The organism is Bradyrhizobium barranii subsp. apii (assembly GCF_011516635.5).
Classification (GTDB): Bacteria; Pseudomonadota; Alphaproteobacteria; order Rhizobiales; family Xanthobacteraceae; genus Bradyrhizobium; species Bradyrhizobium barranii.
The window spans coordinates 8,005,172-8,235,016 of record NZ_CP096255.1; the positions used below are offsets into that span (position 1 = coordinate 8,005,172).

207 protein-coding genes, 1 tRNA gene and 10 pseudogenes (2 of these 218 only partly in view) are annotated in these 229,845 nt (G+C 64.6%); 100 read left to right on the forward strand and 118 right to left on the reverse strand.

The genetic code is table 11. The annotated features are described in order from the left end of the window. The 6 genes from HAP41_RS38375 to HAP41_RS38400 form a co-directional block, all read right to left on the reverse strand. On the reverse strand, positions 1-577 hold the 5' end (the start) of the coding sequence (locus HAP41_RS38375) for an IS256 family transposase (protein WP_166064748.1). It extends 698 nt beyond the left edge of the window; only the first 577 of its 1,275 coding nucleotides appear in the window; its start codon is at positions 575-577; its stop codon lies beyond the left edge, outside the window. Positions 578-653: 76 nt separating this feature from the next. Further along, positions 654-1,646 (reverse strand): IS21 family transposase, encoded by a 993-nt coding sequence (gene istA / locus HAP41_RS38380; RefSeq protein WP_224580627.1) that lies wholly within the window; start codon positions 1,644-1,646, stop codon positions 654-656. A 946-nt stretch (positions 1,647-2,592) separates the two neighbouring features. Beyond that, complete coding sequence (locus HAP41_RS38385) at positions 2,593-3,540, reverse strand: ABC transporter substrate-binding protein (protein WP_166082196.1); 948 nt, start codon at positions 3,538-3,540, stop codon at positions 2,593-2,595. A 485-nt stretch (positions 3,541-4,025) separates the two neighbouring features. Next, entirely contained in the window at positions 4,026-4,898 is an 873-nt protein-coding gene (locus HAP41_RS38390; RefSeq protein WP_224580626.1) for an enoyl-CoA hydratase-related protein, read from the reverse strand. A 635-nt stretch (positions 4,899-5,533) separates the two neighbouring features. Then, positions 5,534-6,583 (reverse strand): DUF2336 domain-containing protein, encoded by a 1,050-nt coding sequence (locus HAP41_RS38395; RefSeq protein ID WP_414643351.1) that lies wholly within the window; start codon positions 6,581-6,583, stop codon positions 5,534-5,536. 455 nt (positions 6,584-7,038) lie between these two features. After that, positions 7,039-7,767: a sulfite exporter TauE/SafE family protein gene (locus HAP41_RS38400; protein ID WP_166082195.1), complete on the reverse strand. Its 729-nt coding sequence runs from the start codon at positions 7,765-7,767 to the stop codon at positions 7,039-7,041. Positions 7,768-8,508: 741 nt separating this feature from the next. On the opposite strand from HAP41_RS38400, the gene HAP41_RS38405 reads away from it, so the two are divergent. Next, positions 8,509-9,579: a winged helix-turn-helix domain-containing protein gene (locus HAP41_RS38405; RefSeq protein ID WP_166082194.1), complete on the forward strand. Its 1,071-nt coding sequence runs from the start codon at positions 8,509-8,511 to the stop codon at positions 9,577-9,579. A 47-nt stretch (positions 9,580-9,626) separates the two neighbouring features. On the opposite strand, the gene HAP41_RS38410 is transcribed toward HAP41_RS38405, so the two are convergent. Beyond that, a complete protein-coding gene (locus tag HAP41_RS38410; protein ID WP_166082193.1) occupies positions 9,627-9,839 on the reverse strand; it encodes a hypothetical protein in 213 nt (70 codons plus the stop codon). A 34-nt stretch (positions 9,840-9,873) separates the two neighbouring features. Between HAP41_RS38410 and HAP41_RS38415 the strand changes: the two genes are divergently transcribed. The 4 genes and pseudogenes from HAP41_RS38415 to HAP41_RS50155 all read left to right on the forward strand — a co-directional run bounded on the left by HAP41_RS38415 (position 9,874) and on the right by HAP41_RS50155 (position 12,813). Then, complete coding sequence (locus HAP41_RS38415) at positions 9,874-10,944, forward strand: ATP-binding protein (protein WP_166082192.1); 1,071 nt, start codon at positions 9,874-9,876, stop codon at positions 10,942-10,944. Beyond that, on the forward strand, positions 10,847-11,365 hold the full coding sequence (locus tag HAP41_RS38420; RefSeq protein ID WP_479686365.1) for a tetratricopeptide repeat protein: 519 nt from the start codon (positions 10,847-10,849) through the stop codon (positions 11,363-11,365). Before HAP41_RS38415 ends, HAP41_RS38420 begins: the two co-directional genes overlap by 98 nt. A 763-nt stretch (positions 11,366-12,128) precedes the next feature. Next, positions 12,129-12,589, forward strand: a pseudogene (locus HAP41_RS38425) (universal stress protein). Positions 12,590-12,684: 95 nt separating this feature from the next. Next, the gene (locus HAP41_RS50155) at positions 12,685-12,813 is read left to right on the forward strand and encodes a hypothetical protein (protein WP_256376431.1); all 129 of its coding nucleotides are present in this window, start codon (positions 12,685-12,687) and stop codon (positions 12,811-12,813) included. Between the two features lie 66 nt (positions 12,814-12,879). Here HAP41_RS50155 and HAP41_RS38430 read toward each other — a convergent pair whose 3' ends face one another. The 6 genes from HAP41_RS38430 to HAP41_RS38455 form a co-directional block, all read right to left on the reverse strand. Beyond that, a complete protein-coding gene (locus HAP41_RS38430; protein WP_166082190.1) occupies positions 12,880-13,446 on the reverse strand; it encodes a DUF1697 domain-containing protein in 567 nt (188 codons plus the stop codon). Between the two features lie 170 nt (positions 13,447-13,616). Beyond that, on the reverse strand, positions 13,617-13,889 hold the full coding sequence (locus HAP41_RS38435) for a hypothetical protein (RefSeq protein ID WP_166082189.1): 273 nt from the start codon (positions 13,887-13,889) through the stop codon (positions 13,617-13,619). Between the two features lie 244 nt (positions 13,890-14,133). Further along, entirely contained in the window at positions 14,134-14,400 is a 267-nt protein-coding gene (locus HAP41_RS38440; protein ID WP_071916356.1) for a DUF3551 domain-containing protein, read from the reverse strand. A 250-nt stretch (positions 14,401-14,650) separates the two neighbouring features. Next, positions 14,651-15,121, reverse strand: a complete 471-nt coding sequence (locus HAP41_RS38445; protein WP_248577146.1) for a DUF2867 domain-containing protein — start codon at positions 15,119-15,121, stop codon at positions 14,651-14,653. A 199-nt stretch (positions 15,122-15,320) separates the two neighbouring features. Then, positions 15,321-16,211, reverse strand: a complete 891-nt coding sequence (locus tag HAP41_RS38450; RefSeq protein WP_166082187.1) for a sigma-70 family RNA polymerase sigma factor — start codon at positions 16,209-16,211, stop codon at positions 15,321-15,323. A 20-nt stretch (positions 16,212-16,231) separates the two neighbouring features. Next, positions 16,232-16,540: a hypothetical protein gene (locus HAP41_RS38455; RefSeq protein ID WP_063986663.1), complete on the reverse strand. Its 309-nt coding sequence runs from the start codon at positions 16,538-16,540 to the stop codon at positions 16,232-16,234. A 263-nt stretch (positions 16,541-16,803) separates the two neighbouring features. On the opposite strand from HAP41_RS38455, the gene HAP41_RS38460 reads away from it, so the two are divergent. The 3 genes from HAP41_RS38460 to HAP41_RS38470 all read left to right on the forward strand — a co-directional run bounded on the left by HAP41_RS38460 (position 16,804) and on the right by HAP41_RS38470 (position 19,669). Beyond that, the gene (locus HAP41_RS38460) at positions 16,804-18,210 is read left to right on the forward strand and encodes a DHA2 family efflux MFS transporter permease subunit (RefSeq protein WP_166082186.1); all 1,407 of its coding nucleotides are present in this window, start codon (positions 16,804-16,806) and stop codon (positions 18,208-18,210) included. A gap of 197 nt (positions 18,211-18,407) precedes the next feature. Beyond that, positions 18,408-19,145, forward strand: coding sequence for an SDR family oxidoreductase (locus HAP41_RS38465; protein ID WP_166082185.1), 738 nt, complete (start codon positions 18,408-18,410; stop codon positions 19,143-19,145). 26 nt (positions 19,146-19,171) lie between these two features. Then, complete coding sequence (locus HAP41_RS38470) at positions 19,172-19,669, forward strand: DoxX family protein (protein WP_166082184.1); 498 nt, start codon at positions 19,172-19,174, stop codon at positions 19,667-19,669. 58 nt (positions 19,670-19,727) lie between these two features. Here HAP41_RS38470 and HAP41_RS38475 read toward each other — a convergent pair whose 3' ends face one another. After that, entirely contained in the window at positions 19,728-20,471 is a 744-nt protein-coding gene (locus tag HAP41_RS38475; RefSeq protein WP_224580625.1) for a TetR/AcrR family transcriptional regulator, read from the reverse strand. 128 nt (positions 20,472-20,599) lie between these two features. Between HAP41_RS38475 and HAP41_RS38480 the strand changes: the two genes are divergently transcribed. From HAP41_RS38480 to HAP41_RS38505, 6 genes and pseudogenes are all read left to right on the forward strand, one after another. After that, entirely contained in the window at positions 20,600-21,433 is an 834-nt protein-coding gene (locus HAP41_RS38480) for a sugar phosphate isomerase/epimerase family protein (RefSeq protein ID WP_166082183.1), read from the forward strand. A 114-nt stretch (positions 21,434-21,547) separates the two neighbouring features. Beyond that, positions 21,548-22,523 (forward strand): annotated as a pseudogene (locus HAP41_RS50810) (Gfo/Idh/MocA family protein); the annotation flags it as partial. A 100-nt stretch (positions 22,524-22,623) separates the two neighbouring features. Then, on the forward strand, positions 22,624-23,292 hold the full coding sequence (locus tag HAP41_RS38490; RefSeq protein WP_166082181.1) for an amino acid ABC transporter permease: 669 nt from the start codon (positions 22,624-22,626) through the stop codon (positions 23,290-23,292). Positions 23,293-23,301: 9 nt separating this feature from the next. Next, on the forward strand, positions 23,302-23,943 hold the full coding sequence (locus HAP41_RS38495) for an amino acid ABC transporter permease (RefSeq protein ID WP_166082180.1): 642 nt from the start codon (positions 23,302-23,304) through the stop codon (positions 23,941-23,943). Positions 23,944-23,968: 25 nt separating this feature from the next. Then, a complete protein-coding gene (locus HAP41_RS38500; RefSeq protein ID WP_166082179.1) occupies positions 23,969-24,811 on the forward strand; it encodes a transporter substrate-binding domain-containing protein in 843 nt (280 codons plus the stop codon). Positions 24,812-24,837: 26 nt separating this feature from the next. Continuing rightward, on the forward strand, positions 24,838-25,596 hold the full coding sequence (locus HAP41_RS38505; protein WP_166105535.1) for an amino acid ABC transporter ATP-binding protein: 759 nt from the start codon (positions 24,838-24,840) through the stop codon (positions 25,594-25,596). Positions 25,597-25,649: 53 nt separating this feature from the next. On the opposite strand, the gene HAP41_RS38510 is transcribed toward HAP41_RS38505, so the two are convergent. The 6 genes from HAP41_RS38510 to HAP41_RS38540 form a co-directional block, all read right to left on the reverse strand. Continuing rightward, the gene (locus tag HAP41_RS38510; protein WP_166082178.1) at positions 25,650-26,447 is read right to left on the reverse strand and encodes an adenylate/guanylate cyclase domain-containing protein; all 798 of its coding nucleotides are present in this window, start codon (positions 26,445-26,447) and stop codon (positions 25,650-25,652) included. 89 nt (positions 26,448-26,536) lie between these two features. Beyond that, positions 26,537-26,749 carry a hypothetical protein gene (locus tag HAP41_RS38515; protein ID WP_014497603.1) on the reverse strand — a complete coding sequence of 71 codons (213 nt, stop codon included), beginning with the start codon at positions 26,747-26,749 and terminating at the stop codon, positions 26,537-26,539. A 264-nt stretch (positions 26,750-27,013) separates the two neighbouring features. Beyond that, positions 27,014-27,226 carry a hypothetical protein gene (locus HAP41_RS38525; RefSeq protein WP_063985337.1) on the reverse strand — a complete coding sequence of 71 codons (213 nt, stop codon included), beginning with the start codon at positions 27,224-27,226 and terminating at the stop codon, positions 27,014-27,016. 702 nt (positions 27,227-27,928) lie between these two features. Beyond that, positions 27,929-29,122, reverse strand: coding sequence for an adenylate/guanylate cyclase domain-containing protein (locus HAP41_RS38530; protein WP_085403326.1), 1,194 nt, complete (start codon positions 29,120-29,122; stop codon positions 27,929-27,931). A gap of 126 nt (positions 29,123-29,248) precedes the next feature. Continuing rightward, positions 29,249-29,833: a HutD/Ves family protein gene (locus HAP41_RS38535; RefSeq protein ID WP_166082177.1), complete on the reverse strand. Its 585-nt coding sequence runs from the start codon at positions 29,831-29,833 to the stop codon at positions 29,249-29,251. A 101-nt stretch (positions 29,834-29,934) separates the two neighbouring features. Further along, positions 29,935-30,450 (reverse strand): hypothetical protein, encoded by a 516-nt coding sequence (locus HAP41_RS38540; RefSeq protein WP_166082176.1) that lies wholly within the window; start codon positions 30,448-30,450, stop codon positions 29,935-29,937. 807 nt (positions 30,451-31,257) lie between these two features. Here HAP41_RS38540 and HAP41_RS38545 point away from each other — a divergent pair. Continuing rightward, the gene (locus tag HAP41_RS38545) at positions 31,258-31,557 is read left to right on the forward strand and encodes a hypothetical protein (RefSeq protein ID WP_166082175.1); all 300 of its coding nucleotides are present in this window, start codon (positions 31,258-31,260) and stop codon (positions 31,555-31,557) included. Positions 31,558-31,616: 59 nt separating this feature from the next. On the opposite strand, the gene HAP41_RS38550 is transcribed toward HAP41_RS38545, so the two are convergent. From HAP41_RS38550 to HAP41_RS38560, 3 genes are read right to left on the reverse strand one after another with little or no spacing between them, the layout of a single operon-like run. Next, a complete protein-coding gene (locus HAP41_RS38550) occupies positions 31,617-32,462 on the reverse strand; it encodes an SDR family NAD(P)-dependent oxidoreductase (RefSeq protein WP_166082174.1) in 846 nt (281 codons plus the stop codon). A 10-nt stretch (positions 32,463-32,472) separates the two neighbouring features. Further along, the gene (locus HAP41_RS38555; protein ID WP_166082173.1) at positions 32,473-33,024 is read right to left on the reverse strand and encodes a carboxymuconolactone decarboxylase family protein; all 552 of its coding nucleotides are present in this window, start codon (positions 33,022-33,024) and stop codon (positions 32,473-32,475) included. After that, a complete protein-coding gene (locus HAP41_RS38560) occupies positions 33,002-33,700 on the reverse strand; it encodes a TetR/AcrR family transcriptional regulator (protein WP_166082172.1) in 699 nt (232 codons plus the stop codon). Before HAP41_RS38560 ends, HAP41_RS38555 begins: the two co-directional genes overlap by 23 nt. Positions 33,701-33,868: 168 nt before the next feature. On the opposite strand from HAP41_RS38560, the gene HAP41_RS38565 reads away from it, so the two are divergent. From HAP41_RS38565 to HAP41_RS38585, 5 genes are all read left to right on the forward strand, one after another. After that, positions 33,869-35,080, forward strand: coding sequence for an ABC transporter substrate-binding protein (locus tag HAP41_RS38565; protein ID WP_166082171.1), 1,212 nt, complete (start codon positions 33,869-33,871; stop codon positions 35,078-35,080). A 28-nt stretch (positions 35,081-35,108) separates the two neighbouring features. Continuing rightward, positions 35,109-35,978, forward strand: a complete 870-nt coding sequence (locus HAP41_RS38570; RefSeq protein WP_224580624.1) for an MBL fold metallo-hydrolase — start codon at positions 35,109-35,111, stop codon at positions 35,976-35,978. Between the two features lie 11 nt (positions 35,979-35,989). Next, positions 35,990-36,958, forward strand: a complete 969-nt coding sequence (locus HAP41_RS38575; RefSeq protein WP_166082169.1) for a Bug family tripartite tricarboxylate transporter substrate binding protein — start codon at positions 35,990-35,992, stop codon at positions 36,956-36,958. 31 nt (positions 36,959-36,989) lie between these two features. Next, on the forward strand, positions 36,990-37,529 hold the full coding sequence (locus HAP41_RS38580) for a VOC family protein (RefSeq protein ID WP_166082168.1): 540 nt from the start codon (positions 36,990-36,992) through the stop codon (positions 37,527-37,529). Between the two features lie 92 nt (positions 37,530-37,621). After that, the gene (locus HAP41_RS38585; RefSeq protein WP_166105533.1) at positions 37,622-38,434 is read left to right on the forward strand and encodes a class I SAM-dependent methyltransferase; all 813 of its coding nucleotides are present in this window, start codon (positions 37,622-37,624) and stop codon (positions 38,432-38,434) included. Positions 38,435-38,444: 10 nt separating this feature from the next. Here the strand turns inward: HAP41_RS38585 and HAP41_RS38590 are convergent, their stop codons facing one another. Next, positions 38,445-39,410 carry a GlxA family transcriptional regulator gene (locus HAP41_RS38590; protein ID WP_166082167.1) on the reverse strand — a complete coding sequence of 322 codons (966 nt, stop codon included), beginning with the start codon at positions 39,408-39,410 and terminating at the stop codon, positions 38,445-38,447. A 187-nt stretch (positions 39,411-39,597) separates the two neighbouring features. Here HAP41_RS38590 and HAP41_RS38595 point away from each other — a divergent pair, with 187 nt between their 5' ends. After that, on the forward strand, positions 39,598-39,969 hold the full coding sequence (locus HAP41_RS38595; protein ID WP_224580623.1) for a hypothetical protein: 372 nt from the start codon (positions 39,598-39,600) through the stop codon (positions 39,967-39,969). 153 nt (positions 39,970-40,122) lie between these two features. Continuing rightward, complete coding sequence (locus tag HAP41_RS38600; RefSeq protein ID WP_166082166.1) at positions 40,123-40,527, forward strand: hypothetical protein; 405 nt, start codon at positions 40,123-40,125, stop codon at positions 40,525-40,527. 93 nt (positions 40,528-40,620) lie between these two features. On the opposite strand, the gene HAP41_RS38605 is transcribed toward HAP41_RS38600, so the two are convergent. The 17 genes and pseudogenes from HAP41_RS38605 to HAP41_RS38685 all read right to left on the reverse strand — a co-directional run bounded on the left by HAP41_RS38605 (position 40,621) and on the right by HAP41_RS38685 (position 59,062). Beyond that, positions 40,621-42,183, reverse strand: a complete 1,563-nt coding sequence (locus HAP41_RS38605; RefSeq protein WP_166082165.1) for a L,D-transpeptidase — start codon at positions 42,181-42,183, stop codon at positions 40,621-40,623. 220 nt (positions 42,184-42,403) lie between these two features. Beyond that, complete coding sequence (locus HAP41_RS38610) at positions 42,404-42,622, reverse strand: hypothetical protein (RefSeq protein ID WP_071916378.1); 219 nt, start codon at positions 42,620-42,622, stop codon at positions 42,404-42,406. 102 nt (positions 42,623-42,724) lie between these two features. Next, positions 42,725-43,918, reverse strand: coding sequence for a CaiB/BaiF CoA transferase family protein (locus HAP41_RS38615; protein WP_166082164.1), 1,194 nt, complete (start codon positions 43,916-43,918; stop codon positions 42,725-42,727). Positions 43,919-44,006: 88 nt separating this feature from the next. Then, positions 44,007-45,221 carry an ABC transporter substrate-binding protein gene (locus HAP41_RS38620; RefSeq protein WP_166082163.1) on the reverse strand — a complete coding sequence of 405 codons (1,215 nt, stop codon included), beginning with the start codon at positions 45,219-45,221 and terminating at the stop codon, positions 44,007-44,009. A gap of 235 nt (positions 45,222-45,456) precedes the next feature. Then, positions 45,457-46,152, reverse strand: a complete 696-nt coding sequence (locus tag HAP41_RS38625; protein ID WP_063985355.1) for an ABC transporter ATP-binding protein — start codon at positions 46,150-46,152, stop codon at positions 45,457-45,459. Next, positions 46,152-46,904 carry an ABC transporter ATP-binding protein gene (locus tag HAP41_RS38630; RefSeq protein WP_028149572.1) on the reverse strand — a complete coding sequence of 251 codons (753 nt, stop codon included), beginning with the start codon at positions 46,902-46,904 and terminating at the stop codon, positions 46,152-46,154. The genes HAP41_RS38625 and HAP41_RS38630 overlap by 1 nt, the downstream gene beginning before the upstream one ends. After that, on the reverse strand, positions 46,901-48,181 hold the full coding sequence (locus tag HAP41_RS38635) for a branched-chain amino acid ABC transporter permease (protein WP_166082162.1): 1,281 nt from the start codon (positions 48,179-48,181) through the stop codon (positions 46,901-46,903). Before HAP41_RS38635 ends, HAP41_RS38630 begins: the two co-directional genes overlap by 4 nt. Beyond that, entirely contained in the window at positions 48,178-49,125 is a 948-nt protein-coding gene (locus tag HAP41_RS38640) for a branched-chain amino acid ABC transporter permease (protein ID WP_166082161.1), read from the reverse strand. Before HAP41_RS38640 ends, HAP41_RS38635 begins: the two co-directional genes overlap by 4 nt. Positions 49,126-49,244: 119 nt before the next feature. Next, entirely contained in the window at positions 49,245-50,477 is a 1,233-nt protein-coding gene (locus HAP41_RS38645) for a branched-chain amino acid ABC transporter substrate-binding protein (RefSeq protein ID WP_166082160.1), read from the reverse strand. Positions 50,478-50,722: 245 nt separating this feature from the next. Further along, a pseudogene (locus HAP41_RS38650) lies at positions 50,723-51,851 on the reverse strand (mandelate racemase/muconate lactonizing enzyme family protein). 48 nt (positions 51,852-51,899) lie between these two features. Beyond that, entirely contained in the window at positions 51,900-52,937 is a 1,038-nt protein-coding gene (locus tag HAP41_RS38655; RefSeq protein ID WP_166082159.1) for a tagatose 1,6-diphosphate aldolase, read from the reverse strand. Further along, positions 52,934-53,893, reverse strand: coding sequence for a sugar kinase (locus HAP41_RS38660; RefSeq protein WP_166082158.1), 960 nt, complete (start codon positions 53,891-53,893; stop codon positions 52,934-52,936). Before HAP41_RS38660 ends, HAP41_RS38655 begins: the two co-directional genes overlap by 4 nt. After that, positions 53,890-54,963, reverse strand: a pseudogene (locus HAP41_RS38665) (ABC transporter ATP-binding protein). Before HAP41_RS38665 ends, HAP41_RS38660 begins: the two are co-directional and overlap by 4 nt. A 6-nt stretch (positions 54,964-54,969) precedes the next feature. Further along, positions 54,970-55,974 (reverse strand): zinc-dependent alcohol dehydrogenase family protein, encoded by a 1,005-nt coding sequence (locus tag HAP41_RS38670; RefSeq protein WP_166082157.1) that lies wholly within the window; start codon positions 55,972-55,974, stop codon positions 54,970-54,972. An 8-nt stretch (positions 55,975-55,982) separates the two neighbouring features. Then, on the reverse strand, positions 55,983-56,810 hold the full coding sequence (locus HAP41_RS38675; protein WP_166082156.1) for a carbohydrate ABC transporter permease: 828 nt from the start codon (positions 56,808-56,810) through the stop codon (positions 55,983-55,985). A gap of 4 nt (positions 56,811-56,814) precedes the next feature. Continuing rightward, positions 56,815-57,699: a carbohydrate ABC transporter permease gene (locus HAP41_RS38680; RefSeq protein WP_248577147.1), complete on the reverse strand. Its 885-nt coding sequence runs from the start codon at positions 57,697-57,699 to the stop codon at positions 56,815-56,817. Between the two features lie 61 nt (positions 57,700-57,760). Next, positions 57,761-59,062: an ABC transporter substrate-binding protein gene (locus HAP41_RS38685; protein ID WP_166082154.1), complete on the reverse strand. Its 1,302-nt coding sequence runs from the start codon at positions 59,060-59,062 to the stop codon at positions 57,761-57,763. A gap of 192 nt (positions 59,063-59,254) precedes the next feature. Between HAP41_RS38685 and HAP41_RS38690 the strand changes: the two genes are divergently transcribed. After that, on the forward strand, positions 59,255-60,295 hold the full coding sequence (locus tag HAP41_RS38690; RefSeq protein ID WP_166082153.1) for a LacI family DNA-binding transcriptional regulator: 1,041 nt from the start codon (positions 59,255-59,257) through the stop codon (positions 60,293-60,295). Between the two features lie 10 nt (positions 60,296-60,305). Further along, on the forward strand, positions 60,306-61,040 hold the full coding sequence (locus HAP41_RS38695) for an SDR family NAD(P)-dependent oxidoreductase (RefSeq protein ID WP_166082152.1): 735 nt from the start codon (positions 60,306-60,308) through the stop codon (positions 61,038-61,040). Positions 61,041-61,050: 10 nt separating this feature from the next. Here the strand turns inward: HAP41_RS38695 and HAP41_RS38700 are convergent, their stop codons facing one another. Beyond that, the gene (locus HAP41_RS38700; RefSeq protein WP_166082151.1) at positions 61,051-62,487 is read right to left on the reverse strand and encodes a lipopolysaccharide biosynthesis protein; all 1,437 of its coding nucleotides are present in this window, start codon (positions 62,485-62,487) and stop codon (positions 61,051-61,053) included. Between the two features lie 352 nt (positions 62,488-62,839). Between HAP41_RS38700 and HAP41_RS38705 the strand changes: the two genes are divergently transcribed. Then, positions 62,840-63,907: an endo-1,4-beta-xylanase gene (locus HAP41_RS38705; protein ID WP_166082150.1), complete on the forward strand. Its 1,068-nt coding sequence runs from the start codon at positions 62,840-62,842 to the stop codon at positions 63,905-63,907. Between the two features lie 9 nt (positions 63,908-63,916). Here the strand turns inward: HAP41_RS38705 and HAP41_RS38710 are convergent, their stop codons facing one another. The 3 genes from HAP41_RS38710 to HAP41_RS38720 form a co-directional block, all read right to left on the reverse strand. Beyond that, entirely contained in the window at positions 63,917-64,870 is a 954-nt protein-coding gene (locus HAP41_RS38710) for a DUF6492 family protein (RefSeq protein ID WP_166105528.1), read from the reverse strand. 95 nt (positions 64,871-64,965) lie between these two features. Then, on the reverse strand, positions 64,966-65,760 hold the full coding sequence (locus tag HAP41_RS38715; RefSeq protein WP_166082149.1) for a protein-L-isoaspartate O-methyltransferase family protein: 795 nt from the start codon (positions 65,758-65,760) through the stop codon (positions 64,966-64,968). Next, positions 65,757-69,227 carry an ATP-binding protein gene (locus tag HAP41_RS38720; protein ID WP_166082148.1) on the reverse strand — a complete coding sequence of 1,157 codons (3,471 nt, stop codon included), beginning with the start codon at positions 69,225-69,227 and terminating at the stop codon, positions 65,757-65,759. Before HAP41_RS38720 ends, HAP41_RS38715 begins: the two co-directional genes overlap by 4 nt. A gap of 135 nt (positions 69,228-69,362) precedes the next feature. Between HAP41_RS38720 and HAP41_RS38725 the strand changes: the two genes are divergently transcribed. The 4 genes from HAP41_RS38725 (at position 69,363) to HAP41_RS38740 (ending at position 78,067) form a co-directional block, all read left to right on the forward strand. Further along, positions 69,363-75,806 (forward strand): non-ribosomal peptide synthetase, encoded by a 6,444-nt coding sequence (locus HAP41_RS38725; RefSeq protein WP_166082147.1) that lies wholly within the window; start codon positions 69,363-69,365, stop codon positions 75,804-75,806. Between the two features lie 142 nt (positions 75,807-75,948). After that, positions 75,949-76,125, forward strand: a complete 177-nt coding sequence (locus HAP41_RS38730) for a hypothetical protein (protein ID WP_166082146.1) — start codon at positions 75,949-75,951, stop codon at positions 76,123-76,125. Between the two features lie 233 nt (positions 76,126-76,358). Then, a complete protein-coding gene (locus tag HAP41_RS38735) occupies positions 76,359-77,090 on the forward strand; it encodes a 4'-phosphopantetheinyl transferase family protein (RefSeq protein WP_166082145.1) in 732 nt (243 codons plus the stop codon). Further along, on the forward strand, positions 77,087-78,067 hold the full coding sequence (locus HAP41_RS38740; protein ID WP_166082144.1) for an LLM class flavin-dependent oxidoreductase: 981 nt from the start codon (positions 77,087-77,089) through the stop codon (positions 78,065-78,067). The genes HAP41_RS38735 and HAP41_RS38740 overlap by 4 nt, the downstream gene beginning before the upstream one ends. On the opposite strand, the gene HAP41_RS38745 is transcribed toward HAP41_RS38740, so the two are convergent. From HAP41_RS38745 to HAP41_RS38755, 3 genes are read right to left on the reverse strand one after another with little or no spacing between them, the layout of a single operon-like run. Further along, on the reverse strand, positions 78,064-78,903 hold the full coding sequence (locus tag HAP41_RS38745; protein ID WP_166082143.1) for an ABC transporter ATP-binding protein: 840 nt from the start codon (positions 78,901-78,903) through the stop codon (positions 78,064-78,066). The two genes, HAP41_RS38740 and HAP41_RS38745, sit on opposite strands and share 4 nt — an antisense overlap. Next, positions 78,900-79,700 (reverse strand): ABC transporter permease, encoded by an 801-nt coding sequence (locus HAP41_RS38750; protein ID WP_166082142.1) that lies wholly within the window; start codon positions 79,698-79,700, stop codon positions 78,900-78,902. The genes HAP41_RS38745 and HAP41_RS38750 overlap by 4 nt, the downstream gene beginning before the upstream one ends. A 4-nt stretch (positions 79,701-79,704) precedes the next feature. Then, on the reverse strand, positions 79,705-81,069 hold the full coding sequence (locus HAP41_RS38755; protein WP_166105524.1) for an ABC transporter substrate-binding protein: 1,365 nt from the start codon (positions 81,067-81,069) through the stop codon (positions 79,705-79,707). An 83-nt stretch (positions 81,070-81,152) separates the two neighbouring features. On the opposite strand from HAP41_RS38755, the gene HAP41_RS38760 reads away from it, so the two are divergent. Together HAP41_RS38760 and HAP41_RS38765 are read left to right on the forward strand one after the other, a co-directional pair. Further along, positions 81,153-81,347 carry a hypothetical protein gene (locus HAP41_RS38760; RefSeq protein WP_166082141.1) on the forward strand — a complete coding sequence of 65 codons (195 nt, stop codon included), beginning with the start codon at positions 81,153-81,155 and terminating at the stop codon, positions 81,345-81,347. An 83-nt stretch (positions 81,348-81,430) separates the two neighbouring features. Continuing rightward, a complete protein-coding gene (locus tag HAP41_RS38765; protein WP_224580622.1) occupies positions 81,431-82,270 on the forward strand; it encodes a Crp/Fnr family transcriptional regulator in 840 nt (279 codons plus the stop codon). Positions 82,271-82,425: 155 nt separating this feature from the next. Here the strand turns inward: HAP41_RS38765 and HAP41_RS38770 are convergent. The 3 genes and pseudogenes from HAP41_RS38770 to HAP41_RS38780 form a co-directional block, all read right to left on the reverse strand. Next, positions 82,426-83,452, reverse strand: a pseudogene (locus HAP41_RS38770) (histone deacetylase family protein). A 128-nt stretch (positions 83,453-83,580) separates the two neighbouring features. Next, positions 83,581-84,522: an SMP-30/gluconolactonase/LRE family protein gene (locus HAP41_RS38775; RefSeq protein WP_166082140.1), complete on the reverse strand. Its 942-nt coding sequence runs from the start codon at positions 84,520-84,522 to the stop codon at positions 83,581-83,583. Further along, positions 84,479-86,545 (reverse strand): PQQ-dependent sugar dehydrogenase, encoded by a 2,067-nt coding sequence (locus HAP41_RS38780; RefSeq protein WP_166082139.1) that lies wholly within the window; start codon positions 86,543-86,545, stop codon positions 84,479-84,481. The genes HAP41_RS38775 and HAP41_RS38780 overlap by 44 nt, the downstream gene beginning before the upstream one ends. A gap of 207 nt (positions 86,546-86,752) precedes the next feature. On the opposite strand from HAP41_RS38780, the gene HAP41_RS38785 reads away from it, so the two are divergent. Together HAP41_RS38785 and HAP41_RS38790 are read left to right on the forward strand one after the other, a co-directional pair. Next, a complete protein-coding gene (locus tag HAP41_RS38785; RefSeq protein WP_014497658.1) occupies positions 86,753-86,986 on the forward strand; it encodes a DUF6894 family protein in 234 nt (77 codons plus the stop codon). A 9-nt stretch (positions 86,987-86,995) separates the two neighbouring features. Further along, on the forward strand, positions 86,996-87,172 hold the full coding sequence (locus tag HAP41_RS38790; RefSeq protein WP_014497659.1) for a hypothetical protein: 177 nt from the start codon (positions 86,996-86,998) through the stop codon (positions 87,170-87,172). 20 nt (positions 87,173-87,192) lie between these two features. Here HAP41_RS38790 and HAP41_RS38795 read toward each other — a convergent pair whose 3' ends face one another. Beyond that, a complete protein-coding gene (locus HAP41_RS38795) occupies positions 87,193-87,966 on the reverse strand; it encodes an enoyl-CoA hydratase-related protein (RefSeq protein WP_166082138.1) in 774 nt (257 codons plus the stop codon). A 128-nt stretch (positions 87,967-88,094) separates the two neighbouring features. On the opposite strand from HAP41_RS38795, the gene HAP41_RS38800 reads away from it, so the two are divergent. Then, positions 88,095-89,684, forward strand: a complete 1,590-nt coding sequence (locus tag HAP41_RS38800) for a gamma-glutamyltransferase family protein (RefSeq protein WP_166082137.1) — start codon at positions 88,095-88,097, stop codon at positions 89,682-89,684. 91 nt (positions 89,685-89,775) lie between these two features. After that, positions 89,776-90,006, forward strand: coding sequence for a hypothetical protein (locus HAP41_RS38805; RefSeq protein ID WP_041955033.1), 231 nt, complete (start codon positions 89,776-89,778; stop codon positions 90,004-90,006). A 56-nt stretch (positions 90,007-90,062) separates the two neighbouring features. Here HAP41_RS38805 and HAP41_RS38810 read toward each other — a convergent pair whose 3' ends face one another. From HAP41_RS38810 to HAP41_RS38825, 4 genes are read right to left on the reverse strand one after another with little or no spacing between them, the layout of a single operon-like run. Continuing rightward, positions 90,063-91,349 (reverse strand): NAD(P)/FAD-dependent oxidoreductase, encoded by a 1,287-nt coding sequence (locus HAP41_RS38810; protein WP_166082136.1) that lies wholly within the window; start codon positions 91,347-91,349, stop codon positions 90,063-90,065. A 12-nt stretch (positions 91,350-91,361) separates the two neighbouring features. Beyond that, positions 91,362-92,093: an amino acid ABC transporter ATP-binding protein gene (locus HAP41_RS38815; RefSeq protein WP_166082135.1), complete on the reverse strand. Its 732-nt coding sequence runs from the start codon at positions 92,091-92,093 to the stop codon at positions 91,362-91,364. Beyond that, complete coding sequence (locus tag HAP41_RS38820) at positions 92,090-92,743, reverse strand: amino acid ABC transporter permease (RefSeq protein ID WP_014497665.1); 654 nt, start codon at positions 92,741-92,743, stop codon at positions 92,090-92,092. Before HAP41_RS38820 ends, HAP41_RS38815 begins: the two co-directional genes overlap by 4 nt. Positions 92,744-92,769: 26 nt before the next feature. Continuing rightward, positions 92,770-93,528 carry an ABC transporter substrate-binding protein gene (locus HAP41_RS38825; RefSeq protein WP_166082134.1) on the reverse strand — a complete coding sequence of 253 codons (759 nt, stop codon included), beginning with the start codon at positions 93,526-93,528 and terminating at the stop codon, positions 92,770-92,772. A gap of 179 nt (positions 93,529-93,707) precedes the next feature. Here HAP41_RS38825 and HAP41_RS38830 point away from each other — a divergent pair, with 179 nt between their 5' ends. Continuing rightward, on the forward strand, positions 93,708-94,349 hold the full coding sequence (locus HAP41_RS38830) for a helix-turn-helix domain-containing protein (RefSeq protein ID WP_224580621.1): 642 nt from the start codon (positions 93,708-93,710) through the stop codon (positions 94,347-94,349). A 266-nt stretch (positions 94,350-94,615) separates the two neighbouring features. On the opposite strand, the gene HAP41_RS38835 is transcribed toward HAP41_RS38830, so the two are convergent. Both HAP41_RS38835 and aptA read right to left on the reverse strand, forming a co-directional pair. Then, positions 94,616-95,881, reverse strand: a complete 1,266-nt coding sequence (locus HAP41_RS38835) for a D-amino acid dehydrogenase (protein ID WP_166082132.1) — start codon at positions 95,879-95,881, stop codon at positions 94,616-94,618. Between the two features lie 70 nt (positions 95,882-95,951). Continuing rightward, positions 95,952-97,280: an omega-aminotransferase AptA gene (aptA, locus tag HAP41_RS38840; protein ID WP_166082131.1), complete on the reverse strand. Its 1,329-nt coding sequence runs from the start codon at positions 97,278-97,280 to the stop codon at positions 95,952-95,954. A gap of 149 nt (positions 97,281-97,429) precedes the next feature. Between aptA and HAP41_RS38845 the strand changes: the two genes are divergently transcribed. Together HAP41_RS38845 and HAP41_RS38850 are read left to right on the forward strand one after the other, a co-directional pair. Continuing rightward, positions 97,430-97,978 (forward strand): cupin domain-containing protein, encoded by a 549-nt coding sequence (locus HAP41_RS38845; protein ID WP_014497670.1) that lies wholly within the window; start codon positions 97,430-97,432, stop codon positions 97,976-97,978. A gap of 146 nt (positions 97,979-98,124) precedes the next feature. Beyond that, on the forward strand, positions 98,125-98,277 hold the full coding sequence (locus HAP41_RS38850; protein ID WP_166082130.1) for a hypothetical protein: 153 nt from the start codon (positions 98,125-98,127) through the stop codon (positions 98,275-98,277). Between the two features lie 43 nt (positions 98,278-98,320). Here the strand turns inward: HAP41_RS38850 and HAP41_RS38855 are convergent, their stop codons facing one another. Genes HAP41_RS38855 through HAP41_RS38865 form a run of 3 tightly spaced genes read right to left on the reverse strand, consistent with a single transcriptional unit; the run spans position 98,321 to position 102,124 of the window. After that, positions 98,321-100,582, reverse strand: a complete 2,262-nt coding sequence (locus tag HAP41_RS38855) for a xanthine dehydrogenase family protein molybdopterin-binding subunit (RefSeq protein ID WP_166082129.1) — start codon at positions 100,580-100,582, stop codon at positions 98,321-98,323. After that, positions 100,575-101,630: an FAD binding domain-containing protein gene (locus HAP41_RS38860; protein WP_166082128.1), complete on the reverse strand. Its 1,056-nt coding sequence runs from the start codon at positions 101,628-101,630 to the stop codon at positions 100,575-100,577. Before HAP41_RS38860 ends, HAP41_RS38855 begins: the two co-directional genes overlap by 8 nt. Continuing rightward, a complete protein-coding gene (locus HAP41_RS38865) occupies positions 101,627-102,124 on the reverse strand; it encodes a (2Fe-2S)-binding protein (RefSeq protein WP_041955025.1) in 498 nt (165 codons plus the stop codon). Before HAP41_RS38865 ends, HAP41_RS38860 begins: the two co-directional genes overlap by 4 nt. A gap of 250 nt (positions 102,125-102,374) precedes the next feature. On the opposite strand from HAP41_RS38865, the gene HAP41_RS38870 reads away from it, so the two are divergent. Together HAP41_RS38870 and HAP41_RS38875 are read left to right on the forward strand one after the other, a co-directional pair. After that, on the forward strand, positions 102,375-103,013 hold the full coding sequence (locus HAP41_RS38870) for a TetR/AcrR family transcriptional regulator (RefSeq protein ID WP_175618283.1): 639 nt from the start codon (positions 102,375-102,377) through the stop codon (positions 103,011-103,013). 65 nt (positions 103,014-103,078) lie between these two features. Continuing rightward, entirely contained in the window at positions 103,079-103,486 is a 408-nt protein-coding gene (locus tag HAP41_RS38875) for a DUF4864 domain-containing protein (RefSeq protein ID WP_166082126.1), read from the forward strand. Here the strand turns inward: HAP41_RS38875 and HAP41_RS38880 are convergent. Continuing rightward, the gene (locus tag HAP41_RS38880) at positions 103,483-104,748 is read right to left on the reverse strand and encodes an MFS transporter (protein WP_166082125.1); all 1,266 of its coding nucleotides are present in this window, start codon (positions 104,746-104,748) and stop codon (positions 103,483-103,485) included. The two genes, HAP41_RS38875 and HAP41_RS38880, sit on opposite strands and share 4 nt — an antisense overlap. Positions 104,749-104,898: 150 nt before the next feature. Between HAP41_RS38880 and HAP41_RS38885 the strand changes: the two genes are divergently transcribed. The 8 genes from HAP41_RS38885 to HAP41_RS38920 all read left to right on the forward strand — a co-directional run bounded on the left by HAP41_RS38885 (position 104,899) and on the right by HAP41_RS38920 (position 112,280). Next, positions 104,899-105,336: a hypothetical protein gene (locus HAP41_RS38885; RefSeq protein ID WP_166082124.1), complete on the forward strand. Its 438-nt coding sequence runs from the start codon at positions 104,899-104,901 to the stop codon at positions 105,334-105,336. A 77-nt stretch (positions 105,337-105,413) separates the two neighbouring features. Further along, positions 105,414-105,698, forward strand: coding sequence for a hypothetical protein (locus HAP41_RS38890; protein WP_166082123.1), 285 nt, complete (start codon positions 105,414-105,416; stop codon positions 105,696-105,698). Between the two features lie 9 nt (positions 105,699-105,707). Further along, the gene (locus tag HAP41_RS38895) at positions 105,708-107,132 is read left to right on the forward strand and encodes a TolC family protein (protein WP_166082122.1); all 1,425 of its coding nucleotides are present in this window, start codon (positions 105,708-105,710) and stop codon (positions 107,130-107,132) included. 13 nt (positions 107,133-107,145) lie between these two features. Continuing rightward, positions 107,146-108,477 carry a copper oxidase gene (locus HAP41_RS38900; protein WP_166082121.1) on the forward strand — a complete coding sequence of 444 codons (1,332 nt, stop codon included), beginning with the start codon at positions 107,146-107,148 and terminating at the stop codon, positions 108,475-108,477. Between the two features lie 32 nt (positions 108,478-108,509). Further along, entirely contained in the window at positions 108,510-108,965 is a 456-nt protein-coding gene (locus HAP41_RS38905) for a cupredoxin domain-containing protein (RefSeq protein WP_166082120.1), read from the forward strand. A 14-nt stretch (positions 108,966-108,979) separates the two neighbouring features. Further along, positions 108,980-109,282, forward strand: a complete 303-nt coding sequence (locus HAP41_RS38910; RefSeq protein WP_028158911.1) for a copper-binding protein — start codon at positions 108,980-108,982, stop codon at positions 109,280-109,282. 358 nt (positions 109,283-109,640) lie between these two features. Continuing rightward, entirely contained in the window at positions 109,641-111,782 is a 2,142-nt protein-coding gene (gene flhA / locus HAP41_RS38915) for a flagellar biosynthesis protein FlhA (RefSeq protein ID WP_071916417.1), read from the forward strand. Between the two features lie 294 nt (positions 111,783-112,076). After that, the gene (locus HAP41_RS38920; protein WP_166082119.1) at positions 112,077-112,280 is read left to right on the forward strand and encodes a hypothetical protein; all 204 of its coding nucleotides are present in this window, start codon (positions 112,077-112,079) and stop codon (positions 112,278-112,280) included. A gap of 270 nt (positions 112,281-112,550) precedes the next feature. Here HAP41_RS38920 and HAP41_RS38925 read toward each other — a convergent pair whose 3' ends face one another. The 6 genes and pseudogenes from HAP41_RS38925 to fliI form a co-directional block, all read right to left on the reverse strand. After that, positions 112,551-113,771, reverse strand: a complete 1,221-nt coding sequence (locus tag HAP41_RS38925) for an NAD(P)/FAD-dependent oxidoreductase (protein WP_166082118.1) — start codon at positions 113,769-113,771, stop codon at positions 112,551-112,553. A 115-nt stretch (positions 113,772-113,886) separates the two neighbouring features. After that, positions 113,887-114,846 carry a helix-turn-helix transcriptional regulator gene (locus HAP41_RS38930; protein ID WP_166082117.1) on the reverse strand — a complete coding sequence of 320 codons (960 nt, stop codon included), beginning with the start codon at positions 114,844-114,846 and terminating at the stop codon, positions 113,887-113,889. Positions 114,847-115,056: 210 nt separating this feature from the next. Further along, positions 115,057-116,117: pseudogene (locus tag HAP41_RS38935) on the reverse strand (anti-sigma factor). A gap of 37 nt (positions 116,118-116,154) precedes the next feature. Beyond that, positions 116,155-116,700 carry a sigma-70 family RNA polymerase sigma factor gene (locus tag HAP41_RS38940; protein ID WP_041955015.1) on the reverse strand — a complete coding sequence of 182 codons (546 nt, stop codon included), beginning with the start codon at positions 116,698-116,700 and terminating at the stop codon, positions 116,155-116,157. A 180-nt stretch (positions 116,701-116,880) separates the two neighbouring features. Beyond that, complete coding sequence (gene fliJ, locus HAP41_RS38945; RefSeq protein WP_166082093.1) at positions 116,881-117,300, reverse strand: flagellar export protein FliJ; 420 nt, start codon at positions 117,298-117,300, stop codon at positions 116,881-116,883. Positions 117,301-117,421: 121 nt separating this feature from the next. Beyond that, a complete protein-coding gene (fliI, locus tag HAP41_RS38950) occupies positions 117,422-118,747 on the reverse strand; it encodes a flagellar protein export ATPase FliI (protein WP_038936482.1) in 1,326 nt (441 codons plus the stop codon). Between the two features lie 431 nt (positions 118,748-119,178). Between fliI and ctrA the strand changes: the two genes are divergently transcribed. From ctrA to HAP41_RS38980, 6 genes are all read left to right on the forward strand, one after another. Then, on the forward strand, positions 119,179-119,880 hold the full coding sequence (ctrA, locus tag HAP41_RS38955; protein ID WP_008138878.1) for a response regulator transcription factor CtrA: 702 nt from the start codon (positions 119,179-119,181) through the stop codon (positions 119,878-119,880). 170 nt (positions 119,881-120,050) lie between these two features. Next, on the forward strand, positions 120,051-120,455 hold the full coding sequence (locus tag HAP41_RS38960; RefSeq protein WP_014497691.1) for a DUF350 domain-containing protein: 405 nt from the start codon (positions 120,051-120,053) through the stop codon (positions 120,453-120,455). 1 nt (position 120,456) lies between these two features. Beyond that, the gene (locus HAP41_RS38965; protein WP_166082046.1) at positions 120,457-120,843 is read left to right on the forward strand and encodes a hypothetical protein; all 387 of its coding nucleotides are present in this window, start codon (positions 120,457-120,459) and stop codon (positions 120,841-120,843) included. Positions 120,844-121,088: 245 nt separating this feature from the next. After that, entirely contained in the window at positions 121,089-122,630 is a 1,542-nt protein-coding gene (gene istA, locus HAP41_RS38970; protein WP_166065845.1) for an IS21 family transposase, read from the forward strand. A 16-nt stretch (positions 122,631-122,646) separates the two neighbouring features. Then, positions 122,647-123,408 carry an IS21-like element helper ATPase IstB gene (gene istB / locus HAP41_RS38975; RefSeq protein ID WP_166063422.1) on the forward strand — a complete coding sequence of 254 codons (762 nt, stop codon included), beginning with the start codon at positions 122,647-122,649 and terminating at the stop codon, positions 123,406-123,408. A 119-nt stretch (positions 123,409-123,527) separates the two neighbouring features. Next, on the forward strand, positions 123,528-124,688 hold the full coding sequence (locus HAP41_RS38980; RefSeq protein ID WP_166082027.1) for a glutathionylspermidine synthase family protein: 1,161 nt from the start codon (positions 123,528-123,530) through the stop codon (positions 124,686-124,688). A gap of 56 nt (positions 124,689-124,744) precedes the next feature. Here HAP41_RS38980 and HAP41_RS38985 read toward each other — a convergent pair whose 3' ends face one another. The 7 genes from HAP41_RS38985 to chpT form a co-directional block, all read right to left on the reverse strand. Then, entirely contained in the window at positions 124,745-125,170 is a 426-nt protein-coding gene (locus HAP41_RS38985) for a hypothetical protein (protein ID WP_247458128.1), read from the reverse strand. Positions 125,171-125,482: 312 nt separating this feature from the next. Further along, positions 125,483-126,355: a CheR family methyltransferase gene (locus HAP41_RS38990; RefSeq protein WP_071916425.1), complete on the reverse strand. Its 873-nt coding sequence runs from the start codon at positions 126,353-126,355 to the stop codon at positions 125,483-125,485. Next, positions 126,352-127,545: a protein-glutamate methylesterase/protein-glutamine glutaminase gene (locus HAP41_RS38995; RefSeq protein WP_166082013.1), complete on the reverse strand. Its 1,194-nt coding sequence runs from the start codon at positions 127,543-127,545 to the stop codon at positions 126,352-126,354. The genes HAP41_RS38990 and HAP41_RS38995 overlap by 4 nt, the downstream gene beginning before the upstream one ends. Positions 127,546-127,619: 74 nt before the next feature. Further along, positions 127,620-127,985, reverse strand: a complete 366-nt coding sequence (locus tag HAP41_RS39000) for a response regulator (RefSeq protein ID WP_007600538.1) — start codon at positions 127,983-127,985, stop codon at positions 127,620-127,622. Positions 127,986-128,057: 72 nt separating this feature from the next. After that, positions 128,058-128,531, reverse strand: a complete 474-nt coding sequence (locus tag HAP41_RS39005) for a chemotaxis protein CheW (protein ID WP_166082010.1) — start codon at positions 128,529-128,531, stop codon at positions 128,058-128,060. 27 nt (positions 128,532-128,558) lie between these two features. Next, entirely contained in the window at positions 128,559-131,342 is a 2,784-nt protein-coding gene (locus HAP41_RS39010; RefSeq protein WP_166082008.1) for a hybrid sensor histidine kinase/response regulator, read from the reverse strand. A gap of 195 nt (positions 131,343-131,537) precedes the next feature. Beyond that, positions 131,538-132,191 (reverse strand): histidine phosphotransferase ChpT, encoded by a 654-nt coding sequence (chpT, locus tag HAP41_RS39015; RefSeq protein WP_166081993.1) that lies wholly within the window; start codon positions 132,189-132,191, stop codon positions 131,538-131,540. A 171-nt stretch (positions 132,192-132,362) separates the two neighbouring features. On the opposite strand from chpT, the gene HAP41_RS39020 reads away from it, so the two are divergent. Continuing rightward, the gene (locus HAP41_RS39020; RefSeq protein WP_175618005.1) at positions 132,363-133,193 is read left to right on the forward strand and encodes a 3'(2'),5'-bisphosphate nucleotidase CysQ family protein; all 831 of its coding nucleotides are present in this window, start codon (positions 132,363-132,365) and stop codon (positions 133,191-133,193) included. On the opposite strand, the gene HAP41_RS39025 is transcribed toward HAP41_RS39020, so the two are convergent. Beyond that, positions 133,187-133,672: a YHS domain-containing (seleno)protein gene (locus tag HAP41_RS39025; RefSeq protein ID WP_071916429.1), complete on the reverse strand. Its 486-nt coding sequence runs from the start codon at positions 133,670-133,672 to the stop codon at positions 133,187-133,189. The two genes, HAP41_RS39020 and HAP41_RS39025, sit on opposite strands and share 7 nt — an antisense overlap. Positions 133,673-133,811: 139 nt before the next feature. Here HAP41_RS39025 and HAP41_RS39030 point away from each other — a divergent pair, with 139 nt between their 5' ends. The 3 genes from HAP41_RS39030 (at position 133,812) to HAP41_RS39040 (ending at position 136,168) form a co-directional block, all read left to right on the forward strand. Next, positions 133,812-134,417, forward strand: a complete 606-nt coding sequence (locus HAP41_RS39030; protein WP_166081979.1) for a DUF1134 domain-containing protein — start codon at positions 133,812-133,814, stop codon at positions 134,415-134,417. A gap of 220 nt (positions 134,418-134,637) precedes the next feature. After that, positions 134,638-135,936, forward strand: coding sequence for a coiled-coil domain-containing protein (locus tag HAP41_RS39035; RefSeq protein ID WP_063985401.1), 1,299 nt, complete (start codon positions 134,638-134,640; stop codon positions 135,934-135,936). Between the two features lie 157 nt (positions 135,937-136,093). Further along, positions 136,094-136,168, forward strand: a tRNA-Val gene (locus HAP41_RS39040). A 556-nt stretch (positions 136,169-136,724) separates the two neighbouring features. On the opposite strand, the gene fabG is transcribed toward HAP41_RS39040, so the two are convergent. Both fabG and HAP41_RS39050 read right to left on the reverse strand, forming a co-directional pair. Beyond that, on the reverse strand, positions 136,725-137,405 hold the full coding sequence (fabG, locus tag HAP41_RS39045) for a 3-oxoacyl-ACP reductase FabG (protein ID WP_085398751.1): 681 nt from the start codon (positions 137,403-137,405) through the stop codon (positions 136,725-136,727). Positions 137,406-137,588: 183 nt separating this feature from the next. Then, positions 137,589-139,034, reverse strand: coding sequence for a coniferyl aldehyde dehydrogenase (locus HAP41_RS39050; RefSeq protein WP_166081958.1), 1,446 nt, complete (start codon positions 139,032-139,034; stop codon positions 137,589-137,591). Between the two features lie 128 nt (positions 139,035-139,162). Between HAP41_RS39050 and HAP41_RS39055 the strand changes: the two genes are divergently transcribed. After that, a complete protein-coding gene (locus HAP41_RS39055) occupies positions 139,163-139,327 on the forward strand; it encodes a hypothetical protein (RefSeq protein ID WP_166081951.1) in 165 nt (54 codons plus the stop codon). Positions 139,328-139,509: 182 nt separating this feature from the next. On the opposite strand, the gene HAP41_RS39060 is transcribed toward HAP41_RS39055, so the two are convergent. After that, positions 139,510-140,406 carry a sterol desaturase family protein gene (locus tag HAP41_RS39060; protein WP_166081928.1) on the reverse strand — a complete coding sequence of 299 codons (897 nt, stop codon included), beginning with the start codon at positions 140,404-140,406 and terminating at the stop codon, positions 139,510-139,512. 132 nt (positions 140,407-140,538) lie between these two features. Between HAP41_RS39060 and HAP41_RS39065 the strand changes: the two are divergent. Both HAP41_RS39065 and HAP41_RS39070 read left to right on the forward strand, forming a co-directional pair. Next, positions 140,539-141,374: pseudogene (locus HAP41_RS39065) on the forward strand (IS5 family transposase). A gap of 84 nt (positions 141,375-141,458) precedes the next feature. Next, positions 141,459-142,364 carry a LysR family transcriptional regulator gene (locus HAP41_RS39070; protein ID WP_166081913.1) on the forward strand — a complete coding sequence of 302 codons (906 nt, stop codon included), beginning with the start codon at positions 141,459-141,461 and terminating at the stop codon, positions 142,362-142,364. 303 nt (positions 142,365-142,667) lie between these two features. Here HAP41_RS39070 and HAP41_RS39075 read toward each other — a convergent pair whose 3' ends face one another. Together HAP41_RS39075 and HAP41_RS39080 are read right to left on the reverse strand one after the other, a co-directional pair. Continuing rightward, positions 142,668-143,288 (reverse strand): bestrophin-like domain, encoded by a 621-nt coding sequence (locus HAP41_RS39075; protein WP_479686369.1) that lies wholly within the window; start codon positions 143,286-143,288, stop codon positions 142,668-142,670. Positions 143,289-143,449: 161 nt separating this feature from the next. Continuing rightward, positions 143,450-144,787, reverse strand: coding sequence for a TAXI family TRAP transporter solute-binding subunit (locus tag HAP41_RS39080; RefSeq protein ID WP_166081893.1), 1,338 nt, complete (start codon positions 144,785-144,787; stop codon positions 143,450-143,452). A 310-nt stretch (positions 144,788-145,097) separates the two neighbouring features. Here HAP41_RS39080 and HAP41_RS39085 point away from each other — a divergent pair, with 310 nt between their 5' ends. The 4 genes from HAP41_RS39085 to HAP41_RS39100 all read left to right on the forward strand — a co-directional run bounded on the left by HAP41_RS39085 (position 145,098) and on the right by HAP41_RS39100 (position 148,288). Continuing rightward, on the forward strand, positions 145,098-146,375 hold the full coding sequence (locus HAP41_RS39085) for a metallophosphoesterase family protein (protein WP_224580620.1): 1,278 nt from the start codon (positions 145,098-145,100) through the stop codon (positions 146,373-146,375). 62 nt (positions 146,376-146,437) lie between these two features. After that, on the forward strand, positions 146,438-146,965 hold the full coding sequence (locus HAP41_RS39090) for a hypothetical protein (protein WP_166081881.1): 528 nt from the start codon (positions 146,438-146,440) through the stop codon (positions 146,963-146,965). Further along, positions 146,923-147,869 (forward strand): IS630 family transposase gene (locus HAP41_RS39095; protein ID WP_166081867.1). Its coding sequence is split into 2 segments (ribosomal slippage): positions 146,923-147,262 and positions 147,262-147,869, totalling 948 coding nucleotides; the frame shifts between segments, so codons are not numbered across the junction. Before HAP41_RS39090 ends, HAP41_RS39095 begins: the two co-directional genes overlap by 43 nt. Before the next feature lie 53 nt (positions 147,870-147,922). Further along, positions 147,923-148,288, forward strand: a complete 366-nt coding sequence (locus HAP41_RS39100; RefSeq protein ID WP_028151240.1) for a hypothetical protein — start codon at positions 147,923-147,925, stop codon at positions 148,286-148,288. Positions 148,289-148,379: 91 nt separating this feature from the next. Here HAP41_RS39100 and HAP41_RS39105 read toward each other — a convergent pair whose 3' ends face one another. The 6 genes from HAP41_RS39105 to HAP41_RS39130 form a co-directional block, all read right to left on the reverse strand. Further along, complete coding sequence (locus HAP41_RS39105) at positions 148,380-149,057, reverse strand: hypothetical protein (protein ID WP_166105517.1); 678 nt, start codon at positions 149,055-149,057, stop codon at positions 148,380-148,382. A gap of 180 nt (positions 149,058-149,237) precedes the next feature. Continuing rightward, the gene (locus HAP41_RS39110; protein ID WP_224580619.1) at positions 149,238-149,732 is read right to left on the reverse strand and encodes a hypothetical protein; all 495 of its coding nucleotides are present in this window, start codon (positions 149,730-149,732) and stop codon (positions 149,238-149,240) included. An 89-nt stretch (positions 149,733-149,821) separates the two neighbouring features. Further along, complete coding sequence (locus HAP41_RS39115; protein WP_166081850.1) at positions 149,822-151,408, reverse strand: tetratricopeptide repeat protein; 1,587 nt, start codon at positions 151,406-151,408, stop codon at positions 149,822-149,824. Between the two features lie 202 nt (positions 151,409-151,610). Next, a complete protein-coding gene (gene greA / locus HAP41_RS39120; protein WP_063985411.1) occupies positions 151,611-152,093 on the reverse strand; it encodes a transcription elongation factor GreA in 483 nt (160 codons plus the stop codon). A 92-nt stretch (positions 152,094-152,185) separates the two neighbouring features. Next, positions 152,186-152,671: a hypothetical protein gene (locus HAP41_RS39125; RefSeq protein ID WP_166081847.1), complete on the reverse strand. Its 486-nt coding sequence runs from the start codon at positions 152,669-152,671 to the stop codon at positions 152,186-152,188. A gap of 171 nt (positions 152,672-152,842) precedes the next feature. Further along, entirely contained in the window at positions 152,843-153,181 is a 339-nt protein-coding gene (locus tag HAP41_RS39130; protein WP_166081845.1) for a hypothetical protein, read from the reverse strand. 254 nt (positions 153,182-153,435) lie between these two features. Between HAP41_RS39130 and HAP41_RS39135 the strand changes: the two genes are divergently transcribed. Both HAP41_RS39135 and HAP41_RS39140 read left to right on the forward strand, forming a co-directional pair. After that, complete coding sequence (locus HAP41_RS39135; protein ID WP_028151247.1) at positions 153,436-153,669, forward strand: DUF3551 domain-containing protein; 234 nt, start codon at positions 153,436-153,438, stop codon at positions 153,667-153,669. Positions 153,670-154,005: 336 nt separating this feature from the next. Continuing rightward, positions 154,006-155,544: a peroxidase family protein gene (locus HAP41_RS39140; RefSeq protein ID WP_166081836.1), complete on the forward strand. Its 1,539-nt coding sequence runs from the start codon at positions 154,006-154,008 to the stop codon at positions 155,542-155,544. Between the two features lie 88 nt (positions 155,545-155,632). Here HAP41_RS39140 and HAP41_RS39145 read toward each other — a convergent pair whose 3' ends face one another. Continuing rightward, a complete protein-coding gene (locus HAP41_RS39145; RefSeq protein ID WP_166081807.1) occupies positions 155,633-156,151 on the reverse strand; it encodes a hypothetical protein in 519 nt (172 codons plus the stop codon). 37 nt (positions 156,152-156,188) lie between these two features. Continuing rightward, positions 156,189-157,736: an acetolactate synthase large subunit gene (locus HAP41_RS39150; protein ID WP_028151250.1), complete on the reverse strand. Its 1,548-nt coding sequence runs from the start codon at positions 157,734-157,736 to the stop codon at positions 156,189-156,191. 269 nt (positions 157,737-158,005) lie between these two features. Between HAP41_RS39150 and HAP41_RS39155 the strand changes: the two genes are divergently transcribed. Together HAP41_RS39155 and HAP41_RS39160 are read left to right on the forward strand one after the other, a co-directional pair. Then, positions 158,006-158,584: a L,D-transpeptidase gene (locus HAP41_RS39155; RefSeq protein WP_063985416.1), complete on the forward strand. Its 579-nt coding sequence runs from the start codon at positions 158,006-158,008 to the stop codon at positions 158,582-158,584. Positions 158,585-158,668: 84 nt separating this feature from the next. Further along, on the forward strand, positions 158,669-159,484 hold the full coding sequence (locus HAP41_RS39160) for a DUF2927 domain-containing protein (RefSeq protein WP_085398749.1): 816 nt from the start codon (positions 158,669-158,671) through the stop codon (positions 159,482-159,484). 186 nt (positions 159,485-159,670) lie between these two features. On the opposite strand, the gene HAP41_RS39165 is transcribed toward HAP41_RS39160, so the two are convergent. Then, on the reverse strand, positions 159,671-160,798 hold the full coding sequence (locus HAP41_RS39165) for a threonine synthase (RefSeq protein ID WP_166081782.1): 1,128 nt from the start codon (positions 160,796-160,798) through the stop codon (positions 159,671-159,673). 388 nt (positions 160,799-161,186) lie between these two features. Between HAP41_RS39165 and HAP41_RS39170 the strand changes: the two genes are divergently transcribed. From HAP41_RS39170 to upp, 3 genes are read left to right on the forward strand one after another with little or no spacing between them, the layout of a single operon-like run. After that, a complete protein-coding gene (locus HAP41_RS39170; RefSeq protein ID WP_166081778.1) occupies positions 161,187-162,443 on the forward strand; it encodes a GTP cyclohydrolase II in 1,257 nt (418 codons plus the stop codon). A gap of 7 nt (positions 162,444-162,450) precedes the next feature. Beyond that, a complete protein-coding gene (locus HAP41_RS39175; RefSeq protein WP_166081769.1) occupies positions 162,451-163,689 on the forward strand; it encodes a URC4/urg3 family protein in 1,239 nt (412 codons plus the stop codon). A 57-nt stretch (positions 163,690-163,746) separates the two neighbouring features. Next, on the forward strand, positions 163,747-164,376 hold the full coding sequence (gene upp, locus HAP41_RS39180) for a uracil phosphoribosyltransferase (RefSeq protein ID WP_014492299.1): 630 nt from the start codon (positions 163,747-163,749) through the stop codon (positions 164,374-164,376). Between the two features lie 66 nt (positions 164,377-164,442). On the opposite strand, the gene HAP41_RS39185 is transcribed toward upp, so the two are convergent. Both HAP41_RS39185 and HAP41_RS39190 read right to left on the reverse strand, forming a co-directional pair. After that, positions 164,443-165,555, reverse strand: coding sequence for a M48 family metallopeptidase (locus HAP41_RS39185; RefSeq protein ID WP_166081740.1), 1,113 nt, complete (start codon positions 165,553-165,555; stop codon positions 164,443-164,445). Positions 165,556-165,558: 3 nt separating this feature from the next. Then, entirely contained in the window at positions 165,559-166,713 is a 1,155-nt protein-coding gene (locus HAP41_RS39190; protein ID WP_166081736.1) for a YjgN family protein, read from the reverse strand. 391 nt (positions 166,714-167,104) lie between these two features. Here HAP41_RS39190 and HAP41_RS39195 point away from each other — a divergent pair, with 391 nt between their 5' ends. Together HAP41_RS39195 and HAP41_RS39200 are read left to right on the forward strand one after the other, a co-directional pair. Further along, complete coding sequence (locus tag HAP41_RS39195) at positions 167,105-168,370, forward strand: cytochrome P450 (protein WP_166081728.1); 1,266 nt, start codon at positions 167,105-167,107, stop codon at positions 168,368-168,370. 54 nt (positions 168,371-168,424) lie between these two features. Continuing rightward, the gene (locus HAP41_RS39200; RefSeq protein WP_166081717.1) at positions 168,425-169,699 is read left to right on the forward strand and encodes a cytochrome P450; all 1,275 of its coding nucleotides are present in this window, start codon (positions 168,425-168,427) and stop codon (positions 169,697-169,699) included. A 295-nt stretch (positions 169,700-169,994) separates the two neighbouring features. Here the strand turns inward: HAP41_RS39200 and HAP41_RS39205 are convergent, their stop codons facing one another. Continuing rightward, positions 169,995-170,915 carry a LysR substrate-binding domain-containing protein gene (locus HAP41_RS39205; protein ID WP_166081708.1) on the reverse strand — a complete coding sequence of 307 codons (921 nt, stop codon included), beginning with the start codon at positions 170,913-170,915 and terminating at the stop codon, positions 169,995-169,997. A gap of 125 nt (positions 170,916-171,040) precedes the next feature. On the opposite strand from HAP41_RS39205, the gene HAP41_RS39210 reads away from it, so the two are divergent. From HAP41_RS39210 to mdlC, 4 genes are all read left to right on the forward strand, one after another. Further along, complete coding sequence (locus HAP41_RS39210) at positions 171,041-172,210, forward strand: acyl-CoA dehydrogenase family protein (RefSeq protein WP_063985425.1); 1,170 nt, start codon at positions 171,041-171,043, stop codon at positions 172,208-172,210. 9 nt (positions 172,211-172,219) lie between these two features. Then, positions 172,220-173,323, forward strand: coding sequence for a CaiB/BaiF CoA transferase family protein (locus HAP41_RS39215; protein ID WP_166081683.1), 1,104 nt, complete (start codon positions 172,220-172,222; stop codon positions 173,321-173,323). Positions 173,324-173,338: 15 nt separating this feature from the next. After that, on the forward strand, positions 173,339-174,190 hold the full coding sequence (locus HAP41_RS39220) for an HTD2 family dehydratase (RefSeq protein WP_166081662.1): 852 nt from the start codon (positions 173,339-173,341) through the stop codon (positions 174,188-174,190). A 169-nt stretch (positions 174,191-174,359) separates the two neighbouring features. Then, positions 174,360-175,982, forward strand: coding sequence for a benzoylformate decarboxylase (mdlC, locus tag HAP41_RS39225; protein WP_166081658.1), 1,623 nt, complete (start codon positions 174,360-174,362; stop codon positions 175,980-175,982). Between the two features lie 110 nt (positions 175,983-176,092). Here the strand turns inward: mdlC and HAP41_RS39230 are convergent, their stop codons facing one another. Beyond that, positions 176,093-176,881, reverse strand: a complete 789-nt coding sequence (locus HAP41_RS39230; protein ID WP_166081654.1) for a glucose 1-dehydrogenase — start codon at positions 176,879-176,881, stop codon at positions 176,093-176,095. A 75-nt stretch (positions 176,882-176,956) separates the two neighbouring features. Between HAP41_RS39230 and HAP41_RS39235 the strand changes: the two genes are divergently transcribed. Then, on the forward strand, positions 176,957-177,418 hold the full coding sequence (locus HAP41_RS39235; RefSeq protein ID WP_166081650.1) for a MarR family winged helix-turn-helix transcriptional regulator: 462 nt from the start codon (positions 176,957-176,959) through the stop codon (positions 177,416-177,418). A 152-nt stretch (positions 177,419-177,570) separates the two neighbouring features. Here HAP41_RS39235 and HAP41_RS39240 read toward each other — a convergent pair whose 3' ends face one another. Together HAP41_RS39240 and trhA are read right to left on the reverse strand one after the other, a co-directional pair. After that, positions 177,571-178,365, reverse strand: coding sequence for an SDR family oxidoreductase (locus tag HAP41_RS39240; protein WP_071909673.1), 795 nt, complete (start codon positions 178,363-178,365; stop codon positions 177,571-177,573). 93 nt (positions 178,366-178,458) lie between these two features. Then, complete coding sequence (gene trhA / locus HAP41_RS39245) at positions 178,459-179,154, reverse strand: PAQR family membrane homeostasis protein TrhA (RefSeq protein WP_028151267.1); 696 nt, start codon at positions 179,152-179,154, stop codon at positions 178,459-178,461. Between the two features lie 180 nt (positions 179,155-179,334). Here trhA and HAP41_RS39250 point away from each other — a divergent pair, with 180 nt between their 5' ends. From HAP41_RS39250 to HAP41_RS39260, 4 genes are all read left to right on the forward strand, one after another. Continuing rightward, positions 179,335-180,804: a YcjX family GTP-binding protein gene (locus tag HAP41_RS39250; RefSeq protein WP_166081629.1), complete on the forward strand. Its 1,470-nt coding sequence runs from the start codon at positions 179,335-179,337 to the stop codon at positions 180,802-180,804. Further along, positions 180,801-181,826, forward strand: a complete 1,026-nt coding sequence (locus tag HAP41_RS39255; protein WP_166081618.1) for a YcjF family protein — start codon at positions 180,801-180,803, stop codon at positions 181,824-181,826. Before HAP41_RS39250 ends, HAP41_RS39255 begins: the two co-directional genes overlap by 4 nt. Positions 181,827-182,413: 587 nt before the next feature. Then, positions 182,414-182,548 (forward strand): hypothetical protein, encoded by a 135-nt coding sequence (locus HAP41_RS50170; RefSeq protein WP_256461605.1) that lies wholly within the window; start codon positions 182,414-182,416, stop codon positions 182,546-182,548. Positions 182,549-182,864: 316 nt separating this feature from the next. Continuing rightward, positions 182,865-183,065 carry a hypothetical protein gene (locus HAP41_RS39260; protein ID WP_166105515.1) on the forward strand — a complete coding sequence of 67 codons (201 nt, stop codon included), beginning with the start codon at positions 182,865-182,867 and terminating at the stop codon, positions 183,063-183,065. Between the two features lie 12 nt (positions 183,066-183,077). Here HAP41_RS39260 and HAP41_RS39265 read toward each other — a convergent pair whose 3' ends face one another. Then, positions 183,078-183,320 (reverse strand): hypothetical protein, encoded by a 243-nt coding sequence (locus HAP41_RS39265; RefSeq protein WP_166081584.1) that lies wholly within the window; start codon positions 183,318-183,320, stop codon positions 183,078-183,080. Positions 183,321-183,576: 256 nt separating this feature from the next. Beyond that, entirely contained in the window at positions 183,577-185,082 is a 1,506-nt protein-coding gene (locus HAP41_RS39270) for a glycosyltransferase family 39 protein (RefSeq protein ID WP_414643299.1), read from the reverse strand. Positions 185,083-185,520: 438 nt separating this feature from the next. Here HAP41_RS39270 and HAP41_RS39275 point away from each other — a divergent pair, with 438 nt between their 5' ends. The 4 genes and pseudogenes from HAP41_RS39275 (at position 185,521) to HAP41_RS39290 (ending at position 189,395) form a co-directional block, all read left to right on the forward strand. Beyond that, entirely contained in the window at positions 185,521-187,251 is a 1,731-nt protein-coding gene (locus tag HAP41_RS39275; protein WP_175618002.1) for an adenylate/guanylate cyclase domain-containing protein, read from the forward strand. 217 nt (positions 187,252-187,468) lie between these two features. Then, positions 187,469-188,666, forward strand: a pseudogene (sorA, locus tag HAP41_RS39280) (SorA family sulfite dehydrogenase catalytic subunit). A gap of 12 nt (positions 188,667-188,678) precedes the next feature. Beyond that, a complete protein-coding gene (gene sorB, locus HAP41_RS39285; protein WP_071917135.1) occupies positions 188,679-188,987 on the forward strand; it encodes a SorB family sulfite dehydrogenase c-type cytochrome subunit in 309 nt (102 codons plus the stop codon). Positions 188,988-189,194: 207 nt separating this feature from the next. After that, on the forward strand, positions 189,195-189,395 hold the full coding sequence (locus HAP41_RS39290; RefSeq protein WP_008134691.1) for a cold-shock protein: 201 nt from the start codon (positions 189,195-189,197) through the stop codon (positions 189,393-189,395). A gap of 170 nt (positions 189,396-189,565) precedes the next feature. Here HAP41_RS39290 and HAP41_RS39295 read toward each other — a convergent pair whose 3' ends face one another. Next, entirely contained in the window at positions 189,566-190,027 is a 462-nt protein-coding gene (locus HAP41_RS39295; RefSeq protein WP_166081550.1) for an Lrp/AsnC ligand binding domain-containing protein, read from the reverse strand. Positions 190,028-190,141: 114 nt separating this feature from the next. Between HAP41_RS39295 and putA the strand changes: the two genes are divergently transcribed. The 3 genes from putA (at position 190,142) to HAP41_RS39310 (ending at position 195,255) form a co-directional block, all read left to right on the forward strand. Further along, a complete protein-coding gene (gene putA / locus HAP41_RS39300; RefSeq protein WP_166081533.1) occupies positions 190,142-193,129 on the forward strand; it encodes a bifunctional proline dehydrogenase/L-glutamate gamma-semialdehyde dehydrogenase PutA in 2,988 nt (995 codons plus the stop codon). Positions 193,130-193,245: 116 nt separating this feature from the next. Then, positions 193,246-194,451: a CaiB/BaiF CoA transferase family protein gene (locus tag HAP41_RS39305; RefSeq protein WP_166081495.1), complete on the forward strand. Its 1,206-nt coding sequence runs from the start codon at positions 193,246-193,248 to the stop codon at positions 194,449-194,451. 156 nt (positions 194,452-194,607) lie between these two features. Next, positions 194,608-195,255, forward strand: coding sequence for a glutathione S-transferase family protein (locus HAP41_RS39310; protein ID WP_166081477.1), 648 nt, complete (start codon positions 194,608-194,610; stop codon positions 195,253-195,255). A gap of 124 nt (positions 195,256-195,379) precedes the next feature. Here the strand turns inward: HAP41_RS39310 and HAP41_RS39315 are convergent, their stop codons facing one another. The 6 genes from HAP41_RS39315 to HAP41_RS39340 form a co-directional block, all read right to left on the reverse strand. Further along, complete coding sequence (locus HAP41_RS39315; RefSeq protein WP_166081473.1) at positions 195,380-195,544, reverse strand: hypothetical protein; 165 nt, start codon at positions 195,542-195,544, stop codon at positions 195,380-195,382. A gap of 80 nt (positions 195,545-195,624) precedes the next feature. Next, a complete protein-coding gene (locus HAP41_RS39320; protein WP_166081465.1) occupies positions 195,625-197,175 on the reverse strand; it encodes a hypothetical protein in 1,551 nt (516 codons plus the stop codon). 93 nt (positions 197,176-197,268) lie between these two features. Next, positions 197,269-198,228, reverse strand: a complete 960-nt coding sequence (locus HAP41_RS39325; RefSeq protein WP_166081457.1) for a hypothetical protein — start codon at positions 198,226-198,228, stop codon at positions 197,269-197,271. Positions 198,229-198,539: 311 nt separating this feature from the next. Further along, positions 198,540-199,037, reverse strand: a complete 498-nt coding sequence (locus HAP41_RS39330; protein WP_166081436.1) for a TPM domain-containing protein — start codon at positions 199,035-199,037, stop codon at positions 198,540-198,542. A 5-nt stretch (positions 199,038-199,042) separates the two neighbouring features. Then, positions 199,043-199,951 carry a TPM domain-containing protein gene (locus tag HAP41_RS39335; RefSeq protein WP_166081426.1) on the reverse strand — a complete coding sequence of 303 codons (909 nt, stop codon included), beginning with the start codon at positions 199,949-199,951 and terminating at the stop codon, positions 199,043-199,045. A gap of 132 nt (positions 199,952-200,083) precedes the next feature. Continuing rightward, positions 200,084-200,692 (reverse strand): LemA family protein, encoded by a 609-nt coding sequence (locus HAP41_RS39340; RefSeq protein ID WP_063985447.1) that lies wholly within the window; start codon positions 200,690-200,692, stop codon positions 200,084-200,086. 171 nt (positions 200,693-200,863) lie between these two features. On the opposite strand from HAP41_RS39340, the gene HAP41_RS39345 reads away from it, so the two are divergent. Genes HAP41_RS39345 through HAP41_RS39355 form a run of 3 tightly spaced genes read left to right on the forward strand, consistent with a single transcriptional unit; the run spans position 200,864 to position 204,074 of the window. Continuing rightward, positions 200,864-201,718, forward strand: a complete 855-nt coding sequence (locus HAP41_RS39345; protein ID WP_166081414.1) for an enoyl-CoA hydratase — start codon at positions 200,864-200,866, stop codon at positions 201,716-201,718. A gap of 4 nt (positions 201,719-201,722) precedes the next feature. Next, the gene (locus HAP41_RS39350) at positions 201,723-202,862 is read left to right on the forward strand and encodes an acyl-CoA dehydrogenase family protein (RefSeq protein ID WP_166081399.1); all 1,140 of its coding nucleotides are present in this window, start codon (positions 201,723-201,725) and stop codon (positions 202,860-202,862) included. A gap of 15 nt (positions 202,863-202,877) precedes the next feature. Further along, positions 202,878-204,074, forward strand: coding sequence for an acyl-CoA dehydrogenase family protein (locus HAP41_RS39355; protein ID WP_166081364.1), 1,197 nt, complete (start codon positions 202,878-202,880; stop codon positions 204,072-204,074). Positions 204,075-204,285: 211 nt separating this feature from the next. Here HAP41_RS39355 and HAP41_RS39360 read toward each other — a convergent pair whose 3' ends face one another. The 3 genes from HAP41_RS39360 to HAP41_RS39370 all read right to left on the reverse strand — a co-directional run bounded on the left by HAP41_RS39360 (position 204,286) and on the right by HAP41_RS39370 (position 208,704). Beyond that, positions 204,286-206,610 carry a xanthine dehydrogenase family protein molybdopterin-binding subunit gene (locus tag HAP41_RS39360; protein WP_166081333.1) on the reverse strand — a complete coding sequence of 775 codons (2,325 nt, stop codon included), beginning with the start codon at positions 206,608-206,610 and terminating at the stop codon, positions 204,286-204,288. 187 nt (positions 206,611-206,797) lie between these two features. Next, positions 206,798-207,673: a dihydrodipicolinate synthase family protein gene (locus HAP41_RS39365; protein WP_166081316.1), complete on the reverse strand. Its 876-nt coding sequence runs from the start codon at positions 207,671-207,673 to the stop codon at positions 206,798-206,800. Positions 207,674-207,738: 65 nt separating this feature from the next. Beyond that, a complete protein-coding gene (locus HAP41_RS39370) occupies positions 207,739-208,704 on the reverse strand; it encodes a VOC family protein (RefSeq protein ID WP_166081305.1) in 966 nt (321 codons plus the stop codon). 200 nt (positions 208,705-208,904) lie between these two features. On the opposite strand from HAP41_RS39370, the gene HAP41_RS39375 reads away from it, so the two are divergent. Further along, complete coding sequence (locus HAP41_RS39375) at positions 208,905-209,453, forward strand: helix-turn-helix transcriptional regulator (RefSeq protein ID WP_224580618.1); 549 nt, start codon at positions 208,905-208,907, stop codon at positions 209,451-209,453. Between the two features lie 12 nt (positions 209,454-209,465). Here the strand turns inward: HAP41_RS39375 and HAP41_RS39380 are convergent, their stop codons facing one another. The 4 genes from HAP41_RS39380 to HAP41_RS39395 form a co-directional block, all read right to left on the reverse strand. Continuing rightward, positions 209,466-210,542 (reverse strand): sensor histidine kinase, encoded by a 1,077-nt coding sequence (locus HAP41_RS39380; RefSeq protein ID WP_166081296.1) that lies wholly within the window; start codon positions 210,540-210,542, stop codon positions 209,466-209,468. Further along, positions 210,529-211,221 carry a response regulator transcription factor gene (locus tag HAP41_RS39385; protein ID WP_071909649.1) on the reverse strand — a complete coding sequence of 231 codons (693 nt, stop codon included), beginning with the start codon at positions 211,219-211,221 and terminating at the stop codon, positions 210,529-210,531. Before HAP41_RS39385 ends, HAP41_RS39380 begins: the two co-directional genes overlap by 14 nt. A gap of 100 nt (positions 211,222-211,321) precedes the next feature. Next, positions 211,322-211,900, reverse strand: a complete 579-nt coding sequence (locus tag HAP41_RS39390; RefSeq protein WP_166081280.1) for a hypothetical protein — start codon at positions 211,898-211,900, stop codon at positions 211,322-211,324. 340 nt (positions 211,901-212,240) lie between these two features. Then, positions 212,241-214,577, reverse strand: a complete 2,337-nt coding sequence (locus HAP41_RS39395; RefSeq protein WP_166081272.1) for a Tex family protein — start codon at positions 214,575-214,577, stop codon at positions 212,241-212,243. A 246-nt stretch (positions 214,578-214,823) separates the two neighbouring features. On the opposite strand from HAP41_RS39395, the gene atzD reads away from it, so the two are divergent. Further along, a complete protein-coding gene (gene atzD / locus HAP41_RS39400; protein ID WP_166081270.1) occupies positions 214,824-215,930 on the forward strand; it encodes a cyanuric acid amidohydrolase in 1,107 nt (368 codons plus the stop codon). A gap of 112 nt (positions 215,931-216,042) precedes the next feature. Beyond that, positions 216,043-217,522, forward strand: a pseudogene (locus HAP41_RS39405) (amidase). Between the two features lie 38 nt (positions 217,523-217,560). Here HAP41_RS39405 and HAP41_RS39410 read toward each other — a convergent pair. Beyond that, positions 217,561-217,878: a hypothetical protein gene (locus HAP41_RS39410; protein ID WP_028151536.1), complete on the reverse strand. Its 318-nt coding sequence runs from the start codon at positions 217,876-217,878 to the stop codon at positions 217,561-217,563. A 161-nt stretch (positions 217,879-218,039) separates the two neighbouring features. On the opposite strand from HAP41_RS39410, the gene HAP41_RS39415 reads away from it, so the two are divergent. Next, complete coding sequence (locus tag HAP41_RS39415; RefSeq protein ID WP_166081232.1) at positions 218,040-218,948, forward strand: PaaI family thioesterase; 909 nt, start codon at positions 218,040-218,042, stop codon at positions 218,946-218,948. A 68-nt stretch (positions 218,949-219,016) separates the two neighbouring features. After that, entirely contained in the window at positions 219,017-219,382 is a 366-nt protein-coding gene (locus HAP41_RS39420; protein WP_038942774.1) for a hypothetical protein, read from the forward strand. On the opposite strand, the gene poxB is transcribed toward HAP41_RS39420, so the two are convergent. The 3 genes and pseudogenes from poxB to HAP41_RS39435 all read right to left on the reverse strand — a co-directional run bounded on the left by poxB (position 219,379) and on the right by HAP41_RS39435 (position 222,756). Then, positions 219,379-221,115: a ubiquinone-dependent pyruvate dehydrogenase gene (poxB, locus tag HAP41_RS39425; RefSeq protein WP_166081223.1), complete on the reverse strand. Its 1,737-nt coding sequence runs from the start codon at positions 221,113-221,115 to the stop codon at positions 219,379-219,381. The two genes, HAP41_RS39420 and poxB, sit on opposite strands and share 4 nt — an antisense overlap. Positions 221,116-221,195: 80 nt before the next feature. Further along, positions 221,196-221,828 (reverse strand): annotated as a pseudogene (locus HAP41_RS39430) (2-dehydro-3-deoxy-6-phosphogalactonate aldolase). A gap of 13 nt (positions 221,829-221,841) precedes the next feature. Further along, positions 221,842-222,756, reverse strand: a complete 915-nt coding sequence (locus HAP41_RS39435; RefSeq protein WP_166081207.1) for a 2-dehydro-3-deoxygalactonokinase — start codon at positions 222,754-222,756, stop codon at positions 221,842-221,844. Between the two features lie 240 nt (positions 222,757-222,996). Here HAP41_RS39435 and HAP41_RS39440 point away from each other — a divergent pair, with 240 nt between their 5' ends. Then, on the forward strand, positions 222,997-224,094 hold the full coding sequence (locus HAP41_RS39440) for an LLM class flavin-dependent oxidoreductase (RefSeq protein WP_063985464.1): 1,098 nt from the start codon (positions 222,997-222,999) through the stop codon (positions 224,092-224,094). Positions 224,095-224,151: 57 nt separating this feature from the next. Next, positions 224,152-224,706: a flavin reductase family protein gene (locus HAP41_RS39445; protein WP_176400474.1), complete on the forward strand. Its 555-nt coding sequence runs from the start codon at positions 224,152-224,154 to the stop codon at positions 224,704-224,706. 206 nt (positions 224,707-224,912) lie between these two features. Here the strand turns inward: HAP41_RS39445 and HAP41_RS39450 are convergent, their stop codons facing one another. Both HAP41_RS39450 and HAP41_RS39455 read right to left on the reverse strand, forming a co-directional pair. Next, a complete protein-coding gene (locus HAP41_RS39450; protein WP_166081197.1) occupies positions 224,913-226,775 on the reverse strand; it encodes a sigma-54-dependent Fis family transcriptional regulator in 1,863 nt (620 codons plus the stop codon). A gap of 95 nt (positions 226,776-226,870) precedes the next feature. Further along, positions 226,871-229,845: the 3' portion of an acetyl-CoA carboxylase family protein gene (locus tag HAP41_RS39455; RefSeq protein ID WP_166081187.1), read on the reverse strand. Its footprint extends 328 nt past the window's final position; 2,975 of the gene's 3,303 nt are visible here — the last part of the coding sequence; its start codon lies off the right edge, out of view — the gene reads right to left on this strand; its stop codon occupies positions 226,871-226,873.

Genomic DNA, 229,845 nt, shown 5'->3' on the forward strand with positions numbered 1-229,845 from the left:
CCACCAGCACGAGATCGTCGTCGAGATGCAGCCCGTCGATTTGGACCACCAGAAGGTCGAGCGCGGACAGATCGGCAGCCATGAAGTCGGCCAGCCGCGCCGCCGACAGAGCCACGAACCTCCGCGAGGCCGCCGACTTCGAAATCCCCGATCCGGGCGGTGCCGGCACGTCACCCTCGGGCAGCCGGACGGCGCGGCCGAACCGGCGCGTCGACACATTGATCAGCATCAGGTTCATCGCCCAGCGACCGAGCCAGTCCTCCTGCGCCGCCGTTTCCCAGCTCGGGATCGTGACCTCGCGGCCGTCCATGCCCCGGACCCGCGGGCGATCGACCTCGATCTTGCCGCCGTGGAAACCGATCCGCCCCCGCGTTCGGCCCCAACGGTGCGCCCGCCGCGCCGCATCACGACCGTGGCGCGGCCCGCAGGCCGCTGTCACATCCGCCTCCATCATCGTGCCGAGCGCCTCGATTCCTGCCGCAAGGCAGAACCGATCGAAGCTCGCTCGCACTTCCGCAAATGATTTCTCCACAGCCCCGGTCGCCGGCCAACCAGCCGGTGTGATATCTCTCGTCATGGCGTTGCTCTCCTTTGTGGAATCAGCACCCCGAGCCTACCGGCTCAAGGTGGGCAACGCCGACCTCTTCAGAAATTCAACAGAACCCGGGACATCCCCGCAACGGCGCCAGGACAGGCATCTCGACGGTCTCGAACAATTGTCGGCGGCTGACGCCGATCCGGCGCATGACGTGGGCGTTGATGCGCTCCAGCGCGGCGGCGATTGCCGCATTCGCCTCAGCCAGCGAGAAGAAGGTCTGCCGGCGAAGCCGCCCGAGGATATAGGTCTGGGCAAAACGCACTCCGGCTTCCACTTTTGCCTTATCCCGGGGCTTTCTTGGCCGTGCCGGAAGGATGCCAACGCCGTAATGGGACGCCATCATCCCGTAGCTGCGATTGATTTCGGGGTCGTAGAACGACGCCCGGTGCACGCCGGACTTCAGATTGTCAGGGACGACGAGGCGTGGCACCCCGCCAAAGAACCGGAACATTCGGACATGAGCCTCGATCCAGTCCGGAAGTGTCTGCGTCCAGGTCGCCTCGGCGTAGGTGTAATTCGAGGCGCCAAGCACGGCGACGAAGATCTCCGCGTCGCGCACAACCCCGGTTGCGCGATCAACGATCATGATCTTCTTGCCGGAGTAATCGACAAAGACCTTGTCGCCGGCCGGATGGTCCTGCCGCATCGTCGGAGACAGCCGCCGCTCGAATTCCCGGAATAAATCGCAGAACCGGCTGTAGCCATAACCTTCCGGATGGACCGCCCGGTACTCCTCCCACAGCACCATCAGATTGACGCCAGGCCGCTTCAGCTCACAGGCCAGCGAGGCCCAATCCGGCTCCCGGCGCCGGCGGAAGCCGCGCCTGACGCCGGCATGGGCAAACAGACGTTGTTCAAGAACGGCGTCGGTCAGATCGCCCGCCAAAGGCCACGCCAGCCCGGCAGTCGAGGCACGCTTGAGATTGTCCTGGATCGTGCTGCGCGCCACCCCGAGCGTGCGCCCGATCTCCCGGGCGCTCACCCCATCACGGGCAAGCCGCAGCATCTGTCGTATCTGTCGCATGGTCAGTTCTCTCTTGGCCGGCATCCGCTTCCCCTCGTGGATCAACGAGGGACTTGATGCCTGAAGGACTGACCCAAACGAAAACGCCGACTTCCAAAACCCGGCCGGCTTCAAATCGGAATGCCGGCCGGTTTCATTTCGGAATCGTGGCCGGCTTCAAATCGGAACGATGGCCGGCTTCAAGTCGGAATACCCGGCCGGAATAAATCGGAATCCGCAATTAGTCGGCTATCCAACATTCTTTGCGTCTTTATTCCAGCAATTCGCTCTTATCAGATTGCGGGCATCGCCAGCTATGCGACTCAGTATCTGCGACGGAGGATCCACGCGCAAACGGCGGTGGACTCGCGGCCCTGAAAAATCCGGTTCTTGCAGTATCTGAAGCGTCAGCTTTAGCTCCGATTGATGATTAATCGCGGCCCTGAGATTCTCAAGGTCTCGACGCGCTCCGCCAGGACCACCTCGATGCTTCGCATAGCCGTCTGTAAGAGCTTGAGACATCTCGCTAAGCTTGTAATTTTCGTTCGTGCGCAAGTTCGCGGAAGGCGTCGGGCAAGCTCGCCAACTGATGAGTGGATGCGACAGTGCATCCACGATCCTCGCCTTTCCGACTGACGGAAAGGCACCGACGGAAGCAGTCTCTGCCTTTGACGATGATGTCGGTCATCTCCGGTGAAGCGGAAGTCGCCATAACGCCAATCACGTCCGCTAAGGGCCATAACCGGCCGTAGCTAAGTCCGATCCAGGCGAGACACGCTGTCTAGCGCACCGCTTTTTCGAGTGGCCATAGTCAGACTCCACCGAGCGCGCAGCCACCTTTGGCGCGAAGCAGACAATGAACGATCCCACTTGCCCTCGTTCCATCTGTCGGTGGTGAGCCTCCAGTCCTTTCCGTCCTTCTCCCAAACCCCGACATACGTTCCAGCCAGTTCCTGGGCGGCGTCCCTTGGTGGCTGCCCGGCAGCCGCGCTCATTCAACCACCTCGTCGGCGCGTAACAGGAATGACTCCGGTACTTTCAGACCGAGTGCCCGGGCGGTCTTCAGATTGATGACGAGGTCGAACTTGGTCGGCTGCTGGACTGGCAAGTCGGCGGGCTTCGCCCCGCGCAAGATCCTGTCGACAAAGGTCGCGGCAAGCCGCCATAGGTGGGTTGCGTCCACGCCGTAGGACATCAGCCCGCCCGCATCGACGAACTCTCGGTATTCAAACATCGTTGGAATTCGCGCGGTCAGCGCTCGGATCGCAATGGCGAAGGTGAGTGGGACGCCGACGGCATAGAGTGCGTCCGCACGGTCCCTGAGGGCCTCGAAAGCCGATGCAACGTCCTCTGCGCGCCGGATTTCCAATATCGTCGCCTCGAGGCCGAGCGCGGAGGCCGCCGCCTGCACCTCATCCATCCTGTTTTTGAAACCGGGGCTGTTGGCATTGACCATAACGGACAAGCGGCGGAAACCTGGGACAACCTCGCGCAACAGCTCGAGGCGCTTGCCGGCAAGACTGATGGGGTTGAGCGCCAGGCCGGTCGCATTGCCGTCCGGTCGGGCCAAACTTGCGACGAGGTCGCTGCCAACAGGGTCGCCAGAAATGGAGACAATCGGGATGAGCGATGTCGCACGTTTTACCGCGAGGGTCGGAGATCCCCCCACCGTGACGATGACATTCACCTTGAGCCGGACGAACTCGGTCGCAATTTCGTTGGAGCGTTCGGTATGTCCCTCCGCAGAGCGATACTCGATCGCAACGGTCCGCCCCGCGATCCAACCGAGTTCGCGCAACCGATCCTCGAAATCCTGGGCCGACCAGGCCGGGCCCAAGAATCCGATGATGGGTAGCTTTCTCGTCTGCTCCGCCCGCGCCGGGCTCGGGCCCATAACCGCGGCAACGCCGACGAGCGTGATGAACTCGCGCCGCCTCATTGAGTTACTCGTTTGAAGCGCCCGACTGAGGCATACAGCCTAGCATTTTTCAACCGGGAGCCGAGCGAGAAAAGGGCTGGCAGCCCGCCCTAACCGTGCGACGCAATGTCCGCAACGGGTCAAAAACGGCGCTTGGGAAGTCGGCCGGTCACTTCCGGTCCGCCCCGATAAGCGGACCACTTCGCAGTTAGCTTGCACTTCGCATTGGGGCCATCAGTAGAAGTAAGCCGTCCTCACTCGATCACTTCGTCGGTGCGGGCGAGGAGCCCTGGCGGTACAGCCACGTCGAGAGCCTTGCCGTTTTGAGGTTGACTGCCAACCCCGTCCCGATGCACCCAACGACTTCTTTATCCAGCCCGCCGCCATCCCAATGAGGCGTGGCACGTCGCCCAACAGTCGAAGAGCGCCTGCCCTTCGGCGAGACTTGGTAGAACGAAATACGCTGGCGATACGCGAACGCAACACGACCGTCCGCGAGCTTGTGGTCACCGTCCCTCGTAAACGGGTGGACGCTTTTGTGCCTCGGCATCACGGCCTTCCTGGAAATCCCTGGTCGTGAACAGCGCACGATATTGGTCGCCGAGCTTAGCAAGCGCCGTCTGAGAGTCTTCGAGCGCCATATGGGAGGAGGCCAGGGACGTCTTAATCCCGAGAGGGCCGCATGCGGCGATCTTGTTGGCGATCTCGACAGCCTTCGCGAGAGCCGCATCTCGGTTTGGGGCCACTTCCTGAACCGTTCCCATCCGGAGGGCTTCCTTCGCACCCCAATGATCGCCTGTTAGAATGAACCGCATGGCATTTCCCCATCCGGCTTCTCTGGGGAAACGAACCGTTGCACCGCCTCCGGGAAAACGGCCGTGCCTGTTCTCATCCTGACCGAACTCCGTGTCTTCCGACGCTACGCGTATGTCCGCTACAAGGAAAAGCTCGTGCGCCATATTCCAGGTGTCGCCATGCACCGCGACAACCAGAGGCTTCGTGAGCGCTGGCCTGGTCCGCACTAGAGGGTCGATGAAGCCGGGCCCATCCATCATCTTTTTTCCAGACTGAGCGAATGCCTTGTAGGCATCGACATCGACACCTCTGGAGAAGCGGTCGCCATAGCCGAACAGAACCGCCGCACGGAGCGAGGGGTCCCGATCATACTCGTAGTATGCTCTCGCCAAGCTTTCTGTCGCATCCGGATCCAGCCGGTTGTCGATGTAGGGCCGATTGATGCCAATCAGTACAATTTGGCCTCTGCGCTCGATGGTGATCTTCGTCTGCTGATCGTACGGGATGTCTGCCATAAGCCTGGACTGCGCGGCCTCGTCGGTTTGTGATGTCATCGACTTGTCTCCCGATTTCTGGGCCTGCAACGCAACCGTCCCGAAAAGAACGGCCACTACTCACCGCGATCGGTGCTGAAAGCTGTGGTGTTGAGCAACGCCAGGCATTGCCCCATAAGCCCTGTTGGCCCCATACCAGGGAGCCGCGCCGCCAGGGAGCTCGAGGCCCATTCTGCCTGCTGGCGTCAACTCGCAGTCGTTCAATATATCCCTGTTGGGATATTGCGCCTGAAACGAAGCTGGATTTTGAGTCGCCCACGTCGGGCACTGGGCACTTGCAGAGCTTATCGCGCCAATCGACATCATCGCTGCAATAATAATGGAAGTCCTGAATCCAATCATAATCGTACTCCGAACGGTTGTTGTTTTCGTGCGGAGCGTTCGCGCTGGCTAGAATCGGCTGCTCTGTTGAAAGCGTTTCCTGCGAATTTTTTTGACAAGGATTAGTTAGGTATGCGCTTGGGAAAAGACACGCAGTGGAAAATCACAGCTGCGCGAACGGCAAATCGGCACGCTCACCATTGCGTGAGCCGCCCCCACATCCACGGATGTCTGACGTCGGGATTGCGGTGACAGTGCACTCAGTGAGTCCGGCCGTTTCACGGGTTCGAAGGCTCATGAACTAAGTGCACTGTCACCGTAATTGTGTCACCGCAATTGCGATCCTAGATCATGCGCCGAGGCTGCTGAGACGAGCCGCCGAAGACCTCCTCCTTCCGCGTTCGATAGATGGTGACGACCTCCCGGCACGCTTTGACATTCAACCGGTGGAAATCGATCTTCAATTGATCCAGCTCGCCAACGGTTATCCGGTAGTTGGCCGCGCCCAGGAACAGCAGCGCCATCGTGGTGGGCCATGAGAAATCGAGAGACTTGGCCAGGATCAACACCGTCTCGCGATCCTTCTCGATCAATGCCCGTTCCGCGACGTCTATTGGAAGCCCACAGAGCAACGACAGGGCAACGGTGGTCTCGTTGAACTTGAGAGAGTGAGCAAGTTCGAAGACCTTGTCTTCGGTCAATTCGCCTCGCTCGTGCAGTTTTGCCACCGTGCGCTTCGCCGTGAAGTAATCCTTCGACGCCGGGCCAAACCTGGCGTGAATGGCCCCGGTGACATCGACGACGACGCGATGGACCTGATGTTCGATATCCGGACGCTCCCTCTTCAGCTTTTGCCGCACCTCTTCAGAGGCTTTGGCGATCAACTGGTGGAAGAGATGTCGAGGAATATCCTTTCGAAGTCCCACCGACTCGGCGAGGATCGAATCCCCTTCCGACCGCCGCACCAGGTGCAGAAATCCGGATTTGGAGAGACTAGCCCCGGCATTTGATGCGACCGAGGTTACGACCTCGGGAGATCCCCGCACCACCAGGACATCGGTGACCGCTTCCGGGACCGTCTGTCGCTTGGAGATTGCAAGCAAATGCTGCTGGCTCTTGTTCTTGGCACACGCAATCAATGTCTCGGTGTCAAGGCGCTCCGACTGACTGAGAACCGGCCATGCGACATCAATGCAGTCGTCGCTTGCCATCTGCCGGGTCAACGCATAGGGCGCGTTTGAGCTGCATGCGAGCTTTCCTGCGAGCTTCGCCCGCGCGCTCGCTTCAATCTCCTGCGCGAGACGACCGATGACCTCACCGAAAGTCCAGATTGCTCCTCGGAATAAGTGCCGGCGATCAGGATGTCTGCCGCATGCCAGAGCGCCCGCAGACAACTCTCGGGATTTCCTCTCGCAACTGCTTCGTCCAACTCGGCCAGGAATGACGTGATAGCAGCCATTGATGCGCTCGCAGTTTGAAAATGATCGAACGACAAAAGCGGATTTCAAAGGAATGGGCGATGACACCACCCCAGACCTGAACACGCGGTAAAATCATTCCCGCCGCCTCGGATCGGGCATAAGATCCGCCTAATCAGATCGATCGAATTTTAGGTATTGCCTGACCTGGAGGAGGCGGACGCCGTCAACAACCCGCCCAACGCAGCTGCACCCGCGAGGTCACGCGTTCTGACCGGCAGCAGCCTCTGGCAAGCGAAAGATGACCTCAGCAGGGCCAGCAGCACAGCCCACCGAATGGTTCGGCTCACGCTTAAGGGATTACGGCGACAGTGCTACTGCGCGCCGTACTCGAATGGCTGCCATTGTAGCTGGAGGCGCGACCGGCGTAACTACAATACCAGCAGCAGTCCCGAAACCAGCAAGATGCTGAGGATAATTCGCCGGAACAGCGCGTCATTGACGCAGCGAAAGACAAAAATCCCGAGCGCCGTTCCTGCAACGAGCGCCGGGATGCCGACGGCGAAGTCAACCAGGACCTTTGTCGACAGATCTCCTCGGATCAGCATGAGAACAAGTGCGAATATCTGCATGGCAGCGATGAAGGGTTGAACCATTCCGCGCTGTTCGATTTTCGGCACGCCGTGGATGTCACACCATATGGTCGGTATTGCACCCGGCATTGCCGTCAACCCGCCGACAAAGCCTCCGCTGAAGCCGATCAATGCATTACGTCCCGCATTCATCTGCAAGCGATGAGAGAGCACCGGCCGGAATAACGTGTAGGCCGCGTAGCAGGCGACGGCGAGACCAAAGCTCTCCCTGAAGATCCGGGCGTCTGCAGCTTGCAGCAACCACACGGCGATCGGAACGCCGAGCAATCCGCCGACGACCAGTCCCGAGCTCTGCTTCCAGCGGATGCTTTTTCTCAAGGCCCAAAGACCCGCGGCTTGCACGGTGATGCTGCAGGCCATCATCAGCGGGACCGCCTCCCGCGGCGGGAGAACGTGAAGGAGAATCGCGCCGGCCACCGCCGAAAAGGCAAAGCCCGCGAGGCCCGAGACGAAAGCGCCGCAAAATACGGCGATACTGAGCAGGCAAAACGACGCCATGTCGCCCATGAGCTAACCCTTCCTGTCTGTCAAATCCTGGAATAGCGAGCTGGCGATCAGTCCCCGGACGACAGTCCGGGCGGCTCGGGCAGTGCCCCGGCATCGCTCTGGCGGGTCGACGTCAACATCGTGGCTGCAAGGATGTGAAAAATGACAACGCAGATGGCGCTCGTTGCGAGCAGCGTATTCTCGCCCGGCGCCGAAATCCGAAGCTTGCGTTCGGGCGACTTTTCACTGACCGGCATTGTCTCGCCCTCCAACATCTGACCGAGAGGCAAACTGGGGCCACCCATTGTCGATCAGGTGGTGGTTCTGTCGAAGGGTGCGCTCTGCCTGCAGCCGTCGCGCATGGTGGAGCGCTTGAAGGAGGCGCCCAAACCAGCCTTCCTTTCGGGAAGACCCCGTGGAGGCGACAAACGAACTCGCTGAAATTGACGCATCGCCTCTGGGTGAAGCTCTGCCGTTAAACAATGGTACGGAGGATGCCACGAGCGACTGAAACATCTTGTGAAGCAACAACCCATAGAACACGCGGGTGAGACGCCGTGCCTTATCTTCCAAGCGCATGACACGAACACCTTGTGTGAGTGACCGGATACGGCTGGAAGTATCGAGCGGGACGCGGGGCCACGCTTTAAGGCGAGCTTAATTTGTTCTTATCGTTTCCTTGATTCTGAAGGGTGTGCTTGCTTTCGGGCCCGCGTACCGGTTGAATATCCGCCTTGCGCGCGCACCTCCGAAGGCATTGTTTTGCTGTACCTATTTGACGAATTTGTCCTCGACACCGACCGGCGGGAATTGCGCCGTGACGGACGTACGATCCCGTTGCAGCCTCAGGTCTTTGACATCCTCGAATATCTGATCCGCCACCGCGCCCGGGTGGTGACCAAGGACGATCTGATTAGTGCGATCTGGGGCGGTCGCATCGTCTCGGAGTCGGCGCTCACCACCCGCATCAACGCGGCCCGTACCGGGATAGGCGATTCCGGCGAGGCGCAGCGGCTGATCAAGACTTTACCGCGCAAAGGCGTCCGCTTTATCGGCACGGTGCGGGAAGCGGCCAGGGAGGTCGAGAACGCGGTCGTACCTCTGAAAACCGAAATCTCCACCCTGGTGGTCGGCCGGACCCCCTCCTTCGCGACGATCGACCAGATGACGCGGCACGTCCTGTCCGGCAAACGGCAGATGGCTTTTGTCACTGGAGAAGCCGGGATCGGCAAGACGGCCTTCATCGCCAAGGCGCTCGAGCAGCTGACGGAGCAGGGCTTCGATCAGCTCTATGGGCGCTGCACCGAACGGTTCGGAACCGACGAAGTCTTTCTGCCACTCATCGATGCGCTGGTGAGCCGTTATCGCGCAAGCGGTCCGGAATTGATTTCGGCTGTTCGCGCCCACGCACCCACCTGGATCCTGCAATTGCCAGGCGTCATCGACGCATCGGAACGCGCGGCTTTCCAGGACGAAGTGTTCGGCGCGACGCGCGAGCGGTTCTCGAAGACCTGCACTGGAGCGACTTCGCGACACTCGACGTACTGTCTCGCTTCGCGCGCGGGAACGGCAAGGCACGTGTGCTGGTCCTCTGCTCCTATCGTCCGGCCGACAGTTCCGTCGGCGGGCATCCCATCCCTCGCCTGCACCGGGATCTCGAGATTCATGGATATTGCAGCGAATTGCGCCTCGATCGGTTGTTGCGTCCGGAGGTCGAGCGTTACCTGGCATTGCGCTTCGGCGACGAGGAACTTGCCTCCAGCCTGTCAAAGCCGGTATTCGAGCGAACGCTGGGACATCCCCTGTTTGTTGCCACGCTGCTCAAGCACTTGATCGACCAGGAGTCGATCATCGAGATGGACGACGGATGGCGCCTGTCCTCACAGGCGGCATTTGCGCAGGACCGCATTCCGGACAGCCTCGTGAACATGATCGGCCACGAGCTCGATCGCCTCACCGACAACGAGCGGCGTCTGCTCGACGTCGCCAGCGTTGCCGGCGAGGAATTTTCTGCGGCCCTCGTTGCGGCCGGTCTGTCCGACGATGCGATCGACGTCGAAAGGGACATCGAAGCGTCGATCCGGAAGGATCAAATCCTCGCTCGGTCAGGGGTTTCCGAGTGGCCCGATGGCACATATTCGGGCTGCTACGCTTTCCGTCACATTCTCTATCAGAACATCATCTACCAGAATCTGCCGCCGGGGCGCCGCGCACAAGCGCCTGGGCAAGAGGCTGGAGGAGGCCTATGCCGGCCGCACCCCTGAAATAGCGCCTGCGCTCGCACTTCACTTTGAGCAGGGTCGCGACTTTCCGAGCGCGTTGCGTTACCTCCGGGAAGCGGCAAAGAACTCGACGAAACGCCTCGGCCACGCGGAGGCCGCAAGCTATCTCACCCGCGCGCTTGGCATACTCGATCGTTTCGATGCTGCCGACAAATTCTCGACCCGCGTCGCTCTTCTGCGGGAGCGAAGCTGGGCTCTTCGCTCGTGCGGCGACCTCGCCGGCTCCATCCGTGATCTGCGGGACATGATTGCCTGCGCCGAACAAGCGGGCGAGATCAAGCAACAGCTCAACGGCCTTACGGCTGTGAGCAGCCTCTGCTTGCGCGTGGATCGCCACGCCTGCCTTGAGGCCGCTGAAGATGTGCTGTCGCGAAGCCAGGCGCTGGCGGACGACACATTCAAGGCTCTGGTCCAGGGCAGCAGCGCGAGCGTCAACCTGTTCCTCAACGGCTGGCGCAAACAGGACGCCACGCTCTGCGACAGGGCGATCGAGCTGAGCGCGAATGCCACGAATTATGGCATCCTGATCAGGCGCAATGGAATATCGGGTATCGTCGATTGCTGGAGGTCGCGGTACCAGGAGTGCCGCCGCGCCGGCACGGAAGGCAAGCGGTTGGCCCGTCTCGCCGGCGACGTCTACACTTTTGTTCTGTTCAACGTTCTTGAGTCGATCGCGCTTATTCATCTGGGCGAGTGGCGCGAATTGCGACTTGAAATCACGGCCGGCCTCGAACTGGCCGTCAGGAACGCGAACGGCCCCAGCAGCGCATTGTGCCGGCTGACGCTTGCGTGGTTGCACGTCGAAGCGATGGACTTTGATGGAGCCCGTGAGCTCTGCGAAAGCGTCGACGATAGTCTGCTGGTCGGAGATCAGTCGACCTACTTCCACAAGCGGCGAATATTACCTGCAGGTTGACGACTTTACGCAGGCTGAGAGCTGTGCGCGCCAGCTCCACGACTATGTGGCCACGGCTCCGGATCTCAATCACCTGGCCCAGGTCCACGGACTGCTCGCCCGTACTGCGCTTGCCATGGGCGATTCAGCGGAGGCTCGGTTGCAGCTGTCTCGCGCGCTGGAGATCGTCGACAGCGCCGACTTCCCGATTGCTTCCTGGCGGGTGTACCGCACGGCCGCCGAGATCTTCGCGAAGTACGGCGACGTCGACAGGGCGGCGGCGTATCGCATGCGATTTGTCGAGACCGTCCGAAGGCTCGCGCAAAATTTCGAACCCGGGGATCGGCTGCACAAGAGCTTGCTCGCCATGTTGGCAACGCGAACAGCGCAACTGGAAGCAATGACCTCTCTGCCTTCGCGGCCCGACAGTGCACGCCATTGACCCGATCCGCCTCGACACGCATGGCGGCCAGGTCTGCAATCTGCCGCTCAGTCGGCCGAAATGGCGCTAAACTGTGCGGCAAGTTGCGATGAAAATGGCCAAGCTACTCTGAGCTTCGCGCCGCGCGCCAATGCTTGCGAACGCCGGCGATGTCGGATGCTCAGCATATCATGGGATTATCCCCGTGGTCGCAAACCCCACCCGGTTGATCCGAGGGCACTGGCGCAAATGCGTGGTAGGCTGGCGCAGTGATCGATCGCTCGCCCTCGAAGCGAGAGCTCGCCTCCACGCCCTGTTCGATGTGCCGATCGCCGGTGCGGTGCTCACGCGCCTGGAGCGGCGTGCTGAAGATTGCGGTGACGACCAGTCCGGTCAACAAGGCCTTGGACAGGACTGACGCGATGGGATTTTTGAATGGTATCATCGTGGTGGTTCCTTTCGTTTGGGGGATCCCCCGCGCGGCAAGAGATCCGATCCACCACCCTTAGACGTGCGTTGTCGCGCGCTTATTCCCAAGTCACAAAGTAGTTTCCGAGGCGCGTACAATCTTCTCGGACACGAGACAGAGCTCTACGCCAGATTCGGTTGCCTGCATCGAACGTGAATAAAAGTTTAGTTAGCCGAGAACCGGACGCGTCCACGCGGTGCGAGGCGAGCCTTTCGCGGCTGTGACGGCGAGACCGAAAACGCGCATGGACCCACGGCGCGTATAAGACCATATTACCCAGGCATCACTTTGTTCGAAGAGCAAAGGATTGGTCGAATGTACGCCAACATTCTCTTGAGCACGGACGGATCGGACGTCGCGCGAAAGGCGTTGAGCATGGCATTGCCCTGGCGAAAGCGTTGAACGCCAGGCTGACGATCATCACGGTGACGGAAGCGCTGCCGGTCGACTATGGGAGCGGACACGCCTCGGGATGGATTCCGACGCAGGAGGAGGTTGACAGCTATGACGCAGCCTGCAAAGCCCGTGCAGGCAAAGTGCTCGATGAAGCGCGCGCCATGTCGGAGCAGATCGGCACGCCTGCGGAACTGCTGCACGTTCCGAATGCGCACCCGGCGACTGCGATCATTGAAACAGCAGAGTCGAGAGGCTGCGACTTGATCGTCATGGCCTCTCACGGGCGTCGCGGCCTCAGGAAGCTGTTTCTGGGCAGCCAGACATCCGAGGTCCTGGTGTACGGAAGCGTGCCGGTGCTGGTCGTGCCGAAACCGGCATAGTGCAGGGCTTACCCCACGCCACTCGGCTGTTCTGCTGGGCGAGCCCAACCGAAACAAGGCACCAATCGACCGATCTCACGCGGCAGGAGAATTTTATGGTCAGTGAAAAAGGCCCGAACATCAAGAAGAAGCAGAAATGCAAAAATTGTGAAGGCAAAGGCTTGCTCAAGAAGGGCGAGAAGGTGGTGAAGTGCCAGCGCTGCAAGGGCACGGGGGTGCGGTGATGTTGAGTTGATGACCGCTCTATTCCCGGGGGATTGCGATGACAGTGCACTTCCCAGCAATCGATTTTATTCTTGATCAGCGCGGCTGGATCGGGCCGAAGTAACGGCGTCACCGATTCGCCTTAGCGTATTCGTGTTGCGCAACGTGCCGACGCCCTTCAGGCGCCCCGCGCCTAACGCCGAAAGCAAACGCGATCGCGCTGGATCTCCCGTAAAATGGATCCAGAGATCGCCACCGGCGACGGCTATTCGTTCATCGCTGATATAGCGTGCCAGGGCGCTTTCGCCGCCTTTCGGGATTGGACTGCGCATCACGCGAACGGCGACCCTTTGCGGATCGGCGGTCGCTTCGGCACGAAACGGGTTTGCGCGTAGCAGGCGTCGCCACGCGTCAGCGTTGCGAACGATGATTGCGACATGCTTGCCGAACCGCACGTTGAAGGCCGCTTCGAGATTTTCTTCCAACTCGAAAATCGACGCCTTGTCGCTGTCAAACGTCAGATTTCCCGTCGCGCCGACGGTTCTGGGGTCGTGGAGGCCGAGGCCTTGCGCCATGGCACGCAGCTCGGCCATCGCCAATCGCCGGCCGAGCGGGAGAACCACACTGTAAAGCAGGGCCACGTAGGTCGTCATCGTTGGATGGCTCTCGTTCTCGGTCGGCTATCCTGACCAGCATTATCTTTCACAAGGTCAAATATCTTACGGGGTGCAGTCAAGCACTGTCACCGCAATAGCCCGCACCATGAAGCCACTGGTATTCCGGCCGGCAACATTAAGCTTCGTGCAGTATTCTGGGCGATCCATCACAGAAAGGTCACGAGCTCATAAGCCAGCACGGCTCCGCCAAGACAGCGCCGCCATGGGTTCACCCCGCGGAAAATCTCGTCGAGGGCCCAAACGATGAGGCCGCCTTTGAACACGATGTCCAGGGCAATAGCGGCAGTGCCCGGCGGCTGCCAGACCCAGCGCAGGATGCCGGCCACGATGACGACCCAGAGAACGAGGTTGGGGGCCTGGGCGATCGTGATGTCACCGGTTTCGCGATTCCGAAAGAACCATTGCAGGAACCTGGACATGATCGCGCTCGCCTCTCCGATCGCGAGGATACTCGAATACTCCGGGCGCCGCGATTGCGGCCGTCCCGATGTCTGCGATCGAGGGCCGCATCAGGTCTTTCGCGATTTCGGGAGATGACGACGGCAGCGCTCGATTGCTCGCCATCGACGGGCCGCCCGTGCGTCCCGGCGCATTGCGGCTGCTTCGGTGGAGCAGCCACATCGAACATTGGCGCCGTCGCCGGCGCCCATCATCGCTTGCCGCTCAATCCCGGCTGCGATGCAGCACGTGCCGTTGCTGCTGCGGCGCGTAGGCCCGCATCGGGTTGATACCGCAGCTCTCGTTGGTGCCGCTCGCGGTCGCGCGGCACTGCTCATAGGTGGAAAACTCGCAATTGCCGGGGTAGCCCGATTGGCGGCCCTGCAGGCAATAATTGTCCTGCACCTCGGTTGCGGACACGGCGGTAGAGGATGCCGCGACGGTCAGGGTGGAAACGGCCGCAAGGACGGCGATGGCAAGATGACGATGCATGAGGGAACTCCCGTGTAGCGCTCGCTGGATGCGAGAACTCTCGTGAGCTAACGCTTCAGATCTCGAATACTTCGCAGGCGGAGAGATTAAATCGCTGTTATGTGCCACGGGGGCGTGCACGCCCGTGCTCTGCTCCACCACGCACTCCGCACCATCGATAACGCAGGGTGCGTGACGAAAATCCCTGATGGTGGCGAGCTTGTCGCGACCCAGCACGTACCGAATTTGGTCCAGCCGGCGGCGCGCGACCTTACAGTTCAGCCGGCCAGCCCGATCGCTCGGCTCGACGCAAAGACGACTTTACGATCAGGCGATGGAAGGGCGCGATTCCCGCGATATAGGCCCGCCCTCCCAAATGATTGAAGGTCACGACCGTCGTGGCGACAAGTCGGCGGCACAAAGCGGACTCTTCAACCAAAACGGACAAACGGAAGTCGAGATGGCGATCGTCCTCGCCAAGAATAATCTCATGACGACGCCGATCGTAGACCCGAAAGAAATCGATCCTGTCGGTCGCAACGTCATCGCGCAACTCAGACGATGTCTTAAGACCAACCCCCGCAACCAAAGTGTCCCTTAGAGCCACTAGCCAGCCAACCCACCGCGCCTGACCCATAAGCATATGGGTGGCGAGGCGCTCGGCGTCGCCCGTCGCATGGCTCGGCAGATCGATCGCGAATGCGTCAGCGAAGCCCGCCTTGGCGTAGAGCGGCTTGAGCACCGAACGCTGCGGCAAATCCACTCGAGCAACGCGCCATAGATGTTCTGCCCGGACTGAATGGAAGCGAAGAGGCGGTGGAGACCAATAGCACCGGCGGGGCTCTCCAACAAGCGGCGAGGCCCCCGGGCAAATCGATGCCCCCTCCCCACTCAGCGGTCATTGAAACTGAAGCGCGGACCACGCTGCCGGCCACGCCCACTCACCCTCCATCCACCACGCACTCCGCACCATCGATAACGTAGGCTGCGTGACGAAAATCCCTGATGGTGGCGAGCTTGTCGGCGGACCAGTTCAACAGCATGAAATATTTCGCCCGCCCGTTCGGCTCGTTCGGATCGAACACCAGGATCGCGGGACGTCCTTCGACCTGCCCCGTCACCAGGTGCCAGTCGCTGATCTTCGAATAATTGCCGAAATAGCGCGACACCTCGGCCTTGCCATTCAACCTGGTGCGGTTGACGAGTTCGAGCCTGACGTCATCGGCGATCATGGCGCGGATCGCGTCGAAGTCGCGGGCATTGAAATGGCCGACATAGGCGTTGAGCCGCGTGCGATCGGCCTCCGACAGGCCCGGCTGCGGCGCGTCGTCCGGCTCCCCGGCAAACTCACGCAGCTGCGTGCGCCCGCGATGCAGCGCGGCCTTCACCGCCGGCAGGCTGAAATCCATGATGCCGCAGACCTCGGCAAGCGAGCAGCCGAGCACGTCCATCAGGATCACGCTGGACCGCTGCGCCACCGGCAGCCGCATGAAGGTGCGCAGGCTGGTCGCAGCGATCTCGCGGCTTTCCACATCATCGAGCTGGTCGGCAATCATCTCCACCTCCTCAGCCGAATGAAGCGCCTCCTGCCGGTTGCGGCGGCGCAGGAAATCCAGCGCGGTGTTGTGCGCGATGCGGAACAGCCAGCCCTCCGTATTGACGACGGGCGTGACCGATTGCAGCGCTCCCATCGCCTTGATCAGCGCATCCTGCAGCACATCCTCACCGTCGATGACCGAGCCGACCATGCGCGCGCAGTAGCGATGCAGCTTCGGCCGCAACCGCGCCAGCAGCGCCTCGATATCGATGGTGGCCAGTGGCTCTGGCGCCATTGCTCCTCCGCCTCGCCTGGTCAGGACTCGTCCAGCATACGGTAGTTGCCGACGATCCTCACATCACGAACCAGCGGCGGCTCGGCGCAGCGGTCGCGGATGCCGTCCTGGAACGCCTGAAACGCCCTCAGTTTCGGGATCGGGCTCGAGCCGTCCTCGGCCGCGGCCTCGACCAGATGGATGAAGGTGTCGTCCTCCAGCCGCAGCGTCAGATAGCGCACGCCGTCCGGCCCGGCCGCCTTCAATTCCGCAAATACGGCCGAAACCAGCTCGGCGTTCCTGTCGGCCAGCTCCGGCTTGGCCTTGTACCTGATCAACGTCCTTTTCATCGCGCTCTCCTTGCTCATCTCTCGACCTGGCTCGCTCATCGCGCGCCATCTTTCCATTTCGGCATGACCTTCCCGGAAAACCGGTGCCCCGCTTTCCGGATCAAGCTCGCGTCAATGGCCGCATCATTCCCAAGGACGTTTGGCGGCCGGCGAAGGATGCGGCCGGGAAAAAAATATTTCCGGGCGCATCCTTTGCCCCTCCGGCCTCGTCTAGCCGGCAGAACGCGCCGCGACAGGGTGGCTCGACACACGGAGAGAGGGCGATGCAGACCCCGACCAATCGCGCCGAGAAGAACTGGGTGCTTGGCGTCACCGCGCTGGCATCCTTCATGATGGCGCTGGACGCCATGATCATTACGACGGCATTCGCGACCATCCGCGCCGAATTCGGCAGCCCGGTCGAGACGCTGCATTGGACCGTCAACGCCTTCAACCTGACCTTTGCCGTGCTGCTCCTGACCGGCGCCGCGCTCGGCGACCGCTTCGGTCGCCGTCGCATGTTCGCGGCCGGGATCGCCCTGTTCGTCGTTGCGTCGGCGGCCTGTGCGCTCGCCGGCAATGCGACCGCGCTGATCGCCGCCCGCGCGCTGCAGGGCGCCGGCGCCGCTTTGGTGATGCCGCTGGCGATGGCGATCCTGAGCGGCACGTTCGGCCGCGAGGAGCGCGCCCGCGCGCTTGGCATTTTCGCCAGCATCACCGGCTGCGCGCTGATCATCGGCCCCGCCATCGGCGGCTTCATCACCGAACATTTCGGCTGGCGCTGGGTGTTCTGGATCAACCTGCCGATCGGTTTGATCGCGATCGCCCTGGTGCTGGCACGCTTGCGCGAAAGCTTCGGACCGGCTGCCGCATTGGACATCCCCGGACTGTCGCTCGTCGCCCTCGCGGCGCTCGCGCTGGTCTGGAGCCTGTTGCGCGGCAACGCCGTGGGGTGGGCGAGCGCCGAGGTCATGGGCACGCTGATGTCAGGCCTGGTGTTCACCGCCGGCTTCGTGCTCTGGGAATTGCGCGCGGCCGCGCCGATGGTGCCGATGCGGCTGTTTGCATCGCGCGCCCTCGCCTCCGGCATGTCCGCAAGCGTCCTGTTCTACGCCGCGATGTATGGCGTCTTGTTCCTGCTGCCGCAGTTCCTGCAGACCACGCTGGGCTTCGACGCCTTCGGCGCCGGACTTCGCCTACTGCCCTGGACCGCGACGCTGTTCGTCACCGCCCCGATCGCCGGCGCGGTCGTCAACAGGTTCGGTGAGCGGCCGCTGGTGGTGACGGGATTGCTGATGCAGGCGATCGGCCTTGGCTGGATCGCCGAGATCGTGAGACCCACGGTCGCCTACTCCGCTCTGGTCGCGCCGCTGGTGCTGGCCGGCGTCGGCGTCTCGATGGCGATGCCGGCAGCGCAGAACGCGATCCTGAGCTCGGTCGCGGTGGCCGAAATGGGCAAGGCGTCCGGCGTCTTCAACATGGGCCGCTTCCTCGGCGGCATGTTCGGCATCGCAGCGCTGGTGGCGAACTTCTCGGCCAACGGCGGAGTCGATTCGGCCGCGCATTTCGAGCGCGGATTTGCCGCGGCGATGAGCCTCGCGGCAACGCTGTCGTTGGCCGGCGCGATCGCGGGGCTTTTCCTGCCGGCACGGCGACGGATCGCCAGCGCAGCCGCGCCGCAAGATGCGTGACGCTGACACAGGCACATGGCTGCGGTGACGTTGAGGTGGTGACCTCCCTCATGCCAAGGTAAGGGCCGCCAAGCCGTCAGCGGCGGATACCGCACCATTCACTGTTCGTCCCACCCGAACAGTGAAGCCAATTCCAGCGGGATTATCCAGCCAACCTCCCCGCCTATTATCTCCCCATCAAACAGGGAGACCCCACCATGACCACCCAGCACCCACGCACAGCCATCGTCACCGGCAGCTCGAAGGGCATTGGCGCGGCGGTCGCCGAGCGGCTGGCGCGGGACGGCCTCGCCGTCGTCGTCAACTATGCGAGCGGCGCTGCGCCGGCCGAGGCGCTGGTGGCGAAGATCAAGGCCGCCGGCGGAGCGGCGATTGCGGTCGAGGCCGACATCAGCAAGTTGGCCGACGTCCGCGCGCTGTTCGACGCGGCCGAGACGGCGTTCGGCGGCGTCGACGTGCTCGTCAACAATGCCGGGATCATGAAGGTCGCCCCATTGGCCCAGACCACCGACGAGGTGTGGGACCAGACCATCGCGATCAACCTCACCGGCACCTTCTATGCGCTGCGTGAAGCGGCGAAGCGGCTGCGCGAGGGCGGCCGGATCGTCAATTTCTCGACCAGCGTGGTCGGGCTTTATCAGCCGACCTATGCGGCTTACGCCGCGACCAAGGCCGGCATCGAGGCGATCACCCACATCCTCTCGAAGGAGCTGGGCGTGAGGCGGATCACGGTCAACGCGATCGCGCCGGGCCCAGTCAACACCGAGCTGTTCCACAACGCCAACCAGCACGACATCTCGCCGATCATCGACCGGACGCCGCTCCATCGACTCGGCGAACCCGACGACATCGCGCGCGCGATCTCGTTCCTGGTCGGGCCCGATGGCGGCTGGATCAACGGCCAGATCCTGCGCGCCAATGGCGGCATCATCTGAAGCCGCATCGTCTGGAGATCATGACCATGAGCGATGCGATCACGGGCGGGGCCCCACGGCACAGCCCCGCGTCCCTGCTGTTGCCTAGCTTGCGAAATTTCTACGAGATCGCCAATCCCGTTTCCTATGCGTTTCTGCGCGTTGCCTTCGGATTGATCCTGTTCACGCACGGCTTGCCGAAATTGCTCGGCGAGTCCCACGGCGCCATGGCCAATCCGTTCGCGAGCTCCATCAATTTCATCACCAATTCATTGCATTTTCCGGCCCCGGTGGCGTTCGGCTATTTCGTGATGCTGCTGGAAACCATCGGGGCCATCATGCTCGCCGCGGGGCTGTTCACCCGCCTCGTCGCGCCGATGGTCGCCGTGCAGATGGCGATGATCTGCCTGATCCATTATCCCAAATGGGCCTGGATCGATCGCGGCATGGAGTACCCGTTCCTGATGGGCCTCGTTGCCCTGCACATGTCGCTTCGGGGCGGCGGGCGATTTTCGGCGGACCGCTTGATTGGAGGGGAGCTTTGAAGGCGCGCCGGACGGCCCTGCCCGCTCCGGCCGCGCGAGGTCTTCACACCGCCGCCGTTCAATCCCCCCGCACACAACGCCACAGCAGATCGGCGATCTCAGCGCGGCGCTGCGCCCTCGCCTTTGGCGAGGACATGTCGAAGGCGAATTGCGCCTCGAAGGTGTGACGGTTGGCGACCGCGAAGAAGCTCAGCGCATTCAGCGTCATGTGCAGCTCGACCGGATCGATGCCGGGCCGGATCGCGCCGCAGGCCGCGCCGCGCTCCAGCACCTTGGCAATCTGGCTGATGCTCGGCTGCGTCATCTCCTTGAGCCTGCGGCTGATGGCCATGTGCCGTCCGCGATGGATGTTCTCGATGCTGACGAGGCGGACGAATTGCGGATGGGCCTGGTGGAAATCGAAGGTGAACTCGGCAAGCCGGCGGATCGCGGCCTCCGGCTCTAGCGCCTCGAGATGCAGATCCTCCTCGGCGGCGCGCATCTCCGCATAGGCCATCTCCAGCACCGCGGTGAACAGCTCTTCCTTCGAGTTGAAATAGTAGAAAATCAGCCGCTTGGTGATGTTGGCGCGGGCGGCGATGGCGTCGGTGTTGCCGCCGGACAAGCCGTTCTCGGCGAACTCCTCGAAGGCGATGTCGAGGATCTCCTGCCGCGTCCGCTCGCGGTCGCGCCGCTTGATTGGCACCGCCTTCGCCGCCCGGACGGGCTGCTTCTTCACACCTGGCATCTGGCCCTTCGGTCGTTCGCGGCGGCCGGTCGCGGCCTCGCCCTCCTCCATAGCGCAATCGTGGGCACTTGACATCAATTATCCCACTGGGTAATTATCAATTAACCTATGGATTAATTAGAAGGGAGGAGACACATGCGCCTGATCGGCGACCGCCGCGCCAGCTCCCGACTGCCGCGATTGCCTGTGCAGGCGAGCAGGCCATGACCGCGCTCGGCCTTGCCCATCTCACCGCGTTGGAGCTTGCGCCCACGGCGCTGGTTGCCGAGGCGGCGCGAGCCGGGTTTGCAGCCGTCGCGCTACGCTTCATCCCGGCGACCAGCGACGGGCCGGCCTATCCGACGCAGGTCGGCACCGAGGCCCACCGAACGCTGAAGCGCGTGCTTGACGGCGAGGGCGTGCGGGTCAGCGACATCGAGCTGGTCCAGCTCAAGCCCGCCATCGACATCTCCTCGCTCGCAGGCTGTCTCGAAGCCGGCGCCGATCTCGGCGCCACAGCGATCATCGCTTCGGGCGACGATCCGGATCGATCCCGGCTCACCGCGCGTTTCGCCGAGCTCTGCCAGCTCGCCGCGTCGTTCGGACTGCGCGTCGACCTCGAATTCATGCGCTGGCGCGCGATCGGCAATTTGGCGCAGGCCGTGGCGGTCGTGCGCGACGCAGGGCAGACCAACGGCTCCATCCTGGTCGACGCGTTGCACCTGGCGCGCTCCGGCGGCCGGGCCGCCGACCTGATCCCGCTTCCCGACCATTGGCTTCGCGCCGCGCAACTCTGTGATGCCGTCGCCGAAACGCCGGCAACGGACGCGGCCATCATCTCCGAGGCGCGCGCGGGACGGCTGCCGCCCGGCGACGGCGCTCTGGCGCTCGGCGCACTGCTGGAGGCGCTGCCCGCCGACACCACCCTCAGCGTCGAGATGCCGTTGCCGGCACTCGACGCGAGAGAGCGGATCGCCACGGCGTTCAACGCGACCAGGAACTTGCTCGAAGGCCATGCCCGCGGCGCCAGACGCCGCGACTGTCGCGGGTGGGCCTAAACCCAACGGAATGCACGAGATGACAAAAATCAGGATTGGCGTGATCGGCGCAGGATTGATCGGGCGCAAGCATCTGCGCAGCTGGCCGAGCATGGCGACTACGAGCTCGCCGGCATCGCCGACGTCAACGCCGAGCAGGTCGCGGCCGAGCAGCCCGGCGCACGCGTCTTCGCGGATTACCGGAAGCTGCTCGACGAGGCGCGGCCCGAGGCCGTGATCATCGCATCGCCCAATCAGCTCCACGCCGAGAACGGCATCGCATGCGCGCGGGCCGGCATCCATATCCTGATCGAAAAGCCGGTCACCGATACTCTGGAGACCGCCGCCGGCCTGATCGCGGAGGTCCGCAAGGCCGGCATCCGGTCGCTGGTCGGGCATCACCGCCGCCATCATAGGCAGGTGAAGGCGCTCAAGGCGCTGCTTGGCGAGGGCCGTATCGGCGATGTCGTCGGCGTCTCGGCGATCTGGGCCACGCACAAGCCGACCGACTATTTCAAGGCGGCGCCTTGGCGGTCGCAGGCCGGTGGCGGGCCGATCCTGATCAATCTGATCCACGAGATCGACTTCCTGCGCTTTGGTCGGCGAGATCGTTGCCGTGGAGGCCATCGCCGCGAACCGGCAGCGCGGCTTCGCAGTCGAGGATACCGCCGCCGCGCTGCTCGAGTTCGAGAACGGCGCGCTCGGCACGTTCTTCCTCAGCGACTGCGCAGTGACGCCCTGGACGATGGAACAGGGTCTCGGCGAGGCGCCGGAGTTTCCGTTCAGCGGCCAGAGCAGCTACCGCCTGATGGGCCGCCGCGGCGCGATCGAATTTCCAAGCCTCGATCAATGGACGCAGGAAGGCGGCGCGCAGGACTGGAACAGGCCGATCCAGGCGCAGGCCAATCATGCGGCGTCGATCGATCCTTACGTCGCGCAGCTCGATCATTTCCGCGACGTGGTCCGGGACGCGACGCCATCGCTGCAACCGGTCGAGGACGGCGCGCGAAGCCTGCTGGTGACGCTCGCGATCGCAGAGGCCGCGACGGCGCGACGGCGCATCGACCTGCGCGAGCGCTACGCGGCGCTCGGTGAGCAGGCAACGACCTAGAGCACGGCTTTCACCGCCGTCGGACAGACGCGAACGGGCCAAGCCACGCCAAGAGGGCGGCCCGGCCACGCCAAGAGGGCGGCCCGGAGGGAGGAGCGAGGTGAACTACAAGTTCGATTTCGGACCCGTGATCGAGGGCCTGCCGGAGCTGCTCTGGGGCTGTGCCGGCACGCTCGGCCTGGCGCTGTCGGGCATGGTGCTGGCGCTGATCATCGGGATCGGCGGCGTGCTGCTGCGCGATTCCCGGCTCGCGCCGCTGCGCTGGCTCGTCATCGCGTTCGTCGAGGCAATCCGCAACACGCCATTCCTCGGCCAGATCTACTTCGTCTTCTTCGCGCTGCCGATGGTCGGCATCCGCCTCGATCCCACGCTGACCGCGATCATCGCGCTCGGCGTCAACGGCGGCGCCTATGCGATCGAGATCATCCGCGGCGGCGTGCAGTCGATCAACAAGGGGCAGGTCGAGGCCGGACTGGCGCTCGGCCTGAGCCGGACGCTGATTTTTCGCCTGATCGTGCTGAAGCCGGCGCTGCGCGCGATTTTCCCGTCGCTGACCAGCCAGTTCATCATGCTGACGCTGACGACGAGCATCGCATCGGCGATCTCGGCCTATGAGCTGACCTCGGTCGGACAGGCGATCGAAACCAATACGTTCCGCAGCTTCGAGGTCTATGGCGTCGTCACGCTGCTCTATCTCGCGATGTCGTGGATGCTGATGCAGATGTTCGCGCGGATCAACGCGCGCTTCCTGCTCTATCCCGTGAAGTGAGGACGGCGCATGGACAAGAACCAGTTCCTGTTCCTGCTCGGCGGCCTGAAATGGACGCTGGCGCTGTCCGCGATCGGCTTCGCGCTCGGCTCGGTCGCCGGCCTCAGCGTCGCGCTGGCGCGCACGTCGGGCCGGCGCTGGCTCGAACGCGGCGCGGCCGCCTACATCGCGCTGTTCCAGGGCACGCCGCTGCTGATGCAGCTGTTCGTCGTCTATTACGGCGTCGCGCTCGCCGGGCTGAAGCTCGATCCCTGGGTCTCCGTCTCGATCGGCTTCACCCTGCATGCCGGCGCCTTCCTCGGCGAGATCTGGCGCGGCTCGATCGAAGCCGTGCCGCGAGGCCAGGTCGAGGCCGCCAAGGCGCTCAGCCTCGGCTACCTCGACCGGATGAAGGACGTCGTGCTGCCGCAGGCGATCCGCATTTCGCTGCCCACGACGATCGGGTTCCTGGTGCAGCTGATCAAGGGCACCTCGCTTGCCGCCATCATCGGCTTCACCGAGCTGATGCGCGCCGGGACCATCGTGTCAAACCAGAACTTCAAGCCGCTGCTCGTGCTCGGTCTGGTCTGCGCGCTCTATTTCGCGCTGTGCTGGCCGCTTTCGCTCTATGGCGCGTGGCTGGAGCGGCGGCTCGTCACCGCCGCACGATGAGGAATTCAACACAGAGGAGGGAATGATGACCAAGAGCATGACAACCCGGTTCAATCGCCGCCACATGCTGGCGCTCGGCGCCGGTGCGATCGCCTCGCCGTTCGTGCTGTCGCGCGCCGCCTACGCGGTGACGCCTTCGGAGATCAAGGCGCGGGGCAAGGTGCTGATCGGCATCCAGGGCGACAATCCGCCCTTGGGGTTCGTCAATTCCACGGGCAAGCAGGAGGGCCTCGATGCCGATCTCTCCGAGCTGTTTGCAAAAGAGCTCGGCGTAGCCGCCGAATTCATGCCGCTGGCCGTCGCCAATCGCATCCCGGCGCTGACGTCGGGGCGCGTCGACATCCTGTTCGCGACCATGGCGATGCTGCCGGAGCGCGCCAAGGCGGTGCAATTCTCAAAGCCCTATGGTGCCAACATCATCACCTTCATCGCGCCGAAGGAGATGGAGATCAAATCGCCGGCCGACATGGGCAAATATGTCATCGGTGTCGCGCGCGGCAGTGTGCAGGACACCGACGTGACCAAGGCGGCGCCTCCCGGCACCACCATCCGCCGCTTCGACGGCGATGCGCCGACCATGCAGGCGCTGCTGTCCGGGCAGGTGCAGGCGGTGGGCGGCAACATCTTCTACGTTCCGCGCCTCAACGAATCCAAACCCGGCGCTTACGAGAACAAGCTCGAATTCACCAAACTCTATAACGGCGCCTGCACGCGGCTCGGCGAGAAGGAGATCAACGCCTTCGTCAACGGCTTCATCGACAAGATCATCGCCAGCGGCGAATGGGCCAGGATCTATCCGAAGTGGATGAACAACCCGCTGCCGGCCTTCCCCGACAGCATTCCCGGCATCCCCTTCACCGTCAGCTGAGGGAGAGTGCCATGTCGGTCACAGCCATGCCGGTCACAGCCACGGCGGACACGATGATCGCGATGCGTGGTGTCAACAAATGGTACAGCACCTACCAGGTGCTGACCGACATCAACCTGGCGGTCCGTGCAAGCGAGAAGATCGTCCTGTGCGGGCCTTCCGGATCGGGCAAATCCACCCTGATCCGCTGCATCAACGCGCTCGAGAACTACCAGAAGGGCGAGATCGTCGTCGACGGCGTGCATCTCGGCAGCCAAGGCAAGGCCATCGACGCGGTGCGCCGCGAGGTCGGCATGGTGTTCCAGCAATTCAACCTGTTCCCGCACATGACGGTGCTGGAGAACTGCACGCTTGCGCCGATCCGCTCTCGCGGCATTCCGCGCCTGGCGGCCGAGGAGACCGCGCGGCGGCTGCTCGACCGTGTCAAGATCCTCAACCAGGCGGATAAATACCCGGCGCAATTGTCCGGCGGTCAGCAGCAGCGCGCGGCGATCGCGCGGGCGCTCTGCATGGAGCCGAAGGTGATGCTGTTCGACGAGCCGACCTCGGCGCTCGACCCGGAAATGGTCAAGGAGGTGCTCGACACCATGATCGGGCTTGCGACCGACGGCATGACCATGATCTGCGTCACCCATGAAATGGGCTTCGCCCGGCAGGTCGCCGACCGCGTGATCTTCATGGCGGAGGGACGGATCGTCGAGGAGGCGGAGCCGGAAGTCTTCTTCAGGGCCCCGCAGCACGAGCGCACGAAAAAATTCCTCGGCGAGATTCTGCCGCATCATTGAAGCCGTGCCGGCGCGGCGCGAAGGCGGTCCGGTGTCCACCCTTGCCGGCCCCCTCACTCCTCCACCCGATACAACCTCCACCGCTCCGGCACACCCTTGAGCTGGTGCATGCCGTGATCCCTGAAGCTGATGGTCGATTGTGCCTTCAGCAAATCCTTGACCGCGCTCGAGACCAAGACTTCGCCGGCCCGCGCTTTCGCGGCGACGCGGGTGCCGATGTGGAAGGCGAGACCGACCATTTCGCCGCCGCTGACCGTGTACTCGCCCGCGTGCAGGCCGACCCTGATCTCGAGCCCCAGCGTGCGCACCGCCTTCTGGATTGCGGTCGCGCAACTGATCCCGGCCGCCGGCGCCTTGAACGTCGCCAGCACGCCGTCGCCCGTCGTCGCGACTTCCTTTCCGCGCGAGCTCTTCAGCTCCTTGCGGACGGCCGCGTAATAATGGCCCATCACCTTGGTCCAGCGCGCATCGCCGAGCTTCGCGGCCTTGGCGGTGGAGCCGACGATATCGACGATCAGGATGGTGGCGAGCGCCCGCTTGAGATCGGTGCCGCGCTCGGCCGGGCGGCGCCGGAGCGCGATAGCTCCGGCCAGCGGCTCATAGCGATGGCTGCGGCGCCGCGCGATCGCGGCCTTTGCGTAATCCTGGGCACGCTGCGCCGTGCCGCACCGAACTGTCTTCTCCTGCGGCGAGCGCGTCCAGTAGACCTTGCGCCCGGCACCGGTGCCTTGGACCTCCACGCCGCCCCACTTCAGGAAAACCGCCGAGCCGACGCGCCTGACACACCACGCCTTCGACGTGTATCCCGATACGTTCGACTGATGGACTCCGATGCGAAGGAATTTTGGCATGAACGCGCGGCCAGTCGAAGGAACGTTTGGGCGGACCTGCGACCAACGTATTCGCACATTCCTGCATTGGCAACAGGGCTCCTCGCACCCTACGCGCCTCTGCGAGCCTCCTGCTTGCCGATCGAGCAGCGCCACGCCGCGAGACGTTCGGCCGGATGCTGCGCCATCCATTCGGCAAGCTGCGGCGCTCCCATCAGACAGGACTGCATCGTCACGTCAGCGAAATCCGAGGTCGTGACGATCTGCTCGTGGCAATCTGTCGGCGACGAGAGGCTGCAGAGCACGGCAATGATCTTGATCATGTCACGAGAGCTCCTTCGACGTACTCGGGCTCTGCGTCGCCGCCCGAGTGGTCGACCGCGGCTCGACGGGCCGCTCGCCGTCGGGATCGGCCCGCGGAAACACGGCGTCATAGTTAGCGCGCGCTTCGCGGATCAGCCGCGCACGCTCGCGCTCGGCTCTTGTGACCAGTCGAACAACTTCGCCCATATCGGCTCCACGGGGTGGCAAGAGGAAACTGACCAGACGCCCCTGGTTGGGCGACCGGCTCACCGCGCAACCCGCAATCACGGGTACGATTCGTATCGCGTGCCGGCCGAACGCGCCGATGACCTCGCCGCATCGACGCTTGATGCCTTTTCGGCGCGCCGCTGATAGTCATTGGCCAGCATCTCGAGACGGGTCGCGACCACGATGTCCGTCATGGTCCGGGCCGCGCGCAGCAGGCTCTGCGCCGTCTCGAGATATTCCTTTCCTCGTCGTGACATCTGCATGGTCATAGGCGCCTCGCGCGGTTTTCTGAAAACATGTCGACAACCGACGGAAATCGACCGAACCAGTCGCGCTCACCCTGCCGGCGCGTCGCCAAACGTTCGACGCACTTTTTCGAGCAAAGGGGCTTTCGCCAAGAGTAGTAGCGGACCAGGCCAAACTTGCCGTCGCACGCGGCACAGCGAGCGGTTCGACTTCCAGAAACTTGGGAACAGTTTGGCATTGTCGTCTCCTCTTGTGGTCGCGTCCGATGTGTCGATCACCTTTTCTGTTGCATCGAGGCAGCCGCACCGACTGTCCTCGACCAAATCTTGCGGCACCAATCGCAACGCCGCCAGTGAAGCCAACCTAGGCGTCCTGCGCGAACATATCTTTCAACAACGCGTCCGATATTGCCCATAAGCACGACTTCCGTCGCGCGCAGGGGACGCACCCCGACGACTGCGCGTTTGCGCGATCGCCCGATTCCGGAACTGGATCGACGTCACGGCGACGCACGCATGCACCGTCAATCACGGCACATCGAGGCCATGACGGGCGGCGATAGCGACCGTCGTTCGGAGATGCCGGGGTGTGCGGGACGATGGCCAGCTGGCCGTGGCCGATGAGGATCTGGATTTCTCCGCCATGCCGCAATCGGCGGCGCGCGGGTCATCCGCAATCCTACGTCAGCGAGATTTCAACGGGCCGGCTGCGGCGAGCATCCCGCCTCAGCCGTGAAACGCAAACAGCTCGATCGGATCGCTGAAGCCGCGCACCTCGTATTTGCCGACATGCTCGAGCTCGAACTCCCGCTCGACCAGTTCGGCGAAGGCGCGCGAGAGCAGCACCGGTCGTCCCAGCTGCTTTGTCAAGGCTTCGAGACGGGAGGCCATGTTGACGGCGGGACCGATGACGGTGAAGTCGAGCCGGCTGGACGATCCGATATTGCCGTACATGACGTCGCCGACGTGGACGCCGATGCCGTAGTTCAGCGGCGCGCGGCCGGTCCCGTTGTTCCGTTCGTTCAGCGCGGCCATAGCCTGCCGGGCTTCAGTCACGGCGCGCAGCAGGTTTGCGCAGGCGCCGGGCCCGCTGAGCGGGAAAATGGCGAGCAGGCCGTCGCCGATGAATTTCAGGATTTCGCCGCCGTGCCGCGCGATCGGCTCCGACATCGCGTCGAAATAGTCGTTGAGGAGATCGATGACGTCGTCGCGCGGCCAGTTGTCCGAGATCTTCGTGAAGTCACGGAGGTCGCAGATCATGATCGCGGCACGCACCGTCGTGCCGGTGCCGCGCCGCGTGGCCCCGGCCAGGATGAGCTCGCCGGCATGGGAGCCGACATAGGTCTCGAGCAGCGTTCGCGCCAGGCGGTTCTTGACGCGGATCTCGCTGACCAGCGCCAGCACCGGCAGCACGTTCTTGAGCGCAACTAGATGCGCGTCGTCGAAGCCGCCGGGGCGATCGGTCGCGAAGGTGACGAGATGGCGCTTGCCGAGTGTGTGGTGGAGCGGCCAGGCGACGTAGTCGGTCAGACCTTTCGCGCGCATCTCGTCATAGACCGCGTGCCTGCGGCCGAGCGACGGATCGCCTTCGAGGTTCTCGCGGAGTTCGCTCGCACCGTCCAGCATTTCGCTGACAGGGCTGCCGATGAACTCGGATCGCTCGAGCACATCGAAGTCGACCCGCGAGATCTTCGCCTCGCGCATGCCATCCAACCACATGAAGGCGGCGCCGAGCCATTGCGGATGCTGGATCCGGACGTGCATCGTCGACCGCTTGAGCGGAATGCCCGCCTGCTGGAGGCGGATGCACATCTCGGCAAAGATGTTGTCGATGAAGCGCTCGTCGCTCGTGCCGTTGGTCAGCCAGTCGACGACGCCGTCGGACAGCGTGGTGGGGCGATTTTGGTCTGGCGCGGTCATACCCTGCCTGTTCATATCGTGCCTTGCGCGGCGGTCGGCATTGTCGGGGCAGATATCGTGTTCCGGCGCCGCGGCGTCAACCTAGCCATGTGCATGGATTGTGCGCATCCGCCGGGCGGTTGCCATCTAGCCGACGAGCTGAATCGAGCCCAGTACCGCCAGCCCTGAGACGAGTCCCAATCTGGACGCCTCGGTCAGCTCGACCTTCAGCGTGCTGCCGTCGGGAATGACAATATCCTCGCTATTGAGACGAATGCTGCATTCGCCGGAAACCGCGTAAACCAGGTGCGTGCCGGCGGACAAAGGCCGATCGCCGGGTTCCCTGAGTGCCAGCAGCTCGATCTCCGCCGCGCCGCGCCGGGCCATCAGGTTGACGACCTCGACCGGACCCGCCTCGAGCGCGGTCACGACCTCCATCTCGCCGGTGAAGCGCACCGTCGTAAAAGGTTCACGCTCGTCGAAGTCCTGCGTGGGCGACTTCAGCACCAGCCCGCGTCCGCCGACGACCATCTGCAGGCGGTCGATGCCGGGCATGTAGGAGAAGGGCGCCGGCGCCACGATCGGCGTGGAGGCAAAGCGCCAGAGCAGGCTGTCCCAATCCTTCGCCGGCGCGTCGGCGCGATGGGCATCCGCGATATCGGTGAAGATGCCGCCACCGTTCTTCCAGGGCGAACGGGTGTAGTCTTCGGACTTCAGCAGCGTGGTTTTCATGTCTTGAACTTATCCGGGAAAGCATGTGGCCGAGATCGCCCGCGCATCATGCGCGGGTTGGGCCGGCTTTGCCAACCGGTTTCACCAGCGATGAACTGCCGTCACGCCTTGGCGTCGAGGTTCAGCCTGGTGCTCAACTCGTTGACGAGCGAATCCACGAACTGGTTCTGATAGGCCGAGATGCCGTTGAAATAGACCGGGCCGCCGGACTGCACCAGCAGGCCGCCGCCGGACACTTCGGCATCCTTGGCGCCGCTCTCGGATTGAGTATCGAGCTTGCCCATGGCGTCGTCGAGCTGCGCGGCGGTCTTGTCGTCCATCTCGCCATTGGCCCGAAGCGTGGCGAGCAGCGCCTGGTAGGCGCCGGTGAGATCGGCTCCCGTCTCGGTCGTAGCGGAGAAGCTGCCGTTGGTCTTGCCGCTGTAGCTCTTGTAGGTCAGCGTCTCCGTGGTGGTGCCGTCGCTGTTGGTTCGATTGTCGAGCAACAGCTCGAACGCGCTGCCATAGGCGCCCGTCGTCAGCATGTTCGGATCGTTCGGATTCTTGTTCTTGCTCGCGCCTGTCTTGTCGGAGCCTGCGGTCCAGTTCGGCGGGACGGTGTAGCTGACGTTGGTCACGGCTTCATTCCTGTGATCATTGCGCGGAAACATTCAGCAATTTTTGTGCCCGCGAAGGCGCAGTTGATTTCCGTCGGCCTTCCTTGCCGTAGCGCGTTGAATTCGCACGACGCTGCAAAAATTGCCCGGCAGTTTCATCCCGTCGCGCGATTGTGCGGCGCTCGCGCCTCAGTTCGTAGCCCGGATGAAGCGCAACGCAATGCCGGGGCAGCTCGCGCGATGAGGCTGTGCTCCCGGATGACGCTTCGCTCCATCGGGCTTCGCGCGCCTCACTCTTTGTCAGGGGCATTGTCGGCCGTCAGCCTTCATGGCCGCACCAAAAGCCTTGCTGTCGAACTTGCCTATCTTCTCGGTGACGGATTTGACGAGATTTGGGGGGACGGATCGCTTCCCCTTGCCCCCGCCGGCGGCAATTTAGGTCAGAAATCTACCCCTTTTGGGTACCTTGCACGAAGCTTGAAGCGCCGCATAATACAGACACTTATCCAAAGGTAACCCGCTCGCGCTTCGGCCAGGCAATTGCGTAACGCGCTCCTCTCAGTGGGAGAATTGCAATGCCCGTGTTGGACTTGCCGTACTGGTTGATCATTGCAGGCTCCGCGTTGGTATTGGGCGGGCTCATTGGCTTAGGGGTCAGCCGCAACAGGCGGGTTGAGAGCGATCCCATTCTGCTCCCGGGCGATTTGACGGCATGGAGAGACGAGGGATCAGAGACCTCGGACCTTGCGGCTATCCGGGATTCGCACAGGTAGGCACTGACGGCTTGGGCCCGTGGCCCATTCTGCGGAGCAAACTCTGGAGAGAGACATGACCCTGCACTTTACGCGCGTCGAGACTCCGGTGCATGAACTTGAAATCTGGATGGCGTGCAGCAGCGGATTTTCGTTTGTGATCAGTAACGAAAGCCGCACCGGTCCTGGCCTTCACGGAAAGCCGGGCCTGGTTGCCTCATGGCGCCCCGTTGAAGAAAACAAGTCCGCAATCAAGCTTGGCGGCTCCCCCTTCAGTACCTTCGCCGAGGCCGAGAAGGCCTGCGAGGCGCTCCTGGAGGCACTTGAGCAGATGAGCGAATCGCAAACTCCGACGACTGCGGTGACGCCGCAATAAAGAGAGACCTCGGCTTCGTCGGGGCATCGAATTCCGCGCCGCCGGATTGTGCTGGCGCTTTACATCCCGCTCAGGCCGCTATCGACCGCGAGCGTCTGTGCGGTGACATAGACGCTTTCGTCCGACAGGAAGAACAACACGGCGTAGGCAATTTCCCATGCGGTGGCCTGCCGGCCGAAGGGGACGTGGCCCTTGCCGCGGCTGGGGCGGCCGGCGCCGGCTTCGCGGCTGTTGGGGGTGTCGACGAGGCCGGGATAGACGAGATTGGCGCGGATGCCGCGGCGCGATCCGAGATGGGCGATGTTGCGCATCAGGCCGCCGAGCGCGGCTTTTGAAGAATCATACGCCGCCATCTGCGATCCCGCTTTCAGCGCGGCGATCGAGGAGATGAAGACGATGGCGCCGCCATTGTCGAATTTCGGCATCGCTGCGCGGCAACAGAGCATGGGACCGCGAACGTTGACGTCGTAGATCCTGTTCCACTCCTCGGGGCTGACGGCATCGAGCCCCGTCTTGCCGAAAGTGCCGATGTTCAGCACCATGCCGTCAAGGCCGCCCATCGCGCGATGCGCCTCCTCGATCATGCGCTGGACGTCAGGCTCCGACGTGACGTCGGCAGTGATGGCAAAGCCCTCGCCGCCTTCGTCGGTGATGTGCTTGACGGTCTGTTGTGCGGACGTCCGGTTGAGATCTGCCACCGCCACCTTCGCGCCCTCACGTGCGCACAAAATGCTCATGGCGCGGCCATTGCCGATTGGATCGGTGGCGGCGTCGAACACGCGCTGGCCGCCGCCGACGATCAGGATACGGCGTCCCTTCAGGCGTCCCCTGCCCGGCGCTTCGCCCAATGACTCCGCGCTTGGTGGACGGACGTAACGCTCCGGCTTGCTATCGATTTCCGCCATCTCAGCCGCCCTACTTCTTGCCGCCGTCATAGACCTTCATGCCGGCCGCGGGATCGAGATCGGTTTCGGTTGCCTCGGTCAGGCGCGCCATCATCATATAGAAGCCGAGCGCAACGATGGATTCGACGATCTCCTGATCGCTGAAGTGTTTTCGCGCGGCAGCGAAGGTCGCCTCGGGCACGCGGACGTTCTCCACGATTTCGCGGCCGAATTTCAGCAAGGCTCGCTCCGCGTCGCTCAATGCGGCAGAGTCGTATTCGGTGCGTTCGACCGCATCGATCTGGCCTTGCGTGCAGCCGATGCCGAGCGCGATCGGAACATGCTGGCGCCATTCATAGGCGCCGCCCTCTAACTGGGCGGCCTGCAAGATCAAAAGCTCGCGGTTGACGGCTGAGAGCTTCTGCTTGTGCAGGATCGAATTGCCGAGCCGCATCGCCGGGATCATGTTGGCCTCGGCATGGGCCATCATGCGGAAGATGTTGAGCTTGACCGGCATGCGGTCGAACGAGGCGCGGATATCGCCGCTCGTCGTCTCCGGATCAATCAGGGGCAGCCTTGCCACGCGTTTCTCCCTTGGGTTTTCGTTTCTTGTTGTCTTCGCCATTGCCTGCCGCGATCAGCGACAGGAAAAAGGCGAGATAGCGGTCGATCGCCTCGATCACCTTCGGCCGCGGCGAAGGTGCTGCGCCCATCACGTAATGCTCGAGGCGGATGTAGATCAGGCCGGCCGCGAACAGCCGCGCGGTCTCGCGCGGATCGGGTGTCGAGACCAGGCCGGCGAGCGCAAAACCGCGAAAGTAATCCGTCATCATGCTCTGCTCGCGCGCGTAAAAATGGTCGGCGAATTTGGCGCGGATGCCGGGCACGCGGTTACGCTCGGCGGTGATTACTTTCTGGAACTGATGCTCCCGCGGATCAGACCATTGCTCGACGAGATCAAGCGCGAACTGGCGGCAAAACGCAGCGGGCTGGCGCGCCAGCTGCCTGTAGCGCGGCTCTTCCAATCGGCTCGCCGAACTGGCCGGGCCGTGCTCGGCCACGATCGCTTCCAGGATCGCGGCCTTGCCGGAGAAATGGTTGTAGAGGCTGCTTTCGCGAATGCCGACACGGCGCGCGAGCTCGCGCATCGAGGCGCCGCCATAGCCGCTCTGCGCGAACAGATTGAGCGCTTCGGAGAGGATGCGCTCGCGGGTCGTGGGCGCAGCCGCTTCCGCCGCGCTGGAGGTGTGGACAGCCATGTGGCTTGACTAACGAACGATCGTTCGCTAGTCAACCGTACGAACGATCGTTCGTTTCGCCAATCTGGCGGCAGCGGTCGCGGCCCCGCAAGTCCGCTTCGGGCGCTGTTCTCGCGTTTCAACTCCGCTCCAATGAGAGGCGGAGAGCAATTTTGGGGAGACGACCTCATGGCGCGCTTTGCCCGCCTTCGCCTTCGTGCGGCCAGCATCCTGTTGCCGCTGCTCGCAGCCAGTGCCGTTCAGGCCCAAAGCGCGAAATACGATCCCGGCGCCGACGACAAGACCATCAAGATCGGCACCACCGCGCCGCTGAGCGGCCCAGTGTCCGCCTTCGCGCAGATCGCGAAATCGGCGGAGGCCTATTTCCGCAAGGTGAACGACGACGGCGGCGTCAACGGCCGGCGCATCCAGATGATCATCGCGGACGATGCCTACAGCCCGCCGAAGACGGTGGAGCAGACCCGGCGGCTGGTCGAGAGCGAGGAAGTGCTGCTGATCTTCGGCGGTGTCGGCACGCCGACCAACAGCGCCGTGCACAAATATCTCAACGACCGCAAGGTGCCGCAGCTCTTCCTGGGTTCGGGCGCCGCGAAGTGGGACGATCCCAAGAGCTTTCCGTGGACCGTCGGCTGGCAGCCGACCTATCGCGACGAGGCGATCGCCTACGCCAAATATATTAAGGCGAGCCACGCCAATGCGAAGATCGGCGTGCTCTACCAGAACGACGATCTCGGCAAGGATTATCTGAAGGCGCTGGAGGAAGGGCTCGGCAGCGGCGAAGCCATTGTCGCGCGCGCCGCCTACGAGACCTCGGCACCGACCGTCGACACGCAGATCCTGCAACTGAAGACCGCCGGCGCTGACGTGGTGCTGGTAGCGGCAACGCCGAAATTTGCGGCGCAGGCGATCCGCAAGATCGGCGAGATCGGGTGGAAGCCCACGACCATCATCTCCAACGTCTCGGCCTCGATCAGCGGCGTGCTGGAGCCGGCCGGCAAGGACAATTCCACCGGCGTCATCTCCAGCCAGTATCTGAAGGATGCGACCGACCCGGCCTCGAAGGACGACGCGGGCTATAAGGAATGGCTGGCGTTCATGGACAAGTACCTGCCCGACGCCAACAAGAGCGACTGGCTCAATGTCTACGGTTACACCATCGCGCAGACGCTGGTGACGGTGCTGAAGGCGTCCGGAAACGACCTCACCCGTGCCAATGTGATGAAGCAGGCCACGACGCTCAAGAACGTAAAGCTGCCGATGCTGATCAACGGCACCGCGGTGAACAATTCGCCCGAGCACTACACGCCGATGACGAGCCTCCAGCTCATCCGCTTCGACGGCACGCGCTGGGTGCCGTTCGGCGATCTCCTGAAGAACTGAGCCCATGCGGCAGGTCAGGATCGGCAGCATGCGGATCGATCTCGTCAGCGAGATCCCTTCGCTCGCCTTCGACAAGACCTGGCTGTTCGCCAACGTCACCGACGCGGTGATCGCGGAGAACCGGAGCTGGCTCGATCATCGCTATATCGAGCCGGAGACCGGACGCTTCATCCTCAGCCACCACTCCTATCTCGTGCGCACGCCGCGCTGGACCGCCATCGTCGACACCTGCTGCGGCAATCACAAGCCGCGGCCGCGCGTGCCGGCGTGGAACAACCTCAACCAGCCTTATCTCGCAAACATGCGGGCGCTCGGTGTCGCCCCTGAAGAGGTCGACTTCGTGATGTGCACGCATCTGCATGTCGACCACGTCGGCTGGAACACGCGCCTCGTGGACGGCCGCTGGGTGCCGACCTTCCCCAACGCGCGCTATCTGATGGGACGCGCCGAATATCGACACTTCGAAGCCGCGCACAATGCGGCGCCGAAGAACCCCGTGAACCACGGCTCGTTCGAGGATTCCGTACTGCCGGTGGTCGCGGCGGGCCTCGCCGAGTTCGTCGAGACCGATCATCGCCTGTTCGCCGATCGCGACGCAGGCTTACGCTTCGCGCCGGCACCGGGCCATACCGCCGGCAACATGCAGATCCACCTCAATGGCGGCCACGATCATGCGGTGATGTCGGGCGACGTCATCCACCATCCCATCCAGTGCGCCGCGCCGTGGCTGTCGAACGCCGCCGACGTCGATCCGGCCGCCGCGGTCGCAACACGGATGGCGCTGCTGGAAGAACTTGCGGACACGCCGAGCTATCTGCTCACCGGCCATTTTCCGGCGCCGACTGCGGGTCGCGTGATCCGGCACGGCGACGCCTACAGATTTCGTTTCGAGGATTAGGGGAAACCATCATGAAGCTGCGCACCGTCACGCTGTCATTGCTCGCATTGCTGTCGGCGGCGCTGCCGGCACGCGCCGAGGATCCTGCCGCCTACCCCACCCACAAGATCAAAATGCTTCTGCCCTATGCGGCCGGCGGCGGCGGCGACGTGATCGGCCGCTTGCTCGCCGACAAGATGGGCAAGACGCTGGGACAGGGCGTCTATATCGAGAACCACACGGGTGCTGCCGGCACACTCGGCACGCAGATGGTCGCGGTGGCGCCGAACGACAGCTACACCATCACCGTCGGCGGCATGACCACGCATGTGCTGGCGCCCGCGATCTATCCAAAACTGCCCTACGATTCGATCAAGGATTTTACGACGATCGGGCGTATCGGGACGTCCTCGATCATGCTGGTGGCGACCAGGGATTTTCCCGCCAATGACATCAAGAGCCTGATCGCGCTTTCCAAGAAGGGCGAGCCGATCCAGTACGGAAGCTGGGGCGTCGGCTCGACCGGACAATTCTGTGCGGAAATCCTGATGCAGCAGACCGGCATCAAGATGGATCACGTGCCGTTCAACGGCATCGCCAAACTCGCGGGCGACTTGCTTGGCGGCCACATCTCGCTTGCAACGCTGGACATGGCAACCGCAACGCCGCTGGTGAAGGACGGCTCTATCAAGGCGCTGGCCGCCTGCGGCGAGCGTTCGCCGAGCCTGCCTGACGTCGCAACCTACAAGGAACAGGGCGTGCCGTTCGACCGCAGCCTGTCCTGGGCGATGTATGGTCCCGCCGGCCTCGCTCCCCCGATCGCACAGAAATTGTCGGCGGCGTTGAAGGACGCGCTGGGCGATGCCGAGGTGAAGGAGAAACTTTTGGGGCTCGGCATCACGCCGCAATACGTGCCGGGCGACGAGCAGCGCGACATCAACGCCCGCGACATCGCGGCCTGGAAGCAGGTTGCCAAGGATGCAGGGATAGAGGTCAAGTGACGATCGCGAGCGATCAGAAGGGAGCGCGGGCATGAGCCGCATTTTCGGCGCGGTGCGCCAGAACGGATACGTCGTGCGGGACATCCACGCCGCGATGAAGCACTGGATCGAGGTGATGGGCGTCGGCCCCTGGTACTACATGGACCGCGTCAAGACCGACTGGTTCCGCCATCGCGGCCAGGACTCCGCGGTCGAGATGAGCATTGCGCTCGCCAATTCCGGCGATCTCCAGATCGAGCTGATCCAGCAGCGCAACGATGCGCCCTCGCTGTACAGGGAATTCCTCGACGCCGGCCACGAGGGCCTCCAGCACATGTCCTACTGGAGCCATGACTACCAGGCGCTCTACGACAAGGCGATCGGGCTCGGCTACCGGATAGGCCATGAGGGCCAGATCGGCGGCGACAAGGGGCGCTTTGCCTATTTCGACACGCAGGCACACCCGGGCACGATTATCGAGATCTCCGACATCAGCGGCACCAAGGGACCGTTCTTCGAGAAGGTCCGGCAGGCGGCGATGACCTGGGACGGGACGCGGCCGATCCGCGAGGTCGGCGGAGCGAAATCGTAAGGGCCGTCGCAGGCGGGGTTCATCTCGCTGCCGGCGCGGTGGGCGGCAAACCATGCTATAGACCTCGTGTCCGAACCTTCAGCGAGGCAAGCATGTCCAACACTGACAAGGTTTTCGCCGGCTCGATTCCGAAAATCTACGACGAGTATCTCGTCCCGCTGATCTTTGCCCACTACGCCGCCGACATCGCGAAGCGTATCGCGGCTCTTTCCCCGTCGACGATACTGGAAACCGCGGCAGGTACCGGCGCCGTTACGCGGGCCGTGACCGCGGCGCTGCCTCCCGGCATCCGTTACGTCGCAACCGATCTCAACGAGCCGATGCTCGCGATCGCGGCGCAGCGCCAGGGTGAGGACCCGCGCATGACATGGCGTCAGGCGGATGCCACCGCCCTGCCCTTTGACGAAGCCGCGTTCGACGCGGTCTGCTGCCAGTTCGGCGTCATGTTCTTTCCCGACCGCGTCAAAGGCTTTGCCGAGGCAAAGCGGGTGTTGCGACCGGAAGGCACGTTCGTATTCAACGTCTGGGACCGCATCGAGGAAAACGTGTTCGCTGACGACGCCACCGCCGCGCTCGGAAAAATGTTTCCCGATGATCCGCCCCGTTTCATGGTGCGGACGCCGCATGGCTATCACGACAAGGCCATTATCAGAGCCGATCTGGAACAAGCGGGCTTCCGCCACATCTCGATCCAAACGCTTCCTGCGGTGAGCCGCGCGCCCACGCCCGAATATGTGGCGGTCGCGCTCTGCCAGGGTACGCCGCTGCGCAACGAGATCAAGGCCAGGGATGCCAGCAAGCTTCAGGCAGCGACCGACCTCGTCGCCGAGGCGCTCCGATCGCGCCATGGGTCCGGAGCGGTCGAAGGCAAGATTCAGGCGATCGTGATCGAGGCTCGGCCGTAGGTGCGGACCCTCAGCGCAGGTTTGCGCGAAGCTCGCGCACGCCGCGTCCGAGCCGTTCCCGCAAGAGCGTCCGGAGCGTCGCGCCGTCCTCATAGCCGACCTCGGCGGCGATCGCATCGACGTCGAGACCGCTGCCATGCAGCAGCGACTGCGCGCGCTCGACTCGCAGATCCTGAAAGTAGGAGAGCGGAGACTTACCGAGCACCGACTCGCACCGGCGCTGCAAGGTGCGTGCGCTCGTCGCGAGCGCACTGGCGGCCTCCTGCAGCGAAAACCCTTGCTTGAGATGTTCGCGCGCCCAGCGCTCGAAACGCTGGATGAGCGGATCAGCCTGCGCGAGGTGATTGGGAATAATGAAAGGCGCTTGCAGGGAGCGCAGGTCGGCGAGCAGATAGCGCGACACGACGGCCGCGAGCTCGGGGCTCGCCTGGCGTATGAACCACAGCGCAAGATCGAGATGCCCCATCGCGGCGCCCGCCGTGACGACGCGGTCCGATGTCACCAGCATGCGTGTCTCATCGAGACGAACATTGGGGTAGCGTTGGCGAAACAAGGGTGACAGCCACCACGTGGTGGTCGCGTCCCGTCCATCGAGCAGCCCCGCCTCCGCCAGCACGAAGGTACCGATGCAGGACGCGGCGATGCGCGCGCCCTCGGCGTACCAGGACTGGAGCTGTTTCACTGCCTCTCTGACATCGCGCCGGTCGAGCGCCGGAATCAGCTGTTCCGGCCGGCTCGTATTCAACGCCGGCACGATGACCCAGTCCGGCTTCAGATCGGACGTTACCGATTTGACGGGGATCGCGAAGCCCTGCCCGGATCGGACCTTCTTCCGCACGCCGACAATTGAGACATCGAAATGGGGCGCTCCGCCCGTTTGAGCGGCTGCGAAATTGTTGGCGATCGTGAACGCATCGAGCGTCACGGTCAGCCCGGTGTCCCAAAATCCCTCCAGGGCGAGCAATTGAATGCGCATGGCGGAAACGCTCTCAAAGTTGTCGTTTACGACAATACCGTTCGAACGGAAGCAAGCCTAGCTTGCGATGCAACGGCAACCGGAACGAAGGCCTTCATCGCGATCGATAGATAAGGGCAATCATCTGAATAAACAAAGCTATTCCAGATGTGCGCTCGAGGAAACGATGGCGTAAACGCATCTAAAAATGGCGCTTCTGCCAACATTGCAGGAGGTCCTGGATCCGATGCCGTCCACTGACAAGCAGCAATCCAAAGGAGCCAACATGAAAGTCATCGCCATCGGTAACATCGGCAAGGCACCGACACCCGAGCAGCGGCAGCAGATCATGCCGAGGGAAGTGCCGGCCACGCTCAAGCTCTATCTCGACGGGAAGATCGAGCAGTTCTGGTTTCGCCAGGACAAGCCAGGCGTGGTCTTCCTGATGAACGTCGAATCCCTCGAACAGGCCAAGGCGACCGTGGAAGCACTGCCGCTCGTCACCGACGGCTTCGCCACCTACGAGCTGATGCAGGTCGGTCCGCTCGCGCCGCTGGGCATGCTCATCCAGGGCAAGTGACCACGCGTCAGATCGACACGCGACGCTTCCACCAACCTTCCGAACCGGCCCGCATCGCCGCCGTTCCACGGCGGCGATGCAACGTGCGGCAATCGCTGCCGGCGAAGCATGACTAAATGAAGAGCGCAAACCTCGTAATATGGAGGATTTCAAATGAAGCTTACACTCGCTGCCGGTCTCCTGGCATTCGCCCTGTGCCTGACCTCCGCCGTCCCCGGACGCGCGCAGTCACCCACGCCACCGACACCGACCACCCGAATTCTCGCGATCGGCACGGTAAACCCCGGCGCCGATGTCGCCGCTGCGCGCGCCGTCCTGCCGATGGAAGTGCGCGAGACGGTGAAGCTCTATCTCGATGGCAAAATCGACCAGTGGTACTCGCTGCAAAATCGTGTCGGCGTCGCGTTCATCCTGAACGTCACGGATATCGCGGCCGCTCATGACATGCTCGAAAAGCTGCCCCTGGGGCAGGCTCATCTCATGAGCTTCGAGCTGATCCCGCTTGGCCCGCTCAATCCGCTTCGGCAGTTGCAGGGCATGTCGACGGGTCCACAGTAGACAGCCGGAATGCCCGTCGTCGGCGCCGCTGCGGTCGCCGACGACAGATATCTTCAGCTCAGGCGATGACGCGGCCCAGCGCGGCGCGCCGTCCTACCAGAAGCCCCGCTGCATCGGCTGCGCCGGCTGATAATACTGATACTGGCCGCGGCGGCGCGGATTGACGGGCTGCGGGTTCGGCTGCTGCTGGAAGAAGAAGCCGAAGCCGTTGCCGCCATTGCCCCAGCTGTCATCGCTTGCCATTTCCATCGGCGGCGGCGCGGTCGGCTTGCGGGTGATGAAGCCGCCCTGCGGATGATTGCTCAGCACCGCGACGAACTCGGTGCGGTAGTTGGTCTCGGCACTCAGCGGCTCGTCCGAAATCACGATCGACGAACGCGGCAATGCCGTCGGCCCGATGCGATCCCAGACGTCCTGCGGAATGGTGATGCGATCGAGCGCGTCCTTGGCGTCGTCGCCGTTCTCGATCGTGACCACGCTCCAGCGCAGGCCGGTATCGGCCTTCGCCATCGCGGTGAAGATATGCGTGCCGAGCGGCTGGTCGGGACTGCGGATGGTGACGGGCACCTCGATGCTGGTGTCGAATACTTCGCCGCCGCCATCCGGCGCCGGCTTGTGCGTGTTCCGCCGCACGTAGAGCTTCTGCGTCGCGCGGCTGATGTAAACGGACACCGGCTCAAGCGCGAGCTTGGCGTCGGTCGCAGCCGTCACGGCATCGGCCTTCCTGGTTGCCGCGACCTTTGCCGCCTCCTTGGTGGCGGCAACGGCGTCGCGCTTCGGCTGCGCGGCGGCCTTGGCGGCATCGAGCGCCGATGCAGCGTCGGCGGCCTTGGTCGCAACCTTCTGCTTCAGCTCCTCGGCCTGCACCCGCGCCTGATCGGTCTTGGCGGCCGCGATCTTCTTGTCGGCGAAAGCGAGCTCGGCGTCGGCCTTGGTCTTCTGCTGTTCCAGCTTGCGCAGCGATGCGGGAAGCGACGCGGCCTCCTTCGCGGCCGCGGCCGCAGCCTTCTTGGCCTCGGCGGCAGCCTGGATCGCCTCCTCGGCTTCAGCGGAGAGCTTGTCGGACCGGTTCGGCACGGCCGCGATGGCCTCGCGCTTCGGCACGAACAGCGAGGGATGAGTGAAATCGATCGGGGCCGCGTCGTTCGGCGAGATGATCACGCGCATGCCGATGTTGGTTTTGTCGAACAGGCCCTCGGCAAAGCCGAAGGGCATCCGCACGCAGCCGTGCGAAGCGGCATAGCCGGGCAGCGGCCCGCCATGCAGCGCGATGCCGTTCCAGGTGATGCGCTGCATGTTGGGCATCCAGGCATCGTCATACATGGTCGAGCGGTGGTCCTTGTCCTTCTCGACGATGGCGAAGACGCCGGCCGGCGTCTCGCGGCCGGTGGTGCCGGTGGACACCGGCGCGCGCAGGATCCAGCCGTCGGAATCGTAGAAAGTCACTTGCTGGCTCTTGATCGACACGATCGCCATGATCGGCTCGCCGGCCTCGCGCGGCGCCACCGCCTCGGCCGGCTGGCGGGCCTGCTTGGCCGCCTCGGCGCTTCCGCTCAGCGCCGTCAGGGCAACGGCCGTTGCGAGCGCAACAAGTCCGGGGGGCCGCCAACGCCGCATCGCCGTGGTGGATTGCGCCGTCGTCATCAGGTCTTTCATGCCATTCCCCGGTCCAGTACCAGTCCGCGCCTTACGTCGATCACGTCAGATTGCGATCTTTGAATTAAGAATTCGCAGCCACCTTGCGTTCCGTATCCGGCAATATTCGGACCTATCAGGCGGCAAATCTCTCATATACGAGGGCTCGCGCGGGCGGAAGGTGGGCTGGGGCCGGAGCCGGCCCGGGGCTGGTCACGAATCGCTGCGGCACAATGTCCGGCTAGTGGGTTCGGCGCCCGATCAGCCGTGTCATTGCAGCGCCGAACAGGCCGAACAGCGCATACACCATGAGCGGCAGAGCGTGCGCGGCAGCCTGCCCGACCGGTTCGTGCTCCACGATTAGCAGGACCGCGAACACGGTCAGGCTCAGGAGGACGCAGATGAGAGCGGCAGCAAGGCCCAGCCTGCGCAGAACGAAGGCAAAGTCGGTGGTGGTCATGACCGCATCCGGGGCGAAGATGAACAGACCTACGCTAGACCCGCCCGCGACAGCAGGATGTGACCGTCATCACAGAGATGCGGTTCCCGAACGCCGGCCGGCTCAGGACGCGACCCCGACCGCCTTGCTATCCACCGCGGCCTGGATTTCCGCATCGCTCAGGCCCGCCTCGCGCAACACCTCACGCGAATGCTCGCCGAGGCGCGGCGCCATGCGATGGATGCCGGCCGGGCTTTCCGAGAATTTCGTCGCGGGCCGCGCCTGCCGGATCCGGCCTTCGGTCGGATGATCGATATCCGCAAACAATGCGACGGCGGCGAGATGCGGCTGCTCGCCGATCTCGGTGAGCCGGGCGAAGGCGGTGTGCGGCACGTCCAGCCGCAGCAATAGCTCCTCCCATTCCGCGGTGGTGCGGGTCGGCCCGATCTCGCTCATGCGGTCATAGACCTTGTCGATGTTCTGGGAACGAAGCACGGGATCGCGCACCCCGAGCTCCTCGATCAGCTCGGGGCGGCCGACAGCCTCGAAGAAGGCGCACCAATTGTCTGCGGAGTAGGGCAGCATCGTCAGCCAGCCGTCCTTGGTCTGCACCGGGCGCCGGTTCTTCATCCTCTTGTAGCCGGTCGGGCCGATCGGCGGGTCGAACGCGTGCCCGCCCAGCATCTCGATACTGTTGAAGCCGGCGATGGTTTCCAGCATGGGGACTTCGACCATCTGGCCCTGCCCGCTGCGCTCGCGCCGGAATAAGGCCGCGGACACCGCGCCGACCATCGCCATCGCGCAGATCTTGTCGCCTATCAGGCTCGGAACGAATTCCGGCTCCTCGTCCGATCCGATCGATGAAGCAAGGCCCGACGCGGCCTGGATGATCTCGTCGAAGGCGGGGCGCGCTGCCCACGGCCCGTCCTGGCCGAAGCCGGTCGCCGCGGCATAGATCAGGCGCGGATTGAGCTTTGCGCAGGCCTCATAGCCGAAGCCGAGGCGCGCCATCGCCGCGGGTCGCACATTGGTGACGAGCGCATCGACTGTCGGGATCAGTTTTGCCAACGCCGCCTTGCCATCCGGATGCTTCAGATCGAGCGCGAGGCTGCGCTTGTTGCGGTTGACGGCCATGAACTGGCCGCTCATGCCGCGATTCCGGAACACGCCGGTGTAGCGCCAGGTATCGCCCGCGGGCGGCTCGACCTTGATGACATCGGCGCCCCAGTCGCCGAGCATCTGCGCAGCGTAGGGGCCGAACAGCACGCTCGTCAGATCGAGAACGCGGATACCGCTGAGGGGGCCGGTCGGTGTCATCGTCGTTTCACTGTCGTTGGAGGAAGCAACTGCGGGACAAGACAGGCGGGCGGGCTGGTACCAGCCCGCCCGTCACATTGCGTCGATCCTATTCGCCGATCACGTCGCCGAACAGCTCCCAGGATTTGCCGTTGAAGCGCGCCATCTGCAACTGCCGGATCGGCGTCACCTGCTCGGCTGAGGTGTTGAGCTTGATGCCCGGCAGCAGCATCGGCAATTCGACGTCCTTGAACGACTGCGTCTGCTTCATCAAATTGGCGCGGGTGAGGTCGTTGCCGGCGCGCTGCAGCACCAGCTCCATGATCTGCGCCATGGTGTAGCCGGTGACGTTGAAGACGTCGGCCGGATCGGCGCTCGAATTGTACGTCTTCATCCACTCGCGCCAGGCTTTCATGCCGGAATCATTCTCCCAGCGCGGATCACCGGGATCCTTCTGGAAAGCACCGGTGACGATGCCGACGGAATTGTCGAGCCCGGCCGGCACCAGCACGGAGCCGACGGAGTTGGAAACGGCGGGAAGGATCATCTGCGGCTTCCAGCCGAGCTCGGCGATTTTCTTGATCGCTTGCGCTGCGAATTTCGGCGTGCACTCGTTGAAAACAACGTCAGCGCCGGCGGCCTTGAACTTGACGATCTGGGAGTCCACGGTCGGATCCGATGTCTCGTAGGTGGCCTCGGACACGATCTGGTTGACGTACTCCCCTAACCCTTCCTTGAAGCCGGCGAGATAGTCGCGCCCGGGATCTTCGTTCGGCGTGATGACGGCGATTTTGGCATTCGGCTTGTTTGCAAGAATCCACTTCGCATAGATGCGGCCTTCGGTCCGGTAGGTCGGCTGCGAACCGGTGGTCCAGGGAAAATGCTGCGGATCGTTCCAGCGGCTGGCGCCGCTCGACGGGAACAGCTGCGGGATCTTCTTGGCGTTGAGGTATTTCTGCGCGGCGATGTTGGGACCGGTGCCGAGCATCGAGAACATCGCCAGCACCTCGTCGCTCTCGGCGAGGCGGCGAACCTGCTCGACCGTCTTCGACGGCGAATAACCGTCGTCCATGCTGAGCAGCTCGACCTTGCGGCCGTTGATGCCGCCCTTGTCGTTGAGCATCTTGAAATAGGCGATCTCGGCGCGGCCAATCGCGGAATAGGCGGAGGCCGGTCCCGAATAGGGCATGGTCTGCCCGAGCTTGATCGACGTGTCGGTCGCGCCGGTGTCGTAGTTTCCGGCCGCCGCGGCCGAAGCGGCGCCTAGCGCCGCAAGCAGAGCAACGACTCCACGGACCAGTTGTCTTCCCGGCATGCTCGGCATCTCCTTCCCAGGCAAGACGCATCGACGCGTGAGCTCACAGGCTGCCGCCGGCGCCCTCCACTTTCTTCTTGGTTTCCATCGGCCGCATCGATTGCGATGCCGGCGAGCGCGACGATACCCTGATTATGAAGCGTGAGATGTAGCGAAGAATTCAGATGCGTATGCGCGGCTTGCAGCCGTTCTATTTTACGCGCGCGTCACACGACAATGTGAGCGTCAGACCTCGAGCCATGCGTCAGACTTCAAGCCATTCCTGGCGCACGGCGGCATTGGCCTTGAGCTCGTCCGGCGTCCCCTCGAACACGACGCGGCCGTGACCCATGATGTAGACGCGCTTCGAGATCCGCATCGCGATCGAGAGCTTCTGCTCGACCAGCAGGATTGCGACGCCGGCCTGCGCGATGCGCGCAATGAGATCGCCGACCTGCTGCACGATGAGCGGGGCGAGACCCTCGGTCGGCTCGTCGATCATGATCAGGTCCGGATCGCCCATCAGCGTCCGGCAGGTGGTGAGCATCTGCTTTTCACCGCCCGACAGGACGCCCGCGGCCGTATCGGCACGCGCGGCGAGATTGGGGAACATCTCGAGCATATCCTCAAGCCGCCATTTGCCGGGGCGGCGCGTGTCCTTGACGCCGAGCAGGAGGTTTTGGCGAACCGTCAGGCTCGGGAAGATATCGCGATGTTCAGGGACATAGCCGAGGCCGAGGTGCGCGATCTTGTAGCTGGGAAGGCCGGCGATGTCCTTGCCCTTGAAGCGGATCGTGCCTTGCGGCGCGACCTCGCCCATGATCGCCTTGACCGTGGTCGAGCGGCCGACACCGTTGCGGCCGAGCAGGCTCACGACCTCGCCCGCGGCGACGTCGAGGTCGACGCCCTGGAGGATGTGGCTCTTGCCGTAATAGGCGTGGAGATCCCTGACCTCGAGCATCAATGCGCTTCCTCGCCGAGATAGGCTTCCTTGACCTTCGGATCGCGCCGGATCTCTTCCGGCGTGCCCGAGGCGATGATGTGGCCGTAGACCAGCACGGAGATGCGGTCGGCAAGGCCGAATACGACGCTCATGTCGTGCTCGACGATGACCAGGGTCTTGCCCTCGGTCAGTCGCCGGATCAGCGACACCGCGCGGTCGGTTTCGGCGTGGCTCATGCCGGCGGTCGGCTCGTCGAGCATGACGACCGTGGCCCCGCTCGCGATGGTGATGCCGATCTCGAGCTCGCGCTGCTCGGCGTAGGTCAGAAGTCCCGCCGGAACATCGCGCCGGTGCGTGAGATGGATGTCGTCCAGGATCTGAGCCGTGCGCTCGCGCACTTCCGGCAGGCTGTCGACGTTCTTCCAGAAAGCGTAGCGGTGCCCCGTCGCCCACAGCACGGCGCAGCGGACGTTCTCCCAGACCGACATGCGGGCGAACACGTTGGTGACCTGGAACGAGCGCGACAGGCCGCGCCGGTTGATCTCGAACGGCCGCAGGCCTGAGATCACATCGCCGTTCAGCTTCACCTCGCCCGAGGTCGGCTTGATGTGGCCGCTGATCAGATTGAACGTCGTGGATTTTCCGGCGCCGTTCGGGCCGATGACGGCGTGACGCTCGCCTTTCGCGACGCTGAGGTTGAGGTCGCGGATGATGCCGACATTGCCGAAGCGTTTTTCGACGGCGCGGACTTCGATGGCTGCTGCGCTCATGCCAGATACCCCCGGTCACGGGCGACCGTCGCAGCCCTGTCCCACGCGTCCGCGATCCTCCGCCAGCTCAGCCGCGCGACGAACGCACCGCCGACGACGAGAACTGCTGCGGAAATCCACGTCACCGGGGACTTCGCATTGAAGGGAATGCCGAACAGGTTGATCGGGTCGCCGCCGGAATAGCGCGCGAGCGTCTCGATGGTGAGGATGACGCCGCAGGCGAGCGCCAGGGTCGGCACAATAGCGACGAGATAGGACGGGATCACCGTCCAAAGCGTTCCGGCGCGAACCAGCGGCCGGTGCATCATCAACAGGCCGGCGATGCCGCCCGGCGCGAACATCACGATGCCGATGAAGATGATGCCGAAATAGAGCTGCCAGACGCTGGTGAGGCCTGTCAGCCCGAGCTGGAGATAGGTCACCAGGATCGCGCCGAGGATCGGCCCGAAGAAATAGGCGATGCCGCCGATGAAGGTGGAGAACAGCACCAGACCGGACTGGATCGCACCGAGCAGCGCGGAGTTCGCGATCTCGAAATTGATCGCGGTCAGGCCGCCGGCGACGCCCGCGAAGAACCCGGCAAAGCAATAGGCGAGATAGCGGACGACGTGAGGATCGTAGCCTATGAACTGGACACGCTCGGGATTGTCGCGGACGGCATTGCTGATCCGTCCCAGCGGCGTCCGGGTCAGCGCGTACATCGCGATGGCTGACAGCACCAGCCAGAACGCGATGAGGTAATAGACCTGAACCTGGGGCCCGAACGACCAGCCGAACATCTTGGGCAGTGCCGTGCGATCCGTGGTGATGCCGGCTTCGCCGCCGAACACCGAGCGCAGGATCAGCGAGGACGACGCCACCAATTCGCCGATGCCGAGCGAGATCATCGCGAACACGGTGCCGGCGCGCTTGGTCATGACCCAGCCGATGATGACAGCGAAGACGAGACCACCGATCCCGCCGAACAGCGGAATGAACGGCAGCGGGATCGGCCAGCCGTGCGACACCACCGCATTCATCATGTGACAGGCCGCGAAGCCGCCGAGGCCGTAATGCACGGCGTGACCGAACGACAGCAGGCCGGTCTGGCCGAGCAGGATGTTGTAGGAGAGCGCGAAAACGATCGCGATGCCGATCAGGCTGAAGGACGTCAGCGAGCCGCCGGAGGAGAAGATCAGCGGCAGGACGACCAGTGCGGCGATGCCGATCAGCCAGACGCCGTAGAAGCGCAGGCCGTCGCCGGCGGGCTTCGATGTCGAAATCGGTTTGGCGGTCATGACTCGCGCGTCCCCATCAGGCCCATGGGGCGAACGATCAGAATGAGCACCAGCAGCATATAGGGAACGATCGGCGCGACCTGGGCGATCGTGACGTTCCAGATGTCAGTGAGAACGGACGGGCCAGCCGACGGATCGAGCGGGCCGAACGCACTCGCCAGCGAGCCGTTCAGCGCCACCGCAAAGGTCTGCACCAGGCCGATGACGAGCGATGCGATGAAAGCGCCGGGCAAGGAGCCGAGGCCACCGAACACGATGACGACGAACAGGATGGGCCCGAGTGCCGCGGCCATGTCCGACTGCGTCACCAGGGCCGGACCGGCGATGACGCCGGCAATACCGGCGAGCGCGCTGCCGACGCCGAACACCACCATGAACACCCGCCCGACATTGTGGCCGAGATGCCCGACCATGTGCGGATGCGTCAGCGCCGCCTGCACGATCAGGCCGACGCGGGTGCGCTTGAGCACGACCAGCAGCGCCACGAAGATCACGACCGACACGGCCAGCATGAAGATCTTGTAGGCGGGATAGTTGGTCGAGAAGATCGTGAAGGCCGGGAAGTCGAGCAACGACGGCACGCGGTAGTCGACCGGGCTCTTGCCCCAGATCATCGACACGATCTCTTCGATCGCAAAAGCCAGACCGAACGTCAGCAGCAATTCCGCGACATGGCCGTGCTTGTGGGTGTTGCGCAGGCCGTAGCGCTCTACCGCCATGCCGATGGCGCCGACCAGCAGCGGCGCCAGCACCAGCGCCGGCCAGAACCCGATCCACTTCGTGAGCTGGAAGCCGAAGAAGGCGCCAAGCATGTAGAAGCTGGCATGCGCGAAATTGAGCACGCCCATCATGCTGAAGATGACGGTCAGCCCGCTCGACAGCAGGAAGAGCAGCATGCCGAACAGCACGCCGTTCAGGGTCGAAATGACAATGAGTTCAAGCACAGCGCACTCGTCTCTCTCCGGGGCCTGATGGCCCCGGCGAACATCGCCCAATCAAGAATAGTCCGGCCACCGCCTTCCCGCGACCGATGTCGGCCGCGAGAAAACGACGGATGTCGTGATTACGGCCGCGCCATCTTGCAGGTCGTGGGGACCATGGCCTGCGCCGTGTCGACCTTGGAGACGAGGTGCCAGCCCCAGCCGGTGTTTTCCTCGTCGAACGGCTCATTCTCGGTCAGCTTGCCGAAGGAGGAAATGTAGATCGGCTGAAGGAACTGGTGGTCGTCCTTGCGCATGAGGCCGGTGCCGCCGTCCAGGACCTCGAACTTCAGATCCTCGAGCGCCGCCGCCACCTTCACCGGATCGATCGAGTTGGCCTTCTCGGCAGCCGCCTTGAACATGCGCATCTCGTTGACCGCACGCGGGTACCAGAGCGACAGATTGACCTTGGCGCGGAACGCCTTCTCGTAATCCATCGCGACCTTGTTGCCGGAATTCGCAAAGCCTTCGGTGATCTGGAAGACCTGATGATCGAGACCGGTCTGCTTGACGGCAGTGGGGCCGCCGGCGCCGCCGGCATAATAGGTGTACCAGTTGACCTTCAGGCCGGCGTCAGCGGCAGCCTTGAGCAGCAGCGCGAAGTCCTGGCCCCAATTGCCGGTGACGACGCTGTCGGCGCCGGACGCCTTGATCTTGGCGATATAGGGCGAGAAATCGGTGACCTTCAGCAGCGGATGCAGCTCGTCGCCGACGATCTGGATGTCGGGCCGCTTGGCGCCGAGCATCTTGCGCGCGTCGGAGCGGACGGACTGACCGAACGAATAGTCCTGGTTGATCAGGTACACCTTTTTGATCGAGGCGGTGTCCTTCATGTAGTTGGTGAGCGCCTCCATCTTGATGTCGGAACTCGCATCCCAGCGGAAATGCCAGTAGCTGCACTTCTCGTTGGTCAGGCTGGGATCGACGGCGGCGTAGTTGAAGTACAGCACTTCCTTGCCGGGATTGCGCGTGTTGTTCTTGGTGACGAAATCCGACAGCGCCGCGCCGACGGACGAGCCGTTGCCTTGCGTGATGTAGTGGACCCCGGCGTCGATCGCCTTCTGGGCCTGCACCAGGCTCTCCTGCGGATTGGTCTTGTTGTCGAGCGGCACGATCTCGATCTTGTGGCCGAGAATCCCGCCCTTGGCGTTGAGCTCGTCGGCCAGATACTGGAATGTCTTCAGACCACCCTCGCCGACGCTGGCACCACCGCCGGAGAGCGGATCGATGTAGCCGATCTTGAGGGTGTCCTCAGCCGACGCGGCATGACCGAGCATCGGGGCGATCACGGCAATGGCCAAAGTGAGCTTGCGCATTTTTTCGTTTCCTCGCTGGCCATCGACTTTAGTCGATGGGCTTTTTGCGCATGTTGCAGCGCAATTGCAGATCTCTAATGAGCAGAACGAACTTTGATTTTCAAGCTCGGCGAGACATGGCTCCGGCCATCGTTATGAAATGTGAAGGCGGCTACCCGTCTCGCCGGCAGCTTTCCGCGACGAGGAATAGAACGCAAGGGGAAACTGGCCTGCGCGGCACCCGACGACGCAGGTGTCGCAGCCGTCTACAGGCTGCGATAGTTCGCGATTCCCGACAGGTCTGGCGTGAATCCGAGCCCCGGTTCCTCGCCGAGGACGATCGTACCATCAGTGACATTGGCAACGGCACCGCAGAACCGGTCGCGCAGCGGATTGTCGTTGGCATCGACCTCGAGCCAGCCGTCGCCGCCGATGCCGGCCAGCAGATGCGCCGAGGCGAGCAGTCCGATGCCGCCGCCGAGATAATGCGGGCAGAACGTCTTGCCCGCCTTCAGAATGTCGCGCGCGACGCCGGCGCATGCGCTCAGCCCGCCCCATTTCGCGATGTCGGGCTGAACGACGCCGAGCAGGTCTTCGGCCAGGACGCCCTTGAATCCCTCGACACTCGAAATGTTCTCGCCCGCGGCAATCGGCGTTTTCGCGGCTGCCCGCAGCCGGCGCCATTCCTCGCGCGGCCGGTCGGCGCGGATGGGCTCCTCCAGCCATCGCAGATCGAACGCGGCCAACCGCGGCAGCATCTCCAGCGCCTGATCAACCGACCAGCCCTGATTGGCATCGGCGGCGAGCATGCCCGCACCGACGATCGCGCGCAGCGCGGCCAGATTGGAGAGATCGGTGTCTGCACCGAAGCCGACCTTCAGCTTCAACGCGCGATGGCCACGCGTGAGCGCGGCTTCGGCCGTCTGCGCGGCGCCGCCCGGATTGATGCCGCTGGCATAGACCTTGATCCTGCGCGACTGCCCACCGAGAAGCCGCCACAGCGGCAAGCGCCGCCGACGCGCGGAGAGGTCCCACAGCGCGAGATCGATGCCCGAAACAGCCTGCGCGAACGGACCGGGCTCGCCGCATTGAAGCGCCAGCACTTCGGTCCCCTTCGACAGGACCTCGAAAGCCTGGGCGGGACTGTCGAATCTGCGCCCGACAAGCCCCGGAGCCAGCACTTCATTGACAAGCCGGGCGCGGTGCTCGGCGCCCGGTGCAGGAAAGTTGGACCAGGCTTCGCCCCATCCCTCGACACCGTCCTCGTCGACTGCGCGAACGAAGACGGCCGGACGGTTGAGCATCTTGCCGAACGACGTCACCACCGGCGTCGCCCAAGGGATAGCGATAGCAGAACGCCTCGATCGAGCGGATGGTGAAGCTGTCAGTCGTCATATTACAGGTCCTGCGACCGAGGTGAGACCACGCGGGACCGTTACCATCTCAGTAGGCGCGCGCGAAGTCACCTTCCTGCTTGATATCAGCGAACACCGGGAAGCGCGCCTTCCACGCCGTGCCCTTGGCCGTGGTCAGCTGATTGAGCCGTTCCAGCACCCCGAGGCCATCCTTGCGCAGGCTGGCCGACACCGCTGCGCGATCCGGAAAGTTCTTCAGGACGGCATCCAGCCAGATGGTGCGGCCCGCCAGGAAGCCGCTTGCGCCTGCGGCATAGGAGTAGTCGAGCACGCGCTCGAACTTTTCAGGCGCAGCGCCGCCCGACAGCAACACCCAGGGGATGCTGCGTTCGCGGCAAATATCGCCGATCGCATCGAACTCATTCTGCGCGGCCTTTGCTTCCGCGCTGCCGTCACGCGCCGGCAGGCTGTTGGCTGCAAGCGGGCTCTCCAGCTTGAGAAGATCGACGCCGTATTCAGGCTTTGCGAATTCGCGCACGCTGTCGATCACGAGGCCCGGGAGCTTGCCGGGCGATTCCACGTAATCGGCCGTGTGATTGGCGCTGCCGAGGAACGGGTAGACCAGCAACTCGAGCACGTACGGAATATCGTGACGGGCGCAGTCTTCGCCGATTTCGCGCACGAAACGCTTCTGGTGCTCGTTCACCGCGGCATCGGCGTCAGGCCGGTACCAGGCCAGCACCTTGACGGCGTCGCCGCCCATGGCGCGGATCTTCTCCACGCTCCAATTAGTGATCGCGCGCGACTTGCGGCCGCCCGCGGTTTCCTCAACGCGGTGCTCTTCCAGCGTCATGATCAGACCGCAGCGCGGCGGCAGCAGGTCGATCGCGGCAGGCACTGCGAAGTTCGGGTCGAACAGCATCGAGCTGCAATGCGGCGCGAGGTTCTCGACCAGGAGACGCTTGGCCGCCGTGACGTCGGAATATTCGACCTGGTCCCGCGTGATCCCCTTTGCCTTCGCAATGGCATCGAACAATGGCGGCCGCTGATCCAGCGCGACCATGCGAAAATGGCCATCCACGTCAGCAAGCCGTGCCAGGCCGCGGTTCTTTCCAATCGTTCTCATGGCTTCGTCCTCATGAATACAAGACACTCGTTGATATCGGGGATTCCGTTCCGGCCGCCAGCGCGGCGGCATTTCATGGCGGCCGTCGCCGCCGAAAACGCCATCGCGGCGCGCACGTCGAGGCTGGCGCCGATCGCGAGCGCATAGGCGCCGTGAAAGACGTCGCCCGCGCCTGTGGTGTCGACGACATCGACGGCGTAGGCGGCCTGCTGGTGCAGCTGATCGTTCTCGTGCCAGCTCACGCCGCTCTCGCCGCGCGTGACGGCGATGACGCGGCAGCCGAAGCGCGCAAGGGCTGCGAGAGATTTATCTTCGGCCGAGCCGGCAAAGGCGGCGAGCGCGGGCTCGGAGAAGATGGCGTGATCGGTCAAGGGCAGCAGCCGTTCGAATACCTCGGCATCGGCCATGTCGCCGTCGAGCACCGTCGGAATGCCGCGCGATCGCGCTTCCCGGAACAGCGTCGCAGCTCCCTCCACCCAGCGCGGATCGGCCAGCACGGAGGATGCGCGCGCGACGGCTTCGAGCGGAAGCCAGTCTGCGGTTTCCGGGTAAAGGCCACGGAAATTCACGATCTGCCGCTCGCCGCTGCTATCGACGATAATCCCGGAGACCGACGAGCGGCCATCGGGAAACAGCCGGAAATTCTCGACATCGACGCCTTCGGCCGTGAAGGCCGATTTCATCTCGTGGCCAGCGGCATCATTCCCTGCCCGCCCCCAGAACGCGACGGACGCGCCGAGCTTCGCCACGGCCACGCTCGCATTGGCGGCCATGCCGCCGCCGAGCGTGCCGTACTCGACCGCCTTGATCTTCTCGCTTCCACCCGCGAACGGCCGATCGACGCGCCAGACCTGGTCGAGCGCGGACAGCCCGAGGCAGATCACGTGCACGGGCTTCGTGCCGGACGCGAGGTCGGCCAGCGCCGAGAGATCGCCGATGTTTGCCGACGCACTCACCGCAAGACCTGTCCGTTGGATGCAGCGAACAAATGCGTCTTGCCCGACTGTGGGCGCAGATTGATGCGATCACCAACCTTCGGCCGCAGCGCCGGATCGACCCGCGCGATGGCAGAGCCGCCGGCGAGATCGAAATGGATCAGCGTGTCCGAGCCGAGCGGCTCGACCAGCTTGACGTTGATGGCGATGCCATCGGCGGCATCAGTGGCGATGGCAAAGTGTTCGGGGCGAATGCCCAGCACGGCGTTGCCGGCCTTGCTCAGGCAGCCAGCGGTCTCGCCGTCCAGCGGCACCACCGTTCCGCCTTGCGACAGGATCGCGCGCTCCTGACGCCATTCGACCGGGAAGAAATTCATCGCGGGCGAGCCGATGAAGCCGGCGACGAACTAGTTGGCGGGCCGCTCGTAAACCGTCTCCGGTGTATCGTATTGCTGGATCGTGCCGCTCTGGAGCACGACGATCCGGTCGGCCATGGTCATGGCCTCGATCTGGTCATGCGTCACGAAGACCATGGTGGTCTTCAGCTCCTGCGACAGCGCCTTGATCTCCGCCCGCACCTGCCCGCGCAGCTTCGCATCGAGATTGGAGAGCGGCTCGTCGAACAAAAAGGCCTTGGGATTGCGCACGATGGCGCGGCCCATGGCGACGCGCTGGCGCTGGCCGCCGGACAACTCCTTCGGCTTGCGGTCGAGATAGGGCTCGATGTGCAGCAGTGCGGCCGCACGCCTCACGCGGGCGTCGATCTCGGCCTTCGGTGTGCCTCTCAGCTCCAGCGCAAACGACATATTGTCGTAGACCCGCATGTGCGGGTAGAGCGCGTAATCCTGGAACACCATCGCGATATCGCGCTGCGCAGCCTGGACGCCGTTGACGCGCTTGTCGCCGATGTAGAGATCGCCGGACGAAATCGGCTCGAGGCCGGCGATGATGCGCAACAAGGTCGACTTGCCGCAGCCGGACGGGCCGACGAACACGACGAATTCGTGGTCCGCGATCTCAAGATTGAGATCGGGGATCACGGTGAAATTGCCGTAGCGCTTGGTGAGGTTGCGGATCGAGATCGAAGCCATGATCGCTCAGTCCAGTGCCAGCACAGGCTTGATCAGCTCGCCCTTGGCGAAACGGGCGAAATTTTCCGGCAAAGCCTGCAGGCCGAACTCGCCGTCGACGAGGACGCGGTACTCGTGCTTGTACTTGCGCAGCAGTTCGACATTGGGCTCGAAATCCGAGACCGGGAAGTAGAAGGTCCGGATCATGTAGAAATCCTTGCGGCGGAAGACCTTGCCTTCCTCGATGGTCCAGGGCGCGGCGTTCTCGCCGACCAGCACCAGCGCGCCGCGCGGCAGGACCAGCTCGATGCCGAGGTTGCGCGCCGCATGGGCGCCGGAACATTCCATGATGAGGGCGAAGCGCTTCGAGGTATCTCCGACCGGGTGCGCCTTTGCGCCAAAGGACTGTGCGATCTTCAGCCGTGCCGCGTTGGGATCGGCAACGTGGATGTCGCCGTAGCCGAGCGCGCGGAGCACCAGCACGACGCCAAGGCCGACGGGCCCCGCCCCCATCACGAGGACCGGCCCCGCCTCATTCGGCGGCACGACGCGGCTGACGAAGCGCACGGCGTGGCCTGACGTGCCGATGGTGTCGAGCAGCAGCGGCGCAAGGCTGTCCTCGATATCGTCAGGCACCGGCAGCAGGCAGTTCTCCGGCACCGGCACATATTCGGCATAGCCGCCCGGCCTGTTCCAGCCGATCAGGCTGGAGACTTCCAGGCACATCTGGGTATCGCCGCGCTTGCAAGCAGCGCAGTGACCGCAGTGCAAGGGGATATAGACGGCGCAGCGGCGGCCATGCAGGCGATGACCGGGCTGTTCGACGACACCAAAGATCTCATGGCCGGCGGTGAACTCGGCGCCCTTGTGCCAGAGCTTGAAGTCGGAGCCACACAGCGCTGTGCGCGAGACGCGGACGAGCACTTCACCTGGGCCGACATCGGGCATCGCGACGCGCTCGATGGTGATGCGGTCATTGCCGTGGAAGACCGCGGCCTGCATGATCGAATTCGGACGGGGCGACACGTTCATTTCGATACCTAGCCTTTCACCGCACCGAGCGTCAGTCCGGACACCAGCCAGCGCTGAACCAGGGCCGCCAGCACCAGCGGCGGCAACGCGATCAGCGTCGCCGCAGCCATGAGGGCGCCCCATTGCGTCGAGCCTTCGCCGATGAAGTTGAAGGCCGCCGCGATCAGCGTCTTGGTGTCGCCGTTGGAGAGCACCAGCGCAAACAGGAAGTAGTTCCACGAGAACACGAAGGCGAGGATCGCCGAGACGGCGACGCCTGATGCCACCAGCGGCAGCGCGATGCGCCAGAGGATGCGCGTGACGCTGCACCCATCCACTTGCGCCGCCTCGAACACGCTGCGCGGAATGCCGTCGAAGGACGGCAGCAAAACCCAGATCACGATCGGCAGCGTGATGACGGCATGGCTGAGGATCAGCGCGGTGTAGGAGCCGATCATGGCGACCTGCCGGAACATCACGTACCACGGCAGCAGGAACAACGTGCCGGGCGCCATGCGCGCGGCGAGCGTCAGGATGGCCGGCCACGAAATCCGCGTCCAGGAGACGGCGAAGGCAGCAGGAATTCCAAACAGCAGACCGAGTGCGGTCGAGCCAACGGTGACGATGAGACTGTTGAGCGCGTAGCTGAGGAACGGCGTGGTCCTGGTCAGCTCGACATAATTTTCCAGCGTCGGCGAGAAGCTCAGCGTCGGCGGATAGGCGGTGACCTCGAACGACGGCTTGAACGAGGACAGCACCATCCAGACCGTCGGCGCCATGATGAGCACGCCGGCGAGCACGAGCTGCACCGTGTTGAGCCAGCGGATCCAGCGGTCGGTGTTGGCGGCATCGTTCATGACATCACCAGGCCACCGCGCCGCGCAGGCGATTGAAGGCGAGCACGGCGCCGAACACGATCGCCGTCAGCGTCAGCATCAGGGCGCTGGCATAGCCGATGTTGAAGAATTCGAAGCCGACCCTGAAGCCGTAGATGTTGAGCGTGTTCGAGGCGTTGCCCGGGCCGCCCTGGGTCGTGATGTAGATGATGTCGAAGAAGCGCAGCAGATCGACGCTGCGCAGGATCGCCGCGGTGACGATGGTCGGCAGCAGCAGCGGCAGCGTGATGCGCTGGAAAGTCCGAAAAGGCGACGCGCCGTCGATCTGCGCGGCTTCATAGACGCTCGGCGGCAATGACTGTAGTCCGCCCAGCACGATCAGGGCGACATAGGGCGTCCACTGCCAGCTGTCGATCAGAGCCACGGTCGGAATGACCCAGGTCGGCGAGGCCAGCCAGTCCGACGGCGGCAGGCCGAACGACTGGAGGATATAGTTGGCAGCACCGAGCGACGGATCGAGGATCACCAGCCACATCATGCCCGCCACCACCGGCGGCATCATGAAGGGCGAGATGAACAACGAGCGCACGATGCCCGGCAGACGCTTGGCGTGCAGCACCAGCGCCAGCCAGACGCCGAAGACGAGTTGCAGCACCAGCGACAGCACGAACAGCGCAATGGTGATCCACAGCCCGTGCCAGAATTCGTAATCGGAGATCAGCTTCGAATAATTGGCGAGGCCCGCGAAGGACTGCTTGCCGGTCGAGGAGAAAGTCTGGAAGCCGAGCCAGATCGTATAGACGACCGGAAACGCGATCATCGCGACCGTGAGCACCACGGCCGGCGCCGAGAGCGCCGCCATCTCCAGCTTCTGCCGGTCCTGCGTGAGTGTCGCAGCCGTATCAGACATGCGTTCGTGTCCTCGATCGAGTTGGGTGCCGGCAGGCAGCAAGCCTGCCGGCATGAGGCCGTTAGTTCAGCGCGATCCGCGCATCCAGCGCCTTGTCGGCATCCCCGCAAGCCTGATCGACGGTCTTCTGCTTCAGGATCAGATCCTGCACCGCCTGCCCGATGAACTCGCGCGATTGCGGATTGGCGACGATGGGATAGCCGACCTCGGACGAGCCCTTGGTGGCGAGCACGTCGAGCGCGGCCTGCCATTCCTTGCGGACCGGCTCCTCGTCGATCCACTTGCGATATTCAGGATCCTTGGCGACCGACGGGCGCGGCGGGGCAATGCCCTGAAGCGCCATCTTCTTCTGCACCTCTGGGCTGGTCGCCCATTGCACGAAGTACCAGGCCGCATCCGGCTGCTTGCTGTGCGAGGACACTGCCATGCCCCAGCCTATCGTGGTCGGCACCTGGCCGGCATCGCCCGCCGGGAACGGCAGCAGGCCGGTGTCCTTCAGGCGCGCGCCGCCTTCCATCACCGTACGCAACTCATTCGACGACTCAAACGCCATCGCGGCGCGGCCGCCGCGGTAGAGCGCCGAAATCTGCTGGAAGCTGTAATTGACGACGCCAGGCGGTCCGAAATCGCGCAGCAACCGGCTATAGGTGTCGAGCGCTTCCTTGCCCTTGGCCGAACAGAGGTTCGACTTGCCGTTTGCGATATAACTGCCGCCGACATTGTGCAGCATGTTGCTGAAGGTATAGGCAATCGCGGGCTTGAGGCCGCGCGAGACGAACGGCGTCACCGTGCTGTCGCAGCTCTTGATCTTCTCGGCCGCGGCCTCGACGTCCTTGATTGTCTTCGGCGCATCGATGCCGCACTTCTTGAAGATATCGGTGCGATAATAGAAGATCGGGCCTTCGAGGTTCATCGGCATGCTGGTCAGCTTGCCGCCGAAGGTCGCGGCCTTCAGCAGGGCCTGGCTCAATCCGCCGGGGTCGTATTCCCCTGCCACCTCGTTCTTGGCCATCGCAGTGAGATCGCCGTACCAGCCGGCAGCGGCGAACTGCTCGCCCTCGCGCGAGGGCAGCGTCATGAACACGTCCACCTCGTCGCTGTTCGCATTCATGACGGTCACCAGACGCTGGCGCATCTGCTGTTCCTGATAGCCGTCGACCTTGAGGGTCATGCCGGTCAGCTTCTCGAAATCGGCCTTGTAAGTCAGCAGCGCCTGCGACACCGGATTGTTGTTGGCGAGAAAGGTGACGGTCTTGCCCTTGAACTTCATCCAGTCGAAATCGGCGGCTTGCGCCTGCGCGCTCACTGCAGCAATCGCGAGAACGGGCAACGCGACGTGGGTCGCGAGCATCCTGGCCTTCATCGAACTCTCCTCCCGGCTGGCCGCCTTAAGCTGGCGGACCATTTTGAACACGTTTGAGCAGTACTTGAAAACGGTTACAAAATAGACCTCGCATCCGCCGTGTCAAGCGATGGACAAGCCGCACAATCTGCGGCAGATTTGCGACATTTCCGCTACCATGCGGCTCGCTACGCCCGATGTAACGTTATATTCATGAGACTGACCAACGCCAAGTCTGTGAAGCAGGGCATCCGCGCCGTGGCGGCCCGTGCCGGCGTCTCGACGGCGTCGGTCTCGCGCGCCCTCAACAACCCCGACGCGGTGAGCCCTTCCTTGCGGGCGCGTATCGAGCAGGCCATCGACGCGCTCGGCTACATCCCGCATGCGCCGGCGCGCATCCTGTCGTCACGACGCTCGCGCACGCTTGGCGCAATCGTTCCGACGATCGACAACACGATGTTCGCGCGCGGCATCGCCTCGCTGCAGCAATACCTGTCGTCGGTCGGATACATGCTGTTTCTCACCACGAGCGGCTACGATCTCGACGTCGAATTGCAGCAGGCGCGCAATCTGATCAGCCGCGGTGTCGACGGCCTGGTGCTGCGCGGCGATTGCCATCACGATGGATTGCGCAAGCTGCTGGCGGACAATGCCGTACCGTTCATCAATGTCGGCATCTACCAGCCCGACCGGCCCTATCCTTGCGTCGGCACCGACAACAAAGCCGCCGCCCATCGCGCCGCCGCGCATGTCATCGAGCTCGGCCACCGCCGCATCGGGATCGTCTCGGCGCTCCAGCGCAACAACGACCGCGCCAGCGCGCGCGTCGCCGGCTTTCGCCGCGCGCTGACGGAGAACGGGCTCGAATTGCCTTCGCAATGGCATGTCGAGGTGCCCTATACGCTGGACGACGCGCGCGAGGCGGCGCGCTATCTCCTGGGCCTCGAGGACCGCCCGACAGCCGTGGTGTGCGGCAACGACGTGATCGCCTACGGCGTGCTGCTCGAAGCCGAGCGCAGCGGCTTTTCGGTGCCGCGCGACCTGTCGGTGGTCGGCTTCGACGACCTCGACTGGAGCCGGCATTTGCGGCCGAGCCTGACCACGATCCACGTACCGACCGGAGAAACCTGGCAGCGCGCCGGTGAATATCTGGTGCGCAGCCTCGCCGGCGAGCAAACCATCATGCATCGCGAGATCGACTTCTCGCTGGTCGTCCGCGAGTCGACGGCAGCGCCTCCGAAATCCCTGAAGTGAGACACTCCCGATGAATCCGAACTTTTCCCTCGCCCCCGGCTTCCATGCCGTCGTGATCGGCGGCGCCGGCGACATTGGTGCCGCCATCAGCAATCAATTCTGCGATCTGGGTGCGACAGTGACAGCAACGGGTGCGAACGAGGCGGACCTCTCGCGCACGTTGCTCAAACCGCGCGCGGGCCTCACGCTCGCAACGCTCGATGTCACCGATGACGAGGCCGTCACGTCCTTCGCCCGGAAACACAAGCGCGTCGACGCGCTGATCAACTGCGCCGGCATTCTCGCGCGCGACAAGGAATTCGAGATCGAGACCTTCATGAAGGTGCTCGACGTCAATCTCACCGGCACGTTCCGGACCTGCATGGCCTTTCATCCCCTGCTCGCGCAGCAGACGGGATCGATCGTCAACATCGCTTCGATGAACGCGACGCTGGCGCTGCCGCGGATTCCCGCCTATTGCGCCAGCAAGGGCGGCGTCGTGATGCTGACCAAGGCGCTGGCTTTGAAGTGGGCCGAAGAAGGCATCCGCGTCAACGCGGTCGCGCCCGGCTATATCGAAACCGCGATCAACGCCGCCGGCCGCGGCGACCTCGCGCATTATCAGCGCATCGCCGATCGCACCGCCTTCAAGCGCTGGGGACAGCCGGAGGACATTGCCGGCGCCGTTGCCTTCCTCTGCATGCCGGCTTCGCAATATGCGACCGGCACCGTGGTTGCCGTGGATGGCGGCTTTCTGGCGGGGTAGCGCGCGGGTTCTATACGCCCAGCGCCTTGCGGTTGAACGTCCGCAGGAAGCGCAGCGACAACGTCCGCACGTTCGCGACGTTGAGCAGCCAGGCCGCAGCGGCGTAAGCAACCCCGCCCGCGGAGCTGACGACCATCAACGCCACGATACCGGTACCACCGACTTGCATCCGCGCAATGAGGATGGCGCCCGCCATCGCCGCAGCCGAAGCCGCAACGCCGGCGAGGCGGTTGACGTCGAACGGCACGGGATGGGCGCGGTGCATCAGGGCGACGGCGACGACGAAGCCGAGTGCTTCGGTGGCGAGGGTGGCGAGCGCCGCGCCGTAAAGGCCGTAGCCGGCCACCAGCGCGAACATCAGCGCCACGCTCAGAACGAGCGTGAGGAACGACTGCGCCGCCAGCATGAACGGCCGTTCGGCGAGCTGGAAGCTGATCTGCACATAGAATTGATTGGCGATGCCGAAGAAGCGCGCGAGCACCAGCGTGGGCAGCAGCGCCGACACGCCGGCGCGGAAATCAACGCCGACGAGCGTGCCCGCAACCTGGTCGGCCGCGAGCGCGAGCCAGACGGCGACGGGCGCGACGACGACGAGCAGCAACTCGAGGCTCTCGCTCAGCCGCTCCCGCGTCGTCTCGCTGTTTTTCTCCGACAGCGACCGGAACACCAGCGGCACGGTCGCAGCGGCGACGCTGGAGGCGATCATGACCATGAACTGGCGCGGCAGATCGGCGGCGACGCCGAAAATGCCGGCGGCGTCCTTGCCGAGCAGATAAGCGACGATGAGCCGGTCACAGGCCGAATAGACCGCAACGGACAATCCGGCCAGCGTCAGCGGCAGGCCGTAGCGCGCCAGCTGCATGAACTGGCTTCGCTCGAAGCGCGCGATCTTCGTGCGGTCGCCGACGAGATTGAGAATGATGCCGGTGAGCGAGCCCAGGCCGAACGCGGCGAGCAATCCCAATCCACCCCAGCCGAGCCAGATGCCGAGCAGGCCAAAGCCGACGCTCGACACGCTGCGGACGATCGAGATCGCCGCGAACCTGTAGGGGCGCAATTTGGCGCGCTCGAATTCCTGACCGACATCGACGGCATTGGCCATGATCGCCACGAACATGCTGGCGAGCAGAAGCTCGACACTGAGGTCGCTGCGGAACAGAATGACCAGCGGCGTGGTGGCGCAGAGGACCGCGGCCGTCAGCCCGAAGGCGACCATCGCCGTGCCGCGAAAATCCACCTCCGCCGACATCGCCTGATAGCGGGACACCGACAGCTTGATCCAGGCGAAGAAGATCGCGCCCAATATGCCGGCAAGGCTGATGCCGACGACATAGACGCCGTACTCTGCCGGCGTCAGCAGCCGCGTGTAGGCCGTGACCGCGAAGAAGCCCACCGCTGCGGGCAGGATGTAGGCGACGAGATAAATCGAGAAATGGCGGTTCAGCATGCGAGCACAGGACCGGCAACGGTGTTGCGATGGTGACGGCCGTTAATCAATGACCTTGGCGGGGCGAACGAACTGCGCCGCAGCATCTCTCAAGAGTGTCACATAAGTCTGCAGATCGGGCGGCGAATGAGGCTGGAAGGCCGCTTTCGCGCGTTAGCGTTAAATTTGCCCTTTCCCTGGGTGGTTCGAGCGATCACGTCACGAAACCCTGATCCAGACTGGAACAGCGATGCAGCGCCGCGCGCGTTGCGCACCGGACATCCGCAAAGGTTAACCCAACGACAGGAAACCCCGGCGTCGCAAGGCGCCGCTTGGTACGATGGCGCGTTGGTTCCAAAAGGAACGTCCCACCGTGACCAGGCTCGACAGACGCGAATTTCTCCTCGGCGGCGCCGCAGCACTCGCGGCGGGGGCATCGGCGTCCGCCGCGCCGGCATCAAAACTCGCGCAGCGCCGTCCGGGCTTTGGCGCTGCGGCGACGCTCTGGGACCTGCAAGCCGATCCCAGGCTCGGCGAAGCCATCAGCACCTATTGCACCCAGGTGGTGCCGGTGCTCGAGCTGAAATGGCCGATGCTGCGGCCGAACGCGCACACGTTCAACTTCGAGCGCGCCGACGCGATCCTGGATTTCGCCAGGGAGAACGATCTGACGATGCGCGGCCACGCGCTCGCCTGGTATCACGACATTCCGGACTGGACCAAGCAGATCAAGGACACCAAGGGCGTCGAGCGCGCCTATGTCGACCACATCGGCACCGTCGTGTCCTATTACAAGGACAAGCTCACGTCGTGGGATGTCGTCAACGAGCCGATCCCGGACAATCCGAAGAAGGTCACCGACCGGCGCGACACGTTCTGGACGCAGCATCTGGGCAACCGCTGGATTCCGCTGGCCTTCCGCACGGCGGCCGCGGCCGATCCCTTCGTCAAGCTCGCGATCAACGAATACGACATCGAGTCGGCGAAGGACTCGTTCATTGCCAAGCGCGCGGCGTACCGCAACCTGATCATGGACCTGCTCGACCAGGGCGTGCCGCTGCACGCCGTAGGCCTGCAATCGCATCTGCATGCCGAGCTCGAGATCGACACGCATGGGCTCGCCGAATTCGTCACCGAGTTGCGCTCCTGGGGCCTCGAGGTGCTCGTCACCGAGCTCGATGTCGACGACCAGAAGCTGACGGGCAATCCGGCAGAGCGCGACGCCATCGTCGCCAAGCGCGTCGACGATCTCCTGACCGCGATCTCGACCAGCGGCCCGGTGCGCTCGATCCTGACCTGGGGCCTCTCGGATCGCTATAGCTGGATCAACGGCACCTTCGCCCGCGCGGACAAGCAGCCGAACCGCCCCTTGCCGCTCGACGGCGAGTTCAAGCCGAAGCCGTTCATGGACGTCATCAGCAAGTTCACGAGAGACGCCTGAGACGCGGCCTTAGCGCGTCTTCGCCGGCACTTCGAATTCGGCCGCATCACCCATATCTTCAGGAGACAGGCTCGGGCTGCGTCGATCACGCGAGCTGAGGCGGAACACGTCGCGGATGTCGTCGATCGAGGTCGACGAATAGGACTGGATGCAGAGCGCGACCTGTTCGGGCGAGGCCGCGCGCATCATCGCTTCGATGGCCGGACGGTCGAGGGGCGTATCATCCCAATGCGAGACGGCGATGCTGTCCTCGGTGACCCGATGGGTGGCCAGATGCGCCGGAGAGTTCGCGACGAAGTGTCCGTACATCAGATACTCCGAGAACTTCTTCTTCCGGCACAACGCCAGAACCCAGTTCAATCCCGTTGCCGACTTGATGGCGTCGGTCATCGCGCGCGCGGTGTCCTTGTCCCAGACCAGCGCGTTGCCGACATAGTCGTCGGCGGGGAAGGACCGGTCCTTGATGCCGAGCAACTGATCGACTGTGCGCAGCCACAGCCCATGCAACGGGTGGTCAGCGCCGATGTCCTTCGGGGTGACGAACAGCGGCGTCTTCTCTCCGCCGGCATATTGGCCGACGTCGAATTCGCGGAAGAACAGATTGTCCGAATCCAGGATGCAGACGCGCTGCTCGGATGCGTTGAGCACGCCGGCGATTTTCAGGATCTGCTGGATGTGCCAACCATGCACCGGCGACGACAGCAGCGACAGCCAGACCCGGCGCTTGCTGAGGAACTGAAGCGCCGGCGGCAGCGCCCACAGCCATTTCGGCAGATAATTCGAGGCCGGAACGATGACGCGCTTGTCGGACGCGAACCGCGCGAACAGCGGTACGTCCTCATCGTTAACGAGAACATAATGCCGCGTGTATCCCGAGAGCCAGGTGTCGATGCTCTCGCTGAGCAGCGAAAAGCGTTCGATATCCTTGGCGTAGCTGGCGGTCAGCAGGGCAACGGAATGCATGGAGCGCGCTCGAATGGCCATCAAGCCGCACTCATAGCCGCGCCGCGAGATGCTGGAAACTCACAAACGGAATCAAGGTAAAACGAAACCAAGCATTAGCCATCCGACGGCAGCCCCTGCTCGATGCCACGAAAACGCAGTGGCGCCAGCGCGGCGGCGCGCTGCCACCAGTCGGCGACGCGGTCGTCGAGTGCGGTCACGCCGCGACCCCGGCCGGGGAAGATCCGGATCTGCTGCACCGCCTCGGCCTCGAACCCCCTGCCCTTGCGCGTGATCTTGAGGGCGGCGCCCTCGCGGTCGCGCTGGGTCAGCGGCGCCAGGAGGCGGCCGCGCGGGCGGAGCGACTGAAGCCAGAGCGAATGCGGGTGCGGGAAGCCGGCATGAACGATGATCACGTCGGCCGGCTCGCCGATCTCGTCGCATCCATCGCCATGCACGACCTCGACATTGCGATAGGGGCGAAGGTAGTTCGCGGCACGCGCCGCAAGCCGCCCGTCGCATTCGATTGCATGCACCCTGCCTTTGGGCCCCACGATCTTCGACAAGACCGCCGAAAAATAGCCGAGACCGCAGCCGATCTGGACCACGCGGTCCTTCTCCCCGACGTCGAGCAGATCGATGAAGTGCGCCCACAGGCTCGGCAGCCCGGTGTCGAGCTTGCGGCGCGCATCGATCGCCACCAGCACATTGTCGTAGAGATGAACGGGATCGGCATCCGGCGTCAGCCGGTAGCCGCGCGCCGCCTCGCTCTCGATGCGCCAGGGTCCCTTCGCCAGAAAATCCTCGCGCGGGATGGCGGCGAGCGCTTCGAGCAGGCGTGGCGAGGCGATCCGCTCTCGCTTCGCAATCAACTCGACGTAGCGCGCACGCGCGGCGGCAAGATCGCTCATTTCATCGCATCGGCCTGTTCAAGGACGGGCACGTCTCCGCCGAGCTCGCTGAGGAGCTGCATCGCCTGCTTCAGGTCCGGGGTATAAAAGCCCTCGCTGAACTTGCCGACGATCGGCAAAAGCAGGAGGCTTGCGTGCTCGCGCTTGCCGGCTTGGTGCGACAGGCGCGCAAGGCTGACGGCGGTCCGAAGCTCCCATGACAGCGCGCCCTGCTTGCGCGCGGTCTCCAGCGACAGGGCGAACAGGTCCTCGGCCTCCTGCACCGATGCCGGATCACCGTCCGACATCGTGATCTCGCCCTGCAGCCGATAGACCTCGGCGAGATAGGAGTGATCGCCGGTCCGTCTCGCGGTCGCGAGCGCGCCGTCCAGCGCGCGCAAGGCGGCATCGCGCATCCCGACCTTGGCATAGGCTTCCGCAAGCAGGCAGCGGAACCAGCAGCCGGCGAGCCAGGAATCCATCGCCTCGTATTCGTCGAGGCCGAGGCGCATCTGGCTGAGACCTTCGTCGGCCTCGCCGAGCTGGGCCAGCGCCCAGCCGCGTAGGATCGCCGCCTGCTGCTTCCAGTGCAGGAAATTGTGCTCGGTGGCGATGATCATGGCGCGGTTGGCGTGGTCGCGCGTACCCTCGACGTCGCGCAAATGCTGGCACAGATAGGCGCCGAACACGAGCGCGAAGGCGAGCGTGAAGGGATGACGGATCTTCTCGGCATTCGCGATCGCCTGCTCGCTGTGCTGGCGCGCCGCGTCGGGCCGGCCGAGGAACCAGAGGAGATAGCCGAGATAGGACAGCGAAACGACGCCGGGATCGGTACCGTGCCGCTCCATCAGATCGGAGTGCAGATCGGGACTGTAGAGGTTGATGCAGCGGTGCAGATGGTGCTGGGAGGCGGCAAAACGGCCGCGATAGAGCATCGTCATCGCGATCGAGCGGTGCGCCTCGATCAGATAGCCGGTCTGCTGCGCCGGCTGCGTGCGCTCGTTCAGCCGTTCGCGCTTGGCGAACTTCAACAGCTCGACGCTGAGATCGTGCGCGCGGCTGAGATCGGCACGGATGAAATGGCAGACCCAGAGCCCACGCGTGGCGGCGAAGGCCTTCTCGTCGTCGTCGAGCTGTTGACCGAGCTCGAGTGCGCGGATGTAGTTCTCCTCGACCTCCTGCACGGCGTAGCCCTTGGCGGCAATCAATGCGTTGCCGAGCGCGATGCGCAGCTCCAGCTCCATCTCGTCGGCGCCCTGCATGCGTGCATTGGCCTGCACGACGCTCAAGCCCCGGCGCAAATGCCCGATCGCCTCCAGATTGGCGCCGCTCTTGGCCGCCTGCTTGCCGGCCTTGAGCCAGAAGCTGGCGGCGCCCTCGCTCTGGCCGGATTCGGTGAGGTGATGGGCGAGCAGTTCCGGTTCGCGCTCGGTCTTCTCCGGATACATCTCGGCGAGCACCTGCGCGATCCGCGAATGCAGCTTGCGCCGCTCACTGTGCAGCAGGCTGTCGTGCGCGGCGTTCTGGATCATCACATGCTTGAAGGAGTAGAGCGCGCCGGGCGGATGGCCGCGGCGCATGATCAACCCGGCCTCCTCCAGATGATTGAGCGCGGCCTCGATCTGCTCCGCCGGCGTATTGGCGACCGCGTGCAGCGTCTCGTAGGAGAACTCGCGACCGATGGTGGCGCCGATCTGCGCGATGCGCTTGAACGGCCCCATCCGGTCCAGCCGCGCCATCAGCGAGTCGGTGAGGGTCGCCGGGATCGCGAGCTGCCGCCATGGGCCCGACAGCACGTAGCGCCCGTGCCGCTCGGTCAGGAGGTTGGATTCGAGAACGGTCTTGGTCAGCTCTTCCAGGAACAGCGGCACGCCGTCGGTCTTGACGATGATCTCCTCGACCACCTCCTTGGGAAGCTCGCGGCCCGCGACGCGCTCGACCAGTGTCGTGCGCAGCTGCCGGCTCAGGCGGTTCAGCACCAGCGTGGTGATGTGCGAATGCGCGTTCCAGCTCGGCTGGAATTCGGAGCGCGCGGTGATGATGACAAGGACCGGCTGGTTCTGCACCCGGGCGACGAGGAGGTCGATCACCTCGCGGGAGGTCGGGTCGATCCAGTGCAGATCCTCAAGCGCGATCACCAGCGGCATGTCGCGCGCAAGGCCGAGGAAATGATTGACCAGCGCCGCGACGGTCGCATCCTTCTGCTGCTGCGGCGACAGATCGAGCGGCGGATAGCGGTCTCCGGTCGGGATCGACAGCAGCGCGGCAAACAGCGGCGTGACCTGCTCGATGTCGCCATGGGCGGCGGCGATCGCGGTCTCCAGACCCGCCAGCGACGTCGCGGATGGATCCTCGCGGTCGAGGCCGAGCGAGAATTTGAGCTGCTCGGAGAACGGATAGAATGCCGTGGAGGTGTAGTAGGGCGAGCACTGGAACGAGACGTGTCCATGGCGGTCGCCCGCGATCCGATCGAAGATCTCCTGGATGATGCGCGACTTGCCGATGCCGGGCTCGCCGAACTTGACCACGACCTGGCCGTCGCCGTCCTTGACCTGCTGCCAGCGCCCCATCAGCAGCGCGATCTCCTCCTCGCGGTTGACGAGCGGCGTCAACCGCCCGCCCATGGCAGCAGCGAAGCGGGTTTCCGCCCGCGAGGCGCGCATCACGTGCCAGGCCTGCGTCTTCTCCGAGATGCCCTTCAGCGCATGGACACCGAGATTGCGGTAGTCGAACTTTCCCTTCAGCAGCGACTGTGTCGAGGACGAGATCACGACGCCGTTGGGTGGCGCCAGACCTTGCAGGCGCGCGGCGAGATTGACGGTTTCTCCGACCGCGGAATCGCGCTCCTCGGTGCCTTGGCCAACGAGGTCGCCGACCACGACGAGACCGGTTGCGATCCCGATGCGGACGGCGGGGGCGTGGCTCAGCGCACCGCGCGGCTCGATCGCGCGCGCAGTCGACAGCACCCGCACGATCTCGAGCCCGGCGCGCACCGATCGCTCGGCATCGTCCTCATGCGCGGTCGGATAGCCGAAATAGACAAGGATACCGTCGCCGACGAAGCGCGCGGCAAACCCTTCGTAATGCTTCACCACGCGGACGCAGGTCTCGCGAAAGCTCGCGATCATGTCGCGCACGTCTTCCGGATCGAACTGCACCGACAGCGAGGTGGAATCCACCATGTCGCAGAACATGGTGGTGAGCTGACGCCGTTCGGCACCGACTTCCGCCCGGACTTGCGGGCGCGCGGCCGTATCGGGCTTCTCGGCGGTCTCAGCGTGGAATAGCGCCGACATCGCGCGCTGAAGCCGCTTGCGATCGCCGAGCGGCAATCCGAGCTCGACCAGGTCGGATTCCGTCAGGTCCCCCATCACATCGAGATCGAGGCGGTGCTGCGCGAAGAGATCGGTGTAATGTCCAAGACCGACGCCTTCGAGCCAGCGCTTCAACCCGCCTTCCGTCCCCGTAACAGGTTCATTCTCCAGCATGGTGATTCTGCCCGACCTTCACTCCGTCGAAGGGCTTTAGACCCCTCAACCACAGATTTTGGGGCCCGAACTTCACCTCAGACTGGACGCGTTCCCTAAGTCTTGGGAAGAATAGCTCAATCAGATCAAAAGGGAATGGCATTGTCCCACATTGCATCCGTAGCGGGAGAGGATTCGGACAGCGCAGGCGCCGAAACCAGGACGTTTGCCGATATCGGCGGCCTTCTCGACTTTTATGCGCGCAAGACGCCGTCGGCACCGGCTCTCCTCGCGCCGGGCCGGCCGGCCCTCACCTACGGCAAGCTGGGTGAGTTGGTCCAGCAACTGGTCCGCACCCTGCGGGGGCTCGGCATTGCCCCTGCCGACCGGATCGCCGTTGCGCTGCCGCGCGGCGCCGACAGCGCGCTGGCGCTGATCGCGGTCGCCTCGGCCGGCGCCTGCGTCCCGGTCAATCCCGATCTGACGGCCGACGAGCTGCAGCGCTATTTCAGCGAATTGAAGCTGACCGCGCTCGTCACCCGGGCCGACATGAATTCACCAAGTCGTGACGTTGCCAAGGCACTCGATATCGCGGTGATCGATTTCGTGCCGGGGCCGAACGACAATCTCGGCGGCTGCGCGTTCATCGGCCCGGCAGTCGGGCCGGCCAGCACGAGCGGCGCCTCGCGCGGCGACGATGACGCCTTCATCCTGTTGACGTCAGGCACGGCGGCGCGGCCGAAAATGGTGCCGCTGACGCAGCGCAATGTGTGCCTGTCCGCATACAATGCCGGCCGCGTGCTGTCGCTCGCTGCCCACGACCGCCTGCTCAATGCCCTGCCCCTGTTTCACGCTCATGGTCTGATCTCCGGCCTGCTGACGGCACTTGCCGCGGGCTCCAGCGTGATCTGCACCAACGGTTTCGACGCATTGTCCTTCTTCGGCTGGATGCGGGAGCTGCGACCGACCTGGTACACGGCGGTGCCGACCATCCATCGCGCGCTGCTGACGGCGGCCGAGGCCGACCCGGACCGCGCCCGCTCGTCGTCGCTGCGCGTGATCCGCTCGGCCTCATCCTCGCTCGCGCCTGCGATCCTGAACGGGCTGGAGGCGATGTTCGGCGTTCCCGTGCTCGAGACCTACGGCATGACGGAAGCGGCCTCGCAGATCTCGGCCAATCCGTTCGAGCTGCGCAAGGTCGGATCGGTCGGCCGCGCTGCGGGCCCCGAGATCGCGATCATGGACGGGGCGGGCCGCACGCTTGAGAGCGGCAAGCATGGCGAGATCATGCTGCGCGGGCCGAACATGAGCCGCGGCTATTATAATGACGAGGCGGCGACACGGGCCGCCTTCCGCAACGGCTGGTTCCGCACCGGCGACCTCGGCTATCTCGACGCTGACGGCTATCTCTTCATCGTCGGCCGCATCAAGGACGTCATCAACCGCGGCGGGCAGAAGATCTCGCCCCTGGAGGTCGAAGAGGTCCTGCTGAGCCATCCGGCGGTGCTGGAGGCCGGCGTGTTCGCCGTTCCGCACCAGAAGCTCGGCGAAAACGTCGCCGCCGTCGTGGTGCTGCGCCCGAATTCCGAAGCAACTCCGGACCAGCTTCGGCAATTCGCGCGCAAACGTCTTGCGGCCTACAAGGTGCCGAGCCTGATCCGCGGCGTGGCCGCACTGCCGAAAGGCGCGAGCGGCAAGGTCAAGCGCAACGCGCTGGCCGATCTGATCGCAACCGCGGAGCATGACGTCGAAGCGCAATTGCCGCGCAACGCGCTGGAGACCCAGCTCGCGGGGATCTGGGCCGGTCTGTTGGATCTGCCGCAGGTCGGCATCGACCAGGATGTCTTTGCGCTCGGCGCGGACTCGCTCGCGGCGACGCAGATGCGCTCGCGCTTGCGCGAACGCTTCAACGTCGACTTCTCCTTCGAGGACATCTTCGATTGCGCCACGGTCTCAGCGCTCGCGGCCCGGATCGAGACCGCCACAACCCATCGCGAGACGATGGTGCCCGCATGGCGCCAGGCGGCGGCAGCAGACGCGCCGCTGTCGTTCCAGCAGCAGCGGATGTATGTGCTCTCGCGGCTCGATCCGACCCGCTACAATTACAACGTCGTCGAGGTCGCCGTTCTCAAGGGCCTGGTCGACGTCGCCGCGCTCTCTGCGAGCCTCGCCTCGATCTGCGCGCGCCACGAGGCGCTGCGCTCGATCTTCATCGAGCGCGAGGGCGAGCCGGCGCAGCGGCTGCGGCAATCACCTCCGCGATTCGAGCGGATCAAGCTCAAGCCCTGCGCGGCGGACAAGCAGGGCGCAATCATCCGGCGCGAGGCGCTCGAGCTCGCGCAATATCCCTTCGACCTGGCGCACGAGCCGCCGCTGAAGGTCACCCTGCTGTCGTTCGACAAATCCAGCCACGCGCTGGTGGTCAACGTCCATCATCTCGTCACCGACGGGTGGTCGCAACGGCTGTTCTGGGAGGAGCTTGCCGCCCATTATTCCGCTGCACGCAAGGCAAGCGCGGTGACGTTGCCCTCGCCCGCCTTCCAGTATCGTGACTTTGCGCTATGGCAGCAGAGCTGGGCTCAGACGCCGGCGGCGAAGGAGCAGCTCGATTACTGGCGGACCCAGCTCGACGGTGTCACCACGCTGCCGCTGCGGACCGACCGGCCACGGCCGGAGGTCTGGAGCGGTCACGGCGCCCGTCACTATCTCGAATTCTCCAAGGCGCTGTCGGCCGATCTGCGCGCGCTGAGCCAGGACCAGGGCGTCACGCCTTTCATGACGCTGCTCGCGGCTTTCCAGTGCCTGTTGTTCCGCTACACCGGACACGAGGATGTCGCGACGGGATCGCTGATCGCCAACCGCAACCAGATCGAGAGCGAGCGATTGATCGGGCTGTTCGCCAACACCCTGATCCTGCGCAACGATTTCGGCGGCGATCCGGGTTTTGGCGAACTGTTGCGGCGGGTGCGGCAGGTCACGCTGGATGCCTACCGCAACCAGGACCTCCCGATCGAGGAAGTGCTGCGCGCGCTCCAGATCGCGCGCCGGAGCGACGGCAACCCGCTGTTCCGGATCATGTTCATCCTCCAGAACGCCTCGATCGAGGCGGCACGTTTTCCCGGCCTGTCGACGCGGCGGCTGGAGGTCGACCCGAAAGTCGCGCGCTTCGACATCACGCTCGAACTGGTCGAGGCCGACGGGCGCTTCACGGGCTTCTTCGAATACGCAACCGATCTGTTCGACGCTGCGACCATCGAAGGCATGGCCGCTCAATTCAAGACCCTGCTCAAGGCCGTGATCGCCAATCCGGAGCAGCGCATCTCGCGCCTGCCGCTCCTGACGGAGGCCGAATGCCGGCAGTTGCTGGCGAAAAGCCAGGGCGTGGTGGCCAATTTCACCACGCGCGGCAATCTTTGCGAACGCCTCGAGCGCCAGGCGAAGAAGACACCGAACGCAGTTGCCGTGTCGGACGAACACACCTCTCTGACCTACCGGGAGCTCGCCCGCCGCAGCCAGGCGGCCGCACGCTGGCTCGCGCGCGAAGGTGTCGGCGCCGAGAGCGTTGTCGCCTTGCTTGCAGATCGCGGGCCCGACCTGCTTGCCGCGATGATCGCCGCGCAGCGCGTGGGCGCTGCCTTCCTCAATCTCGATCCCGACCAGCCGCCGGCGCGGCTTGCGACCATCCTTGGATCGAGCTGCGCCCGCATGCTGCTGACCGGGCGCGCCCAGTTGGCCATGGTCGAGGCGCTGCTCGAACCGCTGGTCGAGCGCATCCATGTCGCCGAGCTCGAGGACGCGATCGCACCCGGATCGACCAGGCCTGCCCGCGCCGCGCGGCGCGCAGCCGCGAGCCTCGCCTATCTCATCTACACATCCGGCTCCTCCGGCGCACCGAAGGGCGTCATGATCGAGCAGCGCGGGCTGTCGAACCATCTGGCGTCGCTCATTTCCGAGCTCGGCCTTACGGCCAGGGACGTGATCGCCCAGACTGCGCCGCAGAGCTTTGTCATCTCGGTCTGGCAGTTCCTTGCCGGTCCCATGGTCGGCGCGCGCGTCCATGTCTGTGCCCACGCAATCGTGCAGGACCCGATCCTGCTCGCGCGGGAGATCGAGCGTGAAGGCATCAGCGTGCTCGAGATCGTGCCGTCGCTGCTGCGGGTGATCCTCGACCGCATGGACGACGCGCAGGTCCAGCGCGCCTTTGCGGGATTGCGGCTCCTGATCTCGACCGGCGAGCCGCTGCCGGTCGATCTCTGCCGCGCCTGGTTCGCCCGCTGCCCAAAGGTGCCGCTGATCAACGCCTATGGCGCATCAGAATGTTCCGACGACGTCTCGCTGCATCGCCTGACCAAAGCGCCGGCGGCGGCGACAAGCAACGTCCCGGTCGGCGCGCCGCTGCCCAACACCCAGCTCCATGTGCTCGATCAAAACCTCCAGCCGCTGCCGGTCGGCGTGACCGGCGAGCTCTGCATCGGCGGCGCCGGTGTCGGCCGCGGCTACATCAACGATCCCGCGCAGAGCCGGCAGCGTTTCCTGCCCGATCCGTTCGCGCGCCAGGAAGGCGCGCGGCTGTACCGGACCGGCGACCTCGCACGCCGCCGCGCCGACGGCACCATCGAATGCCTCGGCCGCGCCGACCATCAGGTCAAGGTCCGGGGCTACCGTATCGAGCTCAAGGAGATCGAGAACGCGCTTGCCGACCATCCTGCGGTGCGCGCCGGCATCGTCGAGCCGCGCCGCGAGGCGAGCGGCGATGTCAGGCTGATCGCCCATATCGTCGCAAGGGCCGGCAGCCAGAGCAGCGCCAGCGAGCTGCGCGACTTCCTGAAGAGCCGGTTGCCGGGCCATGCCATCCCGTCCGCATTCCTGTTCCTGGACCAGATGCCGCTCAATGCCCATGGCAAGATCGACCGGTCGGCGCTGCTGGCGCCCGCGCAGCAGGACGTCTCCGGACCGGACGCCGCCGTGCCGGCGCGGCACTTCACCGAAAAGGTGCTCTCGGACATCTGGGTCGACCTGCTGAAGGTCGAGAGCCTCGGCGTGACCGATAATTTCTTCGATCTCGGCGGCCATTCGCTGCTGGCGGGCCAGGCGATGGCACGCGTCGCCCGTGCGCTCGGCGTGTCGCTGCCGATCAAGACCATCTTCGAGGCTCCGACGATCGAAGAGCTCGCCCGGCGGGTTGACGAGGCCGTGGCAGCAAAGCCGCGCAAGCCGGCAACAGGCATGTTGCGGCCTGCTGAAGGCGGGCTCCCAACGCTCTCGATCGCACAGGACCAGATGATGCGGATCGAGCAGAACCTGCCGGGCTTGCCGCTGTTCAACCTGCCCTTCGCCTTCCGCCTCCAGGGCCCGCTCGATCCGACCACCCTCGCGCAGGCGTTCGGCGACATCGTGCGGCGCCACGAATCGCTGCGGACCGGATTCGGCCGGAGCGGCGAAGAGCCCGTCAGTCGCATCGCCACACCCGGCGAGCTCGGACCGGCCCTCACGATCGAGGTCATCGGCGACGGACGTTCCCACGACAACAAGCGGCGCAAAGCCCTCGAACTCAGGAAGATCGACCTCCTGATCGAGCAGGAGACCTACGCCCCGTTCGACACTGCGCGGCCGCCGCTGTTGCGGGCGCGGCTGTTGCGGCTCCATGCCGACGATCATGTGCTGCTGCTGACGCTGCATCATGCCATTGCCGACGGCTGGTCGATCGGCGTGCTGTTCGAGGAGCTGTCCAACCGCTATGCGGCGCTGGCCGGACGTCCGTCCGTGCCGCTGCCGAAACTGCCGCTCGCCTTTTCGGACGTCGCCCGCTGGCAGCGCTGGTGGTGCGGCACCGACGCCGCCCGCCGCCAGGCCGCCGACTGGACGGAGAATCTGCGCGGCGCGGCCCCCGTCTTCGACGGTGAAGCCAGCCCCGGCGCGTCTACCGGGCATCACCCCGTCAGCCTCGAGCGCGAGCTGATCGGCCGGCTCACGGCGTTCGCCGGCCGGCATAACAGCACGCTGTTCATGTGCCTTCTCACCGGCCTGAAGGCCCTGCTGCTGGCGCAGAGCGGCCGCAACGACATTTCGGTCGCCACCGCCATGGCCAATCGCGCCCAGCCGGATACCGACCGGGTCGTCGGTCCGTTCGAGAACACGGTGATCGTCCGCACCCGAATCACGCCGGAGCTGTCGTTCGCGCAAGCCCTGGCCCGCGTACGCCAGAGCGTGCTCGACGCGCATGCGCGCCAGGAGCTGCCGTTCAACATCCTGGCCGACCATCTGGAGCAGGAGGGGATCGATCCGGCCTCGCTGCTGCAGGTCTATTTCACCCTGCAAAATCCGCTGCGCCAGCCGCTCGATCTGGCCGACGTCACGATCGAATCGATCGGCAACGTCGCGCGCGAAGGCCAGCCGGTGCTGCCGATCGACCAGACCTGGCTATCGCTGATGCTCAAGGAGCGCCCCACCGGAATCACCGGCTCATGCAATTACAAGGGCGAGCTGCTCGATGGCCGCAGGGTCGGTGAGTGGATGGCGAATCTCGTCGCGCTGCTGGATGCGGCCGTCGCCCACCCCAACGCGCCGCTCGGCCGATTACTCGCTCGCAGGGCGGCATGACCGGCTGTACGGGACGGGAGAACACAGGTTCACTCGCCAAAGCTGTGCATGACCAAGTTGCATCTTGATTATTTGGCGCCAGCGCGCAAGATTATTCCCTCGATTTGATTTGGACGATTATTTTCAACCGGGGGAGTATGTTATGGGTTTCATCAAATTTACCAAGGGTACCTCGTTGAGCGACAAGGACCGCAAGGCCCTGCAAAAGCTGCTGGGCGCCGAGAAGAAGAAGCTCCAGTCCGCGCTCAAGGATGTCGATGCCAGCCTTTCGATGCTGGGCGGAGCGAAGAAAGCCAAGAAGAAGAAGAAGAAGAAGTAAGGATCGTCGGCCGGGACGCCGCACGAATCCTCAGGCTTCACTTTCCGGATATGGGCCGCTCGCTTGTCGAGTTGGGGTCTCGCACAAGCTTGCGCCTGTAAACCGGCCTGCAAATCGACAAGAAATTGCCCGGGTGGACCGTTAGAAGCGGTCCGCTCAGTTGATTCTTGCTCAGTTGATTCTTCCGTCAGGGCCGGAGACTTGGCCTCCGCCTGACGCCATGGGCCTTATTGATGGCAGACGACAGAATTGAACTGTTTGTCGGACTGATCGAGACCATTGACGCTCCGGGCGCAGTCGATGCGTGCCGACGCCTGCTTTCGGTCGACGAACGGATCCGCGCCGACCGCTTCATGTTCGAGCGGCATCGGCGGCAATATATCTTCGCGCACGCGATGCTGCGCCTGGCGCTGTCGCAGGCCGCGCCGAACGTCGCCCCCACCGATTGGTCCTTCGGGGCCGGTCGCTACGGGCGGCCGTTTGTCGCGGCGCCCGCGACCTCGACCGCGCTGCACTTCAGCCTGTCCCATGCCGATGGCTGCGTTGCCTGCGTCGTGTCCGGGCATGAGACCGTCGGCGTCGACGTCGAAACCGTGTCACGGCGGGTCGCGCCACTGTCCACCGCGCTTCGCTTCTTTGCGCCGGAGGAGGTCGAAACGTTGCGCGGACTGCCGGAGCCCGCCGCGATCGAGCGCTTTTTCGACTATTGGACGCTCAAGGAGGCCTATCTGAAGGCGAGGGGTTTTGGGCTCAATCTGCCGCTCGACGCTTTCGCGATGCAGGTGTCCCGGGAGGCCATCGAGATCAGCTTCAAGCCCGATATCGCCGACGATCCGCATGCATGGCGCTTCTCGCTGTGCTCGCCGTCGCCCTCGCATCGCCTCGCGATCGCCGACGGCTCCCGCGCGCGCGGCGGCCTTCCCATCACCCGCAATTCCTGGCCGTTCCAGGAAGCGGCTGAATGACGCCCCCGCGGCTGCGCGTCTTTCCCGCGATCTCGCGCAACCGCGATCCCAAGAAATATGTCGGCGAGCTGATGCGGGTGGCACAGTTCGCCGACCGCAACGGCTTCGAAGGCATCCTGCTGTTCGAAGGCAACGACGTGTTCGTCGAGCCCTGGGCGATGGCCCAGCACATCATGGGTGAGACCACGCGAAGCTCGCCGCTGATCGCGGTCAATCCGGTCTACATGCACCCGTTCGCCGCGGCAAAGTTCGTCTCGTCCTTTGCGCAGCTCCACGGTCGCAAGGTCTATCTCAACATGATCACGGGGACCGCGGTCAGCGACCTGCAGGGGCTGGGCGACGAGCAGTCGCATGCGGACCGCTACGTCCGGCTCGGCGAATTCGTCGCGCTGATGCGCCAATTGCTGGAAAGCCCCCGCCCGGTGAATGTCGAGGGCCGGTTCTACCGCGCAAGCAATCTGCAACTTCGCCCGCGCCTGCCGGCGGAGCTGATGCCGGAATTCCTGGTCGCGGGCCAGTCGGAGGCGGCGCAGCGCGTGGCGAAGGAGACCGGCTGCATCAAGATGCAGATGCTGCCGCCCGATCTCGATCGCGGCCTCGATGCGCCCGGAATGAACTTTGGCATCTTCGCCCGCGAGGGACGCGACGAGGCACGGCAAGCCGCGAAGGCACGCTTCCGCGACAATCCCGATGATCGCGAGCTGCTCGCGCTCACCGTGGAGAACAGCGATTCCGTGTGGAAGCGGCGGCTCTATGACGGCCAGAGCGGCGAGCTCGCCGACAATGGCTACTGGCTGCTGCCGTTCCTGACCTTCCAGGCCGACTGCCCCTATCTCGTCGGCAGCTACACCGAGGTCGGCGCAAAGCTGAAGGATTTTGCGGCGAAGGGCCTGACCACGATCATGCTCGACATGGTCGCCGACGAGGCCGAGATGCAGCACGTCCGCAAGGCGCTCGCGGCGAGCGGGATGTTCTAGGACGTCACGCCGAGCGGACTGAGCCGTGCCAGCGGCTCGCTGCCTTCCGGCCGCCGCAAGAGCTGCATGACATGCCGCTTCAGGCGCACGAATTCGGGTTCGGTGACGAGATCGTGGCTGCGTGGCCGCGCGAAAGGCAGCACGACATCCTCGATCACCCGGCCGGGTCTTGCGCTCATCACGACGATACGATCGGCGAGGAACAATGCCTCGTCGATGTCGTGGGTGACGAAGACGGTGGTGGTCGGGATCTTGCTCCAGATGTCGAGCAGGACCCCCTGCATCATGCCGCGCGTCTGCGCGTCGAGCGCGCTGAAGGGCTCGTCCATCAGCAGCACCCGCGGCTGGTTGATCAGGACCCGCGCAATTTCCACGCGCTGCTGCATGCCGCCCGACAATTGCGCCGGATAGAACGCCTCGAAGCCGGAGAGGCCGACCAGCTTCAGGATCGCGTCGGCGGCACGGTCGCGCTCCCTCCTCCCGAGACCCCGCATCTTCGGGCCGAAGGCGACATTGTCACGCACCCGCTTCCAGGGAAACAGCGTGTGCTGCTGAAACACCATACCCCGGTCCGGGCTCGGACTCTGGACCTGCTGGCCGTCGACCGTGAGGCGGCCAGCCGTGATCGGCAAATGCCCGGCCAGCGCGCCGAGCAGCGTGGATTTGCCGCAGCCGGAGGGACCGAGGATGCAGACGAGCTCGCCCGGCGCAATCGCGACATCGAGACCGCTGACCGCTTCGAATGCATCGCCGCCCGATCCGAGCGAAATCGAGACATCGGCGAAGTCGATCCGACCGACGCTGTTCGTGCCGATATCCGCGACCCGGATGTTCATCGCGCCACCTTCGGGCTACGCCAGGGCATCAGAAGCCGCCCGGCCGTCGTCAGCAGCCAGCTCGAACCCATGCCGAGCAGGCCGATGATCAGCATGCCGACGATGATGTCGGCGTAGTTCTGGAGCGTGTAGGCTTCCCAGGTGTAATAGCCGATGCCGAACTGGCCCGAGATCATCTCCGCGGTGACGAGGCAGAACCATGAGGTGCCCATGCCGATCGCAAGCCCGGTGACGATGCTGGGCGCGGCGTCCGGCAGCACGACTTCGCTCAGGATCGCCAACTCCCCCGCGCCGAGGCTGCGGGCGGAGGCAACCAGCCGGAGGTCGACATTCGCGACACCGTGGACGGTGTTCAGCACGATCGGAAACAAGGCACCGATGAAGGTGATGTAGATCATCGAGAGTTCGGACGACGGAAAGATCAGGATCGACAGCGGTATCCACGCCACCGCCGGAATCGGGCGCAGCAATTCCAGCGGCGGCAGCAAAAGGTCGCTCGCGGCGCGTGACCGGCCGATGGCAAAACCAAGGATCACGCCGATCACCACCGCCGCCCCGTAGCCCGCGAACACGCGCCAGAGGCTACTGGTGACATGTGCCGTCAGTTTCGGCGAACGAAATAGGGCGAGCGCGGATTGAACGACCTCGACCGGCGGCGGCACGTTGCGGAAGGTCACGATCCCCAGATTGAGATGCGTTGTCGAAGCGACCTGCCACAGGGCAATGCAGGCCAGGATCGAAAGGCCGCGGACCATCCAGCGGATGCCCGCAGGCCGCGCCTTGATAGCGGTGGCCATCGCCTCACCGGCTCGCGACGAGGGACTCGCGCGCGGCCGCGAAGTCGAGCACCGCGCCACCGTTCTTCTTCGACCAGCCCTCGGCCGCCTGCTTGAGCAGGAACGCGCTCAGCTCGCCCTTGGACGACCGCACGAACCAGGCCTGGTTTGCAAACAGCTTGATGCCGCTTTCACGATCCTGAGCGTAGACGACGCGGATGGTCTTGCCGTCCTTCTCGAGGCCGGCGAGCGCCTTCAGCGCGTTCTCGGGCGAAGCATAGTGGCGTACATGAGTCTCGTCCTTGACCCAGATCTGCGCGACGCGGCTGAAGTCGCTTATCTGGTCACCCGTCGCCGCATCCTTGGCTTTCAGCGGAAGCTGCGCGTAGTTCTTCAACTCGGCGTCATAGTCCCGCCCCGCCTGCGCGGTCGCAACGCGGATGAATTTGTCGGTGACGAACTGGTTGATATCGAGATCGCTGTCCGCGCGCTTGAGCAGCTTCAGCGTCTTGATCGAGGTTGCGACCGCCTGGCGGTATTCCGGCTTCCAGGTCACATCGCGGGTCTGAAGACCGAGCGGCCCGTGAAAGAGGTAGTCGACCTCCGCCTCGATGCCGGTCACCTTCGCGATCAGCTCGCTGTACTTCTCCGGCTCTTCAGCGATCAGGCGATCCGCTTCCAGCGCTGCGCGCAGATAGGCGACGACGATCTCGGGATATTTCTCGGCATAATCGGCGTCGACCAGCCCGCCGTGGAATGTCGGGGCATTGGCCTGCGCGCCGTCAAAGATCTTGCGCGCGAAGCCGCGCCACGGGAACAGTTCGGCGAACGGAACGAAGTCGGCATGCGCCTCGATCTTGCCGGCCTGCAAGGCCGGCCCCGCCACCTCCGGCGCCTGCGTGATGATGTTGACGTCGGTCTCGGGATTCCAGCCCTTGGCCTCGATCGCGCGGAGCAGCATGCCGTGCGAGGTCGAGGCGAAGGGAACCGAGATGGTCTTGCCTTTGAGCTCATCGAGCGATTGCACCGGCGAGCTCGACGGCACCACGATGCCGTTGCCACTGCCCTTGGTGCTGCCGGACAGCACGCTGATGAAGAGGCTACGGCGTCCGGCCTTCTGGAACGCTACACCGTTCAGCGAGCCCGGAAAGTCAGCCATCGCGCCGAAATCGAGCTTGCCTGCGACCATCTCGTTGGTGAGCGGCGCGCCGCTCGTAAAATTCTTCCACTGGATGTCGTAGGTGACATCCTTGTACTTGCCGTCATGGGGCAGAAATTTCTCAAGCAGCTTGAGCTCGCGAATGAGCAGTCCGCCGGTCGCGCAATTGATCGTCGTGTCCTGCGTCCCGACTGCCACACGGATCGTCTCCGCCTGGGCCGGCGCGAACATCGCAACAGTGATGGCCACAACGGCCACACTGAGTCTCAAAGAGCTGAATTCGATCATCGAACTGTCCTCGGGAGGCCGGGCGCGTGCCGGCAACAACGCTGGCCGGCACTATCGAAGGCGCGACGCAACGCTTGAAGCAATTACTTGCATCGCTGTCGCAGGACGTTCGCGTCATGATTCCGTCGCGCAACGACGCAAAGGATTTTCTCAGGCCGAAGCCATCGAGAGAGGAATCGTTTCGCGGTCGGTCGCCGCACACATCAAGCTTTGCTAAGTGATTTGGAACGATCGCAAAGAGATGGACATCGCACCACCGCCGCACTTACCTATTCGCGAGCCCCTGGAGAGCTGACGGATTGCGATGACCATACTCAAGGAAGCTGCCGCGACCGAGCCTGCCGCTTTCGCCGACCGGCCTCATGCAGGCGTTCCGTTCGACTGGACCGACCACAAGAAGACCCGGCGGATCCGCAGCACACGTGCAAAGCCCGCAAGCTCGGCGCTGTTCATGAGCGAGACGATCGACGGGCTGAATGCCGGCGCGCATTTCCTCGACCGCTTGTCCGCGTCGGAGCAGGCGCGCGTGCACGCGGCCGGCCGCATCATCTCGGTGCCGCAGGGCGAAATGGTATTCAGCCAAGGCGATGGCCACGACGGCATCTTCATCATCCGCCGTGGACAGGTGCGGGTCTATTACACCGCGCCGTCGGGCCGCGAGATCACGCTCGCCTATTGGACGCCGGGACATTTCATCGGAGGCCCCGAGATATCCGGCGGTGGCATTCACATGTGGTCGGGCATCGCCATCGAGGCCTGCGAGATCACGACACTCTCCGGGCCGGCGCTCGAGAAGCTGTTGACCGGCATGCCGAGCTTCGCGTTGGCGCTGATCGACGGCCTCATCTCCAAGGGCAAATGCTACTCCTCGATGGCGCACATCCTCGGCACGCGCTCGGTGATCGAACGGCTGGCGCAGTTCCTGATCACGCTGTCGGAGTTGCACGGCACGGCCGACGGCGACACCATCGTCATCAACCGCAAGATCACCCATGACCAGATCGCGGCTATGGTGGGCTCGACCCGGCAATGGGTGACGATGATGCTGAAGCGTTTCCAGAACCGCCGCATCATCGCCATCGACGGCAGCACCATCCGGATCAGGCGGATCGACCTGCTGGAGCAGATCCTTTTCAAGGACTGAGGTTCGCCTCTCCAGCGCTAGCGCTTTGGGCGTTGAAGCACCCTCAGCGTCATGGCCGGGCTTGTCCCGGCCATCCACGTCTCACCCCTCGGCGCAAAGAACGTGGATGCCCGGGACAAGCCCGGGCATGACGACCTACGCGGGAGAGGTGAAGCTCACCGCGCCTCTTCGAATCCCGCCAGCACCGACGTCAAATTCGCGCCAAGAATATCCGAGAGATAGCCGCCCTCCTGCACGAACACGGTCGGCAGGCCCATCTTCGCGATCGCCTGGCCGATGCGGCGGAAGCCCGGCGTGGTGACGGCGAGGCCCTTCAGTGGATCGTGCTCGGAGGCATCTAAGCCGAGTGCGATGACGAGGGCGCCCGGGGCAAAGGATTCGATCGCCTTGCGCGCTACATCCATCGCCTGGATGTAGCCGTCGTCGCCGGTGCCGATGGCCAGGGGGATGTTGAGATTGGCGCCGAGGCCGGGTCCTTCGCCGCGCTCATGCGCGTAGCCCCACACATAAGGATAGTACGCGATGGGGTCGGCGTGGATCGACACCGTGTAGACGTCAGGGCGGGCGTAGAAGATTCCTTGCGTGCCGTTGCCGTGATGGACGTCGACGTCGAGGATCACGACGCGCTCATGCTTCAATCGCAGATGCGCGGCTGCGATCGCGCTGTTGTTGAGGAAACAGAAGCCGCCGGCCATGTCGCGGTAGGCGTGATGACCGGGCGGGCGGCAGAGTGCATAGGTCGCATCCTCGCCGTCCATCACCATCTGCGCTGCCGTGACCGCAACATCGGTGGCGGCGCAGGCCGCGGCCCAGGTGCCGGGACCGATCGGCGCCGCGGTATCGGCGGTGTGCCAGCCAAGCTTGCCGACGATGTGGGTCGGATAGGTCGCGGCATGGCGAACGGGATGGATGTTGCCGATCATCTCCGGGCCGGAATCGCCGAGCGCGGTCCAGGCGTTCCCAGGCTTCGCTGAGGAACGACAGATATTCCGGGCTGTGAATCCGCGCACGCGGCCCCTGTCCGAATGTCGTCGGTTCGACCAGCTGATGCTTGCCGTCCTTCAACCCCTTGAGCAGGCGATCGGCGCGCTCGGGCTGCTCCGTGGTGCGCTTGACGACACCGCGAACCAGGAAGAATTGCGGATCGTGGCTGCGATGCAGTTCGGTATGGACGGCTTTCACTCAAACACTCCGTGGTCGCGTTGACGGTGCCCACAGATGTCTAAATGCCTGCGGCGGCCAGATGCAAGCAAGAAGAATGCCGCCGCTTTGGTGCTGCTCTGCGCCGGAGGCAGACCGCCGGTGACGCTCTAGCAGCGCCCGCGCTGGAGGCAGTGCTCGCGGCCCTGCTGGTCGGTGCGGAAGGACTCGACGAAGCCGCCCTGACGCTGGGTGACGAAGACGGTCTTGCCGTCGCTGCCGCCGAAGGCGAGATTGGTCGGCTCCTTGCCCTTCAGCGCGATCTCGCGCTCGACCGCACCATTGGGCTTCATCAGCGCGATGGTGCCCTTGAGGATGCGCGCGACATAGAGACGGCCGGCGACGTCGGTGCGCAGGCCGTCGACGGTGTCGGGCTGGAAGGCTTTGACGAGTTTTGCGCCGGTGAGCTCGTTGCTGCGGACGGTGTAGGACCAGATTTCGCCGCTGCTGGATTCCCCGACATAGAGCGTCTTGCCGTCAGGGCTGAGGTCGATGCCGTTGGTGGTGCCCATCGCGCGCGGCGCCGACATCACCTGCCCCTGCACCGTGCCGTTCGCAGACTTGGCGATGCGCCAGATGTGGCCTTCCCTGCCCTTCCAGTTCGGATCGCTCGCATAGATCGTGCCGTCGCGCGCGATGGTGATGTCGTTGGGCTGGTTCATCTCGTCGGAATGAAACCAGACGACGGGCTCGCTCGCGCCCTTCGGGATCGCGAAGATGTTGTGCTTCTTGTAGTCGGCGATGAACATGGTGCCGTCACGCGCGAAGCGGATGGCGTTGCCGACGCTGCCCGCGGGCAGTGCCGTAAACTGCTCCGAAGCCGCGCCGCCCACCGGCAGCTTGCCGATGGTGCCGGGCTTGCCAAAGTTGACCACGAAGAGATTGCCGTCGAGATCGGCCGCCGGCCCTTCGATGCCGAAGGTGTATTCGCCCGACGGCGTCACCTGCACGCTTTCGAACAGCCTTGTTTCAGCATGGGCCGGCGATGCCGCGATGACGAGAAGGAGGCTACTGCACAGGCACCAGAAATTCCTGCCGGATGTAATAGCCATCGTCGTCGCTGCACTCGCCATTCAGATAGGGATCGGCAGGCCGGAAGAATCGGCTGAAGCCGGGTTTGTCTACAGCGCTCCTTTGTGTCACGACAACGACCTTGGCGGCCGGTATTTCGCCGCATTCCTTGTTGGTCTTGCCAAAGAACTTGCGCTGCGGCGGGCCGGACTTGATCCGCATCCGCGTGCCCGGAACCATTTTCGCAACCAGCAGGTCCGCGGTATCGAGCAGGCGCGTGTAGCCAGGTTCGGTCCTGGGCAGGCTTTCGCCGCCCGGCGGCATCAGCTTCTCGGCGCCGATGCCGCGCAGCCGCGTGCGCAGCTTGCCGGAGCCTGGATCGCCCGGATAGATCCAGCCGTCCTGCGACAGCATGAAGCGTAGCACTGTCGCGTCCTTTTCCGCATCCGATTGCCCTGCCTTCAGGCCGAAATCCGAGTGGCAGCCGACGCAGTGCTTTTCGACGAGCCCCTTACGCAGCGTGGTGAGCCGGATGCTGTTCTGCGCGTCTTTTGCGACGAAGGCGGCAAGCTGATCGATCAGCGCCTGGCTGCGCATGTCGCAAGGCAACGGCGGCGGATCGCCGGCAGCGCGATCGATGCGGATTACCGTCTGGTTCTTGTCCTCGACCAGCCAGATTGCGCCGTCCTCCGCGACCGTCATGCCGACGGGCGCGCCCTGCGGCCGCGCGCCGTTGACGCGGTGCCAGCCTGCGATCAGCTCGTCGAATGGCGCGGCGGCGACGTCGCCGGCGTCGGTCTGAAAGCTGTGGGTCGGATCGGCCGCGCAACTGACGTGGTAGCGCACCGGCGCCGGGGCGGGCTTCGGGAAGCCATGGTCGTCGACGTCATAGACAAGGACGCGGCTGCCGGTCGGGCGATAGCCGTGCAGGCCGACCAGCAGCTTGCCTTCCAGCTCCGGGAATTTCGCGCCGTGATAATAGAGCATCGCAAGCGGCGCGCCGTGCGGCGGCATCAGCGAGAACGGTGCCTTGTAGAGCGCATTGGCCGTGCAGAGCGACTTGTAGACCCCGGATTGCAGCACGAGCTTGAATTCGGGGCTCGGCGTCGACAGGTCGTAGCAATAGGGCCAGCCATAATGCCTGCCCTGCTCGATCGCGTTGATCTCCTCGTTCGGCTTGAAGATGTCGGGCAGGTCGCGGCCGTTCTCGCCTTGCAGGAAGGCGTAGCCGGCATCGGGAAAATTCGGATGCAGCGCCAGCGCCATCGAGTTGCGCAGGCCGCGCGCATAGACGGTGTGCGGCGGGTCCGGATCGGCCGGCTTCAACGCCGGGAAGGTCCCGCCTGCGGGCGGTGTGAACAGCCAGATCGAGGCCATCGCGGACGCGCCCTCGGCCGCCGCGCATGGCCTTGTGATCGGCGCCGGCGTGATGCAGTCGTCGCTATGCGAGCCGACATTGACGAACAGCCGCCCGTTCCTGTCAAAGACGAACTGCTTGAGCGGATGGGCACTCTCGTCGAGCCTGGTGCCGTCAGGCAATGTGATCCGGCGGCCGGGCATGTGCCGGATGATGGTCTCGACCGTGCTGCGGGGATTGTCGGCGAGCGGATCGAACCGGAAGATCGTCTCCGCGGTCGAGGCGTACAGCTTCTTGTCCGGGCCAATCACGAGGCCGAACGGATATTCGATTGCGGTCAGCAGCTCCTTGAACCGCTGCCCCTGGGGCGCATGCGGATCGAGCAGCAGCAGCCGTCCATCGGTGTGGCCCCAGCCGCCCATGTCGGCGACCACGAACAGGTCACGGCCCGGCACCTGGATGATCGAGCGCGGAAATTTCAGGCGATCCTCTTCGCTGGCGACGAGACCGGCGCAAAATCCCGCCTTCATGTCGATCTGGATTCTGGGAAAGGCGAGATCGCCGCTGCCGCAGGTTTCCGTGCCGATCGCGTAGCCGCTTTTCCTCACCGGTTCGGAGGAGGCTCCCGGGGCAAGACCGAGCAGTGCTCCGGCGACGATCGCCGCAAACAGGCTTCGGCGTTCATGCCAGAGTGTGAGCTGGTTCACGGCGGTCCCCCGGACTTTCGGTCCAAAGTTGTTCCATGCCATGGGAACGCCGTCCAGTTGATCATCACCCCCCTGTGATCAAACCCGCTCGGGCGTTCGCAGCGACCAATCTCCGTAGATTCCCTTACCGGGCTCGCCCCGAATGTTTCGCGAAGGCCTCGGGTGGTATCGATTTGCCATCCCAGTCGCTCCCGACAGGAGACGCATATGGTCCAGGTCTATTTTCACTGCTCCAACACCGAAGGCACGCTGATCGATCGCAGCGGCACCGCGGTGGCCAGCCTGACCGAGGCGCGTGACCGTGCGGCCCAGATCATGCACTCGATGATCTACACGCCGGGTGCCGAGGACTGGCGCGACTGGGTGATCCATGTCAGCGGCTCCGACGGCGAGGAGATCTTCGACCTTCCCTTCACCGCCATGCTCGGCAAGCCGCATTGAGGTGATGCCGTGCTGTTCGCTTCATTAACCCTGCTCTGCCAGCCCCTCAACTTCGTCGCCACCAAGTGGCAGAAGCTGGTGCGGATCGCAGGCAACCCCTACCGCCCCGAGCTTCACTACATGCGCGGGCCTGGCCCGAAATGGCACGCCAAATATCAGGCCAGCCGGCTGGATCGCAGGCTCTGAGCGCAGTCCGCGGCTGCTCCCTACTTCCCCGTAAACTTCGCCTTGCGCTTCTCGACGAAGGCGGTGCGGCCTTCGATGGCGTCGGCGCTCTTGCGGATCGTGGCCTGAACCTCGATCTCGCGGCGGAACTGCGCCTCGTAAGCCGCATGCTCGCTCTCCTCGACAAGCGAACGCGTTGCGACCAAAGCGCGCGTCGGGCCGTCCGCCAGACGGCGCGCCAGGGCCAGCGCCTCGTCCATCAGCTTCGCGTCGTCGACGACCTGCCGCACCAGGCCGATCTCCTGAGCACGTTCGGCCGTCAGGGGCTCGTTCAGCAGCATCAGCTCGAGCGCGCGCTGTCGGCCGACCAGCCGCGGCAGCAGCCAGGTCGAACCGAGATCGGGCACCAGGGCGATGCGGCTGAACACCTGGATGAAGCTCGCCGACCGCGCCGCAACAATCATGTCGCCGGCCATCGCAAGGCTGAAGCCGCCGCCGGCCGCGACGCCGTTGACGGCGACCACGACAGGCACGCGGCATTCGCGCAACGCCTTGAACGTGGGCCAGTAGAAGCGCATCACGCCGGCGGCGATGTCCTCGCCCAGCGCTTCCGAAGCCTTCAAATTCTGTCCTGAGCAAAATCCGCGCCCCGCGCCGGTGAGGATCAGTGCGCGAATGCCCTCATCCCCTGTCATCTCGGCGACGGCGGCAGCGAGCGCGCCGAGCAGGTCCGGCGTCATCGCGTTCAGGCTTGCCGGCTCGTCGAGCGTCAAGATCCCAACCGTGCCATCCCGCGCCTGTTTCACACCTGCCATGTCGCGTCTCCCTTTGGATTTTCTCGTTGGCGGCAATGTGCCATCCTTCGCGCGCCCCGCCAATGCTGCAGCTTCCGCGTCAGCGCAAGGAAGCCAGAACAACCGAATCCAGAGATCAAGACGACATCATGCCTCATCAGTTCAGCCTCGCCCAAGCCGTCCGCAAACCCGCCGTCACATCCAAGGGCGGCATCGTCGCCTCGCAATCGCGGCGGGCGGCCGAAGTGGGGGCGCAGGTGCTGGCGGCAGGGGGCGACTGCGTGGACGCGATCGTCGCGACCACCTTCGCACTGAACGTGCTGGAGCCCTGGAACAGCGGCATCGGCGGCGGCGGCGCCATGGTGCTCTACCGCGCCAAGGAAAATCGAACCGAGGTGATCGACTACGGCATGTGCGCGCCGCAGAGCCTGCGCACCACCGACTACCCGCTCAGCGGCGAAGGCGCGGCCTCCGATCTGTTTCCGTGGCCGCGGGTAAAGGACGATCGTAACATCCACGGCCCCGGCTCGGTCGCCGTGCCCGGCGTCGTCGCCGGCATGGAGGAGGCGCATCGCCGCTACGCCAAAATGCCGTGGAAGGATCTGGTCGCGCCGGCCGCCGCGCTCGCCGGCGAAGGCCTGCTGGTCGATTGGTGGACCACGCTGACGATCGCGGCATCGGCAGCCGATCTCAGGCGCTATCCCGCAAGCGCGGCCACCTTCCTGAAGGATGGCCTGCCGCCGAGCGCGCCGTGGGGCATCAAGTCCGAGACGCGGCTGCCGTTGGCCACGTTGAAGGCGACGTTGTCGCACCTCGCCGCTGCCGGTCCGCGCGATTTCTACCAGGGCGATCTCGCCAAAAGCATCGCATCCGACATCAAGGCCGACGGCGGCTCGCTGTCGGTGGAGGATCTCGCCGCGTTTCGCGCCCATCTGCGCGAGCCGTTGGCGATCCCCTATCGCGACGGCAAGGTGTATGCGACGCCGGAGCTCACGGCCGGACCGACAATGGCGTATGCGCTGCGGCTGTTGCAGCAGAGTCTGAAGCCGGGAAGCGCACCCGACGCGACCACCTACAGCGAATATGCGCTCGCCTTGCAAGCGGCCTTCCGCGAGCGGCTCAAGGACATGGGCGATGCCGACGGCAAGCGCTCGCTCGGCGCTGAATATCTGGCGCCCGCCTGCACCACGCATTTCTCCGTGGTCGACCGCCACGGCAATATCGCGGCGGTGACGCAGACGCTGCTCTCGTCCTTCGGCTCGAAATACGTGACGCCGCACACCGGCATCGCCATGAACAACGGCATCATGTGGTTCGACCCGACGCCGGGCACCACCAACTCGCTCGCCCCCGGGAAGCGCTGCCTCTGCAACTACACGCCCGTCATCGCCGAAACGAAGGACGGCAGGCGTCTCGCGGTCGGCGCCTCCGGCGGCCGCCGCATCCTGCCGTCGGTGATGCAGCTCGTGTCCTTTGCGATGGATTTCGGCATGGACCTCGATACGGCCATCCACCAGCCGCGGATCGACGCCAGCGAAGGCGCGGTCGTGATCGGCGACATCAGACTGCCGGCGGACGTACGCAAAACACTTTCCGCACGCTTCGATTATGAAGAGACGCAAGTGCAGGCCCTGCCGCAGAAGTTCGCCTGCCCCAGCGTGGTGATGCGCGAGGGCGATACGAATTCGGGCGCGGTCGAGATCTTCCAGCCCTGGGCCGACGCTGTCGCCGAATCCTGAGCGTCACGACTCCTCCGCATTTGCACGCAACACCGCGATCGATGTTCGTTCGCCGAACGGACAGATGCGTGCCTAACAGGAGAGATTTCGGATGAAGAAACTTGCGCTCGCCGCAACACTGATCATCGCGGCCGGCTTCACCATGCCAAACGCCGCATTCGCCAGGGGCGGCCACGGACATGGTCACGGCCATGGCCACGGTCATCATGGCGGATACCATGGACACCGCCATGCCACTCCTCCCGGATGGCATCACGGGCGCAAGGTCGGCTGGCGCGGCAGGGGCTGCCCGCCCGGCCTGTGGAAACAGGGCCGCTGCTGACGCCCTATCTGCAAGTCATGCAAGGCGTCGCTCCTGACGGGGCGGCGCCTTCTTCTTCAAACACCCAGCCGATCCCGCACCCGGCCCGCGATCACAGCAGTCGTAACCCCCAAGGGCCAGAACGCGTGCATCGGGATCGGCTTGATGCCTGTGACGGGCATGTCGATCTCGGCCTTGGCGCCGCCGATCAGCCGGCGCGCGAGCTGCGCGCCCATCGCGGTCGAGAGCGCGACGCCGCGGCCGTTGCAGCCGAGCGAGATCAGGACGCTCTCCGCCGGCTCGTGCACATGGGGATAATGATCCTTGGTGATGGCGAGCCGGCTATTCCAGCCATGCGTCCAGGCGGCGCCCTTGAGCTGTGGCCATAGCCGCTCAGCATAACGCATGAGATAGGCGACGTCGTTGGGCGACTTGATCCAGCGCATCGGGCCGCGGCCACCCATCAAGAGGCGATTGTGCTGATCGATGCGGTAATAGACCGTGATGTGGCCGCTCTCGTAGAGCACCGGCCGTGTCGGCATGATCGAGCGGGCGACCGCCTCGGAGAGCGGCGCGGTGGCGGCAATCGAGGAGAATACCGGCACGATGGTGCGGCGAAGCGCCGGCCAGAGATCGTCGGTGAAGCCGTTGGTGGCGAGCAGGACCCTGTCGGCATGCACCACCGCGCGCGGCGTCTCGATGCGCCAGCGCGAGCCGTCGCGACGGAGTGACAGCGCCGGCGTTTCGCCATGGACCTTCGCGCCCGCGGAGATCGCGGCGCGCGCGAGGCCGCGGGCATAGCTGAGAGGATGCAGATCGCCGCCGCGCGTGTCCAGCATCGCGCCGATGTAGCGGTCCGTGCCGGTCATTTCGCGCAACTGCTCGCGGTTCAGATATTGCACCGGCATGCCGCGGCGGATGCACTGCTGCGCCGTCTTCTCGATCGCGGCGGCGCTGGCCTCGTTGTAGGCCGCGCGCAGCGTGCCATTCTGCCGCGCTTCGCAAGGGATCTGGTAGCGGCGGATCAGGTCGTGCGTGAAATTGGTCGTGCCGTAGGAGAAGTCGATCATGCGGCGGCCGAGTTCAGCGCCGAAATCGGCCTCGATCTGATCGGGGTCGTGCTTCAGGCCGGGATTGGTGTGGCCACCATTGTTACCCGACGCGCCCCAGCCCGGCTCCTGCGCCTCGAGCACCAGAGCCTCGACACCTTGCTCCGCCAGATGCAAAGCCGTGGACAGCCCGGTGTAGCCGCCGCCGACGATAGCAACGGAGACGGTCTTGTCGACATCGAGCGGCGGCGTGGCAACCGGCGCGACGGCGGTGTCGGCATAGGGCGAGGGCGGCAGAGGCAGGCGCATAGTCATGACGAGGACCGATCAGAGCGGATGCAGCACGCGGCGTAAAAAGTCCTGCGTGCGCGGGTGCTGGGGTTGATTGAGGACGGCCTTCGCCGCGCCCTGCTCGACGATGACGCCGCCGTCGATGAAGAGCACGCGGTCGGCGACGTCGCGGGCAAAGCCCATCTCGTGGGTGACGACGACCATGGTCATGCCGTCATCGGCGAGCATTCGCATCACGCCGAGCACGTCACCGACCAGTTCGGGATCGAGCGCCGAGGTCGGCTCGTCGAACAGGATCGCCTTTGGCTGCATCGCGAGCGCGCGCGCGATGGCGACGCGCTGCTGCTGGCCGCCAGAGAGCTGCGGTGGATGCGCATCGGCCTTTTCGGCGAGGCCCACCTGACCGAGCAGCGCGCGGCCGCGCTCGAGCACCTGCGCACGCGGCTCCTTCTTTACAAAGAGCGGACCTTCGACGACGTTCTCCAGCACGGTGCGATGCGGGAACAGGTTGAAGCGCTGGAACACCATCGAGACCTGGGTGCGGACCTTCACGATGGAGGGCGCATCGCGGTCGACCTTCAGTCCCTCGACGTTGATCTCGCCGCGGTCGTAGCTTTCCAGCCCGTTGATACAGCGCAGGATCGTCGACTTGCCGGAGCCCGAAGGGCCAATGATGCAGACCACCTCACCCTTCTGGACGGAGGCCGTGATGCCCTTGAGCACCTCGTTCTGGCCAAAGCTCTTGTGGACGTCGGTGAGCTCGATCATTTCTTGCCCGCCCGCTTCTCGAAGTGACGGACCAGCAGGATCAGCGGGATGCTCATGGTGAGATACATCAGCGCCACCAGCGTGAACACGTTGGTGTTCTTGAAGGTCGAGGACGCGATCAGCTTGCCCTGAAGGGCAAGCTCGGCGACCGTGATGGTCGAGGCTTGCGAAGAATCCTTTAGCATCATGATCATGACGTTGCCGTAAGGCGGCAGTACGATGCGCACTGCCTGCGGCAGCACCACGCGGCGCATGGTGAGCCACCAGCCCATGCCGATCGACTGCGCCGCCTCGATCTGGCCCTTGTCGATCGCCTCGATGCCCGCGCGGAAATTCTCGGCCTGGTAGGCCGAATAGGCGATGCCGAGCCCGAGGATCGCGGCCTGCAAGGCCGACAGCGTGACGCCGAGATCCGGCATCACGAAATAGAGGTAGAACAACAGCACGATGATCGGGATGCCGCGGATCACGTTGATCAGGCTGGCACTGAGCATCGACAGCACCTTGATGCCGGAGACCCGCATCATCGCCCAGATCAGACCCAGCACCGTCGAGAGCAGCAGCGAGCCGATGGTGACGACGATCGTCAGCGCGACACCGCTCATCAGGATCGGGAAGAATTCGACGGCGTCGTGCCAGAAGCCTTTCATCGGTCAGCCTTACCAGCCTCTGTCGATCAACCCTGCGCCTTCTGACCCCACTTCTCGAGGATCTTGTCGATGGTGCCGTTGGCCTTCAGCTTCGCCAGCGAGGCGTTGATCTTGCCGAGCAGCGCGGCCTCGCCCTTGCGGACGCCGATGCCGACCGAGCCGACGGTGACGGGCTTGTAGCCGTCGACGAGACGTACCTCGGGGAAACCGCCCTGCTTCAGATTGTAGGCGAGGATCGGATAGTCGGCGTAGCCGGCCTTGAGGCGACCGGTGTTCACGTCGCGCAGGATGTCCGGGATGGTGTCGTAGGCCTTGACGTCGGCGAACAGGCCGGACTTCTTCAGCGCATCGACGAAGGCGGTGCCGACCTGGGCGCCGACCGTCTCGCCCTTCAGATCGTCCTGCGTGGCATAGGCCTTGGTGTCGCTCTTCGGGACCACCAGGCCTTCGCCATAGGTGTAGATCGGATCGGAGAAGTCGACGACCTCCTTGCGCGGCGCGGTGATGAACATCGCCGCCGCAATCATGTCGATCTTGCCCGATGTCAGCGACGGGATCAGCGCCGAGAACGCCATCGGCTCGATCTGCACGCTGAGGCCGGCGTCCTTGCCGATCTCGGTGACGAGATCGACCATGATGCCCTGGATCGTGTTGGTCTTGGTGTCGAGGAAGGTGAAGGGAATGCCTGTCGGCGTCGAGCCGACCTTCAGCACCTGCTGCGCCGAAGCCGGCATCACCGCTGCAATCGCGAGCGCCGCGACCACGGCCAGACCAAAACGCTTCATCGCATCCCCCTTTGGGCTTGGCCGATGTCGGCGCTCGCGCATGTCGTGATCAGACGTTGCGGGCCAAGCCGTTTCGGCCTATTTTCACCAATATGAAACTTTGGTCACATTTTCGCTGGCGATGCAAGCGGTTTTCATGCACATGAAGGAAGCGGTTTGACATGAGCGGTGGCAAAAGAATGCGCAAACCGGCCGCCGCAAAGCCGGCCAAGGTGAAAGCCAAGGCTGTCACCAAGCCGGCCGAGCCCGCGATGGATGTCGCGGTCGGCCGCCGTATCCGCGATCTCAGGCGTGTCAGACAATTCTCGCTCGAGACGGTCGCGGCGCGCACCGACCTGTCGATCGGCTTCCTCAGCCAGATCGAACGCGGCCTATCGTCGCCATCGCTGCGCGTGCTGGCAACGCTCTCCGACGTGCTCGGCGTCGGCATAGCGGCTTTATTCGGTGCGAACCCAAGTGCCGACGATGCCTCCGACCAGGTGGTGACGCGCGGGCTTCAGCGGCCCGAACTGAAACTCTGGCGCAGCGGAATTTCGAAGCAATTGCTGAGCGCTGCGGGCAGCGACAACCGGCTCAACCTGTTCCTGGTGCATATCGATCCCGGCGGCTCCGCGGGCGACGAACTCTACACCCATGACGGCGAGGAAGCCGGCCTGGTGCTCGAAGGCGAGATGATGCTGACGGTGGACAGCGAGACGTGGTCGCTGAAGACCGGCGACAGCTTTCGGTTCGCGAGCCGAAGGCCGCACCGTTTTTCCAATCCGGCCAATGATGCGAAGGCTGTGGTGCTGTGGGTGAATTGCGTGACGGGGGCGGGGTAGCTTCTTTTCGCGCCGCGAGCGCAATTCCAGTCCCGTCATCCTGAGGCGCTCGCGCAGCGAGCCTCGAAGGATGCACGGCTCCGATAGAGCCGGGCCGTCGCCCTTCGAGCGCCGCTGAAGAAGCGGCCACCTCAGGGTGACGGAGATGGAGTGAGTGCGCGATGCCTCTCCACCGTCATTGCGAGCGCAGCGAAGCAATCCAGACTGCCACCGCGGAAAGATACTGGATTGCTTCGCTGCGCTCGCAATGACGAGCAGATAGAGAATCACCCAAACCGATACTTGTACCGGTCCACCGTCAGCGCACTCACATCGACCTCCGGCTTCTTGCCCGACAGCATGTCCGCGAGCACACGGCCGGAGCCGCAGGACATGGTCCAGCCGAGCGTGCCATGGCCGGTGTTGAGGTGGAGGTTGGCGTACTGCGTCGGGCCGATCACCGGCGGGCCGTCCGGTGTCATCGGACGCAGGCCGCTCCAGAACGTCGCCTTGGAGAGATCGCCGCCACGCGGGAACAGATCGGTCAGCGAATGATCGAGCGTGGCGCGGCGGGCGTCGTAGAGCTGGCTCGAATAGCCGGAGATCTCGGCAGTGCCGCCGACGCGGATGCGATTGCCGAGGCGGGTGATCGCGACCTTGTAGCTCTCGTCCATCACGGTCGATTCCGGCGCACCGGAGGCGTCCTTGATCGGCACCGTGATCGAATAGCCCTTCACCGGATAGACCGGCAATGAGATGCCGAGCGGCGCAACGAGCCGCGACGACCAGCTTCCGAGCGCGAGAACGTAGGCATCGGCCTGCAACGTGCCCGCACTGGTCACGACACCACTGACGCGCGCGCCGTCCGTGACGATGCGATCGATGCCGGTGTTGAACATGAAGCGCACACCGAGCGCTTCGGCATGCTTGGCCAGCGCCTGCGTGAACATGTGGCAGTCGCCGGTCTCGTCCTGCGGCAAGCGAAGCCCGCCGGCGAACTTCTCCTTCACGGCGGCGAGCGCCGGCTCGACCGCGATGCAACCCTCCCGGCTCAACACCTCGAAAGGAACGCCATACTGCTTGAGCACGGCGATGTCCTCACCGGTGCCATCGAGCTGCGCCTGGTGACGGAACAGCTGCAGCGTGCCCTGTGAACGCTCGTCATACTGGATGCCGATGTCGCGGCGCAGGTCGCGCAGGCAATCGCGGCTGTATTCCGCGATCGGGATCATCCGGCTCTTGTTGACCGCGTAACGCGCGCTGGTGCAGTTGCGCAGCATCTTGGACAGCCAGACCCACATCACAGGGTCGAGCTTCGGCCGGATCACCAGCGGGCCATGCTTCATCAGCAGCCATTTGATCGCCTTCACCGGCACCCCGGGGCCGGCCCAGGGCGACGAATAGCCGGGCGACACCTCGCCCGCGTTGGCGAAAGAGGTCTCCAGCGCCGGCTCGGGCTGACGGTCGACGACCGTCACCTCATGTCCGGCACGCGCAAGGTAGTAGGCAGAGGTGACACCGATGACACCGCTGCCGAGGATCAGAACTTTCACGCTTCGTCAAACTCCCGCGGCATCACGCTCGCCGCTGCAAGAACAAACTCCGCAACGGCGAGAGCAATTATCAGGCCACCCGCTTGATGGCGTCGCCGAGGATCGAGACCATATCGTCGATATGGCTCTTCTCGACGATGAGCGGGGGCGACAGCGCGAAGGAGTCGCCGCTCATGCGGAAGTACAGACCGCGATTGAAGCAATCGACCATGACGTCGTAACCACGCGCGCCGACCGCACCGTCACGCGGCGACAGCTCGACAGCGCCCATCAGGCCGCAATTGCGGATGTCGACGACGTTCGGCAGGCCCTTCAGCGAATGCAGCGCATCGCCCCAGTACCCGGCGATCGACGCGCCGCGCGTCAGCAGGCCCTCGTCCTTGTAGATGTCGAGCGTCGCGATGCCGGCGGCACAGGCGGTCGGATGCGCGGAATAGGTGTAGCCGTGGAACAGCTCCATCTGGTTCTCCGGGCCGACCATCAGGCCGTCGTGAACCTTGCGGCTCGCGAACACCGCGCCGCAGGGAATGGTGCCGTTGGTGATGCCCTTGGCCGTCGTCATCAGGTCCGGCGTGACGCCGAAGAAGTCGGCGGCGAACGGCGTGCCGAGGCGGCCGAAGCCGGTGATGACTTCGTCGAAGATGAGAAGAATGCCGTGCTTGTCGCAGATCTCGCGCAGGCGCTTGAGATAGCCCTTCGGCGGCGGCAGCACCGCGGTCGAGCCCGGCACCGGCTCGACGATGACGGCGGCGATCGTCTCGGCGCCATGCAGGCCGACCAGACGCTCGAGATCGTCGGCGAGCTCGGCGCCATGCTCAGGCTGATCCTTGGCGAAGGCGTTGCGGGTGAGATCGTGGGTGTGGCGGATGTGGTCGACGCCCGGAAGATGGGTGGCGAAGGCGCGGCGATTGGCGACCATGCCGCCGACCGACATGCCGCCGAAGCCGACGCCGTGATAGCCGCGCTCGCGGCCGATCAAACGGGTGCGGCTCGCCTGGCCGTTGGCGCGGTGATAGGCGAGCGCGATCTTCAGCGCAGTGTCGACCGACTCGGAGCCGGAGTTGGTGAAGAAGATGCGGTCGAGGCCCTTCGGCGCGATCTCGGCGAGACGCTCGGCGAAGTCGAATGCCAGCGGATGGCCCATCTGGAACGACGGCGCGAAGTCCAGCGTCATCAGCTGGCGCTCGACCGCTGCGGCGATCTGCTTGCGGCCGTGACCGGCATTGACGCACCAGAGGCCGGCGGAGCCGTCGATCACCTTGCGGCCGTCGACGGTGGTGTAGTGCATGCCCTCGGCCGAGGAGAACAGGCGCGGCGCCTTCTTGAACTGACGGTTGGCCGTGAACGGCATCCAGAACGAGTCGGTCTTGATAGTGTTCGGAATCTGATGAAGGGTCACGGGCCACGCTCCTTTGCTGACAGGATAGCAGAGGCACGGCTTCGGAAGCGCAACAAGTCCTTTTCTGGTCACCTGCAAGCCATTGATTTCACTGGGGCTGCCGGTCCATATTTGCGCGATCCGCATCACCTGCAACAGGGACCAGGGGCATGAGCGTCGACATCGGTGGACGGCTGCGATTCATCCGGGCGCACCACAAGCTGTCGCAGCGCGAGCTCGCCAAGCGCGCCGGGGTCACCAATTCGACGATCTCGCTGATCGAATCCAACCAGATGAACCCGTCGGTCGGCGCGCTCAAGCGCATCCTCGACGGCATCCCGATGGGGCTCGCCGAGTTCTTCGCGCTGGAGCCGGAGTCGCGGCGCAAGATCTTCTACCGCGCCGAGGAGCTGACCGAGGTCGGCAAGAAGCCGATCTCGTATCGCCAGATCGGCGACAATCTGTTCGGCCGCAGCCTGCAGATTTTGAAAGAGCGTTACGAGCCCGGCAGCGACACCGGGCGCGTTCACCTCGTCCATGACGGCGAGGAAGGTGGCATCGTGATCTCGGGCAAGCTCGAAGTCACCGTCGAAGACGAGCGCCGCATCCTCAATCCCGGCGATGCCTATTATTTCGAGAGCCGCAGACCGCATCGCTTCCGCTGCGTCGGCGGCAAGCCGTGCGAAGTGATCTCGGCCTGCACGCCGCCGACGTTTTGAGGCGCATCGACATTATCCGGAATCTTACGGAGTGCCCCGGTGTCTTACGGATCTTGAGGCATCTCAATTTCCGCGCGTCGATCCTCTATATGTTGCGAACCCAAGCCGAGAGACATTCCGGCGCCGCTTCATAACTGGGCTCGAAGATGAAGATCACGCTCGCCAATGCAGAGGCTGCGCTCGATGAAGTGCAGCGCGACACCGACAAGCTCCATTCGCAGGAGCTGCGCAAGGCTATTGCCGACTACATCGAGACGCAGCGAGAAGCGCTGAAGGCGCTCCGCAAGAAACTGCATTAGCAGGACGCGGCGGAACGAGAAGATCTCGTCCCGCCTTTTTGCCTCAACGCTGCGTCAACAACTCCTCGATCTTGATCGGAAAGCGGCGGACACGCACGCCGGTCGCATGCCACACCGCGTTGGCGACCGCGCCGGCGCTTCCGGTGATGCCGATCTCCCCGACGCCCTTGATGCCGAGCGCATTCACATGCGGATCGTGCTCCTCGACCGTGATCACGTCGAGCGGCGGCACGTCGGCATTCACCGGGATGTGGTACTCGCCGAGATTGGCATTCATGATCCGGCCGCTGCGGCGGTCGGTGATGGCTTCCTCATGCAGCGCGAAGGACATGCCCCAGATCATGCCGCCGAACAGCTGGCTCTTCACCAGATGCGGATTGACGATGCGCCCGGCCGCGAAAGCGCCGACCATGCGGGTGACACGGACCTGGCCGAGCTCGGGATCGACCTTCACCTCCGCGAACACCGCGCCGTGGGCATGCATGGCATACTCTTCCATCGCCGCAGGATTTGGCGCGCCGGTGCCGCGAGCCTCGACCTCGGCAACGCCAGCGCGCGCGAGGATCTCGACGTAGCTCTCGCCGCGGTTTTCGTCATCGCGACGGATCAACCGGCCCTCGCGTGCGATGACGCCGGCATTGCCGGCACCGAACAGCGGCGAGCGCTCGTCACTGGTGGCGAGATCGGCGAGCTTTGCGACCACGGCCGCACCGGCGCTGTGGATCGCGGCACCCGCGGTCGCGGTGTGCGCCGAGCCGGCGGCAATACCGGCGTCGGGCAAGTCTGATGAACCAGCCTTGAACTCGACGCGGTCGATATCGAGGCCGAGTTCATCGGCCGCAATCTGGGCGAGCGCCGTCCAGGCGCCCTGCCCCATGTCATGCGCGCCGATCTCCATCGCGCCGCTACCGTCGCGGCGGAGCACTGCGCGCGCTTCGGCCTGGAACATCAGCGCTGGGAAGGTCGCCGTGCCCATGCCCCAGCCGACCAGGAGACCTGCATCGTCGCGCATCTGCCGCGGCTGGAGCGAACGCTTCGCCCAGCCGAACCGCGCCGCGCCCTGCTCGTAGCAGGCACGCAGCGCCTTCGACGAGAACGGTTTTCCCGTGATCGGCTCGACCTCGGCGTAGTTCTTCAGGCGGAAGGCGAGTGGATCGATGCCGCAGGCCCAGGCCATTTCGTCGATCGCGCTTTCGAGCGCGATCGAGCCGGTGGCCTCGCCGGGCGCACGCATGAACAGCGGTGTACCGGTGTTGACGCGCACGGCGTCATGCGAGGTGCGGATTGACGGGCTGGCATAGAGTGTATGCGAGGCATCCGCGGCCGGCTCGTAGAAATCGTCAAACGTGCTCGACACGGTTCTGGCGTGATGATCGAGCGCGGTCAGGCGCCCTTCGCCGTCCGTGCCAATGCGCAGCCGCTGACGCGTCGGTGCACGGTGACCGACCGGGCCGTACATCTGCTCACGGCGCAGCACCAGCTTGACCGGCTTGCCGACCAGCTTTGCCGCCATGATGCCGAGGACCGGCGGACCAGCCATCAGCCCCTTCGAACCAAAGCCACCGCCGAGGAACGGGCTGCGGATGTGGATCTTGTCATGCGCGATGCCGAACAACTCTGCCACGCGCGCAAGCGACAGCATCAGCCCCTGCGTGGGCATGTCGATCTGCAAATTGTTGCCATCCCATGACGCGACGATCGCATGCGGCTCCATCGCGTTGTGATATTGCGGCGGCGTTTCGTAGATCGAGTCGATCTGCTTGTCGGCTGCGGCGAGACCTGCTTCGACATCGCCGCGGTGATTTTCCGTGGGGTTGCCGACGCCGACGACAGGCGGCACGTAACTCTCGCCGGCATCGAGACCGACCAGCGCAGGCAGCGTCTCGTAGCGCGGCGCCAGCAGCACCGCGCCTTCGGTCGCCGCCTCCAGCGTCTCGGCGATCACGACTGCGATGGGCTGGTTGGCGTAGCGGACCTCATTGCTCTGCAAGACCTCCATCCGGAACACGAACGGATTGGTCTTGATCTCCGGATCGATTGCGAGCTGCGGCTTGTGGTCTGGTGTCATGACGTCGACGACACCGGGATGGCGTTTTGCGGCGGCGACATCGAGCGAGGTGACGCGGCCACGCGCGATGCTGGCGACCGCCATCACGGCAAACAGCATGCCGGGCGGATGATTGTCGGCGGCGTAGGTCGCCTGCCCCTTGACCTTGAGGACGCCGTCACGGCGGGTCAGCGGCTGGCCGATGTTCGAGCCGTGGCGCAGATGGGCGGGAGAGCTGGATAGATTAAGCTCAGGCATGGATGGCTCCGGACGTCGAGGCAAAGGGAGAGGCCGGCAGCGCGGGAATACGCGCGGGCGTACCAGCGGCGGCAAGGGTCAGCGCACGCACGACGATGCGGCGTGCGAGCTCGATCTTGAAGGCGTTGTCGCCGGACGGTTTTGCGTCGGTGAGCGCGCGCCAGGCCGCTTCCTGGAAGGCATCTGCCGTGGGCGTAACGCCCTTGAGCACGTCTTCCGCGGCACGCGCGCGCCAGGGCTTTGCGGCGACGCCACCAAGCGCAAGCCGCGCCTCCGCGATCTTGCCGTTCTCGATCCGCAACGCCGCCGCGGCCGAGACCACGGCGAACGCGTAAGACGTGCGCTCGCGAACCTTGAGGTAGCGCGCATGCGTGGCGAAGCCGCGCGCCGCGGGCGGCAGGCGCACAGCGACGATGAGGTCGCCGGGCTCGAGCGCCGATTCACGCTCGGGCGTTTGGCCCGGCAGGCGATGCAGCGCGTCGAGCGCGATCTCGCGGCGGCCGTTCCTGCCCTCGATCTCGACGACGGCGTCGAGCGCAAGCAGGGGCACGCAGAAGTCCGACGGATGCGTGGCGATACAGCTCTCGCTCCAGCCGAGCACGGCATGGGTGCGGTTCTCGCCCTCGCGCGCGTCGCAGCCAGAGCCAGCCTCGCGCTTGTTGCAGCGGCTGGCGGTGTCGTAGAAATACGCGCAGCGCGTCCGTTGCAGCAGATTGCCGCCGACGGTCGCGGCATTGCGCAGTTGCGCGGACGCACCGGACAGCAGCGCTTCAGCGACGGCCGGGTAGGACTTTGCGAAGCTTGCGTCATGCGCGAGATCGGCGTTGCTCACCAGCGCGCCGATGCGCAACGATCCGTCAGCGAGGGTCTCGATCTGATCGAGCCCGTCGAGATGCGTGACGTCGACCAGACGGTCCGGCCGGCTGATGCCGCCCTTCATCAGATCGAGCAGATTGGTGCCGGCGGCGAGATAGGCAGCGCCCGGCTGAGCGGCCGCCGCAACGGCCTCGGCCACTGTGGCCGGCCTGATATAATCGAACGGTTTCATGCGGAGCGCCTCTGATTGGATTCGTCCGTGCCGGCCTGGGCTTCCAGCACGGCATCGACGATGCCGGCATAGGCGCCGCAGCGGCAGAGATTGCCGCTCATGCATTCGCGGATGCGCTCGGGATCGTTGCCGGCCTGCGCCTCTTGCATCATGCCGATCGCGCTCATGATCTGGCCGGGCGTGCAGAAGCCGCACTGGAATCCGTCATGGGCGATGAAGGCCGCCTGCACCGGATGAAGCTGGTCGCCGCGCGCGACGCCTTCGATGGTGAGGATGTCGGCGCCGTCATGGCTGATGGCGAGCGCGAGACAGGAGTTGATGCGCTTGCCGTCGACGAGAATGGTGCAGGCGCCGCACTGGCCGCGATCGCATCCCTTCTTGGTTCCGGTCAGATGGAGGCGCTCACGCAGGAGATCGAGCAGCGTGACGCGCGGATCGTCGAGGACGAAGTCGCGCCGCGCACCGTTCACGGTGAGGCTGATGGAGTGGTTCATACAAGGCTCCGATCAGATATGGACATGAGTCATCGGCCAGCGCGCCACCTCCGTGGCCGCTGTCGATATGCGTTGGCCAGGCGGAACCCGGCTAACATCTCAAGGAAGATACGGAGGCACCCTCCGCTTAACAAGGGTCGCCGAAAAATATTTGGAATTCGTCAAAAGCCCATGCGCAGACAACGCTGCAGGCCTGCAAGGGTTCATTGCGAGGGTTCAATCTAACCAATTCGTGATCTACATTACCGCCATGGACGACCAGACCGACCAGATTCGGAAGCCCCGCGCCGATGCCGTGCGCAATCGCGAGCGCGTGCTCGAGGCGGCGAAAATCGTGTTCAACGCGGGCGGTCCCGAGGCAAGCCTGGAAGCCGTCGCAAAACGCGCCGGGGTCGGCATCGGCACGCTCTATCGGCATTTTCCAACTCGCGAGGATTTGTTCGAGGCGGTGTACCGGCGCGAGGTCGAGCAGCTCAGCGAGCTTGCCGAGCAATTGAAGAATGCCAAGGATCCGGTCGACGCGCTGCGGCGCTGGCTGCGCTCCAACGTCGAATTCGTTGCCACAAAAAAGGGCATGTCGGCCGCGCTGGCGCTGACGTTCCAGAGCTCATCGGAACTCGCGGCGTTCTCGATGGACCGGCTCACCAAGGCGATCGGCTCGCTGCTCGACCGCGCAGTCGCGGCCGGCCAGATGCGCGGCGATGTCAGCCCGGAGGATCTGCTCAGGGCACTCGTCGGCATGTGTTACATGCACGACCAGCCCGGCTGGCAATCCTCGGTGCTGCGCATGCTCGACGTGTTCGTGGACGGGCTGCGGGTGCAGCCGGCCGGCAAGGCCAAGGCGCGTGCCGCCAAGCCTACGAAGCCGGCGGTGAAACGGAAGCGATAGCACGCCGTATTTCCCTGAGGTCGTGCTAGGATTGGCATCGCCGGGATTTCAACGCGGAGCCTGTCATGCGCATCGCCGCCTTGCTCGTCGCCCTTATGATTATCCTTGGTGCCGCTCCAGCATGCGCGGCCGACGTCTCGGCGGCACAGGGCGTCATCCGTGCCCAGGAGCAGGCTTTTGCGCGCGACGATGCGGCCGCGGCCTATTCCCACGCCGCGCCTGCGATCAGGGAAATTTTCCCCGCTCCTGATATCTTCATGTCCATGGTGCAAAACGGCTACGCGCCGGTCTACCGGCACAAGAGTTTTGAATTTGGCGAGAGCAGGAGCGAAGGCAACTGGATCTCCCAGCACGTCCACATCATCGATGCCAATGGCGAAGCCTGGGAGGCGCTGTACACGCTCGAGCAGCAGGCGGACGGCAGCTACAAGATCACCGGCTGCTCGCTGCTGAAGGTGGGGAGAGAGGTTTAGGTCGCAAAACCCGGTCCCGTCTTGACCGCGTTCATCCGCGAGCGGATCAGCAGCGTCAAGACGATGCCGACATTCAGGGCATTCCACGCCACGCCGTTCGCGAACGCCGCAGCGTAGGAGCCCGTCGCGTCGAAGATGACGCCCGACACCCAACCGCCGAAGGACATGCCGAACACCGAGGCGAAGATCACGATGCCGACGCGGGTTGCCGCCTCGCTCGCCGGCATCGCTTCGCGCACGATGATGGCGTAGCTCGGCACGATGCCGCCCTGAAACAGGCCGAACATCGCGGAGATCAGATAGAGCGAAGTCAGGCTGTCGAAAAACAGATAGAACACCAGCGCAAAGCCCTGCGCCAGCGATCCGACCAGCAGCGTGCGGATGCCGCCGATCTTGTCGGCAAGGTAGCCCGAGCCGATGCGGCTGACGATGCCGCAGGCCATCATCAGCGACAGCATCTCGGCGCCACGCGCCACGCCGTAACCGAGATCGCCGCAATAGGCGACGATGTGCACCTGCGGCATCGCCATGGCGACGCAGCAGGAGATGCTGGCGATCGAGAGCAGCACGGTCAGCGTGTTGGTCGAAAGCTTGAGATCGACCTGCGGCGGGCGCGCATTGGCGTGATTGCGGACCTTGTCGTCGCCCATCTGTGCGCGCAGGACCAGCACCAGGATCGTCATCAAAACCACGCAAACGAGGGCGATGCCGATATGCGTGGTGCGCCAGCCGATCGTCTGCATGCCCTCGCTGATGAGCGGCGGCCACATCGTGCCCGCGACGTAATTGCCGCTCGCGACGATGGTCACGGCAAGTCCGCGATAGCGCTCGAACCAGTGTGAGGCCTCCGCCATCAGAGGCGCGAAGGTCGCCGAGGTGCCAAGCCCGATCAGGAAATAGGCCGCGACGAACTGCCAGAGCTGGGTCGAGAGCCCCGCCAGCACGTTGGCAACGCCGATGAAAGCGATGCTGATCGCCATCGCCGGCACGATGCCGAACTTGTCGGTGATCTTGCCGGCGATCACGCCGCCGAGGCCGAAGCCGAACATCATCAGTGTGAAGGCCAGCGACACCGCAGCACGCGTGGCGGCGAACTCGGCCTGCACGACGGGAATCACCACGACGACCGCCCACATGCCGACGCCACCGACCGAACCGATCAGCAGCGCGAGCAACAGCCGCACCCAAGCCTGACGCGAATCAGGGGTGAATGAGGCCGGTCTCTGTCCTGGAAGATTTGGCGCGTGCACGGGCCGGACCATGTTCGCTGATCGCCGCGCGGTCAAGCAACGTGCCGCGATATTGGGCATGCGCGGTGCACTGCGGTAAGAAGATGCTTGGCGAAGCCGCGCTTTGCCATTAGTTTGCAATCTGCGTGTGCAACATTGCCGCGCGAGGAGCCTGTCGGCGGAATGCTGTTGCGATTGACGCGATCGATGCGGATCAGGGTGGGGCGGATCATCGCCCTCGCCTATCTGTTCTGCGTGCTCGCGCCGGCAGCAGCCCTTGCCTGGGGCAGCGGCCCGGCGCCGTGCCTCGACGACGCGCTCCTCGCCGATCTCGTGCCGGTGCATCACCAGATGCAGGCCGGCCACGTGCATGACGGTGTGTCGCATGACCACGCAGGCATGCACGCGCATCACCAGGCTGCCGCACAGGATGCGCCCGCCCAACATCACCATGACGGCAAGGCTGGCCCGTGCTGCGCGATGATGTGCGTGAGCGCGCTGCCGGCCGACCTGCCCGGCGTCGCCAAGCCGCTGCAGCCGATTTCCGCCTGCGCGCCCGAGATCGTGGTCAGCCTGCACAGCGCGGCGCCACCTCAGCACTACCGCCCTCCCATCGCCTGATCTGACGCGACGACGTCAGGACCGCACGCGCATCCGCGCGCGAACCTGTGGTCTCTACGACAGATCAGGGATGACTCATGCTTACGCTTTCCGGGGCGAAGTTCGCCGCCGCATCCGCAGCGCGTGGACGACACTTTCGATTCAATTGGCCGCTGCTGGCCGTGCTTGCGCTCGCGCTGTCCAGCTGCATGCCGGCAACTGTGCCCGTGGCCGGCGCAGATCCTGCCGATCCGGCTGCGAAGGTCGCGCGCGTCGGCTATCGCTCGACCATCGCGCCCTACACCACCCTGCGGCCCGCGACGCCGGGGCCATGGCGCGACCGCAACGACGCTGTCGCACCGCAGCCGAAGCAAGACCGGTAGGGGCGCGCCATGACGCACCATTTTGCGTGGGGCCTGCTCGTGCTCACTGCGCTGGGACTCTCCGGCTGCATGGCATTCTCGCCGGACGGAGGCATGACGACGGTCTCGGACCTCACCAGCCAGACCATCAACAAGGACGTCGCCTTCGTGCGAACGGCCGAAGGTGCGGAGGCCGTCAACGCGACCGTCCGCCGCTTGCTGACACGCACGCTGACCACCGAGACGGCAGTGCAGATCGCGCTGCTCAACAACAAGGGACTGCAAGCGGCCTATAACGAGCTGGCGCTGGCCGAGACCGAACTCGTCGAGCAGAGCCTGCCGCCCAATCCCGTGTTCTCGATCTCGCGGATCTCAGGCAATGGCGCCAGCGAGATTGAGCGCCAAGTGGTCGGCGACATCCTCGCGCTGGCCACGCTGCCGTTCCGCTCCGACATCGCCCGCGACCGTTTCCGTCAGGCGCAATTGCGCGCGGCGTTGGCGACGCTGCGGCTGGCCGCAGATGTCCGGCGCGCCTATGTCCGCGCAGTCGCCGGCAACGAAATGGTGGCGCTGCTCACCGACGCGAAGGCGACGGCGGAATCGACGGCACAGCTCGCGGTCAAACTCGGCGAGACCGGTTCGATCAACAAGCTCGACCAGGCCCGCGAGCAGGTGTTTTATGCCGAGACCACGGCCGACCTCGCCACCGCGCGGCAGGCGGCAACGAGCGCGCGCGAAAGGCTCGCGCGCCTGATGGGGCTGTGGGACGGCGGCCTCGACTTCCGTCTGCCCGATCAACTGCCGCCGCTGCCGCGCCGGCCGCAGGCACTGCCCTCGATCGAGGCCGATGCGGTGGCCCATCGCATCGATCTTCAGATCGCGCGGCTGGAGCTGACGGCGCTGGCAAAGTCACTCAACCTCACCGAGGCGACGCGCTTCGTCACGCTGCTCGACCTCGCCGGTATCTCCCGCCGCACCCAGGATCCCGAGGGCCCGCCGTTCCGCGAACGTGGTTTTGACGTGCCGTTCCAGATCCCGATCTTCGACGGCGGCGAGGTGCGGGTGCGGCAAGCGGCGGAGACCTACAATCTCGCCTTCAACCGCCTGACCGAGCGCGCCGTCAACGTTCGCTCCGAGGCGCGCGATGCTTATCGCGTCTATCGCTCCAGCTACGACATCGCCAGCCACTATCAGCGCGAGATCCTGCCGCTGCGCAAGATCATCACCGAGGAGATGCAGCTGCGCTTCTCCAGCATGCAGGTCGATATTTTCGCGCTGCTCTCCGAAGCGCGGCAGCGCCTGGCGTCGCTGCGCGGCGCGATCGATGCCAAGCAAAAATTCTTCCTCGCCCAGTCCGACCTCCAGACCGCCGTCAACGGCGGCGGCGCACCTGCGTCGGGCGGCGACACTTCAACCACCATCGCCGCGGCAGCGCCTGCCGATGGCGGTCACTGAGATGGAGGCAAACATGTTTTCCCGTCGAGGATTTTTGGGCACCGCCGCGCTTGCCAGCGCGTCAGCCGTCAGCGGCCGTGTGCAGGCCGCGTCCATTCCGGAAGCGCCGCACATGGACAAGGTGGTGATGCAGCCGCCGCTGCACCCGATCAGCGGACCCGACTATCGCCCCGTGGTGACGCTGAACGGCTGGTCGCTGCCGTTCCGCATGAACGGCGACTGGAAGGAATTCCATCTCGTCGCCGAACCCGTGGTGCGGGAATTCGCCGAGGGCATGAAAGTGAATCTGTGGGGCTATAACGGCCAGTCGCCGGGCCCGACCATTGAGGCGGTCGAAGGCGACAAGGTCCGCGTCTTCGTCACCAACAGACTGCCCGAATACACCACCGTGCACTGGCACGGCATGATCATTCCCAGCGGCATGGACGGTGTCGGCGGACTGACGCAGCCGCACATCCAGCCCGGCAAGACCTTCGTCTACGAATTCGAGATGAAGAAGAGCGGGACCTTCATGTACCACCCGCATTCCGACGAGATGGTGCAGATGGCGATGGGCATGATGGGCATGGTCGTCGTGCATCCGCGCGATCAAAGCTTCCGGCCCGTCGACCGCGACTTCGTCTTCGTGATGAGCACCTATCGCGTCGATCCCGGCACATACCTGCCGCAGGTCAACGAGATGACCGACTTCAACATGTGGACCTGGAATTCGCGGGTGTTTCCCGGCATCGATCCCTTGCCGGTCAGGCTCGGCGACAAGGTGCGCGTGCGCATCGGCAATCTCAGCATGACCAACCATCCGATTCATCTGCACGGCCACAGCTTTGCGGTGACCTGCACCGATGGCGGCTGGATTCCGGAGAGCGCGCAATATCCGGAGACGACCACCGATGTGCCGGTCGGCGCGGTGCGCGTGTTCGACGTTCTCGCAGACAATCCCGGCGACTGGGCGTTCCACTGCCACAAGTCGCACCACACCATGAACGCGATGGGGCACGAGGTGCGCAACCTGATCGGCGTGTCGCGCAAGGATCTCGCCAAGGCCGTCGGCAAGCTCGCACCTGACAGCATGGCGATGGGCTCGACCGGCATGGCGATGGGCAACATGGAGATGCCCGCGCCCGACAACACACTGCCGATGATGACCGGCACCGGTCAGTTCGGGCCGATCGAGATGGGCGGCATGTTCACGGTGATGAAGATCCGCGAGGACCTCGCGCGCGACGATTACCGCGATCCCGGCCACTACCAATTCCCGCAAGGCACCGTCGCCTACGAGGTCACGCCACCGCCCGCCGAGCCGGCGCGGCAGCAAGGCGCGCCGATGAAGAACATGAAGATGTGAGCGTTTCGATGAACCACCAACTGGAGAAAAAGATGAAGACAGCGATCAAACTCGGACTCGCGCTGGCTGCGCTTTCGATTGCGCCAGCCCTTGCCCACGACAAGCACGATCACGGGGCGTTTTCAGCCGGCGAGCCCGGCAATCCCAGGAAGCCCGCCCGCACCATCGAGATCCTGATGAACGAGATGGACTACACACCGGCCCGGATCGAGGTGAAGCGTGGCGAACAGGTCCGTTTCGTGCTGCGCAATGTCGGCAAGGAGGACCATGAATTCCTGCTCGCCACCACGAAGGAGAATCTCGCGCATGCCGTGGAGATGAAGAAGCATCCGCACATGGAGCACGACGACCCCAACGGCGTCAGGCTCGCACCGAACAAGACGGCCGAGATCCTCTGGAAGTTCAGCAAGGCCGGCACGTTCGAATTTTCCTGCCTGATTCCCGACCACCGCGACTACGGCATGGTCGGCCACGTCACCGTGAAGTAACAAGGAAGACTCCCATGAACCGCACCATCCGTATCGCCGCAGCGCTGGCGCTGACCGTCGGTCTTGCCGCCGAAGCCTTCGCGGCCCAGGGCGCCGCGATCAGCGGCGAGGTCAAGAAGATCGACGAGGGCGCCGGCAAGATCACGCTCAAGCACGGACCGGCGAAAAGCCTCGGCATGGATGAACCCATGACCATGGTCTACCGCGTCAAGGACCCCGCTTTGCTCAAGCAGGTGAAGGTCGGCGACAAGGTGACCTTCGAGGCCGAGGAGGCGGCTTCGGGGTACACGGTGACGACGATGCAGAAGGCGAAGTAGGGCTACGTCCTCCGCAGCTGATTTCGGCGCCAAACGCTTCCACAACGTCATGGCCGGGCTCGTCCCGGCCATCCACGGCTTCGGCCGCGCAGGCGGGACAAGCCCGGGCATGACGACTTCGTCCCTGCCAGGTGCCCGAAACACCCCGGTCTGACCTCCTGCCGCACCCTCCGTTAACCCTTTGCTAACCATACACCCGGCAAGAATTGCCGGGTGAGGTCGAGTGTCGTCAGCCGCGTAGAACGGGAGGTCCCCCGTGGACGCCAGTGCGGTGCCTCACTTTCGAAACGGTGGCCCTTCGGCCGCCGCGCAGACATTTGGGGCGCGCGGACGGCAGTCGCGCGGGGGAGCAGCTACCATGGTCGACGTCACCGCGGGACAGGGCGTAGGCAGCACGAACGCCGGCTTCCCGACCCTCACCGAGATCGGCAACATCCTCAAGCGCGGCGATATCGCGCTGGCGCTCGGCGTCCTCACCATCCTGGTGGTGCTGATCCTGCCGCTGCCCGCGATCGTGCTGGACCTGTTCCTGGCGATCTCGATCACGCTCTCGATCCTGATCCTGATGACGTCGCTGTTCATCCAGGCGCCACTGGAATTCTCCGCCTTCCCGACCGTCCTCTTGATCTCGACCATGCTGCGCCTGTCGCTGAACATGGCCTCGACCCGCCTGATCCTGTCGCACGGGCATGAGGGCACGGATGCCGCCGGTCACGTCATCGAAGCCTTCGGCAGCTTCGTGATGGGCGGCAATTTCGTCATCGGTATCATCGTCTTCGCCATCCTGATCATCGTCAACTTCGTCGTCATCACCAAGGGGTCGGGCCGTATCGCCGAAGTCGCCGCCCGCTTCCACCTCGACGCCATGCCCGGCAAGCAGATGGCGATCGACGCCGATCTCTCCGCCGGCCTGATCGACGAGAAGGTCGCCAAGCAGCGGCGCAAGGATCTGGAGGACGAGAGCGGCTTCTTCGGCGCCATGGACGGTGCCTCCAAATTCGTCCGCGGCGATGCCATCGCGGGCCTTTTGATCGTCTTCATCAACATCGTCGGCGGCATGATCATCGGTGTCGCGCAGCAAGGCCTCTCCTTCGCCGATGCCGGGCGCAGCTACACGCTGCTGACCGTCGGTGACGGCCTCGTCACCCAGGTGCCGGCGCTGATCGTTTCGACCGCGGCCGGCCTGCTCGTCTCCAAGGCCGGCGTGTCCGGCGCCGCCGACAAGGCGCTGATGAAACAGTTCTCCGGCTATCCGCAGGCGCTGGCGATGTCCGCGGCGGTCATGCTGGTGCTGGCGGCGCTGCCGGGTATCCCGACCATCCCCTTCCTGGCGCTCGGCGGCGGCGCCGGTGCGCTCGCCTGGCACGCCCGCAACCGCAACCGGGCGACTGCCAGGGCTGACGAAGTTGCAAAGACCGCACCCGCTCCGGGAACGCCGGGTTCACCTGGCGCCGCTGCGGCCGAAGAGCCGATCTCCGCCGCGCTCAAGATCGACGATCTCAAGATCGAGCTCGGCTATGCGCTACTGCCGCTCGTCAACGGCCCTGATGGCACCGACCGCCTCACTGAGCAGATCAAGGCGCTGCGCCGCTCGCTCGCGATCGAGATGGGCTTTGTGATGCCCGCCGTGCGCATCCTCGATAACGTCCAGCTCGAAGCCAACACCTACATCATCAAGATCAAGGAAGTGGACGCCGGCACCGGCAAGATCTGGCCGAACCAGTTCATGGTCATGGACCCCGGCGGCAGCCAGGTGCAGGTGCCCGGCATCCATACCACCGAGCCGACCTTCGGCCTGCCCGCAACCTGGGTCGATGCCAGCCTCAAGGAAGAAGCCTCGCTCAAGGGCTACACCGTCGTCGACGCCGCGACCGTGCTCTCGACCCACCTCACCGAGCTGCTCAAGGCCAACATGTCGGACCTGCTCTCCTACGGCGAGGTGCAGAAGCTGCTCAAGGAGCTGCCGAAGGAGCAGGGCGAACTGGTCAAGGACATCGTGCCGGGCCAGGTCACGGTCTCCGGCATCCAGCGCGTGCTGCAGCTGCTGCTCGCCGAGCGCATCTCGATCCGCGACCTCTCGACCATCCTGGAAGGCATCGCCGACTCGCTCGCCTTCTCGCGCAATCCCGCGACCATGGTCGAGCATGTCCGCGCCCGCCTCGCGCGGCAGATCTGCGCGCAGAACACCTCCTACAGCGGCTATCTGCCGCTGATCGCGCTGTCGGCGCGGTGGGAACAGGCCTTCGCCGAATCCATCATCGGCCAGGGCGAGGAACGCAGCCTCGCGATGCAGCCCTCGAAGCTGTCGGAATTCATGACCGGCGTGCGCGAGGCCTTCGAGCGCGCCGCGCGCGAAGGCGAGGCGCCGGTGCTGGTCACGTCTGCGGCAATTCGTCCCTTCGTACGCTCCCTCGTCGAGCGGTTCCGGGCCCAGACGACGGTGCTGTCGCAGGCTGAAATCCACCCCAGGGCGAGATTGAAAACGGTCGGAAGCATCTGATTTGCCTTAAGAAGCCGTATGTTTTTCGGCCACAGGCAAATGGTTTTTGAGCTCCTGGCGCCTTGTCGACCAAATGCAAACAAGGCGCCTCGCAAGCACATTACACCTTTGAAATAATTATATAATCGAACGATTGAGGGGTCGCTTTCGATCGCGATCTTTCACGTCCTGTCACGCTCTTGTGATCGCCCCTTGGGAACGAATCCCCCCAATACCAGGTTGTTGGGGACCGGAAGCATGAACCTCCCCCAACGGGTAGCGACTACTTCGGGTAGATGGCGGCAGGAGCCTTCCATGAACCACTCGATTTACAGCGCTGATCGCTTGACCCACTTGAAAATCGTGGTCGTAGCCCTCGTCGCCGGCATCGCGGTGGCAGGCTTCGGCATCACGGCGGCGCGCACGGGTTCGGACGAAGGCCTGACCCAGACCGCCCGCGTCATCAAGGCCGGCAAGCCGGTTGTTATCACCAGCTCGAACGCATCCCTCGTTCGATAAGGAGATTTGACGAGTTTTGTGAATTCACGCGGCTCTTTACCAGCCCCCCAAAGTCGCCACGTGGATATGTAGACGACCCCAACCCCAAGTCGACTACGGAAAGCGCCCGCCCCCCACGGGCGCTTTCTCATGTCTGGGGTACCTCGTCATTGCGAGCGTAGCGAAGCAATCCAGACTGTCGCCGCGGAAAGATTCTGGATTGCTTCGCTACGCTCGCAATGACGGAGCAATTGGCACAGCCGCGATCCTCCAACCAGCCCCGATCAAATTCTACCGCGCCCCATAAGTCGGCGGCGGCGCCTGGACCGTCGGTGCTGCCGCAGCGAAGAGCTCGGCCTTGCTACCGGTGAGCGGCGGGTAGATGCGCTTGCAGTTGATGGTCTGCTTGGTCGCCTTTGCGGCCGCGCCAGTGGTGCGAACCTCGCGATCCCACCCTTCGGTATAGAGCGCGCCCCAGCCTCCGAGGTCGAGCACGGTCACGTACCAGTCGATGCGCAGCGGCAGCATCGGCAGGCCCGCGAGATCAGCCACGACGTTGTGACCGGCGAAGCGGCCCATGGGACGGGCGAACTGGCAGGACATCACCGTCGGATGCAGTCCGTCGACCACGCTCGAGGCGACATCGCCGGCGGCGAACACGCCCGGCACATCGGCAACCCGCATGAAAGGATCGACCAGCAGGCGGCCGAGGCGATCGCGCGCGCCCGCGAAGCTCTCGGCCAGCCGGCTCGCGCGCATCCCGGCGCACCAGATCACGGTCTGCGCCGGGATGAATTCACCCGAGCTCAGGTGCATGCCGGCAGCCTCGACGGACACGACGCGCACGCCAAGCCGCGTCTCGACGTCGAGCGAGGCCAAAGCCGTCTCGATGACGGGACGCGCATGCGCGCCGATGGTGGCGCCGACCGCAGGGTTGGGATCGACCAGGACGATGCGGCGGCTGCCGGTGATGCCGGCGCGCGCCAGCCTGTCCGGCATCTCGGCCGCGACCTCGATGCCGGTGAATCCGGCGCCAACCACCACGACCGTCGAGCGCCCCGGCGAGGGCGCGCTGTGTCCGAGCGAGACGAGATGATTTTCGAGGATGAGCGCGGCGGCATAGGTATCGACATCGAAAGCATGCTCGGCAAGGCCGGGGATGGCGGGACGCATCACTTCGCTGCCGAGCGCCAGCACCAGGCGGTCGTAGCTCAGCGTCTCCTCGCCGCTGCTCGTGACAAGCGAAATCTCGCGCCGTGACGGGTCGATGGCTTCGACCTCGCCAATGCCATGAGTGACGCCGATCGGATCGAGCAGTTGCGGCAACGGCAGCGCGACCTCGCTGAGGTCGGCCTCGTAATTGCGCACCCGGATGTTGTGATAGGGATTGCGATCGACGACACGGATCTCGACGTCACGGCCGGCCGCGCCGATCTCGTCGCGCTTGCGCGCGGCGCCGATGGCCGCCCACAGACCCGCAAACCCCGCGCCGAGCACGACGATACGCGCCATGTCCGTATACTGCCTTGTCCAAGAATTCCGGCGAACTGCCCGCGCGGGCAGATATAACTCATTCGCCCGGATCGACCAACTGCGGCGGCGCCGCTCCGCTGCATAAGATCGCGGCTCAGGCCTCGCGCAGCTCCGACGGCGTCGCGCCAAAACGCTTGCGGAAGGCGCGGTTGAAATAGGACAGGTCGGAGAAGCCCGAGGAATGCGCGATGTCGCTGATCTTGCGCGCCCTCGCGCGGGGATCGCCGAGCAGCTTGCGCGCCAGCACCAGGCGCTGCTCCAGCACGAATTCGGTGAAGGTCGTGCCGGCCTGCTCGAACAAGCGTTGCGCCTGGCGCGCGCTGAGCCCTGAGCGCGTCGCGATCTCGGACAGACAGAGATCGTTGCGGCCGAGCGCGGCCATCACGTCGGCACGCATGAGATCGAGACGGGCCGCCGCATGTCCGCGACCGCGCGCAAGGCTTGCATGCTCCGCATCGGTGCCGAGCAGCAGGCCGACGAGATCGATCACGTGCTGCGCGGTCAGGCGCTGGCCGACGGCGTCGAGATGCGGCGCGTGATTGGCGGCGAGTGCGTGGTAGCGGAAGATCGTCTCGGCCACCGCGCCATCCGAGAGCACTTGCGACAGCTTGTCCTCGGCACGCGGATTGATGTCGAGCAGCGCGCGGCGCGGCATGCGGATGCTGGTGAAGCGATCTTCCTGGGTGTGGCCGACGGTGCCGGTGACGCCCATGTCGACGAGCACCATCTGCGCGGGCGCAAGCTCGACGGTGTGGCCGTTCTGCCCGACGCGGACGAGACCCGCATGCGCGGCGATCAGGACGAGATCGTCGCTGCCGTCGGCCAGATGGCTCTGCGTGCGCGAATATTGCGCGGAGGCACCTTCGGGAATGGCCAACGCGATATTGTCGACCACGCTGACCTGGAGCCGGCAATCGATGCTGTCGCCATGGCTCGGCCCGACGTCGAGGCCGCAGGGACCGAAGGCGCGCTCGCGCCAATGTTCGAAGGCCGGACCATGCGGAAGGCCCGCATATTGGTGGACGAAGATGCCCGGCGTCTTAGCTGCATCCATCTGACTTCTAGCCCCTTTTCCGGCGCCATGATGTGCGGCGCCGAGTGCAAATTCCGGGCATTTGACGCCGTGGATTGCGGGGAGGTTCAACGCGGGAGTGGATTCGGCGGGACTTGTCGGGTTGCGACGACTGGACGGACCTTGGCGACGATCGAGCGCCGTGTAGCCCGGGTTGCGCTGCGCTCCATCCGGGCTACGGCGCTACGACACCTACTTCTTCGCGGGCGCCTGCGGCTGAGACGGCGGCACGGTCTCGATCAGCTTGCCGGAAAACACCGGAGCCGAGGTCGGCTGGCCGTTGGGCGAGCCGCCGGCCTGCTCGACGGTGACGGCGTAGGTCGCACCGTTGACGACCTCGGGATCGAAGGAGCCGAGCACTGGGCGCGCGGTGAAATCGCCCGCGCCAATCACGCCGAGCGAGCGCGGACGCGGCAGCTTGTCGGAGATCAGCAGAGCTCGAAGCTCTTGCCGGCCTCTGGGGTCGCGCCGACCTTGCGCACGGTGAAATTCCGCGTCGCGCCGTCGACGGTGAGGATGAAGGCGGGACCGCCGCCCTGGCCCTGCAGCAGCGCGACATATTGCGCAGCAGCCGTGAGCGGCGCCGCCGGCGTCTTCACTTCCACCGTCTGGATGCGCGGCGCCGGACGCAAGCTGCCCGGCAGCGCATCGGGCTGGAAGATCTGAAGCGACAGCGTCACCAGCAGTGCCGCCGCAAGCGCGCCCACGGCGGAGGCGATGGTGCGCCAGCGTTTCACGCGGCTCTCGAGCCGGATCACGTTGCTGTTGTCGGCGACCGGCGCCGGCGGCGCGCGCGCGACGTCAGGATCGGGCGCATGGACCTGCGGCATGAATATCGGCGCGATGTCGGGAAGCGCATCGGGTGCCGGCCGCACCGTCCCGGGCTGCTCTGCTTCGGAAGGCTGCAGCTCCGGTTGCGGCGCGACGTCCGGTGCCAGCTCGGGCGGTGCAGCTTCGATCGAGGAGAATTCCGGCACAGGTGGCGGCGGCGGCGAAGCTTCCGGCGCAGGCGTCTCCTGCGCAAAGTCCGTCCGCGCAAGCTCGGACCGGATGTTCTCCCACACGATCGGACGCGGCTCGACCGAGCCGACCATCTGGTTGAGGACGCCGAGCCGGTAAGCCCAGGCCTGCACGACATCGGCGAACGCCTTGTCCACGGCCATCATGGTCTCGACCTGCGCGCGCTCACTGGCGTCGAGCGTACCGAGCGCATATTCCGCGGCGAGCGCGATATGGTCCTCCGTGTAGGCCATCACTTGCAGTCCAGAACCACCCTCACAATGCGAGCCATCATAGTCCGAGGCACTCGCGGATATCCAACATGCTGCGCCGGAGCCACGTCTTCACCGTGTTGACGGGCGCGGCGAATTTTTCCGCCAATTGCTCGCGGCTCCAGCCGTTATAATAGGCGAGAAGCACGAGCCTCTGACGATCCGGCTCGAGCCGGCCGATGCATTCCAGGAGCCGCTTCAACTCCTCGGTCATCTCCCTCCGCGCCAGCGGATCGGGGCTGTCGGCAGCGACTTCCATCGCCTGCGGCTCTTCCTCGATGGAGACTTCCGTCTTCTTGCGCACGATGTCGATGGCGCGGTTGCGCGCGATCGATGCCATCCATGTGATCGGCGACGACAAGGCCGGATTGAACTGGCCGGCACCGTTCCAGATCTTGACGTAGGTCTCCTGAATGACCTCCTCTGCGAGATCCTGTCGGCGCAAGATACGGAGCACGACGCCATAGAGTTTCGCGCGCGTGGCGACGTAGAGGCGCTCGAACGCGGCCTGATCGCCCCTGGCGACCTCCCCAATCAGCCCGACCAGCTCTGCTGGCGTCAGCATTCAGCCCCCCACGCACGGCCTGTCGCGTTCCGCGCGGGCCCTGGCACTCCGCTACCATAGCGCGCGGCAAAGCCCATCACCAAGGGGCGGCGCGCCACACTGTGGATAGCAAACGCGAAACCCGGACCTTGCGGGTCCGGGTTCGACGAATTCTCGGCTGTTGGACCGCTGGCTGCGCCGTCAGGCCACGGCGCCGATGCGGGCGCGCATCAGGCCGATGCTGTCGAGGTCGGCCTGCTCGCGGGCGTTTTCTTCGGCGCGCTCGCGGGCCTGGTCACGCTCGTCGAGGAGCTCGACCTTCTTCAGTTCCTCGAAGGCTTCGGCCAGCGCGGCCTTGGCTTCGTCGAGCTGGCCCTTCAGTTCGTCGGCCGAGCGGGTCAGGTTCTCGCGGCGCTGAATCGCGGCCTTGGCATAGGTCGGATAAGCGAAGTGCGAGGGATCGTTGATCCCGGCACGCTCCTGCTCGGTCGTGATCTCGCGTTCAAGATCGGTCGACATCCGCTGGAAGTCGGCGATCATGGTCTCGATCTGAGTGACCCGGCGGCGCTTCTCGTCGACCTGAAATTTCTTCAGGCAGATGAGGGTATCACGTGACTTCATCGACTCATACTCCCCAGAAGTCCCCTGGCTGCACGTGGGACGTCACCGGTCTCCCCACAGGCCCAATTTGGGCCAAGACCGGCTCTGCTACTCTGTGAGAGCGGATGATGACCTGACAAAGTTAGCGTTCCGTTTCCAAATCACCGAGGATTTGCGCCAACTGGCGGTAGCCGTCCGCCAGTGATGCATTTTCGTCCTTGCGCTGGCGCAGGAACGCCTCCAGCGGCTCGTGCAGCCGGATCGCCTCGTCGACCTCGGGGCTGGAGCCGGCCCGGTAGGCCCCGAGCCGGATCAATTCCTCCATGTCGGCATAGGTCGCCATCACCTGGCGCGCCCGCTGGATGGTCGGCCAGAACTGCGGATCGGCCGATTTCGGCATGGTGCGGGAGACGGATTTGAGGATGTTGATGGCGGGGTAGCGGCCGCGCTCGGCGATCGAGCGCTGCATCACGATATGGCCGTCGAGGATGCCGCGGACGGCATCCGCAATCGGCTCGTTATGATCGTCGCCGTCGACCAGCACCGTGAAGATCGCGGTGATCGCCCCCTCGCCCAGGCCCGGCCCCGCGCGCTCCAGAAGCTTCGGCAGCTCGGTGAACACGGTCGGCGTGTAGCCCTTGGCGGTCGGCGGCTCGCCGGCGGACAGGCCGATCTCGCGCTGGGCCATGGCGAAACGCGTCACCGAGTCCATCAGGCAGAGCACGTCCTTGTCCTCGTCGCGGAAATATTCGGCCACCGCGAGCGTCAGATAGGCGGCTTGGCGCCGCATCAGCGCCGGCTCGTCCGAGGTTGCGACCACCACGACCGAGCGCGCCAGGCCCTCCTCGCCGAGATCGTCCTGCAGGAATTCCTGGACCTCGCGGCCGCGTTCGCCGATCAGCCCGATGACGCTGACCGCGGCATCGACGTTACGCGCGAGCATTGACAGCAGCACCGATTTGCCGACGCCGGACCCTGCGAAAATGCCCATGCGCTGGCCGCGGCAGCAGGTGAGGAACGTGTTCATCGCGCGCACGCCGAGATCGAGCGGGGCGCCGACACGCTTGCGCGAATGCGCCGGCGGCGGCGAATTTCGGTATGGCATCGGCGCCGGGCCCTGCGGCAATGGCCCCTTGCCGTCGATCGGTTCGCCCAGCGCGTTGACGACGCGGCCGAGCCAGGCCGATGACGGACGCACTTGATTGGCGGCATTGGCGATGACGGCCTTGCAGCCGCGGCGCACCCCGTCCAGGCCGGCGAACGGCATCACGACAGCGTTGTTGCCGGAGAAGCCGATCACCTCGCAGGGAATGGAACGGTTCGCGCCGGTCTCGATCACGAGCCGCGCACCGACCGACATCGCGTGAATGGGTCCGGCCACTTCAACCATCAGGCCGCGAACGCCGACCACGCGGCCATAGATGTTGACGCCGTCGATGTCGCCGATCTGTTCGGCCAGAGCCTTCATCAGGGGCGCGCCTTTAATAAGAGGACCTTCATAAGGTGATCGCCTCCGATCCCGGGCTTCATGGCGAAAGACTTAAGTTTCGCCATATTTCTGAACGGCGCTTAACTTCGTGTTTACCCGCATCGTTAATCATTGCGTCACTGTCTTTGTGACTGAGCGTGACTCCCCTTCAGAAGAAGGCTGAGTCGCGGGAGTCGGTTAGGCCCGTCTCTTAAAGTGGAACTTGAACGGTACGGGGTGACAAAAGCTGCTTCGCGCGCAAGACCTTAGGGCGATTCGATAAAAATTGCACCGGGGGGACTTGCGTTCCAGAATCAGAGTTTGTTAACCATCTGTTGTCAGGATCCGAATCAGTTGTTCAAAGGCGTTTTGTTGAGTGCCGCGAATGCGGCCGACCTGACGCCCAGGAGCGGCGACTATGGGGAACTGGCATGCGCGTTTTGCTGATTGAAGATGACAGCGCCGTCGCGCAGTCGATCGAGCTGATGCTGAAGTCTGAGAGCTTCAACGTCTACACGACCGATTTGGGGGAAGAAGGCGTCGATCTCGGTAAGTTATACGATTACGACATTATTCTTCTCGACCTCAACCTGCCCGACATGTCCGGCTACGACGTGCTCAAGCAGCTTCGGGTCTCCAAGATCAAGACACCGATTCTGATCCTCTCCGGCCTCGCCGGCATCGAGGACAAGGTCAAGGGTCTCGGCGTCGGCGCCGACGACTACATGACCAAGCCCTTCCACAAGGACGAGCTGGTGGCCCGCATCCACGCGATCGTGCGCCGCTCCAAGGGTCACGCCCAGTCGGTCATCCAGACCGGCGACCTCGTCGTCAACCTCGACACCAAGACGGTGGAAGTCGGCGGCCAGCGCGTGCATCTGACCGGCAAGGAATACCAGATGCTGGAGCTCCTCTCGCTCCGCAAGGGTACGACCCTCACCAAGGAAATGTTCCTCAACCACCTCTATGGCGGCATGGACGAGCCCGAGCTGAAGATCATCGACGTCTTCATCTGCAAGCTCCGCAAGAAGCTCGCCAACGCTTCCGAGGGCCGCAACTTCATCGAGACCGTGTGGGGCCGCGGCTACGTGCTGCGCGAGCCGCACGAGCACGAAGAGCGCATTCCCGCCTGATCCCTGGGTTTACGTCGCGAGCCCCCGGGGCTCGCTCCTCCCAGCCTGGACCCCGCCGCAAATGGCGGGGTTTTGTTTTTTGGGGACGCCAACGCGGCCTCATCGTCCTTGCGCCATTGAACCGCTATCCTCCCCCCGCCGACGAATGGTCGCTGCACGATGGGGGAACGATGATCCTGCAATCACTGGCCGGCCTGCCTGCCTTCCTGGTCTATTTCTGCACCGGCCTGATCGCGATCGTGGCGTATCTGTTCGTCTACACCCGCATCACTCCGCACAATGAGTTCCAGCTCATCCGCGACAACGAGCCGGCCGCCGCGATCGCGCTCGGCCTCAGCCTGCTCGGCTTCGTGGCGCCATTGGTCAGCGCGATCGCGCATTCGGCCAATGTGCTGGACTGCCTGATCTGGGCGGTCATCGCGCTGATCGTGCAGATCATCGTGCTCTTTCTGGTGAAGGTCCCGGTGCCGAACCTGTCGGCGCGGATTGCCGCAGGCGAGCTTGCGCCGGCGATCTGGCTCGGGCTGTCCTCGCTCGCGGCGGGCCTGTTGAACGCCGCCTGCATGATCTACTGACATGGCCGACAGACCTTCCAAAAAGGAGTTCGGCAAGCGCCGGCCAGCGTCGGCGGCGCCGCCATCGGGTCCGCCGGTGAAGCGCTCCGGCCATGTCGCGCTGCTGGTGATGGGCACGATCGCGGTCGGCACCACCGCCTACACGCTGATGCCGCGGCAGCACTGCGAGCCCTCGCCCGGAGCCGTGCCGGGCCAGACGACCACGACGTGCAGCAGTAGCAGCAGTTCATCGGGCGGCAGCAGCTCGCGCTGGTCGTCGCGATCGAGCTTCTTCAGCAGCGATTCCTCGAGCCATTCCTCATCGGGAACCTCTTCGGACTCAGGCTCCAGCAGCGTGAGCCGTGGCGGCTTCGGCTCGTTCGGCCATGGCTTCTCGGGCGGCGGCTAGCGCATGATCCGGAAAAGTGGCCACCGATTTTCCCTCGCGACAAACGCGGAACGCGTTTGCGCGGAGATCATGTGCATGTTTCGCGGGATCGTGAGCACGGATTTCAGGGGATCGTGAGCAGAGATTTCAGACGATCGTGAGCACGGATTTCGCGGGATCGTGAGCAGCTTTTCAGCAACTCAGCCCGCTTCGGCCGACAACTCAACCGGCTTAGGAACTGCCTCGTCAGTGAACGAGGAAGGCCGATGCCCACCCAGAGATTGTCGATGCGCCGGATCAAAGAGGTTCTCCGCTTAAAACATGTTCAAGGCTTGCCGGAGCGAGCCATCGCGCGCACCTTGGGCATCAGCAACGGCGCCGTGCACAGCTATCTACGCCGAGCCGGGGCTGCCGGGCTGAACTGGCCGTTGCCGGCCGGAATGAGCGACGAGGACCTGGAGCTGCTGCTTTTCCCGGCGCCGAGGCCTGCGTCGCAGAGCCCCCAGCGGGCCGTTCCCGACTGGGGCTATGTCGACAAGGAGCTGCGCCGACGCAACGTGACCCGTCGGCTGCTGTGGGACGAGTATCGCGCCACCCATCCCGATGGCTTCGGCTACACCTGGTTCTGCACGACGTACGAGGCCTGGAAGGGGCGAGCCCGGCCTTCGATGCGGCAGACGCATCTGGGCGGCGAGAAGGTTTTCGTGGATTTCGCCGGCGACACCATCGACGTCATCGATCCCTCAAACGGGGAAGTGCAGTCGATGAAGCTGTTCGTCGCGGCGATGGGCGCCTCCAACTATACCTATGCCGAGGCCTGTCCAAGCGAGGGGCTCGCCGACTGGATCCGGGTCCACATCAATCTTTTCGCCTTCCTCGGCGGCGTGCCGACATTCGTAGTCTGCGACAATCTCAAGGCCGCCGTCACCAATCCCGACCGCCACGATCCCGGCCTCAACCGAACCTATGCCGAGATGGCGAGCCATTACGGCACGGCCATTCTCGCAGCCCGGCCGCGGCGCCCAAAAGATAAGGCAAAGGTCGAAGTTGCGGTGCAAGTCGCCCAGCGATGGATTCTGGCGCGGCTGCGCAACCAACGCTTCTTTTCGTTGGCGGAGCTGAACGCAGCCATCAAAACACTCGTCGTCGAACTCAATGCAAGGCAGATGCGCGACTTTGGCGCCAGTCGCGCCGAACTGTTCGCCGAGCTCGACAAGCCCAAGCTTACAAAGCTGCCGGACCAGGCTTACGCTTTCGCACGCTGGAAGCGATGCCGGATCGGCCCCGACTATCATATCGAGATCGATGGACACTGGTATTCCGCGCCGTATCGGCTCATCCGTGAGCTTGTCGACGCACGCATCGATGACAGAACGGTCGAGATCTTCCACAACGGCCGCAGGATCGCCAGCCACGCCCGCGCGCCCAACCGGCGGGGCCACACCACCATCGCCGACCATATGCCCAGCGCCCATCGGCGCTACGGTCAATGGACGCCCGCCGGAGTGATCGTCGCCGGCGAGCGGATCGGTCCGTCGACCGCCGCCTTCTTCCAGGCCGTGATCGCGGCCCGGCCGCATCCCGAGCAAGGCTTTCGCACCTGCCTCGGCATTCTGTCACTGGTCAAAAGCTACAGCGCGGAGCGCGTCGAAGCGGCCTGCCGGCGCGGCATTCTGATCAAGGCGCGATCCGTCGCCTCGATCCGCTCCATCCTCCAGAACGGTCTGGATCGTACCTTTCTCGACGAGCCCTCCGAACACCAACCCCTGCGCCACGGCAACATCCGCGGCCGCGATTATTTTCACTGAAGCCAAGGAGACCTGTATGCTCAACCATCCCACCCACGAACGCCTGATCGAGCTCGGCTTGAGCGGCATGGCCAAGGCCTTCGAGGAGCAGCGACGATCGCCTGATCTCGAAGCCTTGCCGTTCGAAGATCGCATCGGCCTGCTGGTCGACCGGGAAGCGGCGGAACGCGACACCAGGCGGCTCACCACGCGCCTCAAGCTGGCCTCGCTCCGCCAGAATGCCTGCGTGGAGGACGTCGATTTGCGCACGCCGCGGGGTATCGACCGGGCCGTCTTCGCCAAGCTCGCCAGCGGCGACTGGATCGATCGCCACGAGAATTTGCTCATAACCGGGGCGACCGGATTGGGCAAAAGTTGGTTAGCCTGTGCCCTCGGCCACAAGGCCTGCCGAGATAATCGCTCGGTCCTCTATCACCGCGTCCCAAGATTGTTCGAAGCGTTGGGGCTCGCGCGGGGCGATGGACGTTATGCCCGCTTGCTCAAAACCCTTGGCCGCGCCCAGGTTCTGATTTTGGATGATTGGGGATTGTCGGTGCTCACCGCTGCCGAGCGGCGCGATCTACTGGAAATCCTTGACGATCGCCATGGCCGCTCCTCCACCATCGTAACCAGCCAACTCCCTGTGGACACATGGCACGAAGTTATCGGAGATCCCACGCTAGGCGACGCGATTCTGGATCGCCTCGTCCACAACGCTCACCGCCTCCAGCTTGCTGGCGAAAGCATGCGAAAACGCAACGCCAAAACCATCACCCTTGACGAGCAGCCAGAACGCTGACCCTATCACCGCCTCGGCCGGAGCGAGGCTGCTCACGATCGTCTGAATTCGGCGCTCATGATCGCGCGAAATCGCTGCTCACGATCACTGAAATATGCAGATCATGCGCTGGAAATAACATGCGACGCATCGTCTGCCCCGAGCGCGACGACTGGCGGCAGACCGCCGAACAATGCGGCTTCGCCTTCCACACCATCGACGGCGAACGCTATTGGGACGAGAGCGCCTATTACGCCTTCACGCTCGATGAGATCGAGCGCGGCATCGAGACGCCGACAGCCGAGATCGACGCGATGTGCCTGGAGCTTGCCGGCCGCGTGATCGGTGACGAGCGCTATCTGCGACGCTTGAAGATTCCGGAGGCGTTCTGGAGCTTGATCGCCGAGAGCTGGGAGCGCGACGATCGCAGCCTCTATGGCCGGCTCGATCTGAAGTTCGACGGACAGTCGCCTGCAAAGCTGCTCGAATACAACGCGGATACGCCGACCTCGATTTTCGAGGCCGCGGTGTTTCAATGGACCTGGCTCGAACAGGCGATCGAACGCCGCATCATTCCGGCGCGTGCCGACCAGTTCAACTCCATCCACGAGCGGCTGATCGCGGCGTGGAAGGAGATTGCCGCAGGCCGCCATGTCCATCTCACCGGCACCACCGGCAACGAGGAAGACGCCGGCACGCTCGCTTATCTCGAGGACACCGCGCGCCAGGCGGGGCTCTCGACCAGGATGCTCGACATCGAGGAGATCGGCTGGCGCGACGAGCCTGGCGGCTTCGTCGATCTCGACGACGGCGACATCGCGTTCGCCTTCAAGCTCTATCCCTGGGAATGGATGTTCCACGACGCCTTCGGCGCCAAGCTGATGAGCGCGCCGACACGCTGGATCGAGCCGCCGTGGAAGGCGGTGCTCTCCAACAAGGGCATTTTGCCGCTGCTCTGGGAGATGTTTCCGAACCATCCCAATCTGCTGCCGGCCTTCTTCGAGGACGACGCGCGGGCAGCCGAGCTCGGCAGCTCCTACGTCCGCAAGCCGCTGCTGTCGCGCGAAGGCGCCAATGTCACGCTGGTGTCCGGAGGCATGCCGCTCGACGAGCAGGCAGGACCTTACGGCGCTGAAGGCTTCGTGCGGCAGGCACTGTCGCCGCTGCCGAATTTCTCGGGCTTCTATGTGGTGGTGGGAAGCTGGCTCGTGAACCACGAGCCGTGCGGCCTGTCGATCCGCGAGGACGAGAGCCCGATCACGGGCAACCGCTCGCGGTTTCTGCCGCATGCGATTTTGTGAAATGCGCTCGCGACCTCATCGGAACGGGACGCGAGCGCAGAGACTTGCGTGCTTACTCAGGGTGTCTTGACGATGAATCTCCCGTCGTAGAGGCCCGCGCCCTTGAAGCCGGCTTGCGCACTTTCGAAGCCGCCCGTGCCCGTCGCGTTTGCATACGCCCCGGTGCCCGACAGGATCGTGTATTCGCCTTTCGCCCGACCATCCTTGATCGCGCCGGCGTAGCGCGCCGTGATCGAGGATCCGTCGTCGAAGGTGTAGGTGCTGTAGCCGTAGATGGGTCCTGAGCCCTTGATCAGGTCGGCGGAGTGGACGAAGTCCTTCACCGCAACGCGGCCGTCCTTGAAGAAGGCAACGCCAAACATTTTGCCAGACATGACCGTCTGACCTTCGACGTTCGCGACCTCGGTGACCTTTAAGTCCATCGGCTTGGTGACAAGCTTGAATTCGAGGACCTGCTCGCCAGCGAGAGCAGTGGCGGGCAACGAAAGCGCCGCCAACAAGAAATACGAGGCACAAGACATTCGCATGGTATGTCCTCCTCAGTACAATTCATGATGGAACGGAATCCCGCCTCGGTTCGGCGGGACCATCGCCAGCATAGCACAACCGTCAGATGCTGATCAGGGCCGCGATTGCATTGCATCGCGGCACGAGCTCTATTGCGCGGTAGTCGAGTAATCCGCAATGCTCAAACGCGTGTGAAGCGTCACGCACTCTGACGGAACGATATCCGCCAGTTGTTGCCGATCATTCGCGACGACGGCGTTCAGTGAGATTGCCTGTCGTTCGGCGAATCACCTCGCCGCTGCGATTTTCAGCGGCTGCGGCATCAATCCGCCCATCGGACGGCCGGAGCGCGCGGGATTGAGCTGATAGAGACCGCGGCGCTCGGTGATCGGGCGGAACGCGTCGGTGATGCCGACGACGGATTCGGCGGCACCGAGCAGCAGCGTGCCGTCGGCTTCCAGTCCCTTCGCCATGCGCTCGAAAATCACGGCCTTGGTGTCCTGGTCGAAATAGATCAGCACGTTGCGGCAAAAGATCACGTCGAACGTGCCGAGATGGGAGAAGTCCTGCAACAGATTGAGCTGGCGGAACTGCACCATCGCGCGAATGTCGGCATTGAGCTGCCAGAGCTCACCGACTTGCGTGAAGTATTTCATCAGGTGCTGGATCGGCAGGCCGCGCTGCACCTCGAACTGGCTGTAGATCCCGGCCCTGGATTTCTCCAGCACCTCCTGCGACAGATCGGTGGCGACGATCTCGATGCGCCAGCCGGCGAAGGCCGCGCCCATCTCCTTAAGGCACATCGCGATCGAATAGGGCTCCTGCCCGGTCGACGAGGCCGCCGACCAGATGCGGAGCGACCTGCGCGCCGCGCGCGCCTGGAGCAGGCCCGGCAGGATGGTTTCGCGCAGATGATCGAACGGGATCTTGTCGCGGTAGAAGAAGGTCTCGTTGGTGGTCATCGCTTCGACCACGTCGGTCGCAAGCCGGCCGTCGCCGTTCCTGATCTTCAGCACGAGATCGGGAATCCCGGGCAAGCTCGCCTTGCGGGCAAGCGGCAGCAGCCGGCTCTCGACGAGATACTGCTTGTCGGCGGAGAGATCGAGGCCGGAACGCTCTTTCAGGAACTTGCGCAGATATTCGTAGTCGACCGGCGTCACGAGCGGTCTCCCGCGAACAGGCGGTTGACCTTGGCGCCGATCTGGTTGAGCGGCAGGATCGCCGCGCAGATGCCGGCATTGGCCGCCGCGCCCGGCATGCCCCAGACCACGCTGGAGGCTTCGTCCTGCGCGATCACGTTGCCGCCGGCGGCGACGATGTCCTTGCCGCCGCGCATGCCGTCCGAGCCCATGCCCGTCAGGATCACCGAGAGGATGTTGCCGTGCCAGATGTCGATGGCGGAGGTGAACAACGGATCGACCGCGGGCTTGCAGAAATTGACGGCGGGACCGTCGTCGAGCGCGATCGCCGCGTCCGCGCCGCTGCGCACGACGCGCATGTGCTTGCCGCCGGGCGCGAGGTAGATCCGTCCCGGCTTCACCGGCTCGCCGTCAACCGCCTCGGCCGCCGGCTTGCGGCTCGCGCGCGCCAGGTGCTCGGCGAGAATGGTGGTGAAGGTCGGCGGCATGTGCTGGGTGATCAGCACCGGGAAGCGGTCGATCACCGGGCCGAGCTCGGTGACGAGCGCCATCAGTGCCTGCGGACCGCCGGTCGAGGAGCCGATCAGCAGCACCTTCGGTGCGTGGGCCGAGAACGGGCGCGTGGACAGCACCCCAGACGACGGCGCATGCAGAGCCGGCGCGGGCGAGGCGGGCCGCACGACAGCCGGCGCACGTGCAGCCGGTGCCGGGGTCGCTGGCGCCAGCGGCGGGCTCGCGACTGCGGGCCTGCGGCGCAGCCGCGCGCCGAGGTGACGGATCTTCTGGATCAGGTCGTGATGAAAGATGTCCGCAGCCGACGCTTCGCGCGTCGACTCCGGCTTCGGAATGTAGTCGGCCGCACCGAGCGACAGCGCCTTGAAGCTGATCTCCGCGTTACGGCGGGTCAGCGTAGAGGCCATGATGATGACGAGATCGCGCTTCTTCGCCAGCAGTTGCGGCAGCGCCGAGATGCCGTCGAGCTCGGGCATTTCGATGTCGAGCACCGCAACGTCGGGATTGATGCGTTCGAGCTGGTTGACCGCCTCGAGCCCGGTGCGCAGCGAGGCCGCGACCTCCATGTCATGCTCGGCACCGATCCAACGCGAGATCAGACCGCGTATGACGACCGAGTCGTCGACGACCATCACCCGCAGCGGCCCGGCGTCGCGCGACGGACCCGTGGTCGAATTACCTGCGAACGCAACACTCATTACTCACCAACTCAGACTGAAACGGTTCAGTTGAAACAATCGCCGAAGGATCCGTTCAGCCTCCGGATGTTCGCTCAGATAAGTCCGACTTCCTGAAATTTCGCCGTCACGATGTCCTTGTCGAAGGGCTTCATGATGTATTCGTTGGCGCCGGCGTGCAGCGCACGGGCGATGTGCGCGACGTCGTTCTCGGTGGTGCAGAACACCACCTTGGGCTGGTCACCGCCGGGCATCCGCCGGAGATGGCCAAGGAATTCGTAGCCGTCCATGACCGGCATGTTCCAGTCGAGCAGCACGGCATCGGGCAAGCCGCGCTTGCAGGCCTCCAGTGCCTTCTCACCATCCTCGGCTTCGAGAATCTGGAAGTCGAGGCCCTCCAGGATCCGGCGCGCAACCTTGCGGATGACGCTGGAATCATCAACGACGAGACAAGTGCGCATGTGAACCTCTGCTTCCTACCCCCTTGTGGGGGTACTTCCAATTGCGAGTCCGTCGGCGGCGATGCCGCCGTATCAGGCCGCCATCATCTCGGGCGCGAGCTCGAGGACGCGATCGACGTCGAGGACGACCATGAGCTGCCCGTCGAGGCGGTGGACGCCGCCGGCGAGCTTGGCCATGCGGGGATCGAGGTTGACGGGGTTCTCTTCCATGCCGGCCTCGGCAAGGCGCAGCACTTCGCCGATCTGGTCGATCAGGAGGCCGTAGGATTCACCGCGCAGGTCGACGCCGACCGCCATCGGGGCCTTGCCGTCCTCGGGCTTGGGCAGGCCGAGCCGGGCGCGCATGTCGACCACGGTGACGATGCGGCCGCGCAGGTTCAGCACGCCCGCGATCTCGCGCGAGGACAGCGGAACCCGGGTGACGCGCTCGGGCATGAACACGTCCTGGACGCGGGAGATCGGCAGGCCGAACAGCTGGCCTCCGATCATCGCGGTGACGTATTCGACCATGGCGCCTTCGCCGATCTGCGTCTTCTTGTTGCTCATAGCGGTATCTCCTGATCCCCAGTGCCGTTACGCCGCTGCCCGGCTCAGCTCGGAGGCGCCGGCGGCGCCCGCGGTCTGTTCCTTCAGCGCCGCGATCAGACCGGGACGGTCGAACTTGGCGACATAGTCGTGGAAGCCGGCCTGACGGCCGCGCTCGATCGCCGCCGGCGACACCAGCGCGGACAGGCCGATGATCGGCATCGCGCCCAGATTGGTGTCGGAGCGGATCACTTCGGCGAACTCGAACCCGTTCATGTCGGGCATCTCGATGTCGGTCAGGACCACGTCGAAGCTCTGCGCCCGCAGCGCAGCCAGGCCCTCCTGCGCGGTCGGCGCGGTGCGGACGCGGTAGCCGGCCGCCTTCAGCACGGGTGCCAGCATGTTGCGGAAGAAGGCCGAGTCGTCGACCAGCAGCACCGACTGCGAGTGCTGCGACGGCTTCATCTCCTTGCGGGTGAACCAGTCGGCGAACGCCATCGGCAGGAAGTGGCCGACGTCGATCACCTCGGTGGCCTGGCCCTTGATCACGGCCGAGCCGAGAATGCCGGAGGCGGAGCCGCCGACCTCGATATTGAGCCGTTCCTCGACGATGTCGATGATCTCGTCGACGACGAGGCCCATGGAGCGGCCGTCATCGGCGAACACCAGGATCGGCTGGGCGCCCTGGCTCGCAATGGTGACGCTCTCCATGGCGACGAGCGGCATCAGCTGCTCGCGGTACTGCACCATGTAGCGGCCGTTGCTGAACTCGATCTTGTCGGCCGGGAGCTCTTCCAGACGGGTGACGAGCCCGAGCGGGACCGCCTTGGGCTGGCTGGAGCCGGCGCGGAAGACGAGCAGCGAGGTGGTCTGCTCGCCACTTCCGATGTGATGCGCGCCATTCTCGTCGCCCATGTCATGGGCCGAGGAGCCGGCGGCGCCGAGCGCTTTCGCAATGCCGTTGGGGTCGATGATCATGATGACAGCGCCATCGCCCAGAATGGTGTTGCCGGAGAACATGTCGATGTGACGCAGTTTTGTCGACATCGGCTTCACGACGATCTCTTCGGTGTGGAACACGCCGTCGACCACGATGCCAAAGGTCTGGCTGCCGACTTGCGTGACCACGATAAAGCCGTTCTCGGGATCGGAGGCCGCGCCGTCGTCGATCTTCAAGAGCTTCTTGAGATGGATCAGCGGCAGCAGCTTGTTGCGCAACCTGAGGACAGCGGTGTCCTTGATACGCTCGATGCGGTGCTCGCTGTTGGCCCGCGCACGGACGAGCTCGACCACCGAGAGCTGCGGGATCGCGAAGCGGTCGCCGGCGGCCTCGACGATCAGGGCCGAGACGATGGCCAAGGTCAGCGGGATCTTGATGGTGACGGAGGAACCCTCGCCAGCCACCGACTTGATGTCGATGGTGCCGCCGATCTGGTCGATATTGGTGCGCACCACGTCCATGCCGACGCCGCGGCCTGAGACCGAGGTGATGGCGGCCGCGGTGGAGAAGCCCGGCGCGAAGATGAACTTGTGGATCTGGGCTTCGCTCATCTTCTCGAGCTCGGCCTCGGTGACGAGACCGGAGGAGATCGCCTTGGCCTTGATCCTCTCGGTGTTGAGGCCGCGGCCGTTGTCGGCGATGCAGATGATGATGTGGCCGCCCTCGTGATAGGCGGACAGGCGGATGGTGCCCTGCTCGCCCTTGCCGGACGCGAGCCGCTCGGCGGGGGTCTCCAGGCCATGGTCGGCGGAGTTGCGCACCATGTGGGTGAGCGGGTCCTTGATCAGGTCGAGCACCTGGCGGTCGAGCTCGGTGTCGGCGCCGTGCATCTCCAGCTCGATCTGCTTGCCGAGTTCGGACGAGAGATCGCGGACGATGCGGGGCAGCTTCTGCCAGGCATTGCCGATCGGCTGCATGCGCGTCTTCATGACGCCTTCCTGCAGCTCGGCGGTGACGTTGGACAGGCGCTGCAACGGCACCTTGAACTCGGTGTCCTCGTTGCGGCGGGAGATCTCCAGCAGCTGGTTGCGGGTCAAGACCAGCTCGGAGACCATGGTCATCAGATGCTCCAGCGTATCCACGTTGACGCGGATCGACTGGTTGGCGATGCGGTCGCCTTCGGCGGCGCCCTCGTCGGCCATCGACTTCTTCGGCGCGACCTTTTCCTTGGCCGGCTTCGCAGCTTCCTTGGCGGCGGGCGCGGGAGCTTCAGCAGCCGGCGCGGGCTCGGCCTTGACGACGGGGGCCGGCGCTTCGATCGCGGTCTCGCGGAAGGCGCGCTCGAGCTCGTCGAGCGAGACTTCGCCCGGACGCAGCGGGCGCTCCAGGGTCTGGTCGATCAGCGAGCCCTGCGTCATCTCCTTTGCGGGCGCAGGCGCAGCAGCAACAGGGGCTTCAGGCGCCAGTGGCGGAGATTCGGCGACAGGAGCAGCGGCCCCAGCGGCCATAGCCGCCATGCCCTGCTCGACCATCGCTTCCAGCTTGTCGATGAGATCGCGGTCGGTGCCCTCGGGCTCGGCTTCGGTCGCCTCGAGGCCGGCGAGGATCTCCTTGATGCGGTCGATCGAGGACAGGATCACCGTCACGGCCTGCCCCGTCACCGGCATGCCGTCGCGGAATTTGCCCATCAGCGTCTCGCCGGCATGTGCCAGCGCTTCAAGCCGCGGCAGACCGAGGAAGCCGCACGTGCCCTTGATGGTGTGGACCAGGCGGAAGATGTTATCCAGGATCTTGGCGTTGTTCGGCTCCTGCTCGAACTTCACCAGCTGATTGTCGACGGTGTCCAGGCTCTCGCTGGTCTCCGTCAAAAACTCCCGCAACAGATCATCCATGAAAACAGGCCTTCATACAGGGAGGGCGCGCACGACTTGTGATGCGCCATTTCGGAATGGGGCCAGCTTCACCGCAAAGCGTTTAATAATGGTTGAGTATGTGCAAAAGAACGGAACCAACAAAGAGATAAGGCGCTCCGGACAAGCCGAAGCGCCTCGTAAAGATTCGATTAACGTTTGAGGGCGGCGGCGCGCTTACGACGCGGTAACGGTGATGGCTTCGCCTTCGTGCGCGAGCCTCACGGTGAGCCCGCAAGCCTCTGCCAACAGCCGCGTATAATAAGGCTGGATCGCGTGCGCATCCGCGGCCGGGCCGCGCTCCCCGCTCAGGAGCTCGGAGATGTTCTGCGGCAGGCGCGCATTATGACCGGTCGCGGTGACGCGGAAGCTCATGGTCTCGCCGTCACCGATCGGGTCGATCGTCAGCATGCCGCCGCGCGGGATCGTGTGCTGGGAAACAACCAGCATATTGAGCAGCAGCTTGACGCGATTCTTCGGCAGCAGGAGCCGCGGCAGATTCCAGGTGATCGAGCACTTGCCGTCCTCGATGTGGCCGCGCGCCATGGTCTGGGCGTCGCCGAGGTCGATCTGCGCGCCGGACGAGCCGGCCGCGCCGAAGGCCAGGCGACAGAACTGGAGGCGGGCGGAGGCGGTTTTCGCGCTCTTGCGGATCAAATCGAGCGCGAACTCGCGATCCTCGGGCTTGGGATCGTCGTCGAGCACTTCGAGCCCATTGACGATGGCGCCGACAGGGCTGATGAGATCGTGGCAGACCCGCGAGCACAGGAGCGCGGCGAGTTCGAGCGCATCTGGAGCGGTAGCGGTACCGGGTGACGAAGCGTCAGACATAAAGGGTTCCTGGAATTGCACGGCGCGGACGCGGCGAATCACGCATGCTTGACGAATGCCGCAGGTTCTAACATTCGCAAGCCCGTGGCAGCTAGCTTGCGATCGGTTCGAAGCGGCCCTAAAGCCGCGGCGAATCAGTCGAGTAGGGATGGAATTGCCGATGAATGAGGCATGCAGGTGAAGCGGATCATCGACGGCCCGGCCGCCTCCCACCTCATGGAGCCGCTTACCGCGCTGGTGGTGAAGGCGGGCGAAGCGATTCTCGCTGTCAACCGCGCGGCGATGCGGGTCGACGGCAAGCAGGACGGCTCGCCGGTCACCGAGGCCGATCTCGCCGCCGACCGCATCATCGCTGACGGCCTGGCGCAGCTTGCGGCCGACGTGCCGACGCTGTCGGAAGAGCGGACCCAGCTCGCCTCGCCGCCATTCCGCGACAGCTTCTTCCTGATCGACCCGCTCGACGGCACCAAGGAGTTCGTCGCCGGCCGCGACGAGTTCACCGTCAACCTCGCCCTCGTGACCGAAGGCGTGCCGCTGCTGGGAATCGTAGCCGCGCCCGCGCTCGGCCTGCTCTGGCGCGGCATCGTCGGCCGCGGCGCCGAGCGCGTCAGGTTCGACGGCACGAGCATCGGTGCTGCCGAACCGGTCCGCACCCGCACGCTGCCGACGCAGGGCGAGCCCTGGATCGCGGCGGTGAGCCGTTCCCATGGCGACCTCAGAAGCGAGGCGTTCATCGACGGCCGGCCCAATGCGGTCAGGAAGACGGTCGGCTCGGCGGTGAAATTCGGCCGGATCGCGGAGGGCAGTGCCGACATCTATCCCCGCTTCGGACCCACTTGCGAATGGGATGTCGGGGCAGGCTGCGCGGTCGTGACGGCGGCCGGCGGCAAGGTCACCGACGGCAAGGGTGGCGAGCTCCGATTCGGCCAGCGCGGCGACACCGGCTTCATTATCCCGGAGTTCATCGCCTGGGGCGATTCGCGGGCGGCAGACTGCTACTGACTGAGCTGTTCCTGAAGCGCCGGCCAGCGCTTGCGTACCTCATAGAGGAAGCGCTCCGGGTCGGCGGCGAAGGCATCGCGGTTGGCCTCCCGGCTGAACAGATAGAGCCGCTGCGCCGAAATCACGTAGAAGCGGGGATTGGCGGCGACGGCGACGCCGCGGGCGATGTCGGCCGGATCGTAGCCGCCGAACTGCGGTCCATAGATCTCGGGATGGGCCAGGAAGGACGCCCGGTTGCCCTCGTTGCGGAAACGCCAGACCGCGCCCCAGAGGTTCGCCTCGAACTCGGCCGTCCCCTGCACGGCCGCGCCATCGACGAAATAGGCGACGGGGTCGAAACCCTCGATCGCGACGCCGCTGAAGCGGTTGACGACGATCCGCTCGGTGGTGGCAGCCTCGGCCGGCAAACCTGCGCAAGCGATCCAAATGCCGGCCAGCAGGCAGACCAGAAAGCGGATCAAGGCGATTCCGGGGCGCAAAGGGCTATCTTCCTGCCGTTGTGCCGTCATAGTTGCTGCGGATAACATCCGAGTCGAGGGGACATCCGGCGCAACCTAGAGCCGTGCCTGTTGGCGTCAGGTTAAGGAAGCGGCGGGATTCGATACCAGGGGTTCTTTTATGACTTTCGCATCACGCCTTGCTGCGGTCGCGCTTGCCGCGCTGGTCGGCTGGATCGTCCCGGCCTCCGCCCAGCAGCCGCCGCCGCCCAATTTGCCGCCGCCGCAGCGGAGCCCGTCACCCAGCACCTATGGGCCGGACGAACTCGTGACCACCGGCCACCGCTTCTTCGGCAACGTCTCGCGCGGGCTCGCCTCGATCATCGAGAAGGCCGTCAGCCAGTGGGGCCTGCCCAACGGCTATATCCTGGGTGAGGAAGGGTCCGGCGCCTTCGTTGCCGGCCTGCGCTACGGCGAAGGCACGCTCTACACCAAGAACGCCGGCGACCTGCGTGTCTATTGGCAGGGCCCCTCGCTCGGCTTCGACTGGGGCGGCGACGGCGCGCGCACCATGACGCTGGTCTATAACCTGCCCGCCACCAACGCGATCTACCAGCGCTTCGCCGGCATCGACGGCTCGGCCTATATCATCGGCGGCTTCGGCATGACGGCGCTCACCGCCAACAACATCGTGCTGGTGCCGATCCGCTCGGGCCTCGGGCTACGGCTGGGCGCCAATATCGGCTATTTGAAATTCACCCCGCGCGCGACCTGGAACCCGTTCTAAAGCGCGATCGCGCTCCAGACTGTTGTTTGAGCATGATCTTTCCGGAGAGCCGCTGCGCACTTTGCGCTGACGCGGCCCTTCGGGCCCGGATCATGCTCTAGGGCTCCCTCCTCGGGTCCGATTCCGGATTCACGTTAACAACAGGGCGGGGCTGGCTTTTTGCCGGCCCGCCATGCATTGTCTTTGGTAAATTTTTCCTTGCTTTCGGAGTTCTGGCCCCATGGTCGAACCGATCATGTACCTGGCGATCGGCTTCCTGCTCTCGATGCTGTGCGGGCTTGCCATCGTGCCGCTGGTGCATAACCGCGCGGTCCGCCTGACCACGCGCCGGCTCGAGGCCGCCACGCCCCTGTCGATGGCCGAGATCCAGGCCGACAAGGACCAGCTCCGCGCCGAATTCGCCATGTCGGCGCGGCGGCTCGAGATGAGCGTCGACCAGCTCAAGAACAAGACCACGAGCCAGCTCGCCGAGCTCGGCAAGAAGAGCGACGCCATCAACCGCATGAAGATCGAGCTCGGCGAGAAGAACGCCACGATCTTCGCGCTGGAGGCGCGCGAGAAGGCGGTGAAGGAGCAGCTCCGCGCCACCGAAGAGGAATTCAGCGCCAAGACCGAGGCCCTGCGCGCCGCCGAGAATGCGCTGACCGACAAGCAGGGCGAGCTCGCAAAAATTAATTCCGAGCTGTCCGACCGCTCGATGATGGCGGAGAGCCGGCAGGTCGAGCTGGTCGCGGTGCGCGCGCAGATCGAGAACTTGAAAAATCGCGTCGGCGACGCCGAGAAGGAATTTGCCGCCACGCAGGCGCGGTTGACGCAGGAGCGGACCGAATCCGAGACCGCCTCCCGCGAGCTCGGCGATGCGCGCGGCCGTGTCGAGAATCTGAGCCAACGCGTCACCGAGCTCGATCGCCAGCTGATCGTGCAGGTGAAAGAGGCCGAGATGCTGTCGGGCCGCGTCGCCGATCTCGAAGGCCGCCTCGCCACGCAGGGCAAGCTGCTCGCCGAGCGCGACTACGAGAACAACCAGCTCCGCCAGGCCAATGAGGGCAATGATCGCACCATCAAGGAGCTGCGCGTCGAGATCGCCGGCTTGAGCGGCGGCAAGTCGTCGGCGGCGTTCGAATCGCTCCGCGCGGAAAAGACCGCGCTGGAGGAGCAGCTGCGCACCGCGCGCGACGAGCGCGCCAAGCTCCAGCGCGACATCAACGCGATCCAGCAGCAGGCGGAGAGTTCCTGGGCGACCGAGCGCATGGAGAATGCGCTGCTGCGCGAACGCATCAACGACATCGCGGCCGAGGTCGCCAAGCTCGCGATGCAGCTCGAAGGCCCGAACTCGCCGATCGAGGCGCTGCTGGCGGCCGAGGCCGGCCAGCCCCCGAAACCGGCGCCCCGCCCGGCCAATGACGCCGCCGGCAATGGCGCGGCCGCAATCACCCTGCCCGAGGGCGGCGGAACGCTCGCCGAGCGCATCCGCGCGCTGCAGGCCCACGCCTCCCGCGCCCGCCAGCAGGGCGCATAAGCCGCCCAAACCACGGTTTCGCCTGCGATTGCGTGATTGACGGAAGGTTTTCCGGCCTCGAGGCGCCTGGAAACTTGACACCTTTGGCCCGCACTTCTAAATCGCGGGCTCCGATGTGCCGGCCGGCCGAAAGTCCGGCCGTCGGCATGATGGTCCCGGGCGCATAGCTCAGCGGGAGAGCGTTCCCTTCACACGGGAGAGGTCCAAGGTTCGATCCCTTGTGCGCCCACCATCCATCTTCCTGAACCCTCCAGATTGCGGACCATCGTCGACGCCTCGCGGCGCTCGTGGACCGGCTCAATCAAAAATGTCGAAAACAACCCCATGCACAGTAGCCGGCGTCAGTCGGATCAATGGGTTACGCATTTTCCGAATTTCGATTGACGCGTCGGGCAAAACACCGGCATGATGGCATCATCCAAGGAGAGGCCCGCACCACCGAGCGACTAGCCCGCCTTGACACGCGAGAGGCCCATGCTTCGACCCATGTGCGCCCACCATTGATCCTAGATTTCAAGAGTCGCTGAAAGCTCCCTTGCGAGGCATGCGAACGTCCGCTTTGCCAAAAGCGGTCATTCACCCGAGGTCGGCTTTTGACCCAAAGCGGACACGCCGACCTCGGTCATCGCAGTAAGCTGGGTTGGAGCTATCCTATTCACAGAACCTCGAGGACTATCATCTTTCGGTGGTCTTTGCGGGACAGGCGACTGGGACGTACATCGATATCGGCGCAGGGGCATCCGGTAGCTGAGCTGTGCTTCGGAAGCTGGTAGCGGCGCAACCGCGCTTCAGACCCGTCCGTTGACCGGCAGCAGCGCGCCGGTAACGGCGCTGGCGGCGTCACTCGCCAGGAAGAGGATGACATCGGCGAGTTCCTTTGGCGCGACCCATTTGGAAGAATCGGCCTTCGGCATGCTGGCGCGGTTTGCCGCGGTATCGATGATCGAGGGCAGCACCGCATTGACGGTGATCTTGCCTTTCAACTCGGCAGCTAGTGACTCCGTCAGCTTATGCACGCCGGCCTTCGACGCCGCATAAGGACCCATGCCGGGGCCGGCCTGCAGTGCGCCCGTCGCACCGATATTGACGATGCGGGCCGCCCGCGAGTTGAGAAGATGCGGGATCGCTGCGCGCGAAGCATTCAGCGCGGTCTCGACATTGAGAGCATGCATGCGCTGCCAAACCTTGGGATCGCCGTCGGCAATGGTCTCGAAGGCAAATCCGCCAGCAATATTGATTAGCGCGTCGATCGCGCCAAAATGCGCGGCGGCGGCATCGATCGCCTCTTTCGCCTGTGCCGCATCGGTCAGGTCGATGCGGCCGAATTCGATCCGCTGGGCTGTTGCGGCGAACTGCGACTCAGCATGATCGATACCGGCGACTCGCGCGCCGCGCGAAAGGGCTTCCTCGGTGACCACCTTGCCAAGCGCGCCCAGCGCGCCGGTGATGATAAAGACGTTACCCTTCATGGCGGTCTCCGTGCGAATGAGAATGAATCGACGCCGCAATCACTATGGTCAGCAGAGCTTCAAAATGTGCGCCGCCCTGGCTGAGATCGACCGCGACGATACCGGGATAAAATGCCGACGACGCCCGGCATCCGCCCAGGCTTGCGGCGCATATCATTGGCGCCGATCTGCCACAGTCACGCATCACGTCTTCCACTTGATCATCGTCCGCAGGATGCTCATTGGGCGGCCGGCGTAGGGCGGCTGAAATAGCATTTGGATCGGCGAGAGAGGACCTTGATAGAAGACCGGGCGCAATTTTGAAAAGGTGTTGAACCCCTCGCGCGCGTGGTAATGGCCCATACCGCTCGCACCGATCCCACCGAATGGCAGGTCGTGCTGGCCGACGTGCAGGAGAGCTTCATTGACCGATACGCCACCCGACATCACCCGCGAGATGTAGAAGTCGCGCAGCTCGGCATCGGAGGTGAATGGATAGATTGCCAACGGTCGGTCGTGACTATTGATATAGTCGGCGACCTCCTGCCGATCTGTATAGGTCTTGATCGGCAGGATCGGGCCAAAGATCTCGCGCTGCATGACAATCATGTCGTCCGTCGGATTTAGCACGAGATGCGGTGGAAATTTGCGCTGCTTCGTGTCCGGAATCTGCCGTTCCGCAAGATTGACCAGGACTGCACCCTTTGTACGGGCATCCTCCAGGGTCGCCTGCAGCCGCGTGAACGACGGTTCATCGATGATCGACGTGTAGTCTTGACCGTTGATGTCCGGGAAGCGCTCGGCAAACAGCTTGCGGCAATGATGGACGAACTCGTCCTCACTCCCTTTGGGCAGAAACATGTAGTCGACATTCGTACAGATCTGACCGGCATTGAACATCTTCACCCAGAGAATGCGCTCTGCCGCTGTCTTGACCGGGAAGTCAGGCCCAACAATTGCAGGTGCCTTGCCGCCCAATTCAAGCGTGACAGGGGTGAGGTTGCGGGCCGCGTTTGCCATGACTGCGCGACCAGTCGCGCCGGATCCCGTGAACAGCAGATGGTCGAAGGGCAATGACGAGAATGCGGGTCCTCGTCCGCCGCCATCCTCGAAAAAGGCAAGCTTCTCGAGCGGGAAATACTTTGGCGAGACACGGATCAGGACCTCGGCGAGCGCTCTTGAATTTTCCGACATCTTGACCATCGCACGATTGCCGGCGGCCAGAATTGCGGCGAGCGGGCAGAAGCTGAGGTTAAGCGGGAAATTCCAGGGAACGATGACCCCGACGGCGCCGAGCGGCTGTGGGATGACGCGGTTGCGCGCGAGCGGGTAGGTCATGAAGTCGACGTGCCTGCGCTGCGGTTTCATCCACTTTTTCAGGTTCTTTCTGGCGTCGGCGATTGTTTCCAGGACAACGAAATATTCGGCGAACAGGGTCTCGAATTCAGACCGGTTGCCGTAGTCGGCGTTGATCGCTGCGACCAGCTCGTCCTTGTTGTCCTTCAGGAGTTGCCCGAGGGCCTTCAGATCAGCAATGCGCTGATCGTAGGATGGCTCGGGCGCCGCCAAATAGGCCGCCCGCTGCGCGGCGAAGCAGGACTGCAGTTCGGCGGGAATGTCGACGGAACGGAAATTGACAGGCACGTTCATGATGTTCGCTTTCTCTGGGTTTCGCGTGTCCTCCAGGTGGATAACCAGGGCACGCGCTGACCGTGACCGTGTCAACTCCAAGTCAGTGCATGCTTGCGCTCGCATGGACGGAGCCCGGCCTCTCATCCATGATCCGCTTGATGGCGCGAGCGCAGCAGCCGCACTGGGCGCAGCATCCGAGGCAGGCATACACCTCGCTCATGCGGGGCCGTCGCGCTTCTTTTATGACCACTGACCGCACCTGGTGGTCGCTGAACACATTGCAGGAACAGACGATCATCGCCTTCTCCTAACCAATACCAATGAGTCGGATGAAGACCGCCACAGGCGCGGTGCTCCAGCCGCAAGCACGATGGTTTCCGCTCGGCTCATCTCGGTGTGGCCAAGAGGCCGCTCGCGGACCAGATGGTTACCCATTCCAGCTCCTTCCGAGGCATCGCGAACGCTTGCTGCGGCGCCTCGACGCTACCCGCGTTCAGGTGGCCTTCTGCTTAGCTTCGGTCTGCAGGTCGGCTTCGGTGAAGCCATAGCCGCCGGGGCGCAGCGCCGAATGCTCGCGCTTGGAGTGGACGAGCGGGTAGAACATCTGCGTCGTCCAGCGCTCCGGGCCAAACAGGATGTCGTCCTGCAGGCCGATCTTGGCCGGATATTTGCGTGTGATATGCGCGGTGCCGAACAGCACGTCCCAGAAGAACAGCAGGTTGCCGAAGTTGCCCTTGTAGTGGCCGATGCCATCTTCGTTGGTGAGCGCGTGGTGCGCCCAGTGCGTGGCCGGCGTGGAGATGGTGCGCTCCAGCACCCACATCAGCGGATGCAGCGCGCGGATGCGGTACAGCGGCGCGTCCCACGCCCAGGCGCAGTGCGCGCCCAGGATGACCGTCAGCTTGATCACCAGGTACGCCGCGTAGACCGGGCCAAAACCAAGGTACACCGCCACCCCGCCGATCCACAGGCCCGGCATCATCAGGTAGTAGAAGAAGTTGTTGCGGTAGGTAATGCGCACGCTCATGTAGGCCGCGCTGTGGTGCGCGCGGTGCAGCGGCCACAGCAGCGGCGTGTGCGAGGCGCGGTGCCAGAGGTACTGCGTGAGGTCATCGCCGATGAGCAGCAGGCCGGCCATGGCCCACCACGGCAGATTGGCCCAGGCGTTGTGCTGCGCGGGCATGAGCCAGTTGCACAGCGTGTTGCTGCCTAGCAGTGCGATCGGCTGGGTGATGGCGATCAGGCTGACGAACATCAGCACTTCAAGCCAGGCGTCGTTGGCTGTCGCGTTGCCGCGCACGGTGGCTTGATACCGCCGGGTGACGAACTCCATGGCGGCAAAGCCTAGGATGCAGGCGCCAATTAAGAGGTACTGCAATTGCGAGCTCATATGGGACGTCTCCTGCCGCTCTCATGTTTTGAATTGTGGAACGGTCTAAGTGTCTGTTCCAAAACATGTTGAGTCGAATGAATCGGTTGTGATTCAAGGTGAGCGGCCTGATTCGATGGGGACGCGCCGCCAATGTGGACTACCGAGAACCGTGCACGCTACGACCGCAGCCGCCTGCGCTATCCGAGCGACTTGACCGACGAGGAGTGGGCGCTGATCGCGCCTCGCATCCCGCCGGCCAAGCGCGGCGGCAACAAGCGTACGGTGGACCTGCGCGAGATTGCCAACGGGCTGATGTACATCCTGAGCACAGGTTGCCAGTGGCGCGCGATCCCCAAGGACCTGCCGCCGCGCTCGACGCTGTATGGCTACTTCGATCTGTGGAGCTGGAACGGCACGCTCGATAAAATTCATCACGCCCTCTATGTCGAATGTCGCGAAAGGGCCGAGCGCGAGGCTTCTCCCACCGCCGCCATCATCGATAGCCAGAGCGTGAAAAGCGCTGAAAAAGGGGGCCTCATGATCTCCATGGCTACGACGCGGGCAAGAAGATCAAGGGCAAGAAGCGGCACATTCTCGTCGACACGCAAGGCCTCTTGATGCACGCCATCGTGCATGCGGCGGACATCCAGGATCGCGACGGCGGCGTGCTCCTGATGGCAACGTTGTTCGGCCTCTATCCCTTTCTTCTGAAGCTCTACGCCGACGGCGGATATCAAGGGCCACATTTCCAGAAGGGGCTGCGTAGCGCTCTGAAGCGCGTGAACCTCGAAATCGTCAAACGCTCCGATCAGGCTCACCGTTTCGTCGTCTTGCCCAAACGCTGGATCGTCGAGCGTACCTTTGCCTGGCTCGGGCGATGCCGAAGACTGTCCAAAGATTGGGAATGCTTCAATCACAGGGCGCTCGCCTTTCTCAAGCTGGCCTCCATCCGACTCATGCTGCGAAAGCTATGCAATCCAAGGTAATCTTTCCGGACAGACTCTAAGGGGTGTCGCCATATTGCGTCCAATGCATAATACTCATCGTCTTGATGCATGGAGAGCAATGCCGTGAATCTGCGCCGCCTGAATCACGTTGTCGCCCTTGCCGACACTCTGCACTTCGCCCGCGCCGCCGCAGCCGCCCACCTGAGCCAGCCGGCCTTCAGCCGCAGCATCCAGGCCATCGAGAACGACCTGGGTATCCGCCTGTTCGACCGCGACGTTGGTGATGTCCGCCCCACCCGTGCCGGGGAATTCGTCATTGAGCGGGCGCGCAAGCTGCTGTTCGAGGCGCGTTGCCTGCAGCGCGACGTGGATCTTTACCGCGACAGCCAGCTCGGCGACACGGCCTTCGGCGTCGGGCCGCTGCTAACGGCCACCCTGATGCCACGCGCGCTTGTGGCGTTGCGCCGCCAGCACCCGCAGGTGGCGCTGCGCATGGAGGTCGGCAACTGGGTGCAGTTGCTGGAGAGCTTGCGTACCGAAAGCATCGAGTTCTTTGCCGCCGATGTCCGTGACATGCCTGGGGATGCCGCGCTGGACATCCAGTTGATCGGGGGGCAGCAGGCCGGCCTGTATGTGCGGGCAGGACATCCGCTGGCCGGGCGCGAGCACATGCTGCAGGACGTCTGGGCGTACGGTCTCGCCGCACCGAAGTTGCTGAGCCCCTCAAAGGTGGAGCTCGCCGCCCTGCTGGGCCTGCCTGCGGGCCAGGAGGCCGCCGTTGCGCTCGAGTGCGACAACTACGGCCTGCTCAAGACGGTCGCGCTCACCACGGATACCGTTCTGGGTGCGACGAACGCGGCGGTACGGGGGGAGCTGGAATCCGGCGCGCTTGTCCGGCTTGTCGTACATGGCTGGCAGTCGCCGCCGTCAAGCACGGGCATCGTGTGCTTGCGAGGGAGAACCTCGTCGCCGGCAGCCAAGGCAACCGTAGCAGCGATTGTGCGGGCAGCGGCCGAGATCAACGTCTAGGCGCCTTGTCGCACTCGACGCATCGTCCGGTGCGGACTACCGGCCTGTCCATTATGACGACTGTTTCGAAGTGATCGACCAGACGCCGGAGTCTGCTTGTGGCCCTTAGCCGACCTCGCTAATTTCCCAAATGTCCGCTTTGCCCTCGCAAGCAGAAATCAGGCAGCCGACCGACATGGGCCAGATTCGGACATCGCAGCACAATGCGCATCTTGATCAACTCGAAAAACCGCCGCAGCAGGTCGCGACGACCACGATAGCAGTCGGGGCTCGCTCTGGCCGGCAACCTCGATCATGCGAACGTTAGGGACCGAGCGGCGTGAGGGCGCTGCGCAGTGGCGCGCTGGAAATCTGCATCAAACCCGCAAATGGCTGACCCAGCTCCAGGACCAGGTAGATCGCCCCGGCGGCCGACAGTGCAAAAACGAACAGCGAGCCGAAAACGGTTGCGCTGGGTTTGGCAAACAGGCCGAAGCTTCCAAAGATGATGGTGAGCCAGAAAATCAGCACCACCAGGAACGGCATAGGGATCGAGTTGTTCGTCTGTGCGAACAGCGACAGGCGGGTTTGCGCAATGTCGGTGGCGATCTGTATGGCCCTGGCTTGCAGGGAGCGCTGGGAATCGTTCTGCGGCGAAAGCTCCTGAAGCTTCGCAAAGAATGCTTCGCTTACGGCGCTGGCCTCGAAGGGGTTCGCCTTGGCAACCTCGGAACTTTTCTCGCGCCACATTCGATCGGCTAAAACAACGATGGCGCGCCGCAACAGATTGCGTTCGTCATTCGCCTCCGGTCCGTACTGCGCCAGCAGATTGTCGAGCAGGACAACATTACTCGTCATCTGCGTGACTTGAGTGCTCTGCGTGTCGTAGGAGCCCTTCGCCGAGGCGATCAGCAGACCGAGGACAAGCGCGGCTATCGTCCCGATGGGCCCGTGCCCAGCCTGACCACATCCTTGTCATCCGTGCTCAGGTGATGCCCAGGAAGGAACATACCGAGCAGGGCACCGCCTGAGATGCATAGAAACGTGATGCACGATAGCGCGATTGCATTCATGATTCACCACTGTGTTGCGAGGCGTGTCGTGACTTAGCGCTGTGTCGCCTTCGCCGCGGAGGCAACTGCGGGTCCCTTGGCGATCAATGTGCGTCGGTCGTGAATCAAGCTCTCCAGCCGGTGGGCTGCCACGTTCAATGTGGCATCATCCACCGCGCTCTCGTCTCCAGCAGCGGATTTGGCGAGCTCCGCCTTTAGAATGCGGTCGATTTCGTCTTCGATATCCGAAAGTTCAGCCTCTGTATCGACTTTCCGAATCCGGCGCGCCAGGGCGTAGAGAGAATCGAGCGGGCCTTCGGCTGCGCGGCTGCCGAGGCCCAGGAATTTCCACGCCGCCGCAAGCATGGTGGCAGCGCCACCCAGTACCATCGGCGTCAAATAGATCCAGTTGCCGTACTCATCCATGAAGCTTTGCGTGGTGCTGTTGTAGACGGCTGCGGCGCCAGGGTGCAGCGGAAGGTAGGCATCCTGGTCGGTGCTGGGCGCGGTGATCTGCGCGAAAATCGGCTGCTCACGCAGAAGATTCCTGCGCGCGCTCATGATCGCCTCCGTGAGGTCGGTTACCAGATCAGTGCCAAGCTTCTTTTGCGCAACCAGATATAGCGAGGTCCTCAGAGTCGTCAGGTCATCTTCCGGGACCGGCGGCGATCCCCGCAGTGTGCCCTTCGGGACGTCGAAGCTTTCAAAAGCGCGCTCATTCTCTGCAATTGCCCCCGCGGACTCGATTGGGATCAGTACCGGGGTCTTTTTACGGTCGAGCTGAAAAAATCCGCGAACGAGCGAGAGGTATTTTTCGGCGAGCGGGATCACGACAAGCAGGGCGCTGACTTGCTTTGACTGAATGGCTTGCCGGACATCCGTCAAAGCAAGGTTCTTGAAGACAACTTTTGCGCCCGCCAGATCGTATCCCTTGGTCAACACATCGACAATTTTGGCGTTCACTGCTCCGCCGACCACGCCGACCGTGCGTCCCTTCAGGTTGGCAATGCTGTCGATGGACGATCCCGGCGGCGCGATGATCAGTACGACCATATGGCTGACGACGACGACGGCTTGCGCCTGCGACAAGTCGCCGACATCGCCGCGAACCACAGCGAGATCGACCTTGCCCGCGGAGAAAGCCGCAGCGGCCTCGAGCGCGGTGCCGCTGTCGATGACCTTGAGCCGGACCGGCGCGTTCGCTGAAACGAACTCGCCTGCTATCGCTGACATTGCCTTCGCTGCCTCGCCGTCGAGCGAGCCGACCGCCACAGTCAGCGTTACCGGGCGGCTGTAGTACCGATAGGCAAGGAGACCCGCGCCTGCCGCAAAGGCGACGACGCCAACGAGCAGGAAAAAGCGAAGCCACAGCGGCAATTTCATCGACATCATGCTCGCCACCTGTGTGGGTTCGCCACGTCCTTGCCGCTGTATTTCTGCACACCTGCGATGCCCGCAAACGTCCGCGGCCAGAATAGCTGCCAGCCGCCGCTCTACGTGCTCGCTGCTACGGCAGATGAGGACGTTGATCTATATCAAGCTTACCCACCGCTGAAGGTCTACGGGAAACGGCCGGCAAATCGGGCTGTTTGCGCGCCCTATGCGGCGGCTCATTCCCTCTCCTCGATCAGGGGTGATCATCATGCAATCCTCTTGGCCTAACGAGCCCAGTCGTCGCCTGGTTCTAGGCGCCCTCGCAGCAGTGCCCGCATTCTCCGTGCCACGCGTTGCCGGTGCCCAGACACAAACAACGCCCGCGCAAGCACCGCTTCCCGCAGCCGGTTTTTCATTCGCTGCGGTCGGCGATACCCGACCGATGATGTACCTCCCGTTGAAAGAGGGACAACCGGACCTCAGCAAGTTCTTCGTCGAGATGTTCGGATTGGTCATGCCGGAAAAGGTCGCCGAGGCCGTCGTAGCGAAGGATGTGAAGATGATCTTCGATCCGGTCACAAAGGACCTGATCAAGGTCGTCATGCCGTTCGTATCCAAGACGGAAGTGATGACCCTGACGGTAGATAAAGGTTGGGTCACTGAGGCATCCGTTGAAGACGTGAAACTGCTTCCCGGAGTGCATCGAACCATGTTCCGGCTTCAGGGCGGCGAATGGGTGACGCGCGAAATTGTCAAGGACGTTCAATCCGGTCGCGCCAAATTCGTGGTCAATAGCGGTGACGCTGTGTGGTGGGGCAATCAGGGCTTGACCGTAAGTGACAGCCCATACTGGAAGCGCGTGAACGAAACAATGTTGAAGAAGCTACCCGCGCCGGATGACGAGATGCGCGCAGCCGGTCTGGATGGGCGCTTTTTCATGAGTGTGGGCAATCATGAGGTGTGGGCCGACCCAAAGATTGAGGGCGTACTTTCGGCTGTGCCGTATCTGAAAAAATTCGGCGTCACGCCGGAAAACCTCATCTACAAATTCGACTTCAAGGGCACCCGCTTCATCTATCTCTGGAGTGGCAAGTACGATTACCGTTCGCCGTCGCTGTGGGACGCTGATCGGCCAAAATATGCCGAGCAGATGACCCAGCTTCAAAAGTGGATGGACGAGGCGAAGGCCAACGGCATTCGGAAGGCGTTTATCGTCTTCCACTATCCCGTGTTTGCGCGGTCAGGCTTAGGCCCGATCCCGGCTCCCGATAACCCGCACAAGGTGATTGCGTCGTATGCCAAGGACATGGAGGTGATCGTGTTGAACGGGCACGTCCACACCACGAAAATCTACGATGTAGATGGGGTAAAGTATCTGATGTTGGGCGGTGGGGGCGCAGAACAAGACCCAATCCTGCCGGGGCGAACCAGCATCAAGGTGCCCGCCGACTATCCGCGGGACCTTTACTGGAAGGGCCAGCCTCCGCAAGAGGAGTACAACTACGTGCTGGTGGACGTTGAACCCGGCCAGAAGACGAAGTTCACCCTCAATCGCTTCCGGCCGTGGTCGGCGGAGCCATTCGGGACTGAGGAACTCTTCACGTGACCGCAAGCGGGCAATAGGCCGGGAGTGAGGTTCTGGCGACAGTACTCCTGATTATTCACGGCTTGGTCGCCGTTGCACTGCTTGGCGCGATTACGCACCAGACCTTGGCGACGTGGGCGACTGTGGGAACGCGCCCCAGTTCGTTTTTCGGCCGCTTTCGCTCCGTGCCATCGGCCCGGTTCGCCGACGCCGTCGTCGTCTTGTATGCCATCTCCATCCTGCTTGGTGGGATTATCTATCTGTATTTTCGCGTCGACATCAGGCCAGAGTTAGAGCGCGCCGGTCATTGGCCAGCCCTGGGCTTCTTCGACCTCAAGGAGCACTTCGCCGCTATCGGTTTTGCGTTGCTACCAGCCTACTGGGTTTGCTGGCGACGGCCGCGTGCCGACGAGCCTGCTCAGACGCGCACGATGCTCACCTCGATCCTCGCCTTTGTCATCTGGTGGGGCTTCCTAGAGCATTTTCCGACCGGAAAGAATCGGGTGGGGATTCCCAAAACGGCGCGAGTCAGATTCAAGCTGCATGCTGGCGAGGGAGGCCAGCATGTATGGCCAGGGCGCTTTCGGTTGATCTTCGCCAAAGGGTGGTAGCCGCGATTGACGGTGGCATGTCCTGTCGACAGGCTGCTGAGCGCTTTGGTGTCAGCGCGGCCAGTGCAATCCGCTGGCGCGGTCGCCTCAAGAAAGTTGGCGACATCGTTCCTAAACGCCAGGGCGGTGACCGCAAATCGCAGCGCATCGAAGCGCATTCGCAATTGATTCTGGAGGCGGTGACAGCGAGGCCGGATATCACGCTTGCCGAGTTGCGAGAACTGTTGAAACGTCGTGGAATATCGACTGGCATCGCGTCGCTCTGGCGTTTTTTCCAGCGCAGAAAGATCACACTTAAAAAAAGACAGCGCACGCCGCCGAGCAACGGCGCGGCGATATAAATGCCGCACGTGAGGAGTGGTTCGAAGGGCAAATCGACCTTGACCCTGAGCGTCTCGTCTTCATCGACGAAACCAGCGCCAACACCAAAATGGCGCGGCGTTACGGGCGCTCGCCACGCGGCGAGCGATGTCGTGCAGCTATCCCACACGGACATTGGAAGACGACGACGTTCACCGCTGGATTGCGCTCCGACGGTCTGATCGCGCCGCTTGTTCTGGACGGTCCAATGGATGGCGACGCTTTCCTGGCCTACGTCGAGCAATTGCTCGCCCCATCGCTGCGGCCGGGCGATACCGTTATCATGGACAACTTGCCCGCTCACAAGGTCCATGGCGTTCGAGAGGCCATCCAGGCGGTCGGAGCTAGCCTGCTCTATCTTCCGCCCTACAGTCCAGACTTCAACCCGATTGAAATGGCCTTCTCCAAACTGAAAGCGCTGTTGCGGGCCGCCGCAGCCCGCACCATGCCCGATCTCTGGCAAGCAATCGCCAACGCTCTCAAACGCTTCTCACCCGAGGAATGTCAAAATTATCTCGTCGCGGCTGGTTACGACGCAACGTGATCGGAAAACGCTCTAACTGGCCACGTCGTAAACAACATCAGGGGTTTCGGCGCATGACGTTATCGGCTGCGTTCCGCCGCTTTGCATTCGCGTTCGGGACGACATTTGGCTTCCTCTACGTGGTTGCACTCGCAAAGGACCTTGCTCTTTTCACCGTTTTCCCGTCGCTCGGCATTGTGCTGGCGGGCACGCATCATTCGCGAGACGTTGCTGACCCTGCGATGGGATTTCTAGCTCCAGCGATGTACTGGTACGGGTGGGCCGCGACGGCCGCGCTCGGGGCACTGATCGTCGCCCTCGTTGCTGCGTCGTTACCCGGACGTTCAGTGCGAAACTTCTGGTCGGGATGGGTGTGGGTAATTCCCATCCTCTCGATGATCGCTTGCGTCTATCTCACCCTGCCTTGGTTTAGGCTCTGACTTGGGTGCTTCCGCACATGGATCATGACCGACCAAGCTCAAAGCGAGCTCTCTGTTCGGAAAACCGCTTCGCGCTCTTCCGGATCAATCCTCAAGCAGCCCGATCCGGCCGCAAGGCCGCGTAGAGACCGACGAGGGTTCCGATGGCGACCAGGCCTGCCGCCAGCAGCACCTGCAATTCCCCATCATCGGTGGCACCTGCGGACGACACCAGCCTGGTCACGACGACGAACAGAATGCCCACGGAAGCCGCTGCACCCACGCAAAGATGGGCAAGCTCTCGCGTCAGGTTCCGGCCGAGAAGTCCGAGCGCCGTGAAATACATCGCGCAAGCGTTGGGATGAACGAACAAGGCAACGCGCGCGTACGGACCATAGGAGTCGAGAAGGGACTCACATCGGCTCAGTGCCGCTTTTGAGGCAACCCGCTGCAACAACGGTCTGAAAAAACGAGCCTGTCCGTAACTCAGAACGGCGCCCACGATGATAGCCAGCCACGCCACGACAAAAACGGAGACATCAGCGGGCTTCGGATTGAGCGCCACGGACATCAGGATGAGGGCGGTTCCAGGAAAATAGCCGAAATACGGGAAGACCGACTCCAGGAGCACGCAAGCGAACATGAAGGCCGGAAACCATGCCGAACCGGTCGCACCCTGGACGATGGCGTTCAAGTCGAACAGGTTCGTCTTGTACAGGACGAGGTACATGCACATGGCCAATCCGGCCAGCGCGTAGAACGGCAACGCCCCCGACAAAAACCGTCTCATCCAGCCGCCGCGCTTTGTTTCGCGGACAGGGCGGAGACCTTCGATATCGGGACAAGACGACGGAAACGCATGGCTCATGTTTAGGCGAATGAGATTGCCCCTGTCGATAGCAATCCTCGCCCCAGCTGCGCGGGCCATTCGCCGCATTGAAATGCCCGCCGATCGGGAAGGTGCAGTCAATCACAGACCCAGTGTGATTTCGGCCCAGTGCATCGCGGTGCTGCCGCCCAGAAACTCGATCACGCGGGGTTCGATGGTCTCCGGCCGATCGGAGCCAGTGACAGCGGTCGCTGCGATCATGTCGCAACGCTCGTTGTAGACGACCGACACCAGCGTTTTGCCGGGAGCGCCACGTGAGTTGAGCGTGTAGGCGCGGCTGCGACCGTTCATCGACGCAATTCTGATGGGATGGCCGGAACCGCGTGGAGAGACTTCGCCCAGGAGAACGGTATCGCCCATACGATCGAGGTCCTCGTCATCGGCGACGCCCGTCGTGCAGTTGCAAAAACCTATCTTGGCGCGCAGGTACAGCGTCACCTCGACGCCGCAGTCGGCCGCCCTGCAGCGGAACGCCTTTCCCTTGCCCCATTGGTCAATCGAGAACGGCCAAGTCACCTCGTGCCACACCGGCGTGGCGGAATTCGCGGCGGCATGCCGTGGCAAATGGAGCCACAAGAGCGACGCCGCCAGCGCGCTTCCCAGCGAGATTGCTGCGACGGCGATGGCGGCTGCCCTTCTCATCATTCCACCGTTCTCGTTCCGGCTCAGTTGCTGGCGAGGTATTGCTTCGCCGCCGCGACCTCGGGGCGTTCCGAATCGGCACTGGCCGTCAGCGTTACGAGCTGCTGACAGTTCTGTCGTGCCGCTTCCCTGTCACCAAGGGCTTCGGCCGCCTTGGCCGCTCCCGCGAACGCGTGCAAGCGGTTCGGCTCCTTCGCCTTGGTTGCCTCGAATGCAGCAAGCGCCTCCTTGGCCATGCCGCGATCGAGCAGCATGACGCCGTAAAGCTCGCGCGCCGGGGCCAGCGGCCCGGGCGTGATCACGTGCTTTTCCGTCTTGTCCTCTGCATCCGCCGCGGCGCTCATCGCATTGAGCGCGTCGTCATACTTGCCCTCGGCGTAAAGCACCCAGGCGACGGCGACCTGACGCTGGATGTCGACGATTCCGGACCAATAATTGTCCTTGGCGTCCCGCAGCTTGTCGCGCAATTCCGCCAGCTTCTGGATGTCGGCCTTGGCGGCTTCCGGTTTGCCGGAGCGCGCTGCGCCGAGGGCCCGGGCGAAATGCGTTACCGCCATCGCAAAGTTGAGGCTGCTCGGCCTGACCGGCAGCTGCGAGGCACCCTCCCAATCGCCACGGTCGATCGCATAACGCGCCGGCGAAGCCGCCAGTGCGTAGTCTGCCGCCGCGACTGTCGCCTTGAAGTCGGTCTCCTTGATCATGTCGTCGATGACGGCGCGCGCCTGCTTGTCCTGGCCGAGCTGCAGGTAAGCATAGACCATGTAGTCTTGCGCGTGCAGGTAGTTGCCGACCGACTTTTCGGCCATCGCGGCTTTCACGGAAGCAGTGTTGGAGTCGATCGATTCCTTCCAATAGCCGACGCGTGTGTAGATGTGGGAGGGCATGTGCTGGGCGTGCGGCGCGGCCGGTGCGATCTTGGCGTAACGATTGGCGGCATCGAGCCCTTTCTGCGCCAGCGCCGGGTAGTCGTAGAGATGGATCAGATAATGCGTCACGCCCGGATGCATCGGCAGCCGCATGGAGATCGGCTCGAGGATCGCCGCGCCTTTAATTTGCTGCGCGTAGGTCTTGTCGTTCAGATCCGCCGACGTATTGAGCGTAATGGCGTAGGCGATCTGGGCTTCGTCGTCGTCTGGATATTTTGCCGCGACGCGCGCCTGCGTGTCACGCAGCATGCGCATCCGCTGGACGTGAGGGATCGTGTCGTAGTCGGCATACATCACCATCAGCGCATCGATGTAGTCGCGTTCGCGCTCGGTCGCGGCGCCGATCTCCTTGGCCTTCATGATCGCGGCGAGGCCTGGCGCGAGGTTCGGCTTTGGAATCGCATTGTGCGGATTGTCCATGTAGGTGAGCGCAATGCCCCAATAGGCCATGCTGCATGTCGGGTCAGCCTTGATGGCTTCCTCGAAGATCTCCTTGGCGTTGGCGTACCAGTAGGAATGCTGGTAGCGCATCCCGCGATCGAAACGACGCTGGGCCACATCGTTGCAAGAGGTCTGGAAATGAACGCTGCCGAGCTGCTGATCTACATCGTCTTGCGCGACCAGAGCCTGTGGTCCTGATAGGCCGAAACCGGCTACGATGACGAGGAACAGGGACTTCCGCATGGATCCCTCCCTTTGCCTGACACGCAATGAATTGGTCTTGATACCCCCTCACTATATGACGTTCGCGGCTTTTGAACAGCGAAGTGAATCGCGGCAGCGCAACTGACCCAGCGGCGCCTCGAAGTTGGCGAAACCAATCCGAAGCCAGAGCCGTCGGAGTTCGATCCTTACGCGACCACCATGCGGGCCTCGGATCGCATCGCTACGCGATCGACAGAATCTCGATCTCTTGCGCGCCTGAACCCACGACATCGCCGACCGCCTTCCCGATCAGCGACTTCGCAACCGGCGCCACGAACGAAATCGATCCGGCCTTTGGATCCGCCTCGTCCTCGCCGACGATGCGATAGGTCTGCACGCGGCCGTCGGTGCGGCTGAAGGTCACGGTGCTGCCGAAGGCGACGACATCGGTCGACGCCGGATCGGGGATGACCTGCGCCGTGCGCAGCCGTTCGGTCAGATAGCGAGCGTCGCGCAAGGGCACCGCCGACTGCCGGCGCTTTTCGTTGACGTCCTCGATGGCTTGCGCGGCTTCATAGGCCTCGCGCGCCTCGCGAAGCTGCGCCTGCAGCGCCTGCAAGCCGGCTTCCGTCACGAGATTTGGATGCGGCGAAATCGGGCGATCCGGCAGCAGCGTCTCGGACGCGGTTTCGGCGCTTTCTTCTTTGGTAAAGGCGACGCTCAATTCAAGATCCTGTCGAACTGTTTCGGACACCCGCTCGCGCCTCGCCCCACAACGGGGAATCGCGCCGAACAGCAGCCGGTGATTATCCCGGACTATATCTCAAGTTCGACGAAACGGCGCAGCTTGAAGACCAGGTCCGGTACGGCCTGGCGGAACCGCGTCGCGTTCTGGAACGTGGTCGAGAACGGCGCGAAGGTGATCATCGCATTCCAGTGCTTGTAACCGTAGACCGTGACGGAGGCGCCGGTCGCCGGAAAATTCTCCAGCTTGCGCAGCTCGCCAAGCACGAGATCGGCAATCGCCTCGGCGGGAAGCAGCTTCTTGCCATCAGGCGTCGTCGTAATTTTCGCTGGCCGCTCGACCGGCTTCGCGGCAGCCGGCACGGCATCGGGCGCAGCGTCGGATTCGGCCGGTGCAGGATCGGGGGTGGACGGCTCGACCAGGTCGAACCCGTTCGTCGGCGCTGTCGGCGGAACCTCGTTGAGCGGCGGCGGAGCACTGCTGTCTGCGCGCTTGTTGCCTCCCAGGATGCTGCTGATCATGGCCACAAGGCCAGCATCCTTCACGTCGTCGCTCATTTCTCCCCCCGGGCTTCGGCCTACTCTAGCACCGCTCTCGCAGACCGCCACTGGGGATGTATGGCCGGATTCCGCTTGGTTAAGGCGCTACGACAAGGCGTCACGCCAAGGCCGTCACACGATGACACCGGCGGCCCGACGTCCGGTCACGTCGCGCCGCCGTGAGATCCGTCACTGCTTGTCGAACGGAATGTACTGCTGGTACTGCCTGGGCACAGAGCTGCGGTAGCGCGCGGGCACGGTGCCGCTGTCGACCGAATGATCGATCTCCTGCTGCCGCGTCATCTTCTTCTTCGCCGGCTTCTTCGACGCGCTCTTCTTGGAGTCGGCCGGCTGGCTGGAGGTGTCGCTGGTCGCAGCCGGCGTTGTCGTCGTCGCTGCCGGCGCAGTGGTTGTCGCGGCAGGCGCTGCGGTTCCACCGGCGGCCGGCGCACTCTGGGCCAGCGCGAGCGGTATTTGCATGAAAAGCGCCAGCGCTGCTGTCGCAGCCAGCAAATATGACCTTGGCATTAGAACCTCCAAAATACCTGATCCGAATGAGACAAGCCTGGTTCTCCGGGATCGACGCGCGCAAGTCGGCTCACGATAGGCCCGGACCCCCACCGCGAACTGTGGCGTAGATCACATTGCTGGCCGCCGGCTGCGTCATAATGTGCCATGTCGCGAACGCACGGCATTCCGCCGACACCAAGATAGGCATGACATGCCTCAGACGAGCCCAGCTCGCTGACGTTCCCGTCCACCCGCTCTCGAAGGAGATTGAAATGCGTCGCATCATCCTCACTCTCGCATCGTTCGCCGCCCTGGTCGCCGTAGCATCCCCGGCCGCCCAGGCACATCCTGCAAACGATCGATATTGCCTGCAGGGACGCATGTGGGGCTATCCCGGCAACTGCCAGTTCGCGAGCTATCAGCAGTGCCTCGCCACCGCCTCCGGCACGTCGGCCTCTTGCGGCATCAATCCGCGCTACGCGTTCTCGCAGCAGTACGCCTACTGAAGACGTCGCGGCGTGCGCGCATGACGCGCACGCCGCCACACTTATTGCGTGAAGACGATCCGCTTCGCCGACAGTCCGGCGAACTCACTTGCGCGAAGCCGCTCGCACATGCCGATGACGAGAATGTTATCCGTCACCGCTCCGGGAAAAATTTGCAAAGCGCGACCGCAGCTTGTTCGCAACGCTCCCTTTCGGAACATCATCGATGCCGCACAGTGTGTGAAGCAGATCGCTTGTGGCACCCAATCGCCTGATCTAGCGTGACATGCATATTCTGTTGCGAACAACTTTAGCTTTATTCGTTGCACGTCGTGACTTTTCAGGGAGGTGTTTTCAATGAGCAGCCGCCACAGCATTGTTCCGCGCGGTCTGAACGCAACGCGTTCGCCGCTTTCCCAGGGCCGCTTCGGACGCATGTTCCGCAAGCTCACGCCGGCGAAATTCGGTCCGAACGACGCCGACAATGTCGCGAACCTTTCGGCGCTGGCCGACAAGATGGTCGCCGACTTCGATGGTCCGAAGGACGGGCCGGACGCGGAGGAGAGCGGCATTCCCGCGCTCTACACCTATTTCGGCCAGTTCATCGACCACGACATCACCTTCGATCCGGTCAGCTCGCTGACCAAGCAGCAGGATCCCGACGGGCTCGTCGACTTCCGCACGCCGTCGCTCGATCTGGACAATCTCTACGGCCGTGGTCCGAACGATCAGCCCTACATGTATGACGGCATCAAGTTCCGGCTCGGCGAGAAGCTGACCGGCGCGGGCGTACCCGATGCCAGCGACCTGCCGCGCTTCAAGGGCCGCGCCCTGATCGGCGACCCCCGCAACGACGAGAACAGCATCGTCTCGCAGTTCCAGGCCTTGATGCTGCGCTTTCACAACCGCATGGTCGACGACAACGACAGCCTGTCGTTCGAGGACGTGCAGCAGCGCGTCCGATTCCATTATCAATACGTCGTGCTGAACGACTTCCTGCCGCGCATCGTTCACGCCAGCGTGCTGGACGAGCTGAGGACCGCAGGCCAGTACGACCGCAGCAAGCTCGCCCACTACCACTGGAAGACTTACCCGTTCATGCCGGTCGAGTTCTCGGTTGCGGCCTACCGTCTCGGCCATTCCATGATCCGCCCCGGCTATCGGCTGAACGATGCGGACAACATGCTGCTGCAGATCTTCCCCGACCCCAACAATCCCGACAAAAACGCGCTGACCGGCTTCCGCGCCATGGGCCCCGGACGCGCCATGGATTGGGGTCGCTTCATCGATCCGGACACACGCCCTTACGGCGTCGAGGACGACGACACCAACCCCGACAACAAGAAGCGGCTGCAGTTTGCCTATCGCATCGACGCATCGCTGGTCGATCCGCTGCGCAAGCTGCCGCCGGAGGTCGCGTCCAATCCGTCGTCGCTGGCGCTGCGCAATCTCGAGCGCAGCTGGCGGCTCGGCCTGCCGTCCGGCCAGGCCGTCGCCAAGGCGATGAACCTGACGCCGCTGACGGATGATCAGATCATCATCGGCAAGGCCGTCGACGAGCCCGGCGCGGGCGATCCGCAAACTGGGATCGCAACCATCGCGAACGGCGTGTTTGCCGGCAATTGCCCGCTCTGGACCTACATCCTTGCCGAGGCGCGGCAATTCCAGACCGCGGTGACGATCCCGGCCACCGGCGCGCCGGCGACCGGAATCAACACGCCGCAGCTCGGCCCCGTCGGCGGTCGCATCGTGGCCGAGGTCTTCCTCGGCATGATGTTCGGCGACCATTCCTCCGTGCTGTCGCTCGACCCGCAGTGGACGCCGGTGACCGGCTCCAGCTTCGCGCTGAAGGACCTCGTCGCCTACGCGCTCGGCCAGGGCGATCCGCTGCACTGAGGCCTGATGAGATGAGACCCGTTCTTTGTGCTGCGTGACAAGGCGTGGATGGCCGGGACAAGCCCGGCCATGACGCTGTGGAGACGGTCTAATGCGCGGCCCCGAGACCACTCTCCTCCAGCCGCGCCGCAAACCATAGCGACAGCGGCTGATCGACCAGGCCGCTGACATAGACTTCCGAAATCGTCACATGCTGCCTGTCCAGCACCAGCAGCAAGCCGATCCAGTACGCGAACCAGACATGCGCGTCGGTCAGCGCCATCAGCTTGTGCTGGTCGTGGTCGAGCGAGGTGTGATTGCTCGCCTTGCGGATCTCGACGGTGAGCAGATTGTTCGGAATCTCGCGCTGATGCACGACGACATCGGGGTAGATCGATTTTCCCAGATGATCGTCGGTGGAGACGATCGTGCCGTGCGGCAGATGCAGCGTGCGCTCGCCGAGGCGGTCGTAGTTGCAATCGACTGACCAGCCGGAGAATTGCCGCTCCAGATAGACGGCGAAGCGGTGCGTCACCGCCCGCTCGCCGACGTCCTTCTCGAACAGGAAGCCTTCGTGGGCGTAGAAGTCCCGGAGCGCATCGATCACCTTGTTCAGCTCGGTCTGCATCTTGCCCCCGGCCCTCGGCGCTCCCTGATGCTGCGCCCTACATCTGGACTTCGATCAGTCGCGGCCCGGGCTCGGCGACGGCTTCGGCCAGAGCCTTGTTGAACTCTTCGGCATTGGTGACGGCGCGGCCGGGCACGCCCATGCCCTTCGCCAGCGCGACGAAGTCCAGCGTCGGACGGTCGAGCCGCAGCATGTCGTTGGCGCGCTGGCCGGGCTCGCCGGCGCCGACATTGTCGAACTCGCCGCGCAGGATCTGGTAGATGCGGTTGGCGAACACGATGGTGACGATGTTGAGGTTCTCGCGAGCCTGCGTCCACAGCGACTGGATCGTGTACATCGCGCTGCCGTCGCCGACCATGGTGATCACCTTGCGGTCCGGACAGGCGATCGCGGCGCCGATCGACAGCGGCGTGGAGAAGCCGATCGAGCCGCCCATGTTCTGGAGCCAGTCGTGCGGAGCGGCCGCCGCCGTCGGCGGGAAGAAGCCACGGCCGGTGGTCAGGGATTCGTCGACCATGATCGCGTTCTCGGGGATGGCGCATGCGATCGCCTGCGCGATCGAGGCGAAAGTCAGCGCGCCGGTCGGCTTCACCAGCTCAGCCAAGGCCTGCGGCTTGACGTCCTTCGCGCTCGCCTTCACCGCGCCGGCCAGTGCTTCGAGCGCCGCGACCGAATTCTCGCCCCAGGAGGTCATGCGATGCACCTCGCAGCCCTCGGGCTTGAGCATGCTCGGCTTGTTCGGATAGGCGAAGAACGCCACCGGATCATCGGACTCGACCAGCACGATGTGCCGGAACTTCGCCAGCATCGGCAGCGCGTTCTCGATCACGTAATGAATGCGGTCGATCGAATAGCGGCCGCGGCCGCGCGCCATCTTGGGACGGAAGGTCGGGCCCATCACCGTGCAGCCGGTCTTGCCGGCGATACGCTCGGCCAGCGCCAGGCCCTGTTCGCTCAGCGCGCTGCCGGTCATCAGCAGCAGCGTACCCTCGCCGTCGCCGTGCAGGATCTTCGCGGCCCGCTCGACCGCCTGCGGCGAATAGCTGGCGCGCTGCTGCTCGGCCGGTACCTCGGCGATGCCATCGGCCTCGTTCCAGGCGGTGTCGGCGGGCAGGATCAGGGTCGCGATCTGTGGCGGTGCGCTCTTGGCGGCGGCGATCGCCGCGGCGCCGTCAGCTGCAACCGATTTGGAGTCCGGCGAGGTGCGGACCCAGGACGACATCGGCCGGGCCAGGCCCTCGATGTCGGAGGTCAGCGGCGCGTTGTAGTCGATGTGGTAGACCGCATGCTGGCCGACGATGTTGACGATGCCGGAATTCGCCTTCTTGGCGTTGTGCAGATTGGCCAGGCCATTGGCCAGGCCAGGGCCGAGATGGAGCAGCGTCGAGGCCGGCGTGCCCTTCATGCGGAAATAGCCGTCAGCGGCGCCGGTCACCACGCCTTCGAACAGGCCGAGCACGCAGCGCATGCCCGGCACGCGGTCGAGCGCCGCGACAAAATGCATCTCGGAGGTGCCTGGGTTGGTGAAGCAGACATCCACCCCACCCTTGACCATCGTCCGCACCAGGCTTTCCGCACCGTTCATCCCAAAGCTCCCTGCAACCGGCAATATTCAAATGTCCGCTCGATCAATCATTGTTCGCCGCCTCCGTCAAAGCAATAGCCGGCATCGCCGGCCTGCCCCGCGCGACGATCCGCTTGTTTGGCTAATGCTTTCAGGCAAATTAGCGTGGTTGCCGGTTTGGTAACGCCAGACGTTAAGGATGATCTCCCTCACAGGCCCGTGGCTTGCGAAATGCCCGCAAATATGGCCTGTGACTTCAGTTGAATCCGATTTTTTTACTGGGGGAAACAATGATCCGATTTTTTGCCGCGCCGATTGCCGCCATCGCACTGCTGTCGGCCACCGCCGGCGGCGCATTCGCCGAGGGGTTCGACTCGCGCGAGATCATGGGCTTCGGCCCGAGCTTCTTCCGCGGCGGCTCTAGCCCGATCCCCCGCACCACCATTATGTACAACGGCAATTACGCCCCCGGCACGATCGTGGTGAACACGAGCGAGCGCCGCCTGTATCTGGTGCTCCAGAACGGCCAGGCGCTGCGCTACGGCATCGGCGTCGGCCGCGACGGCTTCCGCTGGGGCGGAGTGCACAGGATCACCGCCAAGAAGGAATGGCCGGACTGGACGCCGCCGTCGCAGATGCTGGCCCGCCGGCCCGACCTGCCGCGCCACATGAAGGGCGGCATCGAGAATCCGCTCGGCGCGCGCGCGATGTATCTGGGCTCGACGCTCTACCGCATCCACGGCTCCAACGAGCCGGAGACGATCGGCCAGGCCGTGTCCTCGGGCTGCTTCCGCATGACCAACGAGGACGTCAGCGATCTCTACAGCCGCGTCTCGGTCGGCACCAAGGTGGTCGTGCTCAACAACTAGCCGTCGGCGAACTGCGGGAACCCGCAGGGCGCGTGAATATGCGGTCTTGTGCGTCGCTGCCGAATACGGCAGCGTCGGGTCGTAATGAGCGCATTGGCCCCGCCTTCGTCAGGCTTTCGCATCGCCCTGCTGGCGCTCGCCACTTTCGCGTTCGCCCCTGACACCGCTACCATCGCCGTCGCGGGCGAACTGCCCGCGATCGCCTCGCGCCAGCGCGCCGAGAAGAAGAGCTTTACCGACGGCGAGATCGTCGAAGGCTTTCTGAAGACGGCGTTCGGCGCCGAATACCACCTCGCCGGCCGCGTCGACCGCATCCGGAAATTCGACGGGCCGGTGCGCGTCTACGCCGAGAGCGAGCGCGCCGACCGCAAGACGCAGCTCGCCAAGGTCGTGGCCGACATCGGCAGGCGCGTGCAGCATCTCGACATCGCCATGATCGACACCAGCGAAGCCGCGAACGTGCGGGTGAAGCTGGTTCGCGACCGCGACCTGTTTCGGACGATTTCCAGCTTCTACGGCGCGGAGAAGGCGCGCGAGATCCGCACCTCGCTCGATCCGCAATGCCTGTCCGGCTTCCGCAAGAATGACAATTTCGAGATCGAGCATTCCGACGTGATTCTCACCGTCGACAACGGCGATTTCACCTTCCTCGACTGCGCCTATGAGGAACTGCTGCAATCGCTCGGCCCGATCAACGACACCGCGAGCGTGCCGTGGACCATGTTCAACGACAATGTGTCGATGGGCTATTTCGACGTCTACGACCAGTACATCCTCAACCTGCTCTACGATCCCCGCATCAAGCCCGGCATGACCGTGCAGGAGGTCAGGGCGGTGCTGCCCCAGGTGCTCGCCGATGTGCGCGCTTGGGTGAAGCGCGTGAATGATCTGAAGGAGTGAGGTGCCGTTACCCTCCCCTGGAGGGGGAGGGTCGGCTCGCGGCGCGTCAGCGACGTGAGACGGGGTGGGGTGAAAGTCTCTCCACCGAAGCGCTGCCCGTGTGGAGAGATCACCCCACCCCGCTCGCGCTACGCGCGATCGACCCTCCCCCTCCAGGGGAGGGTAAGCGGCGCGCCTCCTCCGCCTCTATTGTACGAGATCGGCGACGGTGGTCGCGGCCTTCAGGCCGGTGCCGGTGAGGACCGCGACCGTGGTCTCGTTCGCCTTGATCGATCCCGCCGCGGAGAGTTTTTCCAACGCAGCGGCCGCGCTGGCGCTGGTCGGTTCGGCAAACAATCCCTGCCGCGCAAGACGCCGCAACGCGGCGACGATCTCGTCCTCGGTCAGCGCAACGGTGCCGCCGCCGCTCTCGCGCAAGCTGCCGATGATCTCGCGCAGGCGCAGCGGATTCTTGATGGCGGTGCCTTCGGCGACGGTCTTGTTCACCTCGCGGGCGACCGGCGTGTCGACACCGGCCTTGAAGCTGGCATCGATCGGCGAGCAGTTTAGCGGCTGCGCCGCGAACAGGCGCGGCAGCTTCGCGATCTGCCCGGCCTTCAGCAGCTCGCGGAAGCCGAAGGCGCAACCGAGCAGGCTGCTGCCGGCGCCAACGGGAACGATGACGTTGTCGGGCGCACGAAAACCGAGGTCTTCCCAGATCTCATAGGCGAGCGACTTGGTGCCTTCGAGGAAGAACGGCTGCCAATTGTGGCTGGCATAAAAGGTCTGGCTCGACTGGCGGATGGCCTCAGCCTCCGACTCCTCGCGCGGCCCCTCGACGAGCTGAACCGCGGCGCCATAGGCGCGCACCTGCGCGATCTTGGCCGGCGACGTCGAGGCCGGCGCCAGGATCTTCACGCGCATCCCGCCGGCAGCACCTAACCCCGCCATCGACGAGCCGCCATTGCCCGAAGAGTCCTCCAGGATCGCGTCGACGCCGATCTGCCGCAGGAACGACAGCATCACCGCAGAGCCCCTGTCCTTGAAGCTGCCGGTCGGGTTGAACCATTCGAGCTTGAAGAACGGACGCAAATCGCCCCAGTCCTGCTGGACCAGCGGTGTGCAGCCTTCGCCAAGCGTGATCGGCTTCTTGATCTCGACCGGCAGCGCCGCCCGGTAGCGCCAGAGCGAGCGCGTGGCGCCGTCGATGTCCGCGCGCGATATGCCTGGTCCCGGCGTCACCAGCAGCGGCGTGCGCTCGTCCGAGCACCAGCGCGGCTGGTCCAGCGGATAGAGGCGTCCGTTGCGGGGGTCGATGTAGCTGGCGGTGGGCATGGCAGTCTCCAGGCGAGAGGCGATCCATACGATTTGTCCGATTATGTGGGTCCGGTCCAGCCCACGGCACCGCGGTGGCGCAACTTGCGGGCCCCCCTCTTGAAAACATGAAAAATAAAACTATTTCAAATCCTTAGACCTATCGCGCGGATCGAATAGCAGGGTTCGGCCGGGGCGAAGGCGCGGCATCCAGGCGAGCCGGACCGGCCCGTCGGTGACGGGAATTTGGCGATGATCGCCTGCCCGGCGCGGCACCATTAACTTGTCTGTCGTCGCCAGCCGCTACAATATGTTGGATTGAGCTTGCATCGCCGGTGTTCGGCACCGGCAACGCAGGTGAGCCAGGCCCGTCCGAGCGGCGGGCCGTCGGCTTTTTGGGAGCCTGGACATGAGCCGCGCGAACCGTACCGATCACATCCGCCTTACCTCCCATCCGGAGCCGGGCAAAAAGGCCGCGTTTCCGATTCACTGGGGCGCAGCCGACGCGCGCGCCCGGGGGCCGATCATCGGCACAGTATCGCGCGCTGGGGATCGCAACGTGATCGGCAGCCATGGCGGCTCCTACGCGATGTACCGGGCGCTCGCGGTGTCCGCCGGCGCGCTCGATCCGATCCGCCGGCCCGACCTCACCAACACCTTTCCGGCCGCGACCATCGGGCCGTTCGAGCAATGGCGCGATCCCGACAAGATCGTCGCGCTCGATCCCTGGGGGCATCTCGTCGCGGAGAATTTCGGCAAGGACATCGCCGAGGGCGTCGACATCCGCCCGAGTATCGCGGTGACGCGGGCGCGGCTCGACTTGCCTGAGATCCGCGAGGCGCTGGCCGCAAAACGGCTGCGCGCCGACGGCGAGGTCGTGCATGCCAATGGCAGCGTCTCGGTGGTGAAGATCGCGATCGATCCGGTCTGGTACCTGCCGGGCCTTGCGACGCGCTTCGGCACCGGCGAGACCGAGCTGCGGCGCACGCTGTTCGAGCAGACCGCCGGCATGTTCCCCGAGTTGGTCACCCGGCCGGACATGAAGGTGTTTCTGCCGCCGATCGGCGGCACCACCGTCTACATGTTCGGCGATGTGACAAAACTGCCGGACCACCGCACCAAGATCACCTGCCGCGTGCATGACGAGTGCAACGGCTCCGACGTGTTCGGCTCCGACATCTGCACCTGCCGCCCCTATCTCATCCACGGCATCGAGGAATCCGCGCGCGGCGCGCAGGGGGGCGGGCTCGGGCTCGTCATCTACAACCGCAAGGAAGGCCGCGCGCTCGGCGAGGTCACCAAGTTCCTGGTCTACAATGCGCGCAAGCGCCAGGAGGACGGCGACGCGGCGGCCGCCTATTTCGAGCGCACCGAATGCGTCGCCGGCGTCCAGGACGCGCGCTTCCAGCAATTGATGCCGGATACCATTCACTGGCTCGGCCTGAAGCGCATCGACCGCTTCCTGTCGATGAGCGACATGAAGCATGACGCGCTGACCTCGCAGGGCATCGACATCGTCGAGCGCGTGCCGATCCCGCCGGAGCTGATCCCGGCCGACGCCTATGTCGAGATCGCCGCGAAAAAGGCTGCCGGCTATTACTCGACCGACATCGCGCCGGAGAAGGACGTGAATGGCGTGGTCGGGCGCTCGCTGGAAAAGTACTGATCGCGCGATGGCGGAGGCTTTGGAACAACAGGCCCGCTCCCTGCTCAGCGCAGGAGCGGTTCGCGCGCGTGCCGCAAAAATGCTCGAGATCGGCCTCGCCGGCGGGCTCCGGCACTTCACGATCGACCTCGACCGCATGGATGGTGTGGCGGAGGCCGTGATCGCGGTCACGCGCAAGGCCTATCCGACGTTGGACATCCCCTTCCATGCCCGCTGGCGGCATTTCGTGCTCGGCGGCGTCGATCGCTGGGCGGGCCTTGCCGACGCGGCATCGTGGCCGGATCGCGCGGCACGTGCTCGCACGGAGTTCGACCTCGCCATCGTCAGCGTGCTGCTCGACGCAGGTGCGGGAGCCACGTGGCGCTATCGCGACGCCGGGACCGGCGAAAGTATCGGCCGATCCGAAGGGCTTGCCATCGCAAGCCTCGACATGTTTGCAGGCGGCCTGTTCTCCGGCGATGCGCGCGCGCCGTTCAGGGCCGATGCGGACGTGCTGGCGAAACTACCGCTGGCCTCCCTCATCTCGGCCTTTCAGGCGAGCGATGCCAATCCGCTGCTCGGTCTCGACGGACGCACTGATCTGCTGCGACGTCTGGGCAAGCTGGTTGCCGAGCGCGCGGACATCTTCGGCCTGCACGATACGCCGCGGCCAGGCGGCCTGTTCGATCACATCGCGGCACAGGCTGTGGGCGGCGCGGTCGCCGCGCCCGCCATCCTGTCGGCAGTGCTGAACCAGCTTGGACCGATCTGGCCGTCACGGCTCGAGCTCGCCGGGATTCCGCTCGGTGATTGCTGGCGTCATCCGGCGATCGAGGTGGACGACGCAACGGCAGGCCTCGTGCCCCTGCACAAGCTGTCGCAATGGCTGAGCTATTCGCTGATCGAACCGCTGCAGCGCGCCGGCTTTGACGTCACCGACATCGACGGCCTGACCGGGCTCGCCGAATACCGCAATGGCGGCCTGTTCGTCGATCACGAGGTACTGCGCCTGCGCGATCCCGGCGATGCCGAGCGCGCGCATGCGGTGGATTCCCTGCTCGTCGTAGAATGGCGCGCGCTCACCGTTGCGCTGCTCGACCGGCTTGCGGGCAGCATCCGCGCCAGGCTCGGCCGCACGCCCGAGACCCTGCCCCTCGCGAGCATTCTCGAAGGTGGCAGCTGGGCTGCCGGCCGCGCCATCGCCTTCGCGCGCCGGCCGGACGGCGCACCGCCGCTCAAGGTGATCAGCGACGGCACGGTTTTTTAATCCATTCGTCCGCAGCGTAACCCATTGCGTATCGATGAATTTCAGGAGCATCCCATCATGGAAGGCGTCACGATCGTCGATCATCCGCTGGTGCAGCACAAGCTGACGCTGGTGCGGGACAAGTCCATCTCGACCAAGTCCTTCCGCGAGCTGATCAAGGAGATCGGCATGCTCCTGTGCTACGAGATCACGCGGGATCTGCCGCTCGCCGATACCGTCATCGAGACGCCGCTGGCGACGATGCATTCGGCCAAGATCGCCGGCAAGAAGCTGGTGTTCGTGCCGATGCTGCGCGCCGGCACAACCTTCGTCGACGGCATGATGGATCTGGTGCCGACCGCGCGCGTCGCCCATATCGGCCTCTACCGCGAGCCGCACAGTTTTGCCGCGGTCGAGTATTTCTTCAAATCGCCGTCCGACCTCAGCGAGCGCCTGGCGATCGTGGTGACCCCGGTGGTCGCCACCGCCAACACGGCCGTCGCCGCGATCGACCGGCTGAAGGAGCGCGGCGCCAGGGATATCCGCCTCGCCTGCCTGATCGCGGCCCCTGAGGGGCTCGAACGGCTGCGCGGACTGCATCCCGACGTTCCGATCTGGACGGCTGCAGTGGACGAGGGTCTCGACGAGAACGGCTTTATCCTGCCGGGCCTCGGCGATGCCGGCGACCGCGCTTACGGGACGCGGTAGGCGCGGAGCTCTTTTTTTGCCGCGTTTTCTTCACGCGAACCGGTCGCCACTTCGCTCGAAAACGCTCTAGATCTTCCCGCTGCCGCAAATCAGCTTGAGCGACTGCCATTCCTTGTCCGTCAGCAGCGGGGGGCCGCTGGCGGGACGATCTTCCTTCGTCATGCGCGCGAGGCGGTCTTCGGTGAGCGGGTGGCTGGCGAGGATGGTCGTCAAACCGGAACCGCCTTCCTTGCCGGTGATGCGGAACATCAATTCGGCCGCGGGTTTCGGCGAGCGGCCGAGCTTATGCATGATCTCGATCGCGAACGTATCGGCAGCGGTCTCGGCCTCGCGCGAATAGGAGGCTTCGACCACGCTACGCGAGGCGAAGATCACGGCGCTCGAGCCGGTGACATCGCCGAACAGCAGGCCGATCAGGAACGATGTGCCGCCGTTGTAGATCAGCCCGCGCATGTTATCGTAATGCTTGAGATGGCCGAGCTCATGGGCAAGGATGCCGGCGAGCTCGTCGGGGTTTTCGGCCTTGTCGACCAGGCCCCTCAGCACGTACACCTTGCCGCCGGGCAGCGCGAATGCATTCGGCACCGAGGTCGGCAGCACACCGGCCGTCATGGAATCGTCGTCGAGGCCGGCGGCATCGCGCAAACGATTGACCAGTTTTGTGAACGCGGCCTTGCCCGCGGGGTCTTCGCATGCTTTGCGGCCGAAGATGGTTTTCACCTGGACTTCGGAGGCGTCGCCGATGCGCCGTTCGATCGACTTGGGCACCAGCGGCGCGAGCCGGTCGGCAGCGAGCGGCACACCGAACAGCACGACGCAAACGATGGAGACGGCGGCGGCCACCGACCAGCCGACGATCTTTGCGACACCGCGGCGCGAGGTCTGGTGCTCGTCGATACGCGCGCAGCGGGCGGTCACGTCTGCGGCGAGCGCGGCGTCGCGAATTTCAAGCCGCGCCAGCGGCGGCGCGGATGTCGAGGCCAAGCGCAATATCCCGGCCGGACTGTCGGCGCGGCGAATGTCGGCATAGGGCCAGCGAACCGGCGCTCCGCCCTCCTCGACGATGTCGAGCGCGTCACCGAGCGCCAGCGACACCTCCCGCCTGCGGCTCGACACGCCGTCGAAGAATATCGTCGGCTTGGCGGACTGCACCGGAACCTCGGTGGACAACTCACTCACAGATCAGAATCCCGCGACATCGAGCCCATCGGCAAAGCCTTCGCCGAGCGCGCTGGCAAGCTCACCGCTGCCGCGGACATCCACCGCGGCCCCGATGTTGTGCACCTCGACGGTTTCCAGCACCTTGGCCCAGAGATCGCGCTGCAGATAGACCCGCATGACGATGTTGATCGCCAGCGCCACGGCGAAATAGCCGATGACCATCATGACCAGCATCGGGATGCTCTTGCCGGCATTTCCGGGGCCGAAGACCTGATCAGCCGGAACGCCGCTCAGCTGGACGACGAGCAAGGCGCCACCGCCCATATAGGCGGCGAAAACGGTCGAAAGCAGCATCCACCAGCCGATCACTTTCCAGTACAGGCCGTAGAACGCGTTGTGTGGCAACTCCGAGGACAGGCTGACACCGCCGATGCGGATGCCGTCGAGCCACCAGCGCCATTCACGCGCCTTGAACTCGGCATAGAAGAACGGGGCGAGCGGGAAGATCACGAGTGCGATCGGGCTCAAGAGCCACAGCCACCAGCCGCGCTTGAAGAAGGTCCAGCCGTCACCTTCGAAATCGCCGGGGAGATCGCCGTAATGGGTGTGCCGCATCTTGTAGCGTTCGAGCGACGCCTCGCGCCAGGGCAGCGCCAGGCCGAGGGTGAGGAACACCAGCAGGCCCCACGCCATGGCGCGGAACGAATAGGCCCAGCCCGAGCCGTCCATCCAGAACCGGACGCCGCGCCAGACCGTGCGCGTCAGGCGATAGCGCCGCGCGCGAAAAATCGCGAACTGGCCGAAGGCATAGAAGCTGATGAACAGCGGCGTCGAGGCAAAGCCCTGCCAGCGCTCGAACTCGATGCCGATGAGAAAATAAGCGAGGTAGATCGGCACCAGGATCGCGAGCGCGAACAGGAAGCCGACCAGCAGCTCCTTGGCCCGGCCGGTGTATTCGGCCGCATCGCCGTCGACCGCGGTGTTCGTCCACAAATGACGGCGGATGTCGGTGACCAGCCAGAACCGGTAGAAGCCGAAGGTGACGAGCTCAAGCATGGCACCCTTGGTGACCATTTTGCGGAACTCGGAGCGGTTGCCGGTGAAGTCGACCCGCGTGGGCGGCAGCGGCGGGGGTAAGGGTTCGGAGCCGATGGGGGCCCATTGCATGTCGTTCACGGCGGCAACCTCGGGGTGCGGACCTGATACGGTCAAACTATAGATCAGAGATTTGGTCGATCCCCAAGATGGCTGGGTTCGATTTACCTCGATTTCTCGCATGATTCCGTAGGCGCGGGGGTGCGGGAGATCACGTTGACACATCTGCGTGACGGTTGCTGATCCGTAGCCCGATGACAGGCTCCGCGTCATCCGGGACAGCGCCAATGGCGGCCCCAATCCCGGATTTCGCTCCGCTCCATCCGGGCTACGCATCTAGCCACCTCTCGCAAAGGTTGGATGTGGCAAAAGTCTCCCTTGCTCCGACGCAGACAACCGGCTGTAATTGCAAATCAAATACCGCAGCGCAGAATTCAACGAGAACGCGCGGTTCATGTCAGGGAGAGCGGTCATGCATGGGACCATCGAGAGCGCGGCGAAGCTCAACGAGCTACGCGCGCGCGCCACGTCACTGCCGCTGGAGCAGTTCGATCCGGGCGATCCCGAGTTGTTCAGGACCGATACGTTCTGGCCGTATTTCGATCGGCTGCGCCGCGAAGATCCCGTGCACTATTGCAAGGACTCGATGTTCGGGCCGTACTGGTCGGTGACGCGCTACAACGACATCATGGAGATCGAGACCAACCATTCGGTGTTCTCCTCGGCCTCCGCGCTCGGCGGCATCACCATCCGCGACATCGACCCGGACCTGCGCCGCGAGAGTTTCATCTCGATGGATCCGCCGCGCCATGCGGCGCAGCGCAAGACCGTAGCGCCGATGTTCACCCCGACGCATCTGGACAATCTCGCGCTCAGCATCCGCGAGCGTTCGGCCGAGTGCCTGGACAATCTGCCGCGCGGTAAGGTGTTCGACTGGGTCGATCGTGTCTCGATCGAGCTCACCACGCAGATGCTCGCGGTGCTGTTCGACTTTCCCTGGGAGGACCGCCGCAAGCTGACGCGCTGGTCTGACATCGCCACCACCATTCCCGGGCCGGACGGCCTCGTCGCCACCGAAGACGAACGGCAAGCCGAACTGACGGAATGCGCGGGCTATTTCGCGCGGCTGTGGAAGGAGCGCATCGAGCAGCCGCCGAAGAGCGACCTGCTCTCGATGATGGCGCATGGCGCCGCGACGCGCGACATGGATGCAAAGAACTTCCTCGGCAATCTCATCCTTTTGATCGTCGGCGGCAACGACACCACCCGCAACACGATGTCGGGATCGATCTACGCGCTGAGCCAGCATCCGGAGCAGTATCGCAAGCTGCGCGAGAACCCCGGCCTGCTCGACAGTTTCGTGCCGGAGGTGATCCGCTGGCAGACGCCGCTGGCGCATATGCGGCGCACGGCACTTGCCGACTTCGAGTTCCGCGGCAAGCAGATCAAGCAAGGTGACAAGGTCGTGATGTGGTACGTCTCGGGCAACCGCGACGAGGAAGCGATCGAAAAGCCCTACGATTTCATCATCGACCGCGCCCGCCCGCGCACGCATCTGTCCTTCGGCTTCGGCATTCACCGTTGCGTCGGCTTGCGGCTTGCCGAACTTCAGCTCAAGATTATCTGGGAAGAGATCCTCAAGCGCTTCGACCATATCGACGTGGTCGGCGAACCCAAACGGGTCTATTCGAGTTTCGTAAAGGGACTTGAAACCTTGCCGGTGAAGATCACGGCGTGAGATCACTCCCTCTCCCCGCTTGCGGGGAGAAAGAGAAACACTGGAGCTACGACCATGAACATCCAGACTCCGGTCAAAACCGACAACGCCGAACGCATGCGCAGGGCCCGCGAGGAGGCCTATGCGACGCCGCTGGCGCAATTCCACCCCGGCGCACCCAGGCTGTTCCAGGACGACACCCTGTGGCCGTGGTTCGAGCGGTTGCGCAAGGAAGAGCCGGTGCATTACTGCACCAATGCGCCGATCGAGCCGTACTGGTCGGTGGTGAAGTACAGCGACATCATGCATGTCGACACCAGTCACGGCATCTTCTCCTCGGACTCGACGCTCGGGGGCATCGGGATCCGCGACGTGCCTCAGGGCTATGACTGGCCGAGCTTCATCGCCATGGACCAGCCGCAGCATTCGGCGCAGCGCAAGACGGTGTCGCCGATGTTCACGCCGACGCACCTGGACGAGCTGGCAAAACTGATCCGCCAGCGCTCGCAGACCGTGCTCGACAATCTGCCCCGCAACGAGACCTTCAATTTCGTCGAGCGCGTCTCGATCGAGCTGACGACGCAGATGCTGGCGACCCTGTTCGACTTCCCCTGGGAAGAACGCCGCAAGCTGACGCGCTGGTCCGATGTCGCGACCGCGCTGCCCAAGAGCGGCATCGTCGCCTCCGCCGAAGAGCGCCGCCGCGAGATGGACGAGTGCTACGCCTACATGTCCAAGCTCTGGAACGAGCGCGTCAACTCCGCGCCGCGCAACGATTTGCTGTCGCTGATGGCGCATAACGATGCGACGCGCTTCATGGACCCCGACAATCTCATGGGCAACATCATCCTGCTCATCGTCGGCGGCAACGACACCACGCGCAACACCATGAGCGGCTCGGTGCTGGCGCTGAGCGAGAACCCGGACCAGTTCGACAAGCTGCGCGCCAATCCGGAGCTGATCGACTCCATGGTACCCGAGGTGATCCGCTGGCAGACGCCGCTGGCGCATATGCGGCGCACCGCGCTTGCCGACACCGAGATCGGCGGCAAGCACATCAAGAAGGGCGACCGCGTCGTGATGTGGTATGTCTCGGGCAACCGCGACGAGGAGATGTTCGAGAAGCCGAACGACTTCATCATCGACCGCCCCCGCCCGAGGACCCACCTCTCCTTCGGCTTCGGCATCCACCGCTGCGTCGGCATGCGGCTGGCCGAGCTGCAGCTGCGGATCGTCTGGGAGGAGATGCTGAAGCGCTTCGACCGTATCGAGGTGGTCGGCGAGCCCAAGCGGATCTATTCGAGCTTCATCAAGGGCTATGAGTCGCTGCCGGTGAGGATTCCGGGGTAGGCGTGCTCTAGGGACTACCTTAAGGCAAGCGGCCTCACCAATCTCTGCTGTCATGCCCCGCGCAGGCGGGGCATCCAGTACGCCGCGGCTCCTCGATTCTAGCCGCGCCGTCTCTGGAATACTGGATTGCCCGCCTTCGCGGGCAATGACACCGAGTGTAGGACGAAGAGTGTGCTCCTAACGCTCGAGGAGCGCGCGGCCAGCTATAAAATTCCGGCATGACAGTTCGCTCAATATGCGAAGGGCCAGCTGCGGGCTTGTGTCCTAAATCCTCCTGAGAATTCAGCACCGGCGCTCAACTCAACTTGATGTCCCACAGGCCTTCCTTGCGGCAGGCCGCGACTTCCTCGCGCAAAAGCGTCGTGACGGCGAGCGACGCCGTTGAGGCCGGGCGGTCGATCGGAGAGGCGAAAATGAGCTCGCGCGTCATCGGCTTGGATACGGGCGCGGTCTCCAGCCGTCCGTCGGCGACCTCGCCGTGGACCGACGAGGGCGGCAGCAGCGCGAAGCCGAGGCCCTCCTCGACGAGGCTCGTCAGCACGCGGAACGAATCCGCCTCGAGCTGGACGTTGAGCTTGATCTTGCGCTGGGCGGCGGCGTGCTCGATCAGCGCGCGGAGACCGTGGGAATGACTGGGCAGCACCAGCCGCTGCCGCAGCAGCCAGCCGACATCGACGCTCTTCTTGCGCGCGAGGCCGCAGCCTCGCGGGCCAACCGCGACGATATTGTCGCGGCCGAGGCTCTCCACGTTGAGATGCAGATCGGCGGAGCGGCCGTAGAGAATGGCCAGATCCATCTCGCCGCGATGCAGCCATTCGACGAGATGGCCGCTGTAGCTCTCGACGATACGCAGCGAAATTCCGGGAAATTTTTCGACGCAGCGCCGCGCGAAGCGCGCCGACAGCACGCAGCTCACGGTCGGAACCAGGCCGAGCACGACCTGGCCGGACGGCGGCCCCTTGGTCGACTGGATATCGTCGCGGATCTGGTCGATCTGCCGCACGATGCCGGAAGTGCGCGCCAGCAGGAGACGGCCGGCGTCCGTCAGCACCATGCCGCGGCCATTGCGCGTGAACAATTCGGTGCGCAGCTCGTGTTCCAGCAGCTTGATCTGCCTAGAGAGCGCCGGCTGCGCCACGCGCAACGTGTCGGAGGCCTTGGAGAGGCTGCCGAGCTCCGCCACGCAACTGAAGGTCCTGAGCTGCCGGAAATCCATGCTTGCCAATCCTCGAAGGCTACTTCATACGCTATAGCAAATGAGCATAGGGGGCTGGCGATGTTTTCACAACGCCAGAGGATCGGCCGGCGTTATCTTGACTGCCGCTAGATACGGGAAACGCCATGAGTGAAGAACACCACACCGAAGATCACGCCGACATCCGCGAAGCCGTCGCAAAGCTCTGCGCGCAGTTTCCCGGCGAGTACTGGCGCAAGCTCGATCGCGAGATGGCCTATCCCAAGGCCTTCGTCGATGCACTGACGCAGGCCGGCTATCTCTCGGTGCTGATCCCCGAGGAGTATGGCGGCGCGGGCCTGAAGCTGTCCGCCGCGGCTGCGATCCTCGAAGAGATCCAGCGTGCCGGCTGCAACGGCGGCGGCTGCCATGCCCAGATGTACACGATGGGCACCGTGCTGCGGCACGGCAATGACGAGCAGAAGGCGAAGTACCTGCCGAAGATCGCCAGCGGCGAATTGCGGCTTCAGGCGTTCGGCGTCACCGAGCCCACCAGCGGCACCGACACCTCCTCGCTGAAGACGTTTGCGCGCAAGGAAGGCAACGACAGCTACATCGTCAACGGCCAGAAGATCTGGACCAGCCGGGCCGAGCATTCCGACCTGATGGTGCTGCTGGCGCGCACCACGCCGAAGGAGCAGAGCAAGAAGCGCACCGATGGTCTCTCGGTGTTCATCGTCGATATGCGCGAGGCCAAGAACAACGGCCTCGAGATCCGCCCGATCCGCACCATGATGAACCACGCCACCACCGAAGTGTTTTTTACCGACATGAAGGTGCCGGCGGAGAATCTGATCGGCGAGGAAGGCAAGGGGTTCCGCTACATCCTCTCCGGCATGAACGCCGAGCGCATTTTGATCGCGGCCGAATGCGTCGGCGACGCCAAATGGTTCATTGCGAAGGCCACGAACTACGCCAAGGAGCGCGCGGTGTTCGGCCGGCCGATCGGCCAAAATCAAGGCATCCAGTTCCCGATCGCCAAGGCTTACGCCTCGATGCGCGCGGCCGAGCTGATGGTGAAGGAAGCCACGCGCAAATACGAAGCCGGGCTCGACTGCGGCGCGGAGGCCAACATGGCCAAGATGCTCGCCGCGGATGCGTCGTGGGAAGCGGCAAACGCCTGCATCCAGACCCATGGCGGCTTCGGCTTTGCCGAGGAGTACGACGTCGAGCGCAAATTCCGCGAGACGCGGCTCTACCAGGTGGCGCCGATCTCGACCAACCTCGTGCTGTCCTACGTCGCCGAGCACGTGCTCGGCATGCCCCGCTCGTACTGAGGTCGCGCCATGGGAGCATTGGACGGGATCAGGGTGATTGCAGTCGAGCAGGCGGTGGCGGCGCCGTTCTGCTCGTCGCGGCTGGCGGATGCCGGCGCGGAAGTGATCAAGATCGAGCGGCCCGAGGGCGATTTCGCCCGCGGCTATGACGCGGCGGCCAAGGGCCAGAGCAGCTATTTCGTCTGGCTCAACCGCGGCAAGCAATCGGCCGTGGTCGATCTCGCAACGAAAGAAGGCTGCGCCGAGCTGGAGAAGCTGATCGCGAGTGCGGACGTGCTGATCCAGAACCTCAAGCCGGGCTCGATGGACAAGCTCGGCTTTTCGCGCGAACGGCTGCTGAACGACTATCCAAAACTGATCTCCTGTACGATCACCGGCTATGGCGACGAGGGTCCCTACGCGCACCGCAAGGCCTATGATCTGCTGATCCAGGCCGAGAGCGGCCTTGCCTCGATCACCGGCAACCCCGATGGCGCCTCTCGTGTCGGCATGTCGATCGTCGACGTCGCGACCGGCGCGACCGCGCATGCGGCGATCCTGGAAGCGCTGATCGCGCGCGGGCGCACCGGCAAGGGCTGTGACATCCGCATCTCCATGTTCGACGTGATGGCGGACTGGTGCACCGTGCCGCTGCTCAATTCCGAAGCCGGCAATCCGCCGAAGCGGATGGGCCTGCGCCATCCCTCGATCGCGCCCTACGGCGTGTTCACCTCGAAGGACGGCAAGGACATCCTGATCTCGATCCAGAGCGAGCGCGAGTGGAAGACGCTGTGCGTCAAGGTGCTCGACCAGCCCGATTTGCCGGCCGATCCGCGCGTCGCCAACATGGTCGAGCGCGTACGCAACCGGGATTTCACCGACAAGACAGTCGCAGATATCTTCGGCAAGATGACGCGCGACGAGCTGTTGAAGCGGCTGTCGGACGCCGACATCGCCTTTGCCGAGGTCAACACCATGGCCGACCTCACCAATCATCCGCATCTGCGCCGCATCGAGGTCGATACGCCGCAGGGACGTGTCAGCTATCCCGCGCCGGCGCCGATCATCGTCGGCGAGACCCGCAGCTACGGCGCTGTGCCGGGCATCGGCGAGCGGTCGGCCAAGAAGTCATAACAAGAGCGAGGCGTCATGACCGAGAAGCTCGACATCGATCACTTGCGGCAATGGATCGGCCGCAGCACGGAGGCCACCGACATCGTCACCGCGCAGCTCGCCAAGGGCTTGCGCGCGACGCTGTTCCAGGAAGTCGGCGAGCCCAAAGCGGGCGATGCCGCGCCGTTCACTGTGCATTGGTGCCTGGCGCAGCCGGTGTTTCCGATGTCGATGCTCGGCCCCGACGGCCATCCGACCCGCGGCGGTTTCCTGCCGCCGGTGCCGCTGCCGCGCCGGATGTGGGCCGGCGGCGAGATCGAATTCCTGCAGCCGCTGCGCGTCGGCGATGAATCGACGCGGACCTCGCGCATCGCCGATGTGCAGGTGAAATCCGGCTCGACCGGCACGCTGTGCTTCGTCTCGGTCGAGCACAGCATCTCCTCGCCGCGGGGCGTTGCTATCCGCGAGCGGCAGGACATCGTCTATCGCGAGATGACGAGCAGCGCGCCCGCCGGCGCCAAGGCCCCGCCTCCGCCGCCGAAGGCGCAGCACCGCGAGACGCACGTGTCCGATCCCGTGCTGCTGTTTCGTTATTCCGCGCTGACCTTCAACGGCCACCGCATTCATTACGACCGTGACTACGTCACCAAGGTCGAGGGCTATCCGGGCCTGATCTTCCACGGCCCGCTGCAGGCGGCGCTGATCGTGGAGATGGCGGCGAAGCTGCACGACGGCAAGGCGCCGAAGAAGTTTTCGTATCGCGGCGTGCAGCCGCTGTTCGAGGGGACCGAGTTCTCCATCAACGCCAACGAGACCGAGGCGGGCCTGGAGCTGTGGACCGCGAATGCGGAAGGGCAGCCGACGATGCAGGGGACAGCGGTGTGGTGACGCTCTCTCCTCGTCATTGCGAGGAGCTCGTGACAAAATTGCGGAGCAATTTTGCACTGTAGCGACGAAGCAATCCAGACCGTCACCGCAGAGGCAGTCTGGATTGCTTCGCTTCGCTCGCAATAACGGGTGAGGCTAGTAGCGGCAATCAACAACAGGGACGGAAACCATGGCCAAGAACGGCAAGAGCGGCAGCAAGTCCGTCACCGTGAAGCAGGCGACGCTGGACCTGCTGCGCTCGCTGGGCATCGACAGGGTGTTCGGCAATCCCGGCTCGACCGAGCTCCCGTTCCTCAGCGACTGGCCCGACGATATCGACTACGTGCTGGCACTCCAGGAAGCCTCCGCCGTCGGGATGGCCGATGGTTACGCGCAGGCGACGCGCAATGCGGGCTTCGTCAATCTGCACTCGGCGGCCGGCGTCGGCAACGCGCTCGGCAATATCTACACCGCGCACCGCAACCAGACGCCGCTCGTGATTACCGCGGGCCAGCAGGCGCGCTCGATCCTGCCCCTGCAGGCGTTCCTCTATGCCGAGCGCGCGTCGGAGTTTCCGCGGCCTTACGTGAAATACAGCGTCGAGCCGGCACGGCCGGAGGACGTGCCGGCCGCGATCGCGCGGGCCTATTACACCGCGATGCAGCCGCCCTGCGGGCCGACCTTCGTGTCGATCCCGATCGACGACTGGGCGCATGCGACCGCACCGGTCGAGGCGCGCAAGGTCAGCCGCGAGATCGGGCCCGAGCCGGACGCGATGAAGGCGCTGGTCGCCGCGCTCGGCTCAGCAAAACACCCTGCCCTCGTGGTCGGCCCCGGCGTCGACCGCGCCGGCGCGGTCGATCTGATGGTGCGCCTCGCCGAGAAGGCCAAGGCCAGCGTCTGGGTCAGCCCGTTCTCTGCACGCTGCTCGTTCCCCGAGCGGCATCCGCAATTCGCGGGGTTCCTGCACGCCTCGCCGGCGCAGCTGTCCGATGCGCTGCGCGAGCACGATCTCGTCGTCGTCGTCGGCGCGCCGGTGTTCACCTTCCATGTCGAGGGCCATGCCGCGATCTTCGACGGCGGCGCGACGATCTTCCAGATCACCGACGATCCGGATGCGGCCGCGGTAACGCCCGTCGGCACCAGCATCATCGCGACCATGAAGCCGGCGCTGAGCCTGCTGCTCGACTTGTTGCCGGAGAGCAAACGCGCGACGCCGAAAGGCCGCACGCTGCCGCCGGCGCCACAAGCCGCCGATCCGCTGCCGGTTGAATTCCTGCTGCACTCGCTGTCGCAGGCGATGCCGGACGACGCGTCGCTTGTCGAGGAAGTGCCCTCGCACCGGCCGGCGATGCAGAAGTTCATGCCGATGCGCGGCCAGGACAGCTTCTACACCATGGCGAGCGGCGGCCTCGGTTACTCGCTACCCGCCGCGGTCGGCATGGCGCTCGGCAAGCCGAAGCAACGGACGGTGTGCCTGATCGGCGACGGCTCGGCGATGTATTCGATCCAGGCGCTGTGGACCGCCGCGCAACGAAAACTGCCGCTGACCATCGTCGTCATCAACAATTCCGGCTACGGCGCGATGCGCTCGTTCAGCCAGGTGATGCAGGTGAGGAACGTGCCGGGATTGGAGCTGCCGGGGATCGATTTCGTCAGGCTCGCCGAGGGCATGGGGTGCCATGCGGTGCGGGTGAGCAAGGCCGTGGAGCTGGGCGAGGCGCTCAAGCGCGGAATGGCGTTCGAGGGGACGAGCCTCGTCGAGGTCGTCGTGGATTCGGCGGTGCCGGTGCTGTACGGGCAGAAGCATTAGGGGGGGCGCGTAGCCCGGATGGAGCGAAGCGAAATCCGGGAATCGTGCCACAAGCGAGTCGACCCGGATTACGCTGCGCTCCATCCGGGCTACGAACTACGACTACGACATCACGACGCCAAAAATCCCCCGTCCGCCGCGAGCACGTGGCCAACGACATACGACGACGCGTCGGACGACAGCCACACCACGGCCTCCGCCACTTCCTCCGGGCTCCCCATCCGCCGCAGCGGCAGGCCCGCACTGACGGTCGCGACATCGCCGACGCCGGCGCGCAGCATCATGTCGGTGACGACCCGGCCCGGCGCGATCGCGTTGATGCGGATGCCGCGCGGGGCATTCTCCATCGCGGCCGAGCGTGTCAGCGAGATCGCGGCGGCCTTCGAGGCCGAGTAGAGCGAGAAGCCGGGATTGGGATTGCGCATGCCGCTGACGGAGGCGTTGACGACGATGCTGCCGCGGCCCTGCGCCAGCATCGCCGGCAGTTGATGGCGCAGGCACAAGAACAGCGCACGGACATTGGTGTCGAACACCGTGTCGTAGATCTCCATGCCCTGCTCTTCCAGCGGCGCGCGGCGCTCCTGGAATCCGGCATTGTTGAAGGCGACATCGAGCCGGCCGCAGCGGTCGACCGCCGTGCGAACCAGACGTTCGACGTCATCCTCTTGCGTGATGTCGGTTTGGATCGCGATCGCGTCAGCGCCGAGCTCCCGGCACGCTGCGGCGGTGTCCTTGATTTCGGCTTCGCGCCGCCCCGCAACGACGATCGCCTCGGCGCCTTCCGAGGCCATCCGCAGTGCCGTGGCGCGGCCGATGCCGCTGCCGCTGCCGCTGCCGCCGCCCGTGACGAGGCAGACCTTGCCTCTCATCCGCATCCCGGCCGGCACAGTTCCGCTCATGGCTCACTCCAAAACGCTTGCGCGCGACGTTGCGCGCATATAGTTGTATGGTACAACTATATGCTGGGAGTCAAGATGGCCGAGCTTGCGCTGATCGACGACATCCGCGCCGCCTCGCGATTGATGGTGCGGGAGCTCGGCTTCATGGATGCGACGGTGGCGGCCTCGGACTATCCGCCCTCGGCGGTGCACACCATTTTGGAGATCGGCATCCGCGGCCCGATGAACTCAGGCGACCTCGGCGATTTCCTGCGGCTGGAGAAATCCAGCGTCAGCCGTATGGTGCGCAAGCTGGTCGATTGCGGCGAGCTGCGGGAGACGCCTGACGAAGCCGATGCGCGCAGCAAGCTGTTGTCGCTGACGGCGAGGGGCCGGCGCACGCTGGAGGCGCTGCACGCGTTCGGACGCCAGCAGGTGCGCGGCGCGCTGGCCGCGCTGACAGAGACCGAGCAGCGCACGGTGCGCGAGGGCACGATGCTCTATGCGCGGGCGCTGCGGCAGAGCCGGATGGAGGATGAGGGGGAGTCGGCGGCGTAGCCGCATTCTCAGTGTCATCGCCCGCGAAGGTGGGCGATCCAGTACTCCGCGGCGCCAGTTGTGCAAACCAATGACCGCCGCGGAGTACTGGATGCCCCGCCCCCGTGCGCAATTGCGCACTAGGCGGGGCATGACAGCGTCAAGTATGGCGGCTACTTCCCGAACTCCTCCCGCATCTTCGCCTGGATCTTGGCCATGCCGCCGATCCAGCGGTCGTAATTCTCGGTCTTCTTGCGCATGTAGCCGAGCACCTGGGGGTGCGGCAGGATCAGGAATGTCTCCTGCTCGAGGCCGGCGAGCACGTCTTTCGCAACCTGCTCCGGCGTGAGATCGCCATCGCCGGATTGCGGGCCCTTCGGGATCGAGCGCAGCATGTTGGTGTCGACGCCCTGCGGGCAGAGGATCGAGACCTTGATATTGTCCGCCTTGTGCGAGATCGCGAGATTTTCGGCAAAGCCGACCGCGGCGTGCTTGGTGGTGGAATAAGCGGGGCTGCCGACCTGCGACAGCAGACCTGCCGCCGAAATCGTATTGAGAAAGTATCCGCCGCCGCGCGCCTTCATGCGGGGAATGAGATACCGCGCCGCATAGACATGGGCCATGACATGGATCGCCCAGCTCCGCTGCCACGGCTCGTCGGAGGCGCCACCGGCATTGACCGACATGGGATCGAAGCCGCCGCCGATGCCGGCATTGGAGCAGAACAATTCGATCGGGCCGAACTGCCGTTCGGTCTCCTCGATGACGTGAGCGACCTCTTTTTCCTGCGCGACGTCGCATCTGAAGGCCGCGCCATCCACCGTGGCGGCGACGGCTCTTGCATTGGCGGCGTCCATGTCCGCGACGACGACCTTGGCGGCACCCGCCTTGTGGAAGGCCTCGCACAGCGCCTTGCCGATGCCGTTTGCGCCGCCCGTGACGACCACGACCTTGCCGGTCACCTGCATGCGACGTCTCCTCTTTGTCTTGTAGCGCTTCTCTTTTCGGATAGCGCTTCGCTATCTTATACCGCTTCGCTTATTCCGCTTCGCGGATCTTGCTCAGCTCAACACGAGGTCGAGCACCGCGGTATAATGGCACGCCGCGCCGGCCAAGACAAAGCCGTGCCAGATCGCATTCTGGAAGCGCAGCCGCCGCCAGGCATGGAAGATCACGCCAAAGCTGTAGAGCAGGCCGCCCGCAAGGATGAAGCCCAGCACCAGCGCAGGCAGCGCCTTGACCACGGCGTCGTAGACCATCACGCCGCTCCAGCCCATCGCGAGATAGATTCCGACTGCGACGCGGTCGAACCGGCCGGGATAGAGAAGTTTCAGCACGATACCGAGGATCGCGACGCACCAGACGCCGCCGAGCAGCACCAGCGCGAACACACTGTCCCTCACCTCGAGGATGAACGGCGTATAGGTCGCCGCGATCAGCAGATAGATCGCGCAATGGTCGAACCGCCGCAGCAGCCATTTGGCCGGCGAGACCGGCCAGAGATTATAGGTCGCCGACAGCACCAGCATCGAGAGCAGGCCGGCGACATAGATCGAGACCCCGACGATGTTGGTGGCGTCGGCGTAAACCGCCGTCAGCACCACCAGGACCGTGGCGGCGACGATGCCGCAGAACACGCCGATCGCGTGGATCACGCCGTCCGCGATCAATTCGGCACGGTCGTAGTTCCAGCCGATCGCGTCGGCCGCGGCGTGGACGGAGGTGGATGCGAGCTGTTTCAGTTGGAAGACGGTCATGGCAATCCGCAAGGGCTCAGACAATGCCCTCTTGTAGGGTCTTTCGCGATCGGCGCATCGTTCAAACGGCTGATTTGCCGATAAAGGCGGTGGAAGTATGAAGCTTGATTTTCCCTACGCAGTTGCCACTTTTGTGAACGGCTTCACTGTTCCGCCCGCCCCGAGATCAATCACGTTCATATGGCATTCAGTTTCCAGGATATGGTCGAAGAAGCACGGCTGTCGGCAAGGGCGCTGATCGACTATGGCGAGCACTTCTTCAACCCGACGGTGCGGCTCGGGGTCACCGGCCTGTCACGGGCCGGTAAGACCGTATTCATCACCGCGCTGATCCACGGCCTCACCCGTGGCGGCCGCTTTCCGGTGTTCGAGGCCTATGCCTCGGGCCGGATCGCGCGGGCGCATCTGGCGCCGCAGCCGGACGACGCCGTGCCGCGCTTCGCCTATGAGAACCATTTGCGCGCGCTGCTCGAGGAGCGGCGCTGGCCGAACTCGACCGTCGACATCAGCGAACTCAGGCTCGTCATCGACTATCAGCGCCAGAACGGCGCCGACCGCACATTGACGGTCGACATCGTCGATTATCCCGGCGAGTGGTTGCTCGACCTGCCGCTGCTCCAGAAGAGCTATGAGCAATGGTCGGCCGAAAGCCTCGCGCTGTCGCGCGAGGCGCCGCGCGCGCATCTTGCGGCGGATTGGCACGCGCATCTCGCGACGCTCAAGCCCGAGGCGCGCGAGGACGAGCAGGCGACGCTGACGGCGGCAAAGCTCTTCACCGGCTATTTGCGCGCCTGCCGCGACGAGCGGTTCGCGATGAGCCTGCTGCCGCCCGGCCGCTTCCTGATGCCCGGCAATCTCGCCGACACGCCGGCGCTGACTTTTGCGCCGCTCGACGTACCCGTGGGCGGCCAGGCACCGGACGGCTCGCTGTGGGCGATGATGGTCCGCCGCTTCGAGGCCTACAAGGACGTCGTGGTGCGGCCGTTCTTCCATGATCATTTTGCCCGGCTCGATCGCCAGATCGTGCTGGCCGACGCGCTCGCCGCGTTCAACTCCGGCCCCGAAGCGCTGCACGATCTCGAAGCCGCGCTTGCCGGAATTCTCGACTGCTTCCGCATCGGCCGCAGCACGTTCCTCTCCAGCCTGTTCCGGCCGCGTATCGACCGCATCCTGTTCGCGGCGACCAAGGCGGACCATCTGCATCATTCCAGTCACGACCGGCTCGAGGCGGTGCTGCGCCGCGCGGTCACCCGTGCGGTGGTGCGCGCGGAAGATACCGGCGCGGAGATCGACGTGGTGGCGCTCGCTGCCGTTCGCGCCACGCGCGAGGCCCAGGTCGCGCATGGCCGCGACAAATTGCCGTCGATCCTGGGAACGCCGGCGGCCGGCGAAAGCGCAGGCGGCGAGTTTTTTGACGGCAACACGGAGGTTGCGACCTTTCCGGGTGACCTGCCGCCGGACCCCGAGCCGCTGTTCAACGGCACCGGCGCATTCCGCGGCCTCTCGACCGAAGCCGCCGAGAAGAGCGATTTTCGCTTCCTGCGCTTCCGTCCGCCAAAGCTCGAACGCAAGGGCAATGACGAGCCGGCGCTGCCACACATCCGCCTCGACCGTGCCCTGCAGTTCCTGATCGGAGACAAGCTGTCATGAACGATCGATCCAAGCCGCGGCGGCCGGCGACGTTCCGGCTCGACGATCCCGGCGTCGTCGTCACCGAAGCCGACGAGACCAGCCGGCTCGGACGCGCCACGATCCAGATCACGCCAGAACACGATCCGCAGGCGCTGCCAGTGCCGATCGAGGCCGCTCTGCCAGCCCGCCGCGGCTTTCCCTGGGGCACGCTGTTCTGGTCCGGACTCGGCGGGCTGACGCTGCTCGGCACCGGGCTCGGCGTGGTCCGTCTGATCGAGGATCTGTTTGCGCGCAGCGAAACGCTCGGCTTCGTCGGCCTCGCATTCGCCTTCGTCACCGCACTGGCGCTCGCGGTGGTGATCGGGCGCGAGGCCTTTGGTCTGGCGCACCTTGCAACCATCGAGAAGCTGCATGCGCGCGCAGCCGCGGTCCTTGCCAGCGACGATCGCAAGGAGAGCCGCGTCATCGTGCAGGACCTGCTCAAGATCGCGCACCAGAATCCGCAGCTTGCGCGCGCCCGCGCGACGCTGGAGAGCCACACCGGCGAGATCATCGACGGCGCCGACATGATCCGGCTTGCCGAGCGCGAATTGATGTCGCCGCTGGATGCGGAAGCGCGGCGACTGGTGTCGTCGGCCGCGCAAAAGGTCTCGATCGTGACCGCAGTTTCGCCACGCGCGGCGATCGACGTATTGTTCGTGTTCGTGGCCGCGTTGCGCCTGATCCGTCAGCTCGCTTTTCTCTATGGCGGTCGCCCCGGCGCGCTCGGCATGATCCGCCTGCTCCGCCACGTGATCGCCCATCTCGCCATCACCGGCGGCATGGCCGCGAGCGACAGCCTGGTGCAGCAGATGCTCGGCCATGGCATCGCGGCAAAGCTGTCGCAGCGGCTTGGCGAAGGTGTGCTGAACGGATTGCTGACCGCGCGGCTGGGTCTAGCCGCGATCGACGTGACGCGCCCGCTGCCGTTCGCGGCGCTGCCGCCGCCAAAACTGTCGGACCTCGCGACGGATCTGTTGCGGAAGAAGGACGAGGAGTAGCGGCGCTATCCGCGCCATCGTTCGCGCCATTCGCCGGACCGGCACATGGCGCGGCGCCTGAATGAGCGAAGCTTAAGCTCGCGGTTCATCGGGAAAGTCGAAGCTCACAATGACAAACCCGACCGCACCAAACACCAACAGCGCCAGGAACAGTGCCGCAACAGCAAAGGACCACACGAAAGGCTCCGAGCAGCTGAGTGCCACCCAATCGAGCCAACGAGCGGAATATCATCCCTCGCCGGCTGATCTGAGGCAGATCCGGACGGGGTTAAAGGGCAATTGTCCGGTAAAATGACCTTGCTCAGTCAAGCCGCGCCTCGCAAGCGAACTATCGAGTTAGCCCTTTCGAGTATTGGAGGATTATCTGCCGCGGTTTATGGCAACTGAGCACAAGGAGGCGGCAATTCAAGTCGTCGTTTTTAAGTCAGCCTCTGGTCGCCCCATACCACGGCGCATCACCCCGTTAAGAAACTGGTTACCAGTCAATGTCACCATTTGCATATTAGGCCGCCATATGCGGCGCACATTCTGAAAACGGCTCAATATTTCGACACGCCCGGTTGGCGGTCTCTTTCAGGAGAGGCCCAATGTTTAAGGGCTTAATGGCAGCGCTTGTGGCGCTGATCAGCACACTGCAACTGGATCGATACCTGACCAACGGTCGGTACACCGACGCGGCCATGGATATGCTGCGGCAAATCAGGCGCGCGTTTGGATTTTGAGGTGCACTGGACGATTTGAGGCCGGTGATGAAGGGCATCCCATGGACTGATCTCGACGCGGAGGAGCAACGCGCCATTGCGATATTGGGCGCCGGGCTCTCCATCGAGCTGTGTGCCCCCGTCGCTCTCTCAAGATTGAAGCGGCTCGGGCTGATCGCAGGGTCTCAATTGACCGCTGCTGCGCACGAGCTGCGGAGGCGCGTTGTTCTGGAAGAACTCAGTGCGCGGGATTGAGCCGCGTAACCAATTGGCACGCTCGATCCTCGCCTGGTCGGGAGTGCCTTGACGGGGCTAACAAGGCGTGGGGAGTTTGATGGTGGCAGGTGCAATTGAGCTGATCGTGGAGGGATACGTTTCCCTCAGGGACCAAGCAACTCTTGATGAGCTTCGGACACAGCGCCGCAAACTTATCGCAGATCTCGATGCATGTACCGGGATCGACTGCACGAGTACGATCCGACAGATCGAGGAAGACATCGTCGTGATTGAGGCCGGGCTGGCGCGGTTGGCGGCCTAGTCGGCCGGATGTTCAGAGATTGCCCGGTGTCGTATCGGCAACGCTGCACTCGGTGTGGATCAGGTCCTTCTTGGTCACCCGCACGCTGCCAAGATAATAACCTCGCTCCTGGACGGCTGCCTTGATCTCGTCGCTGACCTTGAGAACTCTCGCTCTGCTCTTGCGCCATTTGTTGGAAGAGTAGAGCGCGGGCATCGGAGAGCCGTTGCTGACGACGAGGAAGTCCCGCTTGCCATTGCGATAGACATCAAACATGTCCTATCCCCGTAGATAATATCAATAAGAGAAAATATGTTTCGTCACGATAGCTCCAGCTTAGTGGCTTAAATGCTTGAGCGGGTGGTAATCTGGGATGGCGGCCTGTGAATGTCGGGAAGAATGCTGGTTGCAGCTAAGCGATCAGCTCAGATTTCTGCTCTATGTTGTTATCATGCCACGCCAAGCCGCTTCAACGCGTGGCCTCGTTTGCCTTTGGGACCCCACAAGGGGAGAAGGGAAGAAGGGTGCCTCGCTAGGCGAGCGTACGCTTCTCGAATTCCCCCGCCAGCACCCGCCATTGAAACAGCGGCGAATCCGTTGGCGGCGAGAGTTCCGGCGTCCAGCCGGTGAGCTTCTCAATCACATAGGTATCCGTCAGAACGCCGCGCCAGCGACGTTCGACCTGGTCGAGCTGCTCGCGCTTCGCCGGGATCGATCCCCACACCGGTGCGCGATTGTCCGGCTCTCGCCCGACATAGATGCCTGCATGCCCGCTGATCCGATCCATGCCGGGATCGCGAAAACCCTGGAAGCGGCCGCGTTCGTTTATCTCGACGACGGGCACGCGGCCCCTGAACAACCAGCGCATCATCGCGTAGGTGCGATAGTCCGTGGTCGCGATCCAGGTCGCGCCGGTCTCGTCGAGCGCGGCCTGCGCACGCGCAGCTACCTGCTCGTAGCCGGCCTCGGCGCCGATCGGGTCGATCTTGCCGAGGAGATTCCAGGGCGCGGCGACGTAGTACAGGAACACGATGACGACGAAGGCGATCCCCGTGACGACCGCCGTGTTGAGCCAGAAGATGCTCGACCGGATCATCCGCGCCGACCAGTGCTCGCGCGACAGCATGACGAGGTTGACCGCGGCGGCGGCAAAGCCGACCGGCCACATGAACATCGGCCAGGTGTCGCCGACCCTGAGCGTCGTCGACTTGAAGAAGAAATAGAGGAACGGCACCAGCACCGCGGTCGACAGCAGGATCGCGACCGGCTCGCGCGTGCGATAGCCGCGCCACGCCGTCATCCCGAGGCCTGACAGCACGACCGGCAGCATGACAAAGCCGACCAGGCCGAATTGCAGGCCGATGTAATCGCCGATCGTGCGCAGCGAGATGCCGTAATTGGCGGTGGCCCGCACGCCCTGGAAACGGAACGAGGCCCAGTCGTGCTGCGCGTTCCAGATCAGCACCGGGGAGAACACGGCAATCGCGATCAGCACCGCGAGATAGGGGTAAGGACTGCGCAGCCAGCGCCAGCGCCAATCCGGCACCAGCAGAAACGCGGCGACCGCCGGCGCGAACATGATCGCGGTGAATTTCGACAGCATCGACAGCCCGGCGAACAGGCCCGCCGCCAGCCACCAGCGTCCGTCGCCGCCCTGCGCGAGCCGCACCAGGGCCCACATCATCGCCACCGCGAACGGGATCATGGCAACGTCCGGTGCGACCTTGGCCATCAGCAGGCCGTAATAGAGCGCAGCCTCCGGCATCAGCACCGCGAACATGATGGCGCGCGCATCATGAGTGAGGCGGCGGACGATGTCGGCGAGCAGCAGCTGCGTCACCAGCATCGCGACGATGCCGCCGAAGCGGACGCCGAGCACGGTGTCGCCGAAGATCGCGGTACCAAAACGGATGAACCAGGCGATCATGGGGGGATGATCGAGGAAGCTGAGCGCTACCTCCTTCGACCAGGTCCAGTAATAGGCCTCGTCGGTGCGCAGCTCGATGGCGGAGGCGTAGACGATGCGCAGCAGCGTCATCGCGGCGATGACGAGCACGGCCACGACGAGGGGCCGGCGCACGGCGCCGGCTGGGGGCGTAGTGATATCAGGGGCTGTCGTCACGGCCGCGCTTTTCGCCAACCTGGGAGGGGGAGTCAATGCGGGGGCGTCGCGCATATCGCTGTCGTCCCGGGGCGCGACATAGTCGCGAGCCCGGGACCCATAGCCACAGGGAGGAGTCGTGGCGCGAACTGGTAACCACGAGTCTTCGTCAAATCCGATCCTGTGGCTATGGATCCCGGATCGCCGCGCCGCTTCGCGGCGCTTGTCCGGGACGACAGCGGTGGGTGTGGCGCGCGCCTTTGCCCACCCTACGGTTCGGTAACCTTGCCGCGCATGTGATCAGGCCAGCTGTCCGCCCCTGGAATTAAACGCTACGCTGGCTGTTCTCCTTCATGAACTGATACAAACCGAATCATGGCCACCGCATCCTCACGATTGTCCGAACTGTCCCGCGCGACCAGCATGCGGCAGGTTCGGCTCGTCTGCGGCGTCATCCTGTTCTCCTACGTGGTGAGCCATTTCCTCAACCATGCGCTCGGCAACATCTCGGTCGATGCCATGGAGATCGGGGTCTACTATCACACGGCGTTCTGGCGGTTCCTCCCCATCGCGATCGTGTTCTATACGGCCGCGCTCACGCATATGGGGCTCGGCATCTACGCACTCTATCAGCGCCGCCAGTTCCGCTGGCGGACGATCGAGCCGCTCCAGCTCGTGCTGGGCCTGAGCATCCCGGCCCTCGTCATGGCGCATGTGATCGGCGTCCGGCTCGGCTACACGCTGTACGGACACCAGAAGCTCTATCCGCAGGAACTCTATCTGTTCTTCGTCACCTCGAACCGCATCTGGACCATGACGGTCCTGCTGATCATCGCCTGGGTCCATGGCTGCATCGGCATCTATTTCTGGCTGCGCCTGAAACCGTTCTTCGCGCGCGCCGCGCCCTATCTGCTCGCCGCCGCCGTGCTGATCCCGACGCTGTCGCTGCTCGGCGTCTACCAGGGCGGACGCAGTGTCCAGATCGAGGTCGACGACGGCGAATGGCGCACGCACAATCTCACCCGTCGCCAGCTCGGCTCGACCGCGGAAGCGGCGACGCTCGACCGCATCACCGGCGGCCTCACCATCGGCTATGTCGGCCTGCTCGGACTGGCGCTGGCGGCACGCGGCGTGCGCGCCTTGCGCGAGCGGCGCCGCGGCATGATCGCGCTGTCCTACGGCAACGGCAAGACGGTGCGCGTGCCGAAGGGTCTCTCCGTGCTGGAGGCGAGCCTGCGCCACAATGTGCCGCATGCCAGCGTCTGTGGCGGCCGCGCCCGCTGCTCGACCTGCCGCATCCGCATCATCGGTGACCATGCCGCCCTGCCCGAGCCGTCGCAGCGCGAGGCCTTCGTGCTCGCGCGCGTCGGCACCGCCGATCCCTCGATCCGGCTTGCCTGCCAGCTGCGACCGGACTCCGACCTCTCCTTCTTCCAGCTGTTCACGCCCCACACGCATTCGGCGGACGGGCAGACCTCGACATCGGCCAGAATCGGCCAGGAGCGCTACCTCGTCAGCCTGTTCGTAGACATGCGCGGTTCGACGCAACTCGCCGAAAAGCGGCTGCCGTTCGACACCGTCTTCATCGTCAACCGCTTCCTCGGCGCCGTCTCGCGGGCCGTGATCGAGAATGGCGGCCAGCCGAACCAGTTCGTCGGCGACGGCATGCTGGCGCTGTTCGGGCTGTCAGCCGATCCGGAAACCGCCTGCCGGCAAGCACTGAAGGCTGCCGCCAGCATCGCCACGCATATCGACGAGCTCAACGAGCTCCTGAGCCACGATCTCCGCCAACCGATCCGCTTCGGCATCGGCATTCACGGCGGCGAGGTCATCATCGGCGACATCGGCTATCGCGATCACATCGTCTTCACCGCGCTCGGCGATGCCGTCAACGTCGCCGCCCGGCTCCAGGACATGACCAAGACACTGGCCTGCGAAGCAATCGTCTCGGAGGAGGTCCGCCGTACCGCGGGCCTTGCCGACGATGCGCTGCCGCAGCAGGAGGTCGCGATCCGCGGCCGCGACGAGCCCCTGGCCGTGCGCGTGGTTGCGGACACGAGGCAGCTGTCGGCGCTGGTTGACCGAAGCGAGCGCGTCGCAGCTTGATTCTTCACCTCTCCCCGCTTGCGGGGAGAGGGATTGCACTTTCACTGCGGCTACAGCTCGGCAATCTCGTTACGAACGTAACACCGCGTTGCTGCAACGCAGCGACATGGGCCTGCTGCGAAAGCACGAATTGACTTCATCTCAATCGTTGCGACAGATGAGCGCGGGATCGCGGTGATGACCGCGGTCCAACGAAAAGCTCCGGGAGGAGACGAGAATGTTCGATCGACGCGACCTGCTCAAAGGAGCGGGCCTTGCCGCTATGGCGGCCACACTGAATTCCACCAAGGCGCTGGCACTCGACACCGTCACGCTTCCCTTCGCCAATGGCGAGCGGCCGCTGGTGAAATATCCGCAGAAGCGGCCGATGATCGGCCTGACCAGCCGGCCGCCGCAGCTCGAGACGCCGTTCGATCTTCAACGACGGTCCGATCACGCCGAATAACGCGTTCTTCGTCCGCTATCACCTCTCGGACCTGCCCTACAATCTGGATCCCGACAAGTTCACGCTCGAGGTCAAGGGCAAGGTCGACAAGCCGCTCAAGCTGTCGCTCAAGGACATCAGGAAAATGAAGGCGACCGAGATCGTCGCCGTCAACCAGTGCTCCGGCAACAGCCGCGGCTTCTCCGAGCCGCGTGTCGCCGGTGGCCAGCTCGCCAATGGCGCCATGGGCAATGCGCGCTGGCGCGGCGTGCCGCTGAAGGCCGTGCTCGAGATGGCGGGCGTGCAGAGCGGCGCCAAGCAGGTCACCTTCAACGGCATGGACGGCCCCGTCAGCGACAAGACGCCCGATTTCGTCAAGGCGCTCGATCTCGATCACGCCACCGACGGCGAGGTGATGCTGGCCTATGGCATGAACGGCGAGGACCTGCCGTTCCTCAACGGCTTCCCGCTGCGCCTGATCGTGCCCGGCTATTACGGCACCTACTGGGTCAAGCACCTCAACGAGATCACCGTCATCGACAATGTCTATGACGGCTTCTGGATGAAGTCGGCCTATCGCATTCCGGACACGCCGAACAATGCGGTCGAGCCGGGCACCGCGCCGAAGGCGACGATCCCGATCAACCGCTTCACCATCCGGTCCTTCATCACCAGCGTTCCCGATGGCGCCAAGCTGAAGGCCGGCGGCACGACGCTGCGCGGCATCGCCTTCGACGGCGGCAAGGGCATCAAGGACGTCCAGGTTTCCACCGACGGCGGCAAGACCTGGGTCAGCGCCAAGCTCGGCAAGGATCTCGGCAAATACTCATTCCGTGAATGGAAGCTGCCGGTGAAGCTCGCGGCGGGCGCCCACGAGCTCAAGGTGCGCGCCACCGGCAATGGCGGCGAGACCCAGCCGGATGCGCCACGCTGGAACCCGGCGGGTTATCTACGCAACGTCGTCGAAACCGTCCGCGTCAACGTGGCCTGAGGGAGAATGATCATGCAGCGCACCGTTCTCCTCGCCATCTCACTCGCCGTCGCCGCCATGGTCGGTTCGGCCCTTGCAGCGCCGCTCAACTACAAGACGCCCGACGAGGTCGCCGCCTTCAAGCCGGGCCCCAATCTCGAGGTCGTGCAGGGCAATTGCAGCGCCTGCCACTCGGCCGATTACGTCAACACGCAGCCGCCGATGAAGGACAAGAAAGGTTTTTGGCAGGCCGAGGTGACCAAGATGATCAAGGTCTATGGCGCCCCGATCGACGATGCCGATGTCGGCAAGATCGTCGATTATCTGGCCGCGACTTATTGACGGATGGCGCGCGGCGTGCCGATCAATTGACCGCGAAACGGGCAAAATCGGCAAAAACGCTGCGAAGTTGAGCGGAATTCGGCGAAATGCCGATATGGTTTGAGCTACCAAGCCGGCCACATTCCGCGATCCTGTTAGGACCGAACCGGCCGGTTGGCGGGGACTGGCGGTTCGAGATCTCGGAGGAAGACCCGCGGAGAAGACGTGATGGCTAAAGGTACGGTCAAGTGGTTCAACCCGACGAAGGGTTATGGATTTATCCAGCCTGCGTCGGGCGGCAAGGATGTGTTCGTGCATATCTCGGCAGTGCAGAAAGCCGGTCTGTCGTCCCTGAACGAAGGACAGACGGTGGAATACGAAGAGATCGCAAACCGGGGCAAGACCTCCGCAGAGAACCTCAAAGTATAAGCCCGGCAGCCTTTGCTGCCTCCCGGATCTGTCCGGGAGCCGGGCCAAAAAAATTTTAGAAGACGGCCAGTGCATTCGACGACAGGCGTTGCGATTGCACACGGAGAGCTATTTTCCCGCGAAGACCGCTCGTTCAACGCCACAGCAATGACAATCGCGACGGCCCTTCGTTAGTCCACCGGCAATGGTGCGTCGCGCTTGATCTCTTCCATCACGGCATAGGTTCGCGTCTCGCGCACGCCCGGCATCGACAGCAACGTCTCGCCGAGAAAGCGTCGATAGGCGGTCATGTCCGCAAGCCGCGCCTTCACAAGATAGTCGAAGCCGCCTGCAACCATGTGACACTCCAGCACCTCGGGCGCGAGTTTCACCGCGCGCGCGAACCGCTCGAAAATGTCGGGCGTGGTCTTGTCGAGCAGCACCTCGACGAACACCAGAAGCCCCAGGCCGAGCCGGTGCGGATTGAGCCGCGCGCCGTAGCCCTCGACAAAGCCCTCCCGCTGCAACCGCTTCAGCCGCTCGCCGACCGAGGTCGGCGACAGCCCGATGCGTTCGGCGAGCTCGACATTGGCGATGCGCCCGTCCTGCTGCAGAATTGAGAGAATCTTCCGGTCGATTCGATCGAGTTCCATATTTTATGCGGCCAATACGCCAATGATCTTCATTTCCTAAGGCAAATTGGCTAACTTGTCTATCGAACTACGGTCTAGCGGGCCTTATCCTGGATTCGAGCCACAGGACACGCCATGCCCAACATCCCGCCGCCCTTCACCGCCCCCTACGCGCCCGACGATGCCGAGCTTGCCGCGCAGCTCTTGCCGGCTTCGCATCTCAGTCCGCCGCAGGAGGCGCGGGTCGACCGCACCGCGACGCGGCTGATCGAGGCGATCCGCAAGCGCGACGACCGGCTTGGCGGGGTCGAGGACATGCTGCGGGAGTTCGCGCTCTCGACCAAGGAGGGGCTCGCCCTGATGGTGCTGGCCGAGGCGCTGCTCCGCGTGCCCGACGCGCGCACCGCCGACCAGTTCATCGAGGACAAGCTCGGCGAAGGCGACTTCATCCACCACGAGACCAAGTCCACGGCCTTCCTGGTCAATGCCTCGGCCTGGGCGCTCGGCCTCTCGGCGCGGGTGATCCAGCCCGGCGAGACGCCCGACGGCACCATCGGCCGGCTGGTGAAGCGGCTGGGCGCGCCGGCGGTGCGCACCGCCACGCGCCAGGCGATGCGGCTGATGGGCAATCATTTCGTGCTGGGCGAGACCATCGAGCAGGCGCTGGAGCGAGGCCGTCCGCGCTCCGGTCAGAAGACGCGCTACTCCTTCGACATGCTCGGCGAAGGCGCGCGCACCGCGGCGGACGCCAGGCGCTATTTCGACGCCTATGCCAGCGCGATCGAGACCATCGGCAAGGCGGCGGGCAGCCATCCCCTGCCCGACCGTCCCGGCATCTCCGTCAAGCTCTCGGCGCTGCATCCGCGCTTCGAGGCGATCAGCCGCAACCGCGTGATGGGCGAGTTGGTACCGCAACTGCTGGACCTGGCGCAGCGCGCCAAGGCCCATGATTTGAACTTCACCGTCGATGCCGAGGAAGCCGACCGGCTGGAGCTGTCGCTCGACGTGATCGCGGCGACGCTCGCCGACCCCTCGCTCAGCGGCTGGGACGGCTTTGGGCTGGCGATCCAGGCCTATCAGAAGCGCGCGAGCGCCGTGATCGACTATGTCGACGCGCTCGCCCGCAAGCTGATGGTGCGGCTGGTCAAGGGCGCCTATTGGGACACCGAGATCAAGCGCGCGCAGGAGCGCGGGCTGGACGGCTATCCCGTGTTCACGCGCAAGGCGATGACGGATCTGAACTACGTCGCCTGCGCTTCGAAGCTTTTGAGTCTGCGGCCACGCATCTTTCCGCAATTCGCCACCCACAACGCGCTGACGGTCGCGACCGTGCTGGAGCTTGCGCAAGATGGCGGCGGCTTCGAATTCCAGCGCCTGCACGGCATGGGCGAAGCGCTTTATGAACAGCTCGCCAAGGATCATCCTGATATCGCCTATCGTACCTATGCCCCGGTCGGCAGCCATCGCGACCTGCTCGCCTATCTGGTGCGGCGGCTGCTGGAGAACGGCGCCAACTCGTCGTTCGTGGCGCAGGCGGCCGACTATCGCGTGCCGGTTGTCGCGCTGTTGCAGCGTCCGGCCGATGCCATCGTCCGGCCGCAAGCGGCGGCCCATCCCAAAATTCCGCTGCCGGGCGATCTGTTCGCGCCGGAGCGGCGCAATTCGCGCGGCGTTGAATTCGGCGCGCGCGCGGCGCTCGACCGGCTGCTGGCGGACGTGAAGGCCGAGGCCACCAACCTCAAGCCCATCGCCGACACAACGCCGGGCCAGGCCAACGCGGCGGTGACGGCTGCGCGCGCCGGTTTTGCCGCCTGGAGCCGAACGCCGGCGGCCACGCGCGCGGCCGCACTGGAGCAGGCCGCGCATCTGTTGGAGAGCCGGAGCGTCCATTTCATCGCGCTGCTGCAAGCCGAGGGCGGCAAGACGCTGGACGATGCGCTATCGGAGCTGCGCGAGGCCGCCGACTTCTGCCGCTACTATGCCGCGCAGGGTCGAAAGCTGTTCGGCGTTGATCCCGCCATGCCGGGCCCGACCGGCGAGAGCAATGCGCTCGCCATGCGCGGGCGCGGCGCCTTCGTCGCTATCTCGCCGTGGAATTTTCCACTGGCGATCTTCCTGGGCCAGGTCACCGCGGCATTGATGGCCGGCAACAGCGTCGTCGCAAAACCCGCCGAGCAGACGCCGCGCATCGCGCGTGAGGCCGTGGCCCTGCTGCACGAGGCCGGCATTCCCAGGAGCGCGCTGCATCTCGTCACCGGCGACGGCCGCATCGGCGCCGTGCTGACCGCGCATGCCGACATCGCCGGCGTCGTCTTCACCGGCTCGACCGAGGTCGCGCGCCTGATCAACCGGACGCTCGCCGCCAAGGACGGGCCGATCGTGCCGCTGATCGCGGAGACCGGCGGCATCAACGCCATGATCGCGGATGCAACCGCGCTGCCCGAGCAGGTCGCCGACGACGTCGTGACCTCGGCCTTCCGCTCCGCCGGCCAGCGCTGCTCGGCGCTGCGGCTGCTGTTCGTGCAGGAGGATGTCGCCGACCGCATGATCGAGATGATCGCGGGCGCGGCGCGCGAACTCAGAATTGGTGATCCCGCAGATGTCGCGACCCACGTCGGTCCAGTGATCGACGCCGAGGCCAAGCAGCGCCTCGATGCGCATATCGCGCGGATGAAGAGCGAGGCGCGTCTGCACTTTGCCGGCACGGCGCCGGAGGGCTGCTTCGTCGCCCCGCACATTTTCGAGCTCAAGGACGCCGGCCAACTCACCGAGGAGGTGTTCGGCCCGATCCTGCACGTCGTGCGCTATCGCGCGGAAAACCTCAACCGCGTCCTGCAAGCGATCGAGCGCAGCGGTTATGGACTTACGCTCGGCGTTCACTCCCGGATCGACGACACCATCGAGGCGATCATCGATCGCGTGCAGGTCGGCAACATCTATGTCAACCGCAACATGATCGGCGCCGTGGTCGGCGTGCAGCCATTCGGCGGCAACGGGCTGTCCGGAACCGGCCCGAAAGCGGGCGGCCCGCATTATCTCGCGCGCTTTGCGACCGAGCAGACGGTGACGATCAACACCGCGGCAGCCGGCGGCAATGCCGCGCTGCTTGCGGGGGAGGAGTGAAGCCCTGCGCCTGGCGCCGTTGCATCCCGGCAAAACATCGGTCTAATGCTGCCATGACTTGGCCCGCGCCAATTCCAGCGCGCGGGAAACAACAAGAGCGAGGGAGCTACGCCGCGATGGAAAAGGGCATTTTTGCAGGGCTCAAGGTTCTGGACTGCGCGAGCTTCATCGCAGCGCCCGCGGCCGCGACCGTGCTGTCGGATTTCGGCGCCGACGTCATCAAGATCGAGCCGCCCGGCGCCGGCGACCCCTACCGCAATCTGCCCAACATTCCGGGCTATCCGACCAGCGAGCACAATTTCGCCTGGCTGCTGGAGGCGCGCAACAAGAAGAGCATCGCGCTCGACCTCGCAAAGCCCGAGGCGCAGGCCGTGCTCTACAAGCTGGTCGAAGAGGCCGACGTCTTCATCACCAACATGCCGCCGCCGGTGCGCGCCAAGCTCGGTATCACCTATGACCACCTCGCCCATCTCAACGACCGGCTGATCTACGCCTCCTTCACCGGCTATGGCGAGAAGGGCGAAGAGGCCAACAAGCCCGGCTTCGACAGCAACGCCTATTGGGCGCGCTCCGGCCTGATGGACCTCGTCCGCGCCGACACCCACACGACGCCGGCTCGCTCGGTCGCCGGCATGGGCGACCATCCCTGCGCCATGGCGTTCTATGGCGCCATCGTCACCGCGCTGTATCAGCGCGAGAAGACCGGCAAGGGCTCGCATGTCGCCTCCAATCTGATGGCGAACGGGGTGTGGGCCGCGGGCACGCTGGCGCAGGCCAAGCTCTGCGGCGCCAGGTTCGCCGAGCGGCGGCCTCGCGAGCGCGCGCTGAATGCGGTCGCCAACCACTACCAGTGCAGGGACGGCCGCTGGCTGATCCTGTCGCTGCTGAGCGAGGAGAAGCAGTTTCCGACGCTCGCCAAATGCCTGGGACGCGAAGACCTGATCACCGATCCGCGCTTCGCCACCAAGGCTGACCGACACGCCCGCTCGGTCGAGCTGATCAAGATCTTCGACGAGACGTTTGCCACCAGGGATCTCGCTGAATGGCGAAAAATTCTCGACGGCAACGGCCTCGTGTTCGGCATCGTCGGCATTCTCGACGACATCCCCAACGACAAGCAGATGCTCGACAACGAGGTGCTGGTGCCGTTCGAGAACGACACCATGCTCACCATCTCCAGCCCGATCTGGATCGACGGCGCCAAGAAGGTCCAGCCGCGCAAGCCGCCCGCCGTCGGCGAGCACAGTGACGAGATTTTGCGCGGCGCGGGATACGACGAGAAGGCGATCAAGCAGCTGCGGGGTTCGGGAGCTGTTGGTTAGGGTTGGCACGCTCCCGCAATCTCGTCATTGCGAGCGCAGCGAAGCAATCCAGAATCCCACCGCGGATGCATTGCTGGATTGCTTCGCTGCGCTCGCAATGACGGCGTGGAAGCATCCCGGTATAACGATCGGCAAAGATCCCGCCGCGAGGCCCTCATGCCCAGCTACCGCCTGCACTACTTCCCGGAATCCGGCAACAGCTACAAGCTGGCGTTGATGCTGACGCTTTGCGGCGAGACGTTCGAGCCGGTGTGGACCGATTTTGGCGGCGGCGTCACGCGCACGGCGGAATGGCGCAAGGCCGTGAACGCGATGGGGGAGATTCCCGTGCTCGAGGTCGACGGCGTGAAGATGACGCAGACCGCGCCATTGCTGCTGAAGCTTGCCGGGCAGTACGGCCGTTTCGGCGCCGAGACCGAGGACGAGAAGTTCGAGCTGCTGCGCTGGCTGTTCTGGGACAACCACAAGCTCACGGGTTACATGGCGACCTATCGCTTCATGCGGGCGTTCACCGAGAAAAACGATCCGCAGGTGCTGAAGCATTTTCGCCGGCGGCTCGAGGACTTCCTCGGCATTCTCGACGGACATCTCCAGCACAATGCCTTTGCGATCGGGACGAGGCCGACGGTCGCCGATATCTCGATGATGGCCTACCTGCACTATCCGAGCGACGAGCACGGTTTTGATTTCGCGGCGAGCCACCCTGCCATTCACGCCTGGCTCGGCCGCATGGCCGCGCTGCCCGGCTGGAAGCCGGCCTATGAGCTGCTGCCGGGACAGCGGATGACGAACTACGCGAAGTGAGCGTTAGCGCTGAACTCTCCGAGCCGCCATGGCCGGGCTTGTCCCGGCCATCCACGATCTTGAGCGCGGACACCGGAACGTGGATGCCCGGGACAAGCCCGGGCATGACGAAAGAAAGCCCGGCTTACCGCAGCGCCAGCCAGCCCAGCGTGAACAAAATCCCGCCGACGATCACGACCACCGCGACCGCCCATGTGCTGACGCGGATGCTGCCGGTGACCTGCTTGGCTTCCTCATTGCGCGCGATCTCGCGATTGCGCTCCTTGTCGGCGTCGCTGGTCTCAGTCATGGGTCATCCAAACCGGTTGCGGGTTTTATCTGGCGCGTGATCTTTTCGAAAAACCGCTACACACTTTTCCGGATCACGCGCTAACGCGTCTTGATGAAGCACATGCCGATGCGGCTCGATGCCGCGGCAGCCTGACAGGTGAGACCTTTAGCACAGCTCCATGACGTAAAACTCTTATCCGGCGCTCCCGATCCCGCATTTTGCAGGGCACAATGGGCACCCCAGCCATCCTGATATTCGGTGCCGGCCAGCTCCCCGCTGCCGCGGGTCTGCGGCCGGCTGGCAAATCCGCGTGAGAAATCAGGGCGTTTGCCCACGGCGAATGCGGTCAGGATGTCGCGGCGGCGGACCTGGTCGCCGAAGAAGTGCGGCGAGGCCGGCACGATGGTGGAATTCGACGGCTTGTCCGCCAGCCAATCGACGCCCGGAAAATGGAAGCCGCCGATGCCGCGGGTCTGGTGGCAGCCGGCGCAGGTGACGTCGTTGAGGCGGCGCTGGAAGCCCGCGACCGAGCGGACGTTCTGCATGTCGATGCCACGCGCCGCCGCCTGCTTCAGCGCGCCGACCACGTCGTTGTCGGTGAAGACCGGCTCGCCCTTGTTGCTGTCCCTGTCCTCCCCTTGCACCATGCCGAACTCCGGCTGCAATGGCGAAGCGTCAAGGCCCGCCGGCGTCGGCACCACCGCGGCCTTGGCCAGGAATGTCTCGGGGATCAGCACCGTGCCGCGATCGAACTCGCGGAGATTTTCCGGCGCAAGCAGCCAGGCCTTGAAGTCACGTCGAAGATCGTTGTCGGCGAGGATGCGGTCGAGATCGATCTGGTTCTCCAGCGTCGATTCCTCGAACGTCTTCGTTGCGGCGTTATATTTGAACACCTTGAGCAGATAGTCGGAGCGGAAATCGTGCAGTGCCGATTTCGGCGCGATCGAGATCTGGATATTGGTCTCGATGCGATCGAGCATGGCGTCGGAAGGGGAGATGCCGCCGCCGATCAGCCCCTGCCAGTCGCCATTGTCGAGCCAGCGCCGCGCGACCTCGGTGCAGGTAACAGGCTTTCCGTTCGCATCGGTCTGGCGCGCATCGCGTGCCTTCATCACCAGATTGAACGTCATCGGCAGGCGCGTTGCGGTCTTGCCACCTTCCGGCTTACTCTCGAAACGCACCAGCCGATAAATCAGCCTGATCTCGCCGCACGACTCCTCCGCGACATAGGCGCGGTCCATGCGATTGACGATGCCCGCCAGCACGAAGCGGGTGTCGCGGGATTTGAGATTGGCCCGATCGAACAGCTGCACGTCAAAGCCTTCGCCGACGCCGATGGTCTCGGTCGGGTACGCCGCCTTCTGCCTGATGATGTAGCGGTCGAACTCCGCGTCGATCGCGGGTGGAATTCCCTTGAGCTGCGACAGCGACGAGAACAGCAAATCGGTCGTCAGCGGAACGTGTGCGTTCCGCTCCGGCCATAGCAGGCGCGAGATCGTAAGCGAATCGTTCTGGTCGAGCTTGCGGAGCAGATCGGGATCGATGATCGCCGTGCCGCGCGTCAACGGCGCGTTCTCCGCTGCGAAAAGCGAAACAGTCCCGCCAAGCAAGACGGCGGCAGCAAGGAGAATTCGCAACGCGCGGCTCATGCCTTCAGTAACACCGCGTAAGCCGGCCTATTCAAGTCAAAAGGCGCCTCACATGGTGGTGAAGCGCCTCTTTCGATGTCGGATATCGAACGCTCAGCGCGCGACGATCAGGCCCTTGCTGGTGACGACGACCCAGCGGCCGTCCTGACGGCGGATCGCATCGACGCGGCCAATTCCGGGGATGGGGTCACCGGCATAGACCTCGTAGAGGCCTCCGCGGCCCTCGATCAGCGCACCGCCATTGGCGACGTCGCGCAGCACCCAGCCGTCGATCGTCGGCAACCGGCCGACCTCGGTCTTGGGCGCGGCAGGGGCCGGAACCGGTGCGGCGGTGGCGGTCGCAACCTGGGTCGGCGCGATCGAGCCGGTGGTCTCCTTCGCGGCGGCGGCTGCGGCCTGCGTGGGGGCCGCGGGCGGCGTGGCGCGGAGCTTGTCGACGGTCTCGGACAGCTTTGCGATTTTGGCCATCGGCTCGGCCTGGGCCTTCTCGAGCTTGTCGAGACGGTCATTGGCCCGGTTGAACTGGCTGAGGCCAGTCTTGGAGGTGTGCTCGACATTCGCCTTCAGTGCAACGACATCGGCATCGATCCGGGCAACCGAGGATTCCAGCGCGCTGGTGTCGGCGACCTGCGCCGGGGCGGGGGCCTGGGCTGCGAAATGCATCATGCCGGCGGTCGCGAGCGCGCCGCTGATGGCGCCGACACTGGCTGCAATCGCCACCACCGCGGCCATCGCCGACACGCGGCGCTTGCCGCCGGCCTCGCGCGGCTCGTCCGCCTTCACATGCGGGGCAAACTCTTCGCGCTCCCAGGAGCGCTCCGACGGTGCCATGACGATGAGCTTGCCGAGCTTCGGCTCGGGCTTGGTCTCGGACTTCGGCACCTCGATCCGCGGCGGCTCGACCTTGGGGGCTTCCGCCTTGACGGGATCCGGCTTGGGCGGCGACTCATGGTCGGGGGCGATCGAGGGGGCCTCGATGCCGGCAGCCTCGACGGCCTGCGGCGCGGTCGCAGCTTCCACGACGCTCGTATCCTGAGCAGCCTGCTCAGCCATTGGTTCGCTCACAGTTCGAATACTCCACTCTGGATTGACCTTTTGGTAACTTTCATTGCTTGCGAAATCCTTACTTCGGGACCCGCTTACCGAAATTTTAGGAAGTCATCCGGGGCCGAATTGGGCCGGGAACGTGGAACCGGTGTGGCGGGCCTGAAACAAATTGTAAGCGGGGGAAGATGAACGGCCGCGGAATGGCTGCCTCCACACCGTCATTGCGAGCGCAGCGAAGCAATCCAGAGGCACTGCGGAAAGGCTCTGGATTGCTTCGCTACGCTCGCAATGTCGGAATGTGGATCATCGGCCGCCGTTCACATCACGACCGGCGCATCCGGCAGCTCGTTCGCATGCGGGCCCTGCGGCGGGAAATGTCGCGACAGCTCGCGCGACACCGCCGCGATGCCGCCGATCACGCCGTGCTCGAACTGGCCGGAGGCGAACTCGGCTTCCATCGCGCGGCAGATGCTCTCCCAGCCCTCCGCACCAACCTTCGCATCGATGCCGCGATCGGCAACGATTTCGACGTCGCGGTCGGCGAGCAGGAGATAGATCAGGACGCCGTTGTTGTGCGCGGTGTCCCAGATACGCAAGAGAGAGAACACATCGAGCGCGCGCTCTCGGGCCGGCTGGTTGCGGAACAGTGGCCTGCCGTCGAGCGCGCCTTCGACGACGAAGCGGACCTGGCCGGAATGTGTGCTCTCACCCTGCTTGATCGCCTGCTCGATGCGGGCGAGCACCTTTGGCGGGAAGATTTGCTTCGCCCGCCAATGATGCTGCACGAGATGTCTGGCAATGCGCTTGATGCTCATGACCGCTACCAGCTCCCCGAGGCGCCGCCGCCGCCAAAACTGCCACCACCGCCACTGAAGCCGCCACTGAAGCCGCCGCTGTCGCTGGACGACGATCCGCTGCTCCAGCCGCCCCCCGAGGAGCCGCTCGACCACGAGCCGCCGCGCGACGACCCCGAGCTTGGCGCCATCGCCGCAAACAGATCGGCGATGAAGCCGATGACGAAGCCCAGCGCTCCGAGCGCGAGCGCGATTGCAAAGGACCCGAGAATGAGCCAGGTCAGCGCTGCGATGATGCCGCCGGTCGCCAATGAGCCAAGCAGCCGCCCCAGCATGGCCCGGAAGAAGCCGCCAACCCCGATCGAGGCGAACAGCGTCACAATGAACAGCGGCGCAATATCGTCCAGATTGCCGAAATTCACGGTCGGCGAAGGTACCGGCAGCGGCTCGCCGTCGATCACGCGGATCATGCGATCGACGCCATCCGAGATGCCGCCGGCGAAATCGCCCGTCCTGAATTTCGGCGTGATGATCTCGTCGATGATGCGCCGGGACGTCACGTCGGTGAGCGCGCCCTCGAGGCCGTAACCGACCTCGATGCGCAAATGGCGATCGTTCTTGGCGACGACGAGGATCGCGCCGTCGTCCACCTTCTTGCGGCCGACCTTCCAGGCGTCGGCGACGCGGATCGAGAACTGCTCGATCGTCTCCGGCTGGGTCGTCGGTACAATCAGGACGGCGACCTGGCTGCCTTTTCGAGTCTCGAAGTCTCGCAGCTTTTGCGACAGCGCGGCGACGTCGGCGCTGGAGAGTGTACCAGTCTGATCGACCACGCGGCCGGTGAGTTGCGGCACCGCGACATCGGCCAAGGCGGGGAAATTGAATGCGAGGAGGAGTGCGAATACCGCTATCGCTTGCCACAACCTCGCTGTCATCGCCCGGCTTGACCGGGCGATCCAGTATTCCAGAGACGCCAGCGGATTACGGAGAAGCTGCGGCGTACTGGATTCCCCGCTTTCGCGGGGAATGACAGCGGAGGATGTGGTGCGCATCGGGGCTAAGCGCGCTTACTTCGACGGCGCGGGCGCCGGGTTGAAATCGACCTTCGGCGCGGTCGAGATCTCCTTTTCGTTCTCGACCGCGAAATTCGGCTTCTCCTTGTAGCCGAACATCATCGCGGTGAGGTTGCTCGGGAAGGAGCGAATGGTGACGTTATAGTCCTGCACCGCCTTGATGTAGCGGTTGCGCGCGACCGTGATGCGGTTCTCGGTCCCTTCGAGCTGCGACATCAGATCCTTGAACAGCGCGTCCGACTTGAGCTGCGGGTAGTTCTCGGTGACGACCAGGAGGCGCGACAGCGCGCTGGAGAGCTCGCCCTGGGCGGCCTGGAACTTCTGGAAGGCGGCGGGATCGTTCAGCACCTCGGGTGTCGCCTGGATGCTGCCGACCTTGGCGCGCGCATTGGTGACGCCGAGCAGCACGTCCTTCTCCTGCTGCGCAAAGCCCTTTACCGAGTTGACGAGATTGGGCACGAGATCGGCGCGCCGCTGATACTGGTTCACGACCTCGGACCAGTTGCCCTTGATCTGCTCGTCCTCGCTCTGGATGGCGTTGTAGCCGCAATTGGTCAGGCTCAGCGAGGCCAGAGCCGCCAGCACGGTCAGGATCTTGCGCATCAAATTCCTCCCGGTGAAATCTGGCGTAAACTATCAGATTGAACGCGCGCGGTGCCAGACATCTTGTGCCGGCGGCGCGAAAAGCAGCCGACTGACGCAAGCCCCTTGCCTATCCCTGGCCGACATAGTCAACTTGAGCAAAACAAGAACGGAAACGCCAAGGGGAACGCGATGAGCTCGTTCGAGACCATCCTCGTGGAGCGGCCGGAGCCGGCGATTGTCCGGATCGTGATGAACCGGCCCGAGGCGCGCAACGCGCAGAACCTGCAGATGACCTACGACCTCAATGCCGCCTTCGACGAAGCGGTGCAGGACGACGCGGTCAAGGTGATCATCCTCGCCGGCAACGGGCCGCATTTCTCCTCGGGGCACGATCTACGTCCCGGCGGCAAGAATACCGCAGGCGTCGATTTTCCGCCGGTAGGAAATTGGGGTGGCTTCGCCGAACCGAACGCGCATGGCCGCTTCGCGCGCGAACAGGAAATCTATCTCCAGATCACGCGGCGCTGGCGCAACCTCGCCAAGCCGACCATTGCCGAGGTGCACGGCAAGTGCATCGCCGGCGGGTTGATGCTGGCCTGGGCCTGCGACCTCATCGTCGCCAGCGACGATGCGCAGTTCTGCGATCCCGTGGTGACCATGGGCGTCTGCGGGGTCGAATGGTTCGTACATCCCTGGGAGCTCGGCCCGCGCAAGGCGAAGGAATTCCTGTTCACGGCCGACGCATGGAGTGCGCAGGAGGCGCATCAGCTCGGCATGGTCAACCGGGTCGTGCCGCGCGCGGAGCTTTCAGCGTCGGTGCTGGAGCTGGCGCGCCGGATCGCATCAAAGCCGTCGTTCGCGCTGAAGCTGACCAAGGAGGCGGTGAACCGCTCGGTCGATGTGATGGGCCAGCCCGCCGCGATCGACCAGGCCTTTGCGCTGCATCAGCTCTGTCACGCCCATAACCTTCAGCAGTTCGGCATGGTGGTCGATCCATCAGGACTGCATCCCTCCGTGCGCAAGCCGCCGGCGGCCGCGGAGTAACGACATGGACCTCAACCTGAGTGACGAGCAACGGCTGCTGCGCGAAAGCGCGGAGCGCTTCGTGGCCGAGAGCTACGATGCCGATCACCGCCGCAAGATGGCGAACGACCCGCTCGGCTTCAGCCCAGCGGTCTGGAAGCAGTTCGCCGAGCTTGGCTGGCTGGCGCTGCCGATTCCCGAAGAGTTTGAGGGGCTCGGCGGCGGCGCGGTCGAGATCGGCATTCTGATGGAAGCCTTTGGTCGCGGGCTGGTGTCGGAGCCGTATGTTGCAACGGTGGTGCTTGGAGCCTCGCTGATCGACAAATGCGGCAGCACCGCGCAGAAGCAGGCGCGGCTGCCGAAGGTCGCGGACGGATCACTGAAACTCGCCTTCGCCCATTCCGAGCGCGCGGCGCGGTTCGATCTCGCAATAGTCGCGACCGTCGCCCACAAGACGGCGCAAGGCTGGCGCCTTGCCGGCAGCAAGATCGCGGTGCTCGACGGCCTCGCCGCCGACGAGATCATCGTCTCCGCGCATATCCACGATCACAAGGGACCTTCGGGACGGATCGGCCTGTTCCTGGTGCCGGCGAAGACGCCCAGCGTCGTCATCACCGACTATGAACGTCTCGGCGGCGGACGGGCCTGCAATATCGAGCTGTCCGGCGTCGAGCTGCCGGAGGATGCCCTGCTCGGCGACGGACACGACGCCCTGCCCGCGATCGAATGGGCCGTTGACCGCGCCATGGCTGCGCTCGGTGCCGAAGCCGTCGGCATCATGCAGACGCTGCTCGACACCACCTTGGAATACACCAAGATCCGAAAGCAGTTTGGCCGGCCGCTCTCGGCCAACCAGGTGATCCGCCACCGCCTCGCCGACATGGTGATGCAGGTCGACGAGGCGCGCTCGATGGCGCTGCGCGCCGCGCTGAAGGCAGATAGCCCGCCGGTCGAGCGCGCCCGCGCCGCCTCCGGTGCGAAAGCGAAGATCGGCAAATGCGCGCGCTTCGTTGGCGAGCAGTCGATCCAGCTTCATGGCGGCATGGGCGTCACCGAGGAGCTCGAGGTTGGCGCCTATTTCAAGCGGCTCGTCGCCTTCGACACGCTGTTCGGCGGCAGCGCACATCATTACAGCCGCCACGCCCAGCTTGGCCGCACGGCCTGACACAAGGAGCGCATCATGGACCTCTCGTTCAACACCGAGGAGCGCGCCTTCCAGGACGAGGTGCGCGGCTTCATTGCGAAAAACCTCACCGAGGAGATGAAGCGCGCAACCGCGCTGACGCCGTCGGTGTTCTCCGACCCTGATATCGGTATGGCCTGGCAGCGCACGCTGCATCGGCAGGGCTGGGGCGCACCGGGCTGGCCGGTCGAATATGGCGGTCCGGACTGGACGCCGGCGCAGCGCTGGATTTTCGAGACTGAATCGGCACGAGCCGGCGTGCCCAATGTCAACGTGATGGGCGTGAAGATGGTCGGGCCCGTCATCATCGGCTTCGGTTCGCCCGAGCAGAAGAACTTTTATCTGCCGCGCATCCTCTCCGGCGAGGATTATTGGTGCCAGGGCTATTCCGAGCCGGGCTCCGGCTCCGATCTCTCGTCGCTGAAGACGCGCGCGGTGCGCGACGGCGACGACTACATCATCAACGGCACGAAGATCTGGACCACCCACGCGCATCACGCCAACCGCATGTTCGCGCTGGTGCGCACCAGCGACGGACCGCGGCAGCAGGACGGCATCAGTTTTATTCTCATCGACATGACAACGCCGGGCATCACGACGCGCCCGATCCTGACCATCGGCGGCGACCACGAGGTCAACCAGGTGTTCTTCGACGATGTGCGTGTGCCCGTGGCCAATCGCGTCGGCGAGGAAGGCAAAGGCTGGACCTACGGCAAATATCTGCTCGAGTTCGAACGCGGCTCCGGCATTGCGTCGGCGAAGCTGCGCGAGGGGCTGAAGGCGATCGCGGAGCTGGCCGAGTCGGACCTGACGGGCCGCGCAATCGACAGCCCAGACATCGCGACGCGCATCTCCGAGGTCGAAATCGACATCGACGCGCTGGAGATGACTGAGCTGCGCGTGCTCTCCGCACTTCAGACCGGGCAAAATCCCGGCGCGGTGTCGTCGATCCTGAAGCTGCGCAACAGCGAGATCCGGCAGGCCGTGACACGGCTCGGCGCCGACGTGATCGGCCACGACGCCCTTGCGGTCGAGCCGATGCGTCCGCTCTACAAGCTCAACCACGCGCCGGCGACGCCTGAGGAGATGCTGACGGTGGTGCCGGAATATCTCAACGGCCGCGCCTACACGATCTTCGGCGGCACCTCGGAGATCCAGCGTGACATCATCGCGAAGATGATGCTGGGGATTTGAGCCACGCTGGCGCCTCGCACTCGCTGTCGTCCCGGACAAGCGAAGCGCAGATCCGGAACCCATAACCACAGGGTGAGGTTATGGCGCGAGATGGTCACCACGAGTCTTCGCCAAACCACTTCCTGTGGTTATGGGTCCCGGGTTCGCGCGTTGCGCGCCCCGGGACGACAGCTGGGTGTGTGGCGACAGCCGGCGTAACAACGCGCCCCGCTTAACCCGCCACCTTCGCGTCCTTGATCGCCTTCCAGATCTTCTGGGGCGTCAGGGGCGTGTTCAGCTGGGTGATGCCGAGCTCGGCGAGCGCGTCCATCACGCCGTTGGTGACGCAGGGCGGGCCGCCGATGGCGCCGGATTCGCCGCAGCCCTTGGCGCCGAGCGGATTGGTCCGGCAGGGCGCGGAGTCGTCGAGCGTGACCTCGATCGGCGGAACGTCGTCAGCACGGGGGATGCAATAGTCCTGGTAGCTCGCGGTGAGGAGCTGGCCGTCGGCATTATAGGAGACGCCCTCATACAGCGCCTGACCGATGCCCTGCGCGACGCCGCCATGGATCTGGCCGGTGACCAGCATCGGGTTCACGGCGACACCGACGTCGTCGACGGTGGTGTAGCGCACGACCTTGGACACGCCGGTCTCGGGGTCGATCTCGACCTCGCAGATATGCGTGCCGTTCGGCCAGCTCGGGCCATCGACCTCACCTTCGGAATCGACGCTGAGCTTGGCGCCGCCCTCCTTCTCGGCGAGATCGAACAGGCTGATGCGGCGGTCGGTGCCGACCACGGTGAGCATGCCGCCCTGATATTCGATGTCCTCGACCGAGGTCTCGAGCACGTTCGCGGCCTTCTCACGCGCCTTCTGAATCAGGTCGTTGGAGGAAACTGCCACGGCCGTGCCGCCGACGAACAGCGAGCGCGAGCCGACGCTGCCGAAGCCCATGGCGAGATCCGTGTCACCCTGGACCACGTCGATCTTGTCCATGCCAATGCCGAGCGTGTCGGAGATCATCTGGGTGTAGGTGGTCTGCAGCCCCTGCCCCATCGCCATGGTGCCGGAATGCAGCACGACGCGACCCTGCGACGTCGCGTGCAGGCTGACCTTCTCGGTGTGCGCGCGGCCGCCGGTCCACTCGATGTAGGACGTGAGCCCACGGCCGTAGAGCAGGCCCTTCTTCTTCGCCGCCTTCTTGCGCGCGGCAAAGCCGTCCCAGTCGGCCAGCTTCACGGCGCGGTCGAGCATGTGGGCGAAGGCGCCGGAATCGTAAACCTGACCGGCGGCGTTGGTGTAGGGCAGCTGCGCCGGCTTGATGTAGTTCGCTTTCCGGATCGCACGCGGATCCATGTCGATCTTTCGCGCGGCGGCGTCGAACAGGCGCTCGACGATGAACACAGCCTCGGGCCGGCCCGCGCCGCGATAGGCGCCGACCGGCGCGGTGTGGGTCATCACCGACTGCACCTCGAAATGCACCAGCGGCAGATCGTAGACGCCAGTCTGCACGAACGGCCCGAGCACCAGCGGAATGATGTTCGCCGCACCCGAGGAGTAAGCGCCGGTGCAGCCGATCGACTTGACGCGATAGGCCAGCACCTTGCCCTTCTCGTCGAGCGCGAAGGAGGCGGTCGAGGTGAGATCGCGGCCGTGGGTGCCGCCGACGAATTCGTCGGTGCGGTCGCCGCGCCAGCGGATCTTCCTGTTCAGCTTGGTCGCGGCATAGGCGACGATGCCGTCTTCCGGATAGAGGTTGGTCTTCTGACCAAAGCCGCCGCCGATGTCGCCGACCAGCACGCGGACGCTGTCCTTGGGTCGCTTGAGCACGGCTTCCGCCAGCACGTCGCGGGTCGAGGCCGGCGTCTGCGACTGCACATGCAGGAGGAGGCGGCCGGTCTTCTTGTCGATCTCGGCAATGGTCGAGCGCGGTTCCATCGCGGAGGGCACCAGACGCTGACTGACGATGTCGAGCTCGACCGTATGCGCAGCCTTGGCAAACGCCTCGTCCGCCTTGGCGGCATCGCCATAGCTCATCGCGCCGACGATGTTGTCGGGCGCCTCGGGCCACACCACGGGCGCGCCGGGTTTTACGGCCTCGACGGGGTCGACCACGGCGGGCTGCACGTCGTATTCGACCACGATGGCCTCGGCCGCGCTCTGCGCCTCGGCGCGCGAGGCGGCCACCACTGCGGCCACGGCTTCGCCGGTGTAACGCACGATCTCATGGGCGAGCAGGCGGCGCGGCGGCACCGTCATCGGCTTGCCGTCGGGGCGCTTGAAGATGCTCAGGGTCGGGATGGTGCCGATATCGTCCTTGACGAGATCCGCGCCGGTGTAAATCGCGGTGACGCCCGGCATCGATGCCGCGGCGCTGGTGTCGATCGAGACGATCTTCGCGTGCGCATGCGGCGAGCGCAGCACATGCAACCACAGCGCGCCCTCCTCCGGCTTGTCGTCGATGAACTGACCCTTCCCGGTGAGCAGCCGCTGGTCTTCCAAACGCTTGACGGGCTGGCCCGCTCCGAAACGCAAATTGCCGGGAAGAATGTTCATTCCGTAGGGTCCTCAGGGTCTTTTCGAAACTGCGGGCAGCCTTTTAGCGGATCGATCGGAGGCATACCAGCCGCGGTTTTGGGCGGTGAACCCACAGATTCGTCATGCCCGGGCTTGTCCCGGGCATCCACGTTCTATGTGCCGCAGGGCAAGGCGTGGATGGCCGGGACAAGCCCGGCCATGACGGCTAGGAAAGCTCCCTCAACGCCGCTTCCACCACCTTGCGGGCGTCGGCCGACAGCGCGGCCTGCGGCGGGACGGGATCGCCGACGTCGTAGCCCTGGATCGCAAGGCCCGCCTTGATGCAGGCGGCGAGGTTGAAGCGGGCGAAGGCCTCGTTGATCCGCCACAGTCTGCGCTGGAGCGCCATGGCCTCGTCCCAGCGGCCGGCCTTGCAGAGGTCGTAGAGTGCGACGCTCTGGCGCGGGATGATGCAGGCCGGTCCCGCCATCCAGCCGAGCCCGCCGATCAGCATCACCGCCGCCGGGATATGGGCGGAGGCCGAGAACACCCGCAAGGCATCGCCGCAGCGGTTCATGATCGAGAGCAGCCGGCCGGTGTTGGTCGAGGCGTCCTTGATGTAGCCGATGCGCGGATGTTCAGCGAGGCGCGCGATGATGTCGAGCGTGAGGTCGGAGCGCTGGAATTGCGGATTGGTGTAGATGACGACGGGGATGTCGACGGCATCCGCGATGCTGCGGAAGTAGGATTCGACCTGGGCATCGGCGAGCGGGAAGTACGCTTCCAGGATCGCCAAAATGCCGTTGGCGCCGAGCCTCTCGTAGGCCTTCGCCTGCGCCACTGCGTCCGCCGTCGAGGTGGATGCGACGCCGGCCACAACCGGCACGCGGCCCTTCGCGGCCTGGATGGTGGTCTGCACGATCGCGGTGCGTTGCGCGGCATTGAGATAGGCGAACTCGCCAGTCGAACCCAGCGGCGTTAGCCCGTGCACGCCTGCGCCGATCAAATCGTCGCAGAGCTTGCCGAGGACTTCGGTGCGCACCGTGCCATCGGCATCGACGGGCGAAACGAGATAGGGAAAGACGCCGTGAAAATCGGGCATGTCAGGCTGAACCCCGGAAAAATTGGCTAGCGCCTGACCGGTCATAGCAATGCCCGCGCTATCGATCAAACCCTGATCAGGCGCACCCGCGTGCCCCAGGGATCGACGGCCTCCAGACCGTTGGCGAGCGCTGTGACCTGCGCACCGCCTTTGCGCAGGCGTTCTTCCTGCGCGGCGAGAATGTCCTGCTTGGCCATCACCAGCGAGAACCAGGCAAGCCCCGTGGTCTGATCGTCGCGTTGGCCGGCCCCCTGACTCTGCCAGACGTTCATGCCGAGGTGATGGTGATAGCGGCCCGACGACAGGAATGCGGCGCCGCCACGGCGACGGGTCGGATCGAGTCCGACCGCGCCGTGATAGAACCGTTCGGCCTCGGCGAGACCGCCGACACGCAGATGCATGTGGCCGACGCGCAGACCGTCCGGCGCCTTGGCGTAGTCTGCCACGCGCGTGTTGGTCAGCGACAAGAGGTCAGGGATGTTGAGCTCGTCGCTCGCCATCTTCACGCTGCCCTCGCTCCACTGCCATTGCGAGGGATCGCGGTCGGCATAGACCTCGATGCCGTTGCCTTCGGGGTCGTCGAGATAGACGGATTCACTGACGAGATGATCGGCGAAGCCCGACAGCGGCACGCGATGCGAGGCTGCGTGCACCAGCCAGCGCGCGAGATCTTTTCGCGACGGCATCAGGAAGGCGGTGTGGTAGAGGCCCGCGGCATTACGCGGCTCGATCGCGGCCTCGGGACGGGCTTCCAGCACGAGCAGCGTGATGCCGGCCGTGCCGAGCGTCGCGCCGGTCGCGGAGCGCTCCATCACGGTGAGCCCGATCACGTCGCGGTAGTAGTCCGCGACCTTGTCGAGGTTCTTGACCCTGAGCGTCACCATGCCCACCCGCATCGGAGTGCGGCTGGCATAGGTCGGCCCGCCGCCTTGCGGCATGCCCTCGGCCCGAGCAGCGGCGGCGGCCGCCATCGCGAGCGAGGTCGCACCGGCGAGTTGAAGCAGGGTGCGGCGGGTGAGGTCGACGGTCATCGGTCGGGGCTCGCTGGAAACGCTGGAGGTCGTACAGTGCAATTCCTGGATTGCTACACGTTCCCGTGAAGGCGTCCCAATCACATGTTCGTCGGCCGCGGCCCTGCGGAGGTCGGTCCGCCCCGTCTGTCCTGGCCACCCGGCCAGTTTCGCAATCGCCCGCGACATCCCAGATTGAGGGCAATTTACAGGAGCCTTCCATGACCGCCCCAACTCCTCTGTCTTCCCTTTCGTCCGCGCTCGCGGATGTCGTGACGCGCACCGCGCCATCCGTCGTCGCCGTGCATTCGCATCGCTCCCGCGCCACAGGCTTCGTCTGGAAACCCGGCTTGATCGTCACCGCCGACGAAGCGCTGGCCGACGAGGGCGATATCCAGATCAGCCTCCCCGACGGCAGCAATGCTGCCGCCACAATCGTCGGCCGCGACCATACGACCGACATCGCGCTGTTGCGCACCGATGCCAGTCTTGCGCCGGTCAAGCTGGCCGCGACCGTTCCGCCCCTCGGCACGCTGTCGGTCGTCGTCGCCACCGATCGCGATGCGCCGAGCGCGGCGCAGACGCAGCGCGAGCTCGATGTCCTGGCGCTGATGGCGGAAGGCGCGTCCAACAAGCTGATCGCGCGCCAGCTCGGCATTTCCGTGCACACGGTCAAATTCCACGTCGGTTCGCTGCTCGACAAGCTGGATGCCACCGGCAGCACCGACGCGGTCGCGCATGCGGCACGCCGCGGCGTGATCGAGCTATGACGCCGTCAGCTCCTATCGCGCTGATGTCGCCGGGAAGCTGAGCCGGACCGTGAGGCCCGGCGCATTGTCGTGCAGCGCAATCTCGGCGCCGTGGAGACCGGCAACGGCCGCGACCAGGCTCAAGCCCAGACCGTTGCCCGGCGTGTAACGGCTCTGTTCGAGCCGGTAGAAGCGCTTGAACACGTGATCGCGCTCCCCGGCGGGAATGCCCGGACCATCGTCGGCGATCGCGATCACCGCCCCGGCGCCGGCGCTGCGACAGGTCACCGTGACCTGCCCGCCCGCGCGGCCGTGCTTGATCGCGTTGTCGACCAGATTGGCGATGGCGTCGAACAGCAGGTCGCGGTCCCCCGTAATCGCCACCTCGCGGTCGCCGTCAAGGCTGAGGCGGGTCGCGACCTGCTCGGCCGCGGCGTCATAGAGTTCGACGACCTCGCCGGCGATTTCAGCGAGGTCGAGCGCACGAAACGCACTCCGGCGGGCGCGGGTCTCGATCTCCGAGATCCGCGTGATGGAAGCGAACATGCCGAGCACCGAATCGAGATCGGCGATGGTGTCGCCGATCAGCACCGCATCGGCCTCGCCATTTCGCGGGGTGTGATAGGCCTTTTCCAGCCGGCCGCGCATGCGCGTCAGCGGCGTGCGCAGATCGTGGGCGACGTTGTCGCTGACCTGCTTGACCTCGCCCATCAGCGTCTCGATGCGGTCGAGCATCTGGTTGAGGTTTTCGGCGACGCGGTCCCACTCGTCGTGACTGCCGCGTAAGGGAATGCGCCGGTCGAGCCCCGACAGCATGATGGCGCGGCTGGTCGCATTGATCTCCTCGATCCGTCCGACCGTGCGCCGCGTCACCAGCACGGCCGCGACCCCGGCCAGCACGGCCAGCAGCACGGCGACGGCGACCATCGCGAGCTCGATCATCGCGGTGAAGCCGCTGTGATCGCCGGCGTCGCCGACCCGGCCCTGCACATAGGCGATCGTGCCGAAATAGACATAGGCCATGATCGCCGCGACGATCAGGCCGAACGCCGCGATCGCGATCAGTGCCAGACGGAAGGTGGAGGAGCGGAGCGTCTTAGCCAGGAGCACGGATGCAATATCCGATGCCGCGGATGGTATGGATCAGCGGATAGGCCTGGGCATCGTCGACCTTGCGGCGGACCCGCCCGACATAGACGTCGATGATGTTGGTGGAGGGATCGAAATGCAGATCCCAGACATGCTGGAGCAGCATCGCCCGGGAGACGACGCGGCCCTCGTTGCGGACGAGATATTCGAGCAGCTGAAACTCGCGCGGCAGCAGCGGAATTTTCCGGCCGCGCCGGCTGGCGTTGCGCGCGATCAGGTCGATGGCGAGATCGCCGACCCGCAAAATCGTTTCCTTGGCGACGGTCTCGCTGCGCCGGCCGAGCGCCTCGAGGCGCGCCAGCAGCTCGACGAAGGAGAACGGCTTGACGAGATAGTCATCGCCGCCGGCGCGCAAACCGCGCACGCGGTCGTCGACCTCGCCGAGCGCGGAGATGATCAGGAAGGGTGCGGCGATGCCGTCGTCGCGCAACTGGCGCATCACGGCGATGCCGTCGATGTCGGGCAGCATGCGGTCGATGGTGATCACGGCATAGTCGCGGGCGACGCCGTGGCTCAGGGCTTCACGACCGGTCGCGGCAAGATCGACCTCATAGCCCGAGGTGGTGAGTTCCTCGACGAGCTGGCCTGCGGTTTCCGGATCGTCCTCGACGACCAGAATGCGGCGGTGACCTCCGGTCATGCAAAACTCCGCGCGACGATCGCCACCAGACTATCCCGTTCCGGGGCTGAGCGGAACCGCCCGGTGGCGATCGCGACAATGGTGCGGTACCGCGATGCGACTACCAATAGTCTCCGCACACATTGACCCATTGCCATCCATAGGCTGTCCCGCTCCTTTGCCAGCAGCCATCGTCGTAATAGTTGCCATAGTTGGCATAGAAGAACGGCGCGCCGACGAAAGCGAACCGGTTGAAGCGGTGACGGTGGAAGAAGGCATGGCGACCAATGAACGGCCTGCCGTGCCAGCCCGGGCCAGCAAACCGCGGGCCGAAAGCGGCGCGGGTCGCTAATGGTGCACCGGCAAAGCGCGGCCCGATGGCGGCGCGGGCAGCCATTGGCGAGCCGACGAAGCGGGCTCCACCGAAGCCCGGGCCGCCAGCAAAGCGCGCGCCACCCATGCCGCCGAAACCACCCGCGCGCATGCCGCCGAAGCCACCCGCATGCATTCCGCCGCCACCGAAATGCCCGCCACCGCCAAAGCCGCCATGGCCGCCACCGCCGAAGCCGCCACCGCCAAAGCCACCACCGCCATGCCCTCCGCCACCGCCGCCGCCGCCACGGGCAAGCGCAGGTGAAGCGAGCGCCATCATTGCGGCGAGCGTCACCGCAGTGACGCCTTTGAGAAGCCTGTTGTCCATCGAAGCATCCTCCGTGCTGCGCGGCGATCTTTCTGCCGCGCGAGGAGGATCAGATGAGAGGAAGGGACAGGCACCTTCAACTTACAAACGCGCCAGATTCTGACGCAGGTGTTAGGGACGAACGCTCTTTCGCTCCCTCACCCCGTTCTGACGGGGAGAGGGTGGGGTGAGAGGCTGCGTCCCGCCAAGGTGATCTAAAAAGTGATCGCAACGCTTGTCCCGTGCACCGTCAAGTTACGAGCCGGAGGGGCCTTTGATCCGGTCAGCCGCATGCCTTGCCTCACCCGGATCGCTAGCGCGATCCGACCTCTCCCCGCAAGAGCGGGGAGAGGTTAAAGTATCACGCCCGCTTGCCGCCGTTCTTCTCGGCCGCCCGGCGCATGGCCTCCGCGAGGGCACCGCCGCCGGAGGATTCCTGGTTGCGCGGGGCCGACGACGTCATGCGCGCGGGGTTTCGCGAGCTGTTGTCCCGCTGCATGCCGGGCGCGTCCTTCTTGGCGCCGACCTCGTCGTCGAGGCGCAATGTCAGCGAGATGCGCTTGCGGGCGACTTCGAAGTCCAGCACCTTCACCTTGACGATGTCTCCGGGCTTCACCACCTCGCGCGGATCCTTGATGTAGTTCCTGGACATCGCCGAGATGTGAACCAGGCCGTCCTGGTGCACGCCGATATCGACGAAGGCGCCGAAGGCGGCAACGTTGGTCACGGTCCCCTCGAGGACCATGCCCTTCTGGAGATGCTTGATCTCCTCGACACCCTCCTTGAACACCGCGGCCTTGAACGCCGGACGCGGATCGCGGCCGGGCTTCTCGAGCTCGCGCAGGATGTCGGTGACGGTCGGCAGACCAAAGGTCTCGTCGACGAAATCTTTCGGCTTCAGCGTACGCACGATCTCGCTGCTGCCGATCAGCGCCTTGATGTCACTCTTGGTGGCGCTGAGAATCCGGCGCACCACGGGATAGGCTTCCGGATGCACGCCGGACGCATCGAGCGGGTCCTCGCCGCCGAGGATGCGCAGGAAGCCGGCGCATTGCTCGAACGCCTTCGGGCCGAGCCGCGGCACGTCCTTCAGCGCCTTGCGCGACTTGAACGGGCCGTTGGCGTCGCGGTGGGCCACGATGCTCGAGGCCAGGCCGGAGCCGACACCCGACACGCGGGCCAGAAGTGGCGCCGAGGCGGTGTTGACGTCGACGCCGACCGCGTTCACGCAGTCCTCGACCACGGCATCGAGCGACTTGGCGAGCTTGGCCTGGCCGAGGTCGTGCTGGTACTGGCCGACGCCGATCGCCTTGGGCTCGATCTTGACGAGCTCGGCGAGCGGGTCCTGGAGACGGCGGGCGATCGAGACTGCGCCTCGCAGGGTGACGTCGAGACCCGGCAACTCCTCCGAGGCGAAGGCCGAGGCCGAATAGACCGACGCGCCGGCTTCCGACACCACGATCTTGGTCATCTTCAGCTCGGCCAGGCCCTTGACGAGATCGCCTGCGAGCTTGTCGGTTTCGCGCGAGGCGGTGCCGTTGCCGATCGCGATCAGCTCGACACGATGCTTCAGCGCGAGCTTGCCGAGGATCGCGAGCGCCTCGTTCCACTGCCGCTGCGGCTCGTGCGGATAGATCACGGCGGTATCGACCACCTTGCCGGTCGCGTCGGTGACGGCGACCTTGACGCCGGTGCGATAGCCGGGATCGAGGCCCATGGTGACACGGGTGCCGGCGGGTGCCGCGAGCAGCAGGTCGCGCAAATTGGAGGCGAACACGCGCACGGCCTCGGTCTCGGCGGCGTTCCACAGCCGCATGCGCAGGTCGATGTTGAGATGCACCTGGATCTTGGTGCGCCAGGCCCAGCGCACGGTGTCGATCAGCCAGCGGTCGCCGGCGCGCTTGAGGTCGGCGATGCCGAACCGCTTCATGATCTTCAATTCATAAGCGCTCGGCACGCCCGGCGGCGACGCTTCGGCTTCGGCCTGGATCTGGAGATCGAGGACCTCTTCCTTCTCGCCGCGGAACATCGCGAGGATGCGGTGCGACGGGAGCTTCGTCAGCGGCTCGGAGAACTCGAAATAATCGGCGAACTTCTCGCCCTCGGTCTTCTTGCCGTCGCGCACCTTGGAGGCCATGCGCGCGTTGGTCCACACCTCCTCGCGCAAAGCACCGATCAGGTCGGCGTCCTCGTCGAAGCGCTCGACCAGGATGGCGCGGGCGCCATCGAGCGCGGCAGCGGCATCGGCCACGCCCTTCTCGGCGTTGATGAAGGTTTCGGCCACGACCTTCGGATCGTTGCCCGGCTCCGCCATCAGCTGATTGGCGAGCGGCTCGAGCCCGGCTTCCTTGGCGATCTCGGCCTTGGTGCGGCGCTTCGGCTTGAACGGCAGGTAGATGTCTTCGAGGCGCGCCTTGCTGTCGGCGGCGAGAATGGAGGCTTCGAGCGCGGCATCGAGCTTGCCCTGCTCGCGGACCGATTCGAGGATCGCCTTGCGGCGGTCTTCGAGCTCGCGCAAATAGCCCAGGCGCTCCTCCAGGGTGCGCAATTGCGCGTCGTCGAGCGCACCGGTCGCTTCCTTGCGGTAGCGGGCGATGAAGGGAACCGTGGCGCCGCCGTCGAGCAACGTCACCGTCGCCTCGACCTGCTCCGCCCGTACCCCAAGCTCCTGCGCAATTTTCTGGTTGATATTTGCCACGCGAGAATCCCTCTATCAAGCACGCGACGCGGGGGCGAACCACCGGCAGCGGGACGCCGCTTATGGACCAACCGAGGTTGATTCATCAAGGTGCGGCGCGCAACCGTCGACAGAGGATTTTTTTGTTGAACCGGATGCGATCTCGCCACATTCGTGGGTGCCTGCGCCCTGCTTGTGCCTTGACATGCGCGTCCGTTCCACGGCTGGTTCATCCGCCGGACCACCGAACTCCACACGAGGACTGCAATGCGGACAGCATCGGTCGGCGTCTTCAGGGTCGCCACCACCGGCCCCGGCGACGTCTCCGGCCTCATGGCCATGATCGGCTCCGGCGCGATCGACCCGACAACGATTTTGGCCATCCTCGGCAAGACCGAAGGCAATGGCGGCGTCAACGATTTTACGCGGGAATATGCCGTTGCTGCGTTGTGCACCGCGCTGGCGCCAGAACTCGGCCTTTCGCCAGAGGCGGTCGAGCAGCGCATCGCCTTCGTGATGTCGGGTGGCACCGAAGGCGTCCTCAGCCCGCATATCACGGTGTTCACGCGGCGCGAGGCTGAGCGCCCGGCAGGCATGTCCGGCAAGCGCTTGAGCATCGGCATGGCGCACACGCGGGACTTCCTCCCCGAAGAGATCGGCCGCTCCGCACAGATCGTGGAAACGGCCAAGGCGGTGACTGCCGCGATGGCGGATGCCAGCATCACCGATCCCGCCGACGTCCATTTCGTGCAGATCAAATGCCCGCTGCTTACCAGCGACCGCGTCGAAGCGGCAAACGCGCGCGGCAACACGACGGCCACGACCAGCGCCTACAGCTCGATGGCCTATTCGCGCGGCGCCTCCGCGCTTGGGGTCGCGGTCGCGCTCGGCGAGATCGCTTCCGATATCAGCGACGACGACGTGCTGCGGCGCTACGATCTGTTCTCGTCGGTTGCGTCCACCTCGTCAGGGATCGAGCTGATGCACAACGTCATCATCGTGCTCGGCAACTCGGCGTCTTCAGCGAGCGAGTTCGAGATCGGCCACGCCGTGATGAACGATGCGATCGATGTCCCGGCGGTGGTTTCGGCGCTGAAAAGCGTTGGCCTTGGCGTCGCGCCGCTAGCCACCGAGGGCCGCGAGCTCGTCAATATCTTCGCCAAGGCCGAGGCCTCGCCTGATGGCAGAGTGCGCGGCTTCCGCCACACCATGCTGGAGGATACCGACATCAGCTCGACGCGCCATGCCCGCGCAGCCGTCGGCGGCCTGATCGCCGGCCTCGCCGGCACCGGCGCGGTCTATGTCTCCGGCGGTGCCGAGCATCAGGGGCCGGCCGGCGGCGGCCCGGTTGCGGTGATCGCGCGGCTGTCTTAATGACGCGGCGACCTCTCCGCCCGGCGCAACCCTGCCCTTCGCGCCGGCTCAGTTGATTCACGCGGGCCCTTGCGAAAAAGGTGACGCCGCTACCCACGGGGATTTGGACTTCATGACTTTGCCGATGAGCTGGAACGAATGGGCGCAGCACGATGGCGTCGGACTGGCGGCGCGCGTCCGCAAGGGCGAGCTGACGGCGAAGGAGCTGGCGCGCCAGGCCGCGGCGGGCCGCGGCGGGCGTGGCCAAGGTCAATCCGGCACTGTCGGGCGTGGTCGAGCTGTTCGAGGACGTGATCGCCGATCCGGCCAAGGACGGCGCCAATCTCGCCGGCCCGTTCGCCGGCTTGCCCTTCCTGATGAAGGACCTCGGACCGACCATGAAGGGCCGGCTCCAGGAAATGGGCTCGCCGCTGATGCGCGGCAATCGCGCCGCGGCCGACACGTTCCTCACCGGTAAATTCCGCCAGGCAGGCCTCAACCTGATCGGACGAACCACGACGCCGGAATTCGGCGTGCGCAGCTCGGCCGACAATCCCGCCGTCTACGTGACGCGCAATCCCTGGAATACCGACTACACCACCTGCGGCTCGTCGGCGGGCAGCGCGGCGATGGTCGCGGCCGGCGTCGTCCCGATCGCGCATGCGACCGACGGTGGCGGCTCGATCCGCATTCCCGCCGGCGTCAACGGCAATATCGGGCTGAAGGTGTCGCGCGGCGTGTTCTCGCTGGCCCCGCACATGTCCGACCTCACCGGTCTCGTCTCGATCCAGGGCTGCCAGTCGCGCTCGGTGCGCGACACCGCTGCCTTTGTTGATCATGCCCGTGGACCTGCGCCCGGCGAGTTCATGCCGTTCTGGACCACGGCGCAGCCCTATTCCGAGATGATCAAGCGCGATCCGTCAAAGCTTCGCATCGCGCTGTCGCACACCTGGGGCGACTACACCGCAACGCCGGAGATCGCCGCCGAGCTGGAGAAGACCGGCCGCTTCCTCGAAGGCCTCGGCCATCACGTCGAATACGCGCTGCCCGAGCTCGACTTCCGCGCCGCGTTCGCGGCGCAGACCACCTGCTACATCAGCAATTTTGCCGTGGTGATCTCCAACATGCTCGCCGCGCGCGGGCTGGAAAAGCCGCCGGAGGATCTGATCGAGCCCATGAACATCAGGATCTGGGAAGCCGGCCGGCACACGAGCTTCGCCGAGCGGGCGAAGATGCAAGGCGTGTTCAACACGACCTCGCGCGGCTTCGGCGCGTTCTTCGAGCAGTGGGACGTGATCCTGACGCCGATCACCGCGTTGCCGACGCCGAAGGTGGGCACCAAGGAATATCTCACCATCTCCGACAACCCCGACGTCCTCGACTGGTTCGGCAATCTCTGGCGCTTCTTCGCCTTCACGCCGCTCGCCAATCTCTGCGGCATGCCGGCGATCTCGATGCCGATGGCAGAGCAAGACCACGGCCTGCCGCTCGGCATCCAGGCCATCGCCAAGCAGGCCAATGACGGCCTGCTCCTGCAACTCGCCGCCCAGATCGAGCGCGCGCTCGACGGCAAGTGGAACGGCGGCAAGAAGCCGAAGGTGCATGTGGGCTGAGAGATTGCGATCGCATTCACAAGCGATCGCCCGCGATCTCAATTCTTCACCGTCGGGATCACCTCCGCCGGCTGTTGCTGCCCCTGCCTGTACATTGCCAGCGCCTTGTCGAGCGCCTCGCGCAGCGCCAGCGCTGCGGCCACGCTGCAACGCAAGTGCGCGGTCTGGACCACGTCGACCCTGACGGCGGCCCCGACCGGCATCAGCAGGTTCGCGGCGAGCTCGATCTGGATCGCGCCGTTGTGGTGTCCGAAGCAGGATGCGCCGTCGAAATAGATGATCGGTGCCCGTTCCGAGCTGGAGCTCGAAATGGTCACGGGCCCCTGATTGGTGGCGGGTGTTTCGGGGTCGGCCATGGGCACTCCTTGGGGCTAGTCGACGGACGAAGCGCCCACCATCGTTGCTTCGGCACACCATGTCGAGGCCAAACCGGCCCAGACAGACCTGCCTGCGGACCTGCCTGATGAGCCCCTTTCGGGGTTTTGCGCGGCGAGCGACACTGGTCTAGAACGTCGTCATGTCCACTTCACCCACCACGCTGCCGTTCGAAGAACTCGCCGAGGCGATCAAGGGCCGCCGCTCCGACTACGGCCATATCAGCGGGCTCCAGCTCGACCGCTTCGCCCCCGCCGAGGCCTGGTCCAGCCTGCCCTATCGTCCGGTCTTCGTCGGCGACACCGAGACCGGCGTGCTGCATGGCGGCGTCGTCACCGCGATGCTGGACGAGAGCTGCGGCATGGCGGTGCAACTTGCGCTCGACGGCACGCGCGCGATCGCAACCCTGGATCTGCGCATCGATTATCAGAAGCCGGCAACGCCGGGCCTCGACATCAAGGCGCATTCGGTCTGCTACCGCACCACGCGCTCGATTGCCTTCGTGCGCTCCACCGCCTATCAGGACTCCGAGGACGATCCGGTCGCAACCGCGACCGCCTGCTTCATGATCGGCGCCAACCGCACCAACATGCTCGCGGACCGCAGGATGGATTCGCGCAGCATCCCGACGCTGGAGGCGCCCGACGATCCGGACGGCCCGTTCGCCAACAGCCCGTTCGCGCGCTGCCTCGGCATTCGCGTCAATGACGACGGCACGCTGACGATGCCGTTCTCGCCGCAGATCATCGGCAATCCGATCCTGCCCGCGATCCATGGCGGCATGACCGGTGCCTTCCTCGAGACCTCCGCGATCCTCGGCGTGAGGCGCGAGCTCGGCATCGCGGCGCTGCCCAAGCCGATCGGACGCACCGTCAACTATCTGCGTTCCGGACGTGCCCTCGATACCGTCGCCAATGTCTCGATCGTGAAACAGGGCCGGCGTATCGTCGCCTTCGAGGCGCGGGCCTGGCAGGACGATGCGAACAAGCCGATCGCTACCGCTTTCGGCCATTTCATGCTGCGGCCAACGCCCGGAAGTGACGAGGAATAGGCGTATTTTCCCTTGACGACCGGAGTTCCGGCCACAACGATAGCGCGGTTCCTGCGAGAGGTATTGGATTGCGGCATCCGCTCGACATCATCGCCATGTTCGCCGCGCTCTGGCTGCTGGCGTCGATGGTGCTCGACGCGCTGACGCCGAAGGAGCTGACCGCGGTGATGATCGGCATCGCGATCGGGCCCGCCATCGTCATCACCGCCGTGTTCTACTATTTGCGCTGCCCGCGCACCGATTTCGCGGTGATGTTCGCAGCGCTCTGGCTGATCTCCGATATCGCCATTGCATTCATCTCGCCGACGCAGCTGCCGTATTTCCTGATCGCACTCGGCTTCGTGCCGGCCCTGCTGATCGGCATCGTGCTGCACTGGCAGCGCTTCCAGCACCGCCACGAGCGGCTGCCCGCGCCTTCGGTGAAGCGCGGCTAGCGCGGCAACAGGTTGGTCTTCGCGAGATCGAGCACCTCATCGCCACGCCCGTTCATCACCGCGCGCAGCACCCAGAGGCTGAAACCCTTGATCTGCTCGGGCGTGATGGTCGGCGGCATCGACAGCTCCTGCTTCGCCGTGACGACGTCGAGCAGCGCGGGTCCGTCATGGGCGAGCATCTCCTTCACGGCGCCCGGAAGCTCACCGGGGTCCTCGACGCGTTTGGCGAAAATGCCCATCGCGCGCGCCATCGCCGCGAAATCGGGATTCTCAAGATCGACATTGGTGTCGACGAACCCGGCCGCCTTCATCTCCAGCGCAACGAAGCCGAGCACGCCGTTGTTGAAGACGACGATTTTCACCGGCAGCTTCATCTGGGTCAGCGTGATCAGGTCACCCATCAGCATGGTGAAGCCGCCGTCGCCGGAGAGCGAGATGATCTGGCGGCCGGGCTGCGAGGCCTGCGCGCCGATCGCCTGCGGCATCGCGTTGGCCATCGAGCCATGCACGAACGAGCCGATCAGCCGGCGGCGGCCGTTCATGTCGAGATAGCGCGCGGCCCACACCGTGGGCGTACCGACATCGGCGGTGAAGACGGCGTCATCAGAGGCATGGTCGCTGATGACTTTTGCCAGATATTGCGGATGGATCGGCTTGCTGCCCGGTGTCCCCTTCGCAAGCGAGTCGAGCCCTTCGCGCGCCTTCTTGTAATGCGCGATGGCGTCGTCGAGATGCCTCCGCTGCGTCTTGGTCTTGAGCAGCGGCAGCAACGCCTCGATGGTCAGCTTGACGTCGCCGACGAGGCCGAGATCGATCTTGCAGCGCCGTCCCAGATTTTCCGGGCGGATGTCGATCTGCGCGACCTGCGCATCGGTGGGGAAGAACTGCTTGTAAGGGAAATCGGTGCCGAGCATCACCAGCGCGTCGCAGGCGTGCATGGCGGCATAGCCTGAGGAGAAACCGATGAAGCCGGTCATGCCGACGTCGTAGGGGTTATCGTACTCGACATGCTCCTTGCCGCCGAGCGCATGCACGATCGGGCTCTTCAGCGCTTCTGCCAGCTGCATCAGCGGCGCGTGCGCACCCGCACAGCCGCGGCCGCAGAACAGGGTGATGCGCTCGGCGCTGTTCAGGAGGTCCGCGAGCGCCTTCAGCTCGTCGGCCTGCGGCACGACCTTCGGCGCCGATAGCGCGAGCCCGCGCGTCGTCGACAGCGCGCGCTTGGGCGGGCTGCGGAACGCGACGTCGCCGGGCATCGCGATAACCGCGACGCCGCGCAGGCCGACGGCCGCGCGGATGGCGTTCTCGATCACGTAAGGCAGCTGGCTCGCATCCGACACCAGCTCGCAATAATGGCTGCACTCCCTGAACAGGTTTTGCGGATGGGTTTCCTGGAAATAGCCGCCGCCGATTTCCGCCGAAGGGATCTGCGCCGCGATCGCAAGCACGGGGACGCGACTGCGATGCGCATCGAACAGGCCGTTGATCAGGTGCAGATTGCCCGGGCCGCAGGAGCCCGCGCACACAGCGAGGCTTCCCGTCATCTCGGCTTCGCCGGCGGCCGCGAAGGCCGCGACCTCCTCGTGCCGGACATGGATCCATTCGATGATGCCGCGGCGGCGCAGCGCCTCGGTGAGACCGTTCAGACTGTCGCCGACGATGCCGTAGATGCGCTTGACGCCGGCCTGCTCGAGCGTTGCCACGAACAGATCGGCTACGTTGTTGATCGCCATGTCGGTCTCCTGATCTCGCTGGTGCAGCAAGATAGGATAAAGCGCGGCTATGACGAGATCACGGCTTGTTTATTGCGGCGTCAGTCTTTCGCAATCGCCCGATCATAGGCCGCGATTGTCACCTTTGCGCGAGCGGCGACATCGGCGGCCGTCATGCCGGGCTTGTAGAGGCTGGAGCCGAGCCCGAACGCCGTCACGCCCCCCTTCATGTACTCGGCAAAATTCTGGTCGGAGACGCCGCCGACGGCGGCGATCATCACGCCCGCCGGCAGCACGGCGCGGATCGCGGCAATGCCGGACGCACCGAGCACGCTGGCCGGAAAGAATTTCAGGCCCGATGCTCCGGAGCGCGCCGCGAGCAGCGCCTCGGTCGGCGAGAACACGCCCGGCAACGTCACCATGGCGTACTGATGTGCACGCGTGAGCACCTGCGTATCCACATTCGGCGAGACCATCAACTTGCCGCCGACGTCATTGAGACGATCGACATCTGCGGCGGTCAAGACCGTGCCGGCGCCGATCAGGACGCTGGCCGGCGCGAGCTTCGCGGCAATCGCGATCGAGCGGAACGGCTCCGGTGAATTCAGGGGGATCTCGATCGCGGTCATGCCGGCCTCGATCAGCACGCCGACGATCGCCTCGGTCTCCTCGGGCTACACACCACGCAGGATCGCGACCAGCGGACGCTTCATCGGAGGAAAGGGAACGCTCATCTCAAGATTCCTCTCATTTCGTCCAGATCGCGGCAGCGGCCATCGACAGGCCGCGGCGAACGGCTTCATCGGCATCGATCGGCTGCACGGTGACCGACAGCGCATCGAAGGCGAGCCGGTACAGCGCCGCGAGCCGCCCTGACGCAATGAGTGTGATGCCCGCTTTCGGCACAGTGCCGGAGAGCCCTGCTGCCAGCTCGACGCCGATCAACGTGCCCGACAGCGTCTCGCGCGCGGCGGCCGGCGTGCCGCCGAACAGGAGCTGCCGCGACCGCGCTGTGAACAGAAGGTTGGCCGCGAAGGCCGGCGCTTCATACGCGGCTTTCACGGCCGCCTTGAAGCTCGCGACATCCTCGGCGTCATCGGCACCGGCGACCGCGAGTGACAAGATCGTCTCGCGCGAGACGACGCTGAAGAGCTCGCCGGTCATGAAGGTGGAGAAATGCACGACCGTGCCGTCCTTCACGCGCACCCATTTCGAATGCGTGCCGGGCATGCAGACCAGCGCTTCGCCTGGGGCCCCGAGACCGAGCGCGCCGAGCAGCTGCGTCTCCTCGCCGCGCATCACGTCCGGCGCCCTGGTATCGCGCTGCGCGATGCCGGGCAGGATACGAATATCGCGCGTCTCGCCGGGCACAAGCGCGGCCTGCTTCAGCACGGCAGAGAGCGGCGCAGGCGTGTCAACGTAGCCGGCCTCGACCCAGCCGGTCTTGGCGCCAGCCATGCCGCAGACAAGCACCGGCAGCTGGGCTGGGGCCTCGACTGCCTTGAGATGCGACTGCAGCACGCCGGCAAAGCCGGCCTTGGCCGCGGCCAGCATGCCCTCATCGCTGCGACGTTCAGCCAGCACCTTGCCGGCACGGTCGATCAGCCAGAGGCGGAAGCTACTGGTGCCCCAGTCCACCGCGACATAGGCGGGTTCGCTCATCTCAACGGGTATCCTTGGTCTCACCGGCAAGACGCCGTCTCGCGACAATGAGACGGACGCTCGCAAATCAGTCCCGGGATATCGGCTATTGCCGCCTCAAACCAGTGATTTTTCGCGAGTCTGAGGCGCTCGCCGCGCTGGCACACGGCTTGCGATGCGGTGGCACACCGCTTGCTAAAGCTGTCCTGTTCACGTCCAGGAACGCGCAACAAGACGCGTCAACATCAGATGAGGAAACCCATGGAGATCGGCTATTTCACGATGCCTTCGCATCCGCCGGAGTGCGGCCTGAAGGAAGGAAACGACTGGGACCTGCAAGTCATGCGCTGGCTCGATGAGCTCGGCTATCAGGAGGCCTGGGTCGGCGAGCACCACACCGCGCCCTGGGAACCCAATCCCACGCCGGACCTTCTGATCGCGCAGGCGCTGATGCAGACCAAGAATATCCGCATCGGGCCGGGCGGCTTCCTGCTGCCATATCACCACCCGGCCGAGCTCGCCAACCGCGTCGCGATGCTCGACCATCTCTCCGAGGGTCGGCTCAATTTCGGCGTCGCAGCTTCGGGCCTGCCGAGCGACTGGGCGATGTTCAACGTCGACGGCATGAGCGGACAGAACCGCGACATGACCCGCGAGGCGCTGGAGATCATCCTGAAGCTGTGGTCCGATCCCGCGCCCTTCACCTACAAGGGCAAGTTCTGGACGGTGACCAAGCCGGACACGATGTTCGACTTCCTCAAGCCCCACATCAAGCCGCTCCAGGCCCCGCATCCGCCGATCGGCGTTGCCGGGCTCTCGAAGAACTCGGACACGCTGAAGCTCGCCGGCGAGCGCGGCTTCATTCCGATGAGCCTCAACCTCAATCCGGCCTATGTCGGCAGCCATTGGGATTCGGTCGAGATCGGCGCCGCCAAGACCGGCCGCAAGCCGAACCGCGCGGATTGGCGCCTCGTACGTGAGGTGTTCGTCGCCGACACCGACGAGGAGGCCTGGAAGCTCTCGACCGGCGACATGATGGGCCGGATGATGGGCGAGTACTTCCTGCCCCTGCTCGGCCATTTCGGCTTCAAGGACTATCTGAAGCACGCGCCTGACGTGCCCGACAGCGACGTCACCGTCGAATATTGCGCCAAGCGGAACTGGATCGTCGGCTCGCCCGCAACCGTCGCCGAAAAGATCGAGAAGATCTACGACGAGGTCGGCGGCTTCGGCGTGCTGCTGGTGTTCGGCTTCGACTACAAGCACAAGCCGGAGGCCTGGCGCCATTCGCTCTCGCTGCTCAGCAAAGAGGTGATGCCGCGCCTGAAGCATCTCGGCTCCGCGAAGAAGGCCGCTTGACGCGCGGCGGGTGCGGCGCAATCGTGTCGCACCCGCCCCCGTTTCGGAGATTTCGGCGTGAGCGTCGACGCAAAGGATTTCAAACTTGCAATGCGCCAATGCGCCGGCGCGGTTGCGCTGGTCACGGTTGGCGCCGAGCACGGCAAGCGCACCGGGCTGACAGTGACATCAGCCTGCTCGCTATCGGACAATCCGCCGTCTCTGATCGTCTGCGTCAACCGCAACGCCAGCGCACATGCGCGAATCCGCGAGGAAGGCGCCTTCGCGATCAACTTCTTGCACGAGGACCATGCCCTGCTCGCGCTCACCTTCAGCGGCCAGAAGGGCGTCAATGGCGACGACCGATTTGCGTTCGGGCAGTGGACGCGCGGGGTGACCGGCGCACCGGTTCTGACGGATGCGGTCGCCGCGTTCGACTGCGTGCTGGCGCAGGAATTCGAAACCAAGACGCATTCGATCTTCGTCGGCGAGGTGCGTGGCGTCTCGCATTCCGACGAGGCCGCGCCGCTGGTGTATCTGCGCAGCAGCTTCCACGTCCCTCACGAAATCCGCGGCACCGTTTCAGTCGGCGACCTCGATTCGCGGCATCTGAGCTGGAGCGATTTTTCGTAAGAGCGCGCCCTAGTCTCGGTGCCCCTTCCTTCTCCCCTTGTGGGAGAAGGTGGCGCGAAGCGCCGGATGAGGGGTATCTTTCCGCGCACGCAAATGGCGAGGTGAATCCGCGGAGGCAGACCCCTCACCCGTCTCGCCGCTACGCGGCGATCCACCCTCTCCCACAAGGGGAGAGGGGAAGAGAGTTCGCCGCATGCGACTGAACGCTACTGCGCCGTCTCGATCTTCAACTGCTTGATCTTCCGATACAGCGTGGCACGACTGAGCTTCAGTGCACGCGCCGCCTCGGTGACGCGGCCGCCATGCTTGCGTAGCGCCTCGACGATCGTCGCGCGCTCGGCCGCTGCGAGATCGGGCGCTGCCATCCTCCCACCGAACGGAGGCAGATCGAGATCGGCATCCATGATGACGCCGTCCTCCGCCGTGCAGCCGGCAAGCCGCAGCACGTGGCGGAGCTGGCGCATGTTGCCGGGATAGGGATAGGCCGAGAGCAACGCCCAGGCCTCGTCCGACAGGCGGCAATCCGGCGCCTCCTCGCGCGCGATCTGGCGGATGATATCGTCTCTGTCGGCGCGCTCGCGCAACGCCGGCAGTCGCACCTCCATGCCGCGCAGGCGGAAGTAGAGATCGGCGCGGAAGGCGCCCTCCTCCGCCATGCGGCTGAGATCGCGATGAGTCGCGCTGATCAGGCGGATGTCGACCGGCACCGGCTTGAGCGCGCCGAGCGGCCAGACCTCGCGGTTTTCGAGCACGCGCAAGAGGCGCGTCTGCAGCGCGATCGGCATGTCGCCGATCTCGTCGAGAAACAGCGTGCCGCCGTCGGCCTGCACGATGAGCCCCTTCGAGCCGTCGCGGCGCGCGCCGGTGAAGGCGCCGGCCTCATAGCCGAACAGCTCGGCGTCGATCAGGCTCTCCGGCATCGCCGCGCAGTTCAGCGCGACATAATGGTTGCGGGCGCGGTTGCTCGCCGCGTGAATGGCGCGCGCGAACACGTCCTTGCCGACGCCGGTCTCGCCATGCAGCAGCACCGGCAGATTGTGGTCGCCGATGCTCCGCAGCCGTTTGACGCTTTTGATCAGGCCGGGATCGCGACCTGCGAGCCGATGCAGCGAATCGAAACGATCGACGGCAACGTCACGACGCTGAGTGGACGGCCTCGCCCGCAGCGGCGGCGCGACATGTCCCTGCCCGAGCGCGCTGCCGTCGGCGCGGCGCAGTTCGACGACCTCGTCCGCACCACGCGCCGCGTGATGATCGAACTTGATATAGCGCGACAGATCGATGCCCGATGCGATCAAGCCGTCTGTGAGGCCCAGCAGCGCGCGCGCCGAACGGCAGGCGCCGACGATGCGGCGATCGTCGTCATAGGCAAGCAGGCCGCTGCCGCTGCCGCCGTCGCCCGGCACGGTGGCGATCCAGGCGTTGCGGAAATGGCCGCGGAAGATCGCGCCCTCCATCCGCCGCGTCGCCTCCATCGTCACCGCGAGCGCGAGCTGATGCGCGGCGCGTTCGAGATCCTCGCGGCACGAGGTGATGTTCACGGCACCGGCGAGCCGGCCGGCCTGATCGAACAACGGCGCCACGGCGCAGGAGAACATGTGCCACTGCGCGCGGAAATGCTCGTCGCGATGCACCAGGATGGGCTTCTCTTCGGCAAGCGCGGTGCCGAGCCCGTTGGTGACCTCGAAGGTCTCGGCGAAATTCGAGCCGGTGTAGATCTTCCAGTCCAAGAACATCTTTGCGTCGGCTTCCCCCGGCAGGCGGCTGAACAGCATGGTCGCGTTCGTATCAGCCAGATTGACGCAGTAGCCGGCCTCGCGCAGCACCCGGGCGAGATCGTCGAGCTCGGGCATCGCGAGCCGGATCGTCTCCTCCATCGGTTCGGCGACGTGCCGGATCTCGGCCTCAGTCAGCGTCTGCGGCGGGCCCTGGCGCGCGGGATCGAGCTTGTGGCTGATTACGCAGCGCCGCCAGGAATTGGCGATCCGCGACGAGGCATCGACGTCGGCCACGTGGTTGGCGACGGACAAGACACGGGCGACATGGTTCGAGGCCGAAAGGCTGGCCATCGCGGACGTCTCCACCCTGCATTATTGTGCAAAGTCTGGCAGCACAGGCGGGGATGTCAATCGGGAACCGGGACGCAGCTATTGCTGCACTGCGCTCACCACGTATCGATGCAGGGTCGCTTCTTCTTCGTCCTCGCGGGCGGCCTCGGCACCGAGCGCACGCCCGCCATGATCCAGCGCCGCGTCTCGGCGGGGTCGATGACGTTGTCGATCTCGAACACCGAGGCGATCGAGACCGCCTTGCCGTTGGCATAGAGCTCGGCGACCTTGTTCCGATAATAGGTCTCGCGCTCCTCGGGGTCGGCGATCGCCTCCATCTCCTTGCGGAAGCCGAGGCGGACATACCCCTCCAGGCCCATGCCGCCGAATTCGCCGGTCGGCCAGGCCGCGGTGAAGAAGGAGGCGTGGAAGCCGCCGCCGATCATCGACTGCGCGCCGAGACCATAGCCCTTGCGCAGCACGATGCCGAACAGCGGTACGGTAAGGCTCGCACCTGTCACGAACATGCGCGAGACGTGGCGCACGATCGCGGTCTTCTCGGCCTCCGGGCCGACCATGAAGCCGGGCGTATCGCAGAGCGAGACGATCGGCAGATCGAAGGCGTCGCAGAGCTGAAGGAAGCGCGCGGCCTTGTCGCCGGCGTCGGCATCGATCGCGCCGCCGAGATGGCGCGGATTGTTGGCGATCAGGCCGAACGGCTTGCCCTCGATGCGGATCAGCGCGGTGATCATGCCGACGCCGTAGTCGCGGCGCAGCTCCAACACGGAATCCTTGTCGGCGACGAGATCGATGACGCTGCGGATATCGTAGACCCGCAGGCGGTTCTCCGGGATCGCGCGGCGGAGCAGGCGCTGATCGGCGGCCTGCCACTCCGTCACCGCGCCCTGGAAATAGGACAGGTATTTTTGCGCCACCCGCGTCGCCTCCTCCTCGTCCTCGACGAGGATGTCGATCACGCCGTTCGGTGACTGGAACGTAACCGGGCCGACCTCGGCCGGGTGATAGACGCCGAGACCGCCGCCTTCGATCATGGCGGGGCCGCCCATGCCGATCGAGGCATTTTTCGTCGCGATGATGACATCGCAGCAGCCGAGCATCGCGGCATTGCCGGCAAAGCAATAGCCGGAGACGACACCGATGACAGGCACAAGGCCTGAGAGCCGCGCGAACTGCACGAAGGACGGGCCGTCGAGACCGGTCATGCCGAGCCGGTCGGTGTCGCCGGGCCGGCCGCCGCCGCCTTCGGCATAAAACACCAGCGGCACGCGCCAGTCTTCCGCCAGCGTCAGCATCCGGTCGATCTTCTTGTGGTTCATGTGGCCCTGCGTGCCCGCGAGCACGGTGTAATCGTAGGCCACGACGATGCAGCGGCCGCCCTCGGCGCCGAACTTCTCGGCATTCACCGTCGCAACACCCATCACGAGGCCGTCGGCCGGTGTGCTCTTGATGAGATCGTCGAGCTTGCGGCGGCGCCGCTGCGCAGCAATCGCAAGGCTGCCATATTCCATGAACGAGCCGTCGTCGACGAGCTGCGCGACGTTCTCGCGCGCGGTGCGCTGGTTGGTGTTGCGGCGGCGCTCGACCGAGGCTGGTCGGTTCGCATCGAGCGTATTGGCCTGGCGCGCGATCAGCTCGGCGAGATCAGGGCGGATATGGTCGAGATCGACATCGGCTTCCGCCGCCGACGCATCGGCCGCGACGTCGAGCGGCTCCAGATACATGATCGGTTCGCCATGCATCAGGGTCACGCCATCGCCGGCGACGAGCTTCATGACGCGGCCGCCCTGCTCGGCCATGACCAGATGCTCCATCTTCATGGATTCGATCACGGCGAGCTGCTGGCCCGGGCGCACGATCTCGCCTTCCTTCACTTGGATGGTGACGATGGTTCCCCGCAAGGGCGCAGCAACCATCACCGCACCTTCGGGCACGATCTGCGCGACGTGCGTCTCCGCACCATGGCCGCTTCGCTCGGTGGCGGCAAAATAGAGCGGCTTTGCCGCGCCATCGGCCGCCTCGACCAGCTTTGCGATGTTGCGATCGATGAAATCGGTCGCGATGCGGTTGGTCCTGAAATCGGGATGTGCGAGCACGGCCTGGAGGAAGGCGATGTTGGTCACGACGCCGTCGATCCTGAACTCGCGCAAGGCGCGCGAGGCTTTTGCCACGACGTCGTGCCAGGCTTCGCCCGGCGTGTGCACGATGACCTTGGCCAGCAGGGAGTCGAACGCCGCGCTGGTTTTATAGCCGGCATAACCAAAACTATCGACGCGGACGCTGGGCCCCGACGGCGGCTCGAACACGGCGAGCACGCCGCCGGTCGGATGCGTCGCCCCCAGCTCGTCCAGCGTCTCCATGTTGACGCGGAGCTGCATGGCATAGCCACGCGGCTTTGGGATGGAGCCCTGTGCCAGACCAAGGGAGGTCAATGTGGTGCCCGCGGCGACCGCGAGCTGGGCGCGGACGAGGTCGAGGCCAAGCACTTCCTCCGTCACGGTGTGCTCGACCTGGAGCCGCGGATTGGCCTCGATGAAGGCAAAGCTGTCCTCGGCCGTGCCGTCGACCAGGAACTCGAAGGTGCCGAGATTGTCGTAAGACGCCGCGGTCGCGAGCTCCTTCGCAGCTTCGATGATGCGGCCGCGCAAGGCGTCGCTGAGCGACGGGCTCGGCGCCACCTCGATCAGCTTCTGGTGCCTGCGCTGGATGGTGCATTCGCGCTCCCAGAGATGGGAGATCGCGCCGTGGCGATCGCCGATGATCTGCACCTCGATGTGGCGGGCCTGGCGGATCAGGCGCTCGGCATAGACGCCGTCGAAGCCGAACGCCGCCTTGGCCTCGGATTGGCAGCGCGCATAGGCTTCCGCGAGATCGGCGGCATTCTCCACGACGCGCATGCCGCGGCCGCCGCCACCGGCCATCGCCTTGATCACGATCGCCGCGCCCTTGCCGAGGGATTCGAAGAATGCCGTGATCTCCTCCAGCGACGAGGGCCCGCCGGTGCCGGCGATGATCGGCACGCCGCAACGCTTCGCCAGTTGCCGCGCCGCGACCTTGTCGCCGAACAGTTCAA

Coding starts and splice junctions, on each gene's coding strand:
- istA (WP_224580627.1), bottom strand. CDS start 1,646: ATGCCGGCCAAGAGAGAACTGACCATGCGACAGATACGACAGATGCTG.
- HAP41_RS38385 (WP_166082196.1), bottom strand. CDS start 3,540: ATGAGGCGGCGCGAGTTCATCACGCTCGTCGGCGTTGCCGCGGTTATG.
- HAP41_RS38400 (WP_166082195.1), bottom strand. CDS start 7,767: ATGGGCGACATGGCGTCGTTTTGCCTGCTCAGTATCGCCGTATTTTGC.
- HAP41_RS38415 (WP_166082192.1), top strand. CDS start 9,874: ATGGCACATATTCGGGCTGCTACGCTTTCCGTCACATTCTCTATCAGA.
- HAP41_RS38420 (WP_479686365.1), top strand. CDS start 10,847: ATGGAGCCCGTGAGCTCTGCGAAAGCGTCGACGATAGTCTGCTGGTCG.
- HAP41_RS50155 (WP_256376431.1), top strand. CDS start 12,685: ATGGTCAGTGAAAAAGGCCCGAACATCAAGAAGAAGCAGAAATGCAAA.
- HAP41_RS38430 (WP_166082190.1), bottom strand. CDS start 13,446: ATGACGACCTACGTGGCCCTGCTTTACAGTGTGGTTCTCCCGCTCGGC.
- HAP41_RS38435 (WP_166082189.1), bottom strand. CDS start 13,889: ATGTCCAGGTTCCTGCAATGGTTCTTTCGGAATCGCGAAACCGGTGAC.
- HAP41_RS38440 (WP_071916356.1), bottom strand. CDS start 14,400: ATGCATCGTCATCTTGCCATCGCCGTCCTTGCGGCCGTTTCCACCCTG.
- HAP41_RS38450 (WP_166082187.1), bottom strand. CDS start 16,211: ATGGCGCCAGAGCCACTGGCCACCATCGATATCGAGGCGCTGCTGGCG.
- HAP41_RS38455 (WP_063986663.1), bottom strand. CDS start 16,540: ATGAAAAGGACGTTGATCAGGTACAAGGCCAAGCCGGAGCTGGCCGAC.
- HAP41_RS38460 (WP_166082186.1), top strand. CDS start 16,804: ATGCAGACCCCGACCAATCGCGCCGAGAAGAACTGGGTGCTTGGCGTC.
- HAP41_RS38465 (WP_166082185.1), top strand. CDS start 18,408: ATGACCACCCAGCACCCACGCACAGCCATCGTCACCGGCAGCTCGAAG.
- HAP41_RS38470 (WP_166082184.1), top strand. CDS start 19,172: ATGAGCGATGCGATCACGGGCGGGGCCCCACGGCACAGCCCCGCGTCC.
- HAP41_RS38475 (WP_224580625.1), bottom strand. CDS start 20,471: ATGTCAAGTGCCCACGATTGCGCTATGGAGGAGGGCGAGGCCGCGACC.
- HAP41_RS38480 (WP_166082183.1), top strand. CDS start 20,600: ATGACCGCGCTCGGCCTTGCCCATCTCACCGCGTTGGAGCTTGCGCCC.
- HAP41_RS38495 (WP_166082180.1), top strand. CDS start 23,302: ATGGACAAGAACCAGTTCCTGTTCCTGCTCGGCGGCCTGAAATGGACG.
- HAP41_RS38500 (WP_166082179.1), top strand. CDS start 23,969: ATGACCAAGAGCATGACAACCCGGTTCAATCGCCGCCACATGCTGGCG.
- HAP41_RS38505 (WP_166105535.1), top strand. CDS start 24,838: ATGCCGGTCACAGCCACGGCGGACACGATGATCGCGATGCGTGGTGTC.
- HAP41_RS38510 (WP_166082178.1), bottom strand. CDS start 26,447: ATGCCAAAATTCCTTCGCATCGGAGTCCATCAGTCGAACGTATCGGGA.
- HAP41_RS38515 (WP_014497603.1), bottom strand. CDS start 26,749: ATGATCAAGATCATTGCCGTGCTCTGCAGCCTCTCGTCGCCGACAGAT.
- HAP41_RS38525 (WP_063985337.1), bottom strand. CDS start 27,226: ATGACCATGCAGATGTCACGACGAGGAAAGGAATATCTCGAGACGGCG.
- HAP41_RS38530 (WP_085403326.1), bottom strand. CDS start 29,122: ATGACCGCGCCAGACCAAAATCGCCCCACCACGCTGTCCGACGGCGTC.
- HAP41_RS38535 (WP_166082177.1), bottom strand. CDS start 29,833: ATGAAAACCACGCTGCTGAAGTCCGAAGACTACACCCGTTCGCCCTGG.
- HAP41_RS38545 (WP_166082175.1), top strand. CDS start 31,258: ATGACCCTGCACTTTACGCGCGTCGAGACTCCGGTGCATGAACTTGAA.
- HAP41_RS38550 (WP_166082174.1), bottom strand. CDS start 32,462: ATGGCGGAAATCGATAGCAAGCCGGAGCGTTACGTCCGTCCACCAAGC.
- HAP41_RS38560 (WP_166082172.1), bottom strand. CDS start 33,700: ATGGCTGTCCACACCTCCAGCGCGGCGGAAGCGGCTGCGCCCACGACC.
- HAP41_RS38565 (WP_166082171.1), top strand. CDS start 33,869: ATGGCGCGCTTTGCCCGCCTTCGCCTTCGTGCGGCCAGCATCCTGTTG.
- HAP41_RS38570 (WP_224580624.1), top strand. CDS start 35,109: ATGCGGATCGATCTCGTCAGCGAGATCCCTTCGCTCGCCTTCGACAAG.
- HAP41_RS38575 (WP_166082169.1), top strand. CDS start 35,990: ATGAAGCTGCGCACCGTCACGCTGTCATTGCTCGCATTGCTGTCGGCG.
- HAP41_RS38580 (WP_166082168.1), top strand. CDS start 36,990: ATGAGCCGCATTTTCGGCGCGGTGCGCCAGAACGGATACGTCGTGCGG.
- HAP41_RS38585 (WP_166105533.1), top strand. CDS start 37,622: ATGTCCAACACTGACAAGGTTTTCGCCGGCTCGATTCCGAAAATCTAC.
- HAP41_RS38590 (WP_166082167.1), bottom strand. CDS start 39,410: ATGCGCATTCAATTGCTCGCCCTGGAGGGATTTTGGGACACCGGGCTG.
- HAP41_RS38595 (WP_224580623.1), top strand. CDS start 39,598: ATGGCGCTTCTGCCAACATTGCAGGAGGTCCTGGATCCGATGCCGTCC.
- HAP41_RS38600 (WP_166082166.1), top strand. CDS start 40,123: ATGAAGCTTACACTCGCTGCCGGTCTCCTGGCATTCGCCCTGTGCCTG.
- HAP41_RS38605 (WP_166082165.1), bottom strand. CDS start 42,183: ATGAAAGACCTGATGACGACGGCGCAATCCACCACGGCGATGCGGCGT.
- HAP41_RS38610 (WP_071916378.1), bottom strand. CDS start 42,622: ATGACCACCACCGACTTTGCCTTCGTTCTGCGCAGGCTGGGCCTTGCT.
- HAP41_RS38615 (WP_166082164.1), bottom strand. CDS start 43,918: ATGACACCGACCGGCCCCCTCAGCGGTATCCGCGTTCTCGATCTGACG.
- HAP41_RS38620 (WP_166082163.1), bottom strand. CDS start 45,221: ATGCCGAGCATGCCGGGAAGACAACTGGTCCGTGGAGTCGTTGCTCTG.
- HAP41_RS38625 (WP_063985355.1), bottom strand. CDS start 46,152: ATGCTCGAGGTCAGGGATCTCCACGCCTATTACGGCAAGAGCCACATC.
- HAP41_RS38630 (WP_028149572.1), bottom strand. CDS start 46,904: ATGAGCGCAGCAGCCATCGAAGTCCGCGCCGTCGAAAAACGCTTCGGC.
- HAP41_RS38635 (WP_166082162.1), bottom strand. CDS start 48,181: ATGACCGCCAAACCGATTTCGACATCGAAGCCCGCCGGCGACGGCCTG.
- HAP41_RS38645 (WP_166082160.1), bottom strand. CDS start 50,477: ATGCGCAAGCTCACTTTGGCCATTGCCGTGATCGCCCCGATGCTCGGT.
- HAP41_RS38655 (WP_166082159.1), bottom strand. CDS start 52,937: ATGAGAACGATTGGAAAGAACCGCGGCCTGGCACGGCTTGCTGACGTG.
- HAP41_RS38670 (WP_166082157.1), bottom strand. CDS start 55,974: ATGAACGTGTCGCCCCGTCCGAATTCGATCATGCAGGCCGCGGTCTTC.
- HAP41_RS38675 (WP_166082156.1), bottom strand. CDS start 56,810: ATGAACGATGCCGCCAACACCGACCGCTGGATCCGCTGGCTCAACACG.
- HAP41_RS38680 (WP_248577147.1), bottom strand. CDS start 57,699: ATGTCTGATACGGCTGCGACACTCACGCAGGACCGGCAGAAGCTGGAG.
- HAP41_RS38685 (WP_166082154.1), bottom strand. CDS start 59,062: ATGAAGGCCAGGATGCTCGCGACCCACGTCGCGTTGCCCGTTCTCGCG.
- HAP41_RS38690 (WP_166082153.1), top strand. CDS start 59,255: ATGAGACTGACCAACGCCAAGTCTGTGAAGCAGGGCATCCGCGCCGTG.
- HAP41_RS38695 (WP_166082152.1), top strand. CDS start 60,306: ATGAATCCGAACTTTTCCCTCGCCCCCGGCTTCCATGCCGTCGTGATC.
- HAP41_RS38700 (WP_166082151.1), bottom strand. CDS start 62,487: ATGCTGAACCGCCATTTCTCGATTTATCTCGTCGCCTACATCCTGCCC.
- HAP41_RS38710 (WP_166105528.1), bottom strand. CDS start 64,870: ATGCATTCCGTTGCCCTGCTGACCGCCAGCTACGCCAAGGATATCGAA.
- HAP41_RS38715 (WP_166082149.1), bottom strand. CDS start 65,760: ATGAGCGATCTTGCCGCCGCGCGTGCGCGCTACGTCGAGTTGATTGCG.
- HAP41_RS38720 (WP_166082148.1), bottom strand. CDS start 69,227: ATGCTGGAGAATGAACCTGTTACGGGGACGGAAGGCGGGTTGAAGCGC.
- HAP41_RS38725 (WP_166082147.1), top strand. CDS start 69,363: ATGGCATTGTCCCACATTGCATCCGTAGCGGGAGAGGATTCGGACAGC.
- HAP41_RS38730 (WP_166082146.1), top strand. CDS start 75,949: ATGGGTTTCATCAAATTTACCAAGGGTACCTCGTTGAGCGACAAGGAC.
- HAP41_RS38735 (WP_166082145.1), top strand. CDS start 76,359: ATGGCAGACGACAGAATTGAACTGTTTGTCGGACTGATCGAGACCATT.
- HAP41_RS38740 (WP_166082144.1), top strand. CDS start 77,087: ATGACGCCCCCGCGGCTGCGCGTCTTTCCCGCGATCTCGCGCAACCGC.
- HAP41_RS38745 (WP_166082143.1), bottom strand. CDS start 78,903: ATGAACATCCGGGTCGCGGATATCGGCACGAACAGCGTCGGTCGGATC.
- HAP41_RS38750 (WP_166082142.1), bottom strand. CDS start 79,700: ATGGCCACCGCTATCAAGGCGCGGCCTGCGGGCATCCGCTGGATGGTC.
- HAP41_RS38755 (WP_166105524.1), bottom strand. CDS start 81,069: ATGTTCGCGCCGGCCCAGGCGGAGACGATCCGTGTGGCAGTCGGGACG.
- HAP41_RS38765 (WP_224580622.1), top strand. CDS start 81,431: ATGACCATACTCAAGGAAGCTGCCGCGACCGAGCCTGCCGCTTTCGCC.
- HAP41_RS38775 (WP_166082140.1), bottom strand. CDS start 84,522: ATGGCTATTACATCCGGCAGGAATTTCTGGTGCCTGTGCAGTAGCCTC.
- HAP41_RS38785 (WP_014497658.1), top strand. CDS start 86,753: ATGGTCCAGGTCTATTTTCACTGCTCCAACACCGAAGGCACGCTGATC.
- HAP41_RS38795 (WP_166082138.1), bottom strand. CDS start 87,966: ATGGCAGGTGTGAAACAGGCGCGGGATGGCACGGTTGGGATCTTGACG.
- HAP41_RS38800 (WP_166082137.1), top strand. CDS start 88,095: ATGCCTCATCAGTTCAGCCTCGCCCAAGCCGTCCGCAAACCCGCCGTC.
- HAP41_RS38805 (WP_041955033.1), top strand. CDS start 89,776: ATGAAGAAACTTGCGCTCGCCGCAACACTGATCATCGCGGCCGGCTTC.
- HAP41_RS38810 (WP_166082136.1), bottom strand. CDS start 91,349: ATGACTATGCGCCTGCCTCTGCCGCCCTCGCCCTATGCCGACACCGCC.
- HAP41_RS38815 (WP_166082135.1), bottom strand. CDS start 92,093: ATGATCGAGCTCACCGACGTCCACAAGAGCTTTGGCCAGAACGAGGTG.
- HAP41_RS38820 (WP_014497665.1), bottom strand. CDS start 92,743: ATGAAAGGCTTCTGGCACGACGCCGTCGAATTCTTCCCGATCCTGATG.
- HAP41_RS38825 (WP_166082134.1), bottom strand. CDS start 93,528: ATGAAGCGTTTTGGTCTGGCCGTGGTCGCGGCGCTCGCGATTGCAGCG.
- HAP41_RS38830 (WP_224580621.1), top strand. CDS start 93,708: ATGCGCAAACCGGCCGCCGCAAAGCCGGCCAAGGTGAAAGCCAAGGCT.
- HAP41_RS38845 (WP_014497670.1), top strand. CDS start 97,430: ATGAGCGTCGACATCGGTGGACGGCTGCGATTCATCCGGGCGCACCAC.
- HAP41_RS38850 (WP_166082130.1), top strand. CDS start 98,125: ATGAAGATCACGCTCGCCAATGCAGAGGCTGCGCTCGATGAAGTGCAG.
- HAP41_RS38855 (WP_166082129.1), bottom strand. CDS start 100,582: ATGCCTGAGCTTAATCTATCCAGCTCTCCCGCCCATCTGCGCCACGGC.
- HAP41_RS38860 (WP_166082128.1), bottom strand. CDS start 101,630: ATGAAACCGTTCGATTATATCAGGCCGGCCACAGTGGCCGAGGCCGTT.
- HAP41_RS38865 (WP_041955025.1), bottom strand. CDS start 102,124: ATGAACCACTCCATCAGCCTCACCGTGAACGGTGCGCGGCGCGACTTC.
- HAP41_RS38870 (WP_175618283.1), top strand. CDS start 102,375: ATGGACGACCAGACCGACCAGATTCGGAAGCCCCGCGCCGATGCCGTG.
- HAP41_RS38875 (WP_166082126.1), top strand. CDS start 103,079: ATGCGCATCGCCGCCTTGCTCGTCGCCCTTATGATTATCCTTGGTGCC.
- HAP41_RS38880 (WP_166082125.1), bottom strand. CDS start 104,748: ATGGTCCGGCCCGTGCACGCGCCAAATCTTCCAGGACAGAGACCGGCC.
- HAP41_RS38885 (WP_166082124.1), top strand. CDS start 104,899: ATGCTGTTGCGATTGACGCGATCGATGCGGATCAGGGTGGGGCGGATC.
- HAP41_RS38890 (WP_166082123.1), top strand. CDS start 105,414: ATGCTTACGCTTTCCGGGGCGAAGTTCGCCGCCGCATCCGCAGCGCGT.
- HAP41_RS38895 (WP_166082122.1), top strand. CDS start 105,708: ATGACGCACCATTTTGCGTGGGGCCTGCTCGTGCTCACTGCGCTGGGA.
- HAP41_RS38900 (WP_166082121.1), top strand. CDS start 107,146: ATGTTTTCCCGTCGAGGATTTTTGGGCACCGCCGCGCTTGCCAGCGCG.
- HAP41_RS38905 (WP_166082120.1), top strand. CDS start 108,510: ATGAAGACAGCGATCAAACTCGGACTCGCGCTGGCTGCGCTTTCGATT.
- HAP41_RS38910 (WP_028158911.1), top strand. CDS start 108,980: ATGAACCGCACCATCCGTATCGCCGCAGCGCTGGCGCTGACCGTCGGT.
- flhA (WP_071916417.1), top strand. CDS start 109,641: ATGGTCGACGTCACCGCGGGACAGGGCGTAGGCAGCACGAACGCCGGC.
- HAP41_RS38920 (WP_166082119.1), top strand. CDS start 112,077: ATGAACCACTCGATTTACAGCGCTGATCGCTTGACCCACTTGAAAATC.
- HAP41_RS38925 (WP_166082118.1), bottom strand. CDS start 113,771: ATGGCGCGTATCGTCGTGCTCGGCGCGGGGTTTGCGGGTCTGTGGGCG.
- HAP41_RS38930 (WP_166082117.1), bottom strand. CDS start 114,846: ATGGATGCAGCTAAGACGCCGGGCATCTTCGTCCACCAATATGCGGGC.
- HAP41_RS38940 (WP_041955015.1), bottom strand. CDS start 116,700: ATGCTGACGCCAGCAGAGCTGGTCGGGCTGATTGGGGAGGTCGCCAGG.
- fliJ (WP_166082093.1), bottom strand. CDS start 117,300: ATGAAGTCACGTGATACCCTCATCTGCCTGAAGAAATTTCAGGTCGAC.
- fliI (WP_038936482.1), bottom strand. CDS start 118,747: ATGAAGGCTCTGGCCGAACAGATCGGCGACATCGACGGCGTCAACATC.
- ctrA (WP_008138878.1), top strand. CDS start 119,179: ATGCGCGTTTTGCTGATTGAAGATGACAGCGCCGTCGCGCAGTCGATC.
- HAP41_RS38960 (WP_014497691.1), top strand. CDS start 120,051: ATGATCCTGCAATCACTGGCCGGCCTGCCTGCCTTCCTGGTCTATTTC.
- HAP41_RS38965 (WP_166082046.1), top strand. CDS start 120,457: ATGGCCGACAGACCTTCCAAAAAGGAGTTCGGCAAGCGCCGGCCAGCG.
- istA (WP_166065845.1), top strand. CDS start 121,089: ATGCCCACCCAGAGATTGTCGATGCGCCGGATCAAAGAGGTTCTCCGC.
- istB (WP_166063422.1), top strand. CDS start 122,647: ATGCTCAACCATCCCACCCACGAACGCCTGATCGAGCTCGGCTTGAGC.
- HAP41_RS38980 (WP_166082027.1), top strand. CDS start 123,528: ATGCGACGCATCGTCTGCCCCGAGCGCGACGACTGGCGGCAGACCGCC.
- HAP41_RS38995 (WP_166082013.1), bottom strand. CDS start 127,545: ATGAGTGTTGCGTTCGCAGGTAATTCGACCACGGGTCCGTCGCGCGAC.
- HAP41_RS39000 (WP_007600538.1), bottom strand. CDS start 127,985: ATGCGCACTTGTCTCGTCGTTGATGATTCCAGCGTCATCCGCAAGGTT.
- HAP41_RS39005 (WP_166082010.1), bottom strand. CDS start 128,531: ATGAGCAACAAGAAGACGCAGATCGGCGAAGGCGCCATGGTCGAATAC.
- HAP41_RS39010 (WP_166082008.1), bottom strand. CDS start 131,342: ATGGATGATCTGTTGCGGGAGTTTTTGACGGAGACCAGCGAGAGCCTG.
- chpT (WP_166081993.1), bottom strand. CDS start 132,191: ATGTCTGACGCTTCGTCACCCGGTACCGCTACCGCTCCAGATGCGCTC.
- HAP41_RS39020 (WP_175618005.1), top strand. CDS start 132,363: ATGCAGGTGAAGCGGATCATCGACGGCCCGGCCGCCTCCCACCTCATG.
- HAP41_RS39030 (WP_166081979.1), top strand. CDS start 133,812: ATGACTTTCGCATCACGCCTTGCTGCGGTCGCGCTTGCCGCGCTGGTC.
- HAP41_RS39035 (WP_063985401.1), top strand. CDS start 134,638: ATGGTCGAACCGATCATGTACCTGGCGATCGGCTTCCTGCTCTCGATG.
- fabG (WP_085398751.1), bottom strand. CDS start 137,405: ATGAAGGGTAACGTCTTTATCATCACCGGCGCGCTGGGCGCGCTTGGC.
- HAP41_RS39050 (WP_166081958.1), bottom strand. CDS start 139,034: ATGAACGTGCCTGTCAATTTCCGTTCCGTCGACATTCCCGCCGAACTG.
- HAP41_RS39055 (WP_166081951.1), top strand. CDS start 139,163: ATGATCCGCTTGATGGCGCGAGCGCAGCAGCCGCACTGGGCGCAGCAT.
- HAP41_RS39060 (WP_166081928.1), bottom strand. CDS start 140,406: ATGAGCTCGCAATTGCAGTACCTCTTAATTGGCGCCTGCATCCTAGGC.
- HAP41_RS39080 (WP_166081893.1), bottom strand. CDS start 144,787: ATGATGTCGATGAAATTGCCGCTGTGGCTTCGCTTTTTCCTGCTCGTT.
- HAP41_RS39100 (WP_028151240.1), top strand. CDS start 147,923: ATGACGTTATCGGCTGCGTTCCGCCGCTTTGCATTCGCGTTCGGGACG.
- HAP41_RS39105 (WP_166105517.1), bottom strand. CDS start 149,057: ATGAGACGGTTTTTGTCGGGGGCGTTGCCGTTCTACGCGCTGGCCGGA.
- HAP41_RS39115 (WP_166081850.1), bottom strand. CDS start 151,408: ATGCGGAAGTCCCTGTTCCTCGTCATCGTAGCCGGTTTCGGCCTATCA.
- HAP41_RS39125 (WP_166081847.1), bottom strand. CDS start 152,671: ATGAGCGACGACGTGAAGGATGCTGGCCTTGTGGCCATGATCAGCAGC.
- HAP41_RS39130 (WP_166081845.1), bottom strand. CDS start 153,181: ATGCCAAGGTCATATTTGCTGGCTGCGACAGCAGCGCTGGCGCTTTTC.
- HAP41_RS39135 (WP_028151247.1), top strand. CDS start 153,436: ATGCGTCGCATCATCCTCACTCTCGCATCGTTCGCCGCCCTGGTCGCC.
- HAP41_RS39140 (WP_166081836.1), top strand. CDS start 154,006: ATGAGCAGCCGCCACAGCATTGTTCCGCGCGGTCTGAACGCAACGCGT.
- HAP41_RS39145 (WP_166081807.1), bottom strand. CDS start 156,151: ATGCAGACCGAGCTGAACAAGGTGATCGATGCGCTCCGGGACTTCTAC.
- HAP41_RS39150 (WP_028151250.1), bottom strand. CDS start 157,736: ATGAACGGTGCGGAAAGCCTGGTGCGGACGATGGTCAAGGGTGGGGTG.
- HAP41_RS39155 (WP_063985416.1), top strand. CDS start 158,006: ATGATCCGATTTTTTGCCGCGCCGATTGCCGCCATCGCACTGCTGTCG.
- HAP41_RS39160 (WP_085398749.1), top strand. CDS start 158,669: ATGAGCGCATTGGCCCCGCCTTCGTCAGGCTTTCGCATCGCCCTGCTG.
- HAP41_RS39165 (WP_166081782.1), bottom strand. CDS start 160,798: ATGCCCACCGCCAGCTACATCGACCCCCGCAACGGACGCCTCTATCCG.
- HAP41_RS39170 (WP_166081778.1), top strand. CDS start 161,187: ATGAGCCGCGCGAACCGTACCGATCACATCCGCCTTACCTCCCATCCG.
- HAP41_RS39175 (WP_166081769.1), top strand. CDS start 162,451: ATGGCGGAGGCTTTGGAACAACAGGCCCGCTCCCTGCTCAGCGCAGGA.
- upp (WP_014492299.1), top strand. CDS start 163,747: ATGGAAGGCGTCACGATCGTCGATCATCCGCTGGTGCAGCACAAGCTG.
- HAP41_RS39195 (WP_166081728.1), top strand. CDS start 167,105: ATGCATGGGACCATCGAGAGCGCGGCGAAGCTCAACGAGCTACGCGCG.
- HAP41_RS39200 (WP_166081717.1), top strand. CDS start 168,425: ATGAACATCCAGACTCCGGTCAAAACCGACAACGCCGAACGCATGCGC.
- HAP41_RS39205 (WP_166081708.1), bottom strand. CDS start 170,915: ATGGATTTCCGGCAGCTCAGGACCTTCAGTTGCGTGGCGGAGCTCGGC.
- HAP41_RS39210 (WP_063985425.1), top strand. CDS start 171,041: ATGAGTGAAGAACACCACACCGAAGATCACGCCGACATCCGCGAAGCC.
- HAP41_RS39215 (WP_166081683.1), top strand. CDS start 172,220: ATGGGAGCATTGGACGGGATCAGGGTGATTGCAGTCGAGCAGGCGGTG.
- HAP41_RS39220 (WP_166081662.1), top strand. CDS start 173,339: ATGACCGAGAAGCTCGACATCGATCACTTGCGGCAATGGATCGGCCGC.
- mdlC (WP_166081658.1), top strand. CDS start 174,360: ATGGCCAAGAACGGCAAGAGCGGCAGCAAGTCCGTCACCGTGAAGCAG.
- HAP41_RS39230 (WP_166081654.1), bottom strand. CDS start 176,881: ATGAGCGGAACTGTGCCGGCCGGGATGCGGATGAGAGGCAAGGTCTGC.
- HAP41_RS39235 (WP_166081650.1), top strand. CDS start 176,957: ATGGCCGAGCTTGCGCTGATCGACGACATCCGCGCCGCCTCGCGATTG.
- HAP41_RS39240 (WP_071909673.1), bottom strand. CDS start 178,365: ATGCAGGTGACCGGCAAGGTCGTGGTCGTCACGGGCGGCGCAAACGGC.
- trhA (WP_028151267.1), bottom strand. CDS start 179,154: ATGACCGTCTTCCAACTGAAACAGCTCGCATCCACCTCCGTCCACGCC.
- HAP41_RS39250 (WP_166081629.1), top strand. CDS start 179,335: ATGGCATTCAGTTTCCAGGATATGGTCGAAGAAGCACGGCTGTCGGCA.
- HAP41_RS39255 (WP_166081618.1), top strand. CDS start 180,801: ATGAACGATCGATCCAAGCCGCGGCGGCCGGCGACGTTCCGGCTCGAC.
- HAP41_RS50170 (WP_256461605.1), top strand. CDS start 182,414: ATGTTTAAGGGCTTAATGGCAGCGCTTGTGGCGCTGATCAGCACACTG.
- HAP41_RS39265 (WP_166081584.1), bottom strand. CDS start 183,320: ATGTTTGATGTCTATCGCAATGGCAAGCGGGACTTCCTCGTCGTCAGC.
- HAP41_RS39270 (WP_414643299.1), bottom strand. CDS start 185,082: ATGACGCTGCTGCGCATCGTCTACGCCTCCGCCATCGAGCTGCGCACC.
- HAP41_RS39275 (WP_175618002.1), top strand. CDS start 185,521: ATGGCCACCGCATCCTCACGATTGTCCGAACTGTCCCGCGCGACCAGC.
- sorB (WP_071917135.1), top strand. CDS start 188,679: ATGCAGCGCACCGTTCTCCTCGCCATCTCACTCGCCGTCGCCGCCATG.
- HAP41_RS39290 (WP_008134691.1), top strand. CDS start 189,195: ATGGCTAAAGGTACGGTCAAGTGGTTCAACCCGACGAAGGGTTATGGA.
- HAP41_RS39295 (WP_166081550.1), bottom strand. CDS start 190,027: ATGGAACTCGATCGAATCGACCGGAAGATTCTCTCAATTCTGCAGCAG.
- putA (WP_166081533.1), top strand. CDS start 190,142: ATGCCCAACATCCCGCCGCCCTTCACCGCCCCCTACGCGCCCGACGAT.
- HAP41_RS39305 (WP_166081495.1), top strand. CDS start 193,246: ATGGAAAAGGGCATTTTTGCAGGGCTCAAGGTTCTGGACTGCGCGAGC.
- HAP41_RS39310 (WP_166081477.1), top strand. CDS start 194,608: ATGCCCAGCTACCGCCTGCACTACTTCCCGGAATCCGGCAACAGCTAC.
- HAP41_RS39315 (WP_166081473.1), bottom strand. CDS start 195,544: ATGACTGAGACCAGCGACGCCGACAAGGAGCGCAATCGCGAGATCGCG.
- HAP41_RS39320 (WP_166081465.1), bottom strand. CDS start 197,175: ATGAGCCGCGCGTTGCGAATTCTCCTTGCTGCCGCCGTCTTGCTTGGC.
- HAP41_RS39325 (WP_166081457.1), bottom strand. CDS start 198,228: ATGGCTGAGCAGGCTGCTCAGGATACGAGCGTCGTGGAAGCTGCGACC.
- HAP41_RS39330 (WP_166081436.1), bottom strand. CDS start 199,037: ATGAGCATCAAGCGCATTGCCAGACATCTCGTGCAGCATCATTGGCGG.
- HAP41_RS39335 (WP_166081426.1), bottom strand. CDS start 199,951: ATGACAGCGAGGTTGTGGCAAGCGATAGCGGTATTCGCACTCCTCCTC.
- HAP41_RS39340 (WP_063985447.1), bottom strand. CDS start 200,692: ATGCGCAAGATCCTGACCGTGCTGGCGGCTCTGGCCTCGCTGAGCCTG.
- HAP41_RS39345 (WP_166081414.1), top strand. CDS start 200,864: ATGAGCTCGTTCGAGACCATCCTCGTGGAGCGGCCGGAGCCGGCGATT.
- HAP41_RS39350 (WP_166081399.1), top strand. CDS start 201,723: ATGGACCTCAACCTGAGTGACGAGCAACGGCTGCTGCGCGAAAGCGCG.
- HAP41_RS39355 (WP_166081364.1), top strand. CDS start 202,878: ATGGACCTCTCGTTCAACACCGAGGAGCGCGCCTTCCAGGACGAGGTG.
- HAP41_RS39360 (WP_166081333.1), bottom strand. CDS start 206,610: ATGAACATTCTTCCCGGCAATTTGCGTTTCGGAGCGGGCCAGCCCGTC.
- HAP41_RS39365 (WP_166081316.1), bottom strand. CDS start 207,673: ATGCCCGATTTTCACGGCGTCTTTCCCTATCTCGTTTCGCCCGTCGAT.
- HAP41_RS39370 (WP_166081305.1), bottom strand. CDS start 208,704: ATGACCGTCGACCTCACCCGCCGCACCCTGCTTCAACTCGCCGGTGCG.
- HAP41_RS39375 (WP_224580618.1), top strand. CDS start 208,905: ATGACCGCCCCAACTCCTCTGTCTTCCCTTTCGTCCGCGCTCGCGGAT.
- HAP41_RS39385 (WP_071909649.1), bottom strand. CDS start 211,221: ATGACCGGAGGTCACCGCCGCATTCTGGTCGTCGAGGACGATCCGGAA.
- HAP41_RS39390 (WP_166081280.1), bottom strand. CDS start 211,900: ATGGACAACAGGCTTCTCAAAGGCGTCACTGCGGTGACGCTCGCCGCA.
- atzD (WP_166081270.1), top strand. CDS start 214,824: ATGCGGACAGCATCGGTCGGCGTCTTCAGGGTCGCCACCACCGGCCCC.
- HAP41_RS39410 (WP_028151536.1), bottom strand. CDS start 217,878: ATGGCCGACCCCGAAACACCCGCCACCAATCAGGGGCCCGTGACCATT.
- HAP41_RS39415 (WP_166081232.1), top strand. CDS start 218,040: ATGTCCACTTCACCCACCACGCTGCCGTTCGAAGAACTCGCCGAGGCG.
- poxB (WP_166081223.1), bottom strand. CDS start 221,115: ATGGCGATCAACAACGTAGCCGATCTGTTCGTGGCAACGCTCGAGCAG.
- HAP41_RS39435 (WP_166081207.1), bottom strand. CDS start 222,756: ATGAGCGAACCCGCCTATGTCGCGGTGGACTGGGGCACCAGTAGCTTC.
- HAP41_RS39440 (WP_063985464.1), top strand. CDS start 222,997: ATGGAGATCGGCTATTTCACGATGCCTTCGCATCCGCCGGAGTGCGGC.
- HAP41_RS39450 (WP_166081197.1), bottom strand. CDS start 226,775: ATGGCCAGCCTTTCGGCCTCGAACCATGTCGCCCGTGTCTTGTCCGTC.